This window comes from Pandoraea cepalis (assembly GCF_902459625.1).
Classification (GTDB): Bacteria; Pseudomonadota; Gammaproteobacteria; order Burkholderiales; family Burkholderiaceae; genus Pandoraea; species Pandoraea cepalis.
The window spans coordinates 400,162-630,847 of record NZ_CABPRY010000002.1 but is presented as its reverse complement, the minus strand read 5'-3'; the positions used below and the strand labels follow the sequence as shown (position 1 = coordinate 630,847).

The following is a 230,686-nucleotide window of genomic DNA, read 5'->3' as shown; positions in this document are numbered from 1 at the left end:
GCAAACCGTTGTGGGCACGGGCATCCGTCACCGCTTCTAATCGACGCGGTGCGCACACCGGCGGCATGATGCCGGTGCGCCTGACATGAAAATGGGCAGCCTCGCGGCTGCCCATTTTTCATTGCGTCGATCGCGGTGCGATCAAACGCCCAATCAGAAGCGCGTTTCGCGCGCGGCGCGCAGGAAGTTGTCGAGCACCGGTGTGCAATCGAGATACTCCGGCCCGCCCGCCCGGTGAAATTCCGGGTGCCATTGCAGGCCCATCACGAACGGCGCCTTGCGATAGCGAATGGCTTCCACCACCCCATCTTCCGAGCACACCGCCTCCACACTCAGGTCGCGCCCAAGCGTTCTCACCGACTGGTGATGGATCGAGTTGACGATCGGCACGTCGACCGGCCCGAGCATCTGCGCGAGCGATGAGCCCTCGGGAAACGTCAGCGTGTGACGGTTGTGTTCGTAGGTATCGGTCACGTGCGGGATCGCGTCGGGCAGATCCGTGGCGATGTCCTGGTGCAGCGTGCCGCCAAACGCCACGTTGATGAGCTGGCAGCCGCGACACACACCGAGAATCGGCTTGCCCTGCTCCACGAACTCATGCAGCAGTTCGAGTTCGTACATGTCGCGCATGCGATCGCCTTGCCATTCGTGGCGCGTCGCCACTTCCGAATAGCTGTGCGGCGACACGTCAGCCCCGCCCTGCAACACCAGTCCGTCGAGGTGCTTCGCATAATCGTGCAAACGGATGTGGCTCGGGTGCAGCAGGCCCTGCGTGTCGACCGTGGGAATCATGAACACCAGCACGTCGCGCGACATCACCCAGTGCGCGATCGACTCTTCGAGGTACTGAAGCGTCTTGCTGCGCAGGCCCTTCGCCCCCGGCTCCGGATGAAAGATGCGCGCTGAAATGCCGATCTTCAGGGTGCGCTGCGTGATGCGCTGCCCCGCGCGGTCGTACCACGCGCGAAACCGCGCCGAAGTAATGCGACGCAGCACCGACCACGGTGAATCGCCCGCCCGCAGGTACGACGGCTGGGTGCCCATCGAGGCGGGGCTGCCAGGACGCGCGGCACCGGGGCCGAATGTCGGCTGATGCGGCGGCTCGTCGCTGCCGGCCGCAGTGGCCGCTTCGCTCGGCTTTGGCGCCGGCGTGCCAATCGGATTACGATCCGCGGCCACTTCGGCCGCCGACGCCTGAACTGAGGGGCTCGTCGCTGCGGCAGAAGCCCCTGGCGACGCCTCGGGCGCGGGTGCCGGACGCGTGAGCGTGTCGGGGTTCGCTGGCATGTTACCCGAAGCCTCAGCCGTGCCCGCAACGGGTTTCGCCGTCGCATGGGACATCGCCGTTGTCGGCGGCTCCACATACTCGGACGCGCCCTGCGAAGCTGGCGTTGGCGACGTACCGGCGTCGCCGGACGGCGGCGTCTGCGGTGAGGTTGCGCTCTTGTTCGTATCGGATTCGGGCGTATTCGACCGTTGCGACGGCAGCGGCGATTTCGGATCTTGAGCGTCAGTCATGGTGGCGTTTGGATGGCGTCCGCGAAGGGGGAAAAATGGATGGACCGCTGCGGCTGGCAAATTATCCCGCTGGCCCGATCCTGCCGCAACCGGGAAAGCCAATCGACCGCCCGATCCGGCGCCTCGGCACCAGACAGGGCTCGATGAGCGATGAAACCACCTCGACTCGGCGTGGTCGAAGCACAATATCACGCATCGTGCGTATGAACCCACACGCCACGGACGATTCAGCCCACCAGACCGATAAGCGTGCGATGCGAGAATTTAACAAATCAATGAGCGACGTTTCCATCAATTCAATGAGGACACCGGCCTCATCCGGCCGCGATATTCGTTCAGGAGCCTGCTAATGAAGCGTTTTCTGCGTTTGTGGCAAGTTGCCCGCCACGATTTCCGCGTGCTTTGGCGGGCGGCCCGCGATCCGCGCCGCCCGCGCTGGTTGCTGCCCGCGCTGGCGCTGCTCGGCGTCTATTTAGTCAGTCCGTTCGATCTGATTCCGGACTTTGTGCCAGTCTTCGGCCTGCTCGACGATGTCGTCGTGATCGGGCTGGTGGTGCATTGGCTCATCAACCGGCTGCCCGAGGACGTGCGCGAGGATGCGCGCGCCCACGGCGTCCACAGCTTTTCGCAGCGAGTCTGAATCGGGTCGTTGACGGCGTCGCCCGCCATGAGCAACGGACCCTGGCCGAGTCCCCCGAACGTTGGGCCGACGTCCAGCGTTACGGGGGTACATCACATCGCGCGCGTTGGCGTTAGCGACATCCCCCGCACTCAGGGCATGAGCAATGTCGACCCAGTGGTTTTGCGCGCCTCGAGATCGCGATGGGCCTGGGCCACGTCGGCCAATGCGTAACGCTGGTTGACCTCGATCTTGACCGAGCCCTTGGCGACAACGTCGAACAGGTCGTTGGCCGTGGCTTCCAGATCGGCCCGCTTGGCCGTGTAGCTGAAGAGCGTCGGGCGCGTGAAGAACAGCGAGCCGCGCGACACAAGATCGGCCGTGTTGATCTGCGCGACGGGCCCCGACGCGCTTCCGAAGTTCACCATCATGCCCAGCGGCCGCAGGCAGTCGAGCGAGCCGATGAACGTGTCCTTGCCGATGGAATCGTAGACGACCGGCACCCCTTCGCCACTCGTGATCTCCTTGACCCGTTCGACGAAATTCTCACGCGTATAGACGATCGGGTGGTCGCAGCCATGCTGGCGCGCGAGCGCCGCCTTCTCGTCGGAGCCGACCGTGCCGATCACCGTCGCGCCCAAGGCCTTGGCCCATTGGCACACGATGAGCCCCACGCCGCCGGCGGCCGCATGAATGAGGATCGTGTCGCCTGCCTTGACCGGGTAGGTGCGGCGCAACAGGTACTGCGCGGTCATGCCCTGCAGCATCATCGCGGCGGCCTGATCGTCGCTGATGCTGTCCGGTAGACGCACGAGCGAGGCCACCGGCATCACGCGGGCCTGCGAGTAGGCGCCGCAAGGACGGCTGGCATAGGCGACGCGGTCGCCCGCCTTGACGAGTGTCACGCCTTCGCCCACGGCCTCGACCACGCCGGCGGCTTCCATGCCCAGACCGGCCGGCAGCGGCTGCGGGTACAGGCCGGTGCGGAAATACACGTCGATGTAGTTCAGCCCGACGGCGTTGTGGCGCACGCGCGCCTCGCCCGGCCCGGGGTCGCCGACTTCGACGTCGACGTACTTCATCACTTCCGGACCGCCATTCTGTTCGATGCGAATTGCCTTGGTCATCCTCGCCCCTCTCACTCGTGTGAAGTGTGTTGTGAACTGTCGGTTCTCGGCGTCACGCCCCCGGCTGTGCGGCCAGACGCACGATCAACTGCTCGAGCAGCATGCGCGCCGTGGCGCTGTTGGTCGCACACGGCACGTTGTGTACGTCGCAAGCCCGCACGAGGGCGTTGATATCCGGTTCGTGCGGTTGCGGCGTCATCGGGTCGCGCAGGAACAGCACCATGTCGACGCGCCCCTCGGCCAGTTGCGCGCCTATCTGGAGGTCGCCGCCGTGAGGGCCGGAGAGCATTCGCTCAACGTCCAGGCCAAGCTCGGTGGCGATGCGTCCGCCGGTCGTGCCCGTCGCGACGAGCTTGCACTGGCGCAGCACGTCGGCGTAGTCGCGCGCCACGGCCAGAATGTCGTCTTTTTTCTTGTCGTGCGCGATCAGCGCAATCCGGACTTTGGGTACCGTCGATACAGTCATTGAAGCCATCTCAAAAAGGTTAAAACGTGCCCGGGTACGCGCCACCGTCGATCAGCACGTTCTGTCCGGTAATGTAGCCCGCCTGCGCGCTGCAGAGAAAAGCACAGGTCGCGCCGAACTCGTTCGGCTGCCCGAAACGGCGGGCCGGAATCGCGGCAGCGCGCTGGGTGCGGACTTCTTCGAGCGTCTGTCCGCGCTTGGCCGCCGATGCCTGCAGGGTGCCCGTGAGTCGGTCGGTATCGAAGGCCCCCGGCAGCAGATTGTTGATGGTGACGTTGTGCCCAACAGTCGTGCGCGCCAGTCCTGCGACGAACCCGGTCAGTCCCGAGCGGGCGCCATTGGACAACCCGAGGATGTCGATGGGCGCTTTCACGGCCGACGACGTAATGTTCACGATGCGGCCGAAACCGCGCGCCATCATGTCGTCCACGCACGCCTTGATCAGTTCGATGGGGGTGAGCATGTTCGCGTCCAGCGCGCGAATCCAGTCGTCGCGTTGCCATTCGCGGAAGTCACCCGGCGGCGGGCCGCCCGCGTTGGTCACGAGAATGTCGAGTTGTCCGCACGCCGCGAGCGCCTGTGCCCGCCCCTCGGGCGTGGTGATGTCGCACGCCACGGCGGTCACGCTCACGCCCGTGGCCGCGCGAATCTCGTCGGCCGCCGCGTTGAGCGGCTGCGCCGTGCGCGCGACGATCACGACATTCGCGCCCGCTTCGGCCAGCGCCTGCGCGCACGCGCGTCCCAACCCCTTGCTCGCCCCGCAGACCAGCGCGGTGCGCCCCTTGATTCCCAGATCCATGTTCAGCCTTCCAGACAAGTGACACGTTGGACAACGGCGGTGGTACCGCCGTCTTGCAGCGATTCTAAGGGAATCGTGCGCACCCCGCTTTGTCGGGGGAGCGCTTGGGCAATCGGTATGGACTGACAGCGAAACCCGGACCGACGGCGCCCGCATCGGCTAAAATCGCGGCCATGCGGGCCACACCGGCCCTGCCCCAGATTGCCAGCCATGAAACAAGATCCCCGCTTCCCGAATCTCTTTATCTGCGATCACCCGCTGATCCAGCACAAGCTCTCGCACATGCGCGACAAGGAAACGTCAACGCGCACGTTCCGCGGCCTGCTGCGCGAGATCACCTTGCTCATGGGCTACGAAATCACGCGCGACCTGCCGCTCACGACTGAGCGCATCGACACGCCGATGGTCGCCATGGACGCGCCCGTCATCGCGGGCAAGAAGCTCGCCATCGTGCCCGTACTGCGCGCCGGCGTCGGGATGAGCGACGGCCTGCTCGATCTGGTGCCGTCGGCACGCGTCGGTCACATCGGGGTGTATCGCGACGAGCAACATCGTCCGGTCGAATATCTTGTGCGTCTGCCGGATATCGCCGACCGCCGCTTCATCCTGTGCGACCCCATGGTGGCGACCGGCTATTCGGCCGTGCATGCCGTGGACGTGCTTCGCAAGCGCGGCGTGGCCTCGGAAAACATCGCGTTCCTCGCCCTCGTGGCGGCGCCCGAAGGAGTGAAGGTGCTGCATGACGCGCATCCGGACGTGAAGCTGTATGTCGCGTCGCTCGACGAGCGTCTGGACGACCATGCCTACATCATTCCGGGTCTGGGCGACGCGGGCGACCGACTGTTCGGCACCAAGAACTGACGCAAGGCGGGCCCCGCGCCCCGGCCCGCCTGCGCCGGAGCAACGCGTCCCCCCCTACCGCGCTACCGCTTTCCCCGGCGCCCCTGACCCGGGCGCCGTGTGGCCATCGCCACGCCCACGGCCGCCAGCCCCATCCCTGCCCACGCGAGCGGCGGCATGTGCTCCCCGACCATGAGCCACGCAGCCAGCGCCGCTGACGGCGGCACAAGGAAAAACAGCGCCGAGACACGCGACGCCTCACCACGCCGGATCATCGCCAGCAGCAACGAAATCGCGACGATCGAGTTGCCGATCACGAGGTAGACGAGCGCTGCGCCGAGCTGCCACGTCCATTCGATGTGCATCGGCTCCAGCCATGCGGCGAGCGGCAGTGTCGCCGCGAAGCCCACGGCGTACTGCACAAGATTCGACGTGACCGGGTGCTGGCCCACGCCGAAGCGCTTCTCGTAGAGCGTGCCGCAGGTGATCGCGCCAAGCGCCACGAACGTCAGCACCAGCCCCAGCGCGGAAGTCGCCTCCACCGCCGAGCGCGCCACAATGACCAGCGCCGCCCCCGCCAGCCCCAGCACCAGTCCGACCCAGTTCAGCCCGCTCACGCGCTCGCCCACCAGGTGCGGCACGGCCAGCGCCACGAGAATCGGCTGCAGCGAGGTAATCAGCGCCACGCTGCCGGCCGACACGCCCAGGCGTAGCGCCAGATACGTCATGCTGAAGTACAGCGCCTGAATGAGCAGACCGATGACGACGAGATGGCCCCAGGCGGCCACCGTGTTCGGCAACGGCGGGCGCATGACGAGCGCCAGCGGCGCGAGCAGCACGAGCACAAGCCCGTAGCGAAGCGCGAGGAACGTGAGCGGGTCGGCATAGGTCAGGCCGATCTTGGCGACGGTAAAACCGACCGACCACAGAAACAGAAAAATGAGCGGCGCGGCGCGCAGCCACAACGGGTCGTGGGCGACACCGGTACGCACCGGATCCAGCGAAGATTTCAGCGACATGAGGGGGCGAGCGATCGATATAGAGGAGACGGTGCCGGCGATACATCAGTGGCAAGGCATACGCCACTCGCGACCGATCGTCCGACGCGGGCGTTGTCGCGGCGATCGACGGGCCCGGTCATCGCCGCTTGCTGCCGCCGAGAATGCTGCCCAGCACGCCGCGCACGATCTCGCGGCCCAGTTGGCTACCGATGGTGCGCGCCGTACTCTTGACCATCGCTTCGACGACCGTGTCCTTGCGACGCGAGCCGCCCGCGCCGCCCAGCAAGCCGCCGAGCGAGTCCCTGACCGCATCGAGCAGACCGCCGCCCGTCGTTTCACCGCCGTTCGGCGCTTGCGGCACCGCCCCACCCTCTGAGGCGAGCGGCACGTCGCCCTGGCGCGTCCGCGTGCGCCCGACCAGCGTTTCATAAGCCGACTCGCGATCCACCGTTTTTTCGTACACGCCAGCCACGAGCGACGCGGCGATGAGCGCTGCCCGCTCCTGCGGGGTAATCGGTCCGATGCGCGAGGCCGGCGGCGCGATGTACGCGCGCTCCGTCACGGCGGGACGCCCCTTCTCGTCGAGCAACGACACCAGCGCCTCGCCCACGCCCAGCTCGCCGATCACCGCTTCGATATCGAGCGACGGATTGGCGCGCATGGTCTGCGCCGCCACCTTGACCGCCTTTTGATCGCGCGGCGAATACGCCCGCAGCGCATGCTGCACGCGATTGCCCAACTGACCGAGCACGGTGTCCGGCACGTCGACCGGATTTTGCGTCACGAAGTACACGCCAACGCCCTTCGAACGAATCAACCGCACCATCTGTTCGATCCGCTCGAGCAACGGCTTCGGCGCCTCGTTGAACAACAAATGCGCCTCGTCGAAGAAGAACACGATCTTGGGCTTGTCGGGATCGCCCACCTCCGGCAGACGCTCGAACAGCTCGGCGAGCAGCCACAGCAGGAATGTGGCGTAGATGCGCGGCGCGGCCAGCAGTTTGTCCGCCGCGAGAATGTTGACGATGCCGCGCCCTTGCGCGTCCGTCTGCATGAAATCGTCGATATCGAGCATCGGCTCTCCGAAGAACTTGTCGGCGCCTTGTTGCTCGAGCGTGAGCAGCCCGCGCTGGATCGCGCCGACCGACGCGGCCGAGATGTTGCCGTACTGCGTGGTGAAGGTCGAGGCGTTTTCGCCCACGTGCTGGAGCATGGCGCGCAGGTCCTTGCTGTCGAGCAGCAGAAGGCCGTTGTCGTCGGCAATCTTGAAGACGAGATTGAGCACGCCGGTCTGCGTCTCGTTCAAGCCCAGCAGCCGCGAGAGCAACAGCGGACCGAGATCGGAAACCGTTGCGCGTACTGGGTGGCCCTGCTCGCCGAACACATCCCAAAGTGTGGCGGGGCTGCCATGCCAGTCGGGCGTTTCGAAGCCGAATTGGGCAATGCGCTCCTTGAGCTTGGGCGTCTCGGCGCCGGGCTGCGCGATGCCCGTCAGGTCGCCTTTCACGTCAGCGAGGAACACGGGCACGCCGATGTCGGAGAAGGCCTGTGCCATGACCTGGAGCGTGACGGTCTTGCCCGTGCCCGTGGCCCCGGTAATCAACCCGTGGCGATTGCCCATGGCGGGCAGCAGGCCAAGAACGTGCTGATCGTTGCGTGCGATGAGAAGCCGGTCGCTGGGGTCGCTGGCAGGGCTCACGGCCCCGTTGGAGGCAGGCGGGGATGCCGTTGAGGAAGCGGCAAGCGACGAGGCTTGCGGCGGCACGGGCTTCTGGGGCATGAGAGACCTCGGCGGTAGACGCAGCGTGGCTCGTGACACGGCGCAGCAAACACCCGTGGCACGGTGCGGCGGCATGATAAAATTGCCTCCGATTATAGCGGCACGATGCCGCTCGGACTGCCCTGGCCCCGAAACGACGGGGGGACCGATGGGTCGACACGACCCATGGGCGCCAACGAGGCGATTCGGCAATTCGCGCCCGCGACCCCGGTGGTGGCGGGCGCGCCTGTTTCAATGGTTGGCCGCGCCGCACCGCGCTGGCCGGCAGAGGCTACTTCGCCGCACAGCGCGGCACGACGGAGAAATTCATGGCGGGTCATTCCAAATGGGCCAACATCAAACACAAGAAAGCGGCGGCAGATGCCAAGCGCGGTAAAGTCTGGACACGCCTGATCAAGGAAATCACAGTGGCCGCGCGCCTGGGCGGCGGTGACGTCGACAGCAACCCGCGCCTGCGCCTGGCCGTGGAAAAGGCCGCCGACGCGAACATGCCCAAGGACAACGTCAAGCGCGCGATCGATCGCGGCGTTGGCGGTCTTGACGGCGCCAACTACGAAGAAATCCGCTACGAAGGCTATGGCATCAACGGCGCGGCCGTGATCGTCGATACCATGACGGACAACCGCGTGCGCACCGTCGCCGAAGTGCGCCATGCCTTCTCCAAGTTTGGCGGCAACATGGGCACCGATGGTTCGGTGGCCTTCCTCTTCACGCATTGCGGCCAGTTCTTGTACTCGCCGGAAACGCCGGAAGACAAGCTGATGGAAGTGGCGCTCGACGCCGGCGCCGACGACGTGATCACCAACGACGACGGCAGCTTCGAAGTCATCTGCCCGGCGAACGACTTCCAGGCCGTGAAGGCCAAGCTTGAAGCGGCCGGTCTGAAGGCCGAAGTCGCGGAAGTCACGATGAAACCGCAAACCGAAGTGGTCTTCACCGGCGAAGATGCCGTGAAGATGCAAAAGCTGCTCGACGCGCTCGAAAATCTCGACGACGTGCAGGAAGTATTCACCAACGCCGTCATCGAGGAATAAGATGAAGATTCTGGTTGTCGGCTCGGGCGGCCGCGAACACGCACTGGCGTGGAAGCTTGCCCAATCGCCTCGTATTCAGTTGGTCTATGTCGCCCCGGGTAACGGCGGCACGGCGCTCGACGAGCGCCTGCGCAATGTCCCGATCAGCGATCCCAATGTGCTCGCCGAGTTCGCCGCGCGCGAAGGCATCGCGCTGACCGTGGTCGGCCCGGAAACGCCGCTCGCCGCCGGTATCGTCAACATCTTCCGCGCGCGTGGCCTGAAGATTTTCGGCCCGACGAAGGAAGCAGCGCAGCTCGAATCGTCGAAGGACTTCGCCAAGGCGTTCATGAAGCGCCACGGCATTCCCACCGCCGATTACGAGACGTTCTCCGACGCGGCCAGCGCCCACGCCTACATCGACGCCAAGGGCGCGCCGATCGTCATCAAGGCAGACGGCCTCGCCGCAGGCAAGGGCGTGGTCGTGGCGATGTCGCTCGACGAAGCGCATCACGCCGTCGACATGATGCTCGCGGACAACAAGCTCGGCGACGCCGGTGCCCGCGTGGTGATCGAGGAGTTCCTGCAAGGCGAGGAAGCCAGCTTCATCGTGATGGTCGACGGCAAGAACGTGCTTCCGCTCGCGACGTCGCAGGATCACAAGCGTCTGCTCGACAACGATCAGGGACCCAATACCGGCGGCATGGGCGCGTATTCGCCCGCACCGATCGTCACGCCGCAGATCCATGCGCGCGTGATGCGCGAGATCATTTTGCCGACCGTGCGCGGCATGGAAACCGACGGCATCCGCTTTACGGGCTTCCTGTACGCCGGTCTGATGATCGACGCACAGGGCAACGTCAAGACGCTCGAATTCAACTGCCGCATGGGCGACCCCGAAACGCAGCCGATCATGGCGCGCCTGAAGGGCGACTTTTCGGTCGTGGTCGAGCACGCAATTGCGGGCACCCTCGACAAGGTCGAACTCGACTGGGACCGCCGTTATGCGCTGGGCGTGGTGCTCGCCGCGCACGGCTATCCGGACACCCCGCGCAAGGGCGACCGGATCTCCGACGTGCCGGCCGAGACCGCTGAATGTGTCACGTTCCACGCGGGCACGCAGCTCGAGAACGACGTGCTGACGGTGACGGGCGGACGGGTGCTGTGCGTGGTTGGCTTGTCCGACACCGTGCGCGGCGCGCAGAGCGTGGCGTACCAGACCGTCAATCAGATCAGTTTCGACGGTATGCAGTATCGCCACGATATCGGCAACCGCGCACTGGCGCGCAAGCCGGAGTAAGCCAGCCAAAGTCAGGCAACTGGCGTCAGGTCGGCCACGCTGGAAGGCAGACCTTGAAGCGCCAAATCGTTGTGCCACGGCCCGGAGACGTCATGTCGTCCGGGCCGTTGTCGTTTTGGCGGGCGTTTTGCGGCCGTTTTAGCCGCCGCTCTGGCGGCCCCACGACCGCGAATGCCGTCACAGCGTCGCGATTGACAAGCGCGGAGCAAGTTGGCACGCTGACACGGCGCGGGTGCGTCACCACCGCGCGTCCGGCCAGCCCCGGCGGAATGCATACAGTTTTCCCGACAGACCCTCGCTCGACGGAGACTTACATGTTCGATCTCGACAAGCTGGTCAACGATTATCTGATGCCGTTCGGCCTGAAGATTGTGATGGCCGTGGTCATCTGGATTGTCGGCGGTATCGCCATCAACGTGGTGGCGCGGCTCGTGCGCAGCGCCATGACTCGCCGGGCCATCGATCCCACGCTCGTTCGTTACAGCGAATCGACGCTGCGCATCGCCTTGCGCATTGCGCTGATCATTTCCATCCTCAGTGTCTGCGGTATCGAGACGACATCGTTCGCCGCGCTGCTTGCCGCCGCCGGCATCGCCATCGGCGCAGCGTGGTCCGGACTCCTGTCGAACTTCGCCTCCGGCATCTTTCTCATCGTGCTGCGCCCCTTCAAGACGGGCGACATGATCAGCGCAGGCGGCGTGACCGGGGTGGTCGACGAGATCGGCCTGTTCGTCACCACGCTCACGACGGCGGACAATCTGCGGGTGTACGTCGGCAACACGAAGGTCTTCGGCGACAACATCACGGTGTACGACGCCAACGCGTTTCGCCGCGTCGACTTGACGGCGCAGCTCGCCCACACGGTCGATGTGCAGGACGCGATAGCGCGCCTGAAGGCACGCATCGCGCAGATCCCGAACGTGATGAGCACGCCCGCGATCGATGTGGTGATTCTCGAATTCAATCCCGCCGGGCCGGTGCTCGCGGTGCGTCCGTACTGCCACAACCGCGATTACTGGCAGGTGTATTTCGATACCAACCGGGCCATCGCCGAGGTCGGTGGCACGGCCCAATGGCCGGTGCCGGCGCCGCGTCAGATCCTCATGCCGCCGCCGGGCGACCCTGGCAAAGGCATGCCCATTGCGCCCGCGGGCGGCGCGCCAACGGCCAGTCCTCTGCCCAACGCGCCAGCGCCATGACCGCCAGAGCTTGATGCAGGTCATTCGGCCGGCATTCGGCGCGACCGTTTGCCGCCTCGGCCTGCCCCTGACCGCGTGGCTGCCGGTACAATCGCGGTTATTACCACGCATCGGGACGTCACAGAATGACAGCGCAAGACGCCGCACCGGCGCCGGATACGGGCGCAGTGCGAACTTATCTGCTCGGGCTTCAGGACCGTATTGTCGACACGCTCGGGCGCCTCGACGGCAAACGCTTCCTCGCCGACGACTGGCAACGTCCGGCCGATAGCGCGCTGCGCGGCGACGGCCGCACCCGCGTGCTCGACGACGGCGACTTCTTCGAGCGCGGCGGCGTGAATTTCTCCCACGTGGTCGGCGACAAACTGCCGGGTTCGGCCAGTGCCTCCCGCCCGGAGTTGGCCGGGCGTGGCTTCGAAGCGCTCGGTGTCTCGCTCGTGCTGCATCCGCGCAATCCGTACTGCCCGACCGTGCACTTCAACGTGCGCATTCTGATCGCCACGGCCCCCGGGCAGTTGCCCGCGTTCTGGTTCGGCGGCGGCATGGATCTCACGCCGTACTATCCATTCGAAGAGGACTGCCGGCACTTTCATCAGACCTGCAAGGACGCGCTCGATCCGTTCGACACCACGTGGTATCCGCGCTTCAAGACGTGGTGCGACGAGTACTTCTACCTGAAGCATCGCCAGGAGCCGCGCGGCATCGGCGGCATCTTCTTCGACGACTTCTCGGGCGGCGGTTTCGACACGGGCTTCGCCGTCATGCAAAGTGTGGGAGATGCGTTCCTCGACGCTTATGTCCCCATCGTCGAGCGCCGTCGCGGCATGCCCTACGGTGAGCGCGAACGGGATTTCCAGGCCCACAGGCGTGGCCGCTATGTCGAATTCAATCTGGTCTGGGACCGTGGCACCCATTTCGGCCTGCAATCGGGGGGGCGCACCGAATCCATCCTGATGTCGATGCCGCCGATCGTGAAATGGCACTACGACTGGAAACCCGAGCCGGACACCCCGGAAGCGAAGCTCTATACCGACTTCCTCGTGCGCCGCGAGTGGGTGTGAAGGCCGGCCGCGAATGACCGTCTCCTCCCCTGCCGCCCCCCACGCCACGCATCCGTCGCCCGCCGGTTCGATCCGGCGCATCGGCGTGCTCGGCGGCACGTTCGATCCGATTCACACCGGGCACCTCGCACTCGGCGCGCTGTTCGCCCGCACACTCGCCCTCGACGAACTGATCCTGATGCCGGCCGGCCAGCAGCCGCAGAAGCAAGGCAGCACCGCGGCCGAACATCGGCTGGCCATGACGCGCCTCGCCGCCGAGCAACTCGCGGCCGAGCTGGCGCTCACGCGACCGTCCACTCGGTTGCGGGTCAGCACGCGGGAGATCGAGCGCGCCGGGCCGAGCTACACCGTCGATACGCTGCGCGATATGCGCCGTGACCTGGGCCCGCGGGTCTCACTCTCACTGCTTATCGGCTCCGACCAACTGGTGCGCCTGGATACCTGGCACGCCTGGCGCGAGCTATTCGACTACGCGCACGTCTGCGCGGCCGCGCGACCCGGTTTCCGCTGGGCCACCGCCTCATCAGAACTGCGCCAGGTCTTCGCCGAACGGGAAAAGTCCGCGCTCGGGGTACAATCCACGCCATGCGGCGGCATACTGATCGACAACTCACTGGCTGTCGACATCTCCGCCACCGAGTTGCGCGCTACGCTGGCGCACGCGCGAGACGCGGCCACGCCCCCGGCGAATCTGCCCGAATCCGTGTGGCATTACATCCGCGCGCAACACCTGTATCGCGCCTGACGGCCCTTGGCCCTTACCCGGTCGCCGCCTCGGCGCTCCCTGTTTCACCAAAAAGACGCACTATGGATATTCGTAAACTTCAGCGCCTGATCGTCGACGCCCTCGAAGACGTCAAGGCCCAGGACATCAAGGTGTTCAACACCGAGCACCTCACCGCCCTGTTCGAGCGCGTGATCATCGCGAGCGGCACGTCCAATCGCCAGACCAAGGCGCTCGCCGCGAGCGTGCGCGACAAGGTCAAGGCCGCCGGCGGCGACATCGTCAGCATGGAAGGCGAAGACGTCGGCGAATGGGTGCTGGTCGACACGGGCGACGTCATCGTGCACATCATGCAGCCGGCCCTGCGCCAGTACTACAACCTCGAAGAGATCTGGGGCGAGAAGCCCGTGCGCCTGAAAGCGGCCGGTACCAAGGCCGGCGCCAAGGCCAGCGCGGAAGATCACGAAGACGACGAGGACGACTCCGTCGACGCGCCGGCCCCCGCACGCCGCAAGGCAAAGTAAGCCGGCGCTGCGCGGGAGTCAGCCGTCATGCGTCTGTTCATTCTCGCGGTCGGGCACAAGATGCCCGGCTGGATCGAGACCGCTTTCGCCGAGTACGCCAAGCGCATGCCGCCCGAGCTGCGTATCGAACTCAGGGAAATCAAACCGGAGCAACGCTCCAACTCCCGCACGGCCGAGACGGTGATGGCGGCCGAAGCGCAGCGTATCGACGCGGCCCTGCCGCGTGGCTGCCGCCTCGTGTGCCTGGACGAACGCGGACAGGACCTCACGACGATGCGTCTGGCCCAATCGCTCACCGGCTGGCAGCAAGACGGACGCGACGTGGCGTTCGTGATCGGCGGCGCAGACGGCCTCGACCCGGCCCTCAAATCTCGCGCCGACACCCTCATCCGGCTCTCCAGTCTGACGATGCCCCACGGCATGGTGCGGGTGTTGCTCGCCGAGCAGCTCTACCGCGCGTGGAGCATCAATGCCAATCATCCTTATCACCGCGTCTGACGGCACACGACGTCAGAAATAAGTCGGAAATAAGTCAATTCGTCTTGTGCAGTGCAACGCCACGTTGCGCTGCATGTCCAATAGCGCGCTCTCGCCCTACTTCCCGGCACACCCCGACGATTGTCAATTCCCCTTTGACGCCGCCATGCAACACGCGTTGTGCGCTGCGGGTGGAAAAAACACAATGACGTGGTAGTCTAGCCCGCGCTGCAAGGTTCGCACCGCGAACAACAACTAGACTTCTCGTGAACCACCGGAGATTGGCATGAAGCAACCGTCCCTGCGAAGTATCGTTTTGGCCGGCGTTGGCGCTGCAATGGCGTTCGGCATGAGCACGTCGGCCCTGGCCGCAACCGAGATTCAGTTCTGGCACTCGATGGAATCGGCCCTCGGCGATCGCGTCAATCAGATCGCCAACGATTTCAACGCGTCGCAAAGCGACTACAAGATTGTCCCGATCTACAAGGGCAACTACGAGCAGGGACTGGCCGCCGGTATCGCCGCGTTCCGCGCCGGTAACGCGCCCGCCATTCTTCAGGTGTACGAAGTGGGTACGGCCACGATGATGCAAGCCAAGAAGGCGGTCAAGCCGGTGTGGCAAGTCATGAAGGACGCCGGTGAGCCGTTCAACGAAGCGGCGTTCGTGCCGACCGTGGCGAGCTACTACGCCGACAGCAAGACCAACCATCTCGTGTCGATGCCGTTCAACAGCTCGACGCCGGTGCTGTATTACAACAAGGACGCCTTCAAGAAGGCGGGCCTCGATCCGAATACCCCGCCGAAGACCTGGGCCGACGTGAAGACCGACGCCGAGAAGCTCAAGGCCGCCGGCCTGTCGTGCGGCTTCAGCACCGGCTGGCAGGGCTGGACGCAACTCGAAAACTACAGCGCCTGGCATGCCCTGCCGTTCGCCACGAAGAACAACGGCTTCGACGGTCTTGATGCCAAGCTGAACTTCAACGGCCCGCAGCAGATCAAGCACATCCAGTTCCTGGCCGACATGGCCAAGGAAGGCACGTTCACGTATGTGGGCCGCAAGGATGAAGTGACCTCGAAGTTCTACAGCGGCGACTGCGGCATTGCCATCACCTCATCGGGCGCCCTCGCCAACATCGCCAAGTACGCCAAGTTCAGCTATGGCGTGGGCATGATGCCGTACGATGCCGACGTGAAGGGTGCACCGCAGAACGCCATGATTGGTGGCGCGAGCCTGTGGGTGCTCGCTGGCAAATCGTCCGCCGAGTACAAGGGTGTGGCCAAGTTCCTGAACTACCTCGCGTCGCCCGCGGTGGCGGCGAAGTGGCACCAGGATACCGGTTACCTGCCGGTGACGAAGGCCGCCTATGAACTGACCGAGAAGCAAGGCTTCTACGCGAAGAACCCCGGCGCCGACGTGGCCATCAAGCAGATGCTCAACAAGCCGCCTCTGCCGTTCACGCGGGGTCTGCGCCTGGGCAACATGCCGCAGATTCGCACGGTGGTCGACGAGGAACTCGAAGGCGTGTGGAGCGGCAAGCAAACGCCCAAAGCCGCTCTGGACAAGGCCGTCGCCCGTGGCGACGAGCTGCTCCGTCGCTTCCAGAAACAGGGCGGCTAAGCCGTCCTCAATCCGCCCGATCGCGCACGCGAAGCCGGTGAATTGGCCAATGAATGGCGTTCGCGGCGTGCATTGCGGCGTTACCGTCGCAACGTTACCATGACCACCCGGCCCGTCGACAACACGGGCCGGGTTGGTTTTTTCTGCTCATTACGTTATGGCGCATAACTCCAGAGAACGCCCTCGCTTCGGAACCGGCTGGCTGCCCTACGCGCTCGTCGCCCCGCAGCTCATCATCACCGTCGTGTTCTTCCTGTGGCCCGCGGGCGAGGCCCTGTGGCAATCGACATCGGCGCAGGATGCCTTCGGGCTGTCGAGTGAGTTTGTCGGCCTGGACAACTTTGTTTCGCTATGGCGCGACCCGCTCTACCTCGCGTCGTTTCGCACCACGATGATCTTCAGCGGGTTGGTGACGGTTTGCGGACTGGTCATCTCGTTGCTGCTCGCGGCCATGGCCGACCGGGTCACGCGGGGCAAGCGCACCTACCAGACGCTACTCATCTGGCCCTACGCGGTGGCACCGGCCATTGCGGCCGTCCTGTGGGCCTTCCTGTTCAATCCGAGTATCGGGCTTGTCACCTACGGCCTGGCGAAGCTCGGCATCGAGTGGAATCACGCGCTCAATGGCGGCCAGGCGATGTTCCTCGTCGTACTCGCCTCGATCTGGAAACAGATCAGCTACAACTTCCTGTTCTTCTACGCGGGTTTGCAGGCGATTCCGCGCTCGCTCGTGGAAGCGGCAGCCATCGACGGCGCCGGGCCGATCCGGCGCTTCTTCGGGCTGGTGCTGCCGCTGATTTCGCCGACGACGTTCTTCCTGCTCGTGGTCAACCTCGTGTACTCGTTCTTCGACACGTTCCCGGTGATCGATGCCGCGACCGGCGGCGGGCCGGGCCAGTCGACCATGACGCTGATCTACAAGATCTACTCGGAAGGATTCAAGGGGCTCGACCTCGGCAGCTCGGCTGCCCAGTCGGTGGTGCTGATGGTCATCGTCATCGTGCTCACGGTCGTGCAGTTCCGTTTCATTGAACGCAAGGTGCAATACGCATGATCGAGAATCGTCGCGGCCTGGATATCTTCTGCCACGTCATGCTGGTCATCGGCGTGCTGTTGGTCGTCTTCCCGCTCTATGTGGCGTTCGTCGCCGCCACCATGAACGAGCGCGAAATCTTCAACGTTCCGTTGTCGCTCATCCCGAGCACGCACCTGCTCCAGAACCTTGCCACCGTGTGGAATCAGGGCACGGGCGATTCCGCCATGCCGTTTGGGCTAATGCTCGGCAACAGCCTGTTCATGGCGCTGGTCATCACCATCGGCAAGATCTCGGTGTCGATCCTGTCGGCCTTCGCCATCGTGTATTTCCGTTTCCCGTTGCGCAATCTGTTCTTCTGGCTGATCTTCGTCACGCTGATGCTGCCGGTCGAAGTGCGGATCTTCCCGACGGTGCAGGTGATCTCGACCCTCGGCCTCATCAACACCTACACGGGGATGACGCTGCCGCTTATCGCGTCGGCCACGGCCACGTTCCTGTTCCGGCAGTTCTTCATGACGCTGCCCGACGAGCTCGTCGAAGCCGCGCGCATCGACGGCGCCGGCCCGATGCGCTTCTTCGTCGACGTGGTGTTGCCGCTCTCGAAGACGAACATCGCGGCGCTGTTCGTCATCACCTTCATCTACGGCTGGAATCAGTACCTGTGGCCGATTCTGGTGACCAATGCCCCGTCGATGACGACGGCCGTGGTCGGCATCAAGAGCATGATCGGCAGCGGCGACACCGCCACCCAATGGCAACTCGTCATGAGCGCCACGCTGCTCGCCATGTTGCCGCCCCTCGCGGTGGTCTTGCTCATGCAGCGTTGGTTCGTGCGCGGTCTGGTCGATTCGGAAAAGTAATCATGGCAAATCTCAAACTCCATCGTGTCAAGAAAACCTACGACCGGAAGAACTATGTCCTGCACGGTGTCGACATCGACATCGAAGACGGCGAATTCGTGGTCATCGTCGGCCCCTCGGGCTGCGGCAAGTCGACGCTGCTGCGCATGGTTGCCGGCCTCGAATCGGTCAGCGAAGGCAGCATCCTGATCGGCTCGCAAGTCGTCAATGAACTGGAGCCGAAGGATCGCAATATCGCGATGGTGTTCCAGAACTACGCGCTCTATCCGCACATGGATGTGCGCCAGAACATGTCGTACGGCTTGAAGATCCGCGGCATCGACAAGAAGATCATCGACGAGCGCGTACTCGCCGCCGCACGCATTCTGGAACTGGAACCCCTGCTCGCACGCAAGCCGCGCGAACTCTCGGGCGGTCAGCGCCAGCGCGTGGCCATGGGCCGCGCGATCGTGCGTGAGCCTGCGGTATTCCTGTTCGACGAACCGCTCTCGAACCTCGATGCCAAGCTGCGTGTGCAGATGCGTCTGGAAATCCAGCGACTGCACGCGCGCCTCAAGACCACCAGCCTGTATGTCACACACGATCAGATCGAGGCGATGACGCTGGCGGATCGCGTAATCGTCATGAACAAGGGCTACGCCGAGCAGATCGGCACCCCGACGGACGTGTACGAGCGCCCCGCGTCGCTGTTCGTGGCGAGCTTCATGGGCTCGCCCGCCATGAACCTGCTGAAGGGCCGCGTAGACTCGGAAGGCCGTACGTTCGAGGTCGACGGTGGCGGGCCGGCCCTGCGTTTGCCGCCCACGAGCATGGCGTATGCCAACCGTGAACTCGTGCTCGGCGTGCGCCCCGAACATCTGGTGCCCGCCGAGCAGCACAACGGCCTGGGTGCCTTCGCCGCGCAGACCAACATCCTCGTCGATCAGCTCGAGCTGCTCGGTGCCGACAATCTGGCGCATGGCCGCTGGGGCGAGCAGCCCGTCACGGTGCGTCTGCCGCATGAGATGCGGCCCGCGGCAGGCACCGTGGTGCCGCTGGCCATCTCGGCCAGGGCGTTGCACCTGTTCGATCCGTCGACCGGCAAGCGAGTCGAAGCATGACCGCCCCCTCGACACCGACGCGTTTGTGGCCCACCTGGCCCTATCCCCGCATCGTCGCGCACCGCGGCGGCGGCAAGCTGGCCCCGGAAAACACGTTGGCCGCGTTCGAGATGGGCGCGTCGCTCGGCCTGCGCATGGTCGAGTTCGATGCCAAGCTCTCGGCGGATAACACCGTCTTCCTGCTGCACGACGACACGGTCGATCGCACCAGCAACGGCCACGGCGCTGCCGCGCAAATGACCTACGCCGACATTGCGAAGCTCGATGCCGGCAGTTGGTTTGACGCGCGCTTCGCGGGTCAGGCAATGCCGACCCTCGCCCAGGTGGCCGAGCGCTGTATTGCGCTGGGGCTGGCGGCGAACGTCGAAATCAAACCGTGCCCGGGCCGCGAGGCGGAAACGGGCAAGCAGGTCGCCCAGGCCGTGCAGGCGCTGTGGGCCGGACAGGCCCAGCCGCCGCTGCTCTCGTCGTTCTCGTACGAGGCGCTCGAAGCCGCGGCGGCCGCTGTCCCCGACCTGCCGCGCGGCATGCTGTACGAGGCCATTCCGGCGCGTTGGCGCGAGGACGCCCGCCAGCTCGGCACCGTCTCGCTGCACGCGAGCCATCAGCCGCTCGACGGCCCGCAGGTCGCGCAGGTCAAGGCGGCCGGCCTGCAAATGCTGGTCTACACGGTCAACGATCCGGCCCGTGCACGTGAACTGGCGGCGTGGGGCGTCGATGCCATCTGCACCGACCGCATCGACCTGATCGGCGCCGACTTCCTCGCCGGCGCTTGAACGCTTGCCCCGCGCAATCCGCGGCAATCCGCCCGTTTTCCCGTCGACATCGCCGTCTGCCCCCCCGCACGCGCTGGCGGGCGTGAGCGCAAGGCGGCATAATAGGACGTTCCCCCTCGCCCAGCCCATCCCGCGGCCCGGTGCACGCGCTTGCCAATCGTTGCGAAACCGTGTGCCGGGCTGGACGAATTCAAGCCAAGCCGCCATGCCGTACATCTATCTCGCGTCGCAAAGTCCCCGCCGCCAGGAACTGCTGCAACAGCTCGGCGTTCGTTTCGAGCTGCTGCTGCCGGGCGCCCACGAGGACGCCGAAGCACTCGAAGCCGTGCTGCCGGGAGAGCCACCCGACGACTACGTGCAGCGCGTCACGCGTGCCAAGGCCGAAGCGGCGCTCACGCGTCTGGCCCGCGCAGGCCTGCCTGGCGCCCCCATTCTGGCCGCCGACACGACGGTATGCCTGGACGGCACCATCCTCGGCAAGCCTTTCGACGACGCCGACGCCTGTGCCGTACTCGCCCGACTGTCGGGCACACGCCATCGCGTGCTGACCGCCGTCGCCGTCTGCGCCGACGGCCAGATCCATCAAGCAGTAAACATCTCGCACGTCTGGTTCCGGCCGATGCGCCGTGAGGAGATCGAGCGTTACGTCGCCTCGGGCGAGCCGAGAGGCAAAGCCGGGGCATACGGCATTCAGGGCAAGGCCGCCGAATTCGTGCTGCGCATCGATGGCAGCTACTCCGGCATCATGGGGCTACCGCTGTGCGAGACCGCCGCGCTGTTGCGTCAGGCCGGCGTCGACTTCTGACGCTTACCGAATTTGCCACGCCCTATTGAGTCGGGTCGACACTCTATGAACGAAGACATTCTGGTCAACATCACGCCGCAGGAAACCCGTGTGGCACTCATGCAGCTCGGTGCCGTGCAGGAGTTGCACATCGAGCGCACGCTCTCGCGCGGCCTGGTGGGCAACATCTATCTGGGCAAGGTCGTGCGCGTGCTGCCAGGCATGCAATCGGCGTTCATCGATATCGGGCTGGAGCGAGCAGCGTTCCTGCACGTGGCCGATATCTGGCATCCGCGCACGAACAACGACACCTCAACGCCGCATCCGCAGCCGCCTATCGAGAAAACAGTGTTCGAGGGGCAGACGCTGATGGTGCAGGTCATCAAGGATCCGATCGGCACCAAGGGCGCGCGCCTGTCGACGCAGATCAGCATTGCCGGGCGCACGCTCGTCTACCTGCCGCAGGAGCCGCACATCGGCATTTCGCAGCGTATCGAGAGCGAAGCGGAGCGCGAGGCGCTGCGCAGCAAGATCCAGGCACTCGTACCGGCCGACGAGAAAGGCGGCTTCATCGTGCGCACCATCGCGGAAGACGCGGCCGACGCCGAACTGGCGAACGACATCGCCTATCTGCGCAAGTCCTGGCAAACCATCGGCGAGCAGAGCACGCGCGTGCCTGCGCCTGCCCTGCTGTATCAGGATCTGAACCTTGCCCAGCGCGTGCTGCGCGATTTCGTGCACGAGGAGACGGGCAAGATCCTGGTCGACTCGCGCGAGACGTTTCAGAAGCTGGCCGAATTCGCGACCACTTATACGCCTGCGGTACTCGGCAAGCTCACGCATTACACCGGCGAGAGGCCGCTGTTCGACCTGTACAACGTCGAGACGGAAATCGAGCGGGCGTTGTCGCGTCGCGTCGATCTGAAGTCCGGCGGGTATCTGATGATCGATCAGACCGAGGCGATGACGACCATCGACGTGAACACCGGCGGCTACGTCGGCGCACGCAACTTCGACGACACGATCTTCAAAACGAATCTCGAAGCGGCATTGATGATCGCGCGCCAGTTGCGGCTGCGCAATCTGGGCGGGATCATCATCATCGACTTCATCGACATGGAGAACACCGAGCATCGCGATTCGGTGCTCGCCGAACTGAAGAAGGCGCTCGCCCGCGACCGGACGCGCATTACCGTGAACGGCTTCTCCCAGCTCGGACTCGTCGAAATGACCCGCAAGCGCACACGTGAATCGCTCGCCCATGTGCTGTGCGAGCCGTGTGCCGTCTGTCAGGGCAAGGGACAGGTCAAGACGCCGCGCACGCTGTGCTACGACATTCTGCGTGAGATTCTGCGCGAATCGCGCCAGTTCAATCCGCGCGAATTCCGCCTGATCGCCTCGCAGGAAGTCGTCGACCTGTTCCTCGAAGAGGAGTCTCAGCATCTCGCGATGCTGATCGACTTCATCGGCAAGCCGATCTCGCTGCAAGTGGAGTCGTCGTTCCATCAGGAACAGTACGACATCATTCTGATGTAACCCCACACTCAACGCACGCACGCTCCGACGTAATGCCCTACTCGAACTACGACAACCTGGCGGCATCGAGCGAGGCGCTCGACAAACACGCCGTCGCGCGCCATACGACCTGGGTCAGCATCTGGGTCAATATCGTGCTCACGACGGCGCAGATCGTCATCGGCATCTTTGCCCGTTCGCAGGCGTTGATTGCCGATGGCATTCACTCACTCTCGGACATCGTCTCGGACTTCGTCGTGCTGGCCGCCGCACGGGGCAGCGCCCGCGCGCCGGACGCCGACCACCCCTACGGTCACAGCCGCTACGAAAACGCGGCGTCGTTGTTTCTCGGCGTCATTCTGTTCGTCGTGGGGGCCGGAATGCTGTGGCGCGGCATCGAGCGGTTGCTGCACCCGGAAGACATTCCGGAAGTGCACATGATCGCGCTGGTCGTTGCGGTCCTGGTGCTGGTCAGCAAGGAAGGCCTCTTTCGCTACATGCTGCGCGCCGCGCAGCGCGTGCGCTCGGCGATGCTCGTGGCCAATGCGTGGCACGCGCGCTCCGACGCGCTGTCGTCGCTCGTCGTGGCGTTCGGCATTCTGGGCAACCTTGCGGGTTATCGCATTCTCGACCCGCTCGCCGCCGCCCTCGTGGGACTGATGATCGGACGCACCGGGTGGAAGTTCGGCTGGAACGCGTTGCAGGACCTCATCGATCGCGGCGTGGACGATGCGACGACCGTCACCATTCGGGAGCGGCTGCTCGCGACGCCCGGCGTGCGCACCATCGACATGTTGCGCACACGGCGCATGGGCGACGAAATCGTCGTCGATGTGCACATCCTCGTCGATGCGCGGCTGTCGGTCTCCGAGGGACACTACATCGCGGAACAGGCGCGCGCGACGGTCATGCTGGAGCCGCAGATTCTCGATGTGCTCGTACACGTCGATCCGGAGAGCGACACCAAGGGCACCGCGTTGCAGCAATGGCCTGCACGCTCGGTCGTGGTCGGCGCGGCAGAGACACTGTGCCGCGCCAATGCGCTGGCGCTGCACGACGTGAAACTGCACTATCTGAATAACGGGCTGGAAGCCGACGTGATCGTCGAAGGACTACGTGAACCGGCAAGTTCGGGCACGGAGGGCGCGAATGGCGTGCCCATCGACGACGGCATCGAACCGTCATCGCAGAGCGTGGCCGATGCACTCACCGCGCGCTTTGGTCTGCGCGCCGTGAGGGTACTGCGCGTGACAGGCGACACGTCTGGCGCACCGGGCGAGACCGACGTCGCCACCCGCGCGGCGCCGCCTGAAAAAGCCACGGCCGCTGGTCCCGCCGTCGATTGACGACCGGGCCGCAGCGGCCGAGGGTACCCCTACGAAACGGTGTTCCGTAGGGGAACATCAGTCTTCCTGCCGGTACTCCGAGAACAGCATGCCCTGCCGATCCTTGTCCGAGACGATCGGCGTGATGCCGTCGAGCGGCCAGGGAATCGCAAGCGTCGGGTCGTCCCAGCGAATGCAGCGCTCGAACTGTGGTGCCCAGTAATCCGTCGTCTTGTACAGCACTTCGGCCGTCTCCGACATCACCACGAAACCGTGGGCGAAGCCTGCCGGGATCCATAGCTGCTTCTTGTTTTCAGCGCTCAGCACTTCCGCGACCCACTTGCCGAACGTCGGCGAGCCTTCACGAATATCGATCGCCACGTCGTAGATTTCGCCGTGCAGCACACGCACGAGCTTGCCCTGCGGTTGCTTGACCTGGTAGTGCAAGCCGCGCAGTACGCCGCGGGCCGAGCGCGACTGGTTGTCCTGCACGAATGTGAGCGTCTCGCCGAGCGCGTTGTCGAAGCCGCGCTGGTTGAAGCTCTCGAAGAAATGGCCGCGAGCGTCGCCAAAGACCTTCGGTTCGATCACGCGAACGGCAGGAATGGCGGTGGGAGTCACTTGCATAGCGAGATACCTTTAAGAATCGAAAGTGAGCCGTGCGCCAGACTCAGAACAACCGCTCGCGCAACATCGAGAGCAAGTATTGGCCGTAACCGGTCTTGGCGAGCGGTTGCGCGAGTGCCTCGATGGCGGCGGCATCGATCCAGCCGCGCCGGTATGCGATCTCTTCGGGGCACGCGACCTTCAGTCCCTGACGGCTTTCGATCGTCTGGATAAACGTGCTCGCCTCGAGCATCGATTCATGCGTGCCGGTATCCAGCCATGCATAACCCCGCCCCATGATCTGGACGTTGAGCTTGCCGCGACGCAGGTATTCGTTGTTGACGTCGGTGATTTCCAGCTCACCACGCGCCGATGGCTTGATCGAGCGAGCAATCTCGATGACGTCGTTGTCGCAGAAGTACAAACCGGTCACGGCGTAGCGCGACTTCGGCTCCTTGGGTTTCTCGACGAGGTCGATGGCTTTGCCGTTTTCATCGAACGTCACCACGCCGTATCGCTCGGGATCGTTCACGCGGTACGCGAACACGGAGGCGCCATCGGTCTGGGTATTCGCTGCCGAAAGCAGTGCCGCGAAATCGTGTCCGTAGAACAGGTTGTCGCCAAGCACCAGCGCGCATGGGTCGCGACCGATGAAGTCCGCGCCAATCAGGAATGCCTGCGCCAGACCGTCCGGCGACGGCTGTACCGCGTATTGCAGGTTCAGGCCCCACTGACGACCGTCACCAAGCAGTTGCTCGAAGCGCGGCGTGTCCTGCGGTGTGGAAATGATCAGCACGTCGCGAATCCCCGCCAGCATCAGCGTGCTCAGCGGATAGTAGATCATCGGCTTGTCGTAGACCGGAAGCAACTGTTTGGAGACGGCCAGCGTCGCCGGATACAGTCGCGTGCCGGAGCCACCGGCGAGAATGATGCCCTTGCGCTTGATACTCATGCGTGCCTCAGTCGTTCTTCTGATAGTGCGTTTCGATCCAGCGCTGGTATTCGCCCGACTGCACTTGGCGCACCCACTCCCCGTTGGCGAGGTACCACTGCACCGTCTTGCGCATGCCGGTCTCGAACGTCTCGGCCGGGCGCCAACCCAGTTCGCGTTCGAGTTTGCGCGCGTCGATGGCGTAGCGCCGGTCGTGGCCCGGGCGGTCGGTGACGAACGTGATCTGATCGCCATACGACTTACCGTCGGTGCGCGGCGACAGTTCGTCGAGCAGTGCGCACAAGTGCTTCACGACAGACAGGTTGTTCTGCTCATTCCAGCCACCCACGTTGTAGACCTCACCGGTGACACCTCTGGCCAGCACCTCGCGGATGGCAGAGCAATGGTCGCCGACATACAGCCAGTCGCGCACGTTGCTGCCGTCGCCATAGATCGGCAACGGCTTACCGGCCAGCGCATTGGCAATCACCAGCGGGATCAGCTTTTCGGGAAATTGGTACGGACCGTAGTTGTTTGAGCAGTTGGTCGTGAGCACCGGCAGGCCATACGTGTGGTGATAGGCACGCACCAGATGGTCGGAACCGGCCTTGGACGCCGAGTATGGGCTGTTGGGCGCGTACGGCGTGGTCTCGGTGAATGCCGGATCGCTCTGGCTCAGCGAGCCATAGACCTCGTCCGTCGAGACGTGCAGGAAGCGGAAGGCCTCGCGCGCCTCGCCTTCTAGCGCGCCCCAATAGGCACGCGCGGCTTCGAGCATCGTGAACGTGCCGACGATGTTCGTCTGCACGAAGTCGCCCGGGCCATGGATGGAACGGTCAACGTGGCTCTCCGCCGCGAAGTGCAGCACCACGCGCGGGCGATGCGCGGCGTACAGCCGATCGAGGGCGTCGCGGTCGCAGATATCGACTTGGGCAAAGCGATGCCGCCGGTCATGCTCGAGACTGGCAAGATTGGCGAGGTTGCCCGCGTAAGTCAGCTTATCGATGGTCAACACAGGCTCGTCATGCTGCACGAGCCAGTCAAGAACGAAATTTGCGCCGATAAACCCGGCACCGCCAGTCACAAAGATCATGGGCTGAAAATAAAAGAGGGCGAGGGCGGCCTTACTTGCGCGGCACGCGTCCCATCAAAAAGAATTCGTCGTTGGGCCGCATCGAGATGGCATTGGCGATGCGGTTGGACATACCGAAAAACGCCGTGATCGCGGCGATGTCCCAGATGTCCTCGTCGTCGAGACCGTGTTGGCGCAGCGCCGCGTAATCGTCATCGCCGACTTCGTGGGAGCGCTCGCACACCTTCATCGCATAGTCGAGAATCGCCCGCTGACGCGCGCTCAGGTCCGCCTTCAGATAGTTGACAGCCACCTGATCGGCGAGCAGCGGGTGCTTTTCATAGATGCGCACCAGTGCTCCGTGTGCTACGACGCAATACAGACACTGATTCACCGCGCTCGTGGCGACCACGATCATCTCGCGCTCGCCCTTGCTCAGGTTGCCCTCTTTGACCATCAGCGCATCGTGATACGCGAAAAACGCGCGGAATTCGGCGGGGCGATGCGCCAGCGTGAGGAACACGTTCGGGATGAATCCTGCCTTTTCCTGCACGTCGTCGATACGTGCCCGAATATCGGCCGGCAACGCGGCAAGGTCGGGCACAGGGAAACGGCTGATCGGCGGCTGACTCATCGTGATCTTCTCCAAGTCGGGCGGATAAGCAATGACGTTCGCGACGCGACGGCGACGTCAGGCGTCCTGCTGCTGTGCGTACTGAATACGGTGCAGATGCGCGTACAGGCCATTATGCGCCACCAGCGCCTGGTGCGAGCCCTGCTCCACGATGCGGCCGTGTTCGAGCACGACGATCCGGTCGGCGCGCTCAATGGTCGAGAGGCGGTGCGCGATCACCAGCGTGGTACGCCCTTCCATCAGGACTTCCAGCGCGGCCTGCACGTGACGCTCGGACTCCGAATCCAGTGCGGACGTTGCTTCGTCCAGGATCAGGATCGGGGCATCCTTGTAAATCGCGCGTGCGATGGCCAGACGTTGACGCTGACCGCCCGACAGGCGCATGCCGTTGTCGCCCACGAGCGTTTCGACGCCTTCGGGCATGGCCGCGACCGCATCGGCCAGATTGGCCGCCCGCAGCGCCGCCTGCACGCGCTCGGCGTCGATCTCCTGGCCGTAGGCCACGTTCGCGGCGATGGTGTCGTTGAACAGCACGACGTCCTGGCTCACGAATGCAATTTGACTACGCAGATCGGCCAGGCGCAGGTCCGTCAGCGCAATGTCGTCGAGCAGAATCCGGCCACCAGTCGGATCGTAAAAGCGCGGCACCAGATTGACCAGCGTGGTCTTGCCGCTGCCGGAGGGCCCCACCAGCGCCACCATCTCACCGGGCGCCACGTCGAGCGAAATCCGATCGAGCGTCGGACGCTCGCTGGCACCATAGTGGAAGCTCACCTGATCGAACGTCACGCGCCCCTTGGCGCGCTCGAGCGTGCGCTCGCCGCCGGTCGGCTCGACTTCGACGTCCATGACTTCGAAAATCAGCTCCGCGGCCGTCACGCCGCGCTGCAGCGGCTGATTGACATCCATCAGATGCTTGAGCGGGGAGACGACGAGCAGCAGTGCCGTGACAAAGGCGGTGAAGCCGCCCACGGTCATCTCGCCCGACGACGACTCGATCATCGCCACCGTAATGACGATGGCCAGTGCCAGCGAGGCGAGGGCCTGCGTCACCGGCTGCGCCAGACCGCCCGAGACGGTCACGCGCATGGCATAGCCGCGCAGCGTGCTCGTCATCTTGTCGAAGCGCGACTTTTCGTACGCTTCGCCGTTGTGGATCTTCACCACCTTGTAGCCGCCCACGGCTTCTTCGACCACGTACGACAGTGCATTGGTCAGCGTTTGCTGCTCGCGGTTCAAACGACGCAAGCGCCGGTTGATCTTGCCGACGAGCCAGCCGATGAACGGCAGAATCACCGCCACGACGAGCGTAAGGCGCCAGTTCAGATAGAACAGGTAGCCCAGCAGGCCGACGACAGTGAGCGAATCGCGCACGAGCGTGATGAGCACCGTGGTCAGTACGCCGAGCACCTGGTTGACTTCATAGACGAGCGCATTGATGAGCGTGCTCGTCGTCTCCCGTTGATAGAAAACGGCCGGCGCATGCAACAGGCGGTCGAACATGCGCACGCGCAGGTCGAGCAGCACGCGGTTGGACACCCACGAGAGCATGTAGTTGGCCGAATATTGCGCCACGCCCCGGATGACGGCCAGCCCGATCACGGCGGCGGGTACGTACCACAGATTCCATGGATCCTGGCCCGAGAATCCCTTGTCGAGCACCGGCTTGAGGACAGCCGGAATCGCCGCTTCGGTCGCGGCCACGAGCGCCATGGCGAGAACGGCCAGCAGGCCCATGTGCCAATACGGCTGAAGATAGCCCAGCAGACGCCGAAGAATCGGTCCGACGGGCTTATGCGGTGCGCTCATGTAGGTGGGGGACGGCGGAAAAACCGCTATTCTATCGTACCGGCCGGTCTTGCCGGGACACGTCCGAGCCTGACTCGGACATCACCGCAAAATTCGCCACAATGGCCGCCCTCGGGGGCCGATGCGCGCCGCAGCGCAGGGGGAACCGGTATACTCCCGCCCATGGCAAGCGCACTCGAAGTCCTCCGTACCGTATTCGGCTATAACGCATTCCGTGGCGATCAGGCCGCTATCGTCGACCACGTGGCCGACGGGGGCGACGCGCTTGTGCTGATGCCGACCGGCGGCGGCAAGTCCCTGTGCTATCAGATCCCCGCGTTGCTGCGCCCCGGCGTCGGCATCGTCGTCTCGCCGCTCATCGCGCTCATGCAGGACCAGGTCGATGCGCTGCTGCAAGCCGGGGTACGGGCAGCCTATCTGAACTCCAGTCTCGGCTTCGAGGAAGCGCTCGATACCGAGCGCCGCGCCGCACGTGGCGAACTCGATCTGCTCTACGTGGCGCCCGAGCGCTTGCTGACCGATCGTTTTCTCGATCTGCTCGACCGCCTCGACGCGCGCGGTCAACTGGCGCTTTTCGCGATCGACGAGGCGCATTGCGTCTCGCAATGGGGACACGACTTCCGTCCCGAGTACATTCAGCTCTCGGCACTTCACGAACGTTATCCGCGCGTACCGCGCATCGCGCTGACCGCCACGGCGGACGCCGCGACGCGCGAGGACATCCAGACGCGGCTTGGCCTGACCGAGGCGCGGTTGTTCGTCTCGAGCTTCGACCGGCCGAACATTCGCTACGAGATCGTCGATCGCGACAATCCCCGCAAGCAGTTGCTCGCCTTTCTGGGGCGGCATCGGGGCGAGGCGGGCATCGTCTATTGCCTGTCACGCAAGAAGGTGGAAGAAACCGCCGCCTGGCTCGAGACGCAGGGCATTCCGGCCCTGCCCTATCACGCCGGGCTGGACGCGGACGTGCGCCGCACGCACCAACAGCGCTTCCTGCGCGAGGAAGGGCTGGTGATGTCGGCCACGGTCGCCTTCGGCATGGGCATCGACAAGCCCGACGTGCGTTTCGTCGCCCACCTCGATTTGCCCAAGAGCCTCGAAGCCTACTACCAGGAGACGGGACGCGCGGGGCGCGACGGCGAACCCGCCGAAGCCTGGATGACGTATGGGCTGAACGACGTCGTGGTGCATCGCAGCCGCATTGACGAGTCGAACGCTCCCGACCAGCAAAAGCGCATCGAACGCCAGAAACTTGACGCCCTGCTCGGCTATTGCGAAGCGCCGCGCTGCCGCCGCACCGTGCTGCTGTCGTATTTTGGCGAGTCGAGCGCGCCGTGCGGCAACTGCGACGTCTGCCTGAGTCCGCCCGAAGTCTTCGACGGGACCATCGCCGCCCAGAAGGCCCTCTCGGCCATACTGCGTACGGGCCAGCGCTTTGGCGCCGGGCATCTGGTCGATCTGCTGCGCGGGCGCAGCACCGACAAGATTCGTCAGTTCGGGCACGAAGCCCTGCCGACGTTCGGCGTTGGCGGTGAACTCGACGATCAAGGCTGGCGCGCGGTGTTCCGGCAGTTGATCGCGCATGGCATCATCGAGCCCGACAGCAGCCAATACGGCGCGCTGACGCTCAACGCGGCGGCACGCCCAGTGCTCAAGGGGGAAACGACACTGTCGTTGCGGCGCCAGCGGGCCACCGTTGGGAAGAAAAGTCGTTTTGCCGGGTATGCGTCATCGCAGGCGATCGAGCTGGATGCCGCCGATCAGCAACTGTTCGAAAAGCTGCGGGTCTGGCGGCAGGAGATCGCCAAGACGCAACAAGTGCCCGCCTACGTTATCCTGCACGACCGGACACTGCGCGAACTCGCCCAGCGTCGCCCCCGCCATCGCGAGGGGTTGGCCGACATCACCGGACTCGGCGAAGCCAAGATCGAACGCTACGGTGAAGCGCTTGTCGAGTTGCTCAACGACGTTGCCAACGCTTGATCACCGCGCGGGTCCGGAAATTGGACGTCGCCATTTCGTGAGTTGTCATGATTGAAGCTTCATCGCCTGCCGCCTCTCTCGAATGTTTGCCGCGTCTGCCGCTCACGGTAACGATTCTCACGCGCAACGAGCGTCACAACATTGCCGATTGCATCGCGTCGGTGCAGTCGTTGGCGTCGCAGATCGTCGTGCTCGATAACGCGAGCACGGACGACACGACGGACATCGCTCGCGCCGCAGGCGCGGAGGTGCACGTCACCAACGACTGGCCCGGCTTCGGCCCGCAGAAAAATCGCGCGCTGTCGCTTGCGACACAACCCTGGGTGCTATCGCTCGATGCCGATGAACGCGTTACGCCAGAACTGGCGGCCGAGATTGCGGCGGCGATTGCCAGCAGTGACCGCGGTGGCTACACGGGCTTTCGCATGCCTCGCCTGTCGCAGTTCCTCGGACACTGGGTGCGGCATTGCGGCTGGTACCCGGACTACGTGTTGCGACTGTTTCGGCGCGAAGCCGGTCGCTTCTCCGACAATCTCGTGCACGAGCGGGTGATCGTCGACGGCGAGATCGGCACCCTTGCGCATCACCTGCTGCATTACAGCTATACCGAGGTTCGCCAGATCGAAGACAAGGTTCAGCGGTATGCGCGCGCGGGCGCGACGGAGATGGCGTTGCGCGGCAAACGCGTCTCGCCGCTGAAACCTTGGATCAATGGCGGATGGGCGTTCGTGCGCACGTATTTGCTGCGCAGAGGATTTCTCGACGGCGCCACCGGCGCCGCGATTGCGCGGATGAATGCCCGCAGCGCGTTTCTGAAGTACGCGCTGCTGCGGCGCGCAGACGCCTGACGCCCCCTCACAGGCCTATCGCAAATCACGATCGGCTAAGTGCGCACCTCGAAAGCAAAACGGACGCCGATGGCGTCCGTTTTGTTTCCTCCGACTTCCGCGTTACTTGGCGAGCGCCCGCTTCACGCGTGAGCGGAACAATTCCCAGCGCAGCTTGCCGTCATCGACCGGCTCGGGTAGCCGCCCGTCGTTACCTGCCGGCACCGGCTTGCCACGACGCAGGTAGTAGCGATCGAAAATGGACTGTGTCATGCCCCACTTGCGCAGGAACTGCGTGCGACCGTCGTTCTTCACTACCTTGCCCGTACTTTTGCACTGAAAGTGGTACACAAGGCTCGCGCCAACGCCAACGAAGTGGCGTGCTCCCGCTGCCCACATTTTCATCGAGAAGTCATTGTCGCTGCTCATGCCAGGGCTAAGCTCGGTGCTGTAACCGCCGACGAGAAACCACCAATCGCGGTGCACGAGCGTAGGTGGCCAGGTGGCGCCGAACCAGTCCGGCTTGCGGTAGGTCGGGACGGCGGCGAGCAGCCCCGCCTCGTCGAACGTGTCGACGTCGCGGCCGAAGTCCTGCACGAGCACGCACGGATTGCCGGTGTCGACCGGCTCTATCATGGTGCCCGAGAGCATGAAGGCCTTGTCGGGCATGGCTTCGGCACGCTCGATCAGCGCACGATCCCAGCCCGGGCAGCAATACATGTCGTCATTCAGGTAGACGATGTACTTTTCACGGGCAAGCGCCGCCGCCTGATTCACTGCGTAGCAGATACCGATGTTGTCCGGCGACGCCGTATGCTCGATCCCCTCGGCCCGCACCCAGTCGAGCGAGCCGTCGGAGCCGTCGTTGATGTGGACGATGATCTGATGCGGATGGCTCGAATTCTCGCGAATGCTGCGCACGCAAAGTTGCAGCAAGGCGAGATTGTTCCACGTCGGAACGATGATGGAGAACATCCGGAATTCCTTGTTGAATCGAAAGACGCACGGCATCGCGCGGCGTCATGCAATGCCGCACCGCCCCGTCTGCCTCAATAGATGATTTGCACCGAATCGGTCGTGAGCCACTGGCGAAGCTCGCCGAGCAATTCGTCGCCCGGCTGGACCTTCCAGTCGTCACCCAGTCGCGACTCGCATTCGGCATCAGGACGTCGATACACAATGTGCACTGGCAAGCCGTTCTGCTTGTCGTTATCGTCGTCGTTGCGACGTCCGAAGGCACCGCCCCGGCCACCGCCACTACCGCCGCCTCCGCCTCCGCCGCCGTTGAAGCCGCCGCCGCCCGCTCGGGAACCACCGCCCGCGCCGGCCATTGCCGCGACGCGGTACATCGTGCAGTGCGGTTGCAGCGTGGCGCGCAGACGCGTCCAGTCGGCATTGCCGTTGAACGACAACTTGAGCGCACGCGCAAAACGCGCCCGCGCACGGCCGAGATCCATCAGGCTCTCCACGGTGAAGCGCAGGCCGCCGGTGAAGCTGTCCGGGCGTGCGTTGCCCTGCACGATGAGCAGCTCATCTTCCTTGAAGAGGTGCTTGTTCGCCTCGAACTGCTCATTGAAGATCGTGACTTCGAGCGTTGCCGTGCCGTCGTCGAGCTGTACGATCAGCATCTTGCCGCGCTGGGTCATCATGGTGCGCATGCTGGCAATCACGCCGGCGACCAGCCTGTCGCGGCCCTCCGTCAGGTCTCGAATGCGGGTACGGACGAAGCGCCGCACTTCCTCGGCGTAGGAGTCGAACATGTGGCCCGACAGGTAGAAGCCGAGCGCCTGCTTCTCTTCCTGCAACTTGCGCTTGTCGGTCCAGGCCGGCTCGTCGGCCAGCTCGAGCGGCGCCTGCAGGCTTTCGTCACCCAGATCGAACAGGCTGACCTGGTTGGCCGCCGCACTCGCCTGCTCGGCGGCTTCCATCGCCAACGGCACCGACGCCATCAACTGCGCACGATTGGCATGAATGCTGTCGAAGGCACCGGCACGAATGAGCGCTTCGATCGTGCGACGGTTCACCACACGACGATCGATGCGTGCGCAGAAGTCAAACAGGTCGGTGAACGGCTTCCCTTCGCGCGCCCGCAGAATTTCTTCAATGGCCGACTGACCACTCCCCTTGATCGCGCCCAGGCCGTAACGCACAGTTTTCGCGTCGGCCGGCTCGAATCGATAGGCGGAGACGTTCACATCCGGCGGCAGCACGCCCAGGCCATTGGCACTGGTCAGGCAGTCTTCGTAGAGAATCTTGACCTTGTCCGTGTCGTCCATGGCCAAGCTCATATTGGCGGCCATGAATTCGGCGGGATGGTGTGCTTTCAGCCACGCGGTGTAATAGGCCAGCAGCGCGTACGCCGCGGCGTGCGACTTGTTGAAACCATAGCCCGCGAATTTCTCCATCAAGTCGAAGATCTCGTCCGACTTTTCGCGTGTCAGGCCGTTCGCCGCGGCACCCTGCGCGAAAATCTCGCGGTGCTGGGCCATCTCCTCGGCCTTCTTCTTGCCCATCGCGCGACGCAACAAATCGGCGCCACCGAGCGAGTAGCCGCCGATGATCTGCGCCATCTGCATCACCTGCTCCTGGTAGACCATGATGCCGTAGGTCTCCTGGAGCACCGGCTCGACGCGCGGGTCCGGGTACTCGACCTTCTCGCGACCGTGCTTACGGGCGCAGAAGCTCGGGATCAGGTCCATCGGGCCCGGACGATACAACGCCACCAGCGCGATAATGTCCTCGAACCGGTCCGGCTGGGCGTCCTTCAACATGCCCTGCATGCCGCGGCTTTCCAGCTGGAACACCGCTACCGTGTTGGCTTTCTTGAGGATGCTGAAGGCGGCCGGGTCTGTGAGCGAGACCTGGTCGAGCGACCAGTCCGTCATCTCCGGGTGCAGTCGCTTGATGTAGCGCTCGGCCCAATTCAGGATCGTGAGCGTAGTCAGACCCAAAAAGTCGAACTTCACCAGGCCGACGGCTTCCACGTCGTCCTTGTCGTATTGGCTCACCACGCCGCTGGCATCTTCGCCGCTGCCCTGCGTGTACAGGGGACAGAAATCCGTCAGCTTGCCCGGTGCGATCAGCACGCCGCCCGCGTGCATGCCGACGTTACGCGTGAGGCCTTCGACGCGTTGCGCCAGTTCGATCAACTGCTTGACTTCGTCCTCGGTCTGGAAGCGCTCGGCAAGTTGCGGCTCTTCTTTGAGCGCGTCGTCGATGGTGACGTGCTTGCCCGGCTTGAACGGAATCAGCTTGGAAATACCGTCGACGAAGTTGTAGCCCAGATCGAGCACGCGGCCGACGTCGCGCACCGCCGCCTTCGCGGCCATCGAGCCGAAGGTCGCGATCTGCGAGACGGCGTCGGCGCCGTATTTGTCCTTCACATACTGAATGACGCGATCGCGCCCGTCCTGACAGAAGTCGATGTCGAAGTCGGGCATCGAGACGCGTTCCGGATTCAGGAAGCGCTCGAACAGCAGGTTGTACTTGAGCGGGTCGAGATCGGTGATGCCCAGCGCATAGGCCACGAGCGAACCCGCCCCCGACCCGCGACCCGGCCCGACCGGCACACCGTTGTTCTTCGCCCACTGGATAAAGTCCGCCACGATCAGGAAGTAGCCGGGGAAGCCCATCTTGATGATCGTGCCGGTCTCGAAGTCGAGCCGCGTGTAATACGCGGGACGCTGCGCGTCGCGCTCGGCCTCGTCGGGGAACAGTTGGGCGAGACGCGTCTCCAGCCCTTCCTTGGACAGATGCACCAGATAGTCGTCGAGTGACATACCGTCCGGCGTGGGAAACAGCGGCAGCTTCGGCTTGCCGAGCTCGAGCGTCAGGTTGCAGCGCTTGGCAATCTCGACAGTATTCGCCACCGCGGAGGGCACGTCTTCAAACGCGGCGATCATGTCGTCCTGCGTGCGGAAACTCTGATCCTGAGTGAACCGCCGCACACGGCGCGCGTTGCCCAGCATCTCGCCTTCCGAAATACACACGCGCGCCTCGTGCGCGGTGAAGTCGTCCGACGTCATGAACTGAATCGGATGCGTGGCAACGACCGGCAAGCCCGCTTTCGCCGCCAGTTGCACCGCCTGCTGCACGTACATCTCCATGCCCGCCTGACCGGTGCGCTGCAACTCGATGTAGAACGCACCGGGAAAAACACTCGCCCAGTGCTGCGCGCACTGCAGCGCCTGCTCGGGGTTGCCGGCCGCCAGCGCCGCGCCGACATCGCCCATCTGGGCCCCGGAGAGTGCCAGCAGACCGCGCGCCAGGCCGTCGGCCTGGAGCCACGACGATTCGATCTCCGCCCGCCCGCGCCACTGATTGCCGAGCCACGCCTTGGAGAGCAACTGGCACAGGTTCAGGTAGCCCTCCCTGTCGCGTGCGAGCAGCAACAGCCGCGACGGCTTGTCGCGGTCGACCGGATTCGTGATCCAGGCATCGCAGCCAATGATCGGCTTGACGCCCTTGCCGCGGGCTTCCTTGTAGAAACGGATGGCGCCGAACATGTTCGCGAGGTCGGTCAGCGCGAGCGCGCCCTGACCATCCTTGGCGGCGGCCTTGACGACGTCGTCGAGCCGCACGATGCCATCGGCGATCGAGTATTCGGAATGGAGACGGAGGTGGACGAAGCGAGGTTCTGACATGGGCCGTATTGTAACGCGCCGCCCCCGGATACAGCGCCCCGCGTCGCGAAACGACCCACGTTGGCGCGCTTTTCAGATGAGACCGGGCGGGCACTAGGAATTCCTCCCCGTCGTGACCGGGATGCCGTCCGATTCGGCGAAATCCGGGGTGAAATCAAAGTGCGTTCCCGCCGAATCGGCGATAATGGCGCTTTATTGCTTCACGCTTTTGCGAAATCCCGTTGCCATGTCTATCGTCAACATCGCTGCGTACAAGTTCGTCACGCTCGACGACATCGCGACCCTCCGTCCTGCCCTGCAGGCACGCTGCCAGGCGCTCGACCTGAAGGGCACCATCCTGCTCGCGCCGGAGGGCATCAACCTGTTTCTGGCCGGCGCGCGCGAAGCCGTCGACGCCTTCCTCGCCGAACTGCGCTCGGACGCCCGGTTCGCCGATCTGGCCGTCAAGGAAAGCCTTTCCGAGACGCAGCCGTTCCGCCGGATGCTGGTGCGCCCGAAGAAAGAGATCATCACGATGAAAATGCCGGTCATCAAGCCGGCGGACGGCCGGGCGCCGGGCATCGATCCGGTCACGCTCAAGCGCTGGCTCGACGCCGGCCAGGATGATGACGGCCGCCCGGTGGTGATGCTCGACACGCGCAACGACTTCGAAGTCGATGTCGGTACGTTCGACAACGCCGTCGACTATCGTCTGACCAAATTCTCGGAATTCCCCGACGTCGTTGCCGCTCACCGCGATGACTTCGAAGGCAAGACCATCGTGTCGTTCTGCACCGGTGGCATTCGGTGCGAAAAGGCCGCGATCTACATGCGCGACATCGGCCTCGAGCATACGTATCAGCTCGACGGCGGCATTCTCAAATACTTCGAGGACGTTGGCGGCGCGCACTATCAAGGCGACTGCTTCGTGTTCGATTACCGCACGGCGCTCACGCCAGACCTCACGCCGTCGACGACCCAGCAGTGCTTCGCCTGTCGCGCCGTGGTCACCGCCGAGGATCAGCGCAGCCCGGCTTATGTCGAAGGCGAGCATTGCCCTGCCTGCGTGGGCAGCCGCACGGCGGCCAACACGCTTGAGAAGGCCATCACTGCCGCCCCGTCAGCGCCATCTGCCCCGTCTGTCTGAGCGCGCCGGTGGCTCACGCTTGCCCGCACGACGCCGCGCCGCCCGCCAGCCCTGATGCGTGCTACCGGGGTACGCGTTACCGGGGCCGCTTCGCGCCCTCCCCGACCGGGCCGCTGCACCGCGGCTCGCTCGTCACCGCCCTGGCCAGTTGGCTCGATGCCCGCGCGCACGACGGCGTCTGGATCGTCCGTATGGAAGATCTTGACGAACCGCGGTGTGAGCCGGGGGCGGCCGACGCCATTCTCGCGACGCTGACGCGTCTGGGCCTGCACTCGGACGAGCCGGTCGTCTGGCAAAGTCAGCGACACGCGCAGTATGAACAGGCGCTCGCCTCGCTCATCGCGCGCGGACTCGTTTACCCCTGCGGCTGCACGCGGCGCGAAATCGCCGATTCGCTCACACGCGTGCACGCGCGCCACAGCACGCTCGCGTATCCGGGCACGTGCCGCCACGGCCTTCACGGCAAAACGCCTCGCGCATGGCGCTTGCGTGTCCCAGACGGCGAGGCGGCTCGCATCCGCTTCGAAGATCGCTGGATGGGCCCGCAGACGCAGGATCTGGCGACCGAGGTCGGGGACTTCGTGCTCAAACGCGCCGACGGCCAATGGGCCTATCAGTTGGCCGTGGTCGTCGACGATCAGGCGCAGGGCGTGACCGATATCGTGCGCGGTGCGGATCTGCTGGATTCGACGGCGCGCCAGATCTACCTGCAGGCGTGCCTCGATGCCCCCACGCCACGCTATCTGCACGTACCGTTGGTCATGGCCGACGACGGCGAAAAGCTGAGCAAACAGAATGGCGCGGCCCCGCTTGTCCTCGACACGGCAGACGCGACGCTCTCCGCGCTCAAGGACGCCGCGGCACATCTCGGATTACCGGCGACGCTCGCCCACGTCTCCCATCGTGAAGATTTCTACGCCGCAGCGACACAGGCTTGGCGGGTTCAGCACGGGCAATGAAGCCCACACCTGCCTTCATTGGCGTTCCCCAAAATGAAAAAAGCCAGCGCAACTACGCTGGCTTTTCGACTTCAACACGCATCGTCAATGCGCGCGGCCATCCATCATCGGCTCAGTGGCTCGCCTTGCGTGGGATACCCGCAAGCAACGCCGCCACCTGACGCTTCGGCGCCTTGTCAGGCAACCCACCAAACGACGTCGGCACAGCGGACTCCTGCGACGAACGAGCATCGTGTTGCGGCTCACTCGCCGACGGCGACGGTTCGTACGGCTTGTAGAAGAACTCGTCTTCCGGACGAACGCGGCGCGGTGCGGCACTGCCGCCGCTACGGCTGGCCCGCAGGCCGTCGTGGCGACTGTGGCGCTCGCTGCGGTCACCGCGGTCAACAACGCGCTCGCCACGGTCGTCGCGCGACCGGCTACGACGCTCCAGCACCAACTCTCCACGCTTGAGCTCGTGCTTGATCAGCTTCTCGATTTCCACGATTTGCTTGCGTTCGTCGGGGGCGCACAGCGAGATTGCCTCACCCGACGCACCCGCACGGCCCGTGCGGCCGATACGGTGCACATAGTCTTCCGGGTTGTACGGCAGATCGTAGTTGATCACCCCCGGCAGATCCGAGATGTCCAGCCCGCGCGCTGCAACGTCGGTGGCCACAAGCGCCTGAATACCGCCTTGCTTGAACGCTTCGAGCGCTTGCATACGCTCGTTTTGCGACTTGTCGCCGTGAATCGCGGCCGTTACGATGCCCTCGCGCTCCAACTGGCGCGCCAGTCGGCTCGCACCGACCTTGCTGTTGACGAACACGATGACCTGTTTGAGATCGCGCTCCTTCAGAATCTGCACCACGGCGGCGCGCTTGTCGTCTTCATCCACTTGATAGACAACCTGCTCGACATTGTCGGCCGTGGCATTGCGGCGGGCGACTTCGATCGTGAGCGGATTCGTGAGATAGCTCGACGCAAGTTTCTTGATCTCGTTCGAGAACGTGGCCGAAAACAGTAGCGTCTGACGCTGCTTCGGCAGCAAATTCAGAATGCGCTGAAGGTCAGGCAGGAAGCCCATGTCCAGCATGCGGTCGGCCTCGTCGAGCACGAGCATCTTCACCTGGCTCAGATTCACCGTCTTTTGTTCAACGTGATCGAGCAAGCGACCTGGCGTGGCGATCAGGATCTCAACGCCGCGTCGCAACGCATCTTTCTGCGGATTCATGTCGACGCCGCCGAACACCACCGTATTGCGCAACGGCGTGTGCCCCGCGTAGGCGCGCACGTTCTCGGCAACCTGATCGGCAAGTTCACGCGTCGGCGTGAGAATCAGCGCACGCACCGGGTGACGGGCAGGCGATGCACTCGTGTTGGCTTCGGGCAGCAAGCGCTGGATGATCGGCAGCGAAAAGCTGGCGGTCTTGCCCGTTCCCGTTTGCGCGGCGCCCATGACGTCACGTCCGGACAGCACGACCGGGATGGCCTGCGCCTGGATCGGCGTCGGCTGGGTGTAGCCCTGCTCGGCGATGGCCCGCAAGATGTCCGCATGCAGCCCAAAGCTATCGAAGCCGGGGGTCGGAACAGCATTTACATCAGCCATGGTGGAGGGACATCTCTTTTAAAAAACGGGGGCCGCCACGCGGAAGGATTCCGCATCAAAGCTCACTCGCGAAGATTCAAGGGGCGCTGCGCGCCATGCTCGGGGCTGGCGCGAGAGGGGCCTGTCGAGGGACAGATGCGTCGGGCGCCGCCGGACCAGGGAGGTCATGAAGAAGCAAAACAAGCGCAATTCTAACACTTGCGCACGACCAACGTGTGACAGTCGCCGTTGACGGGCTGTGTTCCGCCGGGATTCCGCGCTCAGCGGCCCGCGCCGGCGTTGGCGCTATTGTCGGACTTGCCGTCGCGCAAGGCGGGCTTCGCAGCGCCTGCCTTGATCGTCCTGCCCGCCTGAGCCGCGCGCTGGCGATTGGCGTAGCGCTGCGCGAGTACGGCGCACACCATCAGCTGCATCTGGTGAAACAGCATCAGCGGCAACACGATGGCGCCGAGCGGCCCGGTCGCGAACAGCACCTTTGCCATCGGAATACCGCTCGCAAGGCTCTTCTTCGATCCGCAGAAGACAATGGTGATCTCGTCCTCGCGGGAGAACCCGAGCCAGCGGGCGGAATAGGTGGTGAAGGCGAGCATGATCGCCAGAATCACCGCGCAGCAACCCAGCAGGCCGAGCAACGCCAGCGGCGAAATCTGGTGCCACAAGCCCGTGTTCACCGCTTCGCTGAACGCCGTGTAGACCACCAGCAGAATCGAGCCCTGATCGACGATCTTGAGCAATCCGCGATTGCGCTCGACCCACTTGCCGATGGCCTTGCGCGACACTTGCCCCGCGATGAATGGCGCGAGCAGTTGCAACATGATGTTGCCGATGGAGTCGAACGGCGACGCGCCGTTCGCACCGTTGTGATGGATCACCACCAGGCCGACGAGCACCGGCGTGATGAATATGCCGAACAGGCTCGACGCCGACGCGCTGCACACCGCCGCCGGCACATTGCCCCGGGCGATCGAGGTGAACGCGATGGCGGACTGCACCGTTGCCGGCAGGGTACACAGAAACAGGATGCCCAGATACAGATCCGGCGTCACCATCCACGAGAGCATTGGTTTGAGCGCCAGGCCGACGATCGGGAAGACGGCAAACGTGCTGGCGAACACCAGCAGGTGCAGACGCCAGTGCGTCGCACCGGCGAGCACCGCCTCGCGCGAGAGCTTCGCGCCGTGCAGGAAGAACAGGGCGGCAATCGCCACGTTGGTGAGCAGGTTGAAGGCCACTCGCCCCTCGCCGTGTGCCGGCAGGAAGCTGGCAAGCGCGACAGTCGCCACAAGCATCAACGTGAAATTGTCGGGAAGGTAACGCGGTCTGGCCATCGTCGATCTCGAATCCGTCGGAAAAGACAAAGCCCGTCCGCCAGGACACAGAACGCGACGGCGCGGCGGCCGCCAGCGATCGTCGGTCAGCCGATCGACAAACGATCGAGGATGACCGGAAGTGTGCGCTCGCGATACGGGTTTTTACGTATTAGAGCGCAAGGGCAGTTAAAATACAAATTCATTTAAAAAAATTATTCATACCAAACACGCATGAATGTTTCGCTGCGCCAGCTCAAAGTGTTCCTCGCAGTGGCCAACCACGGGAGTTTCAGCCGTGCCGGCGAGGACATCGGCCTGACCCAGCCGGCCGTCAGCCGATGTATCCGTGAACTGGAGCAAGAACTCGGACTCAAGTTGGTGGACCGGACCACGCGGGAGGTCACCCTGACCGAAGTGGGCGCTAGCCTCTCGGCAACGCTCGCCCGGGTGCTCGACGAGCTGGAGAGCGCCCTGCGCGACACCCACGGTTTGGCCGAAGAGCGGCGAGGCCGGGTGCGCGTCGCCAGCGCGCCCACGATTTCCGCCAATCTGATGCCCGAATGCATCTCCGCCTGTGCGGCCCGCTACCCGGACATCACGCTCTTGCTGCGCGATCAGGTGCAGACGCTCGCGAGCGACAGCGTGCGACACGGTGAAGTGGATTTCGGCGTCATCGTCGCCTCGGAAGGAACCGAGGATCTGGTCGGCGAGCCCATCATGGTGGAACCGTTTCTCGTCGTGTGCGACCGCTCACATCGTTTTGCGACACAGACGCAGGTGACGTGGGAGGAACTCAATGGCGAGAAGCTCGTACTGCTCGACTACGCGTCGGGTAGCCGGCCGCTGATCGACCGGGCGCTGGCCGAGCATGGCGCCTATTGCCAGGTGGCGCAGGAAGTCGGGCATGCGATCACGGTCTTCCGAATGATCGAAGCGGGTATCGGCATCAGCATCATGCCAGCCCTGGCACTTCCCCCGATGCCGGGACTACCGGCGCATGGGGACCGCCTTGTCGCCCTGCCGCTCGTGCCGCAACTCGACCGCACCATCATGCTCGTGCGCCGCAAGAACCGCACGCTCTCGCCCGCCGCACAGTCGGTCTGGACGTTGATCCAGGAAATCACGGCCACTTCCGCGCACACCCTGATCGGCCAGCCGGAAAAAAGCGGAGAGAAACACGACACTTCGGCCAGACCCTGACACGATGGGAGATGCGCGATGATGCCGAAATTTCGAGGTGCATTGCGCGAAATTCCGGCGAATCTTTCTCGACGTCGACCCAACCCCGACACCACAAAGTGAGTGAGCGCCTGCTACAATTATCGAGCGTCGATTCCCCCAAGTGCGTGTGTGTGCCATCGGGCGTCTGCCCCGCTATCGCGCCTCGACGACATGCCCGCGCCCTGCGGGCATTATGTTTCCGGTATGGCGTCATGGACTTGTTCATCAAATACTTCAGTCCGCTGTGGCTCTTCCACGCGGCGGCCGATCTGTCATTCTGGCAACGGCATCAACTCGACGCGCGCATGCATGTCATCAGTCGCTTCATGTGGCGGTATGTGATGCGTTGGTGTGTCGTGAGCGCCATGTTGCTCGTGCCGGCCGCAGTCATGGCGCATGGCGTGGCGGCCACTGGGCTCGCGCTGGCGGGCGGGGTATCGGCGAGCGTGACCGTGCTCATCGCGGCGCTCGCGCTCGGCTGCCTCATCGGCTCGCGCCTGCGTTAAGCGCGCTTGGTCCCCAACGAATTCAGTGTTTCGTCCCGAGCGTCGACTATCATGAAACGGCTCGCCTCGCGCGGCGAATTGCCCGCGACGCCGGCCTCTCTCGACCCCTAAGGAGATTCACATGGCCAACGCCAAGATCCTGGTGGTGTTCTACAGCATGTTCGGGCATATCCACACGATGGCCGAAGCTGTCGCCGACGGCGCGCGCAGCGTCGCTGGCACCGATGTCACCGTCATGCAAGTCCCTGAGTTGGTACCCGACGAAGTCCTCGAAAAGAGCGGCGCGAAAGCGGCGCGCGCTGCCTTCGCGAACGTGCCCGTCGCCCGCGTCGACCAACTGGCCGACTATGACGCGATCCTGTTCGGCACCCCGACCCGCTTCGGTAACATGACCGCACAGATGCGCAACTTCCTGGATCAGACCGGTGGCCTATGGGCCAAGGGCGCGCTCGTCGGCAAGGTCGGCAGCGTATTCGCCAGCACAGGCACGCAGCATGGGGGACAGGAAACGACGATCACGAGCTTTCACACCACGCTGCTCCACCACGGCATGGTCATCGTTGGCGTGCCCTACACCGAGCCTGGCCTCACCAACATGGGCGAAATCACCGGCGGCACGCCTTACGGGGCGACCACGCTCGCCGCGGCCGATGGGTCTCGCAAACCCAGCGAGAACGAGTTGAAGATCGCGAGGACGCAAGGCCGTCACGTGGCGGAAATCGCGTCCGCACTTAAGCACGGACGCGCGCTGTAGCCCGCTTTCGTCGCGCGGCGCGCCGCCGGTTGGCGTACGCACCGCGCGAGGCTCACCACGGCGCCCGCCGTCCTCAGATCAGCTTCAGATCCTGCAACACGGCCCGCACGATGCGCGCGCGCTTCGGCGCATCCGCGGCCCCCGCCATATCGATGTGCAGCGCCACGCTCGTGATATTGCCGTCGCGCTCGATCCAGCCGACCCACCAGCCAATATTGGGCGTCTTCTCGTCGAACCAGCCCGTCTTGGCGTGCAGCACATAGTCCGGCGTGGCTTCGACAATCGAGATCTGACGCACGATGTCCTGCGTGTGCGCCGAGAACGGCAGTGTGCCGCGTGCGAGCCGTTGCAGGAAGTCGACCTGTTCGCGGGCCGAGATCCGCAGGCTGTCGTCGACCCAGTAGGCGTCAGCGGCGCGGCCGATGGTGCGATTGCCGTAACCGGTTTCGTCCAGCTTTGCCTGCGCGTATTCACGCGCGATCTTGTGCGAGACGACCTGATAGCACGGCAGACACGACACCCGGAATGCACGGCGCAGATCCATCGCGGCATTCCAGGACTTCACCTGACGCGGCTTGCCATCCCAGGGAATGATCTCGCGCTCGTTCTCGAGCGCGCCCGACTCCAGCGCGAGCAAACTGTTGAAGACCTTGTAAGTTGATGCGGGCGACACCCGCCGCTCGGCACGCGCGGTGTCGAACGCCTGATACGTTCGCGTGCGAGCGTCGAGCACGATGATCGTGCCCTTCACGCCTTCCGCCGCGAAACGTTCGCCCCAGTCGGCACGCTCGATAATGCGCACCGGTGCTGCCAGCGTCGATGCCTTGGTTTCCTCCGCCTGTGCCGGCGGGGTGAACAAAGTCGCCGAGACGAGCGCGGCAGCCGCAGCCGTCTGTAGGGCAACAACACCGCGTCGCCAGCGAGAGATTTTCATTTTCATTTCGTTGTCCTGATTTCAATGCGTGCCATCGGGGTGGCAGGGAGAACGTCGGTGGCGCCGGCCAGGCGCCCGGTTCCGGGAGCGTTTGCAGCATAGTCTGCGTTTCGGCAGGCACAAAGCAACGCTACCGTAACCGTCGTAACCGCCGTATCATCGGTTCACCCCATTCGTAGATTCCGTCGCGTGTGCGGCCGTCGTCCGTGGCCCGACGCCACTCGACTCGCCTCGACGCCATGTCCGACACCCCTCCCTCGCGCAGCACAACGCCCGTCACGTCGGCCTCCGCCACGGGCGCACCAACGCTCGTCGTCCGCCTCGACGCCCCCCAGCATGTCGACGGCCAACCGGTGCGATATCAGAGCCTCTGGTTGTTGATGCGGGTCTACTATGCGGCGCATTACGAGATGTCGTCGGTCTCGCTTGCCTCGTTGAAGATCCGGTTCAGTCAAGCCGGCGCGGCGGGCGATTTGCGTATGCTGATCAGCCGCGCGTTCTCCGACTTTGCGCGTTGGGGCGTTGCCGTGGGCTGGGGCGACGATGCACTCGCCGATGCGCGTCTGCTGCCGACGCGTGGACGGGGCAAAGGGCCGTTCTGGCTCGCCCGCGATGAGATGTCGCGCATCGCCGTGACGATCGGGGACGCGACGCCCGCCGACCCGCGTCGCGCCATCGCCTCGTTTCTCGGGCTCGCACAGGATGCGGCCTCGGATACCCCATCGCCGGCGCTCGATTACGTCATGCAGGACATTGCGTTCTGGCATCACCTGACGCTGGGCAAGCGAGATATGCAGGACGGCGTGTTCTTCGCGCCGCCCCAAGCGCCATCGCAGGGCGAGGTACGCCGCCAGCCGCGCACTGGCGCGATTCCATCGTTTCATGCAGCGCAGGTGTGTGCCGTTGACGACGTGCAACGCGGCATCGCCCTGCTTGCCGAGACGATCGCCTGGCGTCGCATGGGCGACGCGGCGCGCACGAATCGAACGCTGGCAACGCTCGCCTCGACCTTTGGCGCAAACCCGCCGGGCTCGCCCACGTTACGCGCCATGCACTGGATCGTGCAGGCTTGGCAAGCCTACGGGTCACGCGACGAGGCCGGCGCGTTCGCCCACCTGCAACGCATCGCCGACGATGCCTCGCTCGCCCCCTGTCTCGTCTACAACCCGCGCATTCGCTTCGAGAGCCGTAACCTGCAGGCATTGCTGCACAAGTCGCACGCCGCGCGCGGCGGCCCGATGCCCGCACGGGAGCAGTCGGCGGCGAACGCGCTGGCCGCCTTTTCCGACGCCCTGCAAGCCGCGTTCGAAGCCGACTCCATTGAACTCGCGCAGCATGTCGCGGCCAACATCGGGCTGTCATTGTGGCTGTTTTGGCAAGGCGCGCTCATCGATCCCGGCCGACGGCTCGCCGCCACGGACGTTCAGCGGCAGGCGCTGCGCTGGATCGGGCTCTCGGAATGGATCTGCGACCGGTTCGGTGTCGGTGGCAATTCCGTCTGGAACACGGTCTTCCTGCTACGCATTGCGCGCGGTGCCGTGCCGGCGCGGCGCGACCCCGATCTGGCGACGCTGCGCGCGAGCACGCCGTTGACGGTCGACGCCTTTCTCGACGCCGTGCAGCCATTCGGCGCGCCCTTCTCGCGGGCGAAGGGTTTCCAGCGCTGGACCGATGTCCTGGCGACGACGCTTGCCGACCATGAAGAGGGGCGCGTCTGCTTCGAGCCGTTGCAGCTCGCCAACTTGTGGTTCGAGATGTTGTGGTTCGCGCTGCACCAGGACGGCGACTCGCCGCAGGCGGTGCATGCCGCCCAGTCGCTAGGCCGCGTGCTGCCACTGCTGCCCCCGCCCGACCGGCGGTTCTTCCGCGACGCGCTACGGCTGATGCCGCGCGAGTTCCAGCGCGAAGTGCGCCTGGCGCAGTAGCGACGGCGTCAGAACGCGCTTCGCGTCGGGCTGGCGCTCAGCGTACGCCGTGGGGTGTCTTTGGCAGCGGTGCGCGAAACGCGATCGCCATACGGTTCCACGCATTGATCGTGGCGACGGCGAACGTCAGATCGGCGATCTGCTTGTCGTCGTAATGCGCGCGTAGATCGGCGAACACCGCGTCCGGCACATGGCCGTCCTGCACGTTGGTGACGGCTTCCGTCCAAGCCAGCGCGGCGCGCTCGGCCGGCGAGTAAAGCTCGGTCTCGCGCCAGGCGTCGAGCAAATGCAGACGGCGCGGTTCGATGCCCGTTTTCAGGGCGTCTACCACGTGCATGTCGATGCAGAACGCGCAGCCGTTGAGTTGCGAGGCTCGCAGCCAAACCAGCTCGATCAGGCCGCCCGGCAGGCCGCAGTCATGGAAATACTGGCTCAGCACGCTCATTTGTTCGTAGGGGCGCGGCGCGGCCTTGATGTAGTTCAGTCGTAGCATGAATCGATTCTCCGTTCCATTCAATTCCGTTCAGAATAGGCTTCACCCACCGGTGACATGGCGTTGTCACGCTTGCCATGCCTCCACGCCTTCGACGATACGCACCCCTTGTCGCCCCCGGAAGGGCCAAAACCGACGAAAATTGTTAGGCCAAAGTGAGCCAAGCCGCACATCCGGGAGTGCGGTACCCCAGGCGCCGGCCGGTGACATCGCACAACGACTGGCGCGCACGCTCGGCGACGTCAGCGCACTCGCCCTCGCCTGACGCCGCCGCCCAACCAGCGTTTGCGTCCGCCGGCACGCGTTATGTCGCATCGCAGCATCGGCCGTTCACGTTTTTCGGGACGTATCGTGCTTGTGTTTGCCGGGCATGTCAGTGTATTGTTGCCGCAAAGCTAGCGCAGGGGTCCTGCAACGTGAGTTGTGGGTGAGAAATACCCTTAGAACCTGATCTGGATAATGCCAGCGCAGGGAGCGTAGAAATTCCTCGCCCCCGTTCATGCTCCTGAGCCGCTTTTCGCCGAAATTGTCGGCGTCAACACGTGCCCCGCCAGGAGACATTGCATGAACGCCAATCCGAAATTCCTCTCAGCCAATGCGCGCGTGGATGAAGCCGCGATCGCACCGCTGCCGAATTCCCGCAAGATTTACGTGGAAGGCTCGCGCCCCGACCTCCGCGTCCCGATGCGCGAAATCTCGCAAGCCGACACGCCGACAAGCTTTGGCGGTGAAAAGAATCCGCCGATCTTCGTATACGACACCTCCGGTCCGTACACCGATCCGGACGCCCAAATCGACATCCGCTCCGGCCTGCCCGCCCTGCGCGCTGCATGGATCGAGGAGCGCGGCGACACCGAAGCGCTGCCGGGCATGACGTCCGCCTACGGCCGCGAGCGCGCCGCCGACGACGCCACCGCAGAGCTGCGCTTCCCGGGTCTGCATCGCACACCGCGCCGCGCCAAGGCCGGCAAGAACGTGACGCAGATGCATTACGCGCGTCAGGGCATCATCACGCCCGAGATGGAATACATCGCCATTCGCGAAAACCTGCGCCGTCAGGAATACATCGAGAGCGTGCGCAACGCCGGCCCGCAGGGCGAGCGTCTGGCCAAGCTGCTCTCGCGCCAGCATCCGGGTCAGCATTTCGGCGCGAGCCTCCCCGCCGAAATCACGCCGGAATTCGTGCGCAGCGAAATCGCACGCGGTCGCGCCATCATCCCGAACAACATCAACCACCCGGAATCGGAGCCGATGATCATCGGCCGCAACTTCCTCGTGAAGATCAACGCGAACATCGGCAACTCGGCCGTGACCTCGTCGATCGGCGAGGAAGTGGACAAGATGACGTGGGCGATCCGCTGGGGCGGCGACACGGTGATGGATCTGTCGACCGGCAAGCACATCCACGAGACGCGTGAATGGATCCTGCGCAACAGCCCGGTGCCCATCGGCACGGTGCCGATCTATCAGGCGCTCGAGAAGGTGAACGGCAAGGCCGAAGACCTGACGTGGGAAATGTTCCGCGACACGCTCATCGAGCAGGCCGAGCAAGGCGTCGACTACTTCACGATTCACGCCGGCGTGCGCCTCGCGTACGTGCCGATGACCGCCAACCGCATGACTGGCATCGTGAGCCGCGGCGGCTCGATCATGGCCAAGTGGTGCCTCGCGCACCATAAGGAAAGCTTCCTGTACACGCACTTCGAAGAGATCTGCGAAATCATGAAGGCCTATGACGTCGCGTTCTCGCTGGGCGACGGCCTGCGTCCGGGCTCAATCTATGACGCCAACGACGAAGCACAACTCTCCGAGCTGAAGACGCTGGGTGAGCTCACGCAAATCGCCTGGAAACACGACGTGCAGGTGATGATCGAAGGCCCGGGCCACGTGCCGATGCAGCTCATCAAGGAGAACATGGATCTCCAGCTCGAGTACTGCGACGAAGCCCCGTTCTATACGCTCGGACCGCTGACGACGGACATCGCCCCCGGCTACGACCACATTACGTCGGGCATCGGGGCGGCGACCATCGGCTGGTACGGCACCGCCATGCTGTGCTACGTCACGCCGAAGGAACACCTCGGCTTGCCGAACAAGGACGACGTGAAGGAAGGCATCATCACGTACAAGCTCGCCGCGCACGCCGCCGATCTCGCCAAGGGCCACCCGGGCGCGCAGATTCGCGACAACGCGTTGTCGAAGGCGCGTTTCGAGTTCCGTTGGGAAGACCAGTTCAATCTGGGTCTCGATCCGGACAAGGCGCGTGAATTCCACGACGAGACGCTGCCGAAGGACTCGGCCAAGGTTGCCCACTTCTGCTCAATGTGCGGACCGCACTTCTGCTCGATGAAAATCACGCAGGACGTGCGCGATTACGCCGCCAAGCAAGGCCTGACCGACGAAGCCGCCCTCAAGCAGGGCATGGAAGTCAAGGCGGTGGAGTTCGTCAAGAGCGGCGCCGAAATCTATCGTCGCACCTGACGATGCGCACGCGGCGGTGAGCGTTTCGCCTTGCGCCGCCGCACCGTTGCCCGTCGTCAACGATGGAAGTCAACGCGCCCGGGTCAAACCGGGCGCGTTTTTTCATGGATGACGCCTGGCGATCAGGCGGCGAGCGAGTTTAGCCGTGCGCTGACGGATCGATCGTGGTGCTGGCCGGAACGGTCGGCACACCACGCATCGCCAATTGATTGCGCAGGCGCTGCGTCGCGATATGCGGCGGCCGCGACGACATCGACGTCGCGAGTGCCGTGAAGGCCTTCGTGTTCGTCGCGGGCAGCGCCGCCGCGTTCATCACCTCCGTGTGACGAAGCTCCCAGTGACGCTCGCCCAGTTGCTCGACCCCGAGGGCGAGTTTGACCCACTCGTCCGTGCCCAGTCCGACGGACGGCGGCAGATCGGCGCGCACCATGGCCTGATGCATCGGCAAGCCGTCGGCGAACCCCACGCGAAGCATCCATTCGGTACTCTCGCGCGACGGCAGGACCCGCGATCCCTGGTGCAGCCGATCGTTCGCTTTCTCGATGAACGTGGCGGGCGACTCCAGTTCCTCGCACGCCTTCGACCACTCCTTTCTCCCTGCCAGTGCCGGCTTGCCCGTCCATCGGCGCGCGGTATCCGCGACGATCGTCGCCACGTCGTCGCGACGGGTATCGAACGCCACCGTTCCGTTGCGACCGCCGGTGCCGAGCAGCGAGCCGCTCACAATCTCCCGGCAGATCTGTGCCCGCTCGCTGCGCCCGTCGGGCATGAACACAGGATGATTGCGACCGTCCGGCGATACGCCGCGTGTGCCAGTGTCCTGCGCACTGGCGCACACATGAAGCGTTTGCAGGGCGGACGCGCTCAGGACCGGTTGCGCGCCACGCGTTGCGCCATTCGTGGGAACGTCGAGCACAAGTGCAGCCAGTTCGCCGCTGTCAATGCCGCCTTCCTCGGGTATGAACCGGCCGGCAGCGACTTCGCCGGACGCCTCGACCTCCGCCGACGCGCCCAGGAAATCGCTGCCGAAGGCCTTGTCCATGCCACGAGACACTGGCTCGGCACGCACGTCTCGCGCGGTCCAAGGGTGCGTCAGGCTATCGGCGCGAGCGTTGGCGATGCGCACCAGCGGAATGCCGGCGGCGTTGGCGAGCCCTGCTCCTGGCGCCAGCGCAATGGGGGCTGCTGCCGCAACGTTGCCCAACCCCGGCGAATAGTGGAATGCCTGGATGCCGTTCATCATCGTGAGATCCTCAGTAGGGAGATACGTGGCCGGTCGCCACGGCCTCGACAAGGTGTCGCGGCGAAGTTCACGATGCCCGAGGCGGCGCGCGCCCATTGTCGGTTCTGAACGCGGTGTCGCGCAGCTCGCGCAAGCCACCGTCCGAAAGTAGACAGCGGCGCCCCAGCGCTCGCCCAATCGTTGGGGCATGGGTGTCGGCAAGCCCCGAACTTATGGCATGCTATCGGACAGCGGCACAGCCTACGCGGCTGACGCGGCCCGCAAAAATGGCGTCGGCGGCATTTTTGGCTCGCAGACGACACCGCACCGGGTACGCGCCTTCCGCGCACCCGCCTGAAGGCATCTCAAAATGACGGCCCGCCGGGCTTGTTTTGAAATGTCTCCCTGCCCACTGGACCCGCTTCCTTGCTCATCGGTCCGGCCAGCGTCGCGGCTGTGTACCTGCCTTCGCATTTACAGGGATGACAACATGAGTGGTTACGGCTTTCTTTTCAGTATCTTCGTGCTGGTTCTGGCCAGCGCATTCTTCTCCGCCGCCGAAATCTCGTTGACCGCTGCCAAGCGCACCAAGCTGCACGTGCTCATGGAAAAGGGCAACCCGCAGGCAATCAAGGTACTCGCCCTCAAGGGGCAGCCAGGCAATTTCTTCACCGTTGTGCAGATCGGCGTGAACGCGGTCGCCGTGCTCGGCGGCGTGCTTGGCGAGAGTTTCCTGACCGGCTATCTGTTCGCGTGGCTCTCGCCGCTCACCGATCAGGCGCTGGCGCTGCGCCTGGCAGGCATTGGCTCGTTCCTGTTCATCACGATCGCTTTCATTCAGTTCGCCGACCTGATTCCCAAGCGCCTCGCGATGGTCAACCCAGAGCGCGTTGCCATGGGCATCATCGATCCGATGTTGCTGTGCCTGAAGGTGCTGCGGCCCCTCGTCTACCTCTTCAATGGCGTGGCGAACCTGTTTCTGCGTCTGTTCAAGCTGCCGACGCATGCCATCGAGAACATCACGTCGGAAGATGTCGCGGCGATGGTCGGTGCGGGCGCGCAAGCCGGCGTGGTGCGCAAGCAGGAACTCCATTTGATCGAGAACGTTTTCGAGCTGGAATCGCGCACCGTCGGCTCGGTCATGACATTTCGCGACGACGTGGTGTACTTCACCATCGCCGAGGACGAGCGCAGTATTCGCGAAAAGATCATCCAAAGCCCGCATTCGAAGTATCTCGTGTGCCGGGACGAAATCGACAACGTGCTCGGCTACGTCGACTCGAAGGATTTGCTCCAGCGTATTGCGAGCGAGGACCTGTCGAGCGTGATTCGCAATCTGGACCGCCTTTATGCGAAGAAGCTGCTGGTGATCCCCGACACCCTGAATCTTTCGGAAGCGCTCGCACGCTTCAAGGAAACCCGCGAAGGCTTTGCCGTCATCATCAACGAATACGGTCTGGTGGTCGGTGTGGTGACGCTCAACGACATTGTGGGCGCGCTCATGGGCAACGTGATTCACCCGGCGGACGAAGATCAGATCGTGCAGCGCGACGAGCACTCATGGCTCGTGGATGGTGTCACGTCGGTCGAGGACGTGAAGAAAGCACTCGATATCGACGAGCTTCCTGGTGAAGGCGAGTTCGAGACCATCGCGGGATTCATGATCTATCAGCTCAAGCGCATTCCGAAGAAATCGGAAGCCACCGAGGCCGCGGGATACAAGTTCGAAGTGGTCGACATCGACAACTACAAGATCGACCAGTTGCTTGTCACGCGGCTGGGCTCGGTGGCCGAGGCCGCTATCGCGGCAGCGACGGCGGCGGCGCAGGCACCGAAGGAGGCATCGTAGCCAGCACCTCCATCAACCGGTCGGTCAACCCGCCGTCGCGCTGCGTGGGCCGCGCGATGGCCGACGCGACGACCTGCCACGGCGCGTAAAGCCATACCTGACGGCGCGCTCGCGTCACCCCCGTATAGATCAGCTCCCGCGAGAGTACCCGGCTCGCCTGTTCCGGCAGCACCATCGCTACGCGTTCGAATTCCGAACCCTGCGACTTGTGGATCGTCATGGCGAATGCGGTCTCGTGGGCCGGCAAGCTGGCCGGGGAATAAAGGCGGTATCCCCCATCCGGCGTGGCAAACGCAACACGTAGCGTGCCGGACGGTCCGAGCGGTAACGCGATGCCAATGTCGCCGTTGAACAAGTTCAGCGCGTATTCGTTCTGCGTGACCAACACCGGGCGCCCGGCAAACCAGGCGCCCCCGCCAGCCCCGAGCGCCATACCGGCTCGACGCGCGAGTACCGCCGTCAGTTGCGCGCCGAGCAACTCGACGCCGCGTCGCCCACCGCGTGTCGCGCACAGCACGCGAAACTGACCGAACGCCGCAAACACCGGCTGCGCGACCATGGCGACATCGGCGGCGGTTACCGTCGCCGGATCGCCCAGTTGCTCGATCGTCGCTACCGCTTCGGCCAGCGCGGCGAGATAGGCCGAATACCCGTCCGCCAGCGCGTGCAGACTGGCGGGCGACAACTGCACGCCGCCGTCCTCACTGAACATCACGCGGTCGGCGTCGCTTGCGGCTGGCGCTGCCGTCGAACCGATGTCGGCGAGCGCCCCGTCGTCCGCAAGGGTGCAGGCCTTGCGCGCCTCAATCACCTTGCCCGACTTGATGGCGGTGGCCAGGCGACCAATCGCAGAATTCTCGCCGAAGCGATAAGTTCGCTCCAACCAGACGACGGTGTCTTCCAGCCCTTGCGACACTCGGGCGCTTCCTGCGGCCGCATCCGGCGTGCCGTTCCCTACGACGGCAGCCAAAGGTCCCGACCGGGGCGGCGCATCGACGGGCCATTCGAGCGCGGACAACAATCGCCTACGCATGTCCGGTGAGAACATGCGTTGCGCGCTCAACTCTCCGAAGACGGCCCCCGCTTCAACCGCCGCCAACTGATCCTTGTCGCCCAACAGGATCAGGCGTGCGCTTTCCGGCACCGCTTCGAGCAATTGTGTCGCCATCGACAGATCGATCATCGACGCCTCGTCCACGACGATCAGATCGTAGGGCAGCGGGTTGCCCGCGTGATGTCGAAAACGCCGCCCCGCTTGCTCGGCCGACTCCGGCAAGACACCCAGCAGCCGATGCAACGTGACCGCCGCCTCGGGCAAGGCCCTGCGCACCGCCTCCGGGAGATCCCGACGGGCCGTCAACGCCTCCTGCATGCGCTGCGCCGCCTTCCCCGTGGGTGCGGCGAGCGCCACGCGCAGGTTGGCGTCTCGCTCGAGCAGGCAGGCGAGCAACCCCACCACGGTGGTCGTCTTGCCGGTGCCGGGACCGCCGCTGAGCACGACCAACGAGCGTTGCAGCGCCAGCGCCGCCGCCGCCATCTGCCAGTTCGGTTCCTGCTGCCCGTCCGACGACACAAGCGCGCCTTCGCCAAAGTAACGATGCAGACGAGCGCGATCCGCAGCGGTGATCAGTGTGCGTTCGGTCAGCGACAACTTACGTCCGAGCGCCGTCGCCAGCCGCGCCTCATAGCTGTAATAACGTGCGAGATAGAGGCGATCGCGGTCGTCGAGCAATAGCGGGAAGGCGTCGGCCTGCACATCGCCGGGGCGCGCCAGCGCCAGGCTGGCGGGGGCACACAAGCCGCTGGCAAAGAGTGCCTCGCGCCAGACGGACAGCGCGGGGGCGTCACCCGGAAACAGTTCGCCGCTGGCTTGCCCGTCGAGCAGGTTATCGAGCGGCACGCAGACGTGCCCCTCGGCCGTGGCGAGGCTCACCGCGAGGGCGGCGCGCCACACATAGCGGCACGTCGACTCGTCCGCCCCGTGACCGCGCGCGAGCAGTGCCATTCGACGCGCGAACCCCTGCGCCAATCGCACCACGCCGCTGTCGGCCAACGGTGCGCCGGCCACGTCCCCCCGATCTCGTCGATCGCTCATGCGCCCTCCCCGTCGGCAGCGCCCGCGTCGTCACCTGGAACGTCCGGCGACAACGCTTGCGCCAGTGCAGCGTTCTCGCCCGAGGCGAACAGCCGATCGAGCGCGTCGACCATCTCAAGCGACGGCTTGTCGAAGAAGACACCCGGAACATCGTCACCGGCCAGATGCGCACGCGCCCAGTCGGGCCGAACGCCCCGGACAAACAAGTAGAGGCTGCCGCCCATATCGCGGTCGTATCGGTAGTCGGGTAATCGGCGCTGCAAGTAGCGATGCAACGCCAATGTGTAGAGGAGGTATTGGAGGTGATAGCCGTGCTCGGCCATCGCTTCGCGCAGGCCGTCGGCGCCGTAGTTTTCCGGGGCAGTGCCGAGGTAGTTCGACTTCCAGTCGAGGATCCACCACTGGCCGCCGTGGCGAAACACCAGATCGATGAACCCCTTGAGGTAGCCGCGCAGCACCGTCGCGTCGAGCGGCAAGTCCGGATAACCGAACTGGCGCAACACGCCGCGCAGCGCCTCGAGCGACACGGCATCGGCCGGATACGTGAATTCCATTTCGGTGAGCCGTTCGGTCATCGCCACGTCGGCCAGTTGCATGCCCGGTCGCAACGGTGTAGCGAGCGTATCGGCCAGCATGCTCATCATCATGGCGCGCCACGTATCGTTGTGCTCGGCTCCGCGCCCGGGCGGTCGTTCGCGCAAGGCTCTAGCGACCGCATGTGGCCATTGCGCGCGCGCCTGAAAATCCGCCAGTTCGAACACACGGTGCAAACTCTCGCCGGCCGCCGGTCCGCGTGGAAAACGAAGAATGTCATCGGCGGGTGGCCAGGCATCGTCCCCCTCCGGCGGCAGAGCGAACGTCGGCCCGGCATTGGCCTGCGCGTCGTAATCGGGACGCGTACGCTCCGGCGCACTGAGTTGACCGCCGCCCAGTTGCGGACCGGCGTGCATTCCTGCCAACAGCCCCGAGAAGCTCCCGATCCGCCAGACTTCGCGCAACGCGCGAGCGCTCGCGCGCGGAGTGAGTTGCGGCGCCGCGTCGTGGACGACACGCATGTCGGCATCCAACGCATCGCCCATTGGCAACGGCACCACAGCCAGTGGGCCACCGACCAGCGCCTTCCATGCCGACCGGATCGTGGCCACCCGCTCGTCGGTATCGAGCGTCGACGAAACCCACGTATCGAACGTATTCCCTTGCCCTGCCGCGAGCCAGTTGAGCATGCCGCCGCACGCCTCCTTCACGCTGCGTCGCGAGGCATAAATGCCGGCCGCCAGGTAGCAACGGTAGACTGCGCGCGTCAGCGCTACGTACAGCAATCGTGCCTGCTCTGCCGATTGCTCCTGCCGTAGCGCGGCGGCGGCGGGCGACCCCTTGCCCGCCGCATCGGTGAAGTCGATAACGGCCTTGGAACCATCGTGATACTCAAGTCCGTCGAGACGCCCACCGTCGCGCACTGCGCCGTCCCAAAGAAATGGACAGAACACCACGCCATACTCAAGCCCCTTCGACTTGTGAACGGTCACGATCTGCACCAGATTCTGATCCGACTCGAGACGCAACTGCGCGTCTTCACCGCCGCTCGCATTGCGCTGCGAGGCCAGCCAGCGCAGCAGCGCCGGCATGCCGGGCTGCTCGGCCCAGCGGGCCTGTGCAAGCTCTGCCAGATGCATGAAGTTCGTGAGGCGTCGCTCGCCGCCGGCCTGAGCGACCAGACGTGCCGCGAGGCCCAGCTCGCGCATCAACGTGCGCCACATCGCCGAGAAGCCACGGTCGATCCATAACTGACGATAGCGTTGTAGCCGCTCGATCCACGCGATCGCCTCGGCGTCGGAGGCTTCGCTGGTCTGCATGCGATACAACGCCGTGGCATCGAGCCCGAACAGTTCGGTCGCCAGCGCAGCGCGCAGCGCCCGCACGTCGCCGGGAGACTCCACTGCACGCAACACTCGCAACAGCGTTTGTGCCTCGTCACTGGCAAACACCGAGTCCTGCGTCAGCTCCACGCTGCCCACCGCGTGCTCGGCAAGCATCGATTTCATCAGCGCGCCCTGCCTGTGCGTCTGCACGATCACGGCAATATCGCCCGGTGCGAGCGGTCGCTGGCCCACGAGCACGTCACCGCGCGCCGCGCCCGCGAGCAAGCGCGCCACCTCGGCCGCCGTCGCCCGCGCACACGCCTGCTGCGCGTCGTCCTTCGACAGCGGCTCGTCATCCTCCGGCAGCCACCAGACAGTGAAGTCGGCCACTTCGCGAGCGTCGGTAAACGGCGCACGCTGCCGCGCCCCCGCGCGCACCGGCGGATACTCGAGCCCGTCGAGCACGAACGCCCGGTCGTTGGCCCCGAACAGGCGATTGCCCGCCTCGATGATGGCCGGTGTCGAGCGTTGATTCACCGCCAGTGTGTACGCCGCGTCGGCGTTCTCGCGCGCGGCCAGATACGTATGCAGATCCGCTGCCCGGAACCTGTAGATCGCCTGTTTCGGGTCACCCACCATGAACATCGGCCCCCGCCCGACGTTCGATGCGGCCGTCTCCCGCCGACCGTACACGGCGCTGAAAATGTCGAACTGCAGCGGATCGGTGTCCTGGAACTCGTCGATCAGTGCGCAGGGGTATCGCTCGCGCAGGGCCTCGGCCAGATCGGGGTGCTGGTTCAGTGCCCGTGCAATATTGCCAAGCAGGTCGTCGAACGACACCACCCGCAACTCGCGCTTGCGAAGCGCCAACTGGTCCGGCGCTTGCATCAGCCACTCGCGCAACATCCGCAGCCACTGCATCGCGTAACGCTCGTGCGCGTCGGCGCGCGCTTGCACCAGCGCATCGGCCATGCCAAAAAACCGGTGATCGGGCGGCGTTTCGCCCTTTTTGATGTCCTTGGCGAGGCGCGTGGTGGTCAGCAATTCGGCCTTCGGACTCAACGGCGCCCCGGCATCGCGCGCGCCCAGATAGCGCGCCCAGGCCGATACGGCTTGCGCAAGCGATACCTCGTCGTAAATGTTTTTCTTGTACGACGGCAACGCCGCGCGCATCAGATCGGTTATTGCAACGGCCTCGGCGTCCCAGCACTCGCAGGCCTCCGCGTAGGTCGCGAACCATCCCGGGTCCGACGACGCTTGAGCGTCTGCCTCGACCGCCGACGGCCAGCGCAATTCCGACATGGGTTTCTTCAGCCGACGCGCCAACTGGTCGGTGAGCGTGCCGGGCGAGCGTTTCGCATCGACCAGCCACGCGGCGAAGCCGTCGTCCTGCGCTGCCATCGGTTCAACCACACGCCGCCAGAATTCGACCGCCAGGTCGTGACGCACGCCATTGTCGTCCGGCACCAGCTCGTAGGCGAACGGCAATCCGGCCGCAAACGGCACCTCCGCCAGCGCACGTTGGCAAAACCCGTGAATGGTGTGAATCGAGGCCTGGTCGAAGCCGCGCAATGCCGTTTGCAAGCAATCGCGAATGGCCTTCGGTGTCATGTCACCACGCTCGATCAACCCCGCGATCATGACGTTGAACAACGGATCGTCGCTGGCGTCCGGATCGAAGTCGACGACATCGTCGTTCTCGTCCTCCTCCTCCTCGAAGACCGGCGCCATCGCAGCCACCAATGCAGCCAGCCGTGCGCGAATCCGCTCACGCAACTCCGCCGTGGCCGCGTTGGTGAAGGTGACGACAAGAATCTGCTCGACCGTTAATCGCTTCTCGAGCAGCAACCGCACGTACAGCGCGCAGATGTTCCAGGTCTTGCCAGTGCCGGCCGACGCTTCGATCAGGCAAACGCCGTCGAGATCGCAACTGAAGACGTCGAGGTCGATGAGCTGCGTCATGCGCCCTCCGCCGCGTCAAGGTGTTGCACCAGAGGGCCGAGCAGGAGATTGGCGAGCGCATCGAACGGCGGCGCCAGCGGATCCTCCACGCCGCGCCAGATCAGTCGCGTGTACGGGTCGTCCGCGTCGCCCCGTGCGAATGCCGAACCGAGCCACGCGCTTTGCGCCTCGCCCGGCTTGCCGGTACTCGCCAACTTCCACGCGCTTCGCGTGAAGAATGGCAACGGCCGCGTCTGGCCGAGGCGGTACAGCGCCACCCATTGCCCCAACAGCGTCGCTGCGTCTTCCACCGGCCGCAACGCGAATGTCTCGTCTTCGCCGTACCAGAGCGTTCTGGCGGCTACGTCCATTCCGGCGTGCTCGGGCTGCTGGAGATGTGCACAAAGCGCCAGATGGGCCAGCCATGCGGCAAGCAGATCGCTCGGGCGCTGGCTGCCGAATCGATACATTACCAGTCCATAGCGCGACACCGGGGCCAAGCGTCCCTGCAACAGACATGCTGCGCGCAACGTGGCGTCGCCATGCCAGGCAGCGTCCGTCGATTCGCGCCATGACGGCGGCAGCGCCGGCGTCAAAGGCAGCGTCACCTGCAGCTCCCGCGTGCCTTCCGCCTGCGCCTCTCGCACCTGCGACGCCAGCGCGCGCAGGCCGCCCAACGCTCTGCGGCGCCAGACGGCACCGGTCGCCCCGCCCGGCAACTCGTGACTGACCTTCGCAATACGCTCGATGGCGTCGGCATGCGCGCGTGCGGCGGGCTCATCGCGTGCGTCGTGGCGCATCAGGCGCGGCAGCAGGCGTGCCGCCAGCGCATCGCGTCCGGCCCAGTCGAGCACGAACGGCTCTTCGTCGTCGACCTCGGTGAGCAGTTCGCCGAGCGAGAGTCCCAGCCGGTCACGCGCCCACGCTCTGCCGGGATGACGCCAGAAACGCAGCAGGTCGTCCAACGTCAAATGGGTTTGTACGACAGCGGGCAACGGTTCACGCACGAATGGCGCGGGGCGGGCATTCGGTGTGGGAGACGCCAGTTGATCCGCCAATTGCTGCGCCGCCTCGGCGTTGGCCACGTCGTAGCTGTAGAGCGACGAGTCGTGGCCATCGAAATAGGCAGGAGAAAACGGTTGAAGCGGATGCGACACGGCAAGCCGCTCGCGGGCTTCGCGCTGATCGTCGAGGCTGTACCCCTGCGACACTGGTGCGAGCAACTGCCCGGCAAAGTCGAGCAATTCGTCCACAGCCGTCGACGGCGGCAGCGGCGCATTGTCGCGCACGCTTCGGCCCGTGTAGGTCATCAGGAACCGGTCCTGCGCACTCAACATCAGATCGAGGAAAAGATTGCGCTCGTCGTCGCGCCGCTGGCGATCGCCACGTTGCGGCAACGCGCGCATGAGGTCGAATTCGTCGGCGCGCACGCGCCCCGGCAGCACCCCGTCGTCCATGCCGATCATGCACACCACCCGGTACGGCAGCAGGCGCAGGCTGGGGATCGCCGCAAACGTCACACGCCCCGATGGCACGCCGCCGCGCGTCGGATCGTCGAGGGCATTGGCCAACACGCGCGCCACCACGTCAACCGGCACCCGCACTTCGGGCGCCCCATCGGCAATGGCCGAGCCGATCTGTTCGATGGCCACGCGCACCTCGGCAACATCGTCGGCAAAACGTGGCTCGTCAGAAAAGAACTGCTCCAGCATCGCCAGCAACTGATCGCGCCACGCGAGCCCCGTGCGCATCGTTTGCAGCGTGACGGCGGTGGCATCGAGATCGTCGATGAGCCGCGCCAACTGCCCGAGCCATTCGGCACGGCCGCCCTCGATTCCCCCAACAGGTAGCCAATCGTCGACCGGCAAGGCGTCATCAGGCAAGGCGTAGCCGAGAAACAGCCGCATCATCGCATCGCCCAGGGTGTGCCGCTCCAACGCCGGCGAGACATCGGCCCCGGTCAGCGCGCACGCCTGCGGCGCGTCGAGCCGCAGCAAGGCATCACCGCGCCAGCCGCGTCGTGCACCGGCGGCATGCAACCAGTTTTGAACGGTGTCGAGCCCATTGCCGCCGAGGTCGTAGCGTTGTGCGATGGCCTCCGTGCGTGCCAGTTCCACCAGACTCGACACCGCCACCCGCTGCTGCGCCAAGGCCAGGATGGCGGCGAACGCCCGCGCGACGGGGTTGGTCCGCGTCGGCGGCAACCCCGTCACCAGATAGGGAATGCGAGGTGTCGCGGTACCAAACACGGCGTCGATCAGCGGGGCCGCGCGCCCCAGATCCGGCACGGTCACGAGCACATCATCGGGACGCAAATCGGGAATCTCGTCGAAGCACGCCAACAACCGGTCATGCAGCACTTCGATCTGACGCGCCAGGCTATGGCACACATGCACCTGCACCGACCCGTCGACGCTCACGCCATCGGGCGCGCCGTGACGGCCATCGTCCAACGTGAGAATGCCGTTTTGCAGGGCGGCGAGCAGCGTCGGTGCGGGATTGGCCTGGAACAGCGCCCGGTCCTCCACCGCCTGCGGTGCGAGGTCGGCATACAGCGCATCGATGTGCGATTGCGTCTGGCGCCCCCATTCGGCGAGCAACGGATGCCCCACTTCCCGATGCGCCACCCCATCGCGCCGCGCCAGATACGACAGTCGTGACGGCGGCACGATGTCAAACCAATAGCTCTCACACGGATTCAGCACGTACAGGTGCACCTCGATCAGACGAGACATCGCCTTGAGCAGCGCCATCGAAAGCGGCGGCATCGACGACAGTGCGAACACCGACACCCGTGACGGCCATCCGGCAGGCACCGTCTGCGGCGTCAATGCCTCGATCCGGTCGATGGCCCGCAACGTTGGGTGACGCTCGCGAATCTCCAGATGCGCCAACACCTGCCGCCACAAGGCGCTCTGCCACACTTCGTCGGCACGCTGCGTCTCACCCCAGCCCGTGGCGGCGCCCGGCTCGATCGTCTCCCCGGATTGCCACCGCTCAAGCCAGTTCGGCCGATAGGTCAGATATTGGTCGTAGAGATGCGCCAGTCGGTCGGCCAATTCGAAGCGCATGACATCGTCCGCGCCCGTCAGATAGCCCGCCAGTCGCGGCGAGGCGTCCCCCCACGGCTGGGCGAGGCACTGATACAGCGGCCAGACAAGCCGGTCCGGCGCAAACGGCGAACTCTCCGGCACCGTGACCAGTTGCCCCGCCATGTCCCACAGCCACTGGGCGAGATAGGTCAGACGAACGTTGGCACACACGCCGAACACATCGGCATAGTCCAGTTCGAGCCGGCGCCGCACGGCCACACTTGGCACGACGATGGTTTCCGTCTCGAACGGATTACCGGCTTTCCCCGTGTTGCCAGGCGGCTGAGCGAGATCGCGCAACAGGGCGGCTTCGAGGGTGGTGAACCGGTTGGAAAAGAATAGGTGGAGCATGCGGGCGTGGCGGCTGAGCGAGTCTGTTCGCAAGCATAACAAAAGCCTCCTCGCGAAGCCCATCGGGCAGATCCGAAAACTTGCCCCCGACATGAGTAACGGCAGCATCAGGCGCCGTTACCCGTCCGTCGGCATGTGGGCCGTCACCGGCGGCATCCCCTCTTCGCGCCACGCGGGGCTTCGGCTAGACTCTGTCTGCACCGCGCCCTACCCCCGCCGCGCGGCCGGCTTTGCTGCGGAACCCTCGCACCCGACGCATGGACTACCAGACCGATATCAAGAAATTCCTCTTCAGCCATTACTTTTTCACTGGCACCCGTCAGGCGTTGGGGGTCGTGTTGCCGGCGCTCGTGCTGTTCTGGGGGATGGACCAGCACCTGCTGGGCATCGAGGTCGCCTCGGGGGCGCTGTGCGCGAGCGTGGTCGACATCAACGGACCGCTGCGTCACAAGCACGCGGAGCTGCTCAGTTGCACACTGCTCGGCGCCCTTACGGTACTGATCACCGGCATGGCCACCGCCGCGCAACCGTGGCAGCTCTGGATCACATCGCTGACCCTGACGTTCGGTCTGTCGATGCTCGTGATCTATGGCTATCGCGCGTCGCTCGTGAGCTTCGCCTGCCTGATGATGATGGTGCTCAACGTCGAGGGCGATCTCACCCGGCATCAGGCCGTGCTCGATGCCGGCGCCGTGCTCGCGGGCGGCCTCTGGTACACCTACTTCAGCCTCGTCGTCTGTCGCGTCTGGTGGTTTCGCATCGAACAGCAGACGCTGGCCGAGTGTTTCTTCGTCACGGCGCAGTATCTCGAAGCCAAGGCGGCGTTCTACGACACGTCGACCGACATCGACGAATGCTACCGGCGACTGATCGCCGCGCAGGTCAACGTCGTGGAAAAGCAGCAGGCGGCGCGCGAGATCATTCTGCGCAACCTGCCCCGCCTGCGCACCGGCACGCTGGAGCCGCGCCGCACGATGCTGTTCAACCTGTTCATCAACATCGTCGACCTGCATGAGGTCGTGGTGTCGGTGCACACCGATTACCCGATGCTGCGCCGGGAGTTCGCCGACCATGACGTGCTCCTGTTCTTCCGCGACATGATCCGAAAGATCGCCAACGAAGTCGATGCCATCGGCTACGCCATCGCCACCAACGAACCATCGCGGGCGCAGCGCAGTTGGCGCGCGGAATTGCGGGCCATCGAGTACGAGATCGAGCTGATGCGCAAGCAGTCGTTGCCGCAGCGCGCGCCCGAAGCCTATCAGGCGCTGACGAGCACCTTCCGCCGCGTCTGGAGCAGCACGCGTGTCGTGGAACGCATGCACCGCAACACGAATCTCGCCACGGCGGGGTCGGCCACCGAAGTCCAGATCGATCAGGCGCTCGTGCGCTTCACCTCACGACAGAGCTATTCTCCGAAATTGCTCTGGAAGAATCTGACGTTTTCCTCACCGAGCTTTCGTCATGCCTTGCGGGTGACGATCGCCATCACGGCCGGAATGATCATCTGCGAGAACTGGTCGCTGCTCGCGGGGCAGGCACACAGTTACTGGGTGTTGCTCACGATCATCGTGATTCTGAAGCCCGGCTTCAGCCTGACCAAACAAAAGAACGCGCAGCGTCTGACCGGCACACTGGTGGGATGCGTGAGCGTGCTGGTCATTCTGGCCTTCGTGCACAAGGCGTGGATACTGCTCGCCCTCATGTTCTTCTGCATGGTCATGGGCAACAGCCTGTCGCTGTTCAATTACGGCCTGTCGGTCGTGTTCATGTCGTCCTACGTGCTGTTGCTGTTCCACTTCCTGCTCCCCGGGTCGCTGTCGGTGATCGGCGAGCGCGCGATCGACACGCTGATCGGCTCCGCCGTGGCGCTAGTGTGCTCCTATCTTTTCCCGTACTGGGAATACCGCCTGATGGGGCCTCTCATCCGGCAGGCGGTGCAGTCGACGCGCGCGTACCTGGAATCGTGCACCGGCCGCGACGGCAAGCGCGACGAGCTCGCCTATCGCATGGCGCGCAAGGACATGCACATTGCGTTCGGAAATTTCGGCGCGGCCTTCAGGCGCATGATGCTCGAGCCCAAATCCAAACAGGTCTCGGTCGGGGAGCTCAACGATCTGCTGGTGCAGAACCATGTGATGGCGTCGTACATCACGGGGATGTCGGACGTGCTGCCGCGTCAGATTGCAGCGGACAAGAGCGGCGAGTTGGCGCAGGTCGTCGCCGCGATCAGCGATCTGCTTTCGCAGGCCGTGGCGGCCCCGGCCGCCTCGGTGCCGACGGATGCGCAGGCCGCGAGCGAAGCGATGCGCGACTACACGCGGCGCCTCGACGCGCTGGTCGTCGCCCAGGAGCAGCAATCCGACACGCCGGAGGCCCACGTCCAGGAAATCAAGCAGGTGGTGCATCAGCTCAAACAGATGCTCCGGGCGGGTGAGTTGATCCTGCGCGATATGCGAGCCATTCGCCTGCCGGCCTGACCGCGCGCGGGGCATCGCCGCCCCGCCGCCCCCTCGCCGGCGGGTTCAACGATTCCGTCAGGCGATGCCCGTGCGCGTGGCGTAGTGATAGAGGTCGACGTCGCGGTCCAGCCCGAGTTTGCGCATGGCGTTGGTCTTCTGCGAGCTGACCGTCTTGACGCTGCGACTGAGCTGGAATGCGATTTCGCTGATGGTGAGCCCGGAGACGAACAGCCGCACCACTTCCACTTCGCGGCCCGAGAGCTTCGACGCATCGATCTCGGTGTCGTCGACCACCGAGTCGTGCAGGCGCGTCGCCAGTCCCGCCGGAATATAGCGGCTACCGTCCGCGACCACGCACACGATATCGGCAATCGAACTCTGCTCGTCGAGCTTTGAGAGAATCGAATGCACACCGAGCTTGAGCATGCCGCGAAGAATCGCCAGGTTTTCCAGCATCGTGACGACGATGATCTTGATGTTCGGGAAATATCGGCGCACATAGCCGATCAGAAACAGTCCGTCCTTGAAATTTCCCCCTGGCATTGAAAAATCGGTCACGAGAATGTCGCATGGCGCCTTGGCCAGCAAATTCACGAGTTCTGACGAATTGGCCGCCTCGCCGACCAGATGAATCATTTCCCGCTCTTCGAGCAGACGTCGTATTCCATAGCGCACAATCGGATGGTCGTCCGCGACCACGACATTGATCGTCATCGTTGCCCCCTCCCCTTATTCGTCATCTGGCAGCACCGTCATCGCCGCACGACACGTACGGTGCTTCGCGCCTGCCATTGCCGCGAAGCGAGTCCATTCTGGCAAAAAGGGATCATCCCGACCGGCTGGGAAACGTCACATAGACGATGCGCATGGGCCGCCTTGCCACGCGGTGTGGTCAATGCCCGCGCGTCCCGCATGCTGCCCGATAGAGCGGGTACTGCGGCCTAACTGCTTGACGGGACTCGCCCGGAGGTGAAATTGCTCAGACGTCCGGCAGCGTAGTCTGTGCTACTCGCGTTACCGGTATTCGGACGATTCGCGGTGAGCGCTTCCGACATTCCAATCTCGAAGTTCGGAATTACCTTAAACACCAACGCCCGATTTAGTGATCGGGTCGTTGCGCGCGTCGGAATATGCGTAGTTCGCGCGGGCAGACATGCCGAGGAGGTGCCCCGGTCGCAAACGCCTCGACCGGAAGCTGACGAGGCCGTTCGGACGGCGCTTTACGCGCTTTACGCGCTTTATGCACGTTACGCGCGTTAGGCGCGTTACTTCTGCCCGTCGCGGCCATCGGCGGAGGTGGCGTCCGCGGACGCCTTCACCGCCTGCGACGCGCCAGGGTTCTCGCCCGCGGACGACAAACCATGCCAGCCGCCACCGAGTGCGGTCACGAGCAGCACGTTGGCCGTGAACTGACGTCCAAGAATCGTCAGCGCCGTGCGCTCCGTGGTGTACGCCGTCGTCTGCGCAGTCAACACGTTCTGGAACCCGACAGTGCCCGCCTTGTACTGATTGAGGATGAGTTGCAGCGCCTCGCGCGACGACTGCACCGCCTGGTTCTGCACGGCAGCCTCGCGGCCCAGATAGTTCAGCGCGGCGAGGTTGTCTTCGACCGCCTGGAACGCCGTGAGCACCGTCTGACGGTAGGTCGCGACCTGTGCGTCGTACGCCGCGATGGCCGCGTCGGTCTGCGCGCGACGCAGGCCGCCGTCGAAGAGCGTGGCCGCCAACGCCGGACCGACCGACCAGAAGCGGCTCGGCAGCGTCAGCCAGTCGGCGAAGCTGCTGCTTTGGAAGCCGCCCGTCGCCGAGAGCGTAAGGGTCGGGAAGAAGGCCGCCTTGGCTACGCCGATCTTCGCGTTCGCCGCCGCCACCGAGCGCTCGGCCGCCGCAATATCGGGTCGCCGTTCCAGCAAGGTCGACGGCAGGCTCACCGGCGCCATCGGCAACGCGGCGCGCAGCGGTGTCGGCGTTAGCGAAAACGCCGCCGGCGCCTTGCCGACAAGCAGCGCGATCGCATGCTCCAGTTGAGCGCGCGTCACCTCGATATCGAGCGCCGAGGCCTGTGCCGATTGCAATTGCGTCTGCGCCTGAATCACGTCGGAGCGCTGCGCCACACCGACGGCGTATTGATTCTGCGTGAGCTTGAGCGTTTGTTCGTACGCCGCAACCGTACGGTCGAGCAGTGCCTTCTGAGCGTCCGTTACCCGCAGGTCGAAGTAGTTCTGGGCGAGCAGCGCCTGCGCCGACAGACGCGCATTAGCCAGATCGGCCTCGCTCGCCTCGGCGCTCGCGTTGCCGGCCTCGACCGAGCGGCGCACGCTACCCCAGATGTCCGGTTCCCAGCTCGCCGTGCCCGACAAGCTATAGCTGTTCGAGATCCCGCCCGCCCCCGACCCGCTCACCGCCGAGCTGCTCACGCGTGAGCTGGCGCGTGTGAGACCGGCGTCGGCGCCGATTGTCGGGAAGAAAGCAGAGCGCGCCTGCGAGGCCACGGCCAGGGCTTGCCGATAGTTGGCCTCGGCAACCTTGATGTTCTGATTGTCGACGTTGACCTGCGCCATCAGGTCAGCGAGCACCGGGTCCTGATAGATCGCCCACCACTCGCCCTTGGACGCCGCATCACTGGGCTCGGCGAGCTTCCAGTCCCCGGTCTCCTTGAAGGCGGCCGGCGTGTCGATTGCTGGACGCACATAGTCCGGCCCCACCGCGCAGCCCGCGAGCCACAGTACGGCACTTGCCGCAAGCCACGCGGCGGTGCGACGCATGCAGGGCGGCGTCCTCGCGCCTCGCCCTCGCGGCGCAACCACGGGGGCTGCAGCGGGCGGATGAGATCCAACGGTGGCGACTTGACGATTCAGGTTACGGGACATGGCACGCATCGGCCCTTCGGCCAGAACAGAAGTTTCAAAAGACGCCCCGGGACGCGATGCCCACGGACGCGCACGGTGCAGGCAGCGCGCGGCATCAGCCATGCCCCACCTCCCCGACGTCGCCCTGGCCACGTTGACCACGCGCACGCCATCGCGCCCAGCGCAGCCGCAAGCGATCGAGATAGAGGTACACCACCGGCGTCGTATAAAGCGTGAGCACCTGGCTCACGAGCAGGCCGCCCACGATGGAGATCCCCAGCGGCTGACGCAGTTCCGCCCCATCACCCGTGCCCAACGCAAGCGGAATCGCACCGAGCATGGCGGCCATCGTCGTCATCATGATCGGGCGAAAGCGCAGCACGCACGCGTGGTAGATGGCCTCGCGCGGCGGCATGTTCTGGCGCCGTTCGGCATCGAGCGCGAAGTCGATCATCATGATCGCGTTCTTTTTCACGATGCCGATCAGCAGAATCACACCGATCAGCGCAATGATGCTGAACTCGGTGTTGAAGAGCAGCAACGCGAGCAACGCCCCGACACCCGCCGACGGCAGCGTCGACAAAATGGTGAGCGGATGGATATAGCTCTCGTAGAGCACGCCGAGCACGATATACACCGTGAGCAGCGCGGTCAGAATGAGCATCGGCTGCGACGACAAGGCCGACTGGAACGCCTGCGCCGTGCCCTGGAAGCTACCGTGCACCGACGTCGGCATGCCCAGCCGGCCGACGGCATCCTGGACCGAGGCTTGCGCCTGCGACAGCGATACCCCCGGCGGGAGGTTGAACGAAATCGTACTCGCCGCGAACTGCCCCTGGTGCGAGACCCCCAGCGCCGTATTCGTCGGCCGATATCGCGCGAATGCCGAGAGCGGCACCTGCGCCCCCGCCGAGGTCACCACATAAATGTCCTTGAGCGACTCCGGGCTTTGCCACCATTGCGGCGCGACTTCCATCACAACCTTGTACTGATTGAGCGGATTGTAGATCGTGGAGACCTGCCGCTGCCCGAACGCATCGTTGAGCACGCTATCGATCTGACTCATCGTCAGACCGAGGCGCGACGCCTGATCGCGATCGACGTCGAGCGTCGTCTGCAAGCCCTTGTCCTGCTGGTCCGTGTTGACGTCGACGAGATTCGGCAGATGCGAGAGCGCATTGCGCACCTTCGGCTCCCACTCGCGCAACTGCTGAAGATCATCTGCCTGCAGCGTGTACTGGTACTGCGCATTGCTCGCCCGCCCGCCTACGCGAATGTCCTGCACGGACTGCAGATAGAGCATTGCGCCAGGCTCCTTGGCCAGCTTGCCCCGCAATCGCGCAATCACCTGATCGGCCGAGATTTTGCGCTCGCCCAACGGTTTGAGCGTAACGAACATCAAGCCCCCGTTTCGGTTCGATCCGCCGGTAAAGCCCGTGACGGTCGAAACGTCCGGATCGGCCTGCACGATCTTGATGAAATCGGCCAGCTTCTTTTCCATCGCCTGGAACGAGATCGCCTGATCGGCCTGAATGAAGCCGATCATCCGCCCCGTGTCCTGCTGGGGGAAGAAGCCCTTCGGCACGACGGTATACAACCAGACGTTCAGGCAGATCGTGGCAAACAGAATCCCCAGCATGAGCGGCCCATGGCGCAACGCCCACGACAGCGAGCGCTCATATTCGCGCAGCATGCCGTCGAACATGCGCTCGGTCCATCCGCCGATCCGTGTCCAGACCGATGGTCGCGGCGGCGGCTCGGGCGCGCCCTGCATGGGCTTGCCCTTGAGCAGACGCGCGCACATCATCGGCGTCGCCGTGAGCGAGACGACCAGCGAGACCAGGATGGCGGCCGAGAGCGTGACGGCAAACTCGCGGAACAGGCGCCCCACGATGCCCCCCATGAGCAACAGCGGGATGAAAACCGCCACCAGCGAAATGCTCATCGAGAGCACCGTGAAGCCGACTTCGCGCGTGCCCTTGAGCGCGGCGGCGAACGGACTCAGGCCATCTTCGATATGGCGGGCAATGTTCTCGAGCACCACGATGGCGTCGTCGACCACGAAGCCCGTCGCAATGGTGAGCGCCATGAGCGACAGGTTGTCGAGACTGAAGCCGCACAGGTACATCACGCCGAACGTGCCGATCAGCGAGACGGGCACCGCCACGCTCGGAATAAGCGTGGCGCGCCAGTTCCGCAGGAAGAGGAACACCACCATGATGACGAGCGCAATCGAAATCAGCAGCGTGCGCTCGACTTCCTTGAGGGATGCCCGGATCGTCGGCGTGCGGTCCATCACCACGTCGAGATTGATGGCCGCCGGGATCGAGGCGCGCAGCACCGGCAGGATCTTGTTGATGCCGTCGACCGTCTTGATGATGTTCGCGCCGGGCTGCGTCGTGATGATGAGCACCACCGACGGCTTGCCATTGGCCGACCCGGCGTTGCGCAAGTCCTGCACCGAATCGACCACGTCGGCGACATCGGACAGGCGCACCGGACGGCCGTCCCGATAGCTGACGACGACCGGCAGATAGTCCTTGGCCGTCTTCGCCTGATCGTTGGCGAGAATCTGCCAGCGCTGATCGCCGTCTTCGAGCGCCCCCTTCGGCCGGTTTGCGTTGGCGGCCTGAATCGTCGTGCGCACCGTCTCGAGCGGAATCTGGTACTTGTTGAGCGCCGTCGGGTTGAGTTCGACCCGCACCGCCGGCAGCGAACTGCCGCCCACGGTGACATCGCCCACGCCGTCGAGCTGAGAGATCTTCTGCGCGAGGATGGTCGACGCGGAGTCGTACATCTGCCCGCGCGTCATGCTGTCCGACGTCAGCGCAAGAATCATCACCGGCGCGCTCGCGGGATTCACCTTGCGATAGGTCGGGTTGCTCGGCAGGCCCGACGGCAGCAGGCTGCGCGCTGCGTTGATCGCCGCCTGCACGTCGCGCGCCGCGCCGTTGATATCGCGCGAGAGATCGAACTGCAGCGTGATACGGGTCGAGCCCAGCGTGCTGTTCGACGTCATTTCCGTCACCCCGGCAATCCGGCCGAGCGAGCGCTCCAGCGGCGTGGCCACGCTCGCGGCCATCGTCTCGGGACTCGCGCCGGGTAGCGACGCCGAGACGGAGATCGTCGGAAAATCGACCTGCGGCAGCGGCGAGACGGGCAGCAACCCGAACGCGACGATGCCCGCCAGCGTGACCCCGACGGTGAGCAGAACGGTCGCGACCGAGCGCTTGATGAAGACAGCCGACAGGTTCATCGCGCTGGGCCGCCTGTGGTGGCCGGGCCCTCACTGCCGCCGCCCGGCGTGCCATGATCGCCGTGCCCCGGATCGTCCGGCGGCCCCGAGGTACCGAAACGCCGATCGCGCCAGGCGCGCGCCCGTGCGGCCAGGCGGTCGAACCACAGGTAGATCACGGGCGTGGTAAAGAGTGTGAGCACCTGACTGACCATCAGCCCGCCCACCATGGTGATCCCGAGCGGCTGGCGCAACTCGGACCCCACGCCCGAGCCAAGCATGAGCGGCAGCGCCCCAAGCACGGCGGCCATCGTCGTCATCAGGATTGGCCGAAACCGCAGCAGACATGCCTGATAGATCGCCTCGCGCGGCGCCATGCCGCGTTCACGCTCCGCCTCGAGCGCGAAGTCGATCATCATGATGGCGTTTTTCTTCACGATACCGATCAGCAGGATGATGCCGATGATCGCGATGATGCTGATATCGTTGCCCGAGACCATCAGGGCGAGCAGCGCGCCGACACCGGCCGACGGCAGCGTCGACAGGATCGTGATCGGGTGGATGTAGCTCTCGTAGAGTACCCCCAGCACGATGTACATCGTCACGACCGCCGCGAGAATCAGCCATAGCGTGTTCGAGAGCGACGCCTGGAACGCCTGCGCCGCGCCCTGGAACGTCGTCTGCGTGCTCACCGGCAGGCCGATGGACGCCTCGGCCGCGGTAATCGCCTTCACGGCATCGCCGAGCGACGCGCCCTTGGCGAGGTTGAACGAGATCGTGGCGGCCGGGAACTGGGCCTGGTGGTTGATCGCCAGCGGGGTCGGCTTCTCCACGATCTTCGCGAACGATGTCAGCGGCACCTGCACCCCCGAGGTCGACGCAACGTAGATGCCCTTCAGCGCGTCGGGGCCGCGCTGAAAATCGTTACCCACTTCGAGCACCACGCGGTACTGCGACGCCTGCGTGTAGATCGTCGAAATCAGTCGCTGTCCGAACGCGCTGTAGAGCGTCTGGTCGACGGCCGCCGGCGTCACGCCCAGGCGGCTCGCCGTGTCGCGATCGATGTCCACATACGCCTGCAAGCCATTGACTTGCAGGTCGCTCGTCACGTCGGCCAGTTGCGGTACGTGTTGCAGCTTGTCGACGAGCTTTGGCACCCAGATGCCGAGCGTATCGAGACTCGGATCCTGCAGCGTGAACTGATATTGCGTTCGGCTGATGCGGTCTTCGATGGTCAGATCCTGCACCGGCTGCATATAGAGCGCGATGCCGGGCACGTTCGCCACCTCGGGCTGGATGCGGCGGATCACTGCCGAGGCGTCGAGTCCGCGCACGGCCTTGTCTTTCAGATTGATGAGCAGACGCCCGCTGTTGAGCGTGGTGTTCACTCCATCCACCCCGATGAACGACGACACCGATTCGACGGCCGGGTCCTTGAGCACGGCGGCGACCAATGCCTGCTGGCGCTCGCCCATTGCCGCGAACGAGATCGACTGCGGTGCCTCGGAGATTCCCTGGATCACGCCCGTGTCCTGCACCGGGAAGAATCCCTTCGGCACCCACAGATACAGCAGCACCGTGAGCACAAGCGTGCCGAGCGCCACGAGCAGCGTGGCCGTTTGACGATCGAGCACCCATGAGAGCCACTCGCCGTACTTCGCGATGATGCGCTCGAACATCTCGCCGGTCTTGCGGTAGAACTTGCCCTGCTTCTCTTCGGGCACGTGACGCAGCAACTTCGCACACATCATCGGCGTGAGGGTGAGCGACACCACGGCCGAGATCAGGATCGACACCGCCAGCGTGATCGCGAACTCGCGGAACAGGCGGCCGACGACGTCGCCCATGAACAGCAGCGGAATCAGCACGGCGATCAGCGAGAACGTGAGCGAAATGATGGTGAAGCCGATCTGTTCCGCGCCCTTGAGCGCCGCCTGCAGCGGCTTTTCCCCCTGCTCCATGTAACGCGCGATGTTCTCGATCATCACGATGGCATCGTCGACCACGAAGCCGGTCGCGATGGTGAGCGCCATGAGCGTGAGGTTGTTGATCGAGAAGCCGGCCAGGTACATCACGCCGAACGTGCCAACGAGCGAGAGCGGGACGGCCACGCTTGGGATGATCGTCGCCGAGACGTTGCGCAGGAACAGGAAAATCACCATGACCACCAGGGCCACCGCGAGCAGGAGTTCGAACTGCACGTCGGAGACCGAGGCGCGGATCGTCGTGGTGCGGTCGGTCAGCAACTTCACGTCGATGCTGCCGGGCAGCGAGGCCTGCAACTGCGGTAGCAACGCCTTGACCCGGTTGACTGTCTCGATCACATTGGCGCCCGGCTGACGCTGCACGTTGAGCACGATGGCCGGCGTGGTATCCGCCCACGCGGCAAGCTTGGTGTTCTCGGCGCCATCGATGACGTCGGCGACATCGGAAAGACGGATCGGGCCGCCGTTCTTATACGCGATGACCAGGTTGCGGTACTCGTCGGCCGACGCGAGCTGGTCGTTGGCGTCGATGGTCGAGGCACGCAGCGGGCCGTCGAAACTGCCCTTCGCCTGGTTGACGTTGGCCGCCGCGATGGACGTGCGAACGTCCTCGATGCTCAGCCCGTACGACGTAATCGCGCGGGGATTGACCTGAATGCGCACCGCCGGGCGTTGGCCACCCGAGAGGCTCACCAGACCGATGCCGGGCAATTGCGAAATCTTCTGCGCCACACGTGTGTCGACCAGATCTTCGAGCTTGGGCAGCGGCAGGGTCTTCGACATGATCGCCAGCGTCAGGATCGGCGTATCGGCCGGATTGACCTTGCTGTAGATCGGCGGCATCGGCAGATCGGTGGGCAGCAGATTGCTGGCGCTGTTGATCGCGGCCTGCACTTCCTGCTCGGCAACGTCGAGCCCGAGATTGAGCGAGAACTGCAGCGTGATCACCGACGCGCCGCCCGAACTGGTCGACGACATCTGGTTCAGGCCCGGCATCTGGCCGAACTGGCGCTCCAGCGGGGCCGTCACCGACGAGGTCATCACATCCGGGCTGGCGCCCGGATAGAGCGTGACCACCTGAATGGTCGGGTAGTCGACTTCCGGCAATGCCGAGAGCGGCAGCAGACGGTAGGCGACGAAACCGGCAAGCAGGATCGCCACCATCAGTAACGAGGTGGCGACCGGTCGGAGAATAAACGGGCGGGACGGATTCATTGGCTACGTCGAAGGGTGTCTCTGGGGGCCGTGGGCCAAACGTGGGCGAGGCGTGGACGCGTGAGGTCGTGCGACGTCACGCGAGACCGTCCTATTGCGCCGGACGGCGATGACCGCCGTTGCGCTTGTCCCCCGGCGCGGGCGGCGCAACCGCCGCCGCACGGCTCGCGGCCGTGATCACCTCGACCCTCGCGCCGTCGCGCAGCTTGTCCATGCCGTCGATCACGAGCTTCTCGCCCGGCGCGATGCCGGACTCCACCGCGACGTTGGTGCCGTCGGTCGGCCCGAGCTTCACGGTCTTGAGCTTGACCGTCTGATCCGGCTGCACCGTGTAGACAAAACTGCCCTGCGTACCGCGCTGCACCGCCGCGCTTGGAATCAGCGTGGCGCCCTTGAGCGTGTCGACGAGCATCTTCACGTTGACGAACTGGTTCGGAAACAACAAGCCGTCGCGATTGGCAAATTCGGCCTTGAGCTTGACGGTGCCGGTTGTCGTGTCGATCTGGTTGTCGATGGAGGCGAGCCTGCCGGTGGCCAGCTTCACCTTGCCGGCACGGTCGAAGGCTTCGACGGGCAGCGTCTCCCCGTCGCGCGAGCGTTTGAGGACCTTCGACAGGTTGTCCTCGGGAATCGTGTAGACGACGGTAATTGGCGTTACCTCGTTGATGATGACGATGCCGTTGGTGTCCGACGCGTGAATGATGTTGCCCGGATCGACCTGGCGCAGCCCTGCGAGCCCGGACACCGGCGCGATCACGCTGGCATAGTTCAGTTGCAGGCGGGCGTTGCCGAGCTGCCCCTCATCGGATTTGACGGTTCCTTCGTACTGCTTGACGAGTGCACGCTGAGTATCCACCGTCTGCGCGGCGATCGAATCCTGCTTGAGCAGTGTCTCGTAACGGGCGAGGTCGAGTTGCGCATTCTTGAGCAACGCCTGGTCGCGGGCGAGTTGGCCCTCCATCTGGGTGACCTGTACCTGGAAGGCACGCGGATCGATTTCGGCGAGCAACTGGCCTTCCTTGACGATGTCGCCTTCCTTGAAGTGCACCTTCATGAGCTGTCCGTCGACACGCGAATGCACGGTCACACTGCGCGTGGGCGTGACGGTGCCCAGCCCGTTGAGGAAGACCGGCAGGTCGCCCGTCTTTGCCTCGACCGCCGTCACCGGCGTGGCGGGCGCACCCGCGCCGGCCATGCCGCCCGGCGCCGCGCCGCGACGCCCGCCCGCTTGAGCCGGACCTTGCGCACTTTGCGAATGCAGTCGGTAGTAAACGCCCCCGGCGATGAGCACGACAATCAGCCCGATCACGGCGGGCACGAGCCAGCGGCGCGTGCGCGAAGCCGCAGGGGCTGGCCCGGTGTCGCGTTGCGTGCCCGCGGCGGCGGATGCGGGCCGATCAGAACCGTTCGGTGGTTCGGAACCGTGGGGACCGTGCTCGGTCATGACTTCCTCATTACAGCGCAGTAGTAGGTGGATTCGTCCCGTGCGGACGACGGTCTTGCAATCGGGTGCCGCGGCGCAGCAAAACGTCCGCACGCCCCGGGGGCTTTGCCTCAGGCCAGATCCGGCCAATCAGCATAGCAGACCGTTGTCAAAGCCCGATAGGACGGCTGATTACACCCGCTTTCCCCAAGGGGAATCGCGTTTGGCGCGGCAGAGGAAAGACCGTCCGCGCGCGCGATGGTTCGCATGGCAGCGTTGGCAATGCGCGTCGCGATGCGCTGCATTGCCTTGTCGCAGCGCTCTCGCAACGCGAGACGTACGGCTGAGTGTGCGGAACTGGCCACCGACAGGGTGGCTCGCCGGTTCGATCGAACCTTATGCGATGGGGGCGAATTTCGTGTATCGCCGGCGCTGGCTCTATTATTACGCAACGTTACGGGTGACCAATGCTGTAATGTCTGGAAACAATACCCGCGTCAAGCCGCGCGGGGAGGCCACTATCATGACAACACTCCCTGTCCGAACGAATATGAAGATTCTTGTTGTCGACGACGATCCCGATCTGCGTGATCTGTTGCGCGAATATCTGAGCCGCCACGGCTTCTCGGTGGCCGTGATGCATGACGGCGACGGATTGGCCGCACGCCTGGAGCGTGAGCGTCCCTCCCTGATCGTGCTTGACCTGATGATGCCCAAGGTCGATGGTCTCACCGCCCTGCGGGACCTGCGCGCGCGCAACGACGATGTGCCGGTGATCCTGCTCACCGCGCGCAGCGACGAGATCGACCGCATCGTCGGGCTGGAAATCGGTGCCGACGACTATCTCGGCAAGCCGTTCAGCCCGCGCGAGCTGCTCGCCCGGATCAATGCCGTGTTGCGCCGTCGCAAGCAGCCCGATGCCGCGGTGCCCGAGCAACGCGAGAACTACACGTTCGGCCCGTTCGTGCTCGACTTCCGCAGTCGCACGCTGACCCGCGATGCGCAGTTGCTCACGCTCTCCGACGGCGAATACGGCTTGTTGCGCCTGCTGGTAAACCACGCGATGCAGGTGCTCTCGCGCGAGCGCATCATCGAACTGCTCTACGGCGCGGACAGCGATGTCAACGATCGCGGCATCGACGTGCAGATCTGGCGCCTGCGCCGTCTGCTCGACGAAGACGCGCAGAGCCCGCGCTTCATCCAGACCGTGCGCGGGCGCGGTTACATCTTCGTTCCCGACGGTCAACGCGCCGACATGGCCACCGGTTGATGGCCCGGCGCCGGACACAACGCGGCGTCGTCGCGCTGTTCGACGACGTCACCTCCCCGTCTGACAAGGACGCCGGCATGCTGCCGATACTGCTTACCCCAGCCCACAGGCAGAGCCCTGCATGAAAGGCCGTTTTGACACTCTATTTGGCCGGCTCGCGCTGCTCATCATCGCAGCGCTGGTCATCAGCCATTTCTCGTATCTCACGATCCTGCGCAGCGATCGCGATGAGACGCGCGTGCAGAATGCCGCCGAGCAAATGGCTTTCATCATCAAGGCGGCGGCCGAAGTGCACGACGGCAGCTCGACGCTCACATTGCCGGATCTCGTGCAGGTCGTGCCGGTCTCGTTCGCGCACGGCGACGTCTTCGAGGCCGCCAGCAAGACCGCCCGCCTCACGACCGAACTCGCCCGGCGCCTGCCCGCGGGCACGCAGTTGCGCGTGGAGCGCACGCCACCGCCTCGCATCTGGGCCCGCCTGCCGGGCCGCGACTACTGGATCGCCACGCCGGTGCTGTCCGTGCGTAATCCGCCAGGCACGGCCATGATTTTGCCGGGCCTGGCCGCAGTCCTCGGCATTACTGTCGTCTTTGCGTTGTTCGCGGCGTGGCAATTACAGCGGCCGGTGCGGGACATGGCCGCCGCCGCCGAGCAACTCGCCACCCATCGCATTCGCACCCAGGTCAAAGAGCGCGGCCCGTTGGAGTTGCGTCAACTGACCGAGCGCTTCAATCGCATGAGCCACGACATCGTGCAAACCGACCGGGAACGCAACACCATGCTTGCCGGCATTGCCCACGATCTGAAAACGCCGCTTGCACGGTTGCGTCTGCGTGCCGAAATGCTCGACGACGCCCAGATGAGCGAGGGCATTACACGCGACGCCGAATCGATGACCCGCATCGTCGATCAGTTCCTGCTGTTTGCCCGGGGCATTGAAATGGAAAGTGCGACGTCGCCGGTGGAAGCCCGTATTCCCGCACTGGTCGCCCCGTTCCTCGATCAAGGTTATGCCATCGAACTCGATCTTCAGGCCGGTCCGGGCTTCAAGCTCAGACAGACCTATCTCGAGCGCATCGTGAACAACCTGCTCGATAACGCGGTGACGTACGGACAGGCGCCGCTCGCGATTCGCACGTCACACGACGCCGGCGGATGGCGTCTCGTGATCGAAGACAGCGGCCCGGGCATTGCCAATGAAGACATCAATCGCATCGTGCGACCGTTTGTCCGGCTCGATCCGGCCCGCGGCGGCAATGCGCATTGCGGGCTCGGTCTCGCGATTGTCGATAAGCTCACCCAGCAACTGGGCGGACGCGTATCGTTCAGCAATCGGCCCACCGGCGGCTTGCAGGTCACGCTGATGTTTCCGCCGGAAGATCCGGGCTCGGAATAAGCGGGCTCTGCGTACGGCGCGTGCCGGATACACGGCACGCACCATAAAAAACCCGCCGTCGGTGTACGAACGGCGGGTTTTGTCCTTTACGGCACGGCATCACATCAAGCCACAGCCAGACGATCCGGGTTGGGGGCAATGCGACGACTGAATGGCTGCGCTAGTGCGCACAGGGACACGGCGGCCAACGCTCGCCGCCGCGGACTGACCGCGGCGCAGCGATGGTGGCGCCCCGCCCCCCCCTGGCATGTGACCGGCAGTACCGGTTCGGATTGGGTCAGCGAATTACTTGATCAGGAATTTCTCTTTGTTCTTGCCGACCCACTTCGGGGCGCGGCCACGGCCCGACCACGTTTCGCCCGTGGCCGGATTCATGTACTTCGGCGCAATCTGGGCGCGCGCGGCACGGCGACGACCATCGGTTGCGACAAGCCCCAGATCCTTGGCGGACAGTTCATATTCCTGAATCTTCTGTTTGACTTCAGCGATGACCTGAGCGACTTCACGGGCCCGAGCCTCTTCGATTTGCTTTTCAATCTTTTCGCGCTGCGCGACGAGTTCTTTATAGCTTGCCATCTGGCCTGTCCTTGGGTTGTTAAAATGGATCGCCACTTAAAATAGCACGAGTTTTAATAATTTGAAAACCGCATTTCCAGAGAATGAGTCTGGAAACGCCAAAATCGCATTGAATCGTCCGATCGATGCTTCCGACAATGCACAGAATCGGGGCGCGATTCCGGGAATACCATCAAATCGGCCTCGTCGATATCGATGCATTAGCGTGACCCATTGCCGGCAATCGCAAAAGCATTCCCGCCATCGGGCGATGTGGACGCGAGGCGGCATGATAAGTTCACACTTTTCTCTGCAAGTTTTCGTAAGGTTTTTTCACCGGGCCATGTTTGGCGCCGACGACGCAGACGGCATCATCGCGCGATGCCTCAGGCAATAGGTGTTTCCCAAACATTCAATCGCTATCCGATCGTTCCGTGATCCGAAAGACTTCACTCTTTCGGATTATCCGCATCCCAGCGCCGTAATTCACGGATAACCCGAGCGACAATCGGACCCGTGCGATTCGCGGGACGTCGTCTCGGGCGTGCCATCGGTGTCACCCGCGATTTTCGAATCGTAGCCATCAAACGCATGCGTCGATGCCATCTCCCGAGTCGATCGCATTTTCGTACAATAGAACCGTCGGGCCTGACGCTACTGCGCGTCAAGGTTCGTATGGCAATATTGATGGGCACGAACACAATGTTCGCGCAGATCGAATTAAGTCAATCCAGAATTGTCACAATCGGCGATTTGCGATTCGGATTCGGGCGAATTCAACGGAATTTTGAGCGCATGAGCACGTCGACGCTGGCTGAGGATTCGCATTCGCCGTTCGGTACCCCCGCGCGCGTGCTCACTACCGAGCGCACGGTCTTGCGTCAGTGGCGACCGGAGGATTTGCCACTTTTCGCCGCGCTCAATGCCGATCGAGATGTCATGCGCCACTTTCCGACGACACTCGACCGGACCCAGAGCGACGCCATCGCGCACCGACTGGCCCAACATATCGAGACGCATGGCTATGGTCCCTGGGTGCTGGAAATCCCTGGTGTGACGCCGTTCGCGGGATTCGTCGGCCTGATGCGCGTGGGCTTCGACGCCCCTTTCGCGCCGGCCGTGGAGATCGGCTGGCGGCTGGCGCGTGCCTGGTGGTCGAAAGGCTATGCGACCGAGGCCGCCTTCGCCGCCGCACATTTCGCGTTCGAAACGCTCGGCCTGGAAGCACTGGTGTCGTTCACCGTTCCCGCGAACGTTCGCTCACGCGCGGTCATGGAGCGCATCGGCATGCGCCATTGCCCCGACGAAGACTTTCTGCATCCGCTGATTCCGGCCGGCCACCGGATGCGCCGTCACGTGCTGTACCGGCTCAACGCCGACGAATTGGCGGCCAACCAGCGCTAGGCGTCGCCTCGGCGATTGAAGCAGTCGCTTAAATCGTGGGACAATCCGAGTCTTTGCGCCAGCCATTCCCCCCATTGTGTCGCGCGCCGTCATCATTCCGCTCATCATCGCTTGCGCCCTGTTCATGGAGAACATCGACGCCACGGTGATCACCACCTCGCTGCCCGCCATGGCGCGAGATCTTCATCAAGACCCGATTTCGCTGAAGATGGCGCTCACCGCCTACGTGGTCGGGCTCGGCATCTTCATTCCGATCTGCGGCTGGGTCTCCGATCGGTTTGGCGCGCGCAACGTCTTCCGCACGGCGATCGGCATCTTCATGGCCGGCTCGATTCTCTGCGCGCTGTCGTTTTCGCTGCCGACGTTCGTGTTCGCCCGCTTTCTGCAGGGCGTGGGCGGCGCGATGATGGTGCCGGTCGGCCGTCTCGTGATCTTTCGCGCGGTGCCCAAGCACGATCTGGTCAAGGCCATCGGCTACCTGACGATGCCCGCACTGCTCGGCCCGGTCATCGGCCCGCCATTGGGCGGCGCGATCACGGCCTATCTGCATTGGCGCTGGATCTTCTTCGTCAACATTCCGGTGAGCCTGCTCGGCATCTACCTCGCGGGCAAATACATCGACAACGAGCGCGGCGGCGACGCCGGACGCCTCGACACGCTAGGCTTCGTCCTCTCCGCGCTCGGCAGCGGCCTGCTCATGCTCGGGCTGGCCATAATCGGCGAACCCCACATCGACGGCAGCGTTGTCGTCACCCTGTGCGCCGTGGGCGCCCTCTTTGTCTACGCCTACTGGCGCCATGCCAATCGTGTGCAAGCGCCTCTGCTCGACCTCAGGTTGCTGCGCATCCCAACGTTCCACGCCAGTGTCGTCGGTGGATCGCTCTTTCGCATCGGGTTGGGGGCTGTGCCGTTTTTGCTGCCGTTGGCGCTGCAGGAGGGGCTGCATATGGATCCGTTCGAATCCGGCATGATTACCTGCGCGTCGGCGTTCGGGGCGATTTTCATGAAGGCGATCGCGCAGCGCGTGCTCGCGCGATTCGGTTTTCGCCGCGTGCTGATCGTCAATGCGGCGTTGGCCGGTCTGGCGCTGTCGTCTTACGGATTCTTCACGCATGACACGCCGGTGATCGTGATGCTAGCCGTCGTTGCGTTCGGCGGCTTCTTCCCGTCGCTGCAGTTCACTTGCCTCAATTCGATCGTGTACGCCGACATTGCCAGCGTCGACGCCAGCCGAGCCACAAGTCTTGCCAGCGTGGTTCAGCAGTTGTCGCTGGGGCTGGGCGTAACGATTTCGGGAATGGTGCTGCAGGCGAGCAGCCGGCTGGCCGGCCACGAACACCTGACCACCCGCGATTTCCTGCCGGCGTTCCTCGTGATCGGCCTGTTCTCCTGGCTATCGATTCCGGTCACCCGACAACTGGCCGCCGACGCGGGCACGGAGTTGGCGAGAAAGCACTGAGCCGCGCGCGTTACTTCGCGTCGGCCCGTGTCATGACCGCGTGCAGCGCCATGCCGGCGATCATGGCGACGACGAACAACAGCCCCTTGCCCGAACCGGCGCCGAGCAGCACCAGCGCAGGTCCCGGGCAAATCCCCGCGATTCCCCAGCCGACGCCGAACGTCAGCGCCCCGAGCACCAACCGTTTGTCCAAACCTTTCGCCCCCGGCCAGGCACGTGGCTCGCCCGTCCAGGCCAGTGCCTGCGAGCGTGCCAGTCGGAACCCGACCAGCCCCACCGCGATGGCCCCGCCCATCACGAACGCCAGCGACGGATCCCACTGGCCGGCCAAATCGAGAAAGCCCAGCACCTTCGCCGGATTCGCCATCCCGGCGAGTATCAGCCCCAGCCCGAAGACGAGGCCGCCAATGAACGCAAAAAGCAGCTTCTTCATGCCGCACCTCCCAGATTGAGTACGTGGCGCACGACGAACACGGTCAGGAAACCCATCGCCATGAAACACAGCGTGGCGACGAGCGAGCGCCACGACAACCGCGACAAACCGCACACGCCGTGGCCGCTCGTACAGCCCGACCCGAGTCGCGTGCCGAAGCCGACCAGCACACCCGCCGCCACGAGCATCGCGGCACTGGCGTCGATCTGCGCCGTGGGCACGTCGGCCACGGCGCGGTACGCCCAAGGGGCTGCCATCAACCCGACGACGAAGGCGATGCGCCACCCCACATCGCCGGCGCGAGGACGCAACAGGCCACCGGCAATGCCGGAAATGCCCGCGATGCGCCCGGTCGCCAGCATCAGCCAGACAGCGGCAACGCCAATGAGCAAGCCGCCGGCCAACGCGGTCCATGGGGTGAAGTGAAGGGTATCGAGGGTCATCTGCGGAGCGTCCCGTCAATTAATCAGGATTTCGGACAAAACTGGTCGTAGAGGCATGCCAGTACGGCAAGCACTGCGCCATCGGCGACTGAATAGTAGATACGTTTGCCGTCTCGCCGGGTCGTCACCAGCGACTCGGTACGCAGCACGGCGAGCTGCTGTGAGAGTGTCGGTTGCCGAATGTCGAGCTGCGCCTCCAGTTCCCCCACAGACAGTTCGCCCTGTGTGAGCTGGCACAGGATCAGCAGACGGTCTTCATTGGCCAGCGCGCGCAGCAGCGCGGTCGCATCGCACGCGGCGGCGCGCAACCGTGCGACATCCAGCGGTGCAGTGTCCGCGGAGGCCGTGGCCCGGTCGACAAGGGATAGCGCAGTCACTTTTGGCATGGCAGGATCGAACAATTCAGAGCATTGCGGCGCAGCGAGAGGTCACGTCGCCATAAACATTATACTAGACTATAATATATCAATTAATAAATTAATGCAGGAGCCGATCATGCCAGCCACGCCCGCCAACATCGAAGCCTTCTTCGACACCACCACCTCCACGGTGACCTATGTGGTGTTCGATGCGCCGGGCTCACGCGCGGCCATCATCGATCCGGTGCTCGACTACGACCCCAAGGCGGGCCGAACGCATACGGAATCGGCTGAGCGCGTGCTCGACTTCGTGGCCGCACACAAGCTCACGGTCGACTGGATTCTTGAGACGCATGCGCACGCCGATCACCTGTCGGCAGCGCATTGGCTCAAGGAGCGCGTCGGCGGACGCATTGCCATCGGCGAGCACATCCGGGAGGTGCAGCACGTCTTCAAGACGCTGTTCCATCTGGGCGCCGACGTGCCGCCAGACGGCTCGCAATTCGACCATTTGTTCGAAGACGGGGAGACGTTCGCCATTGGCGCGCTGCAGGCCGAAGCGATGTTCGTCCCCGGCCATACGCCGGCGGACATGGCCTATCGTGTGGGCGACGCCGTGTTTGTCGGCGACACCCTCTTCATGCCCGATGTCGGCACGGCACGCTGCGACTTCCCCGGCGGCAATGCCCACACGCTCTTCCGCTCGATCCGCCGCCTGCTGGCGCTGCCGGCGTCGACGCGTCTGTTCATGTGCCACGACTATCCGCCCGCCGGTCGCGCGGCGAACTGGCAAACGACCGTGGACGAGCAACGGCGCGCCAACATCCACGTGCACGACGGCATCGATGAGCACACCTTTGTCGCCATGCGTGAGGCCCGCGACAAGACGCTCGAGATGCCAACGTTGATTCTGCCCGCCGTGCAGGTCAACATCCGCGCAGGCGACATGCCGGCGCCGGAAGCCAACGGCACGCGCTATCTGAAGATCCCTCTCAACGCGCTGTAAGCTGCTCGGCCAACGCATCGCGCGCGTGCGTGACCCACTCAGGCTCGCCACGGCGCGCGGGAAGCAAATGAAATTCGGCGTCCGGCAGCGCGGGCAGGCGCCGCCCGGGCATCAACGTTTCGATACGCGCAAGCGATGGCCCCGACGCCGACGCATTCAGGCACGCCACCCCGAGCCCCGCGCTCAACGCCAACTGAAGCCCCGCCACGCCCGAGGCCACGTGCGCAATCGTGTAGGGCACCCGGTGGGCGTCAAGCCATTGTGTGGTGAAGCGATGCAGCGCACAGCTATCGGGCAGCACCAGCAGCGGTAGCGGCGCGCCGGCCGCCAGAACGAGGTCCGGCGACGCCACCCACTCGAGCGACTCGCGCCCCAGCGTGCGCGTGCCGGCCACTGCCTCGCGACCGAGCGCCTTGCCGAGCACGCGCATCGACAGACCGATGTCGAAGTCGCCCGTGTCATAACCCGCCTCGATCTCCCCGCTTTTCAGAATCGTGACGTGAATGCGCAGCGACGGATACGCCATGCCGAGATGCCGCAGCATGCGCGCGACTTCGGCCGGACGAAAGTAGTCCGTGATCGCCAGCCGCAACTCGCCGGCGAGGGAGAATCCGCGCACGTCATGCCACGCCCGTTCGGACTGCGCGAGCAACTGCCGAGCGTGTCCAAGCAGACGCTCGCCCGCCGGCGTCGGGCTTACGCCAAATTTGCCGCGTGTGAACAACGTCACGCCGATGCGCGCTTCGAGCTTGCGAATCTGCTCGCTCACTGACGACTGCGACAGGAACACGCGCGGCGCGGCGGCCGACAGACTGCCCGCCTCGGCCACCGCAACGAAGGTGCGCAACTGATCGAAATCGAAACCGGGCGTCATACATCCATCCATTGACAAAAACGATGGATCAAATCGTAAATTCCTGCTTTTCCGATGTCAATCCTCCCCCTAGACTGAGGGCGTTGTCTTCACATCATTCAGCATCGCTTAACCTTTGGGAGCCGCACCATGCCGCACATCGTCCTGCAACTCTCGGGCACACCCGACGACACCCTCTCGCGCAACGCCGTTCGCGCGGTCTCGCAGCTGACCGTCGACACGCTGCACAAGGCGCCGGAGGTCATCGCCGTGACAGTCGACTATATTCCGCACACGCGCTGGTTCATCGGCGGAGCGCCGCTCTCGGAGCAAGGAAAAAACGCCTTCCATCTGGACATCAGCGTGACCGACGAGACGAACACGAAGGCGGAGAAGGCGCAGTTCATTGCTCAGGTGTTCGAAACGTTGTCGGGCCTGCTCGGCAACGTGCACGAGTGCTCGTACATCCACGTGATCGACGCGCGCGGCGCGGCCTATGGTTACGGCGGACGCACGCAGGAATATCGCCATCAGCACGCGTCGACGTCGTGACGCCTCGGCGCTCACTTTGACTGGCGGGGCGCTTCCGAGCGCCTGCCAGTCAATGCAACGTTGCGGCATACGTCATGTTTCGACGAACAAAACGAAACAATTCCAACACTTTTTTACGACTATTCGCTTCGCGGTAGACGCGGCTCCTCGTACGATGAAGACGTACTCAAAAATCGAACTCGAAGGGAGCCATCATGAAAAAACTGACGCTGACCGTTGCCCTTGTTGCCGCGACGCTCGGGGGCATTGCCACCGCCCCGGCCCATGCACAGGTGGGCGTGTCCATCAACATCGGCGCGCCGCCGGCGCCGCGCTATGAGCCGATGCCGCCGCCGCGCGTCGGATACATTTGGGCGCCGGGTTTCTGGGACTGGGACGGCCATCGCCATGAGTGGCGCCGCGGCCACTGGGAACGTGACCGTCCGGGCTACGCGTATCGCGCGCCGGCCTGGCATCAGGGTCCGAACGGCTGGGCACTGAGTCGCGGCGGCTGGGATCGCGGTGATCGCGGCCGAGGACCGGATCGTCGTGACGATCACGATCGTGGCCGCGGCCATGGCCACGACGGCCGAGATCACGGCCGCGATCATCGCAACTGATTCACGCCGCGCGGCGTGAAAACGAAAAGAGCCCCGGCTCGGCCGGCAGCGCATCGGATCGATACGTCTGCCGGACCGGCCGGGGCCGTGACGGGTGTCACACCCAGGAAACTCTCCCCAAGCGTGCCCCGCGTGTAGTCATCAGTCGCGGTTGGCTTGAATAACGGTCAGCGCCGTCATGTTGATGATGCGTCGCACGGTGGAGCTCGACGTCAGCACGTTGACCGGTGCTCCGACACCCAACAGGAACGGTCCTACCGCCACGTTGCTGCCCGCGCCCGTCTTGAGCAGGTTGTAGGCGATGTTGCCCGAGTCGACGTTCGGGCACACCAGCAGGTTCGCCGCGCCCTTCAAACGCGACTGCGGCAGAATGCGGCTGCGCAGACCTTCATCGAGCGCGCAGTCGCCGTGCATTTCGCCGTCGATCTCCAACTCCGGCGCCTGCGCCCTGACCATCTCCAGTACTCGACGCATCTTCGTGCCCGACGCAGCGCTGCCCGAGCCGAAATTCGAACGCGAGAGCAGCGCGACCTTCGGGTTCAGGTTCAGCCACGACATCTGCTTGGCGGCGGCCATCGTGAACTCGGCGATCTGCTCGGCCGTCGGATCATCGTTGACGTGCGTGTCCACGAGCGCCACGGTGCGCTTGTCGAGCAGCAGGATGTTCATCGCCGCGTAAGTATTCGCGCCCGGCTGCTTGCCGATGACTTCGTCGACGAAGCGCAGGTGGTCGTGATACGCGCCCACGGTGCCGCAGATCATGCCGTCGGCGTCGCCCAGGCGCACCATCATCGCGCCGATCAGCGTGAGACGGCGGCGCATCTCGACACGCGCCATTTCCTTCGTGATGCCGTCACGGCAACGCAGCTCCCAGTAGTTGGTCCAGTACTGGTGGAAGCGCTCGTCGTAGTAAGGATTGGTCACTTCGACATCCTCGCCCAGGCGCAGGCGCAGGCCGAACTTCTCGATGCGCGCGAGCAGCACTTCCGGGCGGCCCACCAGGATCGGACGCGCCAGCTTTTCGTCGACGATCACCTGCACGGCACGCAGCACGCGCTCTTCCTCGCCTTCCGCGAACACGATGCGCGACTTGCCGCCGTCGCGCACGAGTTGCTTGGCCGCCGAGAAGATCGGCTTCATGAACGCGCCCGAGTGATACACGAACTGTTGCAACTGGTCGGCATACGCGTCGAAGTCGGCCATCGGACGCGTGGCCACGCCGTCTTCCATGGCGGCGCGCGCCACGGCCGGGGCAATGCGCACGATCAGACGCGAATCGAACGGCTTCGGAATCAGGTATTCGGGCCCGAACGACAGGTCATACGCGCCGTAGGCGGTTGCCACGGAGTCGTTCGGCTCTTCCTGGGCCAGCGCGGCGATCGCGTGCACGGCGGCGATTTCCATGTTGCGCGTGATCGTGGTCGCGCCCACGTCGAGCGCGCCGCGGAAGATGTACGGGAAGCACAGCACGTTGTTGACCTGGTTCGGGAAGTCCGAACGGCCGGTGGCGAGCACCACGTCGTCGCGTGCGGCGCGGGCTTCTTCCGGGAAGATTTCCGGCGTCGGGTTGGCCAGCGCCAGAATCAGCGGACGCGCCGCCATCGTCTTGAGCATGGCCGGCTTGAGCACGCCCCCGGCGGACAGGCCGATGAACACGTCGGCACCCTCGATCACTTCCGCGAGCGTGCGCTTGTCGGTCGGCTGCGCGAAGCGCGCTTTGTCCGGGTCCATGCCCACCGTGCGGCCTTCGTAGACCACGCCATCGATGTCGGTTGCCCAGACATTCTCGACCGGCAGGCCCAGGTCGACCATCAGGTCCAGGCAGGCAAGCGCGGCGGCGCCGGCGCCCGAGGTCACGACCTTGACTTCGCGGATGTCTTTGCCCACGACCTTCAAGCCGTTGATGAACGCGGCGCAAACGGTGATGGCGGTGCCGTGCTGATCGTCGTGGAAGACGGGGATCTTCATCCGTTCACGCAGCTTTCGCTCAACGGTGAAGCACTCCGGGGCCTTGATGTCTTCGAGGTTGATACCCCCGAACGTGGCTTCGAGACTCGCGATGATCTCGACCAGCTTGTCCGGGTCGCTCTCGGTGATTTCGATGTCGAACACATCGATTCCGGCGAATTTCTTGAAGAGGACGGCCTTGCCTTCCATCACCGGCTTGGAGGCGAGCGCGCCGATGTTGCCAAGACCCAGCACGGCCGTGCCGTTCGTGATCACGCCGACCAGATTGCCGCGACCGGTGTACTTGAACGACTGTGCGGGATCGGCGGCAATTTCCTGACACGGGATGGCGACGCCCGGGGTGTAGGCGAGCGCCAGATCGCGCTGCGTGACGAGCGGCTTGCTGGCCGTCACGGAAATCTTGCCCGGGGTCGGGAACTGGTGATATTCCAGGGCGGCCTGGTGATCGTTGCTTTGGCTCATGGGGGTGTCGTCCTCGGTCGATGTCTCGGCTCTGCCTTGCGCCGCGGACCGTTCTGGAGACGGTTACCGCCGTGGCGCATCAGAGGTGAGGCCATTCTAGGGAGCCGCCAGCGAGGGACGATTCTGAATTACTATGGGGGCATCATGTTTTCGTTATAAGCCCGGAGCATCGGGGGTTTCAGGGGATTGGGGACAGATGGGGGCGGTGCCTTTCGATAAGGGGGAAGTGGTCCGGCGGTTGACCACTCGGCTCAAGATGCGTCATCTCGTGCTGTTGCTGCAAATTCAGCAGCACGGCTCGCTCACGCGAGTGGCCGAGCATATGGCGACGAGTCAGCCGGCGGTCACCAGTGCCCTCGCGGAGCTCGAAGGCATGCTCGGCGGCCCGCTGTTCGACCGCACGCCGCGCGGCATGACGCCCACGCCGCTGGGCGATGTCGTTCTCGCTCGTGCGCAGGCGATGGTGCACGACCTGGATCACCTGACTCGCGACATCGAGGCCGTGATGGCCGGACACGCCGCGCGGCTGCAGGTGGGCGTGATCCCCTATATCTCCGGCAAGACGCTGGCTGCCGCGATTCAGCAAACGCTCGCCGAGATCCCCCAGCGACTGACCGTCACCCTCCATGAAGGCACCAGCGAATCGCTGATGGCGCAACTGCGCGACCACTCGCTCGACGTGGTGATCGGACGCGCGGGCGCCGGCCTCGACCTGACGCAGGTGCAATTTGAAGTGCTGCACCACCAGATGCCGCGCGTTGTCGCCAACCGCCGTCTGGCCGCCCGGCTCGGACGAAGCGCCCCGGTGTGGGCGCAGCTCGCCGAACTCGACTGGGTGATGGGCGCGCCCCACACACCGATGCGCGACCAGTTATCCGATCTATTCCTGCACGCGGGCGTGGTACCGCCGGTGCCGGTGGTCGAGAGCTTTTCGTCGCGCCTGACGGGGGAGTTGCTCGCCAGCAGCGAGCGCGCGGTGTCGCTGTTGCCGGCAGACATAGCCGAGGAGCTGGTGCGTATCGCCGGCGTGGCGATCGTGCCCTGGTCGCTCACATGGACGCTGCCTCCGGTGGCGATGTTCACGCGCCGGGAAAATCCTCGCGAGACGCATCGCCTGTTCACGCAGGCGCTGCGCGCGCAGTACCAGGTGGTGGCTGGCGCGGCTTGAGCGTTTGCCGCTGCGGCCCCGGTTACGGTTGCGTTCGCGTGGCGCCATAGACAAGGCTTGGCGTCGTCGAACGGTTCTGCGGGCCCGCTGCCGGACGGATTGCCGAAAGGGTCTGAAAGGCCTTTAGACGCCAAAACCAGCCAATGTCCAGAAATAGACCCTTTTCGGCTCGTTCGCTGCGCAATCGCTCACGCCATGTCCGGCGTATGGTGTCGGGCATGACCCATGCCATGCCTGCCCCGCCTCCCGCCGATAACGCATCCGCCGACCCTTCGCCGGCAGTCACGCCGTTTGCGCCCTCACCGCACCAGATTTTCCTGTCGCCGGCCCTGCTGCCCACGCAAGTCGGCCCGGCCGGCCTGCGCTTCGATTTCAATGACGGCGCACGCGTGGTCATTCCCGATTTCGGTCAGCCGCTGCCGTGGCGCGTGCGGATCAGCGACCTGCGAGACGACAGCACGCTGGCCGATGTCTCCCTCTGCTCGGGGGTCGTGCGCAGCCCGGCCAAGTATTTCGTGCCATATGGCATCACGATCTGGCTGAACGACGTGGAAGTGTTCGCGCATCGCTACGACGCGCGCGACCAGGAGGTGCTCGTCCAGTTTCCGTTGGCCGCCCTGGGCGACGTGCTCGGCTGGCTGCCTTATGCGCTGCGTTTTGCGCGGCTGCATGGGTGCCGTCTGGCCTGTGTCGTCACCCCGGCCGTGGCGTCGCTGTTCCGCGACGCGTATCCGGACGTCGATTTCGTCGCGCAGGACAAGGTAGAGCGACGCAAGTATTACGCGACCTACAACATCGGCCTGTTTTTCGACGACGTGGCACGCGTAAAACAACCGCGCGACTTCCGCGCGACAGGGCTACATCGCACCGCGGCGCACATTCTTGGCGTAGACGATGCCGAGGCACGCGCGAAGACGGTGCTGCCGGACGCGTCGCGGCCGATGGCGGCACCTTACGTCTGCATCGCCGTGCAAAGCACCGCGCAATGCAAATACTGGAATCGGCCGGGGGGATGGGATGCGGTTGTGGCCGGACTGCGAGAACGCGGTATGCAGGTCGTGTGCATCGATCAGAAGGCGCGGCACGGCAAGGGGGATTTCTGGCAGTCGATCCCGGCGGGCGCGATCGATGCCACGGGCGACCTGCCGTTGACGGAACGCGCGCGCTGGCTGATGCACGCGAGTGCCTTTATCGGCTTGTCGAGCGGACTGTCGTGGCTCGCGTGGACGATGGGCACGCCCACGGTGCTGATCTCGGGTTTCACCCTGCCGCACAACGAGTTCGCCACGCCCTACCGGGTGAATGCGCGCGACGTCTGCACCGGCTGCTGGCACGACCCGGTGCTGCGCTTCAACCACGACGACTTTCACTGGTGCCCACGGCATCGCGACACGCCGCGCGCGTTCGAGTGCACGCGGGAGATTCGCCCGGACGATGTGTTGGCCGCGCTGGATCGCGTGCCTGACGTCGCAGGCATGCGCCTGTCACGCTGACTGGCCGTCGTGGGCCGCAGGTCGATCGTCGAGTCCGTCGCTACGCCGCCCCCCCGTGTTTCGCCTAAACTAGGCGAATCTCGTCTGCGCCGTTGGAACTCATGGCCCCTCGCGAATGCCGTCGTGACTCGATGCCAGCCCCGTCTTCGGCCCCGTGCGCCGAATCGGCCGACACCTCGCCGTTGGAAGACCCGGCCTTGCTGCGGCGTCTGCTGCGCGCCAAAGACCGCATGGACTCGGCCTCGCACGAGGCCTGGCCCGTCAAACGCCTGGCCGCGGTCAGCGGCACTTCCGAAGCGCACTTCGCCCGCTCGTTCAAGCGCGCCTTCGGCATTCCCCCGCATCGCTACCTGCTGACACGGCGCATCGAGCAGGCCAACACGCTGCTGCGCGACACCGATCTGAGCATCACCGACATTGCCTTCGCCACTGGCTGGGAGAGCGTTGGCACGTTCGGCCGCATCTTTCGCGACATCAATGGGCAAAGCCCGAGCGCAGTCCGACAGTCGGCACGGAACACCACGCCCAACTGCCTGAATCGCGTTCCCGCATGCGTCCTGAAAGCGGCGCAACGGCCCGATCTCAAGATCGCAGTTTTGGAGAAGCGCCGCCGCGTGAGCGAAGGTACAGTTCCTCCCTCAACCCAGGAGGTCTTATGAAGCCAGGTATTCAAGTGGTCGGTGTGTACGTCGACGATCAGGATGCAGCGCTCGCCTTTTACGTGGAGAAACTCGGATTCCGCGTGCATACGGACGTGCGCAACGGACCATACCGATGGCTGACCGTCCAGCATCCGGACCAGCCCTCGTTCCAGCTCGGCCTGTTCACCCCTGGCCCGCCCATCCACGACGAAGCAACCGCGCAAACGTTGCGGGCGATGGTCGCCAAGGGCGCCATGCCGCCACTGGTACTTCACGTATCGGACTGCCAGGAAAGCTACGCCAGGCTGAAAGCCAGCGGCGTCGAGTTCACGCAGGCGCCGGTCGAGCGCTACGGCAGTGTCGACGCGGGCTTTCGCGACCCGGCGGGCAACGGGTGGAAGATGATTCAAGCCGCGCCGGACGGTCAATGAGCCGCTCGCGTTGGCGTCGCTGTTCTACGTGACACCATCAATCCGGCCGCCGCCGAAACGCCCATCCGCCGGCGGCGGCGGTCCCCGTGGCAACGATTGCGACCAGAACCCAGAAACCGTGCGGGTGATCCGCCAGCGGTATACCGCCCACGTTCATGCCGAAGAAGCCCGCCACGATGTTGATGGGCAGGGCGAGCACGGTCACGACGGTGAGCGTGTAGATCGTGCGCTCGGTGCGCTCGCTGACCATTGCCGCAATCTCTTCCTGCAGCAGCTTGATTCGCTCCAGCAAGGCCGACAAGTCATTGAGCACGACGGCAAATTCTTCGGTTGCCTGACGAAACTCCTGCACGTCCTCGACATGCCCCCAGGGCGGAGGCCGGCTCAGCAGACGAAAAAGCGCCGCCGGCTCCGGTGCCAGCAATCGCTGCAAGCGCACGAGCACCCGGCGCAACGACCCCAGATCGGCACGATTGCTCTCGATACGCTGCTGCAATAGCCGGTCTTCGACCGTATCCACGCGCCCGCTCGTCTCGCGCACGATGCGTTCGAGCACATCCGCCTGATCGCGCAACAGATGCACCAGCAACGCCAGCGGCGAACGGAAGGCTTCGCCACGTTTGACCGACGCGCGCAATTTATCGATGGATCGCAGCGGCTTCACCCGGCCCGTCACCAGCAGCCGGGCATTGGCCGCGACACGCAGCGTTGAAATCTCCGACTGCGCGATGTCGAACGCGAAAATCACATCGTTGATGACGGCCAGCAGCCAGTCGTCGGAATGCTCGATGCGCGTGGAGCGCGAACCTTCGCTCAGATGCTCGTAAAATTCGTCCGGCAAGCGCAGATGCTGCTGCAGCCACCGCTCGCACGCGGCATGCGCGAAGTTGAAATGCAGCCACAGGAAGCCGGGCGCACACTCGCCCTGCGCCAGCCACGCGAGGGCCTCGCCCGAATCGATGGGCTCAGGCGAGGTGCCGTCGGCGAATCGATAGCCATAGATCAGACCCGCCTGATCGCAGCCATAAGCGTTGTGAACCAAGTCGGCGAACATGCGCGCGGTGTGTAGGCGAAAGTGGGAAACGGCGTGGCCCGCGCGGCAGCCCGCACGGGCCAGACATCATGACCCCGTCACATGACTTTTCTGTGACAAGTCACCTATCCCTCGCACCGCCTGCCAACACCACTGTCGCCCACCGGGCGGGGCGGAGCGGGAACTCCTCAGCGCGGCGTACGTCAACGCCATGCTAGTGTCATAAAATCGTCGCAGACTTTGGCTCACCCTCGGGTACGCTCTGCACGCGAGGCTACGCCGCGTGTCCGCCTGTCTTCACCCATGCTGGACGGGTGCCTTCCGTATTTTTTTGGTCCGTAAGAGATCGTCGCCATGACCCAATTCGATTCCGATGCCGACCGCGACGCCTCGCTTGCGCGCCGCCTCCAGGATGACCTGATCGACAGCTACGATGAAGAGATCGAGATGGAGATCGACGATCTTCGTCTGCCCGGGCTGAATGACCTGAGCGCCGAGGCCCGCAGCGACCGCCTGCACTATTTCAGCGAACTGTTTCGTCTGCAGGGCGAACTCGTCAAATTGCAGGATTGGGTGATCCGCAGCCGCCACCGGCTCGTGGTGATCTTCGAAGGCCGCGATGCGGCCGGCAAGGGCGGCGCGATCAAGCGCATCACGCAACGGCTGAACCCTCGCGTGTGCCGCGTGGCCGCCCTGCCCGCCCCGAACGACCGCGAACGCACGCAGTGGTATTTCCAGCGCTACGTTCAGCATCTGCCCGCCGCCGGCGAAATCGTGCTGTTCGACCGTAGCTGGTATAACCGCGCCGGCGTGGAGCACGTGATGGGGTTCTGCACCGAGAGCGAATACGAAGAATTCTTCCGCTCGGTCCCCGAGTTTGAAAAAATGCTCGTTCGCAGCGGTATCCAGATCGTGAAGTACTGGTTCTCGATCTCGGACGATGAACAGGAGGCACGCTTCCTCGCACGGATTCAGGACCCGCTCAAGCAATGGAAGCTCAGTCCGATGGACTTGGAAAGCCGCCGCCGATGGGAAAGTTACACCCGAGCCAAGGAAGTGATGCTCGAGCGCACGCACATTCCGGAAGCCCCCTGGTGGGTCGTGCAGGCCGACGACAAGAAGCGCGCGCGCCTCAATTGCATGCATCACTTGCTCGCGCAAGTGCCTTATCACGACGTGGAGCGCTCGTCGGTGATATTGCCCGAACGCGCCCGCAGCGAAGACTATATGCGTCACCCGGTGCCGGGTGAAATGATCGTGCCGGAGGTCTACTGACGCCCCTGGCGCGATGGCGGCTCAGCGCGGCGGCACGCCGCCTGCGCCGCCCGAGCCACCCGAGGCATCACCTCAGCCGCCGGTGAGCCCAGGTGCGGGCGTCACGGGCAAGCGCAGCGTGACACGAAGGCCGCCGTCCGGCGACCGCTCCAGACGCACGGCGCCGCCCAGCCCCTCGACCAAGCGTGCCACCAGCGACAGACCGAGTCCGCAATGGCCCTCGCCACCGCGCGAGGCGTCGAGCCGCACGAACGGGCGCATCGCCAGCGCCACCTGATCGTCAGGAATCCCCTCCCCGCAGTCGCTCACCTCGATACAGCCCACCGCGCCCTCGCACCACGTCGCCAGACGCACGGGCGGCGCGCCGTGCTCGAGCGCGTTGTCGACGAGATTCGTCATGACCCGGTCGAGCAACGTGCGCGGCAACTGGAACGCCGGGCCCGCGCGCAAATGGCTGGCGAACAGCGGCGCGCTCTCGGCCAACTCGGTCGCCGTGGCCGAGGGTGCCGTGACCTCGTCGCCCCCCTGCGCCGGAAACTGTTCGCGCAAGAACGCATCGACGCCCACAAGCGGACTCGTATCGGCTTCGTCGCGGGCGTAGGCGAGGAACTGCTGGACGATGTGGTCGATGGACGCGATGTCGCGCACAAACCCGTCGCGCGAGCTGTCGCTATCGATCAAGTCGGCGCGAAGACGCAAACGCGTGAGCGGCGATTTCAGGTCATGGGCAATGCCCGCCAGCATGATCGCCTGATTGTCCTCCGCTTCGGCCAGGCGCTTGGCCATGTCGTTGAAGGCGTGCGTGAGGTCGCGCAACTCATGCGGCCCTTGCTCGGGCAACAAGGCGGGACGACGTCCACGCGCGATCACGCGCGCGGCGTGCGCGACGCGCGCGATCGGGCGCTGCATCTGCCAGGCCACCAGCAACGCCAGCAATACCGCGCCGATCAGAATACCGACCGTCTCGCGCACAAAGGGTGGCATCGGCGGCAAATCCAATCCGATGACGATCCACTCGCTGCGTTGGGGCAGCAAGACCCACAAACTACCGTGCTTGCGCTCGTCGACCAGATGAAGCTGCGTGCCGGCCGGCAAGCGCGAGAGCAGTTCGCTGCGCAGGCGCGCGGCGCGTGTGTCGTCCTCGCGATCGGCGAACGCCGGCGCCTGCGTCAGCGGCACGCGACGCAGGCCATGCGGCGGCGCGAGGCTGCCGGGGTCCACTGCGCGTTGATCCACGCTCTGGATGGCAATGAGCAGGCCGCGCGCAAATCCGTCCACCTGCTGACGCGGACGCTGATAGAAAACCAACGCGCTCCACACGAGATGCATCACCAGCAGGACGGCAATGCCCAGCCCTGCCATGCGCGCGAAGAGCGAGTCGCGCAGCCGCCAACGCATTTTCACGCCGCCGACTCCCGCCAGCCGCGCACCGTACGCTTGACCACCGGCGCGGGCGAAGCGAGCGCCCGCCCGCCGTCTTGACTGCCCACGCCGCCGGCCCTGGATCGCCCACGCGAGTCCGGCGTCGCGCCATCGGACAATTCGCCGCCCGGCACGAAGACGTAACCCTTGCTGCGAATCGTCTGGATATAGCGAGGCTCGGACGGATCGGCCTCGACGAGCCGTCGCAGACGCCACACCGGCACGTCCAGGCTGCGATCGCGAAACGTGATGCCGTCGCCATAAAGCATGGCGTGCAGCTTGACCCGCGGGAGCACCTGCATGGGGTGCTGAGTGAACGCCTTGAGCATGGCGAACTCGGTATCGCGCAGCGGTAAACGCTCGCCTTCGCGCTGCAACGTGCGCAGCGAGTAATCGAGTTCAAATGGACCGAAGCGGTACGGGGCGCGCGCGTCGGGGGCGCTGGCGGCCACCGGCCCGCGGCGGCGCAGCACAGCGTGAATCCGCGCGAGCAACTCACGCGGATCGAACGGCTTGGCCAGATAGTCATCCGCGCCCAGCTCCAGCCCGAGCGCCCGGTCGAGCGGCCCGCCACGCGCCGAGAGCATGATCACCGGGATGTCTTCGCCGGCCGCGCGCAAATCCTGCAACGCTCGCAAGCCGTCGCGCTCCGGCATCATGATGTCGAGCAGAATCACCGACGGCCGCTCGAGTTCGAGCCGGCGCAGCAGCGAGACCCCGTTGTGCAGCACCGAGACCTGCATGCCGTTGGCATGCAGCAATTCGCGCAAGAGGTCGCGAACGACAGGATCGTCGTCGACCAGCAGAACATGCAGACTCATGAAATTCTCTCGGTGGTTTAAGTTTGACGCCGGGCGCTCGCGGCGTGCGACAGTGTCACGGCACTGTCTTGCGTCACCGCAGACGGCGCCGAGGTCGTGGACAGCGCCCGCAGCGCATTCGTAAATCGATCCGGCGTCGGCGACGCGCGACGTGTGCCGAGCGTCGCGGCAGGCCCCTGCCCCGGCAAACGCCAGGCGCGATGTAGCGCCGAACCCGGCGCGCCTATGCCTGTGGTCATAACGTGTGCTCCCTTGGTGTCGAGATGCACCGAAGTGTGTGCGTTCGTCCAGACCGGCATTGGCCGAAGCATCTTACAAAATGCAGCTCAATCCTTATTTCAGAAAGGATTGGAAAGGTGCGTCGGCATCGAGCGGCGCCATGACCACGAGGCGGCCCAAAGTGAGTCTTGCGTTTCACCGACGTTAAGCGATATAGCACGCAATTATATTCATGTTATCGCGCGCGCATCCGCACCGCGATGTTGTCCCGTTACGCGGGACGGGGCTGGGCGTCCGACATGCGCCGCGCAATCTCCACACTGTGCAGTCGCGTCGCGAGCACGCGGGTGACGAGCATTGTCGCGATCGCGCCCCCCCTCGATGCGCGCCTGACGCCCAGTCTCGCGGGGCTGACGGCGCTTGCGGACCCGCCGCGGGCGCGGGCGCGCCGGCGACACCGCAAAACTTCGGCCACGATCCGCGTCTGCACATTGTCGCGCCCATGGTCGACTGCCTACCCCGCACGGGGCCGCCGTGCGCGAATCTGATTGGCAGGCCGGTGCGCATCCCGCACCGAAAACGCCTAGGCAAGGAGCGTCTTGACCAGTTCGTGCGTCGTAGGAACGTCAAACTTCTTCAAGAGCTTCCCCCGGAAGACCTCCACGGTTCGCGGACTGATCCCCAGCACGATGCCAATTTCCTTGGCGGTCTGGTTCTGAATGAGCAATGCCGCCACATCGCGCTCGCGCTTCGTCATGGAATGCTTGGTCTCTGCGAGCCGCTTGTTGGCGGCACTTGCGCCACCCGACAGACTCATGCTCGCCCCCATCTCCGAAAAAAACCAGAGTGCCTCCCGGTACGGGTCGTCCCGGTGCTCGCTGACGCCGGTCACATTCACCCAAAACAACTGCCCATCGAGCCGCTGCATGGCTCGCGGTTCCATGATTCGCCCGAACTTTTTCAGCGCGGGAATCACACGGGCACCAAATCGATCGAAGGCCACCTGGTTGGGGTACAGGATGCGAACCGACTGGCCGATCACGGCGTCGCCGCTCGTCCGAAACATGTCCAGAAATTGCTTGTTGCAGGCGGATATCACTCGCCTGCGGGTAACCATGAGCGCGACCGGTACGTTCGCGAACACCTGTTCATAGTCGATCGGTTCAGACGCGAGCGCGCCGGCCGTCATGTCGTCCATGCCATCTCCTTGCCGTCAGGGTGATTCCGTACGTAATCGATACGTATATATATACGTATGCTGCACCACTAGACTCTTAAGTGCAATGTCGCTCAACTCATTGAATTGGAGTCATAAATGGACGATTACCAAAACCGCTCGTATGGAGCTGTCGGAATTGGCATGAAGGGGAAAGTCGGAATTGTCGTGGTGGACTATCAACTGGCCTTCACCGAGCCGAAATACCCGCTTGGCGGTGCGCCGCTGGTCATGCGTGGGCTCGCCAACACCGAGCGCCTACTCAAGGTGGCCCGCGCGCACAACGTTCCGATCGCGACATGCTTCACCGCCTACAAAAATGAGCGCGACATGCCGTACTGGAAAATTGCCGCGGTTCGCGATCAGTTCAGGCTCGATCACCCCAGCTCGGCCCTCGACCCCCGGATCTACGACAAAAACTACGACGTGGTCGTGTGCAAGTATGGCCCGTCGATTTTCTTCCAGACGCCGGTTGTGCCGTACTTCGTGAAAGAGGGCGTCGAGACGGTCATCATCACGGGCTGCAACACGAGCGGATGCATTCGCGCGTCGACCATCGACAGCTTTCAATGGGGCTTTCGCACAATTGTTCCAGAAGACTGCGTTGGCGACATCGAGGAAGGTCCGCACCGTGACAATCTGCGCGACGTCGGCCGGCGCTACGCGGACGTGTCGAGCGCAGACGAAGTGATTGCCTATATCCGACAGTCGATGGCCTAAACGGCAGCGCGCCTCGGCGGGTATCCGCCAATTTTCGGACGCTGGGAGCCCCCCTTCCAGCGTCCGGCTTCGGGTGGCGGGTTGGTCTGGCGGGGCGCCCCGAATCCTCGATTCGCTGCATGGTCAACTCGCCGCACCCGCATGCGCCGCCACGCGCTCTCCCCCAACCGTGTCCGGTCCCGTCGCCAGCGATCGGTGACCGGCTCGCGCCCCCTGTCCTCGTGGAGGGTTCCATGAATCAAACACACACTGTTGAACGCACGCTCGAAGCGAACGAAGTCAACGAAGTCAACGAAAACGAGCGCAGCATCAAAACCATTGCCATCGCAAGCGTCATCGGCACGACGGTCGAATGGTACGACCTGTTCGTGTTCGCAACCGCCTCGGCGCTAGTGTTCAACAAGGTCTTCTTTCCAGGCTTTGTCCCGCTGATCGGCACTCTGCTCGCCTTCGGCACCTTCGCGTCCGCGTATCTTGCGCGTATGGTGGGTGCCGCGCTGTTCGGCCATTTCGGTGATCGGCTGGGGCGCAAGTCGATGTTGCTCGTCTCGCTGGTCATGATGGGCGTCTCCACGTTCTGCATTGGCCTGTTGCCGGACTACGCGTCGATCGGCCTCTGGGCGCCGCTTCTGCTCCTCACACTTCGCATCGTGCAGGGCCTGGCGCTGGGCGGCGAATGGGGTGGAGCGGTGTTGATGGCGGTCGAACACGCGCCCGGGCATCAGCGTGGGCTCTTCGGATCGTGGGTCCAGATCGGGGTGCCGGCAGGCACGTTGATCGCCAATCTCGTGTTTCTCTTGAGCAACGCCATGCTGCCCGATGGCGCCCTGCTCGCATGGGGTTGGCGCATCCCCTTCCTGATCAGCGCATTGCTGGTCTTTGTCGGCCTCTACGTTCGACTGAACACCTCCGAGACGCCTTCGTTCCGTCGAATTCAGAAAGCCAATGCACAGGTCAAGGTGCCGCTGGCAGCGTTGCTGAGCAAGCACTGGAAACGGGTGCTGCTCGGCGGCATCGCCACCATGTCGACGGGCACGTCGTTCAACCTGATCGTGGCGTTCGGGCTGACATATGGAACCCAAACCCTGGGCTTTTCGAGCGGCGCAATGCTGACCATCGCGCTCATCGCCTGCGCGCTTTGCCTCCTGTTGTTGCCCGCCTTTGGATGGCTCTCCGATCGGATCGGCCGCAGGCGCGTGATCATGGGTGGGATCCTCGCCGAGGCGCTGCTGGCATTTCCGCTGTTCTGGCTGCTCGACACCCGCGAGTTTTTCCCGGCGTTGCTCGGCTACTTGCTGATGATGACCGCTTTCGCTGCCAACTACGGACCGATCGCGACGTTTCTCGCGGAACTGTTCGGCCCAGAGATTCGCTACTCCGGCCTATCGGTGAGCTACATGCTGTCCGGCTTGCTGGGCAGCGCGGCGACCCCCATCGTCACGACGGCGTTGCTGTCCGCAACCGGGAAGGGATCGTCGGTCGCCTGGTTCATGGTGGGGTCGGCGGTCATATCGGCAACGGCGTTGTGGCGGCTTGGGGCGAGCGTGGCGAGCAGCGCCGCCACGTCGGGATACCGCAACCGATAGCCCAGTTCGCGCTTGAGCCGCGTGTTGGCGAGCCGTCGCGACTCCGACATGAACGACAGCAGCGTCGGCTCCAGCACGCGCTGCGCCTCGTCTCGCGAAATCCGCGGCGGCCGGGGCAGGCCCAGCGCATCGGCCACATGGTCGAAATACTCGCCCATGCGCCACTCGGTGTCGTCGCTGGCATGCACGATCCGCTGCGACTTGCCGCGCCACATCGCGCGCACCAGGATCGCGGCGAGATCGTCGGCATGAATATGGTTGGTGAAGACGTCGTCTGCCGCCTGCAACGCCGGCGTACCCTTTTGCAAACGCGTGACCGGAAGACGATCCGCCGCGTAAATCCCCGGAATGCGCACGAGCGTCGTTCGCCACCGCGCGCGCTCTCTCTCGGTAAAACGCCAGGCGGCACTCGTGGCGCTCATCGATGCCGCCCGGGCGCGCGCCGGGCCGGCGGCCAGCACACGATGCACGTTCCGGGCGTGCGTCGACGGTCGGCCCAGCGAGCGCACCGTGCGCTCCGCGTCCACACGACGCTGGCCACGCGGCGATCGCGGCCGCGGTGTGCGCGTTTCATCCACATGGGCGCCACCGCAGTCGCCGTATACGCCGCTGGTGCTCGCATAGACGAGAATGCGACGCGGCGCTCGCGGCAGGCTCGACAAGGCGCGCCGCCCTCCCTCGGGTACAATTGTGGGCTTCGGCGGCAGGGCGAGCGCTGCGCGCAAACGACGGGTACGCCAGTCCAGGGTGCCGCTGCCGGCAACCCCGGCGGGCGGGGCGAGATGCAACACTCGCGGCGCCAATCGGCCGATGCGATGCAGGCTTGCCGCGTCGTCCAGATTGGCGACAACGGGCACGGCCCCCGCCGCGCGCAATGCCGCATGGCGAGCATCGCTCGACGTGACCGCAAAGACACGAAAGCGTTTGACGAGGGCGGGCAGCGCGCGCATGCCGACGTCGCCGCAGCCCACCACCAGCAGGCGCGGGCGACCGAAGGGTTTTGACGATTTATTCATTTTTCGGATTGTAGTATGGCTTACAACGTTACCCTCGTGCCGAGCGGGCGCGAGTTCCAGGTCGAAGACGGCGAGGCCGTACTCAGCGCTGCGCTGCGTCAGGGCGTCGGCCTGCCTTACGGGTGCAAAAACGGCGGTTGCGGGTCCTGCAAGGCCAAGCTGGTCGAGGGCAACGTCGAGCACGGCGCGCATTCCAGCTCAGCACTCTCGAAGGACGAGGAAACACGCGGTTTTGCGCTGCTTTGCTGCGCCCATGCCAAGGGCGACCTCGTCATCGAATCGCGCGAAGTCAAAGGCTTCGGCGACATCCCGGTCAAGCGCCTGCCCTGCCGCGTGAACGCGCTGGAGCGCCGTGCCGACGACGTCATCGTCATGCGCCTGCAACTGCCGGCCAACGAGCGCTTTCAATATCTCGCCGGGCAGTACATCGAGTTCATTCTGAAAGACGGTAAGCGTCGCAGCTACTCGATGGCCACCGCGCCGCACGAAGAAGGTTTCCTTGAGCTTCACCTGCGTCACATGCCCGGCGGTGTGTTCACCGACCACGTCTTTACTCAAATGAAGGAACGCGAAATCCTGCGCTTCGAAGGCCCGCTCGGCACGTTCTTCCTGCGTGAAGACACCGACAAGCCGATCGTGCTGCTCGCGTCGGGCACGGGTTTCGCGCCGATCAAGGCCATCGTGGAACATGCGGTGCACAAGGGACTGACGCGCCCCATGACACTGTACTGGGGCGCGCGACAGTTGAAGGACATTTATCTGCGCGAGCTGGCCGAACAGTGGGCGCGCGAGATTCCCGGCTTCAAGTTCGTGCCGGTGCTCTCCGACGCCGCACCGGAAGACCAGTGGCAAGGCCGCACAGGGTTCGTGCATCGTGCCGTGGTGGAAGACCTGCCGGATCTGTCGGACTACGAGGTCTACGCCTGCGGGGCCCCCGTGATGGTGGAATCGGCGCGCCGCGACTTCATCGCGCATCACCACCTGCCCGACGCGGCATTCTTCGCCGATGCGTTCACCACCGAGGCCGACAACCCGGGTGGCGGTCTGTGAGCCGCACGAATCGGGCGATGCCGACCGGGCGCCACGCGGCGCGCACGCCACAGCGTGCGCGAACCCTTTGACAAGCGCCGCGTCACCGACTTATGCTTGCCGACATGAACCTGATTGCCATCGCCTCGATCCGACGTCGCCATACGCTGCCCCAACCGGGATGCCGCGCGGCACGCTATCGACTGCGATAACTCGCAGGTTCTCAAGCACAGCGAAGCCACGGGCAACCCCCGTGGCTTTTTTTATTGTTACGTCTCGCTCACCCTCGTCCTTCGGAGACCGTCATGTCGCTTGCCAACCCGTCCGCCGCTGCATCGCCCATGGCGTCCGCCGCCCCCAAGGCGGCACGCCTCGCCAGGTTCGCTGAATTCCCCACGCAGGCGTTGCTGCCCATCACGTCGCGCCCCGAGCTCGTGTTCACGCACGGCAAGGGCGGCTGGCTGTATGACCACGAGGGCAAGCGCTATCTCGACTTCATTCAGGGCTGGGCCGTCAACAGCCTCGGCCATTGTCATCCGGTGATGCGCGATGCGCTCGCCACGCAAAGCGCGTTGCTGCTCAATCCCAGCCCCGCCTACTACAACGTGCCGATGATCGAACTGGCCGGCTTGCTCGCCACGCTCTCGGGACTCGGCAAGGTCTTCTTCGCGAACAGCGGCGCCGAGGCGAACGAGAGTGCGATCAAGCTCGCGCGCAAGTGGGGCCAATTACACCCGAACCCGTCGGGTGGCGCTCGTTTCGAGATCATCACGTTCAAGGACGCCTTCCACGGCCGCACGCTCGCCACCATGTCGGCGAGCGGCAAGCCCGGCTGGGACACGATCTTCGCGCCGCAAGTGCCGGGCTTCCCAAAGGCCGAACTGAACAATATCGCCTCCGTCGAAGCCCTCATCGGCCCCGACACCGTCGCGGTGATGCTCGAACCGATTCAGGGCGAAGCCGGTGTCGTGCCGGCCACCGACGCGTTTCTGAAGGAACTGCGCACACTCACGAAATCGCGCGGACTGCTGCTGATCGTGGATGAAGTGCAGACCGGCTGCGGGCGCACCGGCACCCTCTTCTCGCATCAGCAGGCGGGCATCGTGCCCGACATCATGACGCTCGGCAAAGGCATTGGCGGCGGCGTGCCGCTCGCGGCGATGCTCTGCGGCGACGAATTCGCGGTCTTCCAGCCGGGCGATCAGGGCGGCACGTACAACGGCAATCCGCTCATGTGCGCCGTTGGCCTCGCGGTCATGCGCACGGTCAGCGCACCGGGCTTCCTCGAATTCGTGCGCGCGCAGGCCGACTACCTGAGCGCCGGATTGCAGCACCTGTCGTCGCGTTACGGTGGCGAGGGCGAGCGCGGTGCCGGCCTGCTGCGGGCATTGCTGCTCGGGCGCGACATTGGCCCGCAACTGGTGGAAGCTGCACGTGAGATGACCCCCGACGGGCTGCTGCTCAACGCAGCGCGTCCGAACCTGCTGCGCTTCATGCCCGCACTCAACGTAAGCCGCGACGAGATCGACCAGATGCTCTCGATGCTCGACACGCTGCTCGCCAAGCACGCCTAACGAATCGACGTGATGCGCGCCGCGACATGCCCGGCAATGGCGGGCGGCGCGGCGCTCACCCTACCGCACAGGAGGCACCCTCAATGAACGATCTGAGTCACGCGCACCCGACACCGCCCGCCGACGCCATCGTCGACATTTCGTCCGATCCGGCGCGGCTCGACATCGGCTTCATCCATCACGCGCTCGCGACGCAAACCTATTGGGCAAAGGACATCCCACGCGTGACGCTCATGCGCGCCATTGCGCACTCTCTGTGCTTCGGCGCCTACGCCACACAGGTCGAAGGCGGCGCGGCGCGTCAGGTGGGCTTCGCGCGCGTGATCACCGATCGTGCAACGTTCGCCTACCTGGCCGACGTGTTCGTTGATCCGTCGATGCGCGGGCTCGGCATCGGCAAGCGCCTATGCGAGAACGTGCTGGCGCATCCCGCCTTGCAAGGGTTGCGGCGTTTTCTGCTCGCCACCACCGACGCGGCGGGCCTTTATGCTCGCTACGGATTCGAACCGCTCGACCCGGTGAACAAGATGATGCAGATCCATCGCCCCGACATCTATACCGGTCAACAGGACGCGCCATGATCGCCCCGCCCGCCGACATTCACATCCGCGGCTTCGACGACGCCGACACCGATGCCGTGCTCGCTCTCTGGCGCGACGCGTTTCCCGAATACCTCTCGGCCGACAAACCGCACCGCGAGCCACGCCGCTCGATCGCGAACAAGGTCGCCATGCGCGACGGGTTGTTCTTCGTCGCCGTACGCGACAGGACCATCGTGGGCACGGTCATGGCGGGATATGACGGCCATCGCGGCTGGGTCTACTCCCTGGCGGTGGGGCGTGCGCTGCGACGTCGTGGCGTGGCCAGCGCCCTGCTTCGCCACGCCGAGCGCGCGCTGGCCGAGCGCGGCTGCCTCAAGCTCAACTTGCAAGTGCTCACGCAATCGCGCGATGCGCTGGCGTTCTACACCGCGCACGGCTATGCGGCCGACGATGTCGTGAGCCTCGGCAAACGCTTGCCGCTCGCGCCGGGCGCGGCCCCGTCGACATTGCTGTAGTCCGGTTCGACGGGACCGCGTTGCGCGCATGGCGCTCAACGAAAAGCACAAAGGGCGCCGGAGTTGCCTCCGGCGCCCTTCGATCGTCGTCCGGCTCACGCCGGACGCTCATGCTCGCTTATTCCCCCAGATACGCGGCGCGCACCTTCGGATCGTCGAGCATGTCTTTCGCATCACCGGTCATGGTCACCAGACCGCTGTCCATCACATAGGCGCGGTGCGCGGCCTGGAGCGCCAGGCGCGCGTTCTGCTCCACGAGCAGCACCGTCACCCCTTCGCCCGACACCGTACGCACCACCTCGAAGATCTTCTCCACCATGATCGGCGAGAGTCCCATCGACGGCTCGTCGAGCAGCAACAGCTTGGGCTGACTCATGAGCGCGCGCGCCATGGCAAGCATCTGCTGCTCGCCGCCCGACAACGTGCCGGCGAGCTGGTCACGACGCTCCTTGAGGCGCGGGAAGATGCCGAACATCTTGTCGACGTCCTGCTTGATCCCCGCGGTGTCGTTGCGCAGATACGCGCCCATCTGCATGTTCTCGAGAATGGTCATGCGCGTGAAGATACCGCGCCCTTCCGGCACCATCGCGAGCCCCCGCTTGAGCAGATCGAACGCCTTCACACCGCGAATCGACTTGCCCAGATACTCGATGTCGCCATCGGCCCAAGGCAGCAGACCTGTGATCGCCTTCATCGTGGTCGTCTTGCCTGCGCCGTTCGCGCCAATCAGCGTGACCAGTTCGCCCGGCTGGATGCTCAGGTCGATCCCCTTGACCGCCTTGATCCCGCCGTAAGCGACTTTCAGGCCCTTGATCGTCAACATTGCGCTCATCAATGGCCTCCCGAACCCAGATACGCTTCAATCACCGCCGGATTTTTCTGCACATCCTGCGGCAAACCCTCGGCAATCACCTTGCCGTAATCCAGCACCGTCATGCGGTTGCACAAGCCCATCACCAGCTTCACGTCGTGCTCGATGAGCAGGATCGTCTTGCCGTCGCTACGGATCTTGTCGAGCAAGCCGCGCAGCTCCACTTTCTCGGTCGCGTTCATGCCTGCGGCCGGCTCGTCGAGCGCGAGCAGCTTCGGGTCGGTCGCCAACGCACGCGCGATCTCCAGACGGCGCTGGTGGCCGTACGAGAGGTTCGCCGCCGTGTAGTTGGCATACTTCGCCACGCCCACATACTCAAGCAACTCCATCGCGCGATCGCGAATGGCACGCTCCTCGGCCTTCGCGCCCGGGTAACGGACGATCGCGCCGATCACGCCCATCTTCGTTCGCACATGGCGGCCGACCATCACGTTCTCGACCACGGTCATGCCGCCGAACAGACGGATGTTCTGGAATGTACGGGCAATCCCCGCCTTCGCCACTTCGTGCACGGCGGTCGGCTTGTAGGACGAACCGTCGAGCCTGAATTCGCCGGAGTCCGGCGTATAGAGGCCCGTGATCACGTTGAAGAACGTCGTCTTGCCGGCACCGTTCGGGCCGATCAGCCCGTAGATTTGCCCCGGCTTGATCTCCAGACCCACATCGGTGAGGGCCTGCAGACCGCCGAAGCGCTTGTTCACGCCCTTGACGGACAGAAGAATTTGTTCGCTCATAGTCAGGTCATCTCCCTCAACTTACAGTGTCCGTTCTTCTGGACGCGGCGACGGCCACAGGCCGGCCGGACGGTACAGCATGATCAGGATCATGGCCAGACCGTACAGCAACTGCCGGATCACTTCGGGATCGACGATGACGCTGCCAAACAGGCTCGTCTGCAACGGGCCCATGGTCGAGCGCAGCACTTCCGGGAACGCCGAGAGCAGGATACCGCCCAGGATCACGCCCGGAATGTGGCCCATGCCGCCGAGCACCACCATCGAGAGCACGATGATCGACTCCCAGAAGGTGAACGACTCGGGCGAGACGAAGCCCTGGAACGCCGAGAACATGCCGCCGGCCACACCACCGAACGACGCGCCCATGGCAAACGCGAGCAGCTTGATGTTGCGCGTGTTGATACCCATCGCCTTGGCGGCAACTTCGTCTTCACGGATGGCCACCCAGGCGCGTCCGATGCGCGAGTGCTGCAAACGCACGCAGACGAACGCGATCAACAGTGCCAGGAAGACGAACAGGTAGTAATACATGTACACCGAGGCGACCTGGATCCCGAAGAAGTTGTGCGCCTTCGAGAAATCGAAGCCGGCAAACGACGCGGGCTCGATGCCGGTGATCCCCTTCGGGCCGTTGGTGATGTTCACCGGCCGGTCCAGGTTGTTCATGAAGATACGGATGATCTCGCCGAAGCCCAGTGTCACGATGGCCAGATAGTCGCCGCGCAGACGCAGCGTCGGTGCACCCAGCAGAATACCGAACGTGGCGGCGACCGCCGCCCCGATCGGAATCGTGAACCATACCGGCACATGCAGCCCACCCGGGAACAGATGCGCGATCCACGCGAAGTGCAGCGTGAGGTGAGGCGAACTGAGGAAAGCGGTGACGTACGCACCCACGGCATAGAACGCGATGTAGCCCAGGTCGAGCAGGCCGGCGAAGCCCACCACGATGTTCAGGCCCAGCGCGAGCATGATGTAGAGCAGCGCGAAGTCGAGCACGCGCACCCAGTAATTGCCGCCGGCGTAGCCGACGAGCACCGGCGCGACAATCGCCGCGATGAGGAAGAACGCGAGGCCGCGATAGGCCTTGCGCGTGGCCGCCGCCGCAGAGATCTGCGTGGCCTCGCCAGTGGAGGTTTGCACGGGTTGATTCATGATGTCGTCTCTCCCCGCTTATGCACGATCCGCCACGCGCTCGCCGAGCAAACCACTCGGACGGAACACGAGCACCGCAATCAGGACAACGAAAGCGAACACGTCCTGATAGTTACTGCCGAACACACCACCGGTCAGATCCCCGATGTACCCCGCGCCCAGCGCTTCGATCAGGCCGAGCAACACACCGCCGACCATCGCGCCCTGCAGGTTGCCGATACCGCCCAGCACCGCCGCCGTGAACGCTTTCATCCCGGGAATGAAGCCCATGTAGAAGTGCACGTTGCCGTAGTTCGACGCCATCATTACGCCCGCGAGCGCCGCGAGTCCACCGCCCAGCGCGAACGTTGCGGAGATCACGAAGTTCGGGTTCACGCCCATGAGGCCGGCGACGTTGCGATTTTCCGCGGTGGCCCGCATGGCGCGGCCGAGCTTGGTGCGGTTCACGAGCTGCGTGAGACCGAACATCACGAGGAAGGCAACGACCACGATCACGACACCCGTGCCGTTGGTCACGGCGCCGATTTGGTCGCCGTGTTGCGGAATCACGGTCATGGCGTCGGTCGGCAGCAGTTGCGGGAACGAGAGCGGGTTGCGCGACCAGATCAGCATGGCGATCGTCTGCAAGAGCAGCGACACACCGATCGCGGTGATCAGCGGCGCCAGACGCGGCGCGTTGCGCAACGGCCGGTAGGCCACGCGCTCGATCACGAAGTTGGTCAAGGCACACACGGGCATACACACGAGCGTGGCAATGGCCAGCATGAGCGCCGGGTTCATGTCCGGCGCGATTTTCAACAAGAGATTGATGGTGGATAGCGCGACCATCGCGCCGATCATCATCACATCGGCGTGGGCGAAATTAATGATGCCCAAAATGCCATAGACCATCGTATAGCCCAGTGCAATGATCGCGTAGACGCTACCAAGCACGAGGCCGTTCAAGATTTGTTGGATAAAGATATCCATGAAGCTAACTCCTTGTCCCGAGAACGGGCTCTCGACACGCTTGCCCGATCGGGCGCGCGAGGGGGTCGAGAGAATTGCGGGTAATGAGGCGTAATCCTGTGTCAGGAGGGGGGGCCGTGCCCGTCATGCAGGCACGGCGTATTTCCGCAGAGAGAGAAACGGCACCGAACGGGTAGGCAGCGGTGCCGTTTCATGGCGCAAATGCCTTAGAGTTACATCTTCACCACGTCAAGCACGCTCTTCTTTTTGTCCTTGTAGTTGTAGAGCGTGATGACCGGTTCCTTCATGTCGCCCTTGCTGTCGAAGGCGATGTGGCCGATAACACCCTTGTAGTCGGTGGCCGGCATGGCCGCCAGGATCTTGGCCGGATCGGTCGAGTTGGCACGCTTCATGGCGTCGATGATCACGTTGACGGCGTCATACGTGAACGGGGCGTAGATCTGGATCGGCTGGTTGAAACGGGCTTCATAACGCTTCGAGAAGTCCGCACCGCCTTCCATCTTCGACAGCGCCATACCCGCTTCCGAGCAGACGATGTTGTCGATCGCGTCGCCGGCCAGTTCGGCCACCTTGTCGGTACACACGCCGTCGCCGGCCAGCACCTTGGCACCAATGCCCAGTTCCTTCGACTGCTTGGCGAACGGGCCGCCGGTCGCGTCCATACCGCCGTACATGATGATGTCCGGACGCTCGCCCTTGATCTTCGTCAGAATCGCGCGGAAGTCCGTGGCCTTGTCGTTGGTCGCGTCGTGCGAGAGCACCTTCAGGCCATTGGCCTTCGCGGTCTTCTCGAACTCGTCGGCCAAGCCCTTGCCGTAGGCCGTTGCGTCATCGACGATGGCCACCGACTTGGCGCCCAATGCCTTGGTCGCATAGTTGGCCAGTGCCGGGCCCTGCTGAGCGTCGGTAGCCACCACACGATAGGCCGTCTTGAAGCCCTGCTGGGTGTAGGCCGGGTTAGTGGCCGACGGGGAGATCTGCACGATGCCAGCATCGCTATAGATCTTCGAGGCCGGGATCGTGGTGCCCGAATTCAAGTGGCCCACCACGGCAACGACCTTCTCGTCGACGAGCTTCTGGGCGACCTGCGTTGCGGTCTTCGGATCGGCCGCGTCATCTTCAGCCAGCAGTTCGAGCTTGACCGGCTTGCCGTCGATGGTCAGGCCCGCCTTGTTGGCTTCTTCGATAGCGAGGCGTGCACCATTTTCGTTATCTTTGCCCAAGTGGGCAATTTGGCCCGTCAGCGGCGCAACGTGACCAATTTTAACTACAACCGCATCGCCGCCCCCGCTGGCGGCAGTCGTCGCGGCGGGCGCCGAAGCGGCGCCCGAATCGGCCTGCTTTTCTTCCTTCTGACCGCATGCCGCCAACAGCGTCACTGCGGCAACGACGGGCAGTACCTTCGCGAACTTGAGTTGCATGTGATTATCTCCAGATTGTCGGCGGATGAATAACGCCAGTAACGCCAATTCAACGTTTCGTATGCGAAACGCGCGCATTGTAACTCCATTCTTTGCGGATGCGATGCTCGCCGCCACAGGGTTTTCCATAATGGAGGCCTAAGGTTTTATACCGACTTGTGCAACCCGATTTTTTCAAAAGCGCAACCCCGGATTGGTTAAAGGTTTTACACACCGTGCCCACCGGCGCGGGTAACGTCATGGTGCAACCGATGCACCAGTCATGGGCTCGGACACAGCAATAACTAGATATGCAAGTTGCATGCCCGCGCGATCTGGAGTGCTTGATCTAATTAAGTGAATAAATAAATAATTGATTTTCTCGAAACCGAATGCTAATTGCCCAACCAATTCTGTATTCGCTGAATTGCGAGTCAAGTCGACGAGTTTTATCTAACAAGACGCCAAATTGATAAAATAAGTCGCGCGGATTATCCGCGAAATTCAATTTGATTTTGCACAGATACCGCATGGCGAATCCCGAGCGCGATCTGCGATTCGGTGAGCGACGCGGTGCTTGCGTCAGGGAGGGTCGACGTGCGGGGTCGTGGGGAATCCGGCGCGGGGGGGGGGCGAGGCGCAGGAAGGAGGCACAAAAAAACCGGGGCCACGCAATATGGCACCCGGTTTGTCAGCCATGCGGGGTTACCGCTGGCCGATCGGCATTGTTGCGACGACGGCGCTTAGCCGGCCGTCACCGGCACAAGGCCCTTGGGAAGGGGGAACGCAATATTTTCTTCCACGCCATCGAGCACTTTGACCTGGTTGACACCCAGCTCACGCAAACGCGAAACGATCGATTGCGCCAGCACTTCCGGGGCTGACGCCCCCGCCGTCACGCCAATCCGGCGTTTGCCGTCGAACCACTCCGGCTTGAGTTGCTCCGGGGCATCGATCATGTAGGCGGGTACGCCCATCTTCTCGGCCACTTCGCGCAGGCGATTGGAGTTGGAACTGTTCGGGCTACCGACGACCACGACCACGTCGCACTGCGGTGCCATGAACTTCACGGCATCCTGGCGATTCTGCGTCGCGTAGCAGATATCCTGCTTCTTCGGCTCGGTAATCGAAGGGAAACGCCGCTTGAGTGCATTGATCACCTCAGCGGCGTCGTCGACGGATAGCGTCGTCTGCGTCACATAGGCGAGCTTGCTCTCATCGGCGACCTGGAGCGCCAGCACGTCGTCGATCGTCTCGACGAGGAACATGCCCTCGCCCGACTGCCCCATCGTGCCCTCCACTTCCGGGTGACCCTTGTGGCCGATCATGATGATCTCGAGCCCTTGGCTACGCATCTTCGCGACTTCGACGTGCACCTTGGTGACGAGCGGGCAGGTCGCATCGAAGATGCGCAGGCCGCGCGCTTCCGCCTCGGCCCGTACGGCCTGCGACACACCATGGGCGCTGAAAATCAACGTGTTGCCCGCCGGCACGTCGGTCAGCGCCTCGACGAAAATCGCGCCCTGCTTACGCAGGTTGTCAACGACATAGGCGTTGTGCACGATCTCGTGGCGCACGTAAATCGGCGCGCCGTACATCGCGAGCGCGCGCTCGACAATCTCGATCGCGCGGTCGACGCCCGCGCAAAAACCGCGCGGCTGGGCCAGAAGAATTTCCGCATCCGACAGGGTCGGTGCTACGACTTGGGTGGCGCTCATTTCGATTCCTACAGAATGCCGATAATCTGGACTTCGAACACGATCGGCTGGCCGGCCAGCGGATGGTTGAAGTCGAACAAGGCCCAGCCGTCGCCCAACTCTCGCAGGATGCCCGCATAGCGGCCGCCGCTCGGCGCGTTGAACTCGACCAGATCGCCAACGTTATAGGCTTCGCCAAAATTGCTGTTTTCCTGCAACGTCTTCATCGAAACGCGTTGCAGCAGCTCCGGGTTGCGCGGGCCGAACGCCTGCTCCGGCGCCAGTTCGGTCCGGCGGCGCTCCCCTACCGTCATCCCCAGCAGCGACTGCTCCAACGTCGGCGCCATCTGGCCGCCACCGAGTTGCAGCGTCGCCGGCGTACCTTCAAAAGTGTTGACAATGTCCGCGCCGTCGGGGGCGGCGATCCGGTAGTGGAGCGTCAGATAGGAATCGTCTTGAACCACAGGGGTTACGGCAGAACTCATGGGGGTCTCACAGCAAGGTCAAGCTAATATTGTAAAGGACGGCGCGTTGCGCGTCCGGCTCCCCATCAAAGCAGCCCCGATTTTTTCCTGTCGACGGCATCGTTTGTGATATTCGTGGCACCCGCGATCATGCGCGCGATCGTGTCCCTCCCTGGAGTCGTCATGTCCATCGCTCAATGGCCGCTCGCCGAGCGTCCCCGTGAAAAAATGCTGGCCCGCGGTGCCGGTGCGCTGTCCGATGCCGAGTTGCTCGCCATCCTGTTGCGGACGGGCTCGCACGGGCGCAATGCCGTCGATCTCGGCCGAGATTTGCTGGCACGGAGCGGATCGCTCACCCGGCTGCTCGCCACGCCCTTCGAGACGCTGCGCCAAATTCCCGGCCTGGGTCAGGCCAAAGTCCTGCAATTTCAGGCCGCCCTCGAAGTGGCGCGCCGCATGTTGGGAGAGGGCATGCAGTCCGGCAATCTGCTCGATTCCCCGGCCCGCGTGCATGACTATCTGCGCCTCACGCTGCAGGATCGGTCGCGCGAGCGCTTCGCCTGCCTCTTTCTCGACGCCGCGCATCGGCTGATCAGCACGCGCGTCATGTTCGAGGGAACGCTCACCCAGACCTGCGCCTATCCGCGCGAGATCGTGCGCGCCGCGCTCGACGTTCACGCGGCGGCCGTCATCGTCGCGCACAATCATCCGTCCGGCGTTCCAACCCCGAGTGCGGCCGATCTGGCGCTCACACGCCAGTTGGGCGACGCGCTGGCGCTGCTGGAAATCCGGCTGCTCGACCACTTCATCGTGGCCGGAACCCGCGTGTATTCACTCGCGGAGAACGGCGAGCTGTGACACCCCACAACAACATCTGCACAGAATTTTGGCAGTTGGGTCGCGTTCGCGCAGCGCTTGCGCTATAATCCGTCCCTTCCCGAATCTCCGACAGACGTTTCCCGCCAGGGACTCGCATCCTGCATCGCGAAAGCGATTGATTTGTCTGGGATTTTTGTGGTATCATCGCGGTCTGTCTTTTCGACTCACCTTTTTTTACACAGAATTCTGGGTTAGGAGTGCTTCATGGCACGCGTATGTCAAGTGACCGGGAAAGCGCCGATGGTCGGCAATAACGTTTCCCACGCCAACAACAAAACCAAGCGTCGTTTTCTTCCGAACTTGCAAAATCGCCGGTTCTGGGTTGAGACCGAAAACCGCTTTGTGCGCCTGCGCATTTCGAAGGCCGGCCTGCGCCTGATCGACAAGAACGGCATCGACGCCGTTCTGGCGGACCTGCGTTCGCGCAACGCCATCTAAGTTTTAGGAGATCATCATGGCAAAAGGCGCTCGCGACAAGATCAAGCTGGAATCGACCGCTGGCACGGGTCATTTCTACACGACCACCAAGAACAAGCGTACCCATCCGGAAAAGATGGAAATCAGCAAGTTCGATCCGGTGGCTCGTAAGCATGTGGCTTACAAGGAAACCAAGATCAAATAAGATCAACAGGTTTTCTCGCAGCGGTTCGCTGCTGCGTTCGATACCCCGCCTCAGGCGGGGTTTTTCGTTTGGGTGTCCCGAAATTCGCAACGCTACGCTATGCGTAGTCACGCAACACAGAATTTCTCCGATGTGCGCATAGGGTCATGTGTCGCGCGCGTATTGACTCGCTATACTGGCTCATTTCCCATCACGAGAATCGCACCACGCCCGTGGCGTCGATTCCAGAGAGCGCGCGTATCATGAATTTCGATGTCGTCATCGTCGGCAGTGGGCTCGCCGGCCAGTCCGTCGCCCTGCACCTGGCCCAAACCTGCCGCGTAGCGCTGGTCGCCAAACGCCCAATGCCCGAGGGGGCGAGCGACTGGGCACAGGGCGGCATCGCCGCCGTGCTCGACTCGACCGATAGCGTCGACGAGCATGTTGCGGACACCCTCATCGCCGGCGCCGACCTGTGCGACGAAGCCGCGACGCGATTCATCGTCGAACACAGCCGCGAAGCCATCGAATGGCTCATCGCGCAAGGCGTGCCGTTCACCCGCGACGACGCCGCCGAACTCGGCTTCCATCTGACGCGCGAAGGTGGCCATAGCCACCGCCGCATCATTCATGCCGCCGACGCCACCGGGCACGCCGTGATCGCCACGCTCACCGAACGCGTGCGCCAGCATCCGAATATCACCGTCTTCGAGCATCACTTCGCGGTCGATCTGATCACCTCCGACCGCGCCGATGCGGCACCGACGGCTGGGCGTCATTGCCAAGGCCTTTACGTGCAGGATCTCGGCACCGGCGAGGTCCACGCCATGACGGCGCGGCACACGGTGCTGGCCACGGGCGGCGCGGGCAAGGTGTATCTCTACACGACCAATCCCGACACCGCGACCGGCGACGGCATCGCGATGGCATGGCGTGCCGGTTGCCGTATCGCGAACATGGAGTTCATCCAGTTCCACCCGACCTGTCTTTATCATCCATACGCCAAGTCGTTCCTGATCACGGAAGCCGTGCGCGGTGAAGGCGGACGCCTGGTGTTGCCCGACGGCACTCGCTTCATGCCGCAGCACGATCCGCGCGCCGAGCTGGCACCGCGCGACATCGTGGCCCGCGCCATCGACTTCGAGATGAAGAGGCACGGTCTGGACTGCGTGTATCTCGACATCAGCCACCAAAGCCCCGAATTCCTGCACGAGCACTTCCCCACGATTCTGGCGCGCTGCGCCGAACTGGGTATCGACATCACCAAGCAACCGATTCCGGTGGTACCGGCAGCGCACTATACGTGCGGCGGTATCGTCACCGACATGCGCGGCCGCACGGACCTGCCAGGACTCCATGCCGTCGGCGAAGCCACCTACACCGGCCTGCACGGGGCCAACCGTCTTGCCAGCAACTCGCTGCTGGAATGCCTGGTACTCGGCAAGGCGACTGCCGAGGATATTCAACGAGACGAAGCAACGCCGCCGCCGGCAGAAGACGTCCCGGCGTGGGATGAAAGCCGTGTCTCGGATGCCGACGAAGAAGTGGTGGTCGCGCATAACTGGGACGAATTGCGCCGCATGATGTGGAACTACGTCGGCATTGTGCGCACGACCAAGCGCCTGGAGCGGGCGCAGCATCGTATCGCCCTGCTGCGCGAGGAAATTGCCGAGTACTACGCAAACTTCCGCGTAAGCCGCGATCTGTTGGAGTTGCGCAACCTGGTCGACGTGGCGTCGTTGATCGTTGACAGTGCCCTGTCGCGCCACGAGAGTCGCGGCCTGCACTTCTCGCGAGACTTCCCCGACACCCTGCCGAAAGCCTTGCCGACAGTGCTTTCGCCCGTGTTACCGCGTCGCGCACGCTGATCGATCGGCCACTGATCGACGCACACAGCCGCACCGACAAAAACAAAAAAGGCCGCAGAGGGTCACCCTGCGGCCTTCGATCTTGCAGCACGTCAAGCGCGGACGGCGCTTACCCCACCGTCTCCAGAATCCGCATCGAAAAATCGGTCGCGCGAACATCCTTGGTCAGTGCACCGACGGAAATCCGATCGACGCCCGTTTCCGCAATCGCTCGCAGCGTTTCGAGATGGATCCCGCCCGAAGCCTCGAGCACGGCGCGACCATCCGTGACGCGTGCCGCCTCGCGCATCATTTCCAAGGTGAAGTTGTCGAGCAGGATCGAGGTTGCGCCGCATTCCAGCGCCGTTTCCAACTCTTCGAGCGACTCCACCTCGATCTGCACCGGCGCACCGTCGGCCAGACGGTCGGCGTTCGCCAGTACCTGCCGAATGCCGCCGGCCGCTGCGATGTGGTTTTCCTTGATGAGAATGCCATCGTAGAGCGCCAGGCGTTGATTCGCCCCGCCGCCCACGCGCACGGCGAACTTCTGCGCGAGACGCAGGCCCGGCAATGTCTTGCGCGTGTCGAGCACCCGCGCCTTCGTGCCCTCGACGATATCCGAATAACGACGCACCGCTGTCGCCACGCCGGAAAGCAATTGCAGGAAGTTCATCGAAGTGCGCTCACCCGTGAGCAGCGCGCGCGCCGGGCCGTGGATATCGCACACCGCCGAGTCGGGCGTCATGCGCTCGCCTTCCCGGTAGTGCCACTGCACACGCACCGAGGCATCAACCCCTTGCATGCAGCGCTCAAACCAACGCACGCCGCACAGCACTGCCGACTCACGCACGATGATGCGCGCGTGCGCCATTTCCTCGGACGGTACAAGCAAGCCGGTCAAATCGCCGGCGCCGATGTCTTCGGCGAGCGCGTCGCGTACGTTGCGCGCGAGCGCCGCCTCGAGCGGCTCGCCGAACGCGGCGAAATCGGGCGAGAGCGCCTCGTCGGTACTCAACATTTTGGATGACGTCATCATGCGGGGCCCACGCCGGCAAACAGCGCACCATCGCGCGCGAAATCGCCACTGGCGCGGACGTTCTGCTTGCGCGCCTCGGCGAACTTCAACATTCGGTCGATACAGGTGTGGGCGCGGCGGCCGATCTCCGCATCCACGTGAATCTCATTGCGCCCGGACGCCAGTACGTCGGCCAGATTCTGCAAACTGTTCATCGCCATCCACGGGCAGTGCGCGCAACTCTTGCACGTGGCACTGTTGCCGGCCGTCGGCGCTTCGATGAAACGCTTGCCCGGCGCCGCAGCGCGCATCTTGTGCAGAATACCGTTGTCGGTCGCCACGATGAATTCGGTTGCCGACATCGTCTGGGCGGCCGTGATCATCTGCGACGTCGAACCCACCACATCGGCCTGCTCGACCACCGAGGCGGGCGACTCCGGATGCACCAACACCTTGGCGTTCGGAAATTCGCGACGCAGCACTTCCAGCTCGGTCCCCTTGAATTCGTCGTGCACCAGGCAAGCGCCCTGCCACAAGAGCATGTCGGCACCCGTCTGCTTCTGGACGTAACTGCCCAGATGGCGATCCGGCGCCCAGAGAATTTTCTTCCCCTGCGCGTGCAGATGCGCCACGATTTCCAGCCCGATCGACGACGTCACCATCCAGTCGGCTCGCGCCTTCACGGCAGCACTGGTATTCGCATACACGACGACCGTTCGGTCGGGATGCGCATCACAGAATGCAGCGAACTCATCGGCGGGACAGCCGAGATCGAGCGAGCAGGTCGCATCGAGATCGGGCATCAGAATGCGTTTTTCGGGGCTCAGAATCTTCGAGGTCTCGCCCATGAAACGCACGCCGGCCACCACCAGCGTCTTGGCGGAATGGTCTCGGCCGAAACGGGCCATTTCGAGCGAGTCGGCCACACAACCGCCCGTCTCTTCGGCGAGATCCTGCAAGTCGGCGTCGACGTAGTAATGGGCCACCAGCACAGCATTCTGCTCTACGAGCAGGCGCTTGATTCGGGCCTTGAGGGCTGCGCGTTCTACTTGCGATGGCGCATCCGGGACCCGTGCCCACGCATGGGCAACACACGTGGCGCCGCTCGGTGCGGGGCGCTCGAATTCTACGGATTTGATTGAGGCGTTCATTTTCACGTGGCCCGCAGGGGGGACCGGGAATGACAAAACCCCGCCTTGGCGGGGTTTTGATTATGCGTCAAAAACGAATTTCTGGCTGAGCCCGTTCATGCGTAACGGCGCAGACGGGTCGCAAACTCCTGCAGCGCGTGAATACCGCTCTGCTCGGCGCGATGGCACCAGTTTTGCAACTGGCCCAGGAGCTGTTCGCGCGATGCATTCGAGCGCTCCCAGATGCCGGCCAGTTCACGACGCAGTTCGTAATACGTCTTGACGGCATTGCTGTGCGCGAAGATCTCACCCAACTGCTGCTTCTGCGGCTCTTGCAGCGAGGCTTCGTCGTGATGCAGCCACTTGCTCGCGCCACGCAGCAACTGATACTCGCCAAGCTGACGCTTTTCCTTGAAGCGCGCCAGTTCCTGACCGTAGGCACGCTTGAATGTCTTGGCGTATCGCTCCATCACTTCGTAGCGGTTCGAGAGCACGGCCTGCAGGGTGTCATCGTCGCACGCCGCCTTGTTCTTCGCGAGCTTCGGCGTCGGCGCGATCTTCTTCACCTTGGCCAAGCCCAGCGCCGACAACACGCGGATATAGAGCCAGCCGATGTCGAATTCGTACCACTTGTTCGAGAGCTTGGCCGACGTCGCGTACGTGTGGTGATTGTTGTGCAGTTCCTCACCGCCGATGATGATGCCCCACGGCAGCAGGTTGGTCGACGCGTCCGCGCAATTGAAGTTGCGGTAACCCCAATAGTGGCCCAGACCGTTGACCACGCCGGCCGCCCAGAACGGAATCCACACCATCTGCACGGCCCACACCGTCAGGCCAACCGCGCCGAACAGGGCGATGTCGATGATCATCATGAAGCTCACACCCAGAATCGGATAGCGCTTGTAGAGATGATTCTCGATCCAGTCGTTCGGCGTGCCGTGGCTGAACTTGCGCAGCGTTTCTTCGTTCTTCGCTTCGGCGCGATAGAGTTCAGCGCCTTCGGCCAGCACTTTCCACAGACCGCGCGTTTGCGGGCTGTGCGGATCTTCCGGCGTTTCGCACTTGGCGTGGTGCTTGCGGTGAATGGCAGCCCACTCGCTGGTGACCATGCCAGTGGTCATCCACAGCCAGAAACGGAAGAAATGGGCGACGATCGGATGCACGTCGAGCGCGCGGTGCGCCTGGCAACGGTGCAGGTAGATCGTCACGCCCGCGATCGTCACATGGGTGACGATCAACGTGAACAAGGTGATCTTCCAGCCGCTCCAGTCGAGCAGGCCGGTCGAGATGAATCCAAGGAGACTGTCCAGCAAAATATCACTCCAAACTAATCAATACGGTAGCAATCACGGCATCGCTGCCGTGTCTTGTCTTGTCGGGCCGATAAGGCATCGATGGCCGTCGCGTCAGGTCTCGTTCTTGAGCTCGCTTGACGCTTGGATTCGCTGAAGATCGGCAAGTTGCTGAATGCCGGGGCGAGATGGGCGGAAAACGTGCCAGTGAACGTCGGGTTTTTATGGTTTGGCAAGCATTTTACCTGACGGACTGACGCCCGTGTGTAACGTCCCCGCCACGCATTTTGTCGCAGGTCAACCCGCTGCCCCGGGGAAAAGCATCAATTCCGGGCTATGCGGGCCGCTTGACGCCGTCTTCGGCCTGCTGTGGCGCGAGTTCAGACGATTCTGCCGGCAACGCCAGCGGATGCGCACCGCCGACCGACATGCCCTCGGTCCAATCATTCAGAATGCGTATTTCGCGCTGCGCATACGGAATTTCAATACCGTGCTCGCGAAATGTGCGCCAAATCCGCAAATTGATCTCGGAACGAATCGCGCCACTGCCCTGAGCCGGATCTTGCACCCAGAAGCCCATTTCGAGATCCATCCCATCCGCGCCGAAGTTCAACAACAATGCCGAAGGCGCCGGATCGGCCAACACGCGGGGAATGCCCACGGCCGCCTTGAGCATCAGCGACATCGCCAGTTCGACATCGGCACTGTAAGCCACCTGCACGTTGACCTTGGCGCGCCCGCGGGTCTCGGTAAAGGAGTGATTCTGGACGACGTTCGTCACCAGTTGCTCGTTCGGCACCAGGGCTTCGACGCCGTCCAGCCCCCGAACGACCGTATAGCGCGTATTGATCTGCGAAACAGTACCGTGGTACGGGCTGACGGTAATGAGGTCGCCAATGCGCACGGAGCGGTCGAGCAAGATGATGAAGCCCGACACGAGATTCGACGCGATCTTCTGCAAACCGAAGCCCAGCCCCACGCCGAGCGCGCCGCCGAACACCCCGAGCACCGTAATGTCGATGCCGACGAACGACAGCGTCGTGAGCACCGCGATCAGCGTCAGCACGCCCTTGACCAGCCGCGAGAGCACCACCTTCAGATTGCCGTCGAGCGTGGCCGTGCGCATGATCCGGTCTTCGATCAGCGCCCCCACCCACATCGCCAGCACGAGCGTCACGCCGATCCAGAGCAGGCCGGAGAGGATCGAGAGCAACGTCAGATGGCTCGCCCCCACGGCGAAGCGCACGCTGGCGAGCCACTTCAGAATGTCGTCGTGGACACCGAGCACGTACGCCAGCATCGACAGCCAGGCGAGCGTCGTGATAACGCGCTCGAAGACTTTCAGCAGCCCCGACGCGTGGGGAGAAGAGGCGAACAACCGGCGCGCGAGATAGAACGCCAGGTAGATGAGCGCAGTGCCGAAGAGCGGCACCTCCGCGAGCATGAGCAGCGAGACGTGCGTGTAGTCCTGAAGCACCACGCGCGTGAGCGCCACGCAGATCCAGCCGAAGATCGGAAAGAAGGCGCGGCGCAGGCTCGACGACCCCGCCCGGCGCGCCGGCGCGACACGCTCGAAATGACGGTCGAGCCGGCCGATCATCCAGCGCCGCAGCACGAAGGCGACGACGAGCGCCCCCGCGAGCGCCACGACCTGCCAGACGATCTGCGGTTCGCCGACGTCACGCACGACGTCCCGCACCAATCTCGCGAAAGCCGGACTTTCCTGCATCGCTCTCTCTCTTCTTGTTTTTGGTTAGCCGACGCCGAGCACGGCGTTACGCCGGACGTCGCTCGAACACGGCGGCGAAAAAGCCGTCGGTCGCGTGGCGGTTCGGCAGCAATTCGAGATACTCGCCCGTGTCGATGTCGATTTTCTGCGCCGCCAGCAACGCATTCGCCGGTAACAGCGTGAAATCCGGATGTGCGGCGGCAAACGCCTCGGCGATGGCACCGTTTTCTTCGCTCAGCAGGCTGCACGTAGCGTACACGAGACGGCCGCCCGGCTTCACCAGACGTGCTGCGCTCGCGAGGATCGACGCCTGCTTTTGCGTGAGTTCCGCGACCGACTGTGGCGACTGACGCCATTTCAGATCCGGATTGCGACGCAGCGTGCCAAGCCCACTGCAAGGGGCGTCGACCAGCACGCGGTCGATCTTGCCCGCCAGACGCTTGATCTTGCTGTCGTTCTCACTGTCGATCATGACCGGATAGACGTTCGACAGGCCGCTGCGCGCCAGACGCGGCTTCAGCTTCGCCAGACGCTTTTCCGAGATGTCGAACGCGTAAAGGCGGCCCGTCGAACGCATCTGCGCGCCGATGGCGAGCGTCTTGCCGCCGGCCCCGGCGCAGAAGTCGACGATCATCTCCCCGCGACGCGGCGCGACCAATTGGCACAGCAACTGGCTTCCCTCGTCCTGGACTTCGATCGCACCGGAGACGAACAGCGGATGCTTTTGCAGTGCAGGCTTGCCGGACAGACGAATGCCGTTGGGCGCGAACGGCGTCGGTTCGGCCGAAAAGCCGTCCGCACGCAGTTGCGCGAGCACATCGTCCCGGTTCGCCTTGACCACGTTCACGCGGCAGTCGAGCGGCGCGGGCTGGTTGAGGACGGCGGCGAGCGCTTCGAGCTCAGTGCCGTCGAATCGCTTGGCCAGACGCTCGTAGAGCCATTCCGGCAAATTGGTGCGCACGCGTGCAGACAGGCTTGCCGGGTCGATCTGACCGACATGCTCGAGCCACGAGACTTCATCGGGCGTTGCCACCAGTTGCACCGACGCCAGACCGCGCGTGAACGCCAGCCCGAGCAGTGCCAGGCGTCGCTCCAGCGGCCCGGAGCCACTGCCTGCGTGCTGACCGAATTCGAGCTTGCGGCGCAGAATGGCGAAGACCGTTTCCGCCAGCACACCGCGCTCGCGGTGGCCCAGCTTGGCGTTGGCGCGGAAGTATGTGCTCACGAGCGTATCGGCCGGGCCGCTGAACGTCAGCACGCTGCCGAGCAGGCGTTGCGTGTGTTCGAAGAGTGCGGGCGACAGGTGCTCGCCGCGCATGCGGGCCGTCTCGGCGGGCGGCGCCTCCGGGCGGCGATCGTTGCGTGAACGGTCGTAGCGGTCAGGGCGGACATATCGCTCCTGACGCTCTCCCGCCTGCCCGCCCTTTGACGGCTGACGGGTATCGGTGGATCGGCCACCGGCGCGATGACCGGATTGATTGGCGCCATCGCGGCGCTGTGTCGGGCGGGTGCTCATGCGTCCTCACCAAAAAGCCATTGCGGATCGGGCGTGCCGTCGGCCCCGGGCGTGATCGTCACGCGGCCATCGGCCACGACCAGACGATCTTCCACGAACCAGCGCACGGCGCGCGGATAAATGATGTGTTCGAGCGGCAGAATGCGCTCGGCCAGCGTCTCGGGGGTGTCTCCTGTGCGCACCGGCAAGGCCGCCTGCAGAATGTACGGGCCGTGATCGAGCTCGGCCGTGACGAAATGCACGGTTGCACCGACGACCTTGCACCCGGCGTCGAGCGCACGGGCGTGCGTTTGCAGACCCGGGAAAGCAGGCAACAGCGACGGGTGAATGTTCAGGAGTCGGCCGGCGTAGTGCTCGGTAAAGGCCGGCGTGAGAATGCGCATGAAGCCGGCGAGCACCACCACATCGGGCTGATGGCGATCGATCTCGGCGGCAAGTTCGGCGTCGAACGCCTCGCGCGTCTTGCCCTGGCTGGGCACCACGGCCGTTGCGATGCCGTTTTCCTGGGCGAATGCCAGGCCTTCGGCGTCGGCGCGATTGGTGATGATGGCCGCCACGCGGGCCGGCCAGCCTTCTGCGGTACAGGCACGGACGATGGCCTGCATGTTGCTGCCTCGTCCGGAAATCAGGATGACAATGTTCTTCATCGCAGGATTTTATCATTGGTGCGACGCACCAGACACGTGGCATTGACCGCGTCGTACGCCGCGATGGCCGCGAAGCGTTTATAATTCAACGTTCTGCGGCGCCGCAATGTCGGAACGGCCGTCCTGCGCCGCCCTGGGCCCGCCCCGTCGCCGCAGGCCGGTGGGTCTTCGCAACCGCGCCGCGCGGGATTATCCACCAACGCTCAACTCGACGTCCTGACCTGACGCTTCCATTATCGTGCGAGTCTTCCGGGGTCTACCCAACGCGCAGAGCAAAGCGCCCTGCGTGCTGACGATCGGCAATTTCGACGGCGTGCACCTGGGCCACCAGGCGCTGCTCGCCCGCGTTCGCGCCTCGGCGGCCGCACGCGGCCTGCCGGTTTGTGTGATGACGTTCGAGCCGCATCCCCGCGAGTATTTCATGCCCGACCGGGCGCCCGCGCGCATTTCCAACCTGCGCGACAAGTTCGAGGCGCTTCGCTCGCATGGGGTCGACCGACTGGTGGTGGAACACTTCAACGCCCATTTCGCCGGCCAGTCGCCTGAAGACTTCGTGCGCAACATCATCGTCGACGGGTTGCACACCCGCTGGCTGCTCGTGGGCGACGACTTCCGCTTCGGCGCGAAACGCGCGGGCGACATCGAATATTTGCGCGATGCCGGCCGTCGCTTCGATTTCGTCGTCGAACAAATGCCGACCATCGCGCACGACGGCGTGCGGATCTCCAGTTCCGAAGTGCGCACGGCGCTCGCCGACGGCAATTTCGAGCGCGCCCATGCGCTGCTCGGCCGTCCGTACGCGATCACGGGCCATGTCGTGCATGGCATGAAGCTCGGCCGCAAGCTGGGCTTCCCAACGCTCAATCTGCGCATCGCCCACAAGCATCCGGCGCTCACGGGAATTTTCGTCGTGCAGGTGCATGGCCTGGCGGACCGACCGCTGCCCGCCGTGGCCAGCCTGGGTTGGCGCCCGACGGTGGACGATTCCGGGCGCGTGCTGCTCGAAGTCCACCTGCTCGATTTCGACGGCGATTGTTATGGCAAGCTGGTGCGTGTGGAATTCCTGCAGAAGCTGCGTGACGAAGCCAAATTCGACGGGCTGGCCGAACTGGAAGCCGCCATCGCGCAGGACACGCGCGAGGCGCGCGCCTACTTCGCGCATGCGCTGGATGCCAACAGCCCAAGCGCACGACGCGACTTTGCCACCTCGGCCACCGACCGAATTAGTTGATCTTCGCCCGCGTGCGCCGGCGCCCAGCGCCTCGCGCGCGGCCCGCCGCCGCCACTGGCACCTGCCCGGGCGTTGCCGCTTCCGGCCCACAAGGCCCGCCTGCAACGCCAACGGCGCGAGCGCCCTACACCCGACATTCCAAATTCGTAGCGAAGCCCCATGAGCGAAAAGAAAGCCCCGAGCAAATATCCCGTCAACCTGCTGGACACGCCGTTCCCGATGCGCGGCGACCTGCCCAAGCGCGAGCCTCAGTGGGTCAAGCAATGGCAGGACAAGAAGATCTACGACAAGATCCGCCGCGCAAGCAAAGGCCGTCCGAAGTTCATCCTGCATGACGGCCCGCCTTATGCCAACGGTGACATCCACCTCGGCCACGCGGTCAACAAGATCCTCAAGGACATGATCGTCAAGGCACGCAGCCTGGCGGGCTTCGACGCCGCCTATGTGCCGGGCTGGGATTGCCACGGCATGCCGATCGAAATCCAGATCGAAAAGCAGTTCGGCAAGCACCTGCCGGTGCGCGAGGTGCAGGAAAAGGCGCGCGCCTACGCGGCGGAACAGATCGAACGCCAGAAGCCCAACTTCAAACGTCTGGGCGTGCTCGGCGACTGGGACAACCCGTATAAGACCATGAACTTCTCGAACGAAGCGAACGAGCTTCGTGCGCTCGCGAAGATCATGGAGAACGGCTACGTCTACCGTGGTCTGAAGCCGGTGAACTGGTGCTTCGACTGCGGATCCGCACTCGCCGAAGCGGAAGTCGAGTACAAGGACAAGACCGATCTGGCCATCGATGTCGGCTTTGCCTTCGCCGAGCCGGAGAAAGTCGCGAAGGCCTTCGGCCTGCCGAAGTTGCCGCGCGATGACGGCCACATCGTCATCTGGACGACCACCCCGTGGACGATCCCGTCGAACCAGGCGCTCAATGTTCACCCGGAAGTCGAATACGCGCTGGTCTCGACCGAGCGCGGTCTGTTGATTCTGGCAAGCGAACGCGTTGAAGACTGCCTGAAGACTTACGGCCTGCACGGCGACATCATCGCGCGTACGAAGGGCGAAGCGCTCTCGCTGATCCGCTTCCGTCACCCCTTGTCGACGGCCGACGCCGGCTACGAGCGCACCTCGCCGGTCTATCTCGGCGACTACGTGACGACCGAGACGGGGACGGGCATCGTCCACTCGGCCCCCGCCTATGGCGTGGAAGACTTCGTGTCGTGCAAGGCGCATGGCATGTCCGACGCGGATATCCGCATGCCGGTGCTGGGCGACGGACACTATCAGGACAGCCTGCCGCTGTTCGGCGGCCAGTCGATCTGGGACGCCAACCCGCAGATCGTCGAAGCGCTGCGCGAAGCCGGTACGCTGTTCCACTCGTTCAAGTACACGCACAGCTACATGCACTGCTGGCGCCACAAGTCCCCGATCATCTACCGCGCGACCAACCAGTGGTTCGCCGGCATGGACGTGAAGCCGGTCGACGGCGCGCCGGGCGGCGGCAAGACCTTGCGCGAGATCGCGCTCGCCGGCATCGAAGCCACCGAGTTCTTCCCGGCGTGGGGCAAGCAGCGTCTGCACAACATGATCGCGCACCGCCCGGACTGGACGCTCTCCCGCCAGCGCCAATGGGGCGTGCCGATGGCCTTCTTCGTGCACAGGGAAACCGGCGCGCTGCATCCGCGCACCCCGGAACTGCTCGAAGCCGTGGCCAAGCGCGTGGAAACCGAAGGCATCGAAGCGTGGCAAACGCTCGACCCGGTGGAGCTGCTCGGTGACGAGGCCAAGGATTACGTGAAGAATCGCGACACGCTCGACGTGTGGTTCGACTCGGGCACGACGCACTGGCATGTGCTGCGCGGCTCGCACGCGCATGAGCTGGGCTTCCCGGCCGACCTGTATCTGGAAGGCTCGGATCAGCACCGCGGCTGGTTCCATTCGTCGCTGCTCACGGCCTCGATGATCGACGGCCGCCCGCCGTACAAGGCGCTGCTCACGCACGGCTTTACGGTCGACGGTCAAGGCCGCAAGATGTCGAAATCGATCGGCAACACGATTCTGCCGCAAGACGTCGCAGACAAGCTCGGTGCCGAAATCATCCGCCTGTGGGTGGCGTCGACCGATTACTCGGGCGAGCTGTCGATCTCGGACGAAATCCTCAAGCGCGTGACCGAAGGGTATCGCCGTATTCGTAACACGCTGCGCTTCCTGCTCTCGAATCTGGCCGATTACGACCACGCGAAGCACGCGCTGCCGGCCGACCAATGGCTGGAAATCGACCGCTACGCCGTGGCATTGGCCCAGTCGCTGCAAACCGAAGTGCTCGGCCACTACGACCGCTACGAGTTCCATCCGGTCGTGGCCAAGCTCCAGACGTTCTGCTCCGAGGACCTCGGCGGCTTCTACCTCGACATTCTGAAGGATCGTCTGTACACGAGCGCGCCGGACTCGCCGGCCCGCCGCGCCGCCCAGAACGCCCTGTACCACATCACGCATGGCCTGCTCAAGCTCATGGCCCCGTTCCTGTCGTTCACGGCCGAAGAAGCATGGCAGGTGTTCCAGCCGGGCAATGACACGATCTTCACGGAGACGTACTACGCTTATCCGGACGTCGCGGAAGGCTCGCGTCTGCTTGAGAAGTGGTACCTCCTGCGCACGGTGCGCGGCGACGTCACCAAGGCGCTCGAAGAGGCACGCGCGGCGGAGCAGATCGGTTCGTCGCTGCAGGCCGAAGTCGACGTGCGCGTCTCGGGGCGCAAGTACGAGGTGCTGGCGAGCCTCGGCGACGACCTGCGCTTCGTGCTGATCACGTCGGCGGCGGCCGTCACCCAGGTGGCGACCGAAGCCGATGAAGGCGTGATGGTCACGCCGTCCTCGCACCAGAAGTGCGAGCGTTGCTGGCACTATCGTGAAGACGTGGGCGCAGACGCGGCCCATCCCACCCTTTGTGGCCGCTGCGTGTCGAATCTGTTCGGCAGCGGCGAACACCGGAGCGCGGCATAATGGCAAGCAAGGCAGGCACCCGTACGGGCGCACGACGCAGCAATGGCAATGGGGGCGCGCGCGGCGGCGCCGCTTTTGGCTTGGCCCCGTGGCTTGGAGTCGCGGTCATCGCGATCCTGGTCGATCAGGTCACCAAGCTGACGATTCTGAAGACGTTCCAGTACGGCGAGTTTCATCCGCTGACGTCGTTCTTCAATCTGGTGCTGGTGTACAACAAGGGCGCGGCGTTCAGCTTCCTGGCAGCCGCAGGCGGTTGGCAGCGCTGGTTCTTCACGCTGCTCGGCCTGGTGGCGGCGACCGTGATCATCTTCCTGCTCAAGCGCCATAACGGCCAGAAGATGTTCTGCCTGTCGCTCTCGCTGATTCTGGGCGGCGCGCTGGGCAACGTGATCGATCGCGTGATCTACGGCCACGTGATCGACTTTCTGGACTTTCACGTCGGCGGCTGGCATTGGCCGGCGTTCAACATGGCCGACTCGGCCATTTGCGTGGGCGCCGTACTGCTGGTGATCGACGAGCTGCGACGCGTGCGGCGCGGCAAATAGCGCACCGCGGATCGAGGCAAAACACCGTCGCGGCGCCCAGGAGGCGCCGCGCAGCACTTTGGAGGAGGCACTCCCTATGGATCGCGGTGAACTTGCGGGCAAGACCATCGTTCTCGGCCTGACCGGCGGCATTGCCTGCTACAAGTCGGCCGAACTCACCCGGTTGCTCATCAAGGCCGGTGCGACGGTGCAGGTCGTGATGACCGAGGCCGCCACGCAATTCATCACCCCGCTCACGATGCAGGCGCTCTCGGGCCGCCCGGTCTTCACCAGTCAGTGGGATGGCCGCATCGACAACAACATGGCGCACATCGACCTCTCGCGCGAGGCCGACGCCATTCTCATCGCCCCGGCCTCCACCGACTTTCTCGCCAAGCTCGCGCACGGCATGGCGGACGATCTGCTGTCCACGCTGTGCGTGGCCCGCGATTGCCCGCTGCTGGTGGCGCCCGCGATGAACCGTCAGATGTGGGCCAACCCGGCCACTCAGCGCAATGCGGCGACGCTGCGCGGCGATGGCATCGCGATCCTCGGCCCCGGCAGCGGCGAGCAGGCCTGCGGCGAAATCGGCGACGGGCGGATGCTCGAACCGGAGGACCTGTTCGAGGCGCTTGCCAGCTTCTTCCAGCCCAAGCGACTCGCCGGGCGCCGCGTGCTTATTACCGCCGGCCCGACTTTCGAGCCCATCGACCCGGTTCGCGGCCTGACCAACCTGTCCAGCGGCAAGATGGGCTTCGCGCTCGCGCGTGCCGCGGCGCAGGCCGGTGCGGAGGTGCATCTGATCGCCGGCCCGTGTGCGCTGGCGACGCCCTACGGCGTCACGCGCCGCAACGTCCAGACGGCGCAGCAAATGTACGACGCCGTGATGTCCGACATCTCGCACAACGACATCTTCATCGCGGTGGCCGCCGTAGCCGATTGGCGCGTGCGCGATGTGGCCCGCGACAAGATCAAGAAGGCGGGCGACGCCGATGTGCCGACGCTCGAATTCGTGCAGAACCCCGACATCCTCGCGGCCGTCGCGCAGTTGCCGACGCCGCCCTACTGCGTGGGGTTCGCGGCCGAGTCGGGCGATCTGGAGACGCATGGCGCCCAGAAGCGCAAACGCAAGCAGGTGCCGTTGCTCGTCGGCAATCTCGGGCCGGCCACGTTCGGGCAGGACGACAATGAGGTCATCCTGTTCGACGAGGCCGGGCAGCAACACCTGCCGCGTGCCGACAAGGCGTCGCTCGCCCAACGCCTGATCGCCGAAATCGCCGCCCGGCTTCCCTCGCGCGTGCCGGGCTGACGAACGTCTGCGCCATGCCGCGCGCCGCACACCGTCTCATCGGTGTCTCGTCTGTCATCGTCGTTGTCCGGCGACGCTGACAGACTGGCGGCAACGCTCGACGTCACGGCCTCAGCGCTGCGGCCCTTCGGCCCTTCCGCCGTCGACCCTCGAAGGCCATCGCAAACAATAACAAGTCAAATGACGCAACCTCCTACCTCCGCGCGGCCCGCCGTCAGTGTCTACGGGACCCTGGGCATGCTCGCCGCAATCATGTTCTTCGGTTTCATGACGATCGGCATGCCGTTGCCCGTACTGCCGGTCTACGTGCACGAAACGCTCGGCTACGGCGCCTTCGTGGTGGGCGTGACCATCGGCATCCAGTCGGTCGTCACATTGCTGCTGCGCTCCTACGCCGGACGCACCGTCGACACCCGCGGCCCGCGCCGCGCCGTGCTGACCGGCCTGTGCGGCTGCGGCGCGGCGGGCGTGCTCTATCTGGCCGCGTCGATGGTGCCGCACCCGGCACTTGCGCTGGGCATTCTCATCGCGGGACGCGTTGTGCTCGGCTTCGGCGAAAGCTTGATCCTGACCGGCGGCATGTCGTGGGGCATCGGCCTGCTCGGCGCCGCCCACGCCAGCAAGGCGATTTCGTGGCAAGGCGTGTCGATGTACACGGCGATCGCCATCGGTGCGCCGTTCGGGGCCTACCTGCTGCAATCGGCGGGCTTTACGGCGGTCTCGCTGGTGAACATCGCGCTGCCCGCCATCGCCTTCGCGATCGCGCTGCGTCTACCGGCAGCCGCGCCCATTGGCGGGAGTCGCCTGCCGTTCTTGCGAGTGGTGGGGCTGGTATGGCGCCCGGGACTGGCCATGACGCTGGGCAGCATCGGCTATGCCGTCATTGCCGCGTTCATCACGCTTTACTATGCGAGCCACGGCTGGTCGGGTGCCGCTTTCGCGCTCACGCTCTACAGTGCGTGTTTTATCGGCATGCGGATCGTGCTCGCGCACGCCGTCGATCGATTCGGCGGACGCCGAGTGGCCATGGCCTCGCTCGTGTTCAGCGCCATCGGCCAGTTCCTGCTGTGGGGCGCGGTGAACCCGGATATGGCCCTCGTGGGCGCCGGACTCACCGGCGTGGGCTTCTCGCTGGTCTTCCCGGCCCTCGGCGTGGAGGCGCTGCGTCAGGTCCCGCCGCAAAACCGCGGCGCGGCGCTGGCGGCGTACTCGGCATTCTTCGATCTGGCGCTCGGCCTGATCGGTCCGATGGCCGGACTCGTCGCCAACTATTTTGGCTACGCCTCGATCTTTTTGTGCGGTGCCCTCGGTGGCATCGTGGCGATTCTCATGATTGCGCGCCTGCCGCACGCAGGCCCGGTCGCGACTCCGGCGGATTCGTCCGCCGGCAGCGGCCACTGATTTCGCATCACTACGATGTCGATGGTCCGACGCCGTCGACCTGGAGCCTCGAACTCATGACGACTACGGCCGCGGCACGCATCAAGCTGTCGATCCTCGATCAAACCCCCGTAATTCACGGCCACAGTGTGGCGGACGCCATCGCAGCGACCGTGGAACTGGCGCAGGCCGCCGACGACCTGGGCTACACGCGCTACTGGTGCGCGGAGCATCACGGGTTGCGTGGTGTGGCCAATCCGGCACCGGAGGTCATGATCGCCCGGCTCGCCAGCGTGACGAAGCACCTGCGGGTCGGCTCGGGCGGCGTCATGCTGCCGTACTACAGCCCGTTCAAACTGGCCGAGCAATTTCTGATGCTCGAGGCGTTGTTTCCGAATCGCATCGACCTTGGCGTCGGACGTGCCCCCGGCGGTGACATGCGCACGGCGCGCGCCGTTGCGAAAGGGCCGTACGACGCCGGCGAGCACTTCCCGCAACAGGTAGCCGAGCTGGCCGGCCTATTCAACGACACGCTGGCCGACGATCACCCATACCGCGATGTGCTGCTTCAGCCGGCGGTGGCAACACGCCCCGAGCTGTGGGTGCTGGGTTCGAGCGAGTTCGGCGGGCTGCTTGCCGCGCAGCTCGGTCTGCGCTACTGCTTCGCCCACTTCATCAATGCCCATTATGGCCATCGTGTTACGCAGGCGTACCGCGAGCGCTTCACGCCGGGCGCGTTGAGCAAACCCTATTGCGCCGTGGCGCTCTTCGTCATCTGTGCCGATTCCGACGCCGAGGCCGAAGCCCTGGAAGCCGGCGTAGACCTTCGGCGCGTGCAGATGGCTTACGGCATGAACGAGCCGATTCCGAGCCTTGAGCAAGGCGCGCAGGCCACGGCGCAGTATCGTGAACGGGAGTTGTCCGTGATCGCGCGCGAGAAGCCGCGTAGTATCATCGGCACCCCGGAGCGCGTGACCGAACGCGTGCTGGCGTTGCAGGAACAGTTCGAGGCCGACGAGATTGTCGTGCTGACCGTGGCCGGCAGTTATCGCGCCCGGCTGCGCTCACATGAACTGCTCGCGCAAGCGTTTTCGTTGCGCAGCGCCGACTGACGGGCACCGGGGACGCGCCCGCCTGTGCGCGAAGCGTCCCCGGCCGCATTTTTCGACAGCCATCCCCCATCCAACGCCATACGACCATGAACCTCGACGTCAAAATTCTCGACGAACGCCTGCGCTCGCAGCTGCCCGCCTATGCCACGCCCGGTAGCGCCGGGCTTGACCTCAGGGCGTGCCTCGACACACCGATGACCATTGAACCGGGACAGACGGTGCTCGTGCCGACGGGGCTGGCGATTCATCTGTCCGATCCCGGCTACGCCGCGTTGATCCTGCCGCGCTCGGGCCTCGGCCACAAACACGGCATCGTGCTTGGCAATCTGGTGGGACTGATCGACTCGGATTACCAGGGCCAATTGATGGTCTCGACCTGGAACCGGGGTCATGTGCCGTTCGTGCTGAATCCGTTCGAGCGTCTGGCGCAACTGGTGATCGTGCCGGTCGTGCAGGCCACGTTCAACCTCGTCGACGAGTTCCCCGAGAGCGATCGCGGCGCGGGCGGTTTCGGCAGCACCGGCAAGCACTGACGCCACGCGGCCGCGGCGCGCCCCGGCCGACGAGGGCCCAAAAAAAGCGCCGCATGAAGCGGCGCTTTTTCATTGGGCGATGCCTTGACGATTACTCGACTTCGGCCGCTTCCGGTTCGGCACGGGCGTTGCCATCCTGCGGGAAGGAAAGTTGTACCTGATCATGCTCGTCCAGATTCACGGTGACGCGCCCGCCGCTGGTCAGACGACCGAACAGCAACTCGTCGGCCAGCGCACGACGGATCGTGTCCTGAATCAAACGCTGCATCGGACGCGCCCCCATCAGCGGATCGAAGCCTTTCTTCGCCAGGAACGCGCGCAGCTTGTCGGTGAAGACCACTTCGACCTTCTTCTCGTGCAACTGGTCTTCGAGCTGGATGAGGAACTTGTCGACCACGCGCAGGATGATCTGTTCGTCGAGCGGCTTGAAGCTGATGATCGCGTCCAGACGGTTGCGGAACTCCGGCGTGAACATGCGCTTGATATCGGCCATCTCATCGCCGGCCTGACGCTCGTTCGTGAAACCGATGCTCGCGCGGTTGATCGTCTCCGCGCCCGCATTCGTCGTCATGATGACGATGACGTTACGGAAATCCGCCTTGCGACCGTTGTTGTCGGTGAGCGTGCCGTGGTCCATCACCTGGAGCAGCACGTTGAAGATGTCCGGGTGCGCCTTCTCGATTTCGTCGAGCAGCAGCACGCAATGCGGCTTCTTCGTGACGGCTTCGGTGAGCAGCCCACCCTGGTCGAACCCCACATACCCCGGGGGCGCGCCAATCAGACGACTCACCGCGTGACGTTCCATGTACTCCGACATATCGAAGCGGATCAGCTCGATGCCCAGCGTGAACGCGAGCTGCTTCGCGACTTCGGTCTTGCCGACACCGGTCGGGCCCGAGAACAGGAACGCGCCGATCGGCTTGTCCGTCTTGCCCAGCCCGGCACGCGACATCTTGATCGCGGCCGACAAGGCGTCGATGGCCGGGTCCTGCCCGAACACCACGCTCTTGAGGTCGCGGTCGAGCGTCTGGAGCTTGCCGCGGTCATCGGCCGACACGCTCTGCGCCGGAATGCGCGCGATCTTCGACACGATGTCCTCGATCTCGCCCTTGCCGATCGTCTTCTTCTGCTTGGACTTCGGCAGAATGCGCTGGGCGGCGCCGGCTTCGTCGATCACGTCGATGGCCTTGTCAGGCAGGTGACGGTCGGTGATGAACTTGGCGGACAGCTCGGCCGCGGCCGACAGCGCACTCGACGAGTACTTCACGCCGTGGTGCTCTTCGAAACGCGACTTCAGCCCACGCAGGATCTGCACCGTCTGCTCGACGGTCGGCTCGTTCACATCGATCTTCTGGAAGCGACGCGACAACGCGGCGTCCTTTTCGAAAATGCCGCGATACTCGGTGAAGGTCGTGGCGCCGATGCACTTGAGCTGCCCCGACGACAACGCCGGCTTGAGCAGGTTCGAGGCGTCGAGCGTGCCGCCCGACGCGGCGCCCGCGCCGATCAGCGTATGAATCTCGTCGATGAACAGGATCGCGTTGTTGCGCTCCTTGAGTTCCTTGAGCACCGCCTTCAGGCGTTGCTCGAAGTCGCCGCGATACTTCGTGCCGGCGAGCAGCGCGCCCATGTCGAGCGAGTAGACCGTGGCGTCCTGCAGGATCTCGGGCACTTCGCCGCGCGTCACGCGCCAGGCGAGGCCTTCTGCGATGGCGGTCTTGCCCACGCCGGCTTCGCCGACGAGCAGCGGGTTGTTCTTGCGGCGGCGGCAAAGCACCTGCACCACGCGCTCGACTTCCGCCTCGCGCCCGATGAGCGGATCGATCTTGCCGTCGCGCGCCAACTGGTTGAGGTTCTGGGTGTACTGCGCGAGCGGGCTTTCCTTGGCGTTCGCCCCCTCTTCCCCTTCGGCACTGCCTTCGCCGGCCTTGGCCGACTCGCCGGGCGCGCCCGTCTTGGTAATGCCGTGAGAGATGAAATTGACGACATCCAGACGCGTCACGCCCTGCTGCTGCAGGTAGTAGACCGCGTGGGAGTCCTTTTCACCGAAGATGGCGACCAGCACGTTGGCGCCCGTCACTTCCTTCTTGCCGTTGGAAGTCGATTGCACGTGCATGATGGCGCGTTGAATCACGCGCTGGAACCCGAGCGTGGGCTGTGTGTCGACCTCGTCGCTACCCGGCACCGTCGGCGTATTGTCGGCGATGAAGTTGCGCAGGTTCTGCCGTAAATCCTCAAGATTTGCGGCGCAGGCGCGCAACACTTCGGCAGCGGTCGGGTTATCCAACAGGGCGAGCAACAGGTGCTCGACCGTGATGAATTCGTGTCGTGCCTGGCGCGCTTCCATAAACGCCATGTGCAGGCTGACTTCCAATTCCTGGGCAATCATGCTTCCTCCATCACGCACTGCAGCGGGTGCCCGGACTGCCTTGCATGGCTAACAACTTGCTCAACTTTGGTCGCCGCGACGTCGCGCGTAAAGACCCCACAAACTCCCCTGCCCTCTCGGTGAACCTTGAGCATGATCTGCGTGGCAGACTCCCGGTCCTTATTGAAATATTCCTGAATGACCATCACCACGAATTCCATCGGGGTGAAATCGTCGTTCAACAGTACCACCTTGTACATCGATGGCGGCTTGAGCTGTTGCTCCTGCCGCTCCTGTACGGTGTCGTCATGCGTTGTCGGTAAGGTTGCCATACGTGGATTCTAAACAACTCCCGGGTTCAGCAAGCCATCGGCGTCCCGATTGCCGCCTGCCGTCCGGTCGTCCACCGGAATGCCAACACTCGTCGTTACGCGCGTTGTCCAGCAAGGCGCCGCAGCCCCGACCACCGGGGCGTGCCACACCCATATGAGTCAGCTTAACCCAAATTTCAAGGGCGTGTCTCCGCAGGCCCGGCGCACGCACAAGCATCAGGGTAAAACCTGATCGAGCACAACTTCTATCGTTCAAAAAGGGCTTGACACTATTGGTAGTTAGCGAAAACAATCAACGTGGCGCTTTTCCTCAATAAGGGTTTTAAAAGAAAAGATGCCTGGGTGAGCCTAAGAAGCCGCCGCCAGCCGGCGGGATTTTCAGATGTGCTCGTTGTTGCGGTGATATGTAGTAGTCGTAATTGTTCAGGGGAAGTTCGTATGGCAACCGGTACGGTCAAATGGTTTAACGACGCCAAGGGTTTTGGATTCATCACGCCGGATGAGGGTGGCGAAGATCTGTTCGCCCACTTCTCGGCAATTCAGATGAACGGCTTCAAGACCCTCAAGGAAGGTCAAAAGGTGCAGTTCGAGGTCGTTCAAGGCCCGAAGGGCAAGCAGGCTTCGAACATTCAGGCGCCCGCCTGAGGTAGCGCCGCTCGTCGTATTGAAGACCCGGCTCCGGCCGGGTTTTTTATTGCGTCGCAACAATGCAACACGCGCCGGTGAATTTTGCGGTTCGCTTTGCGAATATCAAAGCCGACGCCGCATTCCACTCTGGCGCGGCAGCTTTTTGAAACTCGATGGCGTTTAATCCATTTGCTACCTGGCTTCATCGATATATTCCGCTCCACAATTAAAAGTGGACCGGACATTGTCGCTCTGCGGAAACCCATTACGCATCCGACCAATTTGACTCAGCATTCCTATGCAGCCGGCCGGTCGACCGTCACTCAATCGTCGCGAGTTAAGTATCGGAATGAACGGGTTGTTTAAGGACTGTGCAAACCGAATCCGTGACAGCTATGCGATTTACGCATAAATATTATTTGTTTCATGAAAAATAAAAATACAACAAATGATTCTCCGCCATTTGAACGTCGCTCCCTGTCGTCGCGCTGACCATCGGCCCCGCCGCGGAAATGCGACGGGCCGCCCCGAACCCTCTCAAGTTCGATAGGCGGCCCGTGTAGTCGCGTTGCCCCAAGGCGGGGCAACGCACCGGTCTCACGGCAAAAGCGTTAGCTCAGATCGACGTAGACTTTATCGGCCTCGATGCGAATCGGATAGCGCCTCACTGCTGCGGTGAGCGGCGCGCACATCGCTGCGCCGGTTCGCACGTCGAACTTCCCCTGATGCAGAGGGCACTCGATCTCGTGCCCGTCGAGAAAGCCGTCGCACAGGCGGGCGTTTCCGTGTGTGCAGGCGTTGTCCGTGGCATACACCTCGCCGTCCACGCCGTACAGGGCAATCTCCCGTCCGCCCACGATCACGCCGATCACGTCGTCCTCGGGAATGGCGTCGCGCGACGCCGCCTCAATCCAGTTGCCGCTCATCATGTGCCTCGCTTCAGATCGGATAGATCAGCGAGTTGGGAATCATCTCGCTGTCGAAAATGCATTGGCGCGACGCGAATTTCCATCCGTCGCCCGTTCGTTTGACGATGTCCAGATAGCGCCCGACCGACAGAATGTCGGTGAGTTGATCCGGCTTCGTCCGAAATACCGCGTAGTTGGCCTCGACCTGAAGCGTGTCGTCGTCGAGTCGCCGAATCGCCGGCAGTCCGATCACGTGGCGCTGGTAGTAAGGGTCGTGGAACAGCGTGTCGCGAATCCCGTAGATGCGATCGCGCAGCATCCCCTTGCTCTCGAACGACAGGGTCGCCAGCGGCAGGCCCATCTCGAAGTTCTCGCGCGGCTGCACACGATACACGCAATCATCCAGGAAGAAATCGGGCCAGGCATCCCACTGTTGCGCGTCGAGCGCCGCGGCGTAGGCCGCATTGAGGTCGACCACGGCCTGAAACGTTGCAAAATCCACCATCACGTCGTCTCCTCAAACGCCCATGACGCGGCGCCAATAGGCGTACATGCCGCGAATCAAGGTTTCCGTCACCATGTGTTCCGTGTTTTCCACGCCGGTGCCGCCCAGCTCCGCAATGGCACGATGCCAGGGCTTCTGCGCGAACCCCTCCTGCGAACACTCGATGGCCTCGCCGTCGTCGGCCGACACGAATCCGGCCGGGCCGAACAGATTGGCCTGACGCAAACGGCGCTGCGTCATCTCCTCGGTGTCGTCTTCGAAACCGAAATGCGTCCAGACGAAGTCGAACGCATCGTGACCGCGCGGCTGGATGTGACGCGTCGATACCGAATTGACCTGCTGCTGCAGGATCACGCTGGGAAAGAGCGTCATGAGGACCGCTGTCGGCCCCTTCCACCAGTCTTCCTGAACGATGTCGAGAAAGCGCATGTCGTTGAGCGACATCGCCGCCTTGAAGCTCGACACCCCCGAGGTCACCTCCCCGCCGCCGCCCTGCCCCCGCGTGGACACCATCGCCGCGTGACGGCCGTGTTCGTCCATGACCAGACGCGACTTGTTATCGGCGCGCCACAACCCGAACGTGACGAACCAGGTGTGCAGTAGCCCTGGGTGGTACGGGTCCTTGATGTTCTCCTGCATCAGCTTCCAGTTCCCCGGAATGCGTTGTTTGTTGTAGCCGAGCAGTTTGAGCTTTCGCCCGTCGAACAGACGATCGAAGTAGGCGCAGATCTCCGGTCCGAGAAAGTCCTCGAGCGATTCGATGTCGTGATCGAACGACGCGAAGATCACACCGCCGCGCGTGGCGACCTTGAGCCGGGTGAGGCCGTGATCTTCCGGCTTGAAATCCTTCGGCATACCGCCGTTGACCTTGCCGTCCTGCTTCACGCCACGCCGGAACGGCACGCCTTGCAGATTGCCCTTGAGGTCGTAGTTCCACTGGTGATAGGGGCAATGGAAGTCCGTGCGGTTGCCGCGCTTCTCGCGACAGAACTTCATCCCGCGATGGGCGCAGACGTTTTCGACGACGTTGATGTCACCCGCGGCGTCTCGCGTCACGATCACGGAGCGCTCACCGATCACCGTGCGCTTGAAATCGCCCGGATTCGGCACCTCGGCTTCCAGCCCGACGTAATTCCAGTGGTTGCGGTAGAAACACGTCTCCAGCTCGCGCCGATACAGTTCCACGTCCGTATAGACGCGAAAGGGAATACGGCTCGAGCCCTCGGCGGGCCAGACGTCGGACGGCTGTGCGCCGGCGGACGGCGCCGGGTCGAACTCGGCGGTCTGCGGTGTGGTACTCATGATCGTCTCCTGAGGGGGATGCGGGAAAGACCGGGAAGACGCCAGTGCGCTGCTGGCGGGCACTTCACCGGCTGTCATGCCGCCTTCGCGTAAAACGCGTCGGCGTAGATATGGGCGGCATCGATGCCGCGCTCGCGCAGCAGCCGGGTGGCGGCATCGACCATCGGCGGCGCGCCGCACAGATAGGCGCGCCAGCCCGAGAGCGCATCGGGGCCGACGTAATCGGCAGCGAGCGCGTGCGTGACATGCCCCAGGCGGAACCCCGGATTCAGTGCGTCGGGTGCGTCGGGATCGATGGGTTCGATGGGTGTGCCCGGGGCGTCGGTCGTCGTCACGACATGCAGGCGAATGCCGTCGTGACGCGACGCGAGTTCGCGCAGCCACGCGAGCCCATACACGTCCGCCGGCGAGCGCGCGCCGACATAAATGTCGATGCGGTTGGTCATGCCACGGGCGAGCGCCCCGCGCACGATCGACAGTACCGGCGCCAGGCCGGTGCCGCCGGCGACGCAAAGCATCGGCCCGTCGTGCCGCGTGCGCAGATACGACGTGCCAAGCGGGCCCGACACCCGCACGGCATCGCCGACCTTGAGCTGTTCGTCGACATAGCCGGTCACGGCCCCACCGGGCACCCGGCGGATGTGAAATTCGAGCGTGTCGTCGGCATCGAGTCCGGCCATGGAATATGGCCGGATATGCGCGGGAGTGAATTGCAGCGTGGCGTACTGACCGGGCGAGAAGCTGAGCGGCTTCGCCGTCCTGAGCACCAGGCGCTTGATGTCGTGGGTCAGTGGTTCGATCGCGAGCACCGTCGCCTTGAGAATTTTCGCGGGATGCACGACGACTTCATCGACATCCGGCAAGGCGATCTCACAGTCACCGTGGACGCTCGACTGGCACGCGAGCACGTAACGCGCAAGGGATGGCGCGCTTCCCGCCAGGCCATCGCCATCGCCATTGCCATCGTGATGACGATATTCGACGCCTTCGGCTTCGCGCACCTCGCCCGAAACGACGCGACAGCGGCAGGTGCCGCAACGTCCGGACAGGCAACTGTACGACACCGGGATCTGACGATCGGTGAGGGCTTTCAGCAAATTGTCGCCGGGCGCGACCTCGAAGCGTTCGCCGAGTGGCTGCACGTGAACTTGCATGGGGAGGGTCTCCGTTCTGACGGCACCCGCCTCGGGCACCGCGCGTGGCGTTTGGACGCCGTTTGCAAGAAGCATCTCGCAAGCCGCGTTATAAACCAATAGAATTTAGGTTATACAGCCTATAAATTTCAGTGATTTAACTGAGCATCGAGACGCGTTCCTCCCCATGGACCTGCATTCCGTCGACCTGAACCTGCTGGTGGTCTTCCAGCATCTGTACAACGCGCGACGCGTGTCTCGCGTGGCGGAGACGCTTGGCGTGACGCAACCCGCGATCAGCAATTCGCTCGCGCGTCTGCGCAAGTTGTTCAACGACGAGTTGTTCATCCGCACATCGCGCGGCATGCTGCCGACCCCGATGGCCATCGAACTGGCCGAGCCGGTCGCCGCGGCGCTGGATGCGCTACATGGGGTCTTCAATCGTCAGCTCGCCTTCGATCCGGCAACGAGCCAGCGCGCGTTTCAAATCGCCATGACGGACATTGGTGAAGTGCACTTCCTGCCCAGGCTCATGCACGCGCTTGGCGAGCGGGCACCGGGCATTACGATCAGCACAGTGCGCAATACGGCGGTCAACTTGCAGGAGGAGATGGCGTCGGGTCAGGTGGATCTCGCCGTGGGGCATCTGCCGGATCTGACGACGGAGTTTTTCCAGCGGCGTCTGTTTCGGCAGAAGTATGTGTGCATGTTTCGCCCCGGGCATCCGCTCGACCGACCGGCGACGGCGAGGATGGCGCGCGAGGATTTCGAGCACGCCGAGCAGGTGATGGTGGTCGCCGCCGGCACCGGGCACGGCCGGGTCGACGATTTCATGGCGCGCGCTCACGTACAGCGCAACATCCGGCTGCGCGTGCCGCACTTCGTCGCGCTCGCCGACATTCTGCACGCCACGGATCTCATCGCCACGGTGACGGAGAAGTTTGCCCAGCGCAGCGCGCAGCACTTCGGCTTGCGTTACGTCGACCATCCGCTGGACCTGCCCGACGTGCAGATCAACCTGTTCTGGCACGCGCGCTATCACCGCGAACCGGCAAGCCAGTGGATGCGCGCGCTACTGTTCGAGCTGTTCTCGGAGTGAGGCGGCGAGCCGCCGCCCCGTTCCGAATCACGCGTTGAAACCGCCATCGATGGTCAGGCTGGCACCCGTTACGAAACCCGCCTCGTCGCTGGCGACATAAGCCACCATCGCTGCGATTTCCTCGGGATGCGCATGACGCTTGAGCGCCATCAGGTCGTGCATCGTCGCCGCGAAATCCCCGGTGGCGGGATTCATGTCGGTATTCGTCGGGCCCGGCTGCACGTTGTTGACCGTAATGCCGCGCGGCCCAAGGTCACGAGCCATGCCCTTGACGAGGCCCACCAGTGCTGCCTTGCTCATCGCATACGTCGCGGCGCCCGCAAACGGCATGCGCTCTGCGTTGCACGAGCCGATATTGATGATGCGACCGCCCTCGCCCATGTGCGCGAGTACCGCCTTCGAGGCCACGAACACAGCGCGCACGTTCACGTCGAGCATGCGGTCGAATTCCTCCAGCGCAAGGTCGGCCACCGATGCCATCGAAAACACACCGGCATTGTTCACCAGAATGTCGATCTTGCCGAGTGCGTGGGCGGCGTCGTTGATTGCCTGGGTCAGCGCGGTGGCATCTGCTGCATCCACATGCAAGGCCATGGCACGCCCGCCGGACGCCTGAATGCGCTCGACCAGATCCTGCGCCGCGGCCTTCGATCCCTTGTACGTGAACGCAACCGCCGCACCGCCATGCGCGAGCCGCTGCACGATCGCCGCGCCGATACCGCGCGAGCCACCTGTCACGAAAGCCACCTTGCCTTGAAAGTTCGTTGCCATCTCATTGCTCCATTCGGTTAAGAGGTGAAGCCAGTATCGCGGGCAAATTACGCCTCAACTAGACCATAATCCCTATCATCACTTTCAACTCCACGGAATAGATGAACGATGGACGCCTTGCATCTGATCGAATCATTTGTCCTGAGTGCGCGTGCGGGTAGTTTCTCGGCGGCCGCGCGACGACTGGGGATGACCCCTGCAGCGGTGAGCAAGAATGTGGCGCGGCTGGAGGGGCAGCTCGGCTTGCGGCTGTTTCACCGCAGTACTCGCAGCCTGACATTGACGGCGGGCGGCGAGCGATTCCTGCTGGATGTCGATGGCCCGTTCGCGGCCCTGAACGACGCCTTTTCACGCGCCGCCGAGCGCGAAAGCACCCCGTCCGGGATCCTCAAGGTGAGCGTGGCCCATGCCTTCGGCCGCCAGTATCTGGTGCCGCTGCTGGGCGACTTTCTTGCCCGCTATCCGGATGTCGTGCCGGATTGGCGATTCGACAACCGGGGCGTGGACGTAGTGAGCGAGGGCTTCGACGCCGCGATAGGCGGCGGCATCGAACTCACCCCCGGCGTCATCGCCCGGCGCCTGGCACCGACGTACGCCGTGATTTGCGCGTCGTCCGACTATATGCGCGCGCGTCAGGTGCCGGGGCATCCCGCCGAACTCGCGACGTTCGACGCGATCGTCCGGCGCTCCGGAACGTCGGGCCGGCTGCGCGCATGGGATTTGCGAAACGCGATCGGTGAGCGGGTCAACGTCGAGGCGCGAACCCGCATGATTTTCGACGACCCGGAGGCGATGGCGCACGCCGTCGCGCTGGGCTACGGCGTGGCGTTGCTACCGATGCCGCATGCCGCGCCCCTGCTCGCGTCCGGTCGCATTCAACGGCTGTTGCCGGGCTGGTTCGAGGAATACGGCGGGGTGTCCATCTACTATTCGAACAAGAAGCAGCTGCCGCTGCGGACACGCGTGTTCGTGGATCACGTTGTCCACGCGTTCGAAGCCCAACGCCTCGCCGCGTATTTCGACGGGCGGTGAGTGGCCTCGACAGCATCGCGCCCCCGTGCGCATGGCGACCCGACGCGCCCGTCCCTTGCGTTACGCGTACGCATGCACTGTAATGAAAGCGTTGTGCCGACGGCTTGTGCGGGCAAGGAGAACGCCCACGTGTCGGCCGCGAAAGGGGGTTGGGAGGTCCGGCATGGACACCACGACAACCGCATGGCGAGTCATGGTACTCGTCGCGTGCCTGCTGACGGCGGGCGCGGCGCATGCACAGTCGGCGTATCCTCCGCCGACCCTCGCGGTAAGCGTGGGCGTCGGCGAGAAGGTCGCGATCTGGGTGCAACCCAACTTCAGCGTGCTGTGCCGCTCGTTGGGCCAGCCGACGTTCGAACTCGACTCAACGCCCGCACTCGGTAAAGTCACGGCGGAATGGATCGACTACGTGGTTCCGGACGGACAACGCTGCGAGACGATGCATTTTCCCGGCATGGTCGTCTGGTATCAGGCGGGATCGTCGCCGGGCACGGACACCGTTGTCTGGACCGTCGGCTTTCCGCGCGAACTGACGAGCCGTGTCCCAAGCACCGGCGACCACCGCGTGAGCACCACCATCGTCGTGCACTAGGCCGAGCGCTCCCAGACGGAAGCGTCGGCGGTGCCAGGCGAGCGGCGTCAAATCAACGGCAACCCCGTGGCGCGTTACATGTTGGCGATCATCACGTTGCCGAAGCCCGAGCACGACACCTGCGTCGCCCCTTCCATCAGGCGCGCAAAGTCATAGGTCACCTGCTTCGACAGGATCGACTTTTCCATCGACGCGATGATCAGATCCGCTGCTTCCGTCCAGCCCATGTGCCGCAGCATCATCTCGGCCGAGAGAATCTCCGACCCAGGATTCACGTAGTCCTTGCCCGCGTACTTCGGCGCCGTGCCGTGCGTCGCTTCGAACATCGCAACCGAGTCGGACAGGTTCGCCCCTGGGGCGATTCCGATGCCCCCCACCTGCGCGGCGAGCGCATCGGAGATGTAGTCGCCGTTCAGGTTGAGCGTGGCGATCACGTCGTATTCCGCCGGGCGCAGCAGAATCTGTTGCAGGAAGGCGTCCGCGATCGAGTCCTTGATCGTGATCTCCTTGCCCGTCTTGGGGTTCTTCAGTTTGCACCACGGACCGCCGTCGATCTCCGTCGCGCCGAATTCGTTTCTGGCGAGCGCGTATCCCCAATCGCGAAACCCACCCTCCGTGAACTTCATGATGTTGCCCTTGTGAACGAGGGTTACCGAGTCGCGGTTGTTCTCAATCGCATACTGAATAGCCTTGCGCACCAATCGCTCCGTACCCTCGCGCGATACCGGCTTGATACCGATGCCCGACGTCTTCGGAAAGCGAATCTTGGTCACGCCCAGCTCGTCCTGCAGGAAGGCAATCAGTTTTTTCGCGCCGGCCGATTCCGCCTCCCACTCGATGCCCGCGTAGATGTCCTCGGAGTTCTCGCGGAAGATCACCATGTCGATCTTCTCGGGTTGACGCACCGGCGACGGAACGCCCTTGAAGTACTGCACCGGGCGCAGACACACATAAAGGTCGAGCTGCTGGCGCAACGCGACGTTGAGCGATCGAATGCCACCGCCCACGGGGGTGGTCAGCGGCCCCTTGATCGATACTACGTAGTCCTTGACAACCTGGAGCGTTTCATCGGGCAACCATACATCCGGTCCGTAGACGCGCGTCGATTTCTCGCCGGCATAGACTTCCATCCAATGGATCTTGCGCTTCTCGCCGTACGCTTTGGCCACTGCCGCGTCGACGACCTTGAGCATCACCGGCGTAATATCCACGCCGGTGCCGTCGCCCTCGATATACGGGATGATCGGATTGTCCGGCACGTTCAGGGAGAAATCCTGGTTGACCGTGATCTTCTCGCCGGCCGGGACCTTGATGTGCTGATACGACATGGTGGGCTCCAATGGGATGAATCGGACTGTGCGCGTCAAACGGGGCGAAGGATGCCACCGCTCGCCGCATTACGGCTTTATTGTAGTCACAGCGTGGTATGGCGCGTTGACGCAAATCAAGTCTTATATAAGACATAAGACTGACGATCTCGATTATGCATTAACATGACGGGGCTGACCAGCGCCGCACGCGCTCGGCGGGCGTAGCGCCATGGGGTCGAGCCCGGGTCGAGCGCCTGTCGAGCGCCGATCGCGCCCGACAGCATCGGCAACTTCCGATTTTCTCCCCTTCGTATGACACTTCTCGCACTCAACAAGCCCTTCGGCACGATCTGCCAGTTTTCGCCGCATCCGACACGTCCCACGCTCGCCGAGTGCGTGACGCGCCCTGGCGTCTATCCGGCCGGACGGCTCGACGCCGACAGCGAGGGACTCCTGCTGCTCACCGACGACGGTCGTCTGCAGGCCCGCATCGCGGAGCCGGAACGCAAATTGCCGAAGACGTATTGGGCGCAGGTCGAGGGCGAGTACGACGAGGCGGCCGTTGCACGTCTGCGCGCCGGCCTCGATCTGGGCGACTTCGTTACGCTGCCGTGCGAGGCGCGCGAGATCGTCGAGCCCGCCCAGCTCTGGCCACGTCACCCGCCGATTCGCTATCGCGCCAGCATCCCGACCCACTGGCTCGAAATCACGCTCGTCGAAGGCAAGAACCGCCAGGTCAGACGCATGACCGCCGCCGTCGGCAAACCGACGCTGCGACTGGTTCGCATCGCGATCGGCCCGGTTGACGTCTTTTCGTTGAAGCTTGTCCCGGGACAATGGTGCGAATTGCCGCAACAAATACTTACACTTCCCGGTCAACGAAGCCGTCGTCCACCTCGTTGAGGGAACAGGTGCGCAACATACGCACCACTCCGAAACGAGGAAACCAAGTCATGAACAAACTGCTGCTTGCACTGACCGCCGGGCTGATCGTGTCCGGTGCCGCGATGGCCCAACAATCGGCGCCGGCCACGGCGCCCGTCGCACCGGCGGCACCCGCAGCAGCGGCGCCCGCGATGTCGGCACCGGCGGCGGATCGCGCAGCCCCCGCGAAAAAGGCCCCCAAACACAAGAAGCATCACTACAAGAAGTATCACCACAAGAAGCCGGCCACCAAGCAACCGGCCGTCGGTAACAAGCCGTAATACGTTTCACCGAAAAAATCCGCGTGCGGGTTGTCAACCGATGTCCTGAACGGACGTTATAGGAAGTGACTCACTTCGCGGGTCAACGAGTACATCACCCCAACATCGAGCTCCAACGAGGAATCTCATGAAAAAACTGATCGCTGCCCTGGTCGCTGGCCTGTTCGCAACGGGCGTGTTCGCCCAAGCTTCGGCTCCGGCCGCTGACGCTGCTGCTCCGGCTGCCGCTACGAAGCCGGCTGCCAAGTCGACCCACAAGAAGGCCCACAAGAAGTCGCACAAGAAGTCGGCCAAGAAGGCTGCTGCTGCCGAAGCTCCGGCTGCTGCCAGCAAGTAAGTACCACGTCGCGCAGCCTCGCTGCGCAACGCATGGTAATAAGCAGGTTGCTCACGCAGCCTGCTTTTTTTTCGCCCGGCGGCTACAATGGCTCGCCACGTACCTGACGTTCCCCCGATCTTTCCAGGAGCCGTTCGTGATCCGGATTCCACGTCAACTGGCCGCGCTCGCCGCCAGCGCCACGTTTGCCGCTACCGCCGCCGTCCTGGCAATCGCGCCGGCCAGCGCCTCGGCACAAATCAAGCAGGCGGGGCAGTTCCCAACCGTTCAGCTCTCCGCCGGCATGTATCTCATCAAGGCCGAGGTCGCCGCCAATGAGGCCGACCGCGAACAGGGCCTGATGTATCGCACGACGATGCCCGCCAACGCCGGCATGCTCTTCGTGTTCGAACAACGCGCCGGTCACTGCTTCTGGATGAAGAACACCGATCTGCCACTGTCGATTGCATTCCTGGCCGACGACGGCACGATCGTCAACATCGAAGACATGGCGCCGCAGACCGAGGACAATCATTGCCCGCGCGCCGCCGTGCGTTACGCGCTGGAAATGAATCAAGGCTGGTTCAAAAGCAAACACATCGGCCCCGGCGCAAAGATCTCCGGCCTGCCGCGCTGAATGATGGCGTTGCGCTCAGTCCGCGCCGCTCGATAGCCGCAACGCGGGCCCGAGCGAGCGCTCGAGAAAACCATCCAGCAGCCATGGATCGAAGTGACGCCCGCGCTCCGCGAGCATCGCCTCGACGATCTGCGCGGGACTGAGTGCCGCGCGATACGGACGGTGACTCGCGAGCGCGTCGAACACATCGACCAGCGCTACGATCCGTCCCGCCAAGGGAATACGATTCCCCGACAGCGCACCCGGATAACCCCCGCCGTCGTAACGCTCGTGATGCGCGCGGGCGACCGTCGCGGCCAACGCGCAGGCGGCACCGCCGAGCGCACTCAGTATGTCGGCGCCTGATTGCGGATGCATGCGCATCACGCGAATCTCATCGGGCGTCAGCTTGCCCGGCTTTTCCAATATCGCGTTCGGAACACACAGCTTGCCGGTGTCGTGCAGCGCGGCAGCGAGCCCGAGGGCCTGCGCCTCGACGGCTTGGATCCCCAACGCCTGGGCGAAACGCCAGGTGAGCGCGCCGACACGCCACATGTGGGTCGCGGTGCCGCCGCGCTTATGTTCGGCCAACCGGAAAAGTGCCCACGCGGCGGGCGGCAGGCTGCGCATGAGACGGGCGTCTGCGAGCCAGTGGCGGCGCGAGTGGGGTTGTGCGCGGTCGTGCGAGGCGTCGTGACCGGTCGCTGCACGCGAAGCATCGCGGGCGGAAAAAGGGCTCGCCAAGGGGATGGCGTGCGTTGGCGCGGGGTCGGGCATACATCGTTCGATGGTTTTGAAGCGCACACTCTAACGACGCGCAGGCCCGCAAATATTGATCGCCATCAAGCCCTGGGCAGATGCACGCGGTCCGGCAATTGCACAAACCAAAAACCCACCGCGAGCGGTGGGCTTTCATTTTGCCGGTGACGCCGGACGCTCGGGTTGGGCGCCTGGCGTCACCTCGGTGGCACGTCGCCAGCGTCGACTGCGTCGACCGGCAACGTCCGGGGCCTCGATTACGCGAAGTTCTTTGCGGCGAAGTCCCAGTTGACCAGATTCCAGAATGCCTCGACGAACTTCGGACGGGCATTGCGGTAGTCGATGTAGTACGCGTGTTCCCACACGTCGATCGTGATCAGCGGCTTGTCCGCGCCGGTCAGCGGCGTGGCGGCGTTGCTGGTGTTGACGATGTCGACCGACCCGTCGGCCTTCTTCACAAGCCACGTCCAGCCCGAACCGAAGTTGCCGACGGCCGACTTCGAGAAGGTTTCCTTGAACGCGTCGAACGAGCCGAACTTGGCGTCGATGGCCTTGGCCAGATCGCCCGACGGCGCACCGCCGCCCTTCGGCGACAGCGTGTTCCAGAAGAAGGTGTGGTTCCACACCTGCGCCGCATTGTTGAACACGCCGCCCGACGACTTCTTGATGATGTCTTCGAGGCTTGCGCTTTCGAATTCGGTGCCCTTGATCAGGTTGTTCAAGTTGGTCACATAGGCTTGGTGATGCTTGCCGTAGTGATACTCCATCGTTTCCTTGGAGATGGTCGGCGCGAGTGCGTCGATGGCGTACGGCAGTTCAGGGAGCTTGTGTTCCATGGCGATTGTCCTTTGTGCTCTGAGGGGAACCCGATTTTGCGTTATCCGGAGCCATCGATTCTAGGGCAGATGCGATAACCCCGCAAACCGCACGGTTACTCGCCCGGCCGCGCCGGGTGGCTTCAACGCGACGATTGCTGGCCAATACCGCCTGATCGACGCACGATGCCCGCGATTGACTCGGATTGCCGCACCGAGCCCCGCTAAAAAGTATCGTCTAGCCTGACCTGAACATCACCAATACCCACGTCGGCCGCACCGTCGGCCAGATGCATCGTCACATGCTGGCCGCGCTGGAGTTTGCGGGGGTCGCGCAACGGCTGCCCCTTGGCGTCGAGCACGGCGGCATAGCCGCGCTGCAGCGTGCGGCGCGGGTTGAGCAGCTCGAGTTGCGCCGTTGCATCGGCCAGCCGTTGTGTCGAGCGCTCTGTACGACGTGACATCGCGCTATGCAGGCGCTGCGAGAGGAGCGCAACCCGCTCGTGTTGCGGGGCGATACCGGGTACGGCGCGCGTCAGGCGCAGGCGCAGCATTTCGAAGCGGCCGCGGCGCTGGGCCAACGGGCGTTCAAGCGCGTGACGCAATCGATCGGCCAAGTGAGCCAGTTCGCCCCGCTGGCGCGCCAGACGCTCACGCGGCGACACCAGCGCGCGCGACACACTGTCGAGCTGCTGGGCGCGTTGCTCGAGCATGCGCCACATGGCCCGCGTCAGACGTTGGCGCTCACGGTCGAGCTCGCGCAAACATTCGTCGCGCGACGCACTGATCAGCTCCGCCGCCGCCGTCGGCGTGGGCGCCCGAACGTCCGCCACAAAATCGGCAATGGTGAAATCGGTTTCATGTCCCACACCGGACACCACGGGCAGCTCGCTGCGCGCGATCGCGTGGGCCAGCACTTCCTCGTTGAATGCCCACAGGTCTTCGATGGCACCGCCGCCCCGGCAAAGCAGCAGGGTATCGACCTCCCGGCGAGCGTTGGCCGTGTCGAGTGCCGCCGCGAGCCGCATGGCGGCATCGGCGCCCTGCACCGGCGCCGGATAGACGACGACCGAGACGTGCGGTGCGCGCCGGGCGAGCGTCGTCAGCACGTCGCGCAGGGCTGCCGCCTGCAGCGACGTTACGACGCCGATGCGACGGGCATAGCGCGGCAACTCGCGCTTGCGCGCCGCGTCGAACAGCCCGGCCGCCGCCAGCTTTTCCTTGAGTCGCAGAAACGCCTCATACAGATTGCCTTGCCCGGCGCGGCGAATCGCTTCGACATTGAGCTGCACCTCCCCGCGCGGTACATACATGGAGAGCAGCGCGCGGACTTCGACCCGATCGCCCTCCTTCGGCGAGAAATCGGCGTGCTGGGCGCGGCCGCGAAACATCACGCAGCGCATTTGCGCTTGCGCATCCTTGATCGAGAAATACCAATGGCCGCTTGCCGCGCGCGTGAAGTTCGAAATTTCGCCGCTGACCCATGCCAGGGGGAAGCTCCGCTCCAGCACGCCGGCCACGGCTTTGTTCAAATCCGAAACACTTAGCACGCGATCCGCGCCACCAGCGGGCCGGGCGTCGTCGAAAGATAAGTTCATGCGTGTTTGCCGGCAAAAAGCTGTCCACAGGCCCGCTAATTTAAGGGTTTTCTCGCCCGGTCGCCGCATTTTTCCTTCGCCCCGATGCCAAACCCTTGATTTATTGGCCCTTGCGGAGCGCTTCGCGGCGATCCGGCGACGCGATATCAACGCCATCGTGACGGGATCTCTTGATTCGCCGACATGTTCACATAGTTATCCACAGGCGCGCGGCGATTGACTGGGAATCGTGAGTTTGCGGGTGTGTTCATTTCTGAAACGTTTTCCTGCCCATTTTTTCATCACGGAGAAAAAAATCACGTCGCATCAATAAGTTGCCGAATGTATCCCAAGCTTTTCCACATCCTTGTGCGCCTGTCGTGTGGAAAACGGTGCTTGCCCATCCCCCCCCTGCAAGCTACAGTTCGGACTCGTTTGCCCGATCCCCCGCAATAAGTAAGAGGTCGTCCTTGTTTGCCGTTATCCAGGCCGCCGGCTGGCCCATCTGGCCGCTTCTCATCGCCTCCGTTTTCGCGCTCGCCCTGATCGTCGAGCGCGCCCTGTCGCTGCGCCGCACCCGGGTGCTGCCTAGCGGCGTGCTCGAAAATGCCATCACGCTCGCCAGGCGGGGTTCAGGCAAGCAAGACGCGACCGACGCGTTGGCGCGCGGCTCGATGCTCGGGCGCGTGCTCGCCACCGGCGTTCGCTACGTCGCCCACAACCCGCAGGGTCCGCGCGACGGCGCGAAAGAAGCATTGGAAGAGACCGGACGTGCTGTCGCGCACGAGCTGGAGCGTTTTCTACCCGCGCTCGGCACCATCGCGTCGGTCGCACCGCTGATGGGCCTGTTCGGCACCGTCGTCGGCATGATCGAAATCTTTGGTGCGCAAGACGCCTCCGGCACGGATCCCGCGCAATTGGCGCACGGCATTTCGGTTGCGCTCTATAACACCGGCTTCGGTCTGATGATCGCGATTCCCGCGATGATCTTCTATCGTTACTACCGCACCCGTGTCGACGCGTTCCTGGTCGAACTCGAGACGCAGGCGGTCCATTTCCTCGATGCCACGCTGCCGCGGCATTGATCCGAGGGGCGCACGATGAATTTCCGTCGAGGTCTCTCCACACGCGACGAACCGGAGATCAACCTGATCCCGCTCATCGACGTGCTGCTGGTCATTCTGATCTTCCTGATGGTCACCACGACCTACACGCGCTACACCGCGCTGAAGGTCAACCTCCCGACGGCCGACGCACAGAAGGCCGTCGTGCCGCCGCGTCAAATCGTGGTCTCGGTCGGCGCCGACGGCAGTTACGCCATCGACCGGCACGCGCTCGCACAGCGCGATGTCGCGAGCCTTACGGCAGCGCTGCGTCAAGCGGTCGGTCCCGCGAACACCGAAGCCGAGTCGCCGGTCGTCGTGATCAATGCCGACGCCAAAAGCGCGCATCAGTCGGTCATCAACGTCATGGAAGCCGCCCGCGAGGCCGGTCTGTCTCGCCTGACGTTCGCCGCACGCTCGACGACGGCCCACGGCGCGGCGGGTCAACCGGCCCGATGACGACACCTTCATCACACCCCAGCCCTGCCGCGGGCGTGCGCTCGCGCGCGCTGGTGCCACGTCTGTCGGGCGCGTTGGTGCATTGGGTCAGCGCCCAGTGGCAACGACGAGGACTCATCGCCTGGCTGCTGTGGCCGATATCGTGGGTTTTTGCCGTCATGGCGGCCTGGCGGCGCCTGAGCTTTCGCCGGGGATGGAGAACGTCGACGCGGCTGCCGGTTCCGGTCGTCGTCGTCGGCAATCTCACCGTGGGGGGCACCGGTAAAACGCCGACTGTCATCGCGCTGGTCGGCGCGTTGCGCGCGCTCGGCTATACGCCCGGCGTTCTGTCGCGCGGATACGGGGCAACGCTGCCACGTCCGACCGAAGTGAGTCCAACGGCACGCCCCGACGCGGTCGGCGACGAGCCGCTGCTGATCGCCAAGCGCACGGGGGTGCCGGTGTGGGTGTGGCCGTCGCGTGTCGAAGGTGGCCGCGCGCTGCTGGCCGCGCATCCGGCATGCGACGTCATCGTTTGCGACGACGGCCTGCAACATTACGCGCTCGCGCGTGACGTCGAGATCGCGGTATTCGACCACCGGCTGGGCGGCAATGGCTTCCTGCTGCCCGCCGGCCCCTTGCGCGAACCGCTCTCGCGCCGACGCGACGCCAATCTGATCAACGATCCTTACGGCAAAACACTCCCCGAGTGGCCAGACACCTGGCGGCTGACACTTAAGCTGGGCGATGCCTGGTGCGTGAGCCAGCCGAGCCTGACCCGGGCGCTGGCGCACTTCTCGGGCAAACGCGTGTTGGCGGCGGCCGGTATCGGCGCGCCCGAGCGCTTCTTCGCGGCGCTGCGTGCCGCGGGTCTGCAGATCGAGACGCTGGCGCTGCCCGATCATTACGACTTTGCGACGAATCCGTTCGACGGCGCCGCGGCCGATGCCATCCTGATCACCGAAAAGGATGCAGTAAAATGCGTCACCTGGTCCGACCCGCGTGTGTGGGCCGTGCCTGCGGAGGCAGCGCTCGACGCGCGCCTCGTATCCCTGGTAGTGGAGAAATTGCGTGGACAACCGACTGTTTGAGATTCTCGTCTGCCCGTTGTGCAAGGGTCCCCTGGAGTACGACAAGAAAGCCCAGGAGCTGATTTGCCACGCCGACAAGCTCGCTTACCCGATTCGTGACGGCATTCCCGTCATGCTGGCCGATGAAGCGCGCCAGTCCGTCGAAGGTACGCCTGTGCCGCTGAGCGGCGACAAGCCGGCATCGTGAGCGATTCGATGAACACCGTCGACTTTGTCGCCGTCGTGCCGGCGCGTCTCGCGTCGACGCGTCTACCGAACAAGCCGCTCGCCGATATCGGCGGCAAACCGATGGTCGTGCGCGTGGCCGAGCGGGCGCGCGAATCGGGGGCGTGTCAGGTGGTCGTCGCGACCGACTCACAGCGTGTGGCCGATGCCGTCGCCGCGCACGGCTTCGATGTCGCCCTGACGCGTGCGGATCACCCGACGGGCACCGATCGTCTCGCCGAGGTGGCCGTCCAGCAGGGTTGGCCCGACGACACGATCGTCGTCAATGTGCAGGGCGACGAGCCACTCATCGATCCGCGTCTGGTGCACGCGGTCGCGGCGCATCTGGCCGAGCACCCGGAATGTGCCCTGTCGACGGCGGCGCATCCGATCACTGACAACGCGGAGATCTTCTCGCCGAATGTGGTCAAGGTCGTGCTCGACGCCCATAGCCGCGCACTCTACTTCTCGCGCGCGCCGATTCCGTGGTCGCGCGATGCCTGGTCCGCCGGGCTTGCCCACACCGCAACGTTACCCGCGGCAACCACACCCGTCTTTCGTCACATTGGGCTTTACGCCTATCGCGCCAAATTCCTGCGCACTTATCCGAGCCTGCCGCAGGCCCCGATCGAGACCGCCGAATCGCTCGAGCAGCTCCGTGCCCTCTGGCATGGCGAGCGCATTGCCGTGCTCGTGACCGCCGACGCCCCGCTGCCGGGCGTCGACACGGCGGATGATCTGGAGCGCGTTCGCGCGCTGCTGCGTAACTAACGCCCGGTCTAGCACGAACGCCGGCGTTGGCACGCCGGCCAATCGCTCGCGCGCTTGTCCCGGAAATCGCACCGGTACGACGCCCATCGGTCGGCAAAACGCCGCCAGACGGGCTCATCGTGGCATAATCGCTCTGATTCTCGCGAGCAGCCTCCCCGGCCGCGCGCGGCGCGCCCTGCCGACGCGTCGCCTGCGCGCAGCGCGGTTGGCCGGTCACCCGACCCGCAACCGCCGCCGAATCCCGGGGACGCGCCTGCCTGCCGCACGCACAGCATTCACAAATCACAAACTTTCAGGAGTCATTGATGCGTCTGATTTTGTTGGGGGCACCCGGGGCCGGCAAGGGCACCCAAGCCACGTTCATCAAAGAGAAATTCGGCATCCCGCAAATCTCGACCGGCGACATGCTGCGCGCCGCGATCAAGGAAGGCACTCAGCTTGGCCTCGAAGCCAAGCGTTACATGGACGCGGGCGACCTCGTGCCGGACGCCGTCATCATTGGCATGGTGCGTGAGCGCCTGGGCGCCGACGACTGCAAAAGCGGCTACCTGTTCGACGGCTTCCCGCGCACGATTGCGCAGGCGGAAGCCATGAAGGACGCCGGTGTCGCCATCGACTTCGTGCTCGAGATCGACGTGCCGTTCGACGAAATCATCACGCGCATGAGCGGTCGTCGCACGCATCCGGCATCGGGTCGTACGTACCACGTCACGTTCAACCCGCCCAAGGTCGAAGGCAAGGACGACGTGACCGGCGAACCGCTCGTGCAGCGCGACGACGACAAGGAAGACACCGTCAAGAAGCGCCTGAGCGTGTACGAATCGCAGACCAAGCCGCTCGTGGCCTACTACTCGGATTGGGCGAAGCATGGCAGCCCGGGCGCGACCGTCGAGGCACCGCAGTACCGCAAGATCTCGGGGCAAGGCAGCGTGGACGAAATTCGTGCGCGCGTGTTCGACGCACTGAAGTAAGCACGCGAGCGTCGCCCCCTTTGACCCCGTGCGGCATTCGCCGCGCCCCGGGGCCGGGTCGGCGCGAACGACGACGTAGAGAAAGGCGGCCAGGTCACCCTGGGCCGCCTTTTTTGCCGATGTCAGGGCGTGCCGCTCCCGGCGCATCAACGAGGCGAGTCGAATTGCCGCAATGCAACAAACCGTCGTTGCGGCGATGACTACAATGGAGATCCGAACACACTTGCGGTCGGTTCAATCGCCGAGGCTGTCGGTGGCGATCCCGCGTTCTTCCCGTCCCCATGGCAGGAGGCTGGCATGAAATCACTGGCGCAACAGATGTCGTTCTACCAGCGCTATCACCGCAGTCCCAAGAATCGTCTGACCCATTTCTTCGGCGTTCCCATGATCATACTGGCCGTGATGCAGGCGTTCTCAACGCTGCCGCTCGGCCCGAGCGGCCTGAATGTCGCGCATGTGATCGTGCTGGTGTTGCTGATGTATTACTTCCTGCTCGATGTCCCGCTGGCACTCGCCATGACGGCCTTCTTCGCCGCGCTGCTGGCCATCACGCAGCACCTGGCCACCTTGTCGTGGCCGTGGGCGCTGACCGTCTTTGGCGTGCTGTTCGTCGGCGGCTGGATCGTTCAATTGATCGGCCATCATTTCGAGGGCCGCAAGCCCGCGCTGCTCGATAACGTCTTCCAGATCTTTATCGCACCGATGTTCCTGATGGCCGAGGTGTTCTTTCATTTCGGCTACAAACCCAGTCTGCAACGACGAGTCCAGGAGTTGGCGGCGCAGTCGGCATGATGGGCCGCATGCCGCAACGAACGACGCGCGAGGTCGCAACGCCAGCCGACACGGCTGGCGTTTTGCATTCGAGACGACGGAAGCAACGAGGGAAAACAGGAGGCGCAGACAGTTATCCGTGACTGCCCGGACGACGGCTCAGGTCGTCGAGAATCTGCCGAATCGCATTGGCGTCCTCGGCATCGGGGCGCGTGCCCAGATAGTGCTCGAGGTCGTCCTGCGCCGGACGTACCAGCCCAAGGCGAGCATAGGCCAGCCCGCGATCGCGCTGCTCGACCGGCTGGTCGGGCAAGACAAGCACCATGCGTTCCTGCACCGCAAGCACGCGTTCCCACCGCTCGTTCTGCGTGTATATCGCTCGCAGATTGCGCAACATCCGCGCCAGAATTTCGCGCGGCGTGGCGGGCTCCAGAAAGGGGTGCAGCAACGCCCACAGCGCCAACTCCTGAATCGGCTCGGCGCTCTCGTCGCGATAGTGCTTCAGATAGGGCTCGACCATTTCGAGCAGTCGCTGCGGCGAAAGCGAGTTGCCCGAGATCGGGTCGATGACCACATCGCCGGCCGGCACCGCAAGCCGTAGCAGGAAATGCCCCGGGAACGACAGGCCCCGCAGCGGCAAGCCGATCTGGTGGCCAATCTCCATGCAGAGCACGGCCAACGAAATCGGAATGCCGCGACGCCGGTCCAGCACGATATGCAGGTGGCTGTTGTCCGGGTCGTAGTAATCGTTCTGGTTGACGGAGAAGCCAAGTTCGCGGAAGAAGAAGTGGTCGAGCAACTGGAGCTTCTGCAGCGGTCCGGCGTCGGGCGGAAGACGCTTGGCCAGACGCGCGGCAAGCGCGTCGATCCGGGTCAGCGTGTCCTGGACATCGAGATCGGGATAGACGTCTTGCGCGATGGCGATGGCCGCTTCGGTCAGCGGCAGGCCGTCGTCGGACGCGACCAGCGCAGCAAAATACTCGAGAAATCGATTCGCCATGCGGTATCCGTGGAGTCTGCCGTGTCAGCGGCCTGCGAGCGAATCGCTAGCGAGTGCGTCGGCGGAAGAACGAGAAGTTGAAACCCATGAGGAATAATGCCCCGAAATACACCACCGCGCATAGCACCAGACTGGCGCCAAGCAGCGCAATGCGCGAGAGCGGGCGGGCGCCCATCGCCACCCAGTCGAAGCTTTGGGTGAACCACAGCAGCAAGCCCGCCAGAATCAGGCACGCGGCCAGCAATTGCACGAAGAACAGACGCCATCCGGGCGCCGGCCGGTAGATGCCACGCTTGTAAAGCCCCGCGAACAGCAACACCGCATTCATGCACGCGCCCACGCCGATCGACAGCGAAAGCCCCGCATGGGCGAACCACCGAACGAAGAGCAGGTTGGAGAGCTGCGTGGCAACGAGCACCACGACGGCGATCTTCACCGGCGTCTTGATGTCTTGCTTGGCATAGAAGCCGGGCGCCAGAATCTTGATGAGAATCAGGCCAACCAGCCCGACGCCGTAGGCGGTCAGCGCGTGCGCCGTCATCGCGACGTCGGTTGCGTCGAAACGGCCATACTGATAGAGCGTTGCGGTCAGCGGCTCGGCGTAGACGAACAGCGCGACGGCACTCGGCATCGCCAGCAGGAAGGTCAGGCGCAGCCCCCAGTCCAGCAAGGCCGAATACTCGGCACCGTCGCCATCGGCATGGGCGCGCGAGAGGCTCGGCAGCAGGATCGTGCCCAGTGCCACGCCGAGCAATGCCGTTGGAAACTCCATCAGCCGGTCGGCATACGCCAGCCACGACACGCTGCCCTGCGCGAGGCGCGACGCGATGTTCGTGTTGATGATAAGGCTCACCTGCGCCACCGACACGGCCAGCGTGGCCGGCACCATCTTTGCCAATACCCGCTTCACACCGGTGTTACGCAACGCCGCCGCGATATTGATCGTGATGCGCGGCAACATGTCGATGCGCGCGAGCGCCGGGAGCTGGATGACCAACTGCAGCACACCGCCCACGATCACCGCGAAGGCCAGCGCGTAGACCGGCTTCGCCAGATGCGGCGCGACCCACAGCGAGGCAATGATCGAACAGAGATTGAGCAGCACGGGCGCGAACGCGGGCATCGAGAATCGCCGCCACGTGTTGAGCACCCCGGCGGCAAGGGTCGTGATCGAGATGAGCGTGATGTATGGGAACATCACGCGCGTCATGAACACGGCCGAGTCGAACGTGCCGTTCTCACGCGAGAGGCCGGTCGCGACGGCATAGACGACCCCGGTCGCGCCGAGCACCCCGGCAATCGTGATCGCCAGCAACCCCCAGAACAGCACGGTGGTCACGGAATCGACGAGGGTTCTCGTCTCCTCGTGACTGCGCTGCGACTTGAATTCGGCCAGAATCGGCACGAAGGCCTGCGAAAACGCACCTTCGGCGGACAGGCGGCGCAGCAGATTGGGGATGCGGAATGCGACGTTGTAGGCGTCGGTCATGGGACCGGCGCCAAACATGCGTGCAATAAGGATTTCACGGACCAGACCGGTGATGCGCGAGAGCATCGTGAAACCGCTGACCGTAGCGAGAGCTTTGAGCAAATTCATGTTGCGCGTATTATACGCACAGCATTGCAGCAAAGAAGTTGCAATTTCCATTGGCGTTCGGCTATAATCGACGGTTTCGAAGTCAATGGATTGCTTCCTGGCCACCGTGTCTCCCAGGGAGCCGAGCCAAACTGCATAGAAGCCGCATCAGGCGGAGCAATTCAAGGAATTCACCGAACATGGCAAATACCGCACAAGCACGCAAGCGCGCGCGTCAAACCGTTAAGATCAACGCCCACAACTCGGCACTGCGTTCGCGTCTGCGTACGGCAGTCAAGGCGGTCCGCAAGGCCATCGCCGCCGGCGATCCCGCCGCCGCCAAGGAAGTGCTGCGTACGTCGGCCAAGACGATCGACATCATCGCTGACAAGAAGATCGTTCACAAGAACACCGCCGCTCGTCAAAAGAGCCGCCTGTCGGCCGCCATCAAGGCGATGTCGGCTGCTGCCTAACCGCGCAAGCGGTCAAGCAGACACAATTGCTTGCCAGTTCCGACCCCGGTCGGAACACAAAAAAGCCCGCTTCGTGCGGGCTTTTTCTTTTCGCTAAAGCCAAAGAACGCCGTCCACACTCACGCGACACGCGCGCAAGCCACTGTACGGCTGCGAGATAATCCGGGACGAATGCGTGAATGGCGTGAACCGCAAGGGCGGTCACCACGCGACGGGCGACGGGCGACGACGGAGTATTACGACGGAGTATTACGACGGAGTATTACGACGGGGTAATACGAAGGGGTAAAGCGACGGTGAGTCGGGGCCAAAGGCCCGACACTCACGTCTGGCCGCAAAACGGCCACGGGGGATTACTTGACGTCGGGAACGAAGCAGGCTTCGGTCAGTTGCAAGTCGTTGTCACGCGCAAAATTCATCACGAAATCGAAAGCCATCGGCTCGATGTCGCGCAACCGCTCGTCAACAACGACGCATTTGACGTCGCCCACCATGATCGGACGCACATAGGGGGAGTACTGCATGTATGCGTTCGGGCCGGTATCGCGCCGGCCACAAAACGACACGGCGCCGCACAGACGTTCCGCCCAGTCACTCGGACGGAACTTCTTGCCACCCCGGGTGAGCCCCTGGATGAAATACTCGCGCGCGGGAACCTGGTCGGTCATATCGCTCAATCACCTCAAAAAGCACCTGGCCAGCCATACGCGGGTAGCGTCGCTGACAGAGACAGTATTATATCTTATATAAGACTCAAACCTGTCCCCCACCCTCGCTGCCGATGTTTTTTTCGGTCTTGCCAGCCGTTTTTGGCCGTGCAGCATCGCGCTCGATCATACGCTTTTCGTGTGACGGCAAAACGATTTGGTAGACTAGCGGCTGTTCCCCCTGATGCCAGCAACCGGTAGAACACCTTCACGCGCCTGACCGGGGGACAGGCCTCAAGGCTTGTTCGTCGTGCCGCAAGCAAGAGAGTTCCCTTTGAATTCTCGCGCTATCGGCCTCCAGCAGAACATCCAAATGACCACCGCCAAACCCATCAAGCATTACCTTCAGTTTTCGGATTTGACGCTCGACGAGTACGACTACGTGCTTGAGCGCACCCGCATTCTCAAGAAGAAATTCAAGAACTACGAGACCTACCACCCGCTGCACGACCGCACGCTGGCGATGATTTTCGAGAAAAGCTCGACACGCACGCGACTCTCGTTCGAAGCCGGGATTCACCAGTTGGGTGGCCACGCCGTGTTCCTGAACACGCGCGACACGCAGCTCGGCCGTGGCGAACCCATCGAAGACGCGGCTCAGGTGATCTCGCGAATGACCGACATCATCATGATCCGCACGTTCGGTCAGGAGATCATCGAGCGCTTCGCGCAGCACTCGCGCGTACCGGTGATCAACGGTCTGACCAACGAATATCACCCGTGCCAGGTAATGGCGGACATCTTTACGTTCTACGAGCATCGCGGCCCGATCAAGGGCAAGACCGTGACTTGGATCGGTGACGCGAACAACATGTCGTACACGTGGATTCAGGCCGCCGAGATCTTCGGCTTCCAGTTCAACATCTCGACGCCGCCCGGCTACCGCCTCGATCAGGCGATGGTGGCCGAGTCGAGCCGCCCGTTCGTGCGCGAGTTCGACGACCCGCGCGAGGCTTGCGAAGGTGCGGACCTCGTGTCGACCGACGTCTGGACGAGCATGGGCTATGAAGCGGAGAACGAGGCGCGAAAAGCGGCCTTCGCTCAGTGGTGCGTGAACGCCGACCTCATGCAGCGCGCCAAACCGGACGCGCTGTTCATGCACTGCCTGCCCGCGCACCGTGGCGAGGAAGTGTCGGCCGACGTGATCGACGGCGCCCAAAGCGTCGTCTGGGACGAAGCCGAGAACCGTCTGCATGTGCAGAAGGCGCTCATGGAATACCTGATGCTCGGTCGCGTCTAACGCGTCGATCAGAACACGCCCGGACCGGTGCAACGCCGTCCGGGCGTTATCCTTGGCCACCGCGCCAGCGCCTCCCCCGCACCTCCCTCGCACCTCCCTCGCGCCTCCCCCGCACTTCCCCCGCACCTCCCCCTGCACTTCCCTCGCGTCACCCTCGCCGCCCGCTCCAACATTCGGTATCCCCACCGCGACCAACGTTCCGCTATCATCGCTCACGCGCAGGCGTCCCTCGTTGACGCGCGCTTCATCACCGCACGTTGTAGTCTTTACCGTCCGTCAGAACATTTCGCAATTTGCACCACAACAGGGCATATCCGTTGTGCATTGCACAAATTGCAGACGGATGGACGTTCGAAACGTGCTAGCATGAATTCACGTTTGCCCCGTTGGGGCAGGCTTATCGACCCATCATCGCGACTTTCCATCGCATTCGACTCCGCATTCGGTCATGACGCAAAACGCAACGCAGTTCGACAACGTTTCCGTAATCAAGCGCGCCAACACCTATTTCGACGGCAAGTGCGTGTCGCACACCGTGCTTTTCCCGGACGGCACGCGCAAGACGCTGGGCGTGATTTTCCCGGCCACGCTCCAGTTCGGCACCGATGCGCCCGAAATCATGGAAGTCACGAGCGGCCGCTGCCGCATCCGTCTGGCCGGCCAGGCCGAGTGGCAGGAGTACGCCGCCGGCCAGCAGTTCTCCGTGCCGGGCAACAGCAAGTTCGATATCGAGGTCTTGGAGACGCTCGATTACGTCTGCCATTACGGCTAACCGACCGGCCAGCATCGCGACTGCGCGGGGGGTCTCCCCCGGCGTCGCCCTCTCGGCCGGTTCAGCGCGGCCCGGCGCCGCTACTCACTATGTCGCGTCTGCCCCCCGAATCCGCCGATGATGCTACCGGCGACCGAGCTCATGCCCTCCCTGCCGATGCGCAGGCCGCGGCTTCGGCCGCCTCGCTGTCCTCTCACTCGCTGCCGGCCGAATCCGCTGCCGAATCAGTGAACGGTACGAGCACCGATCTCGAGCCAACCGACGTACCGTTGCTCCCGCCGGATGGCCTCACCCGGCCGGCACGTGCCGGCAATGCCACAAAAAAATCCGCCTCGCCTCGCGCTCGCAAGCGCGCCTCCGCCACCGACGAGCCGAGCGACCCCCTCTCGGCCAAGGGCGGTGCGCAGACACCTGAGGCTCCCCGAGCGCGCGCCCCCGCCAAATCCACGAAACCCTCACGCGGGCGCTCCGCGAAGCGAAAAGGCATCGACCTGGGGCTGCAAGGGGGCGGTGCGCATGGGGCCTACACCTGGGGCGTGCTCGACAAATTGCTGGAAGACGGACGCCTCGAATTCGAGGGCATCAGCGGCGCGTCCGCCGGCACGATGAACGCCGTCGTACTGGCGCACGGCCTGCTCGATCGTCCGGGTGTCGACCCGCGCGAAAAGGCGCGTGAGGCGCTGCACAGCTTCTGGCTCGGCGTGTCGCAGGCAGGCTCCTCGGCAACCGCCTGGGCACAGACCGTCTTCAGCTGGCTCAACGGCCGTCCGACCGAATACCCGGTCTGGCACGACTGGATGCAAAGCATGCAGCAATGGATGACACCGTTCGCGCAGCCCCCGGCCGAAATCAACCCGCTGCGCACCGTGCTCGAAGCGCAGGTCGATTTCGAACGGTTGCGCGAAAGCACCGCGACGCGCCTGTTCGTGTCCGCGACCAACGTCCGCACCGGCAACATCCATATCTTTCGCACACACGAAATCACGCTTGACGTCGCGATGGCGTCGGCGTGTCTGCCGTGGCTCTTCAAGCCGGTGAAAATCGACGAGGATTTTTACTGGGATGGCGGCTATCTCGGCAACCCGCCGCTCTATCCGTTTTATTACGAGACGCTCACGAGCGACATCCTGATCGTGCACATCAACCCGATCGAGCGCAAAGAGAAACCCGTGCTGCCGGGGCAGATCATGAATCGCGTGAATGAGATCACCTTCAATGCGTCGCTACAGCGCGAATTCCGTGCCATTTCCTTCGTGCACAAACTGCTCGACGAAGGATGGCTCAAGCCCGAGTTCCGCAAGCGTCTGAAGTACCCGTTGATTCACTCGATTCGCGCGGACAAGGCGCTGTACGACTTGTCGTCGTCGACGAAATTCGTGACCGACTGGCACTTCCTCACTACGCTGCGCGACCGTGGCCGCGAGGCGGCGAGCCGGTGGCTCGATGCGCACTTCGACGACGTCGGCGTGCGCTCCACCGTCGACCTGCGGCGCGATTACCTGCAGCGCCTGCCCGACGCCACGTCGATCAAAGCATGAGCGGTTCGGGCTCGAGCCCGATACCGAAGCGCTCCTGCACGCTGGCCTGTATGGCGTGCGCGAGCGCCACGATCTCCGCGCCGCTGGCGCCGCCTCGATTGACGAGCACGAGTGCTTGACGCTCATGCACGCCCGCGTGGCCGAGCGACTTGCCGCGCCAGCCGCATTGGTCGATCAACCAGCCTGCGGCGACTTTCCAGGCGCCGTCCGGCTGCGCATAGCCGACCGCTTGCGGAAACCGCTCGCGCAGTGCGGCAAACGTTGCGGCGTCCACCACGGGATTCTTGAAGAAACTCCCGGCGTTGCCGAGGTCGGCCGGATCGGGCAGTTTGCGGCGGCGAATGTCCGCCACGGCCTCGAAGATCTGCCGCGCATTCGGCTGCTCGATGCCCGCCTGAGCAAGCGTGTGCGACACGTCCGCATAGCCGGTCACGGGCTGCCACGGCTGTGGCAACCGCAATGTGACCGAGACGATGAGGTAACGCCCGGGTTCGCGCTTGAACAGCGAATCGCGATAGCCGAACGCGCACGCCTCGCGGGTGAGGGTGACGAATGCGCCCGTGGCCGTATCGAGCGCGCGCACCTCGGCGAAGCGCTCGGCCAGTTCCAGCCCGTAGGCGCCGATGTTCTGAATCGGGGCAGCCCCGAGGGTGCCCGGGATCAGGGCGAGATTTTCGAGGCCGGGACAATCCTGCGAGAGCGTCCAGTCGACGAAGTCGTGCCAGACCTCGCCGGCACCGCCGCGCACATAGCGCGCGTGCGCGTCGTCGGCGAGCCGCTCACGGCCGCGAATCGCCATCCGGAACACCACGCCGTCGAAATCGCGCGTGAGCACCACATTGCTTCCGCCGCCGAGCACGAGACGCGGCAAGCCTGCGAGTTCGGGCATGGCGAGCGCATCGAGAAGCGCCGCTTCGCTGTCGATCGTCACGACGAAGCGGGCGGAGGCGGGCAGGCCGAAGGTATTGAAGTCGCGCAGGCTGACGTCGCGTTGCAACTGATGCATGAAGTCGGGAAAAATCCGTGGGTGATCCGTGGGGCCGCCGTCCCGGACAGCATCCGGAATGGGACGCGGGCGCGACGGCTGAATTACAATGTCGGGCGAAAGAATTTTGCTCGCCATTATAGCGGCCACGCGGCCGAGGTTCGCGCTGCCCGCATGACCCAGTCGTCCCGGACGGGTGCGCCGGCGCCACGGTCCCCCGTGCGCCACGCCCGGCGTGCCATTTCACGAACCCTTTACCTTTCAGGAGAGCCAGATGCCATCGTTCGACGTGGTTAGCGAAGCCAACATGATTGAAGTCAAGAACGCCATCGAGCAGGCCAACAAGGAAATCTCGACACGATTCGACTTCAAGGGATCGGACTCGCGAATCGAGCACAAGGAGCAGGAACTTACGCTGTTCGCCGACGACAACTTCAAGCTCGAGCAAGTCACGCAGGTGCTCATCAGCAAGATGGCCAAGCGCAACGTGGACGTGCGCTTCCTCGACTACGGCAAGGTCGAGAAGATCAGCGGCGACAAGGTCAAGCAGGTCGTCAAGGTGAAGAAAGGCGTCGAAGGCGATCTGGCCAAGAAGATCGTGCGCGTGATCAAGGACAGCAAGATGAAGGTGCAGGCGAGCATCCAGGGCGACAGCGTGCGCATCGCGGGCGCCAAGCGCGACGACCTGCAAAGCGCCATGGCCCTGCTGCGCAAGGACGTGACCGACACCCCGCTCGACTTCAACAACTTCCGCGACTGACCAACGCGCGCCGCAGACAAGCAAAACCCGCAGACTCGCTGCGGGTTTTGTCATGGTCCAGGCCGTGCCGGGTTCGGGCCGCGCCGATGTAACGCCGGCCTTACTTCGCCTTCTTCTGCCCGATGCGGCTTTCCTTGCCCGCCATCAGCTTGCCGATGTTGGCGCGGTGCCGGTAGACCAGCAAGATCGCCATGACGATCACCGCTGGGGCGTATGGTCCGAAGCCAGACATGAACACGTAGTAAAGCGGTGCGAACACCGCCGCCACCAGTGCCGCGAGCGACGAATAGCGGAAGAAGATCGCGATGATGAGCCAGGTTGCGAGCACGGCGAGCCCCAGCACCGGATGGATGGCGAACAGGACGCCGGCCGCCGTCGCTACGCCCTTGCCGCCGGCAAAGCGCAGAAACACCGGGTACAGATGGCCCATGAAGACCGCAAGGGCCACGGCCGCCAGTCCGAAGTCACCTACACCCCACGTATCGGCGAAGCGTTGCGCAAGATAGACTGCAAGCCAGCCCTTGAGGGCGTCGCCGATCAGCGTGAGCACGGCGGCCTTCTTGTTGCCGGAGCGCAGCACGTTCGTGGCGCCCGGGTTGCCCGAGCCATAACTGCGCGGGTCGGCGAGACCCATCGTGCGGCTGACGATCACCGCAAACGGCAACGAGCCGATCAGATACGCGAGAACGATAAAAACCAGTGTGGCCATGAACTTCGAGCGTGAGCAGAATGTGTAATGGCCGCCATTCTACTTGACGCGCTCCGTCCCTCCATTCTGGCAACCACGGGGTTGCGCCGGGATCGTATCGATCGGACAGGCGCAGGCCGCCGTGCCGTGGCGTCTACTCGTCGCTCAGCGCACACGACACCGGCTTGGCCGCTAGCGTATTGAGCAGCACCTGCGGGGCGATGCCGACGAGATACCCGCGTCGCCCGCCGTTGATGAATATGCGCGGCAGATCGAGAATCGACGCCTCCACATACACGGTCATCGCGCGCTTGGTACCGAACGGCGACGTGCCGCCCACCAGATAACCCGAATGACGCTGGGCGACCTCCGGCTTGCAGGGCTCCACGCGCTTGGCGCCGATCTGGCGCGCGAGGTTCTTGGTCGAGACGGTCCGGTCGCCATGCATGAGGACGATCAGCGGCCGGGCCTTCTCGTCTTCCATGACGAGCGTCTTGACAACCGCATGCTCGTGCACGCCCAACTGGCGTGCCGACTCGCCGGTCCCGCCATGCTCGACGTACTCGTAGACGTGTTCGGTGAAGGCCACTTTCTTTTGCTTCAGAAACTGCGTGGCCGGCGTTTCCGAGACGTGTTTGGTCTTGCTCATGGGCGCCTATTGTAATGAAACGGCCAAGGACTGCGGTCCCGGAATGCGCGCACCGCCGTCATCCTCGACGGCTTGTGCGATGCTCGATGACGGCGAGCGCATTACAATGCCGGCATGTCAACCTCTCCCGCCCCCTCTCATCCGGACACCTTCGCCGCCGGCTTGCTCGCGAATCTGCCCGCACGCATCGACACGCTGCCCGCGCGGATCGCCGCGCAAGCGCCCACGCGCATTGCCCTGATCGACGACTTCAGCCGTCTCACCTACGGGGCACTGGCGAACACCGTCAGCGCCTGCGCCGAGCGCCTGCGCGCGCACGGCGTGCGGGGCGGCGATCGCGTGATGATCGTCGGTGAGAACGGCATCGCGTATGTGGTACTGCTGCTCGCCGTGGCAGCCCTCGACGCCTGGCCGCTGCTGTGCAACGCGCGGCTCTGCGCCGCGGAATTGAACGCCATTCGCGATCATGCGCAGCCGCGCTGCGCGATCTACACCGTCGATGCCTCGCCCGATGCCGCCGCGCACGCCCGGGTGGACGCCGCCAAGGTCGCCTGGACTGACCTCGCGCTCGGCGCCATTGCGGTGTCCGACATCGACCCCGATAGCGCCGCCGAGCCGGTGCAGACCGATCCGGCGCTGCAATGCGCGGCGCTCATCTACACGACGGGCACGACCGGCACGCCCAAGGGCGTTCGTCTCTCGCATCGCAACCTGATGTTCATCGCCGCGGTGTCGAGCGCGCTGCGCCGCGTCGGTGCCGACGATATCGCCTACGGCGTGCTGCCGATCTCGCATGTCTATGGCCTGACGTCGGTGTGTCTGGGCACGCTATACGCTGGCGGCACGCTGCGGCTGGCCGCGCGCTTTGCCCCCGAAGCCGTGCTCGATTCGCTCGCCCACGACGGGCTGACGATCCTGCAAGGGGTGCCCGCGATGCACGCCCGCCTGATGGCCTATGTGACGGCGCAGAACCGGGCGCTCATCGCACCGCGGCTGCGCTTCGTCTACTCGGGCGGCTCGCCCCTCGATGCGGCGCTCAAGGCGCGTGCCGAAGCGTTCTATGGCCTGCCGATTCACAACGGGTATGGGTTGACGGAGAGTAGCCCGACCGTCTCGCAAACGCTGCTCGACGCCCCGCGCGACGACTGCGCCGTGGGGCCGGCGATCCCCGGCGTGACGGTCCGTATCGTCGATCGCGACGGGCATGATCTGCCCGATGGTGACGTTGGCGAACTCTGGGTGCGGGGTCCTAACGTAATGCTCGGGTACTACCGTGCCCCGGCATTGACGGCGGCGGCCGTGACCGACGACGGCTGGCTGCGCACCGGCGATCTGGCGCGTCGCACCGCAGACGGCGCGCTCTTCCTCGCGGGACGCGCCAAGGAACTCATCATCCACTCCGGCTTCAATGTTTATCCGCTCGAAGTCGAGCAGGCGCTGGCGAGCCATCCGGATGTGCTGCAAGCGGCCGTCCTCGGACGTCCCGACGAGGAGAACGAGCAGGTGATCGCGTTCGTGGAGGCGCGCCCGGGCCATGCCATCGACGTCGCGGCACTGGCCGCGTGGGCGGCGACGCGGCTCGCACCGTACAAGCGGCCGGCGCAGATTCGGGTGCTCGATGCCCTGCCCGCCGCGTCGACGGGCAAGGTGCTCAAGCACAAGCTCAAGGCGTTGCTTTGAAGTTTGATGGCGCGGCGGCGTCGCTCGCCTACCGCGCCGGCCTTGCTTGCCGTACACGCGGCCCACGTGGACCACGCAGCACGCGCTTCACACACAGCGCTCACCCGCGCGGATGATGCTGCGCGTGCAGCGACTTGAGGCGTTCGCGCGCGACGTGCGTGTAGATCTGTGTGGTGGAGATGTCGGCGTGGCCGAGCAACAGCTGCACCACACGCAGATCCGCGCCGTGATTGATCAGATGCGTCGCGAAGGCATGACGCAGCGTATGCGGTGAGAGCGGCGCACGAATGTCCGCCTGCAACGCATAGCGCTTGATCAGATACCAGAACGCCTGGCGCGTCATCCCCTGGCCGCGTTGTGTGACGAACAGCGTGTCGCAGGCGCGACCGGCCAGCAGCACCCCTCGACTCTGCGCCAGATAACGCGTGAGCCACGCGTTGGCCTCTTCGCCGAACGGCACCAGCCGCTCCTTAGCGCCCTTGCCGAAGATGCGCAGCACGCCCTCGTTCAATCCCACTTCAATCGTCTTGAGCGCGACCAGTTCCGAAACGCGCAGACCGCTCGCGTACATCAATTCGAGCATCGCGCGATCGCGCAACCCAAGCGGCTGGGCCAGATCGGGGGCGGCCAGCAATGCTTCGACCTGCGCCTCCGACAATGTCGAGGGCAACCGCTGGGCACGCTTGGCCGATGCGATGCGCAAACACGGGTCCTGGTGCACGACATGGTCGCGCAGCGCCCATTGATAGAACCGTTTGAAGACCGACAAACGACGATTGACGCTGCTCGCCAGACTCTCACGGCGCCACGCGAGATAGGCGGCGAGCGCCGCCTCGTCCACGCCATCGAGCGAAGTCTCGCGCTTGGCGGCGAGCCATTGCGCGAAGAGACGCAAATCCCGTCGGTAAGCGTCGAGCGTATTGCGAGAGAGGCCGTCTTCGAGCCAGATCGTGTCGCAGAACTGGTCGATGAGCGTGACACTGCGCACATAGGTCGCGCCCTCGGGGGCGAAGGCTAGCGGCGCCGACGGATCATCGAGATTGTCGACGTCGGTGAGGTCCTCGCTCGCGGGGTGGGTGCCTGGGGTCAAGCTGCGGCTCCTTCCTGGGCCAGCGCCCATTCGACATGCTCGCGCACCAACGCCGATGGGTGATCGCGTCGCGCGAGCAACGCATCGCGCAGCGGCGCGCGCGCGGCGGCATCTGCCGAGTCGCGCAGCGCATTGCCGAGCCCCACGGCCAGATTGCGCAACCATCGCTCATGACCAATACGACGAATAGGGCTGCCGGCCAGCTTATCCATGAATTCCGTTTCGCTCCAGGCGAACAGTTCCACGAGCGAGGCGCTATCGAGCCGGTTGCGCGGAGCGAAATCGGCGAGCGGCGACGGCTGTGCAAACTTGTTCCACGGGCAGTAGAGCTGGCAATCGTCGCAGCCATAGATGCGATTGCCCATCTTCGCGCGCAAATTCTCGGGAATCGCGCCCTTGTGCTCAATCGTCAGATACGACACGCACAACCGCGCATCGACGCGAAACGCTTCGGTGATGGCGCCGGTCGGACAAACGTCGCGGCATCGCTGACATTGCCCGCAGTGCTCGCCCGGTTGCAGGCGGTGCCCCCTTGCTTTGCCTTGCACCTCGCTCGGCGTGCTGAGCGCATCGGCATCCACCGGCAGCGGCACGTCGACAAAGATTTCGCCGAGAAAGAAGAGCGACCCCGCGTCGCGCGAGAGCAGCAGGGTGTGCTTGCCGCGCCAGCCCAGCCCGGCCTTCTGCGCGAGTTCGACTTCGAGCACCGGGGCCGAATCGGTGAATGCGCGGTAGCCGAACGGCCCGATGGCCTGGGTAATGCGTTCGGCCAGTTGTTGCAGTCGATGGCGCATGACCTTGTGATAGTCGCGTCCGCGCGCATAGATCGACACGACCGCCTCGGCAGGCATCGCCGCGCGCGCGGTTTCACGCTCGCGCCAGCTCGCCACGTCGGCGTCGTTCGGAAGATAGTTCATGCGTGCGCTGATGACGCGCACCGTGCCGGGAACCAGCTCCGCGGGCCGCGCGCGCTTCATGCCGTGCGCCGCCATGTAGTCCATATCGCCATGACAGCCGTCGTCGAGCCACTGTTGCAGCCCCGCTTCGGCGTGCGAGAGATCGATGTCCGTGATGCCGACCCGGCCAAAACCGAGTTCGCTCGCCCATGCGCGAATCTGACCGGCAAGCACGGCCAAGTCCCCGGCATCGAGGGCGGGAGACGTCGCATTGTCGCGCGAGGACGACACTTCCGAGGCATTCGGAGGTGCCGCCGACTCGACTTGTGCGGCGGTAGCGGGGAAAATCACGGAAGCTTTCATCGACTCCATTTTACGCAATGCCCGATTCATCGACGCCGACGCCCCTGGGCGAGCGCATCTTCGCGCTGCCGGACGAAGCCGCCACCGAGGCCTTCGCCGCAGCGCTCGCGCGCGCCATCGTGGCACGCGCGGCGCACACCGACCCGGCGCATGCGGGACTGCACGTGCAGCTCTCGGGCGACCTCGGTGCAGGGAAAACCACGCTCGTGCGTGCCCTGCTGCGCGCGCTGGGCCATACCGGACGCGTCAAAAGTCCCACGTATGCATTGTGTGAACCTTACAACATCGACACACCACAAGGCGTGTTGCCGGTCTATCATTTCGACCTGTATCGCTTCGCCGATCCGGCCGAATGGCACGACACGGGCTTTCGGGAGCACTTTGCAGGCGACGCCCTGTGCCTCGTCGAGTGGCCGGAGAAAGCCGAAGGTCTCCTGGGCACCCCCGATTTGGGCCTTTGGCTGGAACCTGTCGGCAACAGCCGCCGTCTGACGACGAGCGCCTACACGCCGGCCGGTCTTGCTTGCCTGAACTCATGCTGATCAAACGCTTTAGCCGTACCGACGACGCCTCATCGCCCAATGCCGGCCGCCGCCGTGCATTGCGCGCCGGCGCCTCGACACTCATCCTCGCCCTCACCGGCCCGCGTCTCGCCTTCGCCAACGCCATCGTGGCGGTGCGCGTCTGGCCGGCCAAGGACTACACACGCGTCACGCTGGAGACCGACAACCCGGTCAAGTTCCAGCAGCAGCTTATGGCGAGTCCGAACCGCTTCGTCATCGATCTCGACGAAGTGGATCTGAGCCCGGCGCTGCGCGATCTCGTGTCAAAGATCCAACCCAACGACCCGCAGATCATGCAGGTGCGCGTGGGGCAGTTCAAACCCGGCGTCGTGCGCATGGTGTTCGATCTGAAGGCCGGCGTGAAGCCACAATCCTTCACGTTGCCGCCAGTCGCGGGTTACAAGTACCGCACCGTGTTCGACCTGTATCCGGCGGTCGAGCCCGACCCGCTCATGGAACTGCTCGCCAAGTCCAGCCACAAGGCCGAGGCATTGGCGCAGAACACACCGCCCGCTCAGCCCTCGAACCCGTCGTCGGGCACGGGCACGCCGAGCACGGAGGAGAGCGAAGCGTTCTTTCAGCGTTACGCGCAACGTGAGCCTGGCCCGCGCGTCTCGCGCCCGCCGGCGCCCTCGGCCACGGACAGAATGCCGCCGCTCGCTCAGCGCAACGACGACGGGCTGCTCACGCCGCCGTCACGCGGACCGAAGACCGCCCGCCTGCTCACCATCGCCCTCGATCCCGGCCATGGCGGAGAAGACCCGGGCGCGATCGGCAGCAGCGGCACCTACGAGAAAGTGGTGGTGCTGCAGATCGCGAAGCGGCTGCGCGAGAAGATCGATGCGCAACCCAATATGCGGGTGATGATGACGCGCGACGCCGACTTCTTCGTGCCGCTCGGCGTGCGGGTGCAGAAGGCGCGCCGCGTGGACGCCGACCTGTTCATGTCGATTCACGCCGATGCGTTCACCTCGCCGTCGGCGAACGGGGCGTCGGTATTCGCCTTGTCCGAGCGTGGCGCCACGAGTGCGACGGCACGTCTGCTCGAAAAGACGCAAAACGCGTCCGATCTGATCGGCGGCGTCAACATCAAGACCAACGACCGCGCCGTAGCGCATGCGTTGCTCGATATGTCGACAACGGCGCAGATCCGTGACAGCAAGGTTTTCGGCACGGCGCTGCTCGCCGAGATCGGGACCGTCGCGGACCGGCTGCACAGCAAGCACGTCGAACAGGCGGCCTTCGCGGTGCTCAAGGCCCCCGACATCCCGTCGGTGCTCGTCGAGACGGCCTTCATCAGCAACCCCAAGGAAGAGCAGGCGCTGAACGATCCGGCCTACCAGGAGCGGCTCGCCGATGCGCTGCTCAAGGGCATCAAGGCCTACTTCGCCAAGAATCCGCCCCTCGCGAAGAATCGGACGGCCTGACGGCCTGCCACCACGATCGCATCAAGCTCAAGCTAAAAGGGCTGAGTCCTGTGTAGTACAGAACTCAGCCCTTAACGGCATAATTTTCCCGTCCAACTTTACGGGGCCAGTTCACCCGGACGCGCCATTTTTCATTGCACCTGCGAGGTGGCTGCCTGCCCTGATCAGCCCGACGGTCGACCTTACTCGCCCTGGCCCTGCGCCACACGGCGACGACCGCGCGTGACCAGTTTCCAGAGCGCGCCGAGTGCGATCGGCACCACCGCTGCCGAAATGCCCACCAGCACGATGACGTTCAGGTATTGCTTGACGATCGGCAGGTTGCCGAACAGGTAACCGCCGCCCACGAGCAGCGTCACCCAGATCAGGGCGCCGAGCAAGTTGTAGAGCTGGAAGCGCACCCACGACATGGCCGACACTCCCGCCACAAACGGCGCGAACGTCCGCACGATTGGCACGAAACGCGCGATCACAATGGTCTTGCCGCCGTGATGCTCGTAGAAGTCGTGGGTTTTGCGCAAGGCGTCGCGATCGAGAAAACGCCAGTTCTTCTCGTACACGCGCGGCCCGATCTTCGATCCGATCCAGAAGTTGAGCGTGTTGCCGGTCACTGCCGCAATGAAGAGCAGTACGCCGAGCAACCATGGATCCATCGCACCGGTCGCCGCAAATGCGCCGCCAATGAACAGCAGGGAATCACCCGGAAGGAACGGAAAGAGCACCAGCCCCGTTTCCACGAACACGATCATGAACAGGAACAGATACACCCAGTTTCCGTATTGATCGATAAACACCCCCAGATGTTTATCGATGTGGAGCACCATCTCCACCAATTGCACCAAAGTATCCAAGTCGATTCCTCAAGATAAAGGACGCCGGCCCGTCCCTGCGGGCACGCGACGAACGCATGATACCAGCGCAGACGTCGGGCGTCGTGTCGGGCCCGTGACGGTCGGTGCCGACCGTCACGGGTATGTCGAATCCATGGTCCAGCCTACAACCCTCCCATGACAGGAATGAGTTGTGCTGCGACGGGCGCCGTTGCGGGTATTGCCCGCTGAAACCTGGCTCGACCTATGTCTTTGAGGGCAACCTTTATAATGGTTCCCATGTCTGCGACCCCGACCTCCTCCCCCCCTGCACACGCCCCGGCCGGCGTGCCCGACCCTACCGGCACCGAGGCCCCTGAACGCCGCCCCGGCCCCATGCCGGCGGGCCTCGCGCCGCTGCGCGCCATCCAGGTCCTTCCCGACCAGCTGATCAGCCAGATCGCCGCGGGCGAGGTGGTGGAACGCCCCGCGTCCGTCGTCAAGGAATTGCTCGAGAACGCCCTGGATGCCGGGGCCCGCGCACTCCAGATCAAGCTCGAAGAAGGCGGCGTACGCCGCATCGCCATCACCGACGACGGCGGCGGCATGTCCGCCGAACAATTGCCGCTGGCGCTCACGCGTCACGCGACGAGCAAGATTCGCTCGCTCGACGAACTCGAATCGGTGCTTACGTTGGGGTTCCGTGGGGAAGCGCTCGCTTCCATCGCGTCGGTGGCCCAGCTCACGTTGTCGAGCCGCCAGGCCGACGCGCCGCACGCGAGCGCCATCGACGGCAACACCGGTGCGTTGACCCCCGCCGCAGGCCCGGTGGGCACGACGGTCGACGTTCGCGACCTGTACTTCAACACCCCCGCGCGGCGCAAATTCCTGAAGACCGAGCAGACCGAGTTCGGTCATTGCATGGACGTTATTCGCCGCAGCGCGCTCGCGCGTCCCGACGTGGGCTTCTCGATCCTGCACAACAACCGGGCGGTGGAGCACTGGAACGCGTCCGATGCCGCGACGCGCGTCACGCGCGTGCTCGGCAACGACTTTGCCGGCGCGCATCTGGCGCTGGACGAGGGGGCCGCCGAGTTGCGCCTGTCGGGCTTCGTCGGGTTGCCGACCGCCAGCCGTGGGCGTGCCGACCAGCAGTATTTCTTCGTGAACGGCCGTTTCGTGCGCGACAAGCTGCTCACCCACGCGGTACGCGCGGCCTATGAAGACGTGCTTCACGGCGACCGCTATCCGGCCTACGTACTGTATTTCGAACTGCCGCCGCAATTGGTCGACGTCAATGTCCACCCCTCGAAGATCGAAGTGCGGTTTCGCGATGCCCGCAGCGTCCACCAGTTCGTATTCCACGTCGTGCAACGCGCACTGGCCCGCGCGGCGGGCAGTGGCGGCGCGACGCACGCCGCCCACCTGACCGACGGCGGTGGTCTTGCCGCGGGGCCGGGTGCCACCTTGGGGGGCGGCGGCAGCGGCATGATGGCTGCGCGCCCAGCCGGAGGAATCGGCGGCGGCAGCAGTTGGAATCCCCGCATGCAGCAAGGCACGCTGCCGATGGCGCAACCGCTGTCCGTCTACGACAACTTGTTCGGACGCGCCGCGCCCCCCGCACCGCGCCCGTATGGTCAGCCGGGCGTCACGGATGTGCCCCCGCCGCCGTATGGCCATGCCGGGGCGACGCAAGGCGACACGGCACTCACCGGCAGCGACACCCTGCCGGCAGGCGCCGGCGGCAGCGCCGACGCCATGGCGCTGGAACAACCGCTCGGCTTCGCCCTCGGCCAATTGCACGGCATCTACATCCTCGCGCAGAACGCCTATGGCCTGGTGCTCGTCGACATGCACGCGGCCCACGAGCGCATTCTCTACGAACGTTTCAAGCAGGCGCTCGTGGAACGCAGCGTGCCGGTGCAGCCACTGCTGATTCCCGTGACGTTCTTCGCCGACCCGGTGGAAATCGGCACGACGCAAGAGCATCAGGAAACGCTCACCGCGCTGGGCTTCGACCTCGCGGCGATGTCGCCGACCACGCTCGCCGTGCGCGCCATTCCCGCCCTGCTCGACGGCGCCGACGCGCAAGCGCTGGCGCGCGCTGTGCTCGCGGACCTACGTCAGTACGGCGGTTCGCGCGTGCTCACGGAACGTCAGCATGAACTGCTCGGCACGCTCGCGTGCCACACGGCGGTACGTGCGAATCGACGGCTCACGCACGAAGAGATGAACGCGCTGCTGCGCCAGATGGAAGCGACCGAGCGCGCCGATCAGTGCAATCACGGACGTCCCACCTGGTACCAGCTCACGCTCGGCGATCTCGACAAGTTGTTCATGCGGGGACGTTGAGCCGGTCATGACGTCATCTCCTCCGATCGTCTGCCTGCTGGGCCCGACGGCATCCGGCAAGACCGCCGCCGCCCTTGCGCTGGCGCAGGACACCCCGCTCGAGATCATCAGCGTCGACTCCGCGCTCGTCTATCGTGAGATGGACATCGGCACGGCCAAGCCGAGCGCGGCCGAGCTGGCCGCCGTTCCCCATCACCTGATCGACATCATCGATCCGCGCGACGCCTATTCGGCCGCGCAATTCCGGGAAGACACGCTGCGTCTCGTCGACGAGATTGCCGCGCGCGGACGCCGGCCGCTGCTCGTCGGCGGCACGATGCTGTACTACAAGGCGCTCACGCAAGGTCTCTCGCCACTGCCGTCGGCCAACGCCGACGTGCGTGCCCAACTCGACGAGGGCGCCGCGCGCGAGGGTTGGCCCGCCATGCATGCACGGTTGGCGAGCGTCGATCCGTCGACGGCCGCCCGCCTCGCGCCGAATGACGCACAGCGCATTCAACGCGCGCTGGAAATCTTCGTGCTGTCGGGCAAACCGATGTCGCAATGGCTTGCCGAAGAAGCCCGGGCACCTGCCGCACCACCGCCCCATACGTTCGTGCCGGTGGCGCTGGAGCCGGGCGAGCGCGCGGTACTGCACGCACGCATTGCCGAACGGTTTCGTCTGATGCTCGCGGCCGGGTTCATCGAAGAAGTCGAACACCTGCGCGCACGCGGCGATCTCGACCCGGGCCTGCCGTCCATGCGCTGTGTCGGCTACCGGCAGGTATGGGAATACCTCGACGGCGAGATCGATTACGACACGATGCGAGACAAGGGCATCTTCGCGACGCGCCAGTTGTGCAAGCGTCAGCTCACTTGGCTGCGCTCGATGCCCGAGCGCCACATCGTCGACTGCACGGCCGCCCACGCCCCGCAACACGCCATCGACGCCGTACGCGCGCTCTGGCAGGTCTGAGCGCATCGCCATCCCTGTGGTCCGCCTCGCTGATCGTCCGGCGAGGCGTTCCGTGCCCGCGTGCGTCGCACGCGGCGAAACCCGCATCGCCTTATCGCCCCAGCCGTCTCCAGCCTCCGTTGAAACCCTGACAGCTTTCCGGTTTGCACGACGATTTTGATATGCTAATTTGCATATCAACGTTTCGTTCAATGCAAATTTGCATCGAATCCACGATACCGGGAAGGACGCCAATGACGCAGACTTCGATGGAGCCAAGTGGGATGGCGGGTGACGGGCTGCGGCGGCCGACCGGCGGCGCGCGACGCGTGCCCGTCGCGAAATGGGCGGTGCGCGCCGGGATCACGCTGATCTATCTGTTCATGCTCAGCCCGCTGATCTTCGTCATCTGGCTGAGCTTCTTCAAAGACGCGATCATCACGTTCCCGCCGAGCGGCTACACGCTCTCGTGGTATTTGAACGCCTGGCGCAACGCCGCGTTTGCCGACGGCTTCCTGCTCTCGCTCCAACTCGCCGCCTGCGCGGCCATCGGCGGTGTAATCCTCGGTGTCGCCGCCTCTCTCGCCCTCGCGCGTTATCGCTTTCCCGGCCGCCGTACGCTCGGCAATGTGTTGCTGTTGCCGCTCGTGGTCCCGGGCATCGTCGCGGGCATCGCGACTTACCTTTTCTATCTGCGCGCCGAAAACGCGCTCGACATGGACATCGTCGGCACCTTCGGCGGACTCGTGATCGCGCACGTCTGCCTGACCATTCCGTGGACGATGCGTCTCGTGGGCGCGAGCCTTGCACAGATCGACGGCACCATCGAGGAAGCCGCCCGCAATCTCGGCGCAGGCCCGTGGCGCACACTGTGGCGCGTCACATTGCCGATGTTGCGCCCCGCCGTCGTGGCGGCCGGACTTTTCAGCTTCATCGTGTCGTTCGAGAACCTCGAACTCACGTTGCCGCTGGTCGGACCAGGTAAAACCACCTTGCCCATCGCGATCATGCAGTACCTCGAATTCAACCTCGATCCGACGATTGCTGCCGTCTCCGCGGCGCAGATCGTCCTGCTCGGCATCGTCATGCTGATCACCGATCGCTTCGTCAAACTCAGCCAGGTGATCTGACATGGCCAACGTCTCGTTGCGCAGCCTGCGCAAGCAATACGGCAACGCCGCCGCCGTGGCGGACTTCTCGCTGGAAATTGCCGACGGCGAACTCGTCGCCTTCCTTGGCCCGAGCGGCTGCGGCAAGACCACGACGCTGCGCATGGTCGCGGGCTTCGTCGAGCCGACGGCCGGCGAAATCTGGATCGGCGGCAAGGAGGTCTCGCGCCTGCCCGCGCATCGACGCAACACCGGCATGGTGTTCCAGCGTTACGCGCTCTTTCCGCACATGACCGTGGCAGAGAACGTGGCGTTCGGCCTCGAGATGCGGCACGTGTCGAGTGCCGAGCGCGTTACGCGGATTCGCGAAGCGCTCGATATGGTGCGTCTCACGTCGCTCGCGGATCGCTATCCGCGCCAGCTCTCCGGCGGTCAACAGCAGCGTGTGGCGATTGCCCGCGCACTGGCGATTCGTCCCGACGTGTTTCTGCTCGACGAGCCGCTGTCCAACCTCGACGCCAAGCTGCGCACCGAAGTGCGCGAAGAGATCCGCGCCTTGCAGCGACGGCTCGGCCTGACGACGATCTTCGTCACTCACGATCAGGAAGAAGCGCTGGCGATTGCCGACCGCCTAGCCGTGATGCACGACGGCTGCGTGCAGCAGATCGGCACCGCCGATGCGCTCTACGAGCGCCCGGCCAATCCATTTGTCGCGAACTTTCTCGGCAAGATGAATTTCCTCGCCGGGCGGATGACCGACGGCCATTTCGTGACCGCCAAAGGCGAGCGCCTGGCGTTGCCGAGCGCCGCCCCCGACGCCACGACGCTCGGCATTCGCCCCGAGCGCCTGCGCCTGAGCGACACGCCTGTGCACAACGAAACGGCCATGCCGGTCACGGTCGATCAGACGATCTATCTCGGTTCCACGCTCGAACTCCGTCTGAAGAGTCCGCAGGGCGAGATGCTCGTCGCGCACGTGCAGAACACCGCACGCGACGACGTCGGCCGCTATGCCCCGGGCCGCGCCCTCAACGCATGCTTTGCCAGCACCGATTGCCTGTTTTTCAACGCCTGACGACACTGCCTCACTTCCACCCGCTTCGGCCCATGTATTGGCCAACCTCGTGGCCAACGTTTTGAAGGATGACGACATGACGCACGCCCTGAACCGCCGCTCGTTTCTGAAGACCGCCTCCGGTCTGGTGATCGCCCCCGCGCTCGGCCTCGATGCCCTCTCGGCACACGCTGCCGCCGCTTGCCCGAACGTGGTCGTCGGCACCTGGGGCGGCGACTATCTGAATCTTCTCGAACAGAACATCGGCAAGCCGATCATCGAAGCCGCCGGCGGCAAGGTCACATACGACTCGGCCGGTCAGGTCGAGCGCATGACGAAGCTGCGCGCCGAGAAGGCATCGCGACGCGGCTCGCTCGACGTCGCCTGCCTGGCCGATCTCGATATGTACGACATCAACCGCTCGGGCATTCTCGAAGCGGTCGACGCCAAGCTCGTCCCGAATCTGGCGAATGCTCTGGAGGCGCTGCGCCGTCCGTACTCGATCCCGCACATCTTCAGCGCGATGGTGATCGTCTACAACCCGGAGAAGCTCGGCACGAAGCCCGACTCTTTCACCGCCGCACTCGATCCCAAACTCAAGGGCCGTGTAGGTTTCTCGGACATTCTCTACAACTTCAACGTGGTGAGCAGCTCGCTCGCGGCCGGCCATAAGGATGGCGACATGGCCGGGGGTGTGCAATTCCTGCGCGAGTTGCGCAAGTCGCAGCAGCCCAAGGTCTATCCGTCGAACGAAGCGGTGGCGTCGGCGCTCAAGAGCGGCGACATCTGGTTCACCTGCATGTGGAAAGCGCGCGCGCTGCAATGGAAGAAAGCGGGCGTGCCGATCGATTACGTGGTGCCCAAGGAAGGCGCCGTGCCGGTAACGTTCGAAGCCGCCGTGCCGAAGAATTCGCAGTCCAAGCTGTGTGGCTTCAACTACCTGAACGCGATGCTCGATCCGCGCGCCCAGATCGGCTTTGCCGAGACGATGGGCTATGCGCCGACCGTGACGAACGCGAATCTGCCGCCGTCGCTGCAGGAAAGCGTGGGCTTCACCCGCGCCGAACTCGATCGCATGGTCAAGCTCGATTACGCCCGCTTCACCGCCGACAAGCCCGCCCTGCTCGACTTCTGGAACAAGGAATTCAAGGTGGGCCTGTGAGCGTGGCCGACACCCCGGAGCCTGCGATGACGCCGTCCCCACCGGCTTCCGATGCCGCCCGAGCCTCCCGGGCCGCCACCGCGCGCGCGGTGCGCGGCGCGCTCACGGGCGGCTCGCTCGCCACGCCCGCCACGCTCGTGGTGTTGCTCGTCATCGTGCTGCCCGGGTTGCAACTGGTGCGCTACAGCTTCAACCGGTTCGATCCGGTCGACATGATGCAGGCGGCACTGACCGGCACGAACTACGTCAAGTTCTTCACCGATCCGTACTACCTTTCGGTGCTCTGGACGACGATCAAGGTTGCCTCGCTGTGCACGGCGCTCGCGCTCGTGTTTGGCTTCCCGGTCGCCTACGTGCTCGCGCGCACACAAACCCGCTTCAAGAGCCTGCTGGTGATGCTGCTGGTCTTCCCGCTGCTGGTGGGCAACGTCGTGCGCGCGGCCGGCTGGATGGTCATGCTCGGCACGGCCGGCTTCGTCAATGCCATGCTCGTGTCGCTGGACATCGTGCCGCAGCCGATTCGCTTGCTGTACACGCCGTTCGCGGTCGTGGTGGGCACCACCGCCGTCGTGCTGCCTTACATGATCCTCACATTGCAAAGCGTGCTCGAAGGCATGGACTTCTCCGTCGAGGAAGCCGCGCGCAATCTGGGCGCCACCTTCTGGCAAACACTCACGCGCGTGATCCTGCCGATGGCCGCACCGGGCATCGCCGCCGGCACCATGCTCGTGTTCATTCTCTGCATGAACGCGTACGCCACACCCGTACTGCTCGGCGGCACCGGCATCACCATGATGACGCCCACGATCTACGACCAGATCGCGAAAGCGAACAACTGGCCGTTCGGCGCGGTGCTGTCCATCGTCTCGATGGTGGTGACGTTCGTGCTCGCCATTGCGTCGCACTGGATCATCCATCGGCGCTATGCGAAGACGATGATGACCTGACCGACCCGCCCGCCCTGATCCGCGCGACCTTGCGTGCCGGCCGGCCCCGTCCATCGGTCGTGCTCAAGGCCGTCTGCCCCCTGACATTCGCCCCAATTTGCCGATAAGGACTTCGTGATGCCGACTCTCTCCGATGCGACACGTCAGTACCGCCATCGTCTGATGCAAGACCTGATGGACCGCGCGCGCGTCGACGCGCTCGTGTTCACCGCCGCCGATTTCTTTCAGTGGGCCACGAACTTCCACGTCGATGTGCAGACGTGGGAGCGCCCCATCGCCGTGTGCGTGCCGCGCAACGGCGAGCCGTTCGCGGTGATGAACGAGCTGTCGACGCATCACCTGATGATGGCGCGCGAGCGGGGCCATCTGTGGCTCGATCTCGATCGCGTCACCCTTTACGCCGAGCATCCGCGCGTGACCCAGCGCCAGCCGCTGCTCGCCGATGTGCCCACGCTGATCGCCGACACGCTGCGCGCCGCCGGTCTGGCGGGCTCGCGCATTGGCGTCGATGCGGCCGGTGGCCCGATGGCGCGCGCCGCTGGCCTGCTGGCCGACGCGAAGCTCGTGCCCATGCTTGCCGAGATGCGCGCCCTGCGCTGGGTCAAGCACGACGAGGAAATCGCCATCATGCGCGCCGCCGCCGAGTTGGCCGACTGGGTGCAGGACCGGTATCGCGAGAACATTCGTCCCGGGCGTCTGGTGCAGGAACTCGACTACGCGATGGCCGCGCTGATGGTCACGGAAGGCGCCAAGCGCTTCCCCGGCGAAAACCTCGAAGTGATGCGCTGCTGGACCCTGTCCGGCCCCGCCTCGGCCTCGCCGCATGGCGATGGGGCGTCGTGCGGGGCGCGCATCAATGCGGGCGACGGCATGGTCAACATCGTGATCCCGCGCCTGAACGGTCTCGTGATCGAAAACGAGCGCACGTGGTTCTGCGGCAAGCCGTCGAGCGAGCAGGCGCGCTACTACGAGGTCGCGCGCGCCGCCAATGAAGCCGCGGTGAACGCGGCCGTGACCGGCAAGCCCGTCTCGGGGATCGACGCCGCGGCGCAGGCCGTCATCGAGAAAGCGGGATGCGGTGAGTTCATTCGACATCGCACGGGCCACGGCATGGGCATCATCGGCCACGAATACCCGGACGACATGGCGTTCAACCACCGTCCGCTGCTCGCGAACGAGGTGTATTCGGCCGAGCCCGGCATCTATGTCTACGGCCTGGGTGGCTTCCGTCTGGACGACTCGGTCGTCACCGGCGATACCCCCGTGATGCTCACGCGCACGCCCCGCACGCTCGCCCACGCCACGATCGATTGAAGATTGCAGGCCCGCGAGTCACGGTTGCCCGCTGACCCGGGCAACCTCTGACACACCATCCTGGAGGAGAGGTCATGGAGTCGATTCTGTTGTCGAATTGTGCGTTGCTCGACCCGGTCAAGGGCGAGCTGCGCGAAGACCACGCCGTACTGATCGAAGGCGGACGCATCAAGGAAGTGTCGGACAAGCCGATTCGGGCGGCGTCGGCGCGCGAGATCGATGCCCGCGGGCGCACCGTGATGCCGGGACTGATCGATCTGCATGTGCATGTGCATGCCACGCAGCTCAACCTGGCCTCGCAAGCCCATCTGCCAAACGTGCTCGTCACGCTCCGGTCGGTGCCGATTCTGCAGGGCATGCTGCGACGCGGCTTCACCACCGTGCGCGACGCGGGCGGGGCCGGACACGCCATCAAGCATGCGGTCGAGAGTGGACTGGCCGAAGGGCCGCGCCTGTTCGTGTCGGGCCGTGCGATCAGCCAGACCGGCGGACACGGCGACGGGCGCGCGCGCACCGACTACGTTGGCACCGACGGCCCATGCCCGTGTTGCGTGCGCGTCGGCGCCCTGTCGCGCGTGGCCGATGGCGTCGACGAGGTTCGACGCGCGGTGCGCGAAGAGCTGCAAATGGGCGCCGACCAGATCAAAATCATGGCCTCGGGCGGCGTGGCCTCGCCCACCGATCCCGTTGGGGCCTGGGGTTATTCCGAAGACGAAATCCGCGCCATCGTCGCGGAGGCGCGCGGGCGCGGCACCTATGTGCTCGCCCACGCCTACACGGCATCGGCCATCGAACGCGCCGTGCGCTGCGGCGTGCGCACCATCGAACACGGCAACCTCGTCGACGCCCCCACGGCCCGCTACATGGCCGAGCAAGGCGCTTACGTCGTACCCACCTTGGTGACGTACGACGCCCTCGCCAACGAAGGCAAGTCGCTCGGGCTGCCCGACGATAGCGTCGCGAAGATCGCCAACGTTCATGCAGCGGGCCTAAGGTCGCTGGAGATCTTCCGCGAAGCCGGCGTGAAGATGGGCTACGGCTCGGATCTGCTGGGTGAGTCGCAGCGCCTGCAAAGCGATGAATTCCGTCTACGCGCCGAAGTGCTCTCGCCAGCGGAGATTCTGCGCAGCGCGACGGTCATCGGTGCCGAGGTGCTCGGACAGTCGGGCCAGTTGGGCGAGATCGTGCCCGGCGCGCATGCCGACGTGCTGATCGTCGACGGCAATCCACTGGCGTCGATCGATTGTCTGCTCGGCCAGGGGGAGCGGATTCCGATGGTGATGAAGGGCGGTAGAATCCACGCTTTCGCGCTGTAGGCCCCATGCGCAAGGGCCCCGACAGCTAACCCTTCCGTGGAGAATCGATGGATTTCCGGCACATCGACGCCTTTCGGGCGCTGATGCTCACGCGCACGACCACCAAAGCGGCCCAGGTGCTCGGCACGTCGCAGTCCGCGGTCAGCCGTCTCGTGGCCGATCTCGAGCGCTCGACGCGTCTCACGCTGTTCGATCGCGCACGCGGACGGCTCGAACCGACGGCCGAGGCGTTCGCGCTCTTCGAGGAAGTCGAGCGTCGCTATGCCGGCCTCGACAACATCCGCGAATTCGCGCTGAATCTGCGTAACCCCGACACGGCCGTCATTCGCGTGGGGTCGGTCGTGTCGTTCGGCCTGGGCTTCTTTGCACGCGTGATGGCCGGCTACCGGGCGTTGCATCCGAGCGTGCAGCTCGCGCTGACCACGGGGGCCTCCGATCTCATTCGCGACCAGGTCGTCACGCATCAGCTCGCGCTCGGCCTCGTGACCAACACGATCGACGTGGCCGCGACCGATGCCGTCTCGTTCGCCAAGCTCGACGCGATCTGCGCCCTGCCCGCAGGGCACGTCCTCGCGCGCAAGAAGGTGATCCGTCTGGCCGATCTGAAGGGGCAGCCGATCCTGTCTTACGAGCCGACCGACATGGTGCGCTGGGGCATGGATCAACTCTTTGCCGAGGGCAATCTGCATCAGCAGGTCGTTGCCACGGCCCGCTACTCGATCAACATCGGCACGATGGTGAAAGAGAACGTCGGCATCGGGTTGCTGCATCCGGTGTCGGCGTACGATTTCCTCGACTCCGATCTCGTGCTGCGACGTTTCGAGCCGTCGATGCCGTTCCATACACTGCGCGTCACGCCTCGTGCCGCAGCCCCCAGCGCGCAACTCGACGATCTCGTGCGCGTGATGGAGACCACGCTGGAAGATGTCATGCGAGCCGTGGAGGCGCGGATGAAGCGCTGACCTAGCGCTGACATAAAAAAAGCCCGCCGAGGCGATCGCCGGCGGGCTTTCAGTACATTTCGCATATCCGGAGGGCGTCGCCCTCCCGTGACTTACGACACGATCGTCTGCGCTTCGCCTTCCTTGCGCTCGCGGATCGTGCCCAGACGGTAGACCGTCTCGCCCGACGCTTCCAGGTGCTTGACGGCCGCGTCGGCGTCAGCCGCCGCGACGATCACCGCCATGCCGATACCGCAGTTGAACACGCGGTGCATTTCGGCGTCGGCGACCTTGCCATGCGCCTGCAGCCACTGGAACAACGGCGGCAGCGTCCAGGCGTCTTGCTTGATGTCGGCCGTCAAATGCGCTTGCAGCACGCGCGGAATGTTCTCGACGATGCCGCCACCCGTGATGTGGGCCATGCCCTTGACCGGCAGCGACTGCATCAACGCCAGCAGCGGCTTGACGTAGATGCGCGTCGGCGCCATCAGCACGTCGCGCAGCGGTTGGCCGTGGAAATCGGCGTCCAGGTCCGGCTTGGCAACGTCGATGATCTTGCGAACGAGCGAATAACCGTTCGAATGCGCACCCGACGAGGCCAGACCCAGCACCACGTCGCCCGGCACGATGGTCGTGCCGTCGATGATCTTGCTCTTCTCGACCGCACCGACCGCAAAACCCGCCAGATCGTACTCGCCGTCCGGGTACATGCTCGGCATTTCGGCCGTCTCGCCACCGATCAGGGCACAGCCCGCCAGCTCACACCCCTGGGCGATGCCCTTGACGACGGTGGCCGCGGTGGCCACGTCGAGCTTGCCGCAGGCAAAGTAGTCAAGGAAGAACAGCGGCTCGGCACCCTGCACCAGGATGTCGTTCACACTCATGGCGACCAGATCCTGGCCGACCGTGTCGTGCTTGTTCAGCGTGAAGGCCAGCTTGAGCTTGGTGCCCACGCCGTCGGTCCCCGAAACAAGCACCGGCTCCTTGTAGCGCTTGGGTACTTCGAACAGCGCGCCGAAGCCGCCAATGCCGCCCAGCACGCCGTCGCGCAGGGTTTTTTTGGCAAACGGCTTGATCGCTTCGACCAATGCGTCGCCCGCTTCGATGTCGACGCCAGCGTCGCGATAGGAAAGGCCGGATGTTTCGTTAGGGTGTGACATGACGGGAATGCATCAAGGTTCGGTAAAATGCGATTTTACCCGATGCGCGTGCCCTTTCGGCATGCAAACCGGATATCGGACGCAAGCCGACGTCGGCTTGCCCTGTAAACCGCACTCCGCCAGCCTTTTGCCGGCTTTCCTCGTTCGTGATCCAGCAACTGTTTCTCGACCTCGGCACACCGCCGCCCGCCACGTTCGACAATTTCATTGTCGGGCCCAATCGCGAGGCGGCGCAAACGCTCGCCGGCCTGCCCGCCGAACTCTCGGCCGGCACGGCGCGCGATCGCGGCATCTACCTCTGGGGGACGGCCGGGTCCGGCCGCACCCACCTGATGGAGGCCCTGTGCCATGCCGTCGGCCCAAGTGCGCGCTATCTGCGCCCGAACAGCCCGCTGGCCGCCTTTACGTTCGACGACGCGAGCACGGTCTACTGCGTCGACGATTGCGACCATCTCTCCCCCACCCAGCAGATCGCCGCCTTCAACCTGTTCAACGAGACGCGCGCCCGCCCGCACTGTGCCTTCGTGGCCGCAGGCGCCCAGCCGCCTGTCGACATGCCGCTGCGCGAAGACCTGCGCACCCGCCTCGGCTGGGGTCTCGTATTTCACATTGTGGGACTCGATGACGACGGCAAGAAGCAGGCGCTGCAGAATGCCGCCCGCGAGCGAGGGTTGCAGTTGGCGACCGACGTGCCCGCCTATCTGCTCACGCACTTCGAGCGCGATATGTCGAGCCTGATGGCGTTGCTCGATCGTCTCGACCGGTTTTCGATGGAACAAAAGCGCGCGGTGACCCTGCCGTTGCTGCGCCAGATGCTGACCCACACCGATCCGGCCGTCCCCGAAGGGAAAAACTGACCGGTATCGCGCCGGTTCAGGTAAGCCGCCCCTAGCTTCAGGTAAAATTCGCGCAATGACCAATTTAGCCCTCTTCGATCTCGACCACACTCTGCTGCCCACGGACAGCGACAAGGAGTGGGGTCGATTCCTCGTGCGCCAGGGTGCTGTCGAGCGTGATTCGTACGCGCAGGCCAACGAGGCGTTCTATCAGGATTACTGCGAAGGCCGGCTCGATATGCCGGCTTATCTGCGTTTCTGCCTCGCGCCGCTCGCGCGCTATCCGCGCGACCAGCTCGACGCGTGGCACGCGCAGTACATGGAAGAAGCAATCCTGCCTCACATTCGTCCCGAAGCGCTCGCACTGCTCGACACGCATCGTCGGGCCGGCGACCTGTGCGCGATCGTGACGGCCACCAACACGTTCGTCACGCGGCCGATCGCCCGGGCGTTCGGCATCGATCACCTGATCGGCACCGAACCGGCTACCGCGAGCAACGATCCGAACGCGCGTTACACCGGCGACTATGTCGGTACGCCAAGCTTCCGCGAGGGCAAGATCACGCGCACCGAAGCCTGGCTCGCCGGCCTTGGCAAGACGTGGCACGATTTCGACCACGTCTTTTTCTATAGCGATTCCGCCAACGACGTCCCCCTGATGGAGAAGGTGAACCATCCGGTGGCAACGAACCCCGATGAGGCGCTGCGCGACATCGCGCTGGCGCGTCGCTGGCCCATTCTCGAGTTGTTCCAGTGATCCGCAAACTCATCAAGAAACTGCTTGGCAAAGACAGCCAGGCCAACCTGCCCCCGACCGGCAAACCGGTCGTCATCCCCGCCTCGGTCCACGGCATCGATCCGAGCCTGCTCTCGAAGAACGCCGTGCGCGTGACCGACACGCTGCAGCAAGCCGGGTTCAAGGCCTTCATCGTCGGCGGCGCCGTGCGCGATCTGCTGCTGGGTATTGCCCCGAAAGACTTCGACGTCGCCACCAGCGCCACGCCCGAGCAGGTCCAGCGCCTGTTCCGCCGCGCGCGCATCATCGGTCGCCGCTTCCAGATCGTGCACGTGCAGTTCGGGCAGGAGATCATCGAGACCTCCACGTTCCGGGCGCTGGTCGATGCCGTCGACAGCGAGCAGATCGGCGCACGTCGTCCGAAAAAAGGCGAACTCGACCGCAAGACGCACGTCACCGACGAATCGGGCCGCGTACTGCGCGACAACGTCTGGGGCGAGCAGGAGGAAGACGCCGCCCGGCGCGACTTCACCGTCAACGCCATGTATTACGATCCGGCGGCCCAGACGGTGCACGACTATCACCACGGCTGGGAAGACATTCAGAAGCGCGTGCTGCGCATGATCGGCGACCCGGCCACGCGCTACCGCGAAGACCCTGTGCGCATGCTGCGCGTGGTGCGTTTCGCGGCCAAGCTCGGCTTCAAGATCGACGACGCGACGGCCGAGCCGATTACACAGCTCGCGCCACTCATCGACAACGTGCCGGCGGCGCGTCTGTTCGACGAGATGCTCAAGCTGCTGCTCTCGGGTCACGCGTGGGCATGTGTGCAGCAACTGCGTGAGCAGGGCCTGCATCACGGCCTGCTGCCGTTGCTCGACGTGGTACTGGAGCAGCCGTTGGGCGAGAAATTCGTCATGCTGGCGCTCGCCAACACCGATGCACGCATCCGCGCGGGCAAGCCGGTCTCGCCGGGCTTCCTGTTCGCCGCGCTGCTCTGGCATCTCGTGCTCGAAAAGTGGCAGGCCTATCAAAGTGCGGGCGAATATCCGATTCCGGCGCTGCATCTCGCGATGGACGACGTGCTCGACGCGCAAACCGGCAAGCTGGCGATCCAGCGCCGTTTCGTCGCCGACATGAAGGATATCTGGGGCTTGCAGGTGCGCCTGGACAAACGCGTTGGCCGCACGCCGCTGCGCATGCTCGAGCATCCGCGCCTGCGCGCGGGTTACGATTTCCTGCTGCTGCGTTGCGAATCGGGTGAAGTCCCGGCCGAAGCCGGCCAGTGGTGGACCGACTTCCTCGAAGGCGACGCCGCGACACGCGACACCCTGCTTTCCCAAGGCAGCGGACCGGGCTCCACGCCGGCCGCCAAGCGTCGCCGCCGACGTCGCAAACCGACGGGCGGAAGCAGTGGCGAAAGCGCGGGCGGCGAACGTGGCGACGGGGGCGGCGGCAACGAGAGCGCGACCAGCGAGAATCAGGGCAAGCGGGTATCATCGCGACAGCATGGTTCCGAAGGTGCTTCATGACTGTTGCCTACATCGGGCTCGGCGCGAATCTCGGTGACGCCCGCCAATCGATCAAGGACGCCATCGTCTGCCTGGCGCAGCAGATCGGCGTCACGATCATTGGCAAGTCTGACTTGTATCGCACGGCCCCCATCGAATCGAGCGGCGACGACTATCTCAACTGCGCCGTCGCTGTTGAGACGAGCCTGAGCGCTCATCAGTTGCTCACGCTGTGCCTGAAGATCGAGTTGCATTTCGGACGCGAGCGACCGTACAAGAATGCGCCGCGCACGCTCGATCTCGACCTGCTGCTGTACGGCAACGAGTGCATCGCCGAACCCGACCTGATCGTCCCGCATCCGCGCATGGCCGCGCGCGCCTTCGTGCTGCGCCCGCTCGCGGATCTCGCTCCCGAACTCGACATCCCTGGCCTGGGCCGCGTCAGCGCCTTGCTGCAGGGCGTCGCCGACCAGCGCATCGAGCGCGTCGAGCAGTGCTGCTGCCCGACGAAGCGCGCCTACGTGTCATGAGATCGCCCGTGCTCGGGCGTTTTCGCTACCTGGCCGTCGAGGGCCCCATCGGGGTCGGCAAGACGTCGCTGGCGCAGCGCCTGGCCGATGCCGCCGGCGCCACAGTGTTGCTCGAGCAGCCCACGCTCAATCCGTTTCTCGAACGTTTCTATCGCGACAGCGCACGCTACGCGATGCCCGCGCAGTTGTCGTTCTGTCTGCAACGGGTCGACGAAGCGACAGAAATTGCCCGGCGCGAGATCGACGGCAAACCGATCTTCACCGACTTTCTTCCCGAAAAAGATGGCCTGTTCGCACGCCTGACGCTCTCGGCCGACGAACTCGATCTGTATCGCCGGCTCGTGGCGCACATCGAGCGGCCGCACCGGGCGCCGGATCTCGTGATTCATCTGCAGGCGAGTCCCGAGACGCTGTTCGCGCGCATTCAGAAGCGCGCCATCCCGATGGAACAGCAAATTCCCGATACGTATCTGCGCGCGCTGTGCGACATCTACGGCGAATTCTTCTATCATTACGCCGCTGCGCCGGTATTGACGGTCGACACGGAACAATTCGACCCGGCGCATAACGACAATGACTTCGCCCTGCTGGTCGAACGCATCGATCAGATGCGCGGACGCAAGGAAGTCTTCGTCAAGGGCGCTCGCCCCTGATCGTCGCCCGCGCCGCGCAGGCAAACGGGCGACACCTCATGAACCGAGGCTGACATGAGTTATCTGCAAGAATCCAACCGCAAGGCCGTGACCGTTCCCGGGCTTGCCCAGATGCGCGAGCGGGGCGAGAAGATCGCCATGCTCACCGCGTATGACGCAAGTTTCGCCGCGCTGCTCGACCGCGTGGGGGTCGACGCCATTCTGATTGGCGACTCGCTCGGCAACGTGATCCAGGGCCAGCGCACGACGTTGCCCGTCACATTACGCGACATCTGTTATCACACCGAATGCGTCGCGCGCAGTGTCGACAAGGCACTCGTACTGGCCGACCTGCCGTTCGGCACCTATGGCACGAAGGAGCAGGCTTATCAGAGCGCCGTGGCCGTCATGCAGGCCGGCGCGCAAATGGTGAAGATCGAAGGCGGCGCGTGGCTCGCCGAGACGGTGCGCTTTCTGGTGGAGCGCAGCATTCCCGTGTGTGCGCATCTGGGGCTCACGCCGCAGTCGGTGCACGCGTTCGGCGGCTTCAAGGTTCAGGCGCGCGAAGATGCTGCGCAAACGCAGTTGATCGACGATGCGCGTACGCTGCAAGCGGCAGGCGCGCAGTTGGTCGTGCTCGAAGCCATTCCGGCCGCCGTCGCGGCGCGCGTCACCCCGGAAGTGCCGACGATGCCGACCATCGGCATCGGGGCCGGTCCCGAATGCGACGGACAAGTGCTGGTGCTGCAGGATATGCTCGGCGTGTTCCCCGGCAAGTCACCGAAGTTCTCGATGAACTTCATGGAAGGCCAACCGAGCATTGCCGCCGCCATCGAAGCGTACGTGCAATCGGTCAAGCACGGCACGTTCCCTGCGCAAGCGCATTGCTTCTGAGCGAGCGGACACCGTCCACGCGCTGACGAGACAGCGGCTCGCGAACGCGCCGCTGCCTCTGTCCACGCTGATGTGCCACGCGTGCTCGAACCTGCCGCGATCCTGACGCACCCCTTGCGCCCCCTTGCGCTATCGTTCCGCGCTCATCCCGCCATCGGCAGCGTCAACACGACGGCGAACCCCGCGTCGGGGCCCCACTCGAACGTCATCGTTCCGCCGTGTGCATGCATCACCTCGGCCACCATCGCCAACCCCAGGCTCGCCCCTTCGCGTCCGTCGGCGCGCGATGAGAACGGCGTGCGCACCCGCTGCCACTCCGACTCGGGGATGCCCGGCCCATCGTCGAAGAAACGCACGCGCCATTGATCGTCGACGCGCGTCACATCGACGTGAAGCCGATGCGGTGCGCCATACGCCAGCGCGTTGACCAGCACGTTCTTGATCGCTTCGCGCAAGCTCAGTGCATCGCCGACGATCATGCAGGGCGTCGGCGGTGCGTGAAAGGCCACATCGATATCGCGTGTTGCATACGACAGCGTCTCGCGCATCGCCACCGGCAACAACGCCTTCAGATCGACCGGCGTGGGCGCCACGCTGTCGGCGCGATGCTGCACCATCGCGTGATTGATCAACTGGTGAATGAGTCCGCCCAGCCCACGCGCCTGCTTCTGGATGCGCGCGATATGCGCCTGACGCGCCGCCTCGTCCTGCGTCTGCGTGAGCATTTCCGCCTGCGCGGTGAGCGCCGTCACCGGCGTGCGCAATTGATGCGCGGCGTCGCCGATGACACGACGCATCAGCGCGCGCGAGGTGGCCAGCCGCTGCATGAAGTCATTGATTGCACCGACGAGCGCCAGCGTCTCGGCTGGCGCCGTCACCGCCAACGGCACGAGGTCGTTCGAATCGCGCGCCCGGATGGCCGCTTCGATCTGCTTGAGCGGCGCGAGCGCCTGACGCAGCGTCCACAACGCCGCGAGCATTGTCAGCACGCCGGTGGCAATGGTGATGAGCAACGTGTTGTCCGCCAGTCCGCGCGTGAACCGCACGCGTGCGTTCTGCGTGTGGGCCAGTGCCACCACGGCCCACGGATGCGGCGCGCTCACCGGCATGCGGCGGCCGACGATGGCGATGCGGATGGGCATCTCCTGGTAGGTGCCGTCGACCACGACCGGCCCGCCGGCCAGCTTGTCCCACGGAATATCGGGACGGAACTCCGAATCGCCCGCGACCGAGCGGCCGTTCGGATCGAGCACGTTGTAGAAGATCTGATCGCCCGGCGCGAGGGCGGAAAAGGCGGCGAGCGGCACGTCGACGTTGACCTCGCCATTCTGATACCACGTGTTTTCCGCGACCTGCAGCGCGCTGCCGAGCAGCCAGCGGTCGTACGCGCGGTCGACGGCCGCGCGCGTCGAGAACCAGATGCCGAGCAGCACCGCCGCCACGGCGAACGCCAGCACGGCGCCCATGCGAACGACCAGCCGCAGATACAGGGAACGGCCGGGAACGATCATGACAGCACGAGTTGATAACCCAGTCCGCGCAACGTGCGAATCTGGAATTGCGCGGCGGCCAGTTTCTTGCGCAGACGCGCCACATATTGCTCGATGGCGTTCGCATTCGGTGCCGGCTCGTCGCCATACAGGCGATCCATGAGTTCGTCTTTGCCGAAGATGCGTCCCGGGCGCGCCGCGAGAATTTCGAGCAGCGTCACTTCGCGACGCGTCAGTTCGATCGGCAGGCCATCGACCTCGACGCCGCGGCTCTTGCGGTCCAACGTAAGATTGGCGCACGTCAGCCGATTCGTGGCGTCCTGCCCGGTGCGCCGCATGAGCGCTCGCACGCGCGCTTCCAACTCGCGAAAATCGAACGGCTTGGTGAGGTAGTCGTCGGCCCCGAGATCGAGCGCGCGCACCCGCTCCTCGATCTCCGCGCACGCGGTGAGCATGAGCACGCGTGTGGACAGGCCGCGCTCGCGCACGCGTCGCAGCAACTCGAAGCCATCGATGTGCGGCAGCATGACGTCGAGGATCAGCAGGTCGTAATCGTCGCCGATGCGTGCCGCGGCGGCCGCGCCGTCGGTCTCGCAATCGAGCGCGTGGCCGAGCCTGCGCAACTGGGTGGCAATCGCTTCGGCGACATCGGCGGTGTCTTCCACCAGCATGATGCGCATGGTTCCTGAGTCTCCTTCGATGGTGATCACGGGGCGCCCGGTATTTTCCGCTGCTTTCCCGCTCTTTTCTCGCGACTTCCCGGCGGATGTGCGTGATGGTCTCTGGATTCTCTCGGAAATCGCAGGCGACTTCCTCGGGGTTTCCCCTGCATTCGGGTGCTGCGCGCCCGACGTGTCAGCTTCGCTACAGCTTCGCTGCTTAGCATGGGAACCGATTATAAAAGCATCCCTCAGGAGACACGCAATGCACAACGCCGCCCATGCGGGCGCCGCCGGGGCCCCTGCGCCCGCGGTGCCGCCCTTACTCGAAATCGATGGCGTCACGCTGCAATACAAGACCGACGATTACCTGGTGACCGCCGCGCAGCAAGTGAGCTTCAACGTCTATCCGGGCGACCGGTTCGTGCTGCTCGGCCCGTCGGGCTGCGGCAAATCGACGTTGCTCAAGGCAATTGGCGGCTATCTGCCGCCGGTCCGCGGCGAGATTCGCCTCAAGGGCCGCACGATCACCGAACCGGGTCCCGATCGCATGATGGTGTTCCAGGAATTCGATCAACTGCTGCCGTGGAAAACCGTGCGTCAGAACGTGGAGTTCGCGCTGATCGCCAGCGCTCGCCTCAAACGGCGCGAAGCCGCCGAGCGTGCCGGCCACTACATCGAAAAGGTTGGCCTCGCGAAGTTCATCGACAGCTATCCGCACACGCTCTCGGGCGGCATGAAGCAGCGCGTGTCCATCGCGCGCGGCATGGCGATGGAGCCCGACGTCCTGCTCATGGACGAGCCGTTCGCCGCGCTGGACGCCCTCACCCGTCGCAAGATGCAGGACGAACTGCTGCGCCTGTGGGACGACACGCGTTTCACGGTGCTGTTTGTCACGCACGGCATCGACGAAGCGATTCGCATCGGCACGCGCATTTTGCTGCTCTCGCCGCACCCCGGCCAGGTCAAGGCCGAACTCAATAGCATCGCCCCGGAGCAACTCGGTACGGCGCACCAGAGCGCGCTCGAGACGCGCATCGATCAACTGCTGTTCGCAGCCCACTGAGGAGACGGCCATGAACGCCATGACCTCGCAACACACCCCATCGTCCCCCCAGGCGAGCGTTGAAGCGCCCCTCGAAGCCGTCTACCGGCCGGAATTCGTGCTGGAACCGACGCCCGCCGAGCTGTCGTCGATTCAGCGTCCGCTGTCGACCTTCGAAACGCTGTATCGGCTAAGCTGGCTGCGCAAGACTCTCATCCTGTGCGTGCTCGCCGTGATCTGGGAAATCTACGGCCGCTGGCTCGACAACGCGCTGCTCTTCCCGAGTTTCACCGACACGGTCAGCGCTTTCGCCGGCGGATTGACCAGCGGCGTGCTACTGCTGCGCGCTGCCGTCTCGCTCAAAACGCTGCTCATCGGCTACGGCATCGGCATTGGGCTTGCCGCGGTGCTGACCACCGTCGCCATCAGCTCGAAGATCGGCAACGACCTGCTCGAAACGCTCACGGCCATGTTCAACCCGCTCCCGGCCATCGCGTTGCTGCCGCTCGCGCTGATCTGGTTCGGCCTGGGCAACGGCAGCGTGATCTTCGTGCTCGTGCACTCGGTGCTGTGGGCCGTGGCGCTCAACACGCACAGCGGCTTTCGCGGTGTATCGAAAACGCTGCGCATGGTGGGGCAGAACTACGGGCTCAAACGTTTCGCGCTGGTTCGGCATGTGCTCATTCCGGCCGCGTTCCCAAGCATTCTCACCGGGCTGAAAGTGGGCTGGGCGTTTGCGTGGCGCACCCTGATCGCGGCGGAATTGGTGTTCGGCGTGTCGTCCGGCTCGGGCGGTCTGGGCTGGTACATCTTCGAGAACCGCAATTCGCTGGAGACGGCCAACGTGTTCGCCGGCCTGTTCTTCGTGATCCTGATCGGTCTCGCGGTCGAGAACCTGCTGTTCGCCCGCATCGAAAAGCGCACGCTGCACCGCTGGGGCATGCAGCACTGACTCACGATTCACACGATTTTTTGCGGCAGTGTCTGATTGACGCCCCTTCGGGGGTATGAATAATTCCAACTATCCGGAGACAACAACACCATGAACCGACGCCATTTCACCCGCTGGGCAAGCGCGCTGACGCTCGCCGCCACGACCGCCTTTTCCACGCTCGGCAACGTCGCGCACGCCGAAGCGAGCACTGTGCGTTTGTCGCACGGCTACGGCATTCTCTATCTGCCGCTGATGGTCATGCGCGACCAGCATCTCGTCGAGAAGCACGCGAAGGCATTGGGCCTGGGCGACGTGAAGACGACGTGGACCGTTCTCGACGGCGGCAATGTCATCAACGACGCGATGCTCGCCGGCAATCTCGATGTCGCGGGCACGGGCGCGCCGGGCTTCGTCACGCTGTGGTCGAAGGCGCACGGCATTCCGCGCTCGGAAGTGATCGGTCTGTCGGCCCTGTCGAGCGGCCCGCTCTGGCTCAACACGAACAATCCGAACGTCAAGTCGCTCAAGGACTTCACCTCGAAGGACAAGATTGCGATTCCGGGCATCAAGACGTCGCTGTCCGCCGTGCTGCTGCAAATGGCGGCGGCCAAGGCCTTCGGTATCGAGAACTATGCGAAGCTCGATCCGCTGACGGTCAGCCTGAGCCATCCGGAAGCCGTCAGCGCCCTGCTCTCCGGCAAGACGGAAATCACGGCGCACTTCACCTCGCCGCCGTTCTCGTACCAGGAACTGAAGGATCCGCGCATCAAGCGGGTGCTGAATTCCACCGACGTGCTCGGCAACATCACCATCGACGTGGTCTTCGCGCCCAAGCAGTTCACCGTGCAGAATCCCAAGCTGGTGCAGGCGATCCTGGACGCCCAGGACGAAGCGGCCGCGTACATCGCCAAGGATCACGTCGGCGCCGCGCAAACGTACCTGCGCGTGTCGAAGATGAACGTGCCGCAAGCCGACATCGAGCAGATTCTGGCCGATCCGGGCATGAAATTCACCACCACGCCCAATGGCCTGATGCAGTATGTCGAGTTCATGAGCCGCGCGGGCACGATCAAGACGCGTCCGGCGAAGTGGAGCGATCTGTTCGTGCCGCAGATGGCAGCGCGTCAGGGCAGTTAATGGCATAACGCACGGCGGCGCGGGTTGGCGCCGCCGTGCGTGAGTCGCCGGGTGTGCTGGTTCTGGTTGACGCGACTGAAGCGACTGCAGCGACTGAAGCGACTGAAGCGACTTAAGCGGTCAATGGCGTCGTCGATGGCGCCGCCAACACCGTCGCAGGCAGCGCACCGCGCAGCGCATTGCACACGACAATTGCCTGTGCGCTCAGCACGTCGTCTCGTGTGAGCACGGCTTCCACCGCCGACCATTTCGCGTCGTCGAGCATCACCCCGCGCATCACGCCCGGCAACACACCGCACGACAGCGGCGGCGTCATCCAGATACCGTCGCGCTTGACGAACACATTGCTGCGCCCGCCCTCGGTCAGCTCGCCGCGCTCGTTGAAGCACAGCATGTCGAACGCGCCATTCGCTTCCGCCCTCTTCCACGCCGCATCGTAACGCGCACGCACCGTGGTCTTGTGGCGCAGGAACAGGTCGTTCGCGCGGGTCGTGCTCGCGGGATCGTCGGCCGCCGCCAGCAGCACCTTGACCGACTTGCCCGGTAGCGGTGCCAGCACGGCGTGCGTTATCGCGACCGTGCCGTCATGCGAGAGCGCCAGACGCACACGGTGAACGTCGTCTTCGCTCAGCGTGGCGACAACCGCATCGATCCGTGCACGCAAGGCCGCCTCATCGAACCGGAAGCCGAACCCCGTCGCAGACGCCGCCAGGCGCGCCATGTGCCGCGCGAGATGGGCCACGCCCGTCGCCTGCGTCGCCTGCATCGTCTCGAAGAGTTCGAAGCCCGGATCGAGCGCACTCAGGAAACGCGCCTTGAGCTTGCACTCTTCGCGCTCCTCGTGCGCCCGGCTGTCGAGCACGATGCCCGCTCCGACCCCCAATCGTCCACGCCGCAACCCGCTGGCGTCAGGCGCATCGAGTTCCAGCGTGCGAATGGCGACGGACAGGCAGAAGTCGCCAAGCGCGTGCGGGTCGTCCTCGCGTGCATCCAGCCAGCCGATCGCGCCGGTGTAGAGCCCGCGCGACGACGCCTCGAGTTCACCGATCAGTTGCATCGCGCGATATTTCGGCGCGCCCGTGATCGAACCGCAGGGATACAGCGCGCGCAACACGTCGGCGAACGTCGCCGCTTGCGGCAGCGTTGCCGTGACGGTCGATGTCATCTGCAGGACACTCGCGAATCGCGTCACCTCGAAGCGCCTCGGCACCTCGACCGAGCCGGGTATCGCGAGCCGTCCGAGGTCGTTGCGCAACAGGTCGACGATCATCACGTTCTCGGCGCGGTTCTTCTCGTCGGCCGCGAGCGCGGCGCTGCGCTCGGCGTCCACCGATGCGTCGCCGCTGGCCGGCGCCGTGCCTTTCATCGGACGCGCCTCGATCTGGCCGCGCGAATGACGCAGGAACAGTTCGGGCGAGAGAGAGAGAATCGCCCGGCCGGCCACGCCCGACGCGCCTGGCAACATGACGAGCGCACCGTACGGCACCGGCTGGCGCGCGCGCAGCCGGCGATACAGCGCGACGGGCGAGCCGAACGCGTCGAAATTCAAACGGTACGTGTAGTTGATCTGATAGCACTCGCCTTGCGAGAGCCAGTCGTGGATGCGAGCGATGGCGTCGTCGAAGGCAGCATCGCTCACGTCGCTTTGCAGCGCCGCGACCCCGGCCACGCCGGGCGGCGCAATGCCGTCGCCGTGACCGGCAACGACAGGCGCCCCCCTGCCGTCACAGGCATCGGCCGCTTCGCGTTGCGACAGCCACGCCTGCGTTTGCGTCGCGTCGAGCCGCTGCAACTCGCGAAACAGCAGGGCACGCAGTCGTCCCCGCGCGCGACGCGTCGCGACCGTCTGTACGCCCGCGAGACGCACACCGAATTCGTAGTCGGCCAGCAACACGGCATGCAGGCCGTGACGCGTGGCATCTTCCACTTCGCGAAGCGCGTCGGAAAGCACACCGGGCTCGTCGCAAGTCACCTCGCGCACGAGCCCGGTATACAGACGCGCCCCGCCGGCCGGATCCGCGCTGTCGTCCAACAGCGCGAACGCGGCCAAGGGGGCTTCACATGACATGGAATTACTCGAAGAACTGCTTCACGCGGTCGAACCAACCCTTCGTCTGTGGGCTGTGACGGGCGCCGCCGGCCTTGAGTGCGGTATCGAAGTCACGCAGCATTTGCTTCTGCTTGTCGTCGAGCTTGACCGGCGTTTCCACCTGCACGTGCACGTACAGATCGCCCGGATAGCTCGCGCGCAGGCCCTTGATGCCTTTGCCGCGCAGGCGGAACGTCTTGCCCGTCTGCGTGCCTTCCGGCACTTCGAACGTCGCCTTTCCATGCAGCGTCGGGGCGTCGATGTCGCCACCGAGTGCCGCCGTCGCGAACGAAATCGGCATCTGGCAATGCAGATCGTCGCCGTCGCGCTCGAACACGTTGTGCGCCTTGATGTGGATTTCCACATACAGGTCGCCCGCCGGACCGCCATTCACACCCGGTTCGCCGTTGCCGCCCGAGCGGATGCGCATGCCGTCTTCGATACCCGCCGGGATCTTGATCTCCAGCGTCTTGGTCTTCTTGATCTTGCCTGAGCCGTGGCAGTTTGTGCAGGGGTCGGGCAGGTACGAGCCCGTGCCGTGGCACTTCGGGCAGGTCTGCTGAATGCTGAAGAAGCCCTGCGACATGCGCACCGCGCCCGATCCGTTACAGGTCGGGCAGGTCTCGGGCTTCGTGCCCGGCTTCGCGCCGTTGCCGTGGCAGATCTCGCATTCGTCCCAGCTCGGCACGCGAATCTGCGTGTCGAAACCGTTCGCGGCCTGCTCGAGCGTGATCTCCATGTTGTAGCGCAGATCTGCGCCGCGATACACCTGCGGACCGCCCCGGCCACCACGGGCACCCGCACCGCCAGGGCCGCCCTGACCGAAGATGTCGCCGAAGATATCGCCGAACGCGTCCGCGAAGCCGCCGAAGCCCTGACCGCCCGCCCCGCCGAAGCCGCCCATGTTCGGGTCGACGCCCGCGTGACCATACTGGTCGTACGCGGCACGCTTCTCCGGCTCGGAGAGCATCTCGTAAGCCTCTTTGACTTCCTTGAACTTCTCTTCGGCGTCCTTGCTGTCCGGATTGCGGTCCGGATGGTACTTCATCGCCAGCTTGCGATACGCCTTCTTGATTTCGTCGTCGGCGGCGTTCTTGGCAACGCCAAGCACTTCGTAGTAATCACGTTTGGCCATAAGTCTTTCCAATGTTGGCGCATGTCGCCATCAGGCAAAAAGCCGGGTCGAGATTCCCTTGGCAGAGAACTTCGATACCCGGCCTACACGCGACGCACGTTCATGAGCGTCGCGCGCCATGCACGCCTTACTTCTTGTCGGTGACGTCCTTCACTTCGGCGTCGACGACGTTATCGTCATGCGGCTTGCCCGGCTCGGCGCCCGCGGCACCCGCAGCACCGGCTTGCGCCTGCATGTCGGCATACATCTTCTCGCCGAGCTTCTGGCTGGCAGTGCCGAGCGCCTCGACCTTGGCATCGATGTCCGCCTTGTCCGAACCGCGCAGCGCGCCTTCCAGCGCCGTGATGGCCGACTCGATCGCTTCCTTTTCCGAGGCTTCGATCTTGTCGCCGTACTCCGTCAGCGCCTTGCGGGTGCTGTGCACGAGGGCGTCGCCCTGATTGCGGGAGTCGGCCAGTTCGCGCGCCTTCTTGTCTTCCTCGGCGTTCAGCTCGGCATCCTTGACCATCTGCTCGATCTCGGCGTCCGACAGACCCGAGTTCGCCTTGATGACGATCTTGTTTTCCTTGCCCGTGGCCTTGTCCTTCGCGCCGACGTGCAAAATGCCGTTGGCGTCGATGTCGAAGGTCACTTCGATCTGCGGCGTACCCCGTGCGGCGGGCGGAATGCCTTCAAGATTGAACTCGCCCAGCGACTTGTTGCCGGCGGCCATCTCGCGCTCACCCTGGTACACCTTGATCGTCACGGCCGGCTGATTGTCGTCGGCCGTCGAGAACACTTGCGAGTGCTTCGTCGGGATCGTGGTGTTCTTCGTGATCATCTTCGTCATCACGCCGCCGAGCGTTTCGATACCCAGCGAGAGCGGCGTCACGTCGAGCAGCAGCACATCCTTGCGGTCGCCCGAGAGGACCGAGCCCTGAATCGAGGCCCCTGCGGCCACGGCTTCGTCCGGGTTCACGTCCTTGCGCGGTTCCTTGCCGAAGAACTCCTTGACCTTCTCCTGCACCTTCGGCATGCGGGTCATCCCGCCGACCAGAATCACGTCGTCGATGTCGCTCACCTTCACGCCGGCATCCTTGATGGCCAGACGGCAGGGATCGATCGTGCGGGCGATCAGCTCTTCGACCAGCGCTTCGAGCTTGGCGCGCGTGACCTTCAGGTTCAAGTGCTTCGGACCCGAGGCATCGGCCGTGATGTACGGCAGGTTGATTTCAGTCTGCTGGCTCGACGACAGTTCGATCTTGGCCTTTTCCGCCGCTTCCTTCAGGCGTTGCAGCGCAAGCACGTCTTTCGACAGATCGACACCTTGTTCCTTCTTGAACTCGCCGATGATGTAGTCGATGATGCGCTGGTCGAAGTCTTCGCCGCCGAGGAACGTGTCGCCGTTGGTCGACAGCACTTCGAACTGGTGTTCGCCGTCCACGTCCGCGATTTCGATGATCGAGATGTCGAACGTGCCGCCACCCAGGTCATACACCGCGATCTTGCGGTCGCCGCCTTCCTTCTTGTCCAGACCGAATGCCAGTGCGGCAGCGGTCGGCTCGTTGATGATGCGCTTGACTTCCAGACCGGCGATACGGCCGGCGTCCTTCGTGGCCTGACGCTGGCTGTCGTTGAAGTAGGCCGGCACCGTGATGACGGCTTCCGTGACCGGCTCGCCCAGGTAGTCCTCGGCGGTCTTCTTCATCTTGCGCAGCACTTCGGCGGAAATCTGCGGCGGGGCCAGCTTCTGGTCGCGCACTTCCACCCAGGCATCACCGTTCTCAGCCTTGACAATCTTGTAAGGCATCAGGCCGATGTCCTTTTGCACTTCCTTTTCTTCGAAGCGGCGGCCGATCAGGCGCTTGACAGCGTACAGCGTGTTCGTCGGATTGGTCACCGCCTGGCGCTTGGCCGGTGCGCCGACCAGAATCTCGCCATCTTCCATATAGGCGATGATCGACGGCGTGGTGCGGGCACCTTCCGCGTTCTCGATGATCTTGACCTGATTGCCTTCCATGACGGCCACGCACGAGTTCGTGGTGCCCAAGTCGATACCAATGATTTTGCCCATGTTTATTTCTCCTAGCGTCCTTTGCGTCGTTCCGTGGGGCCTGTGGCCCGCTCAAATCGTTGATCTGCACGTCATATGGGTACAGCCCGGTCCATTTCAAGACCCTTCTTGTCGTCCGGTTTTACCCCGCGCCGTGCCAGCGTAACCATCGGCATGACGTCCGTGCAGTCCACGGCCGGGAATGCCGTGCCGGTTGCCGGAACTTGCCATGATGTCATGACGTCCGACGCCGGCGCGGCCCGATTACTTGGCCGCCGCGACGGTCACGAGCGCCGGGCGCAGCACGCGATCGGCGATGAGGTAGCCCTTTTGCAGTACCGCGACGACGGTGTTCGGCTCCTGCTCGGCGGGCACCATCGAAATGGCCTGATGTTGATGCGGATCGAACTTCGCACCGGCCGGGTCGATGACCGTCACCCGGCTGCGTTCGAGCGCCGAGACAAGCTGGCGCAACGTCAGGGCGACGCCTTCCTGGAGCTTGGCCACATCGCCGCTCTTGTCGGCTGCGGCCGCTTCCAGGCTGTCGATCACCGGCAGCAGGTTCTCCGCGAAGCTCTCGACGGCGAATTTGCGCGCCTTTGCCACGTCCTCTTCCGCACGGCGGCGAACGTTCTCCATCTCGGCGCGCGCGCGCAAGGCGTCGTCGCGCAGGGCTGCCGCTTCGGCCTGGGCCGCCAGCAGTTGCGCCTCGACCGAGGGCAGCGCGTCGTTCGCGCCCGCCGCGTCGGTCGGGGCCGCTTCGGCCTGGGACGGAATCGGCTGATCGGGGGTGTTTTGCGGTTCAGTCATGAGCTTGAGTCGTCAAAAGGTTCTTGCGGCGCACCACGACGATGCGCCACCGGTTCAAATCCCTTTGGATAGTAGGGGCGTTCACACCGATTTCAAGGGCTGGCGGCGCGCTGTGCGCCATGCCGGTGCGCGCCGCGTGCCGATAAATATCCGGTTACACGCGTTACGAGTCCGCTATTGTATCGGCCGTTGCTGCGACCTAACATGAAATACGGTTCAGCGGATGCATGTGCCGCGCTGAACCCGGCCGCTCGCCGGACATCCCCCGTCCCGTCGAGCGTTCTTTCAGGAGCGCATCATGAAGCTGCCACTGGCTGTTGTCTTCATCCTTGCGTTGGTGACGACGGTAACGATTACGATCTGCTTGTCCGGCGCAGTCACTCCCCGCGATACCGAGTACGGTGGCGTGCGGGCGGTGCTGTATCACGACTTTGAAATGCCGGGCGTTCCGGTGCATTCGTCCGATACCGGAATTCCTTCGCGCTAGTCACCCGAGGGCGCGGCCGCTATGGCGACAGGCCCGCGCTCTCGCACTTCGAACTCAAATTTGGACCCCGCACGTCGACGACAACCGTTGAGTTCGCGCGGCGCCCCCTTCCCCTCATTACAACTCGCCGACGCCCCCGAGACGGCGGCGATCCCGTTTTGTCGGCCGCCCGTGCAGTTGCGCGGCAGGCTCCTGGAACAGACGCCGGCGTTCACTCGCGTCGGCACGCGCGCGAACACTGGCCTCAGTCTCTTCATATAGCGACTGCGCCACCGGGGCTGAGCCCCGGACTTCCGCGATGGCCTTCACGCGCACGTCCCACCGCGTGCTGCCGTTGTCCACCGAGACGAGATCCCCCGGACGCACGTCGCGCGACGGTTTGACGCGCGCCTCGTTGCACAGCACGCGCCCGCGCTCGACCGCCTGCGTGGCGAGCGAACGCGTCTTGAAAAAGCGCGCCGCCCACAACCATTTGTCGATGCGTGTGGCGGCCTGCGGAGAGTCGTCGACCTTGACCGTCACGTGCTCGCTCCCGGCTGGCCCTGCGCCGCTGCGGCTGTCGCAGCCGTTGCGTTCGATGCCACCGCCGCGGCGTTGGCTTCCTCGAACGCCGCCACGGCCGCCACTTGTCGTTGCCGGGTCGAGGCCACCGCCGCCACCGACGCCTGCGCGGCCCCCTCGGGCGTCAGCACCGGCCACCCTTGCAGGTGACGCGCCGCGATTTCGCCGAGTGCCGTGATCCAGGCGCTCGCGCCGTTCAGGCACGGGATGAAGTGAAACGCCTTGCCGCCCGCGGACAGATACGCGTGGCGGCCTTCCATGTTGATTTCCTCGAGCGTCTCGAGACAATCGGAGGTGAAGCCGGGGCAGAATACGTCAACACGCGGCGTGCCCCCGCGGCCCAGCTCTTCGAGCGTGGGCGCCGTGTAAGGCTGCAGCCATTCAGCCTTGCCGAAACGCGACTGAAACGTGAGGCGACAGGTCGTCTCGTCGAGGCCCAGCGCGGCGCCCAGCGCACGCGCGGTCTTTACGCACTGATCGTGGTAAGGATCACCCAGGTCGAGCGTGCGGCGCGGCACGCCGTGAAAGCTCAGCAACAGTCGCTCGCCTGCCGAGAAATCAGGCCGGCCGTGTTGCTGCCAGTAGCCTTCGACCTGCTGACGCAATGCCTCGATGTACGCCGGATGATCGTGATAGTCGCGCACCGTGCGCACATCGGGCTGATTGCGCAGCCGGCCGAACACGCGGAATACGGCATCGGTCGCGGTGGCGGTCGTACTGCTCGAATACTGGGGATAGAGCGGCAGAACCAGAATGCGCTCGACGCCGGATTGCCGCAGCGCACGAATGCGCTCCGGAATCGACGGGTTGCCGTAGCGCATGGCGTAGTCGACGACCACGTCGTAGTCGTTCGCGTGCAGCAAGGCCCGCAACGCGTTCGTCTGGTATTCGGTGTTCACCTTGAGCGGGGAGCCGTCGCGCGTCCAGATCGTTGCGTATTTTTGCGCCGACTGGCGCGAGCGGAACGGCAGGATTACCAGCCGCAGCAACGGCTGCCATATCAACGAGGGAATTTCCACGACGCGAGGATCCGACAGAAACTCGCGCAAATAGCGGCGCACGGCCGCGGGACGCGGCTCGTCGGGCGTGCCTAGGTTAATCAGCAGAACGGCCGTCTTGCCGGTCTGACCATGCGAAATGGGTTCGGGATCGAAGCGCATGGAGCGTACTTTACCGCAAGGCGGGCACCACGTGCCGGGCCCCGGCCGCCACGCACCCGCCGTCCGTCAGGGGATGACGGCGGGGTCGCGGCATTCGGGGCGCCAATTAGCCGCGCGGGGGCTCGCCTTCGCGTGACGGACGATGCGATGCGGAGGGACGCTCGACGCCATGCGCGGGGACTTGCGCTCCCTCTGGCTTGCGTTCACGCGGCGCAGGCTGCGGACGTTCCTGCGGTTGCGGGTGCGGCACCACCTGCGGTGGCTGCTGCGGCCGAGCGGGGACCTGCGGATGGTCCGGTTGAGGCTGCGGTCTCGGCGCGGCTTGCTGACGCTCGATCTGCGGCTGCGGTCTCGGCGCGGCTTGCTGACGCTCGATCTGCGGCTGCGGACGAGGTTGCGGCTGCGGCTGCGGCTGCGGCTGCGGCTGCGGCTGCGGCTGAGGATGCGCCATCTGCGGTTGCGGCCGAACGGGTTGCTGCGGCGCTTGCGGCTGTGAGTGCGACTGCCACTGCTGCGGTCGACGCGATGCTCCGGCCGCATCCGGTTGAACACGCTGCGGCTCGGGCGACGCCGCGGGCGTCTGCGGGGATGGGCGATACCGCTGCATGTCCCGTTGCGCCGCGTCGTGCCCAGGCTGAGGCACCGCCTGCGGGGCTTCGCCTCGCACGGCAGGTTGCCCCGGCATCATCACGCCCGGCGGGCGTGGTACTCCGGACGGCACCGTCTGTCCACCCCGGACTGGCGGTTGGGACTGCGGCGCGAACTGCCCCGGACGACTCTGATAAACGCCACGCCCTGGCACCCCGGGTTCTCCCGGGCCCCCCGGCACTCCAGGTACCCCCGAGCGCCCCGGCACTCCCGGCACCCCTGCCCCCCCTGGCCCCCCTGGCATGCCCGGCGCTCCCGGCGTTCCCGGCGTTCCCGGCGTTCCCGGCGCAGTCTGCATCGGAGGTACAGCGTGGGCCGGCGGTGGCCCCCCATGCGCTGATTCCGCGCCCATGGCCTTGAGGGGCGGTTGCGCGCGCGTTGCACCCGCCGCTGCGTTCGCCGCACCGACCGGCCCGTGCGTGTCGACCACCGTCACACGCGGTTGCACACGCCCCTGCGGGTTCGGCCCCGTCGACCTGCCGCTCTGGCGTGGTTGCGCGTTCTGGCTGAACGTCAGCGGTGCGCCACCGGCGTTCGGCACCGCGTGCAGCGTGCTCGTGAGTTCACGCGACGGCATGGCGCGACCGACCGGCGCACGCGTGGCCAGCACCTGCCGGTTGAACACGCCGGCCGGCGGCGTGACCGGCGCCGGGCGACTGTTGCCAAACACGCTCTGCTTCACCGGTGCGACGCCCGGCGTATTTCCGATACGCCAAGTCTGTCCAGCGCGCGGGGCGGCCAATGCCACCGGCGCGCCGACCCTCCGGCCCTGCACGAACGCCTGTGCCGGCATCGTCGAGACGGCGCCGCGCACATTACGGTTCACATAAACATTGTTGACGTGGATATTCGTGACGTTGGTCGTCTGGATCACCGTCGATCGATTGATATTGGTGACATACGACGCGCTGGCGCGATACGCCGGACGGTACGCGTCGTGCGGACCCAACGCAAACCACGCGAGTCCCGCGCCCCCTGCCGCAAACGTGATCCCCCATGCGTTCCCGCCGCTGTTGCCGCTGACCCAGCCGACCAGTGCCGGGGCGTACACCGGACGCACCGCGACCGGCCCCGGCACCCAGCACCAGCGTGCGTCGACATAGGCCCACCGTCCGTAGTGATAGGGCGCGAAGCCCCACGGCGCATCGTCGACCCAGGTCCATCCCCACGGGTCGACCCAGGCCCAATGGCCCGTGCGATACGGCGCCCACCCCGTCGGCACGTCCGACGGCACCCAAACGGCACCGTAGCCTGGGGTCTCTTGCCACGCGCCGTAGTCGTCCAGGCTTTCGAAGCCGGTCATGTCGCGCGACACATAGCGCGCGGAGATCGAGCCCTCCTCGCGCGCGTCGCGCTGGCGCACCCATTGGTCGAAGCCATCGGCCACGAGGGGCCCGGCCGACTGCTGCGTCAGATTCTGGCCCACAAAGGCCACCCGTTGGCCCGATTGCAACGGGACCGACGCGCCTTGACCGTAGACGGTCGCCGCCCCGCGCCAGACGCTCACGGTGGTCACCCCGCCCGGATCGACATCCAGACGATACTCCCCGGCCTGTTGCGGGACGAACGCCAGGTTGGGCGTGTCGATCTCGTAAGGCTGGTTCGGATCGAAAGCCCTCAAATGCAGACCGACCGTGCCCTGCGTTACGTTCAGTTGCACATTCTGGTCGGTCACGGCCGAGAGAACGACGCTCGTGGACGCCCCCATGCGAACCGCCGTGCCGCCCACATGCATCTCGGCGCGGCTGTTGCGCTCGACCCAGACGGCATCGCCCGTGGTGAGCGGCCGGTTGCGATCGGCATAGCGCCAGTCGCTGGTACCTGCGGGGGCGTACGTGACGGTGCCGTCGAATGCATTCAGACGCGCCACGCGCCCCGGGGGATCGGCGCTCTGTGCCTGCGCCAGCGCGGGAAGTCCTGCCGCGCCAAGGGCGCCGAGCGCGAGCCCGACGCCAAGACAGCGAACCACCGTCCGCCAGGAAATCAGGGATTTCATAGACACTCCGGGCACTGTCCGGTGCACGCGCCAAGCGTTGTCTCGGTCGCACCACCTTGTTGATCTGTCCGAATCCTTCGGCGAAGGCCGTGACGACGGCTTCGCCACAAGTGACGCTTCAAGCGTAAGACGGCCGTGTGTGACAGCGTGTAAAGGAATGCTACGGGGGTGTAACGAGAGGGGGCGTGGGGGACCCGGGACAATACGCGAGACGTTACGCCTGGCGACGCGCAGGCTGGGGCGTCACGCTGCCCCCGCCGCCTAATGCTGGCTGAGCGCGCTGGAAAGCAACTTGGCCGTGATGTCGACGATGGGAATCACGCGCTCGTAGGCCATGCGCGTCGGGCCGATCACGCCCAACGTGCCGACCACTTCGCCATCGACTTCGTACGGTGCCGTGATGACCGTCATTTCTTCGATCGGGACGAGGCTCGACTCGCCGCCGATGAAAATCTGAACACCCTGCGCCCGGCTCGACACGTCGAGCAGCTGCAGCAGGCCGGTCTTGGACTCGAACACGTCGAACAGCTTGCGCAGTCGCGCCATGTTCGACGACAGGTCCTCCACGCCCAGCAGATTGCGCTCACCCGAGATCAGCAAGCTCTCGCGCGAGGTATCGGCCATGGCGTCGCTGCCCGCCTGAACGGCCGCCTGCATCAAGGCACTCATGTCGGAGCGCAGGGCATCGAGTTCGCCGCGCAAGCTGGCCCGCACCTCATCGAAGCTTTGGCCGCCGAAATGGGCGTTCAGGTAGTTCGCCGCCTCGACCAGTTGCGCCGGGGAGTGATCCTTTTCGGTCAGGATGATGCGGTTCTGCACGTCGCCGTCGGGGGTGACGATGATAAGCAGCACGCGCTTTTCGGACAGTCGCAGGAATTCGATCTGCCGAAAGATCTGGCTGCGGCGCGGCGTCAATACCACGCCCGCGAACTGCGAGAGATTCGACAGCACTTCCGCCGCCGAGGCAACCAGTTGCTGCGGCCCGGCCGGCTGCAACCGGGTCTGCACCTGCGACGCCAACTGATGCACGGCATCGCCGAGCGGACTTACCGTCAGCATGGTGTCGACGAACAGCCGGTAGGCGCGCGGCGTCGGAACACGACCGGCCGACGTATGCGGGCTGGCCACGAAGCCGAGCGCCTCGAGGTCGGCCATCGCATTGCGGATGGTCGCCGGAGACAGATCGAGCCCGGAGTATCGCGATAGCGTGCGCGACCCCACCGGCTGGCCATCGGCGATGTACCGTTCGATCAGGGTTTTGAGTAGCGTTTGCGCACGTTGATCTAGCATGGCGAAAATTGTAACGCGAAATGTACAAGCACGGCGTGCGGCAAACCCCGAGGGGCCGGCAAGGCCGCGCGTGCCGATGGTTGCTGTCATCGACTTATGGTGTAATGGCGGCATGAAAACAGGGAGCCCTTTCAAGACCGTGGCGCTCGTCGGGAAATACCATGCCGACGGCGTTGCCGAACCGTTGCTCACGCTGGCGGCATGCATCGCCCAGCGAGGACATCACGTCATCTTCGAGCGTGATACGGCGCACAACATCGGCGCGGCCGCCGACCCCTACCGCCCCCTCGATATTCAGGAAATCGGTACGCAGGCCGATGTGGCGGTGGTCATCGGTGGTGACGGAACGATGCTCGGCGTCGGCCGCCAACTGGCCGCCGCGAAGGTGCCGCTCATCGGCGTGAACCACGGACGCGTCGGTTTCATCACCGACATTCCGCTCGACGAGATGCGTCAGGTCGTGCCGGCCATGCTCGAAGGGCATTTCGAAGCCGAGCAGCGCACCCTGTTGGCCGCGCGTATCGAGCGCGACGGCCAGACGCTGTTCGAGACGCTCGCGTTCAACGACGTGGTGGTGAACCGCTCGGGCATCTCGGGCATGGTCGAGCTGCGTGTCGACGTCGACGGCCGCTTCATGTACAAGCAGCGCTCGGACGGCCTGATCGTCGCCACGCCCACGGGCTCGACCGCCTATGCGCTCTCGGCCACCGGCCCGATCCTGCATCCGCGACTTGGTGGGGTGGTGCTCGTGCCGATCGCCCCGCACGCGCTCTCGAACCGCCCGATCGTGCTGCCGGATTCGAGCGATATCGTCATCACGATCACCGGCGGGCGCGAGGTCGGCGCCAACTTCGACATGCAGTCGTTTGCCGAGCTGCGTCAGGGCGACCGCATTCTGCTGGGCCGCTCCGAACATCAGGTGACGTTCCTGCACCCGGTCGGCTACAACTATTACGCGACGCTGCGCCGCAAGCTGCACTGGAACGAGCATATCTCCGACGAAGATTCGTCGCAGACCTGACTTCACGCCCTACCCGACCGCCCATGCTACGCAGTCTCTCGATTCGCGATTTCGTGATCGTCGATCGTCTCGACCTGGAATTCTCCGCCGGCTTCACCGTGTTCTCGGGGGAGACCGGCGCGGGTAAATCGATTCTGATCGACGCGCTGGCGCTGGCCATGGGCGAGCGCGGCGACACCAGTATGGTGCGCGCCGGACAAACGCGCGCCGACATTACCGCTGAGTTCGCCGCCGACGCCGAGGCCCGCCCCGATCTCGAAGCCTGGCTGCAGGCGCAGGCGCTCACGCTCGAAGAGCACGGCGGCGTGCTACTGCGCCGCGTGCTCGACTCGGGCGGTCGCTCGCGCGCCTTCGTCAACGGCACGCCCGCCACCCTCGCCCAACTGCGCGAACTCGGCGAGATGCTCGTCGACATTCACGGTCAGCACGCCCATCAGCAGTTGCTGCGCCCCGACGCACAGCGCCGCCTGCTCGACGCCCATGCCGGTGCCACCGCGCTCGCGGCGGACACGGCGGCGGCGCACAAGGAATGGCGGCGTCTCGTCAAACGTTGCGAGGAAGCCCACGGGCGCGACCGCGAGCTACAGCTCGAGCGCGAGCGTCTCGAATGGCAGACATCCGAACTCGACAAACTCAATCCGCAGGAAGGGGAATGGGACGACGTGAGCGCCGAGCATCGCCGCCTGTCGCACGCCGCCAGCCTCATCAACGGCGTGCAAGGCGCGCTTGACGTGCTCGCGGAAGCGGATGGTGCGCTCGTCCCGTCGCTCGGTCACGTGGTGCACCAGATTCGCGAACTGGCCGAGATCGATGCCGGGCTGGCCGACGCACTGGCCGCGCTGGAGCCGGCCGAGATCCAACTTCGCGAAGCCGTGCACTCGCTCACGCATTATGCGCAACGCATCGATCTCGATCCGGAACGTCTGGCCGTGGTCGAGCAGCGGCTCGAGGCGCTGCACTCGGCGGCCCGCAAGTTCCGGGTCACGCCCGAGCAACTGCCCGCCGAGCAAGCCGAACGCCGTGCCCAGTTGGAAGAGCTGACCGCGTCGCAGGACACGGCCGCCATGCAGGCGGCCGCCGACGCCGCGCACGCAAGCTATCTGACGCTGGCGGCCACCTTGTCGAAAGCACGCGCGGCGGCCGCGGCGTCGCTCTCGCGGGAAGTCACGCGCGCCATGCAGGACCTCTCGATGCCGGGCGGACGCTTCGAGGTCGCCCTGAGTCCCACGCCGGAGCCGCAGTCGTTCGGTCTGGAGACGGTCGAGTTTCTTGTCGCCGGTCACCCCGGCGTGCCCACGCGGCCGCTGGCCAAGGTGGCGTCGGGCGGAGAGTTGGCGCGCATCAGCCTGGCGTTGCAAGTGATCGCCAGCAGCGTGAGCCTCACGCCGACCCTGATTTTCGACGAAGTCGATTCGGGCATCGGCGGCGCCGTGGCCGAAGTGGTCGGCCGTTTGCTGCGGGAACTCGGTCAGGGGCGGCAAGTATTGTGCGTCACCCACCTGCCTCAGGTCGCCGCGCTCGGCCACCAGCATCTGCGCGTGAAAAAACGCAGCGACGGCGATTCGACGATGAGTGAAATCGAGCCGCTCGGTCGCACGGAGCGCGTCGAGGAGATCGCGCGAATGCTCGGCGGCGTCGAGATCACCGCCACCACGCGCAAACACGCGCGGGAGATGCTCGCGCTCTGAGCGCGCACGTTGCCCCCACCGCGCGCCGATCGCTCGCGGGGCAATCACGGGCTCACGGGCGGCGATGCATCGTCCGCCCGTGAGCGTCGTCAAACCGGCCCGGCGCTCGCGAACACCGAATCCCACAGCGCCATGACGGCGTCGCGCTCGGCCGCCACATCACTGGCCGGCACGCGGGCCGCTTCCACCCCATCGAGCCGCAACTTGTGCTGGCGTTTGCGATAGATCCGATAAGCAGCGGCCGCACCGTCCGCAAGCGTCGCGTCGATCAGCCCGAGTTGCGCCGCCTCGCGCAACAGCGCGATATTGCCGGCATTGCGGAGCAGCGACGGATGCGCCCCCGAATGCAGCAGCACCAGGTACTGCACGGTGAACTCGATATCCACCATGCCCCCGCGATCGTGCTTCAGATCGAACAGCGGGGTCGGGTTCGGATGCCCCTCCAACACCTTGCGCCGCATCGACACAATTTCCTGGGCAAGCGGTAGCGCCTCGCGGGGCGTCGCGAGCACCTGCGCGCGGATCGTCTCGAACGTCGCGCCAATCGCCTCGTCCCCGGCACAGAAGCGAGCCCGCGTGAGCGCCTGATGCTCCCAGACCCACGCGGTGTTCGCATTGCCCTCGCGGAACTGGTACTGGCGGAAGCTCTCGACGCTCGTCACCAACAAGCCCGACAAGCCGTTCGGCCGCAGCCGCAAATCGACGTCGAAGAGCGTGCCCGCGCCGGTGTGCGTGGTGAGCCAGGTCACGAAACGGCGAGCGAGCGCGGCATAGGCGTCCGGCGCGCGGTCGTCATCGTCGTCGTAAAGGAAGATCAGGTCGAGGTCGGACACATAGCCCAGTTCCTTGCCGCCGAGCTTGCCATACGCGATGACCGAGAACCGCGGGACCTCGCGGTGGCGCGTGGCCACGTGCTGCCAAACCGTCGAGATCGTCACGTCGACAATGATGTCCGCCAGTTCCGAGAGCCTGTCGCCGATCGCCTCGACCGACAACGTGCCCTGCAAATCGAGCAGCAGGATGCGGAATACCTCGGCGTGATGCGCGCGCCGCAGAATATCCATCTGCACTTCGACGTTGCCGGCCGCGCCCGACGCGTTCAGGCTCAACAGCAACTGTGTTTTGAAAGACGCCCAGTCGAACGGCGCGGCGAGCGCTTCGTCGTCGAGCAGCTCGTCGAGCAATTGCGGGTGACGAATCAGGTAGCCTGCCGCCCAACGCGAGCCGGCCAGCACCTTGACGACGCGCTCCAGCGCGCGCGGATACTCGGTGAGCAGCGCCAGATACGAACTGCGACGGCTGATGGTCGAGAGCAGGTCGAGCATGCGCGCGAGCACGGCGTCGGCCTCGCCCGTGCCCGCCGCGCCTTGCACGGCGCGCTGCACCAGTTGATCGAAGCGGCGCCGGCTGGTTTCGCCCAGCGCCTTGTAGCGCGACGACGTCCAGACGGCGCGTAGCCGGTCGAGGGCACCGTCGGCGTCGGTGAAGCCCAGGCGCGCGAGTTGATCGCCGAGATCGCCCGTCTGCGTCTCGTCGGCCAGACATTCGCTCCACAATTCCGGCGGACATTCGCAATCGCCTGCGCCCGACGCGGCCTTGCGCCCGCTGCCGCCGGCCTTGTCCGCGAAGATCTCATCGAACTGCGCGGCGACGAACTCGCGATGCTCGTCGAGCACCGTCATGAAGCTCGCCTCGTCGGGGAAGCCCATGGCACGTGCCACCGCGAGACGATCGTCGCCGGAGGCCGGGAGGATGTGCGTCTGCGCATCGTCCAGATACTGAATACGGTGTTCGAGCTTACGCAGGAAGACGTAGGCGTTCGCGAGTTCGTCGGCCACATTCTGGGCGAGCCAGCCGCGTCGCGCCGCCACGCCCAGCACGGCGAGCGTCGGCCGCACGCGCAGTTCCGGCTCCTGCCCGCCCCGAATCAGTTGGAACACTTGCGCGGAGAACTCCACTTCGCGAATGCCGCCGCGCCCGAGCTTGATGTCGTTGATGCGTGCCGGCTTGGCGCGCGCGCGGCGCTCCGCCTCGTGACGAATCTGCTCGTGCAGCGCGCGAATCGCGCCGATCACCCCGTAATCCAGGTAACGGCGGAACACGAACGGCTGGACCAGTGCCGCGAGCAGCCGCTCGGTGCGCTTGCCGGGTTCGCTCGCCACCTCCGACACCAGCCGCCCCTTGATCCACGCGTAGCGCTCCCACTCGCGCCCCTGCACGTAGAAATACTCTTCGAGCATCGGCAGGCTGCATACGAGCGGCCCGGAATCGCCATTGGGACGCAGGCGCATGTCCACGCGGAACACATAGCCGTCCGGCGTGAGTTCGGAAATCATGCCGATCAGCTTGCGACCGAGCTTGGTGAAGAATTCGTGGTTCGAGAGCGATCGCAAGCGGCTCGCCGCCGCCGGATCGGCATCGTCAGGCGCCGACGTATCGCCGTCGTCTTCATAGACGAAGATCAGGTCGATGTCCGACGAGACGTTCAATTCGCGTCCGCCAAGCTTGCCCATGCCGACCACGGCAAGCGTCTGTCGCTGCCCGTCCGCATTGCGCGGCACGCCGTGGATGGCTTCGAGGTCGCGCGAGAGGACCGTGATGCCCGCCTGGATGGCGAACTCGGCGAGGGCCGTCATGGCTTCGGTGACCTCGGCCAACTCGGCGCGACCGTCCAGATCGCGCTGCATGACGGCGCACAGGGCTTCCCCGCGCAGCACGCGCAGCGCGCGGGCGAGGCCCGCCTCGTCGACGCCCGAGACCCCTGTGGCTTGCTCGGGCGGCGATAGCTGCGTGCCGGTGATGGCTTCGAAGCGACGGGCGAGCCAACGCGCGTCCACAGGGTGCTCGGCCAAGGCGGGCAATGCCTCGACAAGCGCGGGACGGCTCGCCAGCATGCGTGCCGCGTAGCGCGAGTAGGACGGGATATCGATGGGATTTTCGGATGAACTCACTGGCGGGGTTCCGGTCATCAATGAGATTGAAGAGACTTTCGAAGGTTTACCCGTGCGCGATGAAACGCCGGATCACACGTCTATTTCTCCTACGGCCGGGCCGTCGGGCGGCCTTGGGCTTGTGTTACAGTCTTTGCCACAGAAACTACCACATTCCCTCGTAGACGCGCAGCATGACCGACCGTAAGCCGCCCGCCTCGTCCACCGGCAACCGGTCCTGGTTCTCGTCACTGCCGCGTGGCTTGCGACTGGGCCTGGAATGGCTGCTGGCGCTCGTCGTCATCGCCTATTTCGGACTCGGCGCCGTCGTCCTCACAACCCGCTACGTCATCCTGCCGCGCGTGTCGGACTACCGAGCGCAGATCGAAGCGGCTGCCTCGCGTGCCATCGGCCTGCCCGTCACCATCGGCCGCATCGATGCCGTCTGGCACGGCTGGCACCCTTACCTGACGCTCGAAGACGTTCGCATCACGCGCCGCTCCCCCGCCGCGCGCGCGCCCTCGCTCAGCGCTCGAACGACACCCGCGACGCCCGCGACACCCGCGACGCACGCAGCACGCCCCTCGCCGGACACGCCGCCCGGGGCGCCACCGCCCGCCGAGCCCAGCCTGACGCTCCACCGCCTCGATGCGGTGCTCTCGTGGACCAGCCTGATCCACCTCGACGTGCGCCTGTCGAACCTCACGTTGTCCGAACCCGATCTCACCATCGAACGCCTCACCGACGGTTCGATTCTCGTCGCGGGCATGCCGGTGACCGGCGGCGCCGCGACCGACTCGACCGCCGCCGACTGGCTGATGCGTCAGTCGCGCGTCGTGATCCGCAACGGCACCTTGCGCTGGCGCGATGCCACGCGCAACGCACCCGACGTCGTCGTCACGCAGGTCAACGCCATGCTGCGCAATCGCGGCTTCGACCATCGATTCGGCATGCAGGCGACGCCGCCGACGGGCATCGTGGCACCGCTCGACATTCGGGCACGATTCACGAATCCGCTGTTTGCTCGCCCCGGCGAAGTCAAACGATGGCGCGGTCAGCTCTACGGCGAGGTCGGCACGCTCGACCTGACCGAACTGGCCCGCTACGTCGACTTGCCGGGCAAGGGCACGCGCGGTCGCGTTGCCGCGCGGGCGTGGGTCGATTTCGACGATGGGGCGATCACGGGGGCAACGCTGCGCGCCGCGGGAGCGAATACGTCGGTGCAATGGGCCGACGATTTACCGCCGCTCACCTTCGACGCCACGCAGGGCCGGATCGACGTGACCCGCGTAACGCCCCACGCCGACGCCGGCTGGCAACTGCGCGCCCGCGATCTGACATTGCAAGCCGCGGGCCGCCCGACGCTCGACGTGCCCGATCTGCGCGGCACCTACGCGCCGGGCACGAACGAGCACGGACTGCACGCCACCTTTGCGGGCCAGCGCTTCGACATCGGCGCCGCGATGGCGCTCGTGCCGTCGCTGCCGCTCGCCCCGCAGACGCGCGACGCGCTCGCGAGTTTTCAGCCACGCGGCCGACTGGCCAATTTCGACATCAGCTACCAGGCCCCCAAGCCGCACGGCCCGGGCAACTGGCGCGACCTGCCGGGGATCCGGCAACTGCCGCCCGAGCGCGAACGCTATCGGGTGGTCGCCGACTTTGAAGATCTTGGTGTCGACAGCGCACCGAGTGAGCATCCGCCGGCGCACCCGGGGTCGCCCAATGCGGGACGCCCGGGCTTCGCCAATCTGAGCGGGCACATCGACGCCGATCAGTCGCGCGGCAGCCTGACCCTCAACGCGAAGCACGCCGCGCTCGACTTTCCGGGCCGCTTCGACCAGCCGCGCATCGATCTCGATACACTCACCGCGCGCACGTCGTGGCGCGTCTCGCACTCGGCGACGCAACGCGACGCCCCGGCGGACGTCGAGGTGCGCGTGGACGCCCTGCACCTGCAGAACGCCGAATTGACGGGCGATGTGACCGGCACGTGGCGTAACGGCGGCAAGGGCAACGGCCTCGTCGACCTGAAGGGCAACATTGTGCGCGCAAGCGCCAGCGCGGTGCCGCGCTATCTGCCGACCGACATCGGCGCGAGCGTGCGCGATTATCTGCAACGCGCGCTGCTCGCGGGCACCGTGCAGAACGCGCCCTTCGCGGTACAGGGCGATCTCGACGACTTCCCTTACGGCAAGGGCGGCGGCAAGTTCCGCATCGACATTCCGCTCGTCGACGTCACCTTCAACCCGTCACCGCTGCGCCCCGGCCACACGGAAGTCTGGCCGGCCTTCGACAAGGTGCGCGGCAATCTGCGCTTCGACGCCGACAAGCTGCACATTGCCATCGACAGCGCCACAGTCTTCGGCGTCACGCTCACCCAGGTGGTGGGCGACATCAACGACATCGGACAGGACGATTCCGTGCTCACGCTCAAGGGCGACGCGCGCGGCCCGGCGGCCGACTTCGTGAAGTACCTGAATGGCAGCCCGGTGGGGCACTGGATCGGCGACTTTACCGACGAAACACGCGCGAGCGGCACCACACAGCTCGCGATGCAGTTGTCCATGCCGCTCGACCACACCGATCGGTCCAAGGTCACGGGCCGCGCGCGCTTCCTGCGCAACGACATCACACTGCTCAACGGTCTGCCGACCTTCGGCGCCGTGGACGGGGAACTCGCGTTCACCGAGCGCGGTATTTCGCTCGACAATCTGCGCGGCACGTTCCTCGGCGGCGACGTGCGCGCGTCCGGCGGCAGTCGCAGCGACGGCACCATCGCGCTGAACATTGGCGGCACGTTGAGCGCGCAAGGTCTGCGCGACAATCAGGACAGCGCGTCGCTGGCGCAACTGGCCAAGCGCATGACGGGCGGCACGCCCTATTCGGCAACGGTCACGGTGCGTCAAGGCATGACCGAGGTGGCGGTCCAATCCACGCTCGTCGGCCTGGCCGTGAACCTGCCCGCCCCGCTCGGCAAGCGTGCGGAGACCTCGTTGCCCGCCCGCTTCACGCTGCGTCCCCAGCCGAATCCAGGCGGCCGTCGCATCGATACGCTCGACTTCGCCGTCGGCAGCGTTCAAGGCAATTACGTGCAAGCGCGTAGCGGGGGAAGCGCCGGGAGCCCCGCGCGCATCGAAGTGCTGCGTGGCGGCATTGGCATCAACCAGCCCGTGCCCGCCCCGCGCGAGGGCGTTCAGGCAGCCGCCCAGTTCGATACGCTCGACGTGGACGCCTGGCGAAGCGTGATCGCGTCGCTCACCAGCGACGCCAGGACCGCCAACGCGCCAGCCCCCCAAAGCGCCCCGGGCACGCCGCCCGCCCCGGCGGGGACGCCGGACGCGGCCACGACGGCGCGCGACGAGTTCGGCGCGCTCACGCCCTACCTGCCGACGCGTCTCGCCCTGCATGCCAAGCAGGTGCGCCTGATGTCGCGCCAGTGGCCGGAACTGGTGGTGGGCGCCCAGCGCAGCGATCGCGACTGGCAGGTCAGTCTGGCCTCCGACCTCGTTTCCGGCTTTGCCGAATGGCATGCGCCCGATGCGAAGAACCCGTCGGGCACGTTGCGCGCGCGGCTCGCGAAGCTGGTGATCCCGCGCGAAGACCACGGCAACGATGTGCTCACGCAAGTGCTCGATGAGCCGAGCGACGAGTTCCCGGCCATCGACGTCGTGGCCAATGAGTTCGTGCTTCGCGACAAGCCGCTGGGCCGGCTGCAATTGAACGCGCACAACGATATCGAGGACGGCGTGCCCGTGTGGCAACTCACCCAACTCTCGCTCAGCAACAGCGCCGCCACGCTCAACGTCAAGGGCAACTGGCGCACCTCGCGTCGCCGCGCAGCGCCCGCGGGGAGCGACGACGTGCCGCGCCGCACCGTGCTCGACTTCAATCTCGACGTGAAGGACGCGGGTGGCCTGCTCGACCGCCTGGGGCTGCCCAAGACCGTCAAGGACGGCTCGGGGACGGTCTCGGGCCGCTTCGGTTGGCGAGGCGGTCCCGACGCGATCGACTACCCGACGCTCGGCGGCCGTGTCACGATCGATCTCAAGCGCGGGCAGATCCTGAAGGCCGACCCCGGACTGGCCAAGCTGCTGGGCATTTTTTCAGTGCAGACACTCGCCAAGTTCCTGACGTTCAATTTCAGCAGCGTGATCGGCAGCGGCCTGCCATTCGACAGCATCGACGGGAACGCCACGATGCAGGGTGGCGTGGCCAACACCACCGATCTGACGATCAATGCCAATGCCGCGACCATCAGGATCGACGGTCATACCGACCTCGCGCGCGAGACGCAGGACCTGACCGTGCTGGTGCTGCCAAAGATCAACGCGGCGTCGGCGTCGCTCGCGTGGGCGATTGTCAACCCGGCACTGGGCATCGGTTCGTTTTTCGCGCAACTGGCGCTGGGCGAGCAGCTTTCGCGCACGCTCTCGACGACCTACCATGTGAGCGGATCCTGGGACAATCCCGTCATCGAACAAGCCGACGGCAATAAGAGTAAGATCGTGCCATCCCCGGAAGCGCTGCCCGGCGCGCAAAACAGCGCGCAGCCGTCCGGCATGCGCGGCCACTGAGGGCATTTCCGAGATGCCTGAGACGTTCGGTTTGCACCATATGCCGCTTTATTCGCCAGAAATGCCGGAGACACGGTTTCGCGCCGCCTCCCCCCATGACATGACGAGTCCCGACACACCGTCTACCGCACAGTCCACCGCCGCGCCGGCGTTGCCATACGGACATTTGGAGCGCGCCTTGCCGGGGTCTTTGATGGCCGCATGGGCCGGTTGGGTAGCGACGCCCTGCGTTTTCCCGAGTTGCCCCGTGCCATGGGCGACGGTACGCTCGGCGTCGTACCCGCGGCCCCTGGCGGCCACGGGCCATCGCGCATCATTGCCACGTACTGGCGTGCGCGCGGGGCGGCCTGGCGCGCTGCAGGGTTGATTTCGCTATCTCCGCCCTCATCTATCGAACATATTTCCTTGGCCTGACACCGCATGAAAATCATCGACACCGGCATCCAGAACCTGGCCACGGCCCGCGAGCTGCTGCTCACGCCGTACGGCCTTGACGAAAGCCACCTTCAACGCGCACTGGGCGACATCTTCACGCACCGCGTGGACTACGCCGACCTGTACTTCCAATACACGCGCAGCGAAGCCTGGAGCCTCGAGGAAGGCATCGTCAAATCGGGTTCGTTCTCGATCGATCAAGGCGTGGGCGTGCGTGCCATCGTGGGCGACCGGACTGCGTTTGCCTACTCCGACGATATCTCCGACATCGCGCTCAAGGACGCCGCCGCGGCCACGCGCAGCATCGCCACAGCCGGACGCGGTCGTGTAAAGGTCGGTAGCAAGCTCTCGAATACCAGCGGGCACGGGCTGTACCTGCCGTCCGATCCGCTCGCCTCGCTCGACGCGAACGGCAAGGTGGCGTTGCTCGAACGCATCGAAAAGCTCGCGCGCGCACGCGATCCGCGCGTGTCGCAAGTGATGGCGGGGCTGGCCGGCGAATACGACGTCGTGCTGGTCGCGCGCAGCGACGGCGTGATCGCCGCCGACGTGCGTCCGCTGGTGCGCGTGTCGGTCACGGTCATCGTCGAATCCAACGGCCGCCGTGAAATGGGCAACAGCGGCGGCGGTGCGCGTTTGGACTACGCGTTCTTCACCGACGATCTGCTCGAAAAGTACGTCAAGGAAGCGGTCGACGGCGCGATCGTCAAGCTCGACGCCCGCCCGGCACCGGCCGGGGCGATGACCGTCGTGCTCGGGCCGGGCTGGCCCGGCGTGCTGCTGCACGAAGCCATCGGCCACGGCCTGGAAGGCGACTTCAACCGCAAGGGCTCGTCGGCCTTCTCCGGACGCCTCGGCGAGCGTGTTGCCGCCAAGGGCGTCACGGTGGTCGACGACGGCACACTGTCCAACCGCCGCGGCTCGCTGAACATCGACGACGAAGGCAATCCGACGCAGTGCACCACGCTCATCGAAGACGGGATTCTGCGCGGCTATATGCAGGACAGCCTGAACGCGCGTCTGATGAAGATGCCGGTCACGGGTAACGGCCGGCGCGAGTCGTATGCCGCACTGCCGATGCCGCGCATGACCAACACTTACATGCTCGGCGGCGACAAGGATCCCGAGGAAATCATCGCGTCGGTCAAGCGCGGGTTGTACGCCGTGAACTTCGGCGGTGGCCAGGTGGATATCACCAATGGCAAGTTCGTGTTCTCGATGTCCGAGGCCTACATGATCGAGGACGGCAAGATCACGTACCCGGTCAAGGGCGCCACGCTCATCGGCAACGGGCCCGAATCGCTCAAGGACGTCACGATGATCGGCAACGATATGTCGCTCGACTCGGGCGTGGGCGTGTGCGGCAAGGAAGGCCAGAGCGTGCCGGTAGGCGTCGGTCAACCGACGCTGCGCATGGAGAACATGACGGTCGGCGGCACGGCGTAAGGCGGGCGGCGCATGCCATGTCACGCGTCGGATGGCGCACCGCAAAAAATGCGTCAAGCATAGCAAAGCGCCCGGCTCAAACCGGGCGTTTTCGCGTGTTTCTCGATAAACACGATTATTCGATGCAATTTGATGGCTTGAAATACGCAAAATCCGCGTGTTTTCCGGCCGATTAGCGGCCCCTGCGGTTGCAGCGTCATTCGATTAGGCGTATAAAGTGATTCCAGTGCACGGCAAATGCGTGCAATGCAATGTTGAACACATCTCTCATGACCGCCCATCCGTCTTACTTTTATTTTTTTGCGATTCTCACACCGCTGGCGGAAGGAGAGGGGCAGTTGCAGCAGTAAGCACCGAAACGAATCCTGAAAAACCGCCAGACAGTCTGGCGGTTTTTTTTTGACCCGAATCCCGAGAAACGAACCGCAGTTCGAACTGCGCAGGAGAAATGCCATGCCTCCCCACAACACCGATGATGTCCGTATTCGCGAACTCAAGGAACTGACGCCGCCGGCGCATCTGATTCGCGAATACCCATGCTCGGACAAGAGCGCGGACCTCATCCATCGCTCGCGCGGCGCCATCCACCGCGTGCTGCACGGCATGGAAGACCGTCTCGTCGTCATCATCGGCCCCTGCTCGATCCACGATCCGAAAGCCGCGATGGAATACGCCGCGCGCCTGGTCGAACAGCGCGAACGCCTGAAAGGCGAACTCGAAATCGTAATGCGCGTGTACTTCGAGAAGCCGCGCACGACGGTGGGCTGGAAGGGTCTGATCAACGACCCGCACATGGACAACAGCTTCAAGATCAACGACGGTTTGCGCCTCGCACGCGACCTGCTCGCCCAGATCAACGAACTGGGGCTGCCCGCCGGCACCGAGTACCTCGACATGATCAGCCCGCAGTACATCGCGGATCTCGTGTCATGGGGCGCCATTGGCGCGCGCACGACCGAATCGCAGGTGCACCGCGAACTGGCATCGGGCCTGTCGTGCCCGGTCGGGTTCAAGAACGGCACCGACGGCAACGTGAAGATTGCCGTCGACGCGATCAAGGCCGCGTCGCAGCCGCACCATTTCCTGTCGGTGACGAAGGGCGGCCATTCGGCCATCGTGTCGACCGCGGGTAACGAAGACTGCCATCTGATCCTGCGGGGCGGCAAGACGCCGAACTACGACGCCGCCAGCGTGCAGACCGCCTGCGACGACATCGCCAAGTCGGGCCTGGCCGCGCGCGTGATGATCGACGCATCGCACGCCAACAGCCAGAAGAAGCATGAAAACCAGATCCCGGTCTGCGAGGACATCGCCCGCCAGATCGCCGGCGGCGACGACCGGATCATCGGTGTGATGGTCGAGTCGAACCTCGTGGCCGGGCGTCAGGACCATGTGCCCGGCAAGCCCCTGACCTACGGCCAGAGCATCACCGATGCCTGCATCGACTGGGAAGACAGCCTGAAGGTGCTCGATACGCTGGCCGATGCCGTGCGGGCTCGCCGTCTGGCACGCGGCGCAGGTAATTGATGGGGCGGGCGGCCGGTGGCCGCCCGCTCTGCCCGCCTCCCCGCGCTCCCCGCCGCTCCACCCTCCCCGCGAATTCCCGCGGGCCTGGGGCGCGGTCGGCCGGTCGCGTCGTGGTTATGCCTTGCCTTCGGACCGATCGCGCCGCCACAGCACGTCAGTGCCGCCACCGGCCCGATTGAGCACTCGGGAAAGGACGAACATCAGGTCGGACAGGCGATTGACGTACTGACGCGGTGCGGGGGCCACCGTCTCCTCGACGCCCAGCGCCACCATGGCCCGCTCCGCCCTTCGCGCAACGGTCCGGACCACGTGCGCCAGCGCTGCCGCGCGCGTGCCGCCCGGCAGGATGAACTCCTTGAGCGGCGGCAGATCGGCGTTGTAATGCGCCAGCCAGGCGTCGAGCCTGGCCACCTGGGCATCGCCGATCAGCGTGTGACGTGGCATGCTCAGTTCTCCGCCGAGATCGAACAGATCGTGCTGAATGTCGAGAAGCACGGCGCGCACGTCCGGCGGCAAGTCTTCACACAGCAGCACCCCAAGGTGCGAATTGGTCTCATCGATCTCGCCGATGGCGACGATACGCGGGCTGAACTTGTCCACGCGCGCGCCGTCCCCGAGGCCGGTCTTGCCGCCGTCGCCCGTGCGCGTGACGATCTTGCTCAAACGATTCCCCATCTTCTGCTCTCTGCCCCTTGCGGCACCGCTTTCCCCGCCAGCACGCAATCCGGCTGCGGGGGCCACTTGCCTTCATCGATTGAAATGCGCCGCGCAGGCCCCGGATGGCCACTTTTCGGGCGATTCCGATGGCGCGCATTGGCGGCAAGTCCGTATGATATGACGCAAAGGGTGGGGAAAAACGCCGCCACAGCGTAAAATCCCCGCTCATAAGGCGTCAGGGCATGTGCACCGAAGTATTGTCGTCCCACCCCATGCCCGAGACCCCGCCACCGATTTGGAGCCTGCCACCGCCGACCGGCGCTGGCCGCCCGGAGACCCGAAGGAGAAAGCCGTGAATCATCCCCACCTGCCGTTCGCCGCCAAGCGGGCGTTCCCCGACGTGCTGCTCACCGAGCTCCAAGCACTGCTGGGCGAGCGCGTAAGCACGCAAGCGGCGCTGCGCGAACATCACGGCCGGGACGAGTCTCCGTTCGACCCCATGCTGCCCGATGCCGTCGCCTTCGCGCATAGCACCGACGAGGTGTCGCAGATCGTCAAGCTATGCGCCAAATACAACGTCCCCATCATTCCGTACGGCGCGGGCTCGTCGCTGGAAGGTCACCTGCTCGCGGTCGAGGGCGGCCTGTCGCTCGACCTCTCGGAAATGAATCAGGTCGTCTCGATCAACGCCGAAGACCTGACCGTCACCACGCAGCCGGGCATTTCGCGCAAGGCGCTCAATGAAGCACTGCGCGACACCGGCCTGTTCTTCCCGATCGACCCGGGTGCCGACGCCAGCATTGGCGGCATGTGCGCCACGCGCGCGTCGGGCACCAACGCCGTACGCTACGGCACGATGCGCGAGAACGTGCTGGCATTGACTGTCGTGCTCGCGGACGGCCGCGTGATCCACACCGGCACGCGCGCCCGCAAGTCCTCGGCCGGCTACGACCTGACGCGCCTGTTCGTCGGCAGCGAAGGCACGCTGGGCATCATTACCGAGGCGACGGTGCGTCTGTATCCGCAGCCCGAGGCCGTGTCGGCGGCGATCTGTGCGTTCGCCACCATGACGGATGCCGTGAACTGCGTCATTCAGACGATTCAGCTGGGTGTGCCGGTCGCTCGCGTCGAGTTCGTCGATGCGCTGGCCGTGCGCGCCATCAACAAGCATTCCAAGCTGACGTTGCCCGAGACCCAAACGCTGTTCTTCGAATTTCACGGCAGCGATGCGGGCGTGAAGGAGCAAGCGCAAACCGTCGAGGAACTCGCCAAGGACAACGGCGGTACCGGTTTCGAATGGGCCACCCGCACGGAAGACCGCAACCGTCTGTGGAGCGCGCGGCATAGCGCGTACTTCGCAATGCTGCAACTCAGGCCAGGCTGCCGCGCGGTGACCACGGACGTTTGTGTGCCGATCTCGCGTCTGGCCGAGTGTGTGGGCGAAACCGAGCAAGACCTGCGAGCATCGAGCTTGCCCTGCCCGATCGTGGGTCACGTGGGCGATGGCAATTTCCACGTCGCGATCCTCATTGACCCGGCCAAGCCTGAAGAGATCGAGGAGGCCGAGCGGCTCAACCAGCGTATCGTCGAGCGAGCGATTCGCATGGGCGGCACATGCACTGGCGAACATGGCGTGGGCCTGCACAAGATGGGCTTCCTCGTGACCGAGCATGGCGAAGGCGCGATCGACGTCATGCGGGCGATCAAGACTTCGCTCGATCCGCACAATCTGCTCAATCCGGGCAAGATTTTCCAGCTGCACCCGGCGATCTGAACGTCGCATGAACGCCCCCGCCACCCCGCAAGGTCAATCCGGCCCGCTTCCGGCGGGTGCCGCGACCGAGAACGCCGACGCCCTGAACACGCGACAGCGTCACTTGCTCGATGCGCTCGCGCAGATCCTGCCGCCGCATTGCATTCTGCATCGACGCGAAGACACCACACCTTACGAGTGCGACGGTCTCGCGGCGTATCGTCGCGTGCCGCTCGCCGTCGTGCTGCCCGAGTCCGAATCGCAGGTGCAGCGCATTCTGCAGGCGTGCCATCAGCTCGGCATCCCAGTCGTGCCACGCGGCGCGGGCACCAGCCTGTCCGGCGGGGCGATGCCCATCTCCGACGGCCTGGTGCTCTCGCTCGCCAAGTTCAAGAAGATCGTCGAAGTCGATCCCTATGCGCGTACTGCCACGGTGCAGCCAGGCGTTCGCAATCTGGCGATCTCGGAAGCCGCCGCACCTTATGGCCTGTATTACGCGCCTGATCCGTCGTCGCAGATCGCCTGCACCATCGGCGGCAACATCGCGGAGAATTCCGGCGGCGTGCACTGCCTGAAGTACGGGTTGACCGTGCACAACGTGCTGCGCGTGCGCGCCATCACGATGTCCGGCGAGGCCATCGAATTCGGCTCGCTCGGCCCCGATTCGCCGGGGCTCGATCTGCTGTCGGTCTTCATCGGCAGTGAGGGCATGTTCGGCGTGGTCACCGAAATCACCGTCAAGCTGGTGCCCAAGGCGCAGACGGCACAGATCATCATGGCGAGCTTCGACGACGTGGAGACTGGTGGCAACGCCGTGGCCGCGATCATCGCGGCGGGCATCATCCCGGCGGGCCTGGAAATGATGGACAAGCCGGCCACCCAGGCCGTCGAGTCGTTTGTCCACGCCGGTTACGACCTTGAAGCGGCCGCCATCCTGTTGTGCGAGTCGGATGGCACACCGGAAGAAGTCGCCGAGGAAATCATGCGCATCTCCCACGTGCTGCGCACGTCGGGCGCGACACGGCTGCAGATTTCCCGCAGCGAAGAAGAGCGTCTGCGCTTCTGGTCGGGACGCAAGAACGCATTCCCCGCGGCCGGGCGCATATCGCCGGACTATTACTGCATGGACGGCACGATTCCGCGCCGTGCGATTGGGACCTTGCTCAAACGCATCGAAGGTCTGGAACAACAGTACGGATTGCGCTGTATTAACGTCTTTCACGCGGGAGACGGCAATATGCATCCGCTCATTCTTTTCAACGGCAACGACCTCGACGAGTGGCACCGCGCCGAGGCGTTCGGCAGTGACATTCTCGAAGCCTGTGTCGAACTCGGCGGCACGATCACAGGTGAGCACGGCGTGGGCATCGAGAAGATCAACTCGATGTGCGTCCAGTTCTCGCCCGACGAGCGCGACGCGTTCTTCGGGGTGAAGCGCGCCTTCGATCCGGTCGGGCTGCTCAATCCCGACAAGGGGATACCCACGCGCGCGCGTTGCGCCGAATACGGCAAGCTGCATGTGCGCGGCGGTCTTTTACCGCATCCCGACCTGCCGAGGTTCTGACATGCGAGCGCTGTCGGAATGGCTGCCACACGATTGGCGGCAGCGGCTCTACATCATCATCTTCGAGGCCGACACGCGCGAAGGGCGGCTCTTCGACATTGCGCTGCTCATCGCCATCGTGCTGTCGGTACTCACGGTCATCGTGTCGAGCGTGCCGGCCGTTCAAGCCACGGCGGCGCTGCCGATGGCGATCCTCGAGTGGTTCTTCACGCTGCTCTTCACGGCCGAGTATCTGGCGCGGCTGCTCAGTGCGCACCGGCCGCTGCGTTACGCGCTGTCCTTCTATGGCGTCATCGACCTGCTCGCGATCCTGCCGACCTACCTGGCGATTCTGGTGCCCGAGCTGCACGGCCTGATCGACGTACGCCTGCTGCGCCTGATGCGCGCATTCCGGATTCTCAAGCTCACGGCGTATGTGAACGAAGCCGGCGTGCTCAGCATTGCGCTCTACAACGCGCGCCGCAAGATCCTCGTGTTTCTCGGGTTCATCTCGATTATCGTAGTGATCTTCGGCACGCTCATGCATATCATCGAGGGGCCGGAGCATGGCTTCACGAGCATTCCTGTCGGCATCTACTGGGCCATCGTCACGCTCACGACCACTGGCTATGGCGACGTAGTGCCCGTCACCGCACTGGGCAAGGCGATCACCGGCTTCGTGATGTTGCTGGGCTACAGCGTGATTGCGATTCCCACCGGCATCATGGGGGCCGAAATTCATTCGGCAATGCGCAAGAAGGCGATCACCACGCGCACCTGCCATCAGTGCCACACCGAAGGGCACGACCCCGACGCCCGCTACTGCAAGGATTGCGGCAGCGAGCTGGGGCCTTATCAATCCGACCTGCCACCGCCGCCAGAACCCAGCTGATGACCGATACGAACGACACTCTCGAGCACTTCCGCGCCGTCATCGAGCACGCCACGGCGCACCGTGCGCCCCTCCAATTGCGGGGGGGCGGCACCAAGGCGTGGTACGGCCAGCAACGCGTGGGCGACGTGCTGGACACGCGCGACTACAGTGGCATCGTCGCCTACGACCCGGCGGAACTGGTCATCACCGCCCGCTGCGGCACGCCGCTGGCCGACATTGAAGCGGCGCTCGCCGAACGCAATCAGTTGCTGCCGTTCGAGCCGCCCTACTTCGGTCACGGCGCGACCCTCGGCGGTGCGGTGGCCGCCGGGCTTGCCGGGCCGCGCCGCAGTGCCGTGGGTGCCGTTCGCGACTTCGTGCTCGGTGCCAAATTGATGGACGGTCGGGGACATGTGCTGAACTTCGGCGGGCAGGTCATGAAAAACGTCGCCGGTTACGACGTCTCGCGCATGCTCGCCGGTTCGCTCGGCACGCTGGGCCTCATTCTCGAGGTGTCGCTCAAGGTGCTGCCGCAACCGTTCGCCGAGCTGACGCTGCAATTCGAAATGAACGCCATCGACGCCGTGCGCAAGCTCAACGAATGGGGAGGGCAACCGCTGCCGATCACCGGCAGTGCGTGGCGCAACGACTTGCTGGTGATTCGTCTGGCGGGCGCGTCGGCGGGGATCAAGGCCGCGCGCGTAAAGATGGGCGGGGAGTTGGTCGACGCCATTCATGCGGCCAAGTTCTGGCACGCCATCCGCGAGCAAACCGACAATTTCTTTGCCGACGCAGGGCCGGGGCAGGCGCTGTGGCGCCTGGCGGTGCCTTCGACGGCCGAGCCGCACCGGCTGCCGGGCAAGCAACTTATCGAGTGGGGCGGCGCACAGCGCTGGTGGATCACCGACGCCGACGCGCAAATCGTGCGCTCGGCGGCACGGCAGGACGGCGGGCACGCTACGCTCTTCCGCTACGGCGAATCTGGCGTGAGCGTCTTCACGCCGCTGCCCGCGCCGGTCATGCGCATTCACCGCAATCTGAAGTCGGTGTTCGACCCCGCCGGCATCTTCAATCCGGGACGGATGTATCCGGAGTTCTAAGCAGGATGCCCCCGCGGGGGCGCCAAGACCGGCAATCTCGCGCTCGGTGCGCTCAACGCTTCGTGTCGAGCAATCGCGCGATCTCGGAGGCGAGCGTGCGCACCGCCACGTCGACCTCACGCGTGAACGGCTGCCCGCCGTTGATGCGCAGGAAGTGGTCGTAGCGTCTCGAGTTGGAAAACAGGCTACCCGGCGCTACGCGAATCCCCTTGGCGAGCGCGGCGTCGAACAGTAACTCCGAGCTGACACCCCCCGGCATCTCGACCCACAGACTCAATCCGCCCGCGGGCAACGTCAGTCGCGTGCCCGCAGGGAAGTAGGTCGCGATCGCTTCGGCCATCGCCGCACGATGCTCGCGCAACTGCGCGCGCAAATGTCGGAGATGACGGTCATAGCGCGGCGAGTCGATGAACTCGCCCATCGCGATCTGCGCGAGCGCTTCGTTGGGGCGCGTCTGCGCGTACTTCAACATCTCCACGCGCCCCTGCCACTTGCCGCCCGCGATCCAGCCCAGGCGCATGCCCGGCGCCAGCGTCTTGTGCAGCGATGCGCAATGAATCACGTTACCGGTCGTATCCCAGGAACGAACGGCGGCAGGTACATTGCCGTCGTCGCCGAGCGCCGAATAGGTGTCGTCTTCGATAATCGCAATCCCGCGCGACGCCGCCCACGTCACAAGCCGTGCCTTGTGCGAATCCGGCATCACCGACCCGAGCGGATTCTGGAAATGCGGCACGACGATGATCGCCTTGATGTTGTCGTAAGTCTCGCTCGCCAGTTCGAGCGCTTCGAGTGAAATGCCGGTCTGCGGACTCGTGGGAATTTCGAGCGCGCGCATGCCCATGCTCTCCAGCGTCTGCAACAGCGCGTAATACGTGGGCGACTCGACGGCAACCACGTCGCCCGCGCCTGCCACCGCACGCAGCGCCAGATTGATCGCCTCGATACAGCCATGCGTGACGACGATCTCCTCGGGATTGATGTTCATGCGCGCTTCCAGCGCTCGCCGCGCAATCGCCGCGCGAAAACGGGCTTCACCACCGCCAGGTGGCGGGGTGCCATAGAGCATCGGGTGATCGCGCAACGCCCGAATCGTGGCCTGGCGCAAGGCGTTGACCGGATAGAGCGACGGCGAACCGTGGGCCACGGCGAGGTTGATCTTGACGTCCGCTTGAAGCCCTCGCGCGAGAATCGACGACACACGCTGGTTGATGCCCACGTATTGCAGCAGATCGGGCATCCACGGGCGCGGCTCCGCCACGGGTACGAGACTCGCCCGCGCGGGTGCGCGCACGAAGTAGCCCGAGCGGGGACGCGCCTCGAGCAGACCCTGCGCCTCCAGGTGACGGCACATCTGCAGCGCCGTCGACAAGCTGACCTGATGCCGCTCCATCAACGTGCGAACACTCGGCATGCGGTCGCCCGGCGCGAGCGTACCCGCGTCGATGGCATGTCGATAGTGACCCGCGAGTTGGCGGTAGAGGGGCACGCGCTCCTGCGGGACTGCCACGGGTGGGGGCGTCGGAACGTCCGACGTCAGCGGTGTGTCGTCCGCGGCAGCGAGAGGGAGAGTGGCGGCATCCATGCGCAGATGATCGTGCATCGCACGTGACCATAACAGATACAGATTCATCGATTCTTGATCGTAACAGATTGCCGGGGGCCATTCTGTTGCGGGCGAAACCGGGCAACTGTGTGCCTACCGGGGCGGCGCGGCGGCCGATAGGCTGTCCTTACCCGTTCAACGCCCCGGAGTCCCACATGGCCAAGCCCCCCTTCCCCCCGCCGTCTGCACTGCCTTCGCTGTCTGCCCTGCGCCCTGACGCCAGTCTTGCGCGAAGTCACGGCGAGGCCACCTCGCCAGGAGAACGCGTTGCCCTTTCTCGTGCGCCCTCCCATCCGGCCGACATGGACGGCGCCACGCCCGGCAAGCGAGCGTTCCCCCTCGCGCTGGCGCGTGGGCAAGCGTTTCATGCGTATGCGAGCCGTGGCACGGTATTCCATGTCCAGCGAGGTCAGGTGGTGGTCAGCCTCGCGCCGCGCTGGCTGTCGGGGGAGGTCTGGCGAGATGCCATCGCGCTGAGTGCCGGGCAGGTGTACGTGGTGGAGACGTCCGGCTGGCTGGCGCTGACCAGCGACGCCGGCGCGCAGCTTGCACTGCGCGAGGGGGCGAACTCAGCAGGTCGTCTTGCCGAGCCGCGAGGGTACCTCGTGCGTCAATGGAAGCAGATTCTCAAGCGCTTCGGGTGTTGAGCCGATCCGTACGATGGTCTGTCAGGGGCGACCCGGTCAGGCCACGGCGCCGCTCAACCGGGGAGCCGTTTCTCGATATCGGCGCGAATGTCCTCGGGCTTCGCCGTCGGCGCATAGCGCGCCACGACCTGCCCCGTCGCATCCACGAGGAACTTCGTGAAATTCCATTTGATTGCCTTCGTGCCTAGCACACCGGGCTTCTCTCGCGTGAGGTAGGCATAGAGCGGCGCGGCGTCGGGCCCTTTGACGTCGACCTTGGCGAACATCGGGAACGTGACGTGAAAACGCAGATCGCAGAAGCTGCGAATGGCTTGCGCGTCGCCCGGCTCCTGCTTGCCGAACTGATTGCAGGGGAACGCGAGGACTTCGAACCCGCGCGGGCCAAGCTGTTCGTACAGCGTTTGCAGCCCGGCGTACTGCGGCGTGAACCCACACTCGCTCGCCGTGTTGACGATGAGCAGCACCTTGCCGCGATACTGCGACAGACTGACGGTCTCGCCCGCGAGCGTCTGGACGGAAAAATCGTAAACGGTCTGTGAATTCGCGCTCATCTCTGGCTCCGAGTGATGGTTGGCACCGCGCAGTCTGCCACAAGCCGCGCGCCGACGCCGTGCCGCGTGCGTTGTGCCGTCCCGTCCGTAACCCCGGCGCGGGTAGCACCTCGTTTTTCCCGGGTAGCACCTCGCGCGCGGGCACGGCTATAATCGTTGATCCGCAACGCCGTTGCAACGCGCCCCCGCGCCACAGACACCCCCTCACTGACGCTCCGCCCTGCCTCATGTCGACCATCGCCGCGCATCTCGACGACGTGCTCTCCCGCATTGCCCGCGCCACCACCGCCGCCGGCCGGCCAGCGGACAGCGTTCGCTTGCTCGCCGTCTCGAAGACCTTCGGCGCCGATGCCGTGCGCGACGCCCTGGCGGCTGGCCAGCGGGCATTCGGCGAGAACTATGTGCAGGAGGCGCTCGACAAGATCGCCGCGTTGTCCGGTGAGACGGTCGATGGCGAACCGCTCGAATGGCATTTCATCGGCCCACTGCAAAGCAACAAGACGCGGCCGGTGGCCGAACACTTCGACTGGGTGCATTCGGTCGACCGCCTGAAGATCGCCGAGCGCCTGAGTGCGCAGCGACCGGCAGACCTCCCGCCCTTGCAGGTGTGCCTGCAGGTCAACATCAGCGGCGAAGCGAGCAAGAGCGGCGTGGCGCCTGCCGACGTGCCCGCCGTGGCACACGCCATCGCGGCGCTGCCGAATTTGCGATTGCGCGGTCTGATGGCGATTCCCGAGCCTGAAGCCGATCCGGCCCGCCAGCGCAAACCGTTCAAGGCCGTGCGCGATGTGTTCGACGCCTTGCGCGCCGACGGTCTGCCGCTCGACACGCTGTCGATGGGCATGTCGGGCGATCTCGAGGCGGCGATTGCCGAGGGTGCGACAATGGTGCGCATCGGCACCGCGATTTTCGGCGCACGCGATTATGGCTCACGCGCCTGATCGCAGCGTGCCCTGGCGGTGAGCGCACCTTGATGACTCGCCGCGGCAAAAAGTAACGACGGTAACGACTCACGCAACGCAAAGGATGGTTATGAGAATTGCATTCATCGGCGGCGGCAACATGGCCAATGCCCTGATCGGCGGACTCGTCAAGCGCGGCACGGCCCCGCGCGACATTCTCGCGATCGACGTCAACGAATCGACGCGCGACGGCCTCGTCAAGCAGTACGGTGTCGACACGGCCAGCGCGCCCAACGATCGCCTGCGCGATTACGACACGATCGTGCTGGCCGTCAAACCGCAAGTGCTCAAGGACGTCGCACAAGCGCTCCAGCCGCACCTGATCGGTCAATTGGTGATCAGCATCGCGGCGGGCATTCGCGCGTCCGATCTCGCGCGTTGGCTCGGCGGCCACAATCAGATTGTGCGTTGCATGCCGAACACACCCGCCTTGATCGGCATGGGCATCACGGGTCTGGCAGCCTTGTCGGGGGTGGATTCGGACCAGCGCAAGCGCGCCGAGACCGTGCTCGGGGCGGCCGGCCAGATCGTTTGGGTGGAGAAGGAAAGTCAGCTCGACGCCGTGACGGCCATCTCGGGCAGCGGTCCGGCATACGTGTTCTATTTCATCGAAGCGCTGGAGCAAGCCGCGAACGAGCTGGGCTTTTCGCCCGAGCAGGCACGTCAGTTGGCCATCGCCACGTTTACCGGCGCGTCGCAACTGGCGGCGCAGTCGAGCGAACCCGCGAGCGTGCTGCGCGAGCGTGTGACGTCCAAGGGAGGTACGACGTTTGCTGCCCTCAGCTCGTTCGAGCGCGACGCCATCAAGGCGGCTATCGTGCGCGGCGTGCATGCGGCCAATACCCGCGCCAAGGAACTTGGCGACGAGTTGGGCGACGCCTGACCTCAGTACACAGTCGGCCGTAGTCGGCCCGTCGCAAAGACAAACGGACCGCAGGTGAACCGTCCCACTTCCGGGGTTCGGTTCACCTGCGGTCCGTCTTTGTTTTTCGCAAACGTCCGCCTTCGACGTTTGCGCTTATGCGAAAACCTACGCCTGCGCGCTCAGCAAGTATTGCCCGGCGATACCTGCGAACACGGCGGCACCGAGCCAGTTGTTGTGACGAAACGCGGCAAAGCATGGCATGCGCTCGCGTGTGCGAATCAGGAAGTAGTGATAGATCGCGAAGCTCACCGCCACCGCCATGCCGAGCCAGAACGGCCAGCCGAAGCCGAGATACACGCCCACGCCCGCCTGGATGCCGAGCGCCCCGGCATAGCAGAGCATGATCGCCAATACGTCGAAGCGTCCGAACGTGATCG

General features: G+C 64.6%; 197 protein-coding genes, 2 pseudogenes and 1 riboswitch (2 of these 200 running past the window's edge). Of the genes and pseudogenes, 112 read left to right on the top strand and 87 right to left on the bottom strand.

Going from position 1 to position 230,686, the window contains the following annotated elements:
* Window positions 1–40, top strand: partial view of a porin gene (locus PCE31107_RS07715; RefSeq protein ID WP_130026771.1) — the final stretch only. Its footprint begins 1,121 nt before the window's first position; 40 of the gene's 1,161 nt are visible here — the last part of the coding sequence; the start codon falls outside the window, past its left edge; its stop codon occupies window positions 38–40.
* A gap of 113 nt (window positions 41–153) precedes the next feature.
* Here the strand turns inward: PCE31107_RS07715 and PCE31107_RS07710 are convergent, their stop codons facing one another.
* Complete coding sequence (locus PCE31107_RS07710) at window positions 154–1,518, bottom strand: gamma-glutamyl-gamma-aminobutyrate hydrolase family protein (RefSeq protein ID WP_150607499.1); 1,365 nt, start codon at window positions 1,516–1,518, stop codon at window positions 154–156.
* A gap of 349 nt (window positions 1,519–1,867) precedes the next feature.
* Here PCE31107_RS07710 and PCE31107_RS07705 point away from each other — a divergent pair, with 349 nt between their 5' ends.
* Window positions 1,868–2,158, top strand: a complete 291-nt coding sequence (locus PCE31107_RS07705; protein ID WP_130026773.1) for a YkvA family protein — start codon at window positions 1,868–1,870, stop codon at window positions 2,156–2,158.
* Between the two features lie 131 nt (window positions 2,159–2,289).
* Here PCE31107_RS07705 and PCE31107_RS07700 read toward each other — a convergent pair whose 3' ends face one another.
* The 3 genes from PCE31107_RS07700 to PCE31107_RS07690 are packed head-to-tail and all read right to left on the bottom strand — an operon-like array spanning window position 2,290 to window position 4,529.
* Window positions 2,290–3,264, bottom strand: coding sequence for a quinone oxidoreductase family protein (locus PCE31107_RS07700; protein ID WP_130026774.1), 975 nt, complete (start codon window positions 3,262–3,264; stop codon window positions 2,290–2,292).
* A 52-nt stretch (window positions 3,265–3,316) separates the two neighbouring features.
* Window positions 3,317–3,730, bottom strand: a complete 414-nt coding sequence (locus PCE31107_RS07695) for a methylglyoxal synthase (RefSeq protein WP_150607497.1) — start codon at window positions 3,728–3,730, stop codon at window positions 3,317–3,319.
* 19 nt (window positions 3,731–3,749) lie between these two features.
* Window positions 3,750–4,529, bottom strand: coding sequence for an SDR family oxidoreductase (locus PCE31107_RS07690; RefSeq protein WP_150607495.1), 780 nt, complete (start codon window positions 4,527–4,529; stop codon window positions 3,750–3,752).
* A gap of 210 nt (window positions 4,530–4,739) precedes the next feature.
* On the opposite strand from PCE31107_RS07690, the gene upp reads away from it, so the two are divergent.
* Window positions 4,740–5,390, top strand: coding sequence for a uracil phosphoribosyltransferase (gene upp / locus PCE31107_RS07685; protein WP_130026777.1), 651 nt, complete (start codon window positions 4,740–4,742; stop codon window positions 5,388–5,390).
* A 62-nt stretch (window positions 5,391–5,452) separates the two neighbouring features.
* Here upp and PCE31107_RS07680 read toward each other — a convergent pair whose 3' ends face one another.
* Both PCE31107_RS07680 and PCE31107_RS07675 read right to left on the bottom strand, forming a co-directional pair.
* Window positions 5,453–6,388, bottom strand: a complete 936-nt coding sequence (locus PCE31107_RS07680; RefSeq protein ID WP_150607493.1) for a DMT family transporter — start codon at window positions 6,386–6,388, stop codon at window positions 5,453–5,455.
* Window positions 6,389–6,506: 118 nt separating this feature from the next.
* Complete coding sequence (locus tag PCE31107_RS07675) at window positions 6,507–7,991, bottom strand: helicase HerA-like domain-containing protein (protein WP_246181759.1); 1,485 nt, start codon at window positions 7,989–7,991, stop codon at window positions 6,507–6,509.
* Window positions 7,992–8,458: 467 nt separating this feature from the next.
* Between PCE31107_RS07675 and PCE31107_RS07670 the strand changes: the two genes are divergently transcribed.
* From PCE31107_RS07670 to PCE31107_RS07600, 15 genes are all read left to right on the top strand, one after another.
* Window positions 8,459–9,184: a YebC/PmpR family DNA-binding transcriptional regulator gene (locus tag PCE31107_RS07670; protein ID WP_130026780.1), complete on the top strand. Its 726-nt coding sequence runs from the start codon at window positions 8,459–8,461 to the stop codon at window positions 9,182–9,184.
* A gap of 1 nt (window position 9,185) precedes the next feature.
* The gene (gene purD / locus PCE31107_RS07665; protein WP_130026781.1) at window positions 9,186–10,463 is read left to right on the top strand and encodes a phosphoribosylamine--glycine ligase; all 1,278 of its coding nucleotides are present in this window, start codon (window positions 9,186–9,188) and stop codon (window positions 10,461–10,463) included.
* Window positions 10,464–10,777: 314 nt separating this feature from the next.
* Window positions 10,778–11,662: a mechanosensitive ion channel family protein gene (locus tag PCE31107_RS07660; protein ID WP_130026782.1), complete on the top strand. Its 885-nt coding sequence runs from the start codon at window positions 10,778–10,780 to the stop codon at window positions 11,660–11,662.
* A gap of 125 nt (window positions 11,663–11,787) precedes the next feature.
* Window positions 11,788–12,723, top strand: a complete 936-nt coding sequence (gene hemF / locus PCE31107_RS07655) for an oxygen-dependent coproporphyrinogen oxidase (protein WP_150607489.1) — start codon at window positions 11,788–11,790, stop codon at window positions 12,721–12,723.
* A 13-nt stretch (window positions 12,724–12,736) separates the two neighbouring features.
* The gene (locus tag PCE31107_RS07650; RefSeq protein ID WP_150607487.1) at window positions 12,737–13,468 is read left to right on the top strand and encodes a nicotinate-nucleotide adenylyltransferase; all 732 of its coding nucleotides are present in this window, start codon (window positions 12,737–12,739) and stop codon (window positions 13,466–13,468) included.
* Window positions 13,469–13,530: 62 nt separating this feature from the next.
* Window positions 13,531–13,971 carry a ribosome silencing factor gene (rsfS, locus tag PCE31107_RS07645; protein WP_130026783.1) on the top strand — a complete coding sequence of 147 codons (441 nt, stop codon included), beginning with the start codon at window positions 13,531–13,533 and terminating at the stop codon, window positions 13,969–13,971.
* Between the two features lie 27 nt (window positions 13,972–13,998).
* A complete protein-coding gene (gene rlmH / locus PCE31107_RS07640; protein WP_150607485.1) occupies window positions 13,999–14,469 on the top strand; it encodes a 23S rRNA (pseudouridine(1915)-N(3))-methyltransferase RlmH in 471 nt (156 codons plus the stop codon).
* A 265-nt stretch (window positions 14,470–14,734) separates the two neighbouring features.
* Window positions 14,735–16,066: a sn-glycerol-3-phosphate ABC transporter substrate-binding protein UgpB gene (gene ugpB, locus PCE31107_RS07635; protein WP_150607483.1), complete on the top strand. Its 1,332-nt coding sequence runs from the start codon at window positions 14,735–14,737 to the stop codon at window positions 16,064–16,066.
* Between the two features lie 157 nt (window positions 16,067–16,223).
* Entirely contained in the window at window positions 16,224–17,120 is an 897-nt protein-coding gene (ugpA, locus tag PCE31107_RS07630; RefSeq protein WP_130026786.1) for a sn-glycerol-3-phosphate ABC transporter permease UgpA, read from the top strand.
* The gene (gene ugpE / locus PCE31107_RS07625; protein WP_017232862.1) at window positions 17,117–17,962 is read left to right on the top strand and encodes a sn-glycerol-3-phosphate ABC transporter permease UgpE; all 846 of its coding nucleotides are present in this window, start codon (window positions 17,117–17,119) and stop codon (window positions 17,960–17,962) included. The genes ugpA and ugpE overlap by 4 nt, the downstream gene beginning before the upstream one ends.
* A 2-nt stretch (window positions 17,963–17,964) precedes the next feature.
* Window positions 17,965–19,062, top strand: coding sequence for a sn-glycerol-3-phosphate import ATP-binding protein UgpC (locus tag PCE31107_RS07620; RefSeq protein WP_130026787.1), 1,098 nt, complete (start codon window positions 17,965–17,967; stop codon window positions 19,060–19,062).
* Window positions 19,059–19,838, top strand: a complete 780-nt coding sequence (ugpQ, locus tag PCE31107_RS07615; RefSeq protein ID WP_150607481.1) for a glycerophosphodiester phosphodiesterase — start codon at window positions 19,059–19,061, stop codon at window positions 19,836–19,838. The genes PCE31107_RS07620 and ugpQ overlap by 4 nt, the downstream gene beginning before the upstream one ends.
* 205 nt (window positions 19,839–20,043) lie before the next feature.
* On the top strand, window positions 20,044–20,643 hold the full coding sequence (locus tag PCE31107_RS07610) for a Maf family protein (protein WP_017232859.1): 600 nt from the start codon (window positions 20,044–20,046) through the stop codon (window positions 20,641–20,643).
* A gap of 45 nt (window positions 20,644–20,688) precedes the next feature.
* Entirely contained in the window at window positions 20,689–22,158 is a 1,470-nt protein-coding gene (gene rng / locus PCE31107_RS07605) for a ribonuclease G (protein ID WP_017232858.1), read from the top strand.
* 32 nt (window positions 22,159–22,190) lie between these two features.
* Window positions 22,191–23,483 (top strand): cation diffusion facilitator family transporter, encoded by a 1,293-nt coding sequence (locus PCE31107_RS07600; RefSeq protein WP_130026789.1) that lies wholly within the window; start codon window positions 22,191–22,193, stop codon window positions 23,481–23,483.
* A 57-nt stretch (window positions 23,484–23,540) separates the two neighbouring features.
* Here PCE31107_RS07600 and rfbC read toward each other — a convergent pair whose 3' ends face one another.
* Genes rfbC through msbA form a run of 5 tightly spaced genes read right to left on the bottom strand, consistent with a single transcriptional unit; the run spans window position 23,541 to window position 28,514 of the window.
* Window positions 23,541–24,089, bottom strand: a complete 549-nt coding sequence (gene rfbC, locus PCE31107_RS07595; RefSeq protein ID WP_150607479.1) for a dTDP-4-dehydrorhamnose 3,5-epimerase — start codon at window positions 24,087–24,089, stop codon at window positions 23,541–23,543.
* A 43-nt stretch (window positions 24,090–24,132) separates the two neighbouring features.
* The gene (rfbA, locus tag PCE31107_RS07590) at window positions 24,133–25,020 is read right to left on the bottom strand and encodes a glucose-1-phosphate thymidylyltransferase RfbA (protein WP_150607477.1); all 888 of its coding nucleotides are present in this window, start codon (window positions 25,018–25,020) and stop codon (window positions 24,133–24,135) included.
* Between the two features lie 7 nt (window positions 25,021–25,027).
* Entirely contained in the window at window positions 25,028–26,092 is a 1,065-nt protein-coding gene (gene rfbB / locus PCE31107_RS07585) for a dTDP-glucose 4,6-dehydratase (RefSeq protein WP_150607475.1), read from the bottom strand.
* 31 nt (window positions 26,093–26,123) lie between these two features.
* On the bottom strand, window positions 26,124–26,705 hold the full coding sequence (locus tag PCE31107_RS07580; RefSeq protein WP_174966576.1) for a peroxidase-related enzyme: 582 nt from the start codon (window positions 26,703–26,705) through the stop codon (window positions 26,124–26,126).
* 57 nt (window positions 26,706–26,762) lie between these two features.
* Window positions 26,763–28,514, bottom strand: coding sequence for a lipid A export permease/ATP-binding protein MsbA (msbA, locus tag PCE31107_RS07575; RefSeq protein ID WP_130026794.1), 1,752 nt, complete (start codon window positions 28,512–28,514; stop codon window positions 26,763–26,765).
* A 162-nt stretch (window positions 28,515–28,676) separates the two neighbouring features.
* Between msbA and recQ the strand changes: the two genes are divergently transcribed.
* Window positions 28,677–30,497, top strand: a complete 1,821-nt coding sequence (gene recQ / locus PCE31107_RS07570; RefSeq protein ID WP_150607473.1) for a DNA helicase RecQ — start codon at window positions 28,677–28,679, stop codon at window positions 30,495–30,497.
* A gap of 47 nt (window positions 30,498–30,544) precedes the next feature.
* On the top strand, window positions 30,545–31,345 hold the full coding sequence (locus tag PCE31107_RS07565) for a glycosyltransferase family 2 protein (protein ID WP_425494713.1): 801 nt from the start codon (window positions 30,545–30,547) through the stop codon (window positions 31,343–31,345).
* 102 nt (window positions 31,346–31,447) lie between these two features.
* Here the strand turns inward: PCE31107_RS07565 and PCE31107_RS07560 are convergent, their stop codons facing one another.
* Window positions 31,448–32,299 carry a glycosyltransferase family 2 protein gene (locus PCE31107_RS07560; RefSeq protein ID WP_130026795.1) on the bottom strand — a complete coding sequence of 284 codons (852 nt, stop codon included), beginning with the start codon at window positions 32,297–32,299 and terminating at the stop codon, window positions 31,448–31,450.
* Window positions 32,300–32,373: 74 nt separating this feature from the next.
* Window positions 32,374–35,976 carry a DNA polymerase III subunit alpha gene (gene dnaE, locus PCE31107_RS07555; RefSeq protein WP_150607471.1) on the bottom strand — a complete coding sequence of 1,201 codons (3,603 nt, stop codon included), beginning with the start codon at window positions 35,974–35,976 and terminating at the stop codon, window positions 32,374–32,376.
* A gap of 217 nt (window positions 35,977–36,193) precedes the next feature.
* Here dnaE and PCE31107_RS07550 point away from each other — a divergent pair, with 217 nt between their 5' ends.
* Together PCE31107_RS07550 and gluQRS are read left to right on the top strand one after the other, a co-directional pair.
* A complete protein-coding gene (locus tag PCE31107_RS07550; protein ID WP_150607469.1) occupies window positions 36,194–37,093 on the top strand; it encodes a sulfurtransferase in 900 nt (299 codons plus the stop codon).
* An 8-nt stretch (window positions 37,094–37,101) separates the two neighbouring features.
* A complete protein-coding gene (gluQRS, locus tag PCE31107_RS07545) occupies window positions 37,102–38,052 on the top strand; it encodes a tRNA glutamyl-Q(34) synthetase GluQRS (RefSeq protein WP_281352558.1) in 951 nt (316 codons plus the stop codon).
* A gap of 112 nt (window positions 38,053–38,164) precedes the next feature.
* Here the strand turns inward: gluQRS and PCE31107_RS07540 are convergent, their stop codons facing one another.
* Together PCE31107_RS07540 and PCE31107_RS07535 are read right to left on the bottom strand one after the other, a co-directional pair.
* Entirely contained in the window at window positions 38,165–39,640 is a 1,476-nt protein-coding gene (locus PCE31107_RS07540; protein WP_150607467.1) for a DEAD/DEAH box helicase, read from the bottom strand.
* Between the two features lie 260 nt (window positions 39,641–39,900).
* Window positions 39,901–40,968 carry a bile acid:sodium symporter family protein gene (locus PCE31107_RS07535; protein WP_130026798.1) on the bottom strand — a complete coding sequence of 356 codons (1,068 nt, stop codon included), beginning with the start codon at window positions 40,966–40,968 and terminating at the stop codon, window positions 39,901–39,903.
* 213 nt (window positions 40,969–41,181) lie between these two features.
* Between PCE31107_RS07535 and PCE31107_RS07530 the strand changes: the two genes are divergently transcribed.
* The 3 genes from PCE31107_RS07530 to wrbA all read left to right on the top strand — a co-directional run bounded on the left by PCE31107_RS07530 (window position 41,182) and on the right by wrbA (window position 43,431).
* A complete protein-coding gene (locus tag PCE31107_RS07530; RefSeq protein WP_150607466.1) occupies window positions 41,182–42,150 on the top strand; it encodes a LysR family transcriptional regulator in 969 nt (322 codons plus the stop codon).
* A gap of 233 nt (window positions 42,151–42,383) precedes the next feature.
* On the top strand, window positions 42,384–42,677 hold the full coding sequence (locus PCE31107_RS07525; RefSeq protein ID WP_150607464.1) for a hypothetical protein: 294 nt from the start codon (window positions 42,384–42,386) through the stop codon (window positions 42,675–42,677).
* A gap of 121 nt (window positions 42,678–42,798) precedes the next feature.
* A complete protein-coding gene (gene wrbA / locus PCE31107_RS07520; RefSeq protein WP_017232841.1) occupies window positions 42,799–43,431 on the top strand; it encodes an NAD(P)H:quinone oxidoreductase in 633 nt (210 codons plus the stop codon).
* Between the two features lie 73 nt (window positions 43,432–43,504).
* On the opposite strand, the gene blaOXA is transcribed toward wrbA, so the two are convergent.
* A complete protein-coding gene (gene blaOXA / locus PCE31107_RS07515; RefSeq protein ID WP_150607462.1) occupies window positions 43,505–44,371 on the bottom strand; it encodes a class D beta-lactamase in 867 nt (288 codons plus the stop codon).
* Between the two features lie 233 nt (window positions 44,372–44,604).
* On the opposite strand from blaOXA, the gene PCE31107_RS07510 reads away from it, so the two are divergent.
* Window positions 44,605–46,290, top strand: coding sequence for a hypothetical protein (locus PCE31107_RS07510; protein ID WP_150607460.1), 1,686 nt, complete (start codon window positions 44,605–44,607; stop codon window positions 46,288–46,290).
* 37 nt (window positions 46,291–46,327) lie between these two features.
* On the opposite strand, the gene PCE31107_RS07505 is transcribed toward PCE31107_RS07510, so the two are convergent.
* On the bottom strand, window positions 46,328–46,783 hold the full coding sequence (locus PCE31107_RS07505) for a carboxymuconolactone decarboxylase family protein (protein ID WP_150607458.1): 456 nt from the start codon (window positions 46,781–46,783) through the stop codon (window positions 46,328–46,330).
* Window positions 46,784–47,175: 392 nt separating this feature from the next.
* A riboswitch (TPP riboswitch) is annotated at window positions 47,176–47,274 on the top strand.
* Between the two features lie 73 nt (window positions 47,275–47,347).
* On the opposite strand from PCE31107_RS07505, the gene thiC reads away from it, so the two are divergent.
* Window positions 47,348–49,264, top strand: coding sequence for a phosphomethylpyrimidine synthase ThiC (gene thiC / locus PCE31107_RS07500; RefSeq protein WP_130026804.1), 1,917 nt, complete (start codon window positions 47,348–47,350; stop codon window positions 49,262–49,264).
* A gap of 139 nt (window positions 49,265–49,403) precedes the next feature.
* Here thiC and PCE31107_RS07495 read toward each other — a convergent pair whose 3' ends face one another.
* Window positions 49,404–50,507: a hypothetical protein gene (locus PCE31107_RS07495; protein ID WP_150607456.1), complete on the bottom strand. Its 1,104-nt coding sequence runs from the start codon at window positions 50,505–50,507 to the stop codon at window positions 49,404–49,406.
* 469 nt (window positions 50,508–50,976) lie between these two features.
* Here PCE31107_RS07495 and paeA point away from each other — a divergent pair, with 469 nt between their 5' ends.
* On the top strand, window positions 50,977–52,335 hold the full coding sequence (gene paeA / locus PCE31107_RS07490; RefSeq protein WP_130026806.1) for a polyamine export protein PaeA: 1,359 nt from the start codon (window positions 50,977–50,979) through the stop codon (window positions 52,333–52,335).
* Here paeA and recD read toward each other — a convergent pair.
* Genes recD through recC form a run of 3 tightly spaced genes read right to left on the bottom strand, consistent with a single transcriptional unit; the run spans window position 52,286 to window position 61,673 of the window.
* Complete coding sequence (recD, locus tag PCE31107_RS07485; protein WP_150607454.1) at window positions 52,286–54,430, bottom strand: exodeoxyribonuclease V subunit alpha; 2,145 nt, start codon at window positions 54,428–54,430, stop codon at window positions 52,286–52,288. The two genes, paeA and recD, sit on opposite strands and share 50 nt — an antisense overlap.
* Window positions 54,427–58,251, bottom strand: a complete 3,825-nt coding sequence (gene recB, locus PCE31107_RS07480; protein ID WP_150607452.1) for an exodeoxyribonuclease V subunit beta — start codon at window positions 58,249–58,251, stop codon at window positions 54,427–54,429. Before recB ends, recD begins: the two co-directional genes overlap by 4 nt.
* Window positions 58,248–61,673, bottom strand: coding sequence for an exodeoxyribonuclease V subunit gamma (gene recC, locus PCE31107_RS07475; protein WP_150607450.1), 3,426 nt, complete (start codon window positions 61,671–61,673; stop codon window positions 58,248–58,250). Before recC ends, recB begins: the two co-directional genes overlap by 4 nt.
* 257 nt (window positions 61,674–61,930) lie before the next feature.
* Between recC and PCE31107_RS07470 the strand changes: the two genes are divergently transcribed.
* Window positions 61,931–64,153, top strand: coding sequence for an FUSC family protein (locus PCE31107_RS07470; protein WP_150607448.1), 2,223 nt, complete (start codon window positions 61,931–61,933; stop codon window positions 64,151–64,153).
* A gap of 57 nt (window positions 64,154–64,210) precedes the next feature.
* Here the strand turns inward: PCE31107_RS07470 and PCE31107_RS07465 are convergent, their stop codons facing one another.
* From PCE31107_RS07465 to PCE31107_RS07445, 5 genes are all read right to left on the bottom strand, one after another.
* A complete protein-coding gene (locus tag PCE31107_RS07465) occupies window positions 64,211–64,849 on the bottom strand; it encodes a response regulator (protein WP_017232830.1) in 639 nt (212 codons plus the stop codon).
* 551 nt (window positions 64,850–65,400) lie between these two features.
* Entirely contained in the window at window positions 65,401–66,900 is a 1,500-nt protein-coding gene (locus PCE31107_RS07460; RefSeq protein WP_174966575.1) for an efflux transporter outer membrane subunit, read from the bottom strand.
* 199 nt (window positions 66,901–67,099) lie between these two features.
* Window positions 67,100–70,240 (bottom strand): multidrug efflux RND transporter permease subunit, encoded by a 3,141-nt coding sequence (locus PCE31107_RS07455; RefSeq protein ID WP_150607446.1) that lies wholly within the window; start codon window positions 70,238–70,240, stop codon window positions 67,100–67,102.
* Window positions 70,237–73,419: an MdtB/MuxB family multidrug efflux RND transporter permease subunit gene (locus tag PCE31107_RS07450; protein ID WP_150607444.1), complete on the bottom strand. Its 3,183-nt coding sequence runs from the start codon at window positions 73,417–73,419 to the stop codon at window positions 70,237–70,239. The genes PCE31107_RS07455 and PCE31107_RS07450 overlap by 4 nt, the downstream gene beginning before the upstream one ends.
* Before the next feature lie 91 nt (window positions 73,420–73,510).
* Entirely contained in the window at window positions 73,511–74,863 is a 1,353-nt protein-coding gene (locus PCE31107_RS07445) for an MdtA/MuxA family multidrug efflux RND transporter periplasmic adaptor subunit (RefSeq protein WP_246181748.1), read from the bottom strand.
* Window positions 74,864–75,392: 529 nt separating this feature from the next.
* On the opposite strand from PCE31107_RS07445, the gene PCE31107_RS07440 reads away from it, so the two are divergent.
* Together PCE31107_RS07440 and PCE31107_RS07435 are read left to right on the top strand one after the other, a co-directional pair.
* The gene (locus tag PCE31107_RS07440; RefSeq protein WP_017232825.1) at window positions 75,393–76,112 is read left to right on the top strand and encodes a response regulator; all 720 of its coding nucleotides are present in this window, start codon (window positions 75,393–75,395) and stop codon (window positions 76,110–76,112) included.
* Between the two features lie 121 nt (window positions 76,113–76,233).
* Window positions 76,234–77,508: an ATP-binding protein gene (locus PCE31107_RS07435; RefSeq protein ID WP_150607442.1), complete on the top strand. Its 1,275-nt coding sequence runs from the start codon at window positions 76,234–76,236 to the stop codon at window positions 77,506–77,508.
* Window positions 77,509–77,793: 285 nt separating this feature from the next.
* Here PCE31107_RS07435 and PCE31107_RS07430 read toward each other — a convergent pair whose 3' ends face one another.
* Entirely contained in the window at window positions 77,794–78,084 is a 291-nt protein-coding gene (locus PCE31107_RS07430; protein WP_017232823.1) for an H-NS histone family protein, read from the bottom strand.
* A gap of 774 nt (window positions 78,085–78,858) precedes the next feature.
* On the opposite strand from PCE31107_RS07430, the gene PCE31107_RS07425 reads away from it, so the two are divergent.
* Together PCE31107_RS07425 and PCE31107_RS07420 are read left to right on the top strand one after the other, a co-directional pair.
* Window positions 78,859–79,467: a GNAT family N-acetyltransferase gene (locus PCE31107_RS07425; protein ID WP_174966574.1), complete on the top strand. Its 609-nt coding sequence runs from the start codon at window positions 78,859–78,861 to the stop codon at window positions 79,465–79,467.
* A gap of 76 nt (window positions 79,468–79,543) precedes the next feature.
* Window positions 79,544–80,926, top strand: a complete 1,383-nt coding sequence (locus PCE31107_RS07420) for an MFS transporter (protein ID WP_150607440.1) — start codon at window positions 79,544–79,546, stop codon at window positions 80,924–80,926.
* 10 nt (window positions 80,927–80,936) lie between these two features.
* On the opposite strand, the gene PCE31107_RS07415 is transcribed toward PCE31107_RS07420, so the two are convergent.
* The 3 genes from PCE31107_RS07415 to PCE31107_RS07405 are packed head-to-tail and all read right to left on the bottom strand — an operon-like array spanning window position 80,937 to window position 82,188.
* The gene (locus tag PCE31107_RS07415; RefSeq protein WP_130026811.1) at window positions 80,937–81,359 is read right to left on the bottom strand and encodes a DUF6691 family protein; all 423 of its coding nucleotides are present in this window, start codon (window positions 81,357–81,359) and stop codon (window positions 80,937–80,939) included.
* The gene (locus PCE31107_RS07410; protein WP_150607438.1) at window positions 81,356–81,802 is read right to left on the bottom strand and encodes a YeeE/YedE family protein; all 447 of its coding nucleotides are present in this window, start codon (window positions 81,800–81,802) and stop codon (window positions 81,356–81,358) included. The genes PCE31107_RS07415 and PCE31107_RS07410 overlap by 4 nt, the downstream gene beginning before the upstream one ends.
* Before the next feature lie 23 nt (window positions 81,803–81,825).
* On the bottom strand, window positions 81,826–82,188 hold the full coding sequence (locus PCE31107_RS07405) for an ArsR/SmtB family transcription factor (RefSeq protein ID WP_150607436.1): 363 nt from the start codon (window positions 82,186–82,188) through the stop codon (window positions 81,826–81,828).
* 109 nt (window positions 82,189–82,297) lie between these two features.
* Here PCE31107_RS07405 and PCE31107_RS07400 point away from each other — a divergent pair, with 109 nt between their 5' ends.
* Entirely contained in the window at window positions 82,298–83,167 is an 870-nt protein-coding gene (locus PCE31107_RS07400) for an MBL fold metallo-hydrolase (protein ID WP_150607434.1), read from the top strand.
* Here the strand turns inward: PCE31107_RS07400 and PCE31107_RS07395 are convergent.
* Window positions 83,154–84,041: a LysR family transcriptional regulator gene (locus PCE31107_RS07395; RefSeq protein ID WP_240756041.1), complete on the bottom strand. Its 888-nt coding sequence runs from the start codon at window positions 84,039–84,041 to the stop codon at window positions 83,154–83,156. The genes PCE31107_RS07400 and PCE31107_RS07395 overlap by 14 nt on opposite strands.
* A gap of 129 nt (window positions 84,042–84,170) precedes the next feature.
* On the opposite strand from PCE31107_RS07395, the gene PCE31107_RS07390 reads away from it, so the two are divergent.
* Both PCE31107_RS07390 and PCE31107_RS07385 read left to right on the top strand, forming a co-directional pair.
* The gene (locus tag PCE31107_RS07390; RefSeq protein WP_150607432.1) at window positions 84,171–84,572 is read left to right on the top strand and encodes a tautomerase family protein; all 402 of its coding nucleotides are present in this window, start codon (window positions 84,171–84,173) and stop codon (window positions 84,570–84,572) included.
* 194 nt (window positions 84,573–84,766) lie between these two features.
* A complete protein-coding gene (locus tag PCE31107_RS07385) occupies window positions 84,767–85,171 on the top strand; it encodes a YXWGXW repeat-containing protein (protein WP_150607430.1) in 405 nt (134 codons plus the stop codon).
* Between the two features lie 141 nt (window positions 85,172–85,312).
* Here PCE31107_RS07385 and PCE31107_RS07380 read toward each other — a convergent pair whose 3' ends face one another.
* Entirely contained in the window at window positions 85,313–87,601 is a 2,289-nt protein-coding gene (locus PCE31107_RS07380; RefSeq protein WP_150607428.1) for an NADP-dependent malic enzyme, read from the bottom strand.
* A 205-nt stretch (window positions 87,602–87,806) separates the two neighbouring features.
* Between PCE31107_RS07380 and PCE31107_RS07375 the strand changes: the two genes are divergently transcribed.
* The 4 genes from PCE31107_RS07375 to PCE31107_RS07360 all read left to right on the top strand — a co-directional run bounded on the left by PCE31107_RS07375 (window position 87,807) and on the right by PCE31107_RS07360 (window position 91,334).
* A complete protein-coding gene (locus tag PCE31107_RS07375; protein ID WP_150607426.1) occupies window positions 87,807–88,769 on the top strand; it encodes a LysR family transcriptional regulator in 963 nt (320 codons plus the stop codon).
* Between the two features lie 230 nt (window positions 88,770–88,999).
* Window positions 89,000–90,262 (top strand): autotransporter strand-loop-strand O-heptosyltransferase, encoded by a 1,263-nt coding sequence (locus tag PCE31107_RS07370; RefSeq protein WP_246181747.1) that lies wholly within the window; start codon window positions 89,000–89,002, stop codon window positions 90,260–90,262.
* Window positions 90,263–90,393: 131 nt separating this feature from the next.
* Window positions 90,394–90,921 (top strand): helix-turn-helix domain-containing protein, encoded by a 528-nt coding sequence (locus PCE31107_RS07365; protein WP_150607660.1) that lies wholly within the window; start codon window positions 90,394–90,396, stop codon window positions 90,919–90,921.
* Window positions 90,918–91,334, top strand: a complete 417-nt coding sequence (locus PCE31107_RS07360) for a VOC family protein (RefSeq protein WP_150607424.1) — start codon at window positions 90,918–90,920, stop codon at window positions 91,332–91,334. The genes PCE31107_RS07365 and PCE31107_RS07360 overlap by 4 nt, the downstream gene beginning before the upstream one ends.
* Before the next feature lie 37 nt (window positions 91,335–91,371).
* On the opposite strand, the gene PCE31107_RS07355 is transcribed toward PCE31107_RS07360, so the two are convergent.
* Complete coding sequence (locus PCE31107_RS07355) at window positions 91,372–92,388, bottom strand: transporter (RefSeq protein ID WP_150607422.1); 1,017 nt, start codon at window positions 92,386–92,388, stop codon at window positions 91,372–91,374.
* Between the two features lie 333 nt (window positions 92,389–92,721).
* Here PCE31107_RS07355 and ppk2 point away from each other — a divergent pair, with 333 nt between their 5' ends.
* The gene (gene ppk2, locus PCE31107_RS07350; protein WP_150607420.1) at window positions 92,722–93,642 is read left to right on the top strand and encodes a polyphosphate kinase 2; all 921 of its coding nucleotides are present in this window, start codon (window positions 92,722–92,724) and stop codon (window positions 93,640–93,642) included.
* Between the two features lie 72 nt (window positions 93,643–93,714).
* Here the strand turns inward: ppk2 and PCE31107_RS07345 are convergent, their stop codons facing one another.
* From PCE31107_RS07345 to PCE31107_RS07335, 4 genes are all read right to left on the bottom strand, one after another.
* Window positions 93,715–95,040: an ATP-binding protein gene (locus PCE31107_RS07345; RefSeq protein ID WP_150607657.1), complete on the bottom strand. Its 1,326-nt coding sequence runs from the start codon at window positions 95,038–95,040 to the stop codon at window positions 93,715–93,717.
* A 2-nt stretch (window positions 95,041–95,042) separates the two neighbouring features.
* Window positions 95,043–95,885, bottom strand: a complete 843-nt coding sequence (locus PCE31107_RS07340; RefSeq protein WP_150607418.1) for a response regulator — start codon at window positions 95,883–95,885, stop codon at window positions 95,043–95,045.
* Window positions 95,886–95,902: 17 nt separating this feature from the next.
* On the bottom strand, window positions 95,903–96,124 hold the full coding sequence (locus tag PCE31107_RS23310; protein WP_174966573.1) for a hypothetical protein: 222 nt from the start codon (window positions 96,122–96,124) through the stop codon (window positions 95,903–95,905).
* A gap of 563 nt (window positions 96,125–96,687) precedes the next feature.
* Window positions 96,688–97,302, bottom strand: coding sequence for a LuxR C-terminal-related transcriptional regulator (locus PCE31107_RS07335; protein ID WP_130026822.1), 615 nt, complete (start codon window positions 97,300–97,302; stop codon window positions 96,688–96,690).
* A gap of 162 nt (window positions 97,303–97,464) precedes the next feature.
* Between PCE31107_RS07335 and PCE31107_RS07330 the strand changes: the two genes are divergently transcribed.
* Window positions 97,465–98,040 carry an isochorismatase family protein gene (locus PCE31107_RS07330; RefSeq protein WP_217425189.1) on the top strand — a complete coding sequence of 192 codons (576 nt, stop codon included), beginning with the start codon at window positions 97,465–97,467 and terminating at the stop codon, window positions 98,038–98,040.
* Window positions 98,041–98,159: 119 nt separating this feature from the next.
* A pseudogene (locus PCE31107_RS07325) lies at window positions 98,160–99,512 on the top strand (MFS transporter); the annotation flags it as partial.
* On the opposite strand, the gene PCE31107_RS07320 reads toward PCE31107_RS07325, so the two are convergent.
* Window positions 99,434–100,642 (bottom strand): Rossmann-fold NAD(P)-binding domain-containing protein, encoded by a 1,209-nt coding sequence (locus PCE31107_RS07320; protein ID WP_246181746.1) that lies wholly within the window; start codon window positions 100,640–100,642, stop codon window positions 99,434–99,436. The pseudogene PCE31107_RS07325 and the gene PCE31107_RS07320 overlap by 79 nt on opposite strands.
* Window positions 100,643–100,657: 15 nt before the next feature.
* On the opposite strand from PCE31107_RS07320, the gene PCE31107_RS07315 reads away from it, so the two are divergent.
* From PCE31107_RS07315 to PCE31107_RS07300, 4 genes are all read left to right on the top strand, one after another.
* On the top strand, window positions 100,658–101,692 hold the full coding sequence (locus tag PCE31107_RS07315; protein ID WP_150607412.1) for a CDP-6-deoxy-delta-3,4-glucoseen reductase: 1,035 nt from the start codon (window positions 100,658–100,660) through the stop codon (window positions 101,690–101,692).
* Window positions 101,693–102,012: 320 nt separating this feature from the next.
* On the top strand, window positions 102,013–103,245 hold the full coding sequence (locus PCE31107_RS07310) for an acetylornithine transaminase (protein ID WP_150607656.1): 1,233 nt from the start codon (window positions 102,013–102,015) through the stop codon (window positions 103,243–103,245).
* An 83-nt stretch (window positions 103,246–103,328) separates the two neighbouring features.
* Window positions 103,329–103,826: a GNAT family N-acetyltransferase gene (locus PCE31107_RS07305; protein ID WP_150607410.1), complete on the top strand. Its 498-nt coding sequence runs from the start codon at window positions 103,329–103,331 to the stop codon at window positions 103,824–103,826.
* Window positions 103,823–104,302: a GNAT family acetyltransferase gene (locus PCE31107_RS07300; protein WP_150607408.1), complete on the top strand. Its 480-nt coding sequence runs from the start codon at window positions 103,823–103,825 to the stop codon at window positions 104,300–104,302. The genes PCE31107_RS07305 and PCE31107_RS07300 overlap by 4 nt, the downstream gene beginning before the upstream one ends.
* Before the next feature lie 118 nt (window positions 104,303–104,420).
* On the opposite strand, the gene PCE31107_RS07295 is transcribed toward PCE31107_RS07300, so the two are convergent.
* The 7 genes from PCE31107_RS07295 to PCE31107_RS07265 all read right to left on the bottom strand — a co-directional run bounded on the left by PCE31107_RS07295 (window position 104,421) and on the right by PCE31107_RS07265 (window position 111,616).
* Window positions 104,421–105,134, bottom strand: coding sequence for an ABC transporter ATP-binding protein (locus PCE31107_RS07295; RefSeq protein ID WP_017232794.1), 714 nt, complete (start codon window positions 105,132–105,134; stop codon window positions 104,421–104,423).
* A complete protein-coding gene (locus PCE31107_RS07290) occupies window positions 105,134–105,907 on the bottom strand; it encodes an ABC transporter ATP-binding protein (RefSeq protein WP_130026828.1) in 774 nt (257 codons plus the stop codon). Before PCE31107_RS07290 ends, PCE31107_RS07295 begins: the two co-directional genes overlap by 1 nt.
* Window positions 105,908–105,928: 21 nt before the next feature.
* Window positions 105,929–107,065 carry an ABC transporter permease subunit gene (locus PCE31107_RS07285; RefSeq protein WP_174966572.1) on the bottom strand — a complete coding sequence of 379 codons (1,137 nt, stop codon included), beginning with the start codon at window positions 107,063–107,065 and terminating at the stop codon, window positions 105,929–105,931.
* Window positions 107,066–107,083: 18 nt separating this feature from the next.
* The gene (locus tag PCE31107_RS07280) at window positions 107,084–108,034 is read right to left on the bottom strand and encodes a branched-chain amino acid ABC transporter permease (RefSeq protein WP_130026829.1); all 951 of its coding nucleotides are present in this window, start codon (window positions 108,032–108,034) and stop codon (window positions 107,084–107,086) included.
* A 212-nt stretch (window positions 108,035–108,246) separates the two neighbouring features.
* Window positions 108,247–109,455: a branched-chain amino acid ABC transporter substrate-binding protein gene (locus PCE31107_RS07275; protein ID WP_017232790.1), complete on the bottom strand. Its 1,209-nt coding sequence runs from the start codon at window positions 109,453–109,455 to the stop codon at window positions 108,247–108,249.
* Window positions 109,456–110,177: 722 nt separating this feature from the next.
* Window positions 110,178–111,152: a 4-hydroxy-3-methylbut-2-enyl diphosphate reductase gene (gene ispH / locus PCE31107_RS07270; RefSeq protein ID WP_130026831.1), complete on the bottom strand. Its 975-nt coding sequence runs from the start codon at window positions 111,150–111,152 to the stop codon at window positions 110,178–110,180.
* Between the two features lie 8 nt (window positions 111,153–111,160).
* On the bottom strand, window positions 111,161–111,616 hold the full coding sequence (locus PCE31107_RS07265; protein WP_130026832.1) for an FKBP-type peptidyl-prolyl cis-trans isomerase: 456 nt from the start codon (window positions 111,614–111,616) through the stop codon (window positions 111,161–111,163).
* Between the two features lie 162 nt (window positions 111,617–111,778).
* Between PCE31107_RS07265 and radC the strand changes: the two genes are divergently transcribed.
* From radC to nadB, 4 genes are all read left to right on the top strand, one after another.
* Complete coding sequence (gene radC, locus PCE31107_RS07260) at window positions 111,779–112,453, top strand: RadC family protein (protein ID WP_130026833.1); 675 nt, start codon at window positions 111,779–111,781, stop codon at window positions 112,451–112,453.
* Window positions 112,454–112,678: 225 nt separating this feature from the next.
* A complete protein-coding gene (rpmB, locus tag PCE31107_RS07255) occupies window positions 112,679–112,912 on the top strand; it encodes a 50S ribosomal protein L28 (protein WP_017232786.1) in 234 nt (77 codons plus the stop codon).
* Window positions 112,913–112,928: 16 nt separating this feature from the next.
* On the top strand, window positions 112,929–113,096 hold the full coding sequence (gene rpmG / locus PCE31107_RS07250) for a 50S ribosomal protein L33 (RefSeq protein ID WP_017232785.1): 168 nt from the start codon (window positions 112,929–112,931) through the stop codon (window positions 113,094–113,096).
* A gap of 242 nt (window positions 113,097–113,338) precedes the next feature.
* On the top strand, window positions 113,339–114,943 hold the full coding sequence (nadB, locus tag PCE31107_RS07245; RefSeq protein WP_150607406.1) for an L-aspartate oxidase: 1,605 nt from the start codon (window positions 113,339–113,341) through the stop codon (window positions 114,941–114,943).
* Between the two features lie 109 nt (window positions 114,944–115,052).
* Here the strand turns inward: nadB and nadC are convergent, their stop codons facing one another.
* The 6 genes from nadC to purN form a co-directional block, all read right to left on the bottom strand.
* Window positions 115,053–115,940 (bottom strand): carboxylating nicotinate-nucleotide diphosphorylase, encoded by an 888-nt coding sequence (gene nadC / locus PCE31107_RS07240; protein WP_130026835.1) that lies wholly within the window; start codon window positions 115,938–115,940, stop codon window positions 115,053–115,055.
* Window positions 115,941–115,954: 14 nt separating this feature from the next.
* Window positions 115,955–117,088, bottom strand: coding sequence for a quinolinate synthase NadA (gene nadA, locus PCE31107_RS07235; protein WP_150607404.1), 1,134 nt, complete (start codon window positions 117,086–117,088; stop codon window positions 115,955–115,957).
* Window positions 117,089–117,183: 95 nt separating this feature from the next.
* Complete coding sequence (locus PCE31107_RS07230) at window positions 117,184–118,380, bottom strand: DesA family fatty acid desaturase (protein WP_017232781.1); 1,197 nt, start codon at window positions 118,378–118,380, stop codon at window positions 117,184–117,186.
* Window positions 118,381–118,693: 313 nt separating this feature from the next.
* On the bottom strand, window positions 118,694–120,088 hold the full coding sequence (locus tag PCE31107_RS07225) for a mechanosensitive ion channel family protein (RefSeq protein WP_150607402.1): 1,395 nt from the start codon (window positions 120,086–120,088) through the stop codon (window positions 118,694–118,696).
* A gap of 46 nt (window positions 120,089–120,134) precedes the next feature.
* Complete coding sequence (locus PCE31107_RS07220) at window positions 120,135–121,406, bottom strand: RsmB/NOP family class I SAM-dependent RNA methyltransferase (RefSeq protein WP_150607652.1); 1,272 nt, start codon at window positions 121,404–121,406, stop codon at window positions 120,135–120,137.
* A 194-nt stretch (window positions 121,407–121,600) separates the two neighbouring features.
* A complete protein-coding gene (gene purN / locus PCE31107_RS07215) occupies window positions 121,601–122,251 on the bottom strand; it encodes a phosphoribosylglycinamide formyltransferase (protein WP_130026837.1) in 651 nt (216 codons plus the stop codon).
* A gap of 238 nt (window positions 122,252–122,489) precedes the next feature.
* Here purN and PCE31107_RS07210 point away from each other — a divergent pair, with 238 nt between their 5' ends.
* From PCE31107_RS07210 to dut, 7 genes are all read left to right on the top strand, one after another.
* Complete coding sequence (locus PCE31107_RS07210) at window positions 122,490–123,482, top strand: bifunctional riboflavin kinase/FAD synthetase (protein ID WP_130026838.1); 993 nt, start codon at window positions 122,490–122,492, stop codon at window positions 123,480–123,482.
* 159 nt (window positions 123,483–123,641) lie between these two features.
* On the top strand, window positions 123,642–126,479 hold the full coding sequence (gene ileS / locus PCE31107_RS07205; RefSeq protein ID WP_150607400.1) for an isoleucine--tRNA ligase: 2,838 nt from the start codon (window positions 123,642–123,644) through the stop codon (window positions 126,477–126,479).
* Window positions 126,479–127,024: a signal peptidase II gene (gene lspA, locus PCE31107_RS07200; RefSeq protein WP_174966571.1), complete on the top strand. Its 546-nt coding sequence runs from the start codon at window positions 126,479–126,481 to the stop codon at window positions 127,022–127,024. Before ileS ends, lspA begins: the two co-directional genes overlap by 1 nt.
* A 76-nt stretch (window positions 127,025–127,100) precedes the next feature.
* Window positions 127,101–128,312: a bifunctional phosphopantothenoylcysteine decarboxylase/phosphopantothenate--cysteine ligase CoaBC gene (coaBC, locus tag PCE31107_RS07195; RefSeq protein WP_150607398.1), complete on the top strand. Its 1,212-nt coding sequence runs from the start codon at window positions 127,101–127,103 to the stop codon at window positions 128,310–128,312.
* Window positions 128,313–128,492: 180 nt separating this feature from the next.
* The gene (locus PCE31107_RS07190) at window positions 128,493–129,713 is read left to right on the top strand and encodes an MFS transporter (protein WP_150607396.1); all 1,221 of its coding nucleotides are present in this window, start codon (window positions 128,493–128,495) and stop codon (window positions 129,711–129,713) included.
* Between the two features lie 56 nt (window positions 129,714–129,769).
* Window positions 129,770–130,804, top strand: a complete 1,035-nt coding sequence (locus PCE31107_RS07185; RefSeq protein WP_150607394.1) for an LLM class flavin-dependent oxidoreductase — start codon at window positions 129,770–129,772, stop codon at window positions 130,802–130,804.
* An 86-nt stretch (window positions 130,805–130,890) separates the two neighbouring features.
* A complete protein-coding gene (dut, locus tag PCE31107_RS07180; RefSeq protein WP_130026843.1) occupies window positions 130,891–131,337 on the top strand; it encodes a dUTP diphosphatase in 447 nt (148 codons plus the stop codon).
* A 91-nt stretch (window positions 131,338–131,428) separates the two neighbouring features.
* On the opposite strand, the gene clpA is transcribed toward dut, so the two are convergent.
* Together clpA and clpS are read right to left on the bottom strand one after the other, a co-directional pair.
* Window positions 131,429–133,726, bottom strand: a complete 2,298-nt coding sequence (clpA, locus tag PCE31107_RS07175; protein WP_017232770.1) for an ATP-dependent Clp protease ATP-binding subunit ClpA — start codon at window positions 133,724–133,726, stop codon at window positions 131,429–131,431.
* On the bottom strand, window positions 133,723–134,037 hold the full coding sequence (gene clpS / locus PCE31107_RS07170; RefSeq protein WP_010807118.1) for an ATP-dependent Clp protease adapter ClpS: 315 nt from the start codon (window positions 134,035–134,037) through the stop codon (window positions 133,723–133,725). Before clpS ends, clpA begins: the two co-directional genes overlap by 4 nt.
* A gap of 438 nt (window positions 134,038–134,475) precedes the next feature.
* Here clpS and cspD point away from each other — a divergent pair, with 438 nt between their 5' ends.
* Window positions 134,476–134,682 (top strand): cold shock domain-containing protein CspD, encoded by a 207-nt coding sequence (gene cspD / locus PCE31107_RS07165; protein ID WP_017232769.1) that lies wholly within the window; start codon window positions 134,476–134,478, stop codon window positions 134,680–134,682.
* A 593-nt stretch (window positions 134,683–135,275) separates the two neighbouring features.
* Here cspD and PCE31107_RS07160 read toward each other — a convergent pair.
* From PCE31107_RS07160 to PCE31107_RS07145, 4 genes are all read right to left on the bottom strand, one after another.
* Complete coding sequence (locus PCE31107_RS07160) at window positions 135,276–135,590, bottom strand: non-heme iron oxygenase ferredoxin subunit (RefSeq protein WP_017232768.1); 315 nt, start codon at window positions 135,588–135,590, stop codon at window positions 135,276–135,278.
* 13 nt (window positions 135,591–135,603) lie between these two features.
* The gene (locus PCE31107_RS07155) at window positions 135,604–136,077 is read right to left on the bottom strand and encodes an aromatic-ring-hydroxylating dioxygenase subunit beta (RefSeq protein WP_130026844.1); all 474 of its coding nucleotides are present in this window, start codon (window positions 136,075–136,077) and stop codon (window positions 135,604–135,606) included.
* A gap of 12 nt (window positions 136,078–136,089) precedes the next feature.
* Window positions 136,090–137,379, bottom strand: coding sequence for an aromatic ring-hydroxylating dioxygenase subunit alpha (locus PCE31107_RS07150; RefSeq protein WP_246181745.1), 1,290 nt, complete (start codon window positions 137,377–137,379; stop codon window positions 136,090–136,092).
* Between the two features lie 74 nt (window positions 137,380–137,453).
* A complete protein-coding gene (locus tag PCE31107_RS07145) occupies window positions 137,454–138,533 on the bottom strand; it encodes a 2Fe-2S iron-sulfur cluster-binding protein (RefSeq protein WP_150607392.1) in 1,080 nt (359 codons plus the stop codon).
* A 166-nt stretch (window positions 138,534–138,699) separates the two neighbouring features.
* Between PCE31107_RS07145 and PCE31107_RS07140 the strand changes: the two genes are divergently transcribed.
* The gene (locus tag PCE31107_RS07140; protein WP_150607390.1) at window positions 138,700–139,611 is read left to right on the top strand and encodes a LysR family transcriptional regulator; all 912 of its coding nucleotides are present in this window, start codon (window positions 138,700–138,702) and stop codon (window positions 139,609–139,611) included.
* 27 nt (window positions 139,612–139,638) lie between these two features.
* Here PCE31107_RS07140 and PCE31107_RS07135 read toward each other — a convergent pair whose 3' ends face one another.
* Window positions 139,639–140,382: an SDR family oxidoreductase gene (locus PCE31107_RS07135; protein WP_150607388.1), complete on the bottom strand. Its 744-nt coding sequence runs from the start codon at window positions 140,380–140,382 to the stop codon at window positions 139,639–139,641.
* 108 nt (window positions 140,383–140,490) lie between these two features.
* Here PCE31107_RS07135 and PCE31107_RS07130 point away from each other — a divergent pair, with 108 nt between their 5' ends.
* Both PCE31107_RS07130 and PCE31107_RS07125 read left to right on the top strand, forming a co-directional pair.
* Window positions 140,491–141,414 (top strand): LysR family transcriptional regulator, encoded by a 924-nt coding sequence (locus PCE31107_RS07130; RefSeq protein ID WP_150607386.1) that lies wholly within the window; start codon window positions 140,491–140,493, stop codon window positions 141,412–141,414.
* 163 nt (window positions 141,415–141,577) lie between these two features.
* A complete protein-coding gene (locus PCE31107_RS07125) occupies window positions 141,578–142,006 on the top strand; it encodes a hypothetical protein (RefSeq protein ID WP_150607384.1) in 429 nt (142 codons plus the stop codon).
* Window positions 142,007–142,080: 74 nt separating this feature from the next.
* Here PCE31107_RS07125 and icd read toward each other — a convergent pair whose 3' ends face one another.
* Entirely contained in the window at window positions 142,081–143,334 is a 1,254-nt protein-coding gene (gene icd / locus PCE31107_RS07120) for an NADP-dependent isocitrate dehydrogenase (protein WP_150607382.1), read from the bottom strand.
* A gap of 294 nt (window positions 143,335–143,628) precedes the next feature.
* Between icd and PCE31107_RS07115 the strand changes: the two genes are divergently transcribed.
* The 4 genes from PCE31107_RS07115 to PCE31107_RS07100 all read left to right on the top strand — a co-directional run bounded on the left by PCE31107_RS07115 (window position 143,629) and on the right by PCE31107_RS07100 (window position 145,474).
* On the top strand, window positions 143,629–144,219 hold the full coding sequence (locus tag PCE31107_RS07115; protein WP_130026850.1) for a pseudouridine synthase: 591 nt from the start codon (window positions 143,629–143,631) through the stop codon (window positions 144,217–144,219).
* A gap of 50 nt (window positions 144,220–144,269) precedes the next feature.
* Window positions 144,270–144,521 (top strand): hypothetical protein, encoded by a 252-nt coding sequence (locus tag PCE31107_RS07110; protein WP_174966570.1) that lies wholly within the window; start codon window positions 144,270–144,272, stop codon window positions 144,519–144,521.
* Between the two features lie 127 nt (window positions 144,522–144,648).
* A complete protein-coding gene (locus PCE31107_RS07105) occupies window positions 144,649–144,858 on the top strand; it encodes a hypothetical protein (protein WP_130026851.1) in 210 nt (69 codons plus the stop codon).
* A gap of 136 nt (window positions 144,859–144,994) precedes the next feature.
* A complete protein-coding gene (locus tag PCE31107_RS07100; protein ID WP_017232756.1) occupies window positions 144,995–145,474 on the top strand; it encodes a DUF192 domain-containing protein in 480 nt (159 codons plus the stop codon).
* Between the two features lie 15 nt (window positions 145,475–145,489).
* Here PCE31107_RS07100 and PCE31107_RS07095 read toward each other — a convergent pair whose 3' ends face one another.
* From PCE31107_RS07095 to xseA, 3 genes are all read right to left on the bottom strand, one after another.
* Entirely contained in the window at window positions 145,490–146,083 is a 594-nt protein-coding gene (locus tag PCE31107_RS07095; RefSeq protein ID WP_174966569.1) for an HD-GYP domain-containing protein, read from the bottom strand.
* A gap of 386 nt (window positions 146,084–146,469) precedes the next feature.
* Window positions 146,470–147,048: a superoxide dismutase [Fe] gene (sodB, locus tag PCE31107_RS07090; protein ID WP_017232754.1), complete on the bottom strand. Its 579-nt coding sequence runs from the start codon at window positions 147,046–147,048 to the stop codon at window positions 146,470–146,472.
* A 203-nt stretch (window positions 147,049–147,251) separates the two neighbouring features.
* Window positions 147,252–148,625 (bottom strand): exodeoxyribonuclease VII large subunit, encoded by a 1,374-nt coding sequence (xseA, locus tag PCE31107_RS07085; protein ID WP_150607378.1) that lies wholly within the window; start codon window positions 148,623–148,625, stop codon window positions 147,252–147,254.
* A gap of 449 nt (window positions 148,626–149,074) precedes the next feature.
* Between xseA and PCE31107_RS07080 the strand changes: the two genes are divergently transcribed.
* The 7 genes from PCE31107_RS07080 (at window position 149,075) to PCE31107_RS07050 (ending at window position 153,974) form a co-directional block, all read left to right on the top strand.
* On the top strand, window positions 149,075–149,689 hold the full coding sequence (locus PCE31107_RS07080; protein ID WP_130027942.1) for a MotA/TolQ/ExbB proton channel family protein: 615 nt from the start codon (window positions 149,075–149,077) through the stop codon (window positions 149,687–149,689).
* A 15-nt stretch (window positions 149,690–149,704) separates the two neighbouring features.
* Window positions 149,705–150,166, top strand: coding sequence for an ExbD/TolR family protein (locus PCE31107_RS07075; protein ID WP_130026854.1), 462 nt, complete (start codon window positions 149,705–149,707; stop codon window positions 150,164–150,166).
* Window positions 150,167–150,219: 53 nt separating this feature from the next.
* Window positions 150,220–151,236 (top strand): tetraacyldisaccharide 4'-kinase, encoded by a 1,017-nt coding sequence (gene lpxK / locus PCE31107_RS07070; RefSeq protein WP_150607650.1) that lies wholly within the window; start codon window positions 150,220–150,222, stop codon window positions 151,234–151,236.
* Window positions 151,217–151,423, top strand: a complete 207-nt coding sequence (locus PCE31107_RS07065; RefSeq protein ID WP_017232748.1) for a Trm112 family protein — start codon at window positions 151,217–151,219, stop codon at window positions 151,421–151,423. Before lpxK ends, PCE31107_RS07065 begins: the two co-directional genes overlap by 20 nt.
* Window positions 151,424–151,431: 8 nt before the next feature.
* Window positions 151,432–152,211 carry a 3-deoxy-manno-octulosonate cytidylyltransferase gene (gene kdsB, locus PCE31107_RS07060; RefSeq protein WP_130027944.1) on the top strand — a complete coding sequence of 260 codons (780 nt, stop codon included), beginning with the start codon at window positions 151,432–151,434 and terminating at the stop codon, window positions 152,209–152,211.
* Between the two features lie 305 nt (window positions 152,212–152,516).
* Entirely contained in the window at window positions 152,517–153,182 is a 666-nt protein-coding gene (gene adk, locus PCE31107_RS07055) for an adenylate kinase (protein ID WP_130026855.1), read from the top strand.
* Window positions 153,183–153,479: 297 nt separating this feature from the next.
* Window positions 153,480–153,974 carry an Mpo1 family 2-hydroxy fatty acid dioxygenase gene (locus PCE31107_RS07050; protein WP_150607376.1) on the top strand — a complete coding sequence of 165 codons (495 nt, stop codon included), beginning with the start codon at window positions 153,480–153,482 and terminating at the stop codon, window positions 153,972–153,974.
* Between the two features lie 112 nt (window positions 153,975–154,086).
* On the opposite strand, the gene PCE31107_RS07045 is transcribed toward PCE31107_RS07050, so the two are convergent.
* On the bottom strand, window positions 154,087–154,953 hold the full coding sequence (locus PCE31107_RS07045) for a SirB1 family protein (protein WP_150607374.1): 867 nt from the start codon (window positions 154,951–154,953) through the stop codon (window positions 154,087–154,089).
* 46 nt (window positions 154,954–154,999) lie between these two features.
* Window positions 155,000–156,550 (bottom strand): murein biosynthesis integral membrane protein MurJ, encoded by a 1,551-nt coding sequence (murJ, locus tag PCE31107_RS07040; protein ID WP_026131734.1) that lies wholly within the window; start codon window positions 156,548–156,550, stop codon window positions 155,000–155,002.
* A 179-nt stretch (window positions 156,551–156,729) separates the two neighbouring features.
* On the opposite strand from murJ, the gene rpsT reads away from it, so the two are divergent.
* Window positions 156,730–157,002 carry a 30S ribosomal protein S20 gene (gene rpsT, locus PCE31107_RS07035; RefSeq protein WP_130026858.1) on the top strand — a complete coding sequence of 91 codons (273 nt, stop codon included), beginning with the start codon at window positions 156,730–156,732 and terminating at the stop codon, window positions 157,000–157,002.
* Between the two features lie 353 nt (window positions 157,003–157,355).
* Here the strand turns inward: rpsT and PCE31107_RS07030 are convergent, their stop codons facing one another.
* Window positions 157,356–157,670 carry a DUF3579 domain-containing protein gene (locus tag PCE31107_RS07030; protein ID WP_130026859.1) on the bottom strand — a complete coding sequence of 105 codons (315 nt, stop codon included), beginning with the start codon at window positions 157,668–157,670 and terminating at the stop codon, window positions 157,356–157,358.
* A 352-nt stretch (window positions 157,671–158,022) separates the two neighbouring features.
* On the opposite strand from PCE31107_RS07030, the gene argF reads away from it, so the two are divergent.
* The 3 genes from argF to PCE31107_RS07015 all read left to right on the top strand — a co-directional run bounded on the left by argF (window position 158,023) and on the right by PCE31107_RS07015 (window position 161,259).
* The gene (argF, locus tag PCE31107_RS07025; RefSeq protein ID WP_017232740.1) at window positions 158,023–158,949 is read left to right on the top strand and encodes an ornithine carbamoyltransferase; all 927 of its coding nucleotides are present in this window, start codon (window positions 158,023–158,025) and stop codon (window positions 158,947–158,949) included.
* Window positions 158,950–159,397: 448 nt separating this feature from the next.
* Window positions 159,398–159,721: a pyrimidine/purine nucleoside phosphorylase gene (gene ppnP / locus PCE31107_RS07020; protein ID WP_130026860.1), complete on the top strand. Its 324-nt coding sequence runs from the start codon at window positions 159,398–159,400 to the stop codon at window positions 159,719–159,721.
* An 89-nt stretch (window positions 159,722–159,810) separates the two neighbouring features.
* The gene (locus PCE31107_RS07015) at window positions 159,811–161,259 is read left to right on the top strand and encodes a patatin-like phospholipase family protein (protein WP_150607372.1); all 1,449 of its coding nucleotides are present in this window, start codon (window positions 159,811–159,813) and stop codon (window positions 161,257–161,259) included.
* Here PCE31107_RS07015 and murB read toward each other — a convergent pair.
* Window positions 161,249–162,265: a UDP-N-acetylmuramate dehydrogenase gene (murB, locus tag PCE31107_RS07010; protein WP_150607370.1), complete on the bottom strand. Its 1,017-nt coding sequence runs from the start codon at window positions 162,263–162,265 to the stop codon at window positions 161,249–161,251. The two genes, PCE31107_RS07015 and murB, sit on opposite strands and share 11 nt — an antisense overlap.
* Window positions 162,266–162,518: 253 nt before the next feature.
* Between murB and PCE31107_RS07005 the strand changes: the two genes are divergently transcribed.
* Window positions 162,519–163,004 carry a YajQ family cyclic di-GMP-binding protein gene (locus tag PCE31107_RS07005; RefSeq protein WP_017232736.1) on the top strand — a complete coding sequence of 162 codons (486 nt, stop codon included), beginning with the start codon at window positions 162,519–162,521 and terminating at the stop codon, window positions 163,002–163,004.
* A 100-nt stretch (window positions 163,005–163,104) separates the two neighbouring features.
* Here the strand turns inward: PCE31107_RS07005 and plsY are convergent, their stop codons facing one another.
* Both plsY and ybaK read right to left on the bottom strand, forming a co-directional pair.
* The gene (gene plsY, locus PCE31107_RS07000) at window positions 163,105–163,713 is read right to left on the bottom strand and encodes a glycerol-3-phosphate 1-O-acyltransferase PlsY (RefSeq protein ID WP_017232735.1); all 609 of its coding nucleotides are present in this window, start codon (window positions 163,711–163,713) and stop codon (window positions 163,105–163,107) included.
* Between the two features lie 133 nt (window positions 163,714–163,846).
* The gene (gene ybaK / locus PCE31107_RS06995) at window positions 163,847–164,341 is read right to left on the bottom strand and encodes a Cys-tRNA(Pro) deacylase (RefSeq protein WP_150607368.1); all 495 of its coding nucleotides are present in this window, start codon (window positions 164,339–164,341) and stop codon (window positions 163,847–163,849) included.
* A 114-nt stretch (window positions 164,342–164,455) separates the two neighbouring features.
* Here ybaK and PCE31107_RS06990 point away from each other — a divergent pair, with 114 nt between their 5' ends.
* A complete protein-coding gene (locus tag PCE31107_RS06990) occupies window positions 164,456–166,021 on the top strand; it encodes a class I adenylate-forming enzyme family protein (RefSeq protein WP_150607366.1) in 1,566 nt (521 codons plus the stop codon).
* Window positions 166,022–166,121: 100 nt separating this feature from the next.
* On the opposite strand, the gene xerD is transcribed toward PCE31107_RS06990, so the two are convergent.
* Together xerD and queG are read right to left on the bottom strand one after the other, a co-directional pair.
* Window positions 166,122–167,111 (bottom strand): site-specific tyrosine recombinase XerD, encoded by a 990-nt coding sequence (xerD, locus tag PCE31107_RS06985; protein ID WP_130026864.1) that lies wholly within the window; start codon window positions 167,109–167,111, stop codon window positions 166,122–166,124.
* The gene (queG, locus tag PCE31107_RS06980) at window positions 167,108–168,370 is read right to left on the bottom strand and encodes a tRNA epoxyqueuosine(34) reductase QueG (protein WP_246181743.1); all 1,263 of its coding nucleotides are present in this window, start codon (window positions 168,368–168,370) and stop codon (window positions 167,108–167,110) included. The genes xerD and queG overlap by 4 nt, the downstream gene beginning before the upstream one ends.
* A gap of 17 nt (window positions 168,371–168,387) precedes the next feature.
* On the opposite strand from queG, the gene PCE31107_RS06975 reads away from it, so the two are divergent.
* Window positions 168,388–168,912, top strand: a complete 525-nt coding sequence (locus tag PCE31107_RS06975; RefSeq protein ID WP_017232730.1) for a bifunctional tRNA (adenosine(37)-N6)-threonylcarbamoyltransferase complex ATPase subunit type 1 TsaE/phosphotransferase — start codon at window positions 168,388–168,390, stop codon at window positions 168,910–168,912.
* Window positions 168,894–170,360, top strand: a complete 1,467-nt coding sequence (locus PCE31107_RS06970) for an N-acetylmuramoyl-L-alanine amidase (protein ID WP_150607364.1) — start codon at window positions 168,894–168,896, stop codon at window positions 170,358–170,360. The genes PCE31107_RS06975 and PCE31107_RS06970 overlap by 19 nt, the downstream gene beginning before the upstream one ends.
* Window positions 170,361–170,542: 182 nt before the next feature.
* Here the strand turns inward: PCE31107_RS06970 and PCE31107_RS06965 are convergent, their stop codons facing one another.
* Window positions 170,543–171,211: a VTT domain-containing protein gene (locus tag PCE31107_RS06965; RefSeq protein WP_017232728.1), complete on the bottom strand. Its 669-nt coding sequence runs from the start codon at window positions 171,209–171,211 to the stop codon at window positions 170,543–170,545.
* Between the two features lie 354 nt (window positions 171,212–171,565).
* On the opposite strand from PCE31107_RS06965, the gene mutL reads away from it, so the two are divergent.
* The 9 genes from mutL to PCE31107_RS06920 all read left to right on the top strand — a co-directional run bounded on the left by mutL (window position 171,566) and on the right by PCE31107_RS06920 (window position 182,319).
* On the top strand, window positions 171,566–173,521 hold the full coding sequence (gene mutL / locus PCE31107_RS06960) for a DNA mismatch repair endonuclease MutL (protein WP_425494716.1): 1,956 nt from the start codon (window positions 171,566–171,568) through the stop codon (window positions 173,519–173,521).
* A 7-nt stretch (window positions 173,522–173,528) separates the two neighbouring features.
* Window positions 173,529–174,476: a tRNA (adenosine(37)-N6)-dimethylallyltransferase MiaA gene (miaA, locus tag PCE31107_RS06955; protein WP_150607360.1), complete on the top strand. Its 948-nt coding sequence runs from the start codon at window positions 173,529–173,531 to the stop codon at window positions 174,474–174,476.
* A gap of 233 nt (window positions 174,477–174,709) precedes the next feature.
* The gene (locus PCE31107_RS06950; protein WP_130026868.1) at window positions 174,710–175,585 is read left to right on the top strand and encodes an ABC transporter permease; all 876 of its coding nucleotides are present in this window, start codon (window positions 174,710–174,712) and stop codon (window positions 175,583–175,585) included.
* 1 nt (window position 175,586) lies between these two features.
* A complete protein-coding gene (locus PCE31107_RS06945) occupies window positions 175,587–176,639 on the top strand; it encodes an ABC transporter ATP-binding protein (protein ID WP_130026869.1) in 1,053 nt (350 codons plus the stop codon).
* 76 nt (window positions 176,640–176,715) lie between these two features.
* On the top strand, window positions 176,716–177,780 hold the full coding sequence (locus PCE31107_RS06940) for an extracellular solute-binding protein (protein ID WP_026131728.1): 1,065 nt from the start codon (window positions 176,716–176,718) through the stop codon (window positions 177,778–177,780).
* 26 nt (window positions 177,781–177,806) lie between these two features.
* Window positions 177,807–178,727: an ABC transporter permease gene (locus tag PCE31107_RS06935; RefSeq protein ID WP_240756052.1), complete on the top strand. Its 921-nt coding sequence runs from the start codon at window positions 177,807–177,809 to the stop codon at window positions 178,725–178,727.
* A 117-nt stretch (window positions 178,728–178,844) separates the two neighbouring features.
* Entirely contained in the window at window positions 178,845–180,041 is a 1,197-nt protein-coding gene (locus PCE31107_RS06930) for a M24 family metallopeptidase (protein WP_150607358.1), read from the top strand.
* 74 nt (window positions 180,042–180,115) lie between these two features.
* A complete protein-coding gene (locus PCE31107_RS06925) occupies window positions 180,116–181,357 on the top strand; it encodes a metal-dependent hydrolase family protein (RefSeq protein ID WP_130026872.1) in 1,242 nt (413 codons plus the stop codon).
* 47 nt (window positions 181,358–181,404) lie between these two features.
* The gene (locus tag PCE31107_RS06920; protein WP_150607356.1) at window positions 181,405–182,319 is read left to right on the top strand and encodes a LysR substrate-binding domain-containing protein; all 915 of its coding nucleotides are present in this window, start codon (window positions 181,405–181,407) and stop codon (window positions 182,317–182,319) included.
* 92 nt (window positions 182,320–182,411) lie between these two features.
* Here PCE31107_RS06920 and purM read toward each other — a convergent pair whose 3' ends face one another.
* A complete protein-coding gene (gene purM / locus PCE31107_RS06915; RefSeq protein WP_130026874.1) occupies window positions 182,412–183,458 on the bottom strand; it encodes a phosphoribosylformylglycinamidine cyclo-ligase in 1,047 nt (348 codons plus the stop codon).
* A gap of 146 nt (window positions 183,459–183,604) precedes the next feature.
* Between purM and hda the strand changes: the two genes are divergently transcribed.
* The 6 genes from hda to panB are packed head-to-tail and all read left to right on the top strand — an operon-like array spanning window position 183,605 to window position 188,597.
* Window positions 183,605–184,315, top strand: coding sequence for a DnaA regulatory inactivator Hda (hda, locus tag PCE31107_RS06910; RefSeq protein ID WP_017232036.1), 711 nt, complete (start codon window positions 183,605–183,607; stop codon window positions 184,313–184,315).
* Window positions 184,316–184,370: 55 nt separating this feature from the next.
* Window positions 184,371–185,051, top strand: coding sequence for a histidinol-phosphatase (locus PCE31107_RS06905; protein WP_130027947.1), 681 nt, complete (start codon window positions 184,371–184,373; stop codon window positions 185,049–185,051).
* A gap of 20 nt (window positions 185,052–185,071) precedes the next feature.
* The gene (pcnB, locus tag PCE31107_RS06900) at window positions 185,072–186,562 is read left to right on the top strand and encodes a polynucleotide adenylyltransferase PcnB (RefSeq protein WP_425494715.1); all 1,491 of its coding nucleotides are present in this window, start codon (window positions 185,072–185,074) and stop codon (window positions 186,560–186,562) included.
* Window positions 186,559–187,071 carry a 2-amino-4-hydroxy-6-hydroxymethyldihydropteridine diphosphokinase gene (gene folK, locus PCE31107_RS06895; RefSeq protein ID WP_130026876.1) on the top strand — a complete coding sequence of 171 codons (513 nt, stop codon included), beginning with the start codon at window positions 186,559–186,561 and terminating at the stop codon, window positions 187,069–187,071. The genes pcnB and folK overlap by 4 nt, the downstream gene beginning before the upstream one ends.
* Entirely contained in the window at window positions 187,068–187,724 is a 657-nt protein-coding gene (locus PCE31107_RS06890; protein ID WP_026131614.1) for a deoxynucleoside kinase, read from the top strand. The genes folK and PCE31107_RS06890 overlap by 4 nt, the downstream gene beginning before the upstream one ends.
* 54 nt (window positions 187,725–187,778) lie before the next feature.
* Window positions 187,779–188,597 carry a 3-methyl-2-oxobutanoate hydroxymethyltransferase gene (panB, locus tag PCE31107_RS06885; RefSeq protein ID WP_150607352.1) on the top strand — a complete coding sequence of 273 codons (819 nt, stop codon included), beginning with the start codon at window positions 187,779–187,781 and terminating at the stop codon, window positions 188,595–188,597.
* Between the two features lie 143 nt (window positions 188,598–188,740).
* Here panB and PCE31107_RS06880 read toward each other — a convergent pair whose 3' ends face one another.
* Complete coding sequence (locus PCE31107_RS06880) at window positions 188,741–190,108, bottom strand: sensor histidine kinase (RefSeq protein WP_130026878.1); 1,368 nt, start codon at window positions 190,106–190,108, stop codon at window positions 188,741–188,743.
* Entirely contained in the window at window positions 190,105–190,767 is a 663-nt protein-coding gene (locus PCE31107_RS06875) for a response regulator transcription factor (RefSeq protein ID WP_017232029.1), read from the bottom strand. The genes PCE31107_RS06880 and PCE31107_RS06875 overlap by 4 nt, the downstream gene beginning before the upstream one ends.
* Window positions 190,768–191,011: 244 nt before the next feature.
* Here PCE31107_RS06875 and PCE31107_RS06870 point away from each other — a divergent pair, with 244 nt between their 5' ends.
* The 3 genes from PCE31107_RS06870 to PCE31107_RS06860 all read left to right on the top strand — a co-directional run bounded on the left by PCE31107_RS06870 (window position 191,012) and on the right by PCE31107_RS06860 (window position 193,862).
* Window positions 191,012–191,812, top strand: a complete 801-nt coding sequence (locus PCE31107_RS06870) for an ABC transporter ATP-binding protein (RefSeq protein ID WP_150607350.1) — start codon at window positions 191,012–191,014, stop codon at window positions 191,810–191,812.
* A 19-nt stretch (window positions 191,813–191,831) separates the two neighbouring features.
* Window positions 191,832–192,743 (top strand): ABC transporter permease, encoded by a 912-nt coding sequence (locus tag PCE31107_RS06865; protein ID WP_174966587.1) that lies wholly within the window; start codon window positions 191,832–191,834, stop codon window positions 192,741–192,743.
* A gap of 90 nt (window positions 192,744–192,833) precedes the next feature.
* Window positions 192,834–193,862, top strand: coding sequence for an ABC transporter substrate-binding protein (locus PCE31107_RS06860; RefSeq protein ID WP_150607348.1), 1,029 nt, complete (start codon window positions 192,834–192,836; stop codon window positions 193,860–193,862).
* A gap of 112 nt (window positions 193,863–193,974) precedes the next feature.
* On the opposite strand, the gene PCE31107_RS06855 is transcribed toward PCE31107_RS06860, so the two are convergent.
* The 4 genes from PCE31107_RS06855 to grpE form a co-directional block, all read right to left on the bottom strand.
* Window positions 193,975–195,930: a chorismate-binding protein gene (locus tag PCE31107_RS06855; RefSeq protein ID WP_174966568.1), complete on the bottom strand. Its 1,956-nt coding sequence runs from the start codon at window positions 195,928–195,930 to the stop codon at window positions 193,975–193,977.
* A gap of 4 nt (window positions 195,931–195,934) precedes the next feature.
* Window positions 195,935–197,086 carry a molecular chaperone DnaJ gene (dnaJ, locus tag PCE31107_RS06850; protein ID WP_017232024.1) on the bottom strand — a complete coding sequence of 384 codons (1,152 nt, stop codon included), beginning with the start codon at window positions 197,084–197,086 and terminating at the stop codon, window positions 195,935–195,937.
* A gap of 127 nt (window positions 197,087–197,213) precedes the next feature.
* Window positions 197,214–199,139: a molecular chaperone DnaK gene (gene dnaK, locus PCE31107_RS06845; protein ID WP_150607346.1), complete on the bottom strand. Its 1,926-nt coding sequence runs from the start codon at window positions 199,137–199,139 to the stop codon at window positions 197,214–197,216.
* 243 nt (window positions 199,140–199,382) lie between these two features.
* The gene (gene grpE / locus PCE31107_RS06840; RefSeq protein WP_017232022.1) at window positions 199,383–199,928 is read right to left on the bottom strand and encodes a nucleotide exchange factor GrpE; all 546 of its coding nucleotides are present in this window, start codon (window positions 199,926–199,928) and stop codon (window positions 199,383–199,385) included.
* Between the two features lie 298 nt (window positions 199,929–200,226).
* Between grpE and PCE31107_RS06835 the strand changes: the two genes are divergently transcribed.
* Complete coding sequence (locus tag PCE31107_RS06835; protein ID WP_130026883.1) at window positions 200,227–200,415, top strand: hypothetical protein; 189 nt, start codon at window positions 200,227–200,229, stop codon at window positions 200,413–200,415.
* Window positions 200,416–200,532: 117 nt separating this feature from the next.
* Here the strand turns inward: PCE31107_RS06835 and PCE31107_RS06830 are convergent, their stop codons facing one another.
* The 4 genes and pseudogenes from PCE31107_RS06830 to hrcA form a co-directional block, all read right to left on the bottom strand.
* Window positions 200,533–200,937 (bottom strand): RNA-binding S4 domain-containing protein, encoded by a 405-nt coding sequence (locus PCE31107_RS06830; protein ID WP_130026884.1) that lies wholly within the window; start codon window positions 200,935–200,937, stop codon window positions 200,533–200,535.
* Window positions 200,938–201,104: 167 nt separating this feature from the next.
* Window positions 201,105–202,136 (bottom strand): annotated as a pseudogene (gene hemH, locus PCE31107_RS06825) (ferrochelatase); the annotation flags it as partial.
* Window positions 202,137–202,242: 106 nt separating this feature from the next.
* Window positions 202,243–204,780: a DUF6600 domain-containing protein gene (locus PCE31107_RS23790; RefSeq protein WP_150607342.1), complete on the bottom strand. Its 2,538-nt coding sequence runs from the start codon at window positions 204,778–204,780 to the stop codon at window positions 202,243–202,245.
* Between the two features lie 261 nt (window positions 204,781–205,041).
* Window positions 205,042–206,184: a heat-inducible transcriptional repressor HrcA gene (gene hrcA, locus PCE31107_RS06815; protein ID WP_085982686.1), complete on the bottom strand. Its 1,143-nt coding sequence runs from the start codon at window positions 206,182–206,184 to the stop codon at window positions 205,042–205,044.
* Here hrcA and PCE31107_RS06810 point away from each other — a divergent pair.
* A complete protein-coding gene (locus PCE31107_RS06810) occupies window positions 206,183–207,091 on the top strand; it encodes an NAD kinase (RefSeq protein WP_130026886.1) in 909 nt (302 codons plus the stop codon). The genes hrcA and PCE31107_RS06810 overlap by 2 nt on opposite strands.
* Before the next feature lie 23 nt (window positions 207,092–207,114).
* Window positions 207,115–208,779 (top strand): DNA repair protein RecN, encoded by a 1,665-nt coding sequence (recN, locus tag PCE31107_RS06805; RefSeq protein WP_150607340.1) that lies wholly within the window; start codon window positions 207,115–207,117, stop codon window positions 208,777–208,779.
* A gap of 89 nt (window positions 208,780–208,868) precedes the next feature.
* Here the strand turns inward: recN and glnE are convergent, their stop codons facing one another.
* The gene (gene glnE, locus PCE31107_RS06800; protein ID WP_150607338.1) at window positions 208,869–211,748 is read right to left on the bottom strand and encodes a bifunctional [glutamate--ammonia ligase]-adenylyl-L-tyrosine phosphorylase/[glutamate--ammonia-ligase] adenylyltransferase; all 2,880 of its coding nucleotides are present in this window, start codon (window positions 211,746–211,748) and stop codon (window positions 208,869–208,871) included.
* Between the two features lie 155 nt (window positions 211,749–211,903).
* Here glnE and PCE31107_RS06795 point away from each other — a divergent pair, with 155 nt between their 5' ends.
* The 3 genes from PCE31107_RS06795 (at window position 211,904) to aroG (ending at window position 219,691) form a co-directional block, all read left to right on the top strand.
* Window positions 211,904–216,283 (top strand): YhdP family phospholipid transporter, encoded by a 4,380-nt coding sequence (locus tag PCE31107_RS06795; RefSeq protein WP_150607336.1) that lies wholly within the window; start codon window positions 211,904–211,906, stop codon window positions 216,281–216,283.
* Between the two features lie 420 nt (window positions 216,284–216,703).
* Entirely contained in the window at window positions 216,704–218,164 is a 1,461-nt protein-coding gene (gene tldD / locus PCE31107_RS06785) for a metalloprotease TldD (protein ID WP_017235819.1), read from the top strand.
* A 453-nt stretch (window positions 218,165–218,617) separates the two neighbouring features.
* Window positions 218,618–219,691: a 3-deoxy-7-phosphoheptulonate synthase AroG gene (gene aroG / locus PCE31107_RS06780; protein ID WP_017235820.1), complete on the top strand. Its 1,074-nt coding sequence runs from the start codon at window positions 218,618–218,620 to the stop codon at window positions 219,689–219,691.
* Between the two features lie 114 nt (window positions 219,692–219,805).
* Here aroG and PCE31107_RS06775 read toward each other — a convergent pair whose 3' ends face one another.
* Entirely contained in the window at window positions 219,806–220,366 is a 561-nt protein-coding gene (locus tag PCE31107_RS06775; RefSeq protein ID WP_150607334.1) for a cob(I)yrinic acid a,c-diamide adenosyltransferase, read from the bottom strand.
* Between the two features lie 334 nt (window positions 220,367–220,700).
* Here PCE31107_RS06775 and PCE31107_RS06770 point away from each other — a divergent pair, with 334 nt between their 5' ends.
* Genes PCE31107_RS06770 through glcE form a run of 4 tightly spaced genes read left to right on the top strand, consistent with a single transcriptional unit; the run spans window position 220,701 to window position 225,618 of the window.
* The gene (locus tag PCE31107_RS06770) at window positions 220,701–222,122 is read left to right on the top strand and encodes an FAD-binding oxidoreductase (protein ID WP_150607332.1); all 1,422 of its coding nucleotides are present in this window, start codon (window positions 220,701–220,703) and stop codon (window positions 222,120–222,122) included.
* Between the two features lie 7 nt (window positions 222,123–222,129).
* Complete coding sequence (locus PCE31107_RS06765; protein WP_246181741.1) at window positions 222,130–223,665, top strand: FAD-linked oxidase C-terminal domain-containing protein; 1,536 nt, start codon at window positions 222,130–222,132, stop codon at window positions 223,663–223,665.
* A gap of 1 nt (window position 223,666) precedes the next feature.
* Entirely contained in the window at window positions 223,667–224,536 is an 870-nt protein-coding gene (locus tag PCE31107_RS06760) for an ion transporter (protein WP_130026895.1), read from the top strand.
* Entirely contained in the window at window positions 224,536–225,618 is a 1,083-nt protein-coding gene (gene glcE / locus PCE31107_RS06755; RefSeq protein WP_150607330.1) for a glycolate oxidase subunit GlcE, read from the top strand. The genes PCE31107_RS06760 and glcE overlap by 1 nt, the downstream gene beginning before the upstream one ends.
* Before the next feature lie 52 nt (window positions 225,619–225,670).
* Here the strand turns inward: glcE and PCE31107_RS06750 are convergent, their stop codons facing one another.
* The gene (locus PCE31107_RS06750) at window positions 225,671–227,251 is read right to left on the bottom strand and encodes an aminotransferase-like domain-containing protein (RefSeq protein ID WP_246181740.1); all 1,581 of its coding nucleotides are present in this window, start codon (window positions 227,249–227,251) and stop codon (window positions 225,671–225,673) included.
* Window positions 227,252–227,379: 128 nt separating this feature from the next.
* On the opposite strand from PCE31107_RS06750, the gene PCE31107_RS06745 reads away from it, so the two are divergent.
* On the top strand, window positions 227,380–227,871 hold the full coding sequence (locus PCE31107_RS06745; RefSeq protein ID WP_150607328.1) for a hypothetical protein: 492 nt from the start codon (window positions 227,380–227,382) through the stop codon (window positions 227,869–227,871).
* 53 nt (window positions 227,872–227,924) lie between these two features.
* Here the strand turns inward: PCE31107_RS06745 and PCE31107_RS06740 are convergent, their stop codons facing one another.
* Entirely contained in the window at window positions 227,925–228,422 is a 498-nt protein-coding gene (locus PCE31107_RS06740; protein WP_150607326.1) for a glutathione peroxidase, read from the bottom strand.
* 227 nt (window positions 228,423–228,649) lie between these two features.
* On the opposite strand from PCE31107_RS06740, the gene PCE31107_RS06735 reads away from it, so the two are divergent.
* Together PCE31107_RS06735 and proC are read left to right on the top strand one after the other, a co-directional pair.
* Entirely contained in the window at window positions 228,650–229,363 is a 714-nt protein-coding gene (locus PCE31107_RS06735; RefSeq protein ID WP_130026899.1) for a YggS family pyridoxal phosphate-dependent enzyme, read from the top strand.
* Between the two features lie 91 nt (window positions 229,364–229,454).
* A complete protein-coding gene (gene proC / locus PCE31107_RS06730) occupies window positions 229,455–230,267 on the top strand; it encodes a pyrroline-5-carboxylate reductase (RefSeq protein WP_017235831.1) in 813 nt (270 codons plus the stop codon).
* Window positions 230,268–230,414: 147 nt separating this feature from the next.
* On the opposite strand, the gene ubiA is transcribed toward proC, so the two are convergent.
* Window positions 230,415–230,686: the end of a 4-hydroxybenzoate octaprenyltransferase gene (gene ubiA / locus PCE31107_RS06725; protein WP_150607324.1), read on the bottom strand. 601 nt of this gene lie beyond the right edge of the window; the window shows 272 of its 873 coding nt (coding positions 602–873); the start codon falls outside the window, past its right edge; it ends in the stop codon at window positions 230,415–230,417.

Bases quoted from the DNA above. Each gene is read 5' to 3' on its own strand.
- PCE31107_RS07710 (WP_150607499.1), bottom strand. From the start codon at position 1,518: ATGACTGACGCTCAAGATCCGAAATCGCCGCTGCCGTCGCAACGGTCG.
- PCE31107_RS07705 (WP_130026773.1), top strand. From the start codon at position 1,868: ATGAAGCGTTTTCTGCGTTTGTGGCAAGTTGCCCGCCACGATTTCCGC.
- PCE31107_RS07700 (WP_130026774.1), bottom strand. From the start codon at position 3,264: ATGACCAAGGCAATTCGCATCGAACAGAATGGCGGTCCGGAAGTGATG.
- PCE31107_RS07695 (WP_150607497.1), bottom strand. From the start codon at position 3,730: ATGACTGTATCGACGGTACCCAAAGTCCGGATTGCGCTGATCGCGCAC.
- PCE31107_RS07690 (WP_150607495.1), bottom strand. From the start codon at position 4,529: ATGGATCTGGGAATCAAGGGGCGCACCGCGCTGGTCTGCGGGGCGAGC.
- upp (WP_130026777.1), top strand. From the start codon at position 4,740: ATGAAACAAGATCCCCGCTTCCCGAATCTCTTTATCTGCGATCACCCG.
- PCE31107_RS07680 (WP_150607493.1), bottom strand. From the start codon at position 6,388: ATGTCGCTGAAATCTTCGCTGGATCCGGTGCGTACCGGTGTCGCCCAC.
- PCE31107_RS07675 (WP_246181759.1), bottom strand. From the start codon at position 7,991: ATGGGCAATCGCCACGGGTTGATTACCGGGGCCACGGGCACGGGCAAG.
- PCE31107_RS07670 (WP_130026780.1), top strand. From the start codon at position 8,459: ATGGCGGGTCATTCCAAATGGGCCAACATCAAACACAAGAAAGCGGCG.
- purD (WP_130026781.1), top strand. From the start codon at position 9,186: ATGAAGATTCTGGTTGTCGGCTCGGGCGGCCGCGAACACGCACTGGCG.
- PCE31107_RS07660 (WP_130026782.1), top strand. From the start codon at position 10,778: ATGTTCGATCTCGACAAGCTGGTCAACGATTATCTGATGCCGTTCGGC.
- hemF (WP_150607489.1), top strand. From the start codon at position 11,788: ATGACAGCGCAAGACGCCGCACCGGCGCCGGATACGGGCGCAGTGCGA.
- PCE31107_RS07650 (WP_150607487.1), top strand. From the start codon at position 12,737: ATGACCGTCTCCTCCCCTGCCGCCCCCCACGCCACGCATCCGTCGCCC.
- rsfS (WP_130026783.1), top strand. From the start codon at position 13,531: ATGGATATTCGTAAACTTCAGCGCCTGATCGTCGACGCCCTCGAAGAC.
- rlmH (WP_150607485.1), top strand. From the start codon at position 13,999: ATGCGTCTGTTCATTCTCGCGGTCGGGCACAAGATGCCCGGCTGGATC.
- ugpB (WP_150607483.1), top strand. From the start codon at position 14,735: ATGAAGCAACCGTCCCTGCGAAGTATCGTTTTGGCCGGCGTTGGCGCT.
- ugpA (WP_130026786.1), top strand. From the start codon at position 16,224: ATGGCGCATAACTCCAGAGAACGCCCTCGCTTCGGAACCGGCTGGCTG.
- ugpE (WP_017232862.1), top strand. From the start codon at position 17,117: ATGATCGAGAATCGTCGCGGCCTGGATATCTTCTGCCACGTCATGCTG.
- PCE31107_RS07620 (WP_130026787.1), top strand. From the start codon at position 17,965: ATGGCAAATCTCAAACTCCATCGTGTCAAGAAAACCTACGACCGGAAG.
- ugpQ (WP_150607481.1), top strand. From the start codon at position 19,059: ATGACCGCCCCCTCGACACCGACGCGTTTGTGGCCCACCTGGCCCTAT.
- PCE31107_RS07610 (WP_017232859.1), top strand. From the start codon at position 20,044: ATGCCGTACATCTATCTCGCGTCGCAAAGTCCCCGCCGCCAGGAACTG.
- rng (WP_017232858.1), top strand. From the start codon at position 20,689: ATGAACGAAGACATTCTGGTCAACATCACGCCGCAGGAAACCCGTGTG.
- PCE31107_RS07600 (WP_130026789.1), top strand. From the start codon at position 22,191: ATGCCCTACTCGAACTACGACAACCTGGCGGCATCGAGCGAGGCGCTC.
- rfbC (WP_150607479.1), bottom strand. From the start codon at position 24,089: ATGCAAGTGACTCCCACCGCCATTCCTGCCGTTCGCGTGATCGAACCG.
- rfbA (WP_150607477.1), bottom strand. From the start codon at position 25,020: ATGAGTATCAAGCGCAAGGGCATCATTCTCGCCGGTGGCTCCGGCACG.
- rfbB (WP_150607475.1), bottom strand. From the start codon at position 26,092: ATGATCTTTGTGACTGGCGGTGCCGGGTTTATCGGCGCAAATTTCGTT.
- PCE31107_RS07580 (WP_174966576.1), bottom strand. From the start codon at position 26,705: ATGAGTCAGCCGCCGATCAGCCGTTTCCCTGTGCCCGACCTTGCCGCG.
- msbA (WP_130026794.1), bottom strand. From the start codon at position 28,514: ATGAGCGCACCGCATAAGCCCGTCGGACCGATTCTTCGGCGTCTGCTG.
- recQ (WP_150607473.1), top strand. From the start codon at position 28,677: ATGGCAAGCGCACTCGAAGTCCTCCGTACCGTATTCGGCTATAACGCA.
- PCE31107_RS07565 (WP_425494713.1), top strand. From the start codon at position 30,545: ATGATTGAAGCTTCATCGCCTGCCGCCTCTCTCGAATGTTTGCCGCGT.
- PCE31107_RS07560 (WP_130026795.1), bottom strand. From the start codon at position 32,299: ATGTTCTCCATCATCGTTCCGACGTGGAACAATCTCGCCTTGCTGCAA.
- PCE31107_RS07550 (WP_150607469.1), top strand. From the start codon at position 36,194: ATGTCTATCGTCAACATCGCTGCGTACAAGTTCGTCACGCTCGACGAC.
- PCE31107_RS07540 (WP_150607467.1), bottom strand. From the start codon at position 39,640: ATGGCTGATGTAAATGCTGTTCCGACCCCCGGCTTCGATAGCTTTGGG.
- PCE31107_RS07535 (WP_130026798.1), bottom strand. From the start codon at position 40,968: ATGGCCAGACCGCGTTACCTTCCCGACAATTTCACGTTGATGCTTGTG.
- PCE31107_RS07530 (WP_150607466.1), top strand. From the start codon at position 41,182: ATGAATGTTTCGCTGCGCCAGCTCAAAGTGTTCCTCGCAGTGGCCAAC.
- PCE31107_RS07525 (WP_150607464.1), top strand. From the start codon at position 42,384: ATGGACTTGTTCATCAAATACTTCAGTCCGCTGTGGCTCTTCCACGCG.
- wrbA (WP_017232841.1), top strand. From the start codon at position 42,799: ATGGCCAACGCCAAGATCCTGGTGGTGTTCTACAGCATGTTCGGGCAT.
- blaOXA (WP_150607462.1), bottom strand. From the start codon at position 44,371: ATGAAAATGAAAATCTCTCGCTGGCGACGCGGTGTTGTTGCCCTACAG.
- PCE31107_RS07510 (WP_150607460.1), top strand. From the start codon at position 44,605: ATGTCCGACACCCCTCCCTCGCGCAGCACAACGCCCGTCACGTCGGCC.
- PCE31107_RS07505 (WP_150607458.1), bottom strand. From the start codon at position 46,783: ATGCTACGACTGAACTACATCAAGGCCGCGCCGCGCCCCTACGAACAA.
- thiC (WP_130026804.1), top strand. From the start codon at position 47,348: ATGAACGCCAATCCGAAATTCCTCTCAGCCAATGCGCGCGTGGATGAA.
- PCE31107_RS07495 (WP_150607456.1), bottom strand. From the start codon at position 50,507: ATGATGAACGGCATCCAGGCATTCCACTATTCGCCGGGGTTGGGCAAC.
- paeA (WP_130026806.1), top strand. From the start codon at position 50,977: ATGAGTGGTTACGGCTTTCTTTTCAGTATCTTCGTGCTGGTTCTGGCC.
- recD (WP_150607454.1), bottom strand. From the start codon at position 54,430: ATGAGCGATCGACGAGATCGGGGGGACGTGGCCGGCGCACCGTTGGCC.
- recB (WP_150607452.1), bottom strand. From the start codon at position 58,251: ATGACGCAGCTCATCGACCTCGACGTCTTCAGTTGCGATCTCGACGGC.
- recC (WP_150607450.1), bottom strand. From the start codon at position 61,673: ATGCTCCACCTATTCTTTTCCAACCGGTTCACCACCCTCGAAGCCGCC.
- PCE31107_RS07470 (WP_150607448.1), top strand. From the start codon at position 61,931: ATGGACTACCAGACCGATATCAAGAAATTCCTCTTCAGCCATTACTTT.
- PCE31107_RS07465 (WP_017232830.1), bottom strand. From the start codon at position 64,849: ATGACGATCAATGTCGTGGTCGCGGACGACCATCCGATTGTGCGCTAT.
- PCE31107_RS07460 (WP_174966575.1), bottom strand. From the start codon at position 66,900: ATGCGTCGCACCGCCGCGTGGCTTGCGGCAAGTGCCGTACTGTGGCTC.
- PCE31107_RS07455 (WP_150607446.1), bottom strand. From the start codon at position 70,240: ATGAACCTGTCGGCTGTCTTCATCAAGCGCTCGGTCGCGACCGTTCTG.
- PCE31107_RS07450 (WP_150607444.1), bottom strand. From the start codon at position 73,419: ATGAATCCGTCCCGCCCGTTTATTCTCCGACCGGTCGCCACCTCGTTA.
- PCE31107_RS07445 (WP_246181748.1), bottom strand. From the start codon at position 74,863: ATGACCGAGCACGGTCCCCACGGTTCCGAACCACCGAACGGTTCTGAT.
- PCE31107_RS07440 (WP_017232825.1), top strand. From the start codon at position 75,393: ATGAAGATTCTTGTTGTCGACGACGATCCCGATCTGCGTGATCTGTTG.
- PCE31107_RS07435 (WP_150607442.1), top strand. From the start codon at position 76,234: ATGAAAGGCCGTTTTGACACTCTATTTGGCCGGCTCGCGCTGCTCATC.
- PCE31107_RS07430 (WP_017232823.1), bottom strand. From the start codon at position 78,084: ATGGCAAGCTATAAAGAACTCGTCGCGCAGCGCGAAAAGATTGAAAAG.
- PCE31107_RS07425 (WP_174966574.1), top strand. From the start codon at position 78,859: ATGAGCACGTCGACGCTGGCTGAGGATTCGCATTCGCCGTTCGGTACC.
- PCE31107_RS07415 (WP_130026811.1), bottom strand. From the start codon at position 81,359: ATGAAGAAGCTGCTTTTTGCGTTCATTGGCGGCCTCGTCTTCGGGCTG.
- PCE31107_RS07410 (WP_150607438.1), bottom strand. From the start codon at position 81,802: ATGACCCTCGATACCCTTCACTTCACCCCATGGACCGCGTTGGCCGGC.
- PCE31107_RS07405 (WP_150607436.1), bottom strand. From the start codon at position 82,188: ATGCCAAAAGTGACTGCGCTATCCCTTGTCGACCGGGCCACGGCCTCC.
- PCE31107_RS07400 (WP_150607434.1), top strand. From the start codon at position 82,298: ATGCCAGCCACGCCCGCCAACATCGAAGCCTTCTTCGACACCACCACC.
- PCE31107_RS07395 (WP_240756041.1), bottom strand. From the start codon at position 84,041: ATGACGCCCGGTTTCGATTTCGATCAGTTGCGCACCTTCGTTGCGGTG.
- PCE31107_RS07390 (WP_150607432.1), top strand. From the start codon at position 84,171: ATGCCGCACATCGTCCTGCAACTCTCGGGCACACCCGACGACACCCTC.
- PCE31107_RS07385 (WP_150607430.1), top strand. From the start codon at position 84,767: ATGAAAAAACTGACGCTGACCGTTGCCCTTGTTGCCGCGACGCTCGGG.
- PCE31107_RS07380 (WP_150607428.1), bottom strand. From the start codon at position 87,601: ATGAGCCAAAGCAACGATCACCAGGCCGCCCTGGAATATCACCAGTTC.
- PCE31107_RS07370 (WP_246181747.1), top strand. From the start codon at position 89,000: ATGCCTGCCCCGCCTCCCGCCGATAACGCATCCGCCGACCCTTCGCCG.
- PCE31107_RS07365 (WP_150607660.1), top strand. From the start codon at position 90,394: ATGCCAGCCCCGTCTTCGGCCCCGTGCGCCGAATCGGCCGACACCTCG.
- PCE31107_RS07360 (WP_150607424.1), top strand. From the start codon at position 90,918: ATGAAGCCAGGTATTCAAGTGGTCGGTGTGTACGTCGACGATCAGGAT.
- PCE31107_RS07355 (WP_150607422.1), bottom strand. From the start codon at position 92,388: ATGTTCGCCGACTTGGTTCACAACGCTTATGGCTGCGATCAGGCGGGT.
- ppk2 (WP_150607420.1), top strand. From the start codon at position 92,722: ATGACCCAATTCGATTCCGATGCCGACCGCGACGCCTCGCTTGCGCGC.
- PCE31107_RS07345 (WP_150607657.1), bottom strand. From the start codon at position 95,040: ATGCGTTGGCGGCTGCGCGACTCGCTCTTCGCGCGCATGGCAGGGCTG.
- PCE31107_RS07340 (WP_150607418.1), bottom strand. From the start codon at position 95,885: ATGAGTCTGCATGTTCTGCTGGTCGACGACGATCCTGTCGTTCGCGAC.
- PCE31107_RS23310 (WP_174966573.1), bottom strand. From the start codon at position 96,124: ATGACCACAGGCATAGGCGCGCCGGGTTCGGCGCTACATCGCGCCTGG.
- PCE31107_RS07335 (WP_130026822.1), bottom strand. From the start codon at position 97,302: ATGGACGACATGACGGCCGGCGCGCTCGCGTCTGAACCGATCGACTAT.
- PCE31107_RS07330 (WP_217425189.1), top strand. From the start codon at position 97,465: ATGAAGGGGAAAGTCGGAATTGTCGTGGTGGACTATCAACTGGCCTTC.
- PCE31107_RS07320 (WP_246181746.1), bottom strand. From the start codon at position 100,642: ATGAATAAATCGTCAAAACCCTTCGGTCGCCCGCGCCTGCTGGTGGTG.
- PCE31107_RS07315 (WP_150607412.1), top strand. From the start codon at position 100,658: ATGGCTTACAACGTTACCCTCGTGCCGAGCGGGCGCGAGTTCCAGGTC.
- PCE31107_RS07310 (WP_150607656.1), top strand. From the start codon at position 102,013: ATGGCGTCCGCCGCCCCCAAGGCGGCACGCCTCGCCAGGTTCGCTGAA.
- PCE31107_RS07305 (WP_150607410.1), top strand. From the start codon at position 103,329: ATGAACGATCTGAGTCACGCGCACCCGACACCGCCCGCCGACGCCATC.
- PCE31107_RS07300 (WP_150607408.1), top strand. From the start codon at position 103,823: ATGATCGCCCCGCCCGCCGACATTCACATCCGCGGCTTCGACGACGCC.
- PCE31107_RS07295 (WP_017232794.1), bottom strand. From the start codon at position 105,134: ATGAGCGCAATGTTGACGATCAAGGGCCTGAAAGTCGCTTACGGCGGG.
- PCE31107_RS07290 (WP_130026828.1), bottom strand. From the start codon at position 105,907: ATGAGCGAACAAATTCTTCTGTCCGTCAAGGGCGTGAACAAGCGCTTC.
- PCE31107_RS07285 (WP_174966572.1), bottom strand. From the start codon at position 107,065: ATGAATCAACCCGTGCAAACCTCCACTGGCGAGGCCACGCAGATCTCT.
- PCE31107_RS07280 (WP_130026829.1), bottom strand. From the start codon at position 108,034: ATGGATATCTTTATCCAACAAATCTTGAACGGCCTCGTGCTTGGTAGC.
- PCE31107_RS07275 (WP_017232790.1), bottom strand. From the start codon at position 109,455: ATGCAACTCAAGTTCGCGAAGGTACTGCCCGTCGTTGCCGCAGTGACG.
- ispH (WP_130026831.1), bottom strand. From the start codon at position 111,152: ATGAGCGCCACCCAAGTCGTAGCACCGACCCTGTCGGATGCGGAAATT.
- PCE31107_RS07265 (WP_130026832.1), bottom strand. From the start codon at position 111,616: ATGAGTTCTGCCGTAACCCCTGTGGTTCAAGACGATTCCTATCTGACG.
- radC (WP_130026833.1), top strand. From the start codon at position 111,779: ATGTCCATCGCTCAATGGCCGCTCGCCGAGCGTCCCCGTGAAAAAATG.
- rpmB (WP_017232786.1), top strand. From the start codon at position 112,679: ATGGCACGCGTATGTCAAGTGACCGGGAAAGCGCCGATGGTCGGCAAT.
- rpmG (WP_017232785.1), top strand. From the start codon at position 112,929: ATGGCAAAAGGCGCTCGCGACAAGATCAAGCTGGAATCGACCGCTGGC.
- nadB (WP_150607406.1), top strand. From the start codon at position 113,339: ATGAATTTCGATGTCGTCATCGTCGGCAGTGGGCTCGCCGGCCAGTCC.
- nadC (WP_130026835.1), bottom strand. From the start codon at position 115,940: ATGTTGAGTACCGACGAGGCGCTCTCGCCCGATTTCGCCGCGTTCGGC.
- nadA (WP_150607404.1), bottom strand. From the start codon at position 117,088: ATGAACGCCTCAATCAAATCCGTAGAATTCGAGCGCCCCGCACCGAGC.
- PCE31107_RS07225 (WP_150607402.1), bottom strand. From the start codon at position 120,088: ATGCAGGAAAGTCCGGCTTTCGCGAGATTGGTGCGGGACGTCGTGCGT.
- PCE31107_RS07220 (WP_150607652.1), bottom strand. From the start codon at position 121,406: ATGCGCGGCGAGCACCTGTCGCCCGCACTCTTCGAACACACGCAACGC.
- purN (WP_130026837.1), bottom strand. From the start codon at position 122,251: ATGAAGAACATTGTCATCCTGATTTCCGGACGAGGCAGCAACATGCAG.
- ileS (WP_150607400.1), top strand. From the start codon at position 123,642: ATGAGCGAAAAGAAAGCCCCGAGCAAATATCCCGTCAACCTGCTGGAC.
- lspA (WP_174966571.1), top strand. From the start codon at position 126,479: ATGGCAAGCAAGGCAGGCACCCGTACGGGCGCACGACGCAGCAATGGC.
- coaBC (WP_150607398.1), top strand. From the start codon at position 127,101: ATGGATCGCGGTGAACTTGCGGGCAAGACCATCGTTCTCGGCCTGACC.
- PCE31107_RS07190 (WP_150607396.1), top strand. From the start codon at position 128,493: ATGACGCAACCTCCTACCTCCGCGCGGCCCGCCGTCAGTGTCTACGGG.
- PCE31107_RS07185 (WP_150607394.1), top strand. From the start codon at position 129,770: ATGACGACTACGGCCGCGGCACGCATCAAGCTGTCGATCCTCGATCAA.
- dut (WP_130026843.1), top strand. From the start codon at position 130,891: ATGAACCTCGACGTCAAAATTCTCGACGAACGCCTGCGCTCGCAGCTG.
- clpA (WP_017232770.1), bottom strand. From the start codon at position 133,726: ATGATTGCCCAGGAATTGGAAGTCAGCCTGCACATGGCGTTTATGGAA.
- clpS (WP_010807118.1), bottom strand. From the start codon at position 134,037: ATGGCAACCTTACCGACAACGCATGACGACACCGTACAGGAGCGGCAG.
- cspD (WP_017232769.1), top strand. From the start codon at position 134,476: ATGGCAACCGGTACGGTCAAATGGTTTAACGACGCCAAGGGTTTTGGA.
- PCE31107_RS07160 (WP_017232768.1), bottom strand. From the start codon at position 135,590: ATGAGCGGCAACTGGATTGAGGCGGCGTCGCGCGACGCCATTCCCGAG.
- PCE31107_RS07155 (WP_130026844.1), bottom strand. From the start codon at position 136,077: ATGGTGGATTTTGCAACGTTTCAGGCCGTGGTCGACCTCAATGCGGCC.
- PCE31107_RS07150 (WP_246181745.1), bottom strand. From the start codon at position 137,379: ATGAGTACCACACCGCAGACCGCCGAGTTCGACCCGGCGCCGTCCGCC.
- PCE31107_RS07145 (WP_150607392.1), bottom strand. From the start codon at position 138,533: ATGCAAGTTCACGTGCAGCCACTCGGCGAACGCTTCGAGGTCGCGCCC.
- PCE31107_RS07140 (WP_150607390.1), top strand. From the start codon at position 138,700: ATGGACCTGCATTCCGTCGACCTGAACCTGCTGGTGGTCTTCCAGCAT.
- PCE31107_RS07135 (WP_150607388.1), bottom strand. From the start codon at position 140,382: ATGGCAACGAACTTTCAAGGCAAGGTGGCTTTCGTGACAGGTGGCTCG.
- PCE31107_RS07130 (WP_150607386.1), top strand. From the start codon at position 140,491: ATGGACGCCTTGCATCTGATCGAATCATTTGTCCTGAGTGCGCGTGCG.
- PCE31107_RS07125 (WP_150607384.1), top strand. From the start codon at position 141,578: ATGGACACCACGACAACCGCATGGCGAGTCATGGTACTCGTCGCGTGC.
- icd (WP_150607382.1), bottom strand. From the start codon at position 143,334: ATGTCGTATCAGCACATCAAGGTCCCGGCCGGCGAGAAGATCACGGTC.
- PCE31107_RS07115 (WP_130026850.1), top strand. From the start codon at position 143,629: ATGACACTTCTCGCACTCAACAAGCCCTTCGGCACGATCTGCCAGTTT.
- PCE31107_RS07110 (WP_174966570.1), top strand. From the start codon at position 144,270: ATGAACAAACTGCTGCTTGCACTGACCGCCGGGCTGATCGTGTCCGGT.
- PCE31107_RS07105 (WP_130026851.1), top strand. From the start codon at position 144,649: ATGAAAAAACTGATCGCTGCCCTGGTCGCTGGCCTGTTCGCAACGGGC.
- PCE31107_RS07095 (WP_174966569.1), bottom strand. From the start codon at position 146,083: ATGCGCAGCCTGCCGCCCGCCGCGTGGGCACTTTTCCGGTTGGCCGAA.
- sodB (WP_017232754.1), bottom strand. From the start codon at position 147,048: ATGGAACACAAGCTCCCTGAACTGCCGTACGCCATCGACGCACTCGCG.
- xseA (WP_150607378.1), bottom strand. From the start codon at position 148,625: ATGAACTTATCTTTCGACGACGCCCGGCCCGCTGGTGGCGCGGATCGC.
- PCE31107_RS07075 (WP_130026854.1), top strand. From the start codon at position 149,705: ATGAATTTCCGTCGAGGTCTCTCCACACGCGACGAACCGGAGATCAAC.
- kdsB (WP_130027944.1), top strand. From the start codon at position 151,432: ATGAACACCGTCGACTTTGTCGCCGTCGTGCCGGCGCGTCTCGCGTCG.
- adk (WP_130026855.1), top strand. From the start codon at position 152,517: ATGCGTCTGATTTTGTTGGGGGCACCCGGGGCCGGCAAGGGCACCCAA.
- PCE31107_RS07050 (WP_150607376.1), top strand. From the start codon at position 153,480: ATGAAATCACTGGCGCAACAGATGTCGTTCTACCAGCGCTATCACCGC.
- PCE31107_RS07045 (WP_150607374.1), bottom strand. From the start codon at position 154,953: ATGGCGAATCGATTTCTCGAGTATTTTGCTGCGCTGGTCGCGTCCGAC.
- murJ (WP_026131734.1), bottom strand. From the start codon at position 156,550: ATGAATTTGCTCAAAGCTCTCGCTACGGTCAGCGGTTTCACGATGCTC.
- rpsT (WP_130026858.1), top strand. From the start codon at position 156,730: ATGGCAAATACCGCACAAGCACGCAAGCGCGCGCGTCAAACCGTTAAG.
- PCE31107_RS07030 (WP_130026859.1), bottom strand. From the start codon at position 157,670: ATGACCGACCAGGTTCCCGCGCGCGAGTATTTCATCCAGGGGCTCACC.
- argF (WP_017232740.1), top strand. From the start codon at position 158,023: ATGACCACCGCCAAACCCATCAAGCATTACCTTCAGTTTTCGGATTTG.
- ppnP (WP_130026860.1), top strand. From the start codon at position 159,398: ATGACGCAAAACGCAACGCAGTTCGACAACGTTTCCGTAATCAAGCGC.
- PCE31107_RS07015 (WP_150607372.1), top strand. From the start codon at position 159,811: ATGTCGCGTCTGCCCCCCGAATCCGCCGATGATGCTACCGGCGACCGA.
- murB (WP_150607370.1), bottom strand. From the start codon at position 162,265: ATGCATCAGTTGCAACGCGACGTCAGCCTGCGCGACTTCAATACCTTC.
- PCE31107_RS07005 (WP_017232736.1), top strand. From the start codon at position 162,519: ATGCCATCGTTCGACGTGGTTAGCGAAGCCAACATGATTGAAGTCAAG.
- plsY (WP_017232735.1), bottom strand. From the start codon at position 163,713: ATGGCCACACTGGTTTTTATCGTTCTCGCGTATCTGATCGGCTCGTTG.
- ybaK (WP_150607368.1), bottom strand. From the start codon at position 164,341: ATGAGCAAGACCAAACACGTCTCGGAAACGCCGGCCACGCAGTTTCTG.
- PCE31107_RS06990 (WP_150607366.1), top strand. From the start codon at position 164,456: ATGTCAACCTCTCCCGCCCCCTCTCATCCGGACACCTTCGCCGCCGGC.
- queG (WP_246181743.1), bottom strand. From the start codon at position 168,370: ATGAAAGCTTCCGTGATTTTCCCCGCTACCGCCGCACAAGTCGAGTCG.
- PCE31107_RS06975 (WP_017232730.1), top strand. From the start codon at position 168,388: ATGCCCGATTCATCGACGCCGACGCCCCTGGGCGAGCGCATCTTCGCG.
- mutL (WP_425494716.1), top strand. From the start codon at position 171,566: ATGCCGGCGGGCCTCGCGCCGCTGCGCGCCATCCAGGTCCTTCCCGAC.
- miaA (WP_150607360.1), top strand. From the start codon at position 173,529: ATGACGTCATCTCCTCCGATCGTCTGCCTGCTGGGCCCGACGGCATCC.
- PCE31107_RS06950 (WP_130026868.1), top strand. From the start codon at position 174,710: ATGACGCAGACTTCGATGGAGCCAAGTGGGATGGCGGGTGACGGGCTG.
- PCE31107_RS06945 (WP_130026869.1), top strand. From the start codon at position 175,587: ATGGCCAACGTCTCGTTGCGCAGCCTGCGCAAGCAATACGGCAACGCC.
- PCE31107_RS06940 (WP_026131728.1), top strand. From the start codon at position 176,716: ATGACGCACGCCCTGAACCGCCGCTCGTTTCTGAAGACCGCCTCCGGT.
- PCE31107_RS06935 (WP_240756052.1), top strand. From the start codon at position 177,807: ATGACGCCGTCCCCACCGGCTTCCGATGCCGCCCGAGCCTCCCGGGCC.
- PCE31107_RS06930 (WP_150607358.1), top strand. From the start codon at position 178,845: ATGCCGACTCTCTCCGATGCGACACGTCAGTACCGCCATCGTCTGATG.
- PCE31107_RS06925 (WP_130026872.1), top strand. From the start codon at position 180,116: ATGGAGTCGATTCTGTTGTCGAATTGTGCGTTGCTCGACCCGGTCAAG.
- PCE31107_RS06920 (WP_150607356.1), top strand. From the start codon at position 181,405: ATGGATTTCCGGCACATCGACGCCTTTCGGGCGCTGATGCTCACGCGC.
- purM (WP_130026874.1), bottom strand. From the start codon at position 183,458: ATGTCACACCCTAACGAAACATCCGGCCTTTCCTATCGCGACGCTGGC.
- PCE31107_RS06905 (WP_130027947.1), top strand. From the start codon at position 184,371: ATGACCAATTTAGCCCTCTTCGATCTCGACCACACTCTGCTGCCCACG.
- folK (WP_130026876.1), top strand. From the start codon at position 186,559: ATGACTGTTGCCTACATCGGGCTCGGCGCGAATCTCGGTGACGCCCGC.
- PCE31107_RS06890 (WP_026131614.1), top strand. From the start codon at position 187,068: ATGAGATCGCCCGTGCTCGGGCGTTTTCGCTACCTGGCCGTCGAGGGC.
- panB (WP_150607352.1), top strand. From the start codon at position 187,779: ATGAGTTATCTGCAAGAATCCAACCGCAAGGCCGTGACCGTTCCCGGG.
- PCE31107_RS06880 (WP_130026878.1), bottom strand. From the start codon at position 190,108: ATGATCGTTCCCGGCCGTTCCCTGTATCTGCGGCTGGTCGTTCGCATG.
- PCE31107_RS06875 (WP_017232029.1), bottom strand. From the start codon at position 190,767: ATGCGCATCATGCTGGTGGAAGACACCGCCGATGTCGCCGAAGCGATT.
- PCE31107_RS06870 (WP_150607350.1), top strand. From the start codon at position 191,012: ATGCACAACGCCGCCCATGCGGGCGCCGCCGGGGCCCCTGCGCCCGCG.
- PCE31107_RS06865 (WP_174966587.1), top strand. From the start codon at position 191,832: ATGACCTCGCAACACACCCCATCGTCCCCCCAGGCGAGCGTTGAAGCG.
- PCE31107_RS06860 (WP_150607348.1), top strand. From the start codon at position 192,834: ATGAACCGACGCCATTTCACCCGCTGGGCAAGCGCGCTGACGCTCGCC.
- PCE31107_RS06855 (WP_174966568.1), bottom strand. From the start codon at position 195,930: ATGTCATGTGAAGCCCCCTTGGCCGCGTTCGCGCTGTTGGACGACAGC.
- dnaJ (WP_017232024.1), bottom strand. From the start codon at position 197,086: ATGGCCAAACGTGATTACTACGAAGTGCTTGGCGTTGCCAAGAACGCC.
- dnaK (WP_150607346.1), bottom strand. From the start codon at position 199,139: ATGGGCAAAATCATTGGTATCGACTTGGGCACCACGAACTCGTGCGTG.
- grpE (WP_017232022.1), bottom strand. From the start codon at position 199,928: ATGACTGAACCGCAAAACACCCCCGATCAGCCGATTCCGTCCCAGGCC.
- PCE31107_RS06835 (WP_130026883.1), top strand. From the start codon at position 200,227: ATGAAGCTGCCACTGGCTGTTGTCTTCATCCTTGCGTTGGTGACGACG.
- PCE31107_RS23790 (WP_150607342.1), bottom strand. From the start codon at position 204,780: ATGAAATCCCTGATTTCCTGGCGGACGGTGGTTCGCTGTCTTGGCGTC.
- PCE31107_RS06810 (WP_130026886.1), top strand. From the start codon at position 206,183: ATGAAAACAGGGAGCCCTTTCAAGACCGTGGCGCTCGTCGGGAAATAC.
- hrcA (WP_085982686.1), bottom strand. From the start codon at position 206,184: ATGCCGCCATTACACCATAAGTCGATGACAGCAACCATCGGCACGCGC.
- recN (WP_150607340.1), top strand. From the start codon at position 207,115: ATGCTACGCAGTCTCTCGATTCGCGATTTCGTGATCGTCGATCGTCTC.
- glnE (WP_150607338.1), bottom strand. From the start codon at position 211,748: ATGACCGGAACCCCGCCAGTGAGTTCATCCGAAAATCCCATCGATATC.
- PCE31107_RS06795 (WP_150607336.1), top strand. From the start codon at position 211,904: ATGACCGACCGTAAGCCGCCCGCCTCGTCCACCGGCAACCGGTCCTGG.
- tldD (WP_017235819.1), top strand. From the start codon at position 216,704: ATGAAAATCATCGACACCGGCATCCAGAACCTGGCCACGGCCCGCGAG.
- aroG (WP_017235820.1), top strand. From the start codon at position 218,618: ATGCCTCCCCACAACACCGATGATGTCCGTATTCGCGAACTCAAGGAA.
- PCE31107_RS06775 (WP_150607334.1), bottom strand. From the start codon at position 220,366: ATGGGGAATCGTTTGAGCAAGATCGTCACGCGCACGGGCGACGGCGGC.
- PCE31107_RS06765 (WP_246181741.1), top strand. From the start codon at position 222,130: ATGAACGCCCCCGCCACCCCGCAAGGTCAATCCGGCCCGCTTCCGGCG.
- PCE31107_RS06760 (WP_130026895.1), top strand. From the start codon at position 223,667: ATGCGAGCGCTGTCGGAATGGCTGCCACACGATTGGCGGCAGCGGCTC.
- glcE (WP_150607330.1), top strand. From the start codon at position 224,536: ATGACCGATACGAACGACACTCTCGAGCACTTCCGCGCCGTCATCGAG.
- PCE31107_RS06750 (WP_246181740.1), bottom strand. From the start codon at position 227,251: ATGAATCTGTATCTGTTATGGTCACGTGCGATGCACGATCATCTGCGC.
- PCE31107_RS06745 (WP_150607328.1), top strand. From the start codon at position 227,380: ATGGCCAAGCCCCCCTTCCCCCCGCCGTCTGCACTGCCTTCGCTGTCT.
- PCE31107_RS06740 (WP_150607326.1), bottom strand. From the start codon at position 228,422: ATGAGCGCGAATTCACAGACCGTTTACGATTTTTCCGTCCAGACGCTC.
- PCE31107_RS06735 (WP_130026899.1), top strand. From the start codon at position 228,650: ATGTCGACCATCGCCGCGCATCTCGACGACGTGCTCTCCCGCATTGCC.
- proC (WP_017235831.1), top strand. From the start codon at position 229,455: ATGAGAATTGCATTCATCGGCGGCGGCAACATGGCCAATGCCCTGATC.